Source organism: Neorhizobium puerariae, from assembly GCF_042429745.1.
Classification (GTDB): Bacteria; Pseudomonadota; Alphaproteobacteria; order Rhizobiales; family Rhizobiaceae; genus Neorhizobium; species Neorhizobium puerariae.
In genome coordinates this window covers 226,582-453,634 of sequence record NZ_JBHMAA010000008.1, presented here as the reverse complement: position 1 = coordinate 453,634, position 227,053 = coordinate 226,582, and the positions used below count along the sequence as shown (strand labels likewise).

General features: G+C 64.6%; 208 protein-coding genes, 4 pseudogenes and 2 riboswitches (2 of these 214 running past the window's edge). Of the genes and pseudogenes, 145 read left to right on the top strand and 67 right to left on the bottom strand.

All coding sequences use genetic code 11. The features are described 5' to 3' along the window. The 8 genes from ACFFP0_RS07485 to ACFFP0_RS07450 all read left to right on the top strand — a co-directional run. Positions 1–247: the 3' portion of an RrF2 family transcriptional regulator gene (locus ACFFP0_RS07485; protein ID WP_377258334.1), read on the top strand. 254 nt of this gene lie to the left of the window's left edge; 247 of the gene's 501 nt are visible here — the last part of the coding sequence; the start codon falls outside the window, past its left edge; its stop codon occupies positions 245–247. A gap of 175 nt (positions 248–422) precedes the next feature. Next, a complete protein-coding gene (locus tag ACFFP0_RS07480) occupies positions 423–908 on the top strand; it encodes a hypothetical protein (protein ID WP_377258331.1) in 486 nt (161 codons plus the stop codon). Between the two features lie 541 nt (positions 909–1,449). After that, a complete protein-coding gene (locus ACFFP0_RS07475; RefSeq protein WP_377258328.1) occupies positions 1,450–3,072 on the top strand; it encodes an FAD-dependent oxidoreductase in 1,623 nt (540 codons plus the stop codon). Next, positions 3,069–3,392, top strand: a complete 324-nt coding sequence (locus tag ACFFP0_RS07470) for a 4Fe-4S binding protein (protein WP_377258325.1) — start codon at positions 3,069–3,071, stop codon at positions 3,390–3,392. The genes ACFFP0_RS07475 and ACFFP0_RS07470 overlap by 4 nt, the downstream gene beginning before the upstream one ends. Before the next feature lie 60 nt (positions 3,393–3,452). Continuing rightward, positions 3,453–4,520 (top strand): ABC transporter substrate-binding protein, encoded by a 1,068-nt coding sequence (locus ACFFP0_RS07465; protein WP_377258322.1) that lies wholly within the window; start codon positions 3,453–3,455, stop codon positions 4,518–4,520. A 122-nt stretch (positions 4,521–4,642) separates the two neighbouring features. Further along, positions 4,643–5,512 (top strand): ABC transporter permease, encoded by an 870-nt coding sequence (locus ACFFP0_RS07460; RefSeq protein ID WP_377258319.1) that lies wholly within the window; start codon positions 4,643–4,645, stop codon positions 5,510–5,512. A gap of 10 nt (positions 5,513–5,522) precedes the next feature. After that, entirely contained in the window at positions 5,523–6,320 is a 798-nt protein-coding gene (locus ACFFP0_RS07455; protein ID WP_377258316.1) for an ABC transporter permease, read from the top strand. Beyond that, positions 6,305–7,099, top strand: a complete 795-nt coding sequence (locus ACFFP0_RS07450) for an ABC transporter ATP-binding protein (protein WP_377258313.1) — start codon at positions 6,305–6,307, stop codon at positions 7,097–7,099. The genes ACFFP0_RS07455 and ACFFP0_RS07450 overlap by 16 nt, the downstream gene beginning before the upstream one ends. 175 nt (positions 7,100–7,274) lie before the next feature. On the opposite strand, the gene ACFFP0_RS07445 is transcribed toward ACFFP0_RS07450, so the two are convergent. The 8 genes from ACFFP0_RS07445 to ACFFP0_RS07410 form a co-directional block, all read right to left on the bottom strand. Further along, positions 7,275–7,802, bottom strand: a complete 528-nt coding sequence (locus tag ACFFP0_RS07445; protein WP_377258310.1) for a flavin reductase family protein — start codon at positions 7,800–7,802, stop codon at positions 7,275–7,277. Next, positions 7,799–8,506 (bottom strand): GntR family transcriptional regulator, encoded by a 708-nt coding sequence (locus ACFFP0_RS07440; RefSeq protein WP_377258307.1) that lies wholly within the window; start codon positions 8,504–8,506, stop codon positions 7,799–7,801. The genes ACFFP0_RS07445 and ACFFP0_RS07440 overlap by 4 nt, the downstream gene beginning before the upstream one ends. A gap of 17 nt (positions 8,507–8,523) precedes the next feature. Further along, positions 8,524–9,318 (bottom strand): ABC transporter permease, encoded by a 795-nt coding sequence (locus tag ACFFP0_RS07435; protein ID WP_377258304.1) that lies wholly within the window; start codon positions 9,316–9,318, stop codon positions 8,524–8,526. A 10-nt stretch (positions 9,319–9,328) separates the two neighbouring features. Then, a complete protein-coding gene (locus ACFFP0_RS07430; protein ID WP_377258301.1) occupies positions 9,329–10,219 on the bottom strand; it encodes an ABC transporter permease in 891 nt (296 codons plus the stop codon). A gap of 14 nt (positions 10,220–10,233) precedes the next feature. After that, positions 10,234–11,274: an ABC transporter substrate-binding protein gene (locus ACFFP0_RS07425; protein WP_377258298.1), complete on the bottom strand. Its 1,041-nt coding sequence runs from the start codon at positions 11,272–11,274 to the stop codon at positions 10,234–10,236. Positions 11,275–11,330: 56 nt separating this feature from the next. After that, positions 11,331–12,443 carry an ABC transporter ATP-binding protein gene (locus ACFFP0_RS07420; protein ID WP_377258295.1) on the bottom strand — a complete coding sequence of 371 codons (1,113 nt, stop codon included), beginning with the start codon at positions 12,441–12,443 and terminating at the stop codon, positions 11,331–11,333. A gap of 3 nt (positions 12,444–12,446) precedes the next feature. Continuing rightward, entirely contained in the window at positions 12,447–13,706 is a 1,260-nt protein-coding gene (locus ACFFP0_RS07415) for an acyl-CoA dehydrogenase family protein (RefSeq protein WP_377258292.1), read from the bottom strand. A gap of 113 nt (positions 13,707–13,819) precedes the next feature. Further along, the gene (locus tag ACFFP0_RS07410) at positions 13,820–13,987 is read right to left on the bottom strand and encodes a hypothetical protein (RefSeq protein WP_377258289.1); all 168 of its coding nucleotides are present in this window, start codon (positions 13,985–13,987) and stop codon (positions 13,820–13,822) included. Between ACFFP0_RS07410 and ACFFP0_RS07405 the strand changes: the two genes are divergently transcribed. From ACFFP0_RS07405 to ACFFP0_RS07390, 4 genes are read left to right on the top strand one after another with little or no spacing between them, the layout of a single operon-like run. Further along, positions 13,986–15,095, top strand: coding sequence for a M24 family metallopeptidase (locus ACFFP0_RS07405; protein WP_377258286.1), 1,110 nt, complete (start codon positions 13,986–13,988; stop codon positions 15,093–15,095). The genes ACFFP0_RS07410 and ACFFP0_RS07405 overlap by 2 nt on opposite strands. Further along, the gene (locus ACFFP0_RS07400) at positions 15,092–16,234 is read left to right on the top strand and encodes a M24 family metallopeptidase (protein ID WP_377258283.1); all 1,143 of its coding nucleotides are present in this window, start codon (positions 15,092–15,094) and stop codon (positions 16,232–16,234) included. Before ACFFP0_RS07405 ends, ACFFP0_RS07400 begins: the two co-directional genes overlap by 4 nt. A 25-nt stretch (positions 16,235–16,259) precedes the next feature. Continuing rightward, complete coding sequence (locus ACFFP0_RS07395) at positions 16,260–16,685, top strand: ester cyclase (RefSeq protein WP_377258280.1); 426 nt, start codon at positions 16,260–16,262, stop codon at positions 16,683–16,685. Next, positions 16,682–18,016: a M20/M25/M40 family metallo-hydrolase gene (locus ACFFP0_RS07390; protein WP_377258277.1), complete on the top strand. Its 1,335-nt coding sequence runs from the start codon at positions 16,682–16,684 to the stop codon at positions 18,014–18,016. The genes ACFFP0_RS07395 and ACFFP0_RS07390 overlap by 4 nt, the downstream gene beginning before the upstream one ends. Before the next feature lie 51 nt (positions 18,017–18,067). On the opposite strand, the pseudogene ACFFP0_RS07385 reads toward ACFFP0_RS07390, so the two are convergent. The 8 genes and pseudogenes from ACFFP0_RS07385 to cyoA form a co-directional block, all read right to left on the bottom strand. Further along, positions 18,068–18,291: pseudogene (locus tag ACFFP0_RS07385) on the bottom strand (transposase); the annotation flags it as partial. 112 nt (positions 18,292–18,403) lie between these two features. Beyond that, positions 18,404–18,490 (bottom strand): annotated as a pseudogene (locus tag ACFFP0_RS07380) (hypothetical protein); the annotation flags it as partial. Positions 18,491–18,662: 172 nt separating this feature from the next. Beyond that, entirely contained in the window at positions 18,663–20,099 is a 1,437-nt protein-coding gene (gene eglC / locus ACFFP0_RS07375) for an endo-1,3-1,4-beta-glycanase EglC (protein ID WP_377258274.1), read from the bottom strand. 175 nt (positions 20,100–20,274) lie between these two features. Beyond that, the gene (locus tag ACFFP0_RS07370; RefSeq protein WP_377258271.1) at positions 20,275–21,027 is read right to left on the bottom strand and encodes an SURF1 family protein; all 753 of its coding nucleotides are present in this window, start codon (positions 21,025–21,027) and stop codon (positions 20,275–20,277) included. 19 nt (positions 21,028–21,046) lie between these two features. Beyond that, positions 21,047–21,448, bottom strand: a complete 402-nt coding sequence (gene cyoD, locus ACFFP0_RS07365) for a cytochrome o ubiquinol oxidase subunit IV (RefSeq protein ID WP_377258268.1) — start codon at positions 21,446–21,448, stop codon at positions 21,047–21,049. Then, a complete protein-coding gene (gene cyoC, locus ACFFP0_RS07360; RefSeq protein WP_377258265.1) occupies positions 21,445–22,056 on the bottom strand; it encodes a cytochrome o ubiquinol oxidase subunit III in 612 nt (203 codons plus the stop codon). The genes cyoD and cyoC overlap by 4 nt, the downstream gene beginning before the upstream one ends. A gap of 13 nt (positions 22,057–22,069) precedes the next feature. Continuing rightward, positions 22,070–24,073 (bottom strand): cytochrome o ubiquinol oxidase subunit I, encoded by a 2,004-nt coding sequence (gene cyoB / locus ACFFP0_RS07355; protein WP_377258262.1) that lies wholly within the window; start codon positions 24,071–24,073, stop codon positions 22,070–22,072. Between the two features lie 20 nt (positions 24,074–24,093). After that, entirely contained in the window at positions 24,094–25,296 is a 1,203-nt protein-coding gene (gene cyoA / locus ACFFP0_RS07350; RefSeq protein ID WP_377258259.1) for a ubiquinol oxidase subunit II, read from the bottom strand. Positions 25,297–25,600: 304 nt separating this feature from the next. Here cyoA and ACFFP0_RS07345 point away from each other — a divergent pair, with 304 nt between their 5' ends. Continuing rightward, positions 25,601–26,944, top strand: coding sequence for an MFS transporter (locus tag ACFFP0_RS07345; RefSeq protein ID WP_377258257.1), 1,344 nt, complete (start codon positions 25,601–25,603; stop codon positions 26,942–26,944). A 71-nt stretch (positions 26,945–27,015) separates the two neighbouring features. On the opposite strand, the gene ACFFP0_RS07340 is transcribed toward ACFFP0_RS07345, so the two are convergent. From ACFFP0_RS07340 to ACFFP0_RS07325, 4 genes are all read right to left on the bottom strand, one after another. Beyond that, positions 27,016–28,158 carry a M24 family metallopeptidase gene (locus tag ACFFP0_RS07340; protein ID WP_377258254.1) on the bottom strand — a complete coding sequence of 381 codons (1,143 nt, stop codon included), beginning with the start codon at positions 28,156–28,158 and terminating at the stop codon, positions 27,016–27,018. A 36-nt stretch (positions 28,159–28,194) separates the two neighbouring features. Next, positions 28,195–29,448 (bottom strand): NAD(P)/FAD-dependent oxidoreductase, encoded by a 1,254-nt coding sequence (locus ACFFP0_RS07335; protein WP_377258775.1) that lies wholly within the window; start codon positions 29,446–29,448, stop codon positions 28,195–28,197. Between the two features lie 20 nt (positions 29,449–29,468). Further along, positions 29,469–30,203, bottom strand: a complete 735-nt coding sequence (locus ACFFP0_RS07330) for a GntR family transcriptional regulator (RefSeq protein WP_377258251.1) — start codon at positions 30,201–30,203, stop codon at positions 29,469–29,471. Positions 30,204–30,511: 308 nt separating this feature from the next. Beyond that, on the bottom strand, positions 30,512–31,789 hold the full coding sequence (locus ACFFP0_RS07325) for a flavin monoamine oxidase family protein (protein ID WP_377258248.1): 1,278 nt from the start codon (positions 31,787–31,789) through the stop codon (positions 30,512–30,514). A 2,422-nt stretch (positions 31,790–34,211) separates the two neighbouring features. Here ACFFP0_RS07325 and repA point away from each other — a divergent pair. The 3 genes from repA to repC all read left to right on the top strand — a co-directional run bounded on the left by repA (position 34,212) and on the right by repC (position 37,979). Then, on the top strand, positions 34,212–35,426 hold the full coding sequence (gene repA / locus ACFFP0_RS07320) for a plasmid partitioning protein RepA (RefSeq protein ID WP_377258245.1): 1,215 nt from the start codon (positions 34,212–34,214) through the stop codon (positions 35,424–35,426). Beyond that, complete coding sequence (gene repB, locus ACFFP0_RS07315) at positions 35,423–36,439, top strand: plasmid partitioning protein RepB (RefSeq protein WP_377258242.1); 1,017 nt, start codon at positions 35,423–35,425, stop codon at positions 36,437–36,439. Before repA ends, repB begins: the two co-directional genes overlap by 4 nt. A 187-nt stretch (positions 36,440–36,626) precedes the next feature. Further along, a complete protein-coding gene (gene repC / locus ACFFP0_RS07310) occupies positions 36,627–37,979 on the top strand; it encodes a plasmid replication protein RepC (protein ID WP_377258772.1) in 1,353 nt (450 codons plus the stop codon). Here repC and ACFFP0_RS07305 read toward each other — a convergent pair. Then, positions 37,906–38,394: a ProQ/FINO family protein gene (locus tag ACFFP0_RS07305; RefSeq protein WP_377258239.1), complete on the bottom strand. Its 489-nt coding sequence runs from the start codon at positions 38,392–38,394 to the stop codon at positions 37,906–37,908. The genes repC and ACFFP0_RS07305 overlap by 74 nt on opposite strands. A gap of 389 nt (positions 38,395–38,783) precedes the next feature. Here ACFFP0_RS07305 and ACFFP0_RS07300 point away from each other — a divergent pair, with 389 nt between their 5' ends. The 16 genes from ACFFP0_RS07300 to minE all read left to right on the top strand — a co-directional run bounded on the left by ACFFP0_RS07300 (position 38,784) and on the right by minE (position 54,753). Continuing rightward, on the top strand, positions 38,784–39,758 hold the full coding sequence (locus ACFFP0_RS07300) for a LysR family transcriptional regulator (protein ID WP_377258235.1): 975 nt from the start codon (positions 38,784–38,786) through the stop codon (positions 39,756–39,758). Next, positions 39,755–41,239, top strand: a complete 1,485-nt coding sequence (locus ACFFP0_RS07295) for an NAD(P)-binding domain-containing protein (RefSeq protein WP_377258232.1) — start codon at positions 39,755–39,757, stop codon at positions 41,237–41,239. Before ACFFP0_RS07300 ends, ACFFP0_RS07295 begins: the two co-directional genes overlap by 4 nt. Before the next feature lie 34 nt (positions 41,240–41,273). Continuing rightward, positions 41,274–42,191, top strand: a complete 918-nt coding sequence (locus ACFFP0_RS07290; protein WP_377258229.1) for an ABC transporter permease — start codon at positions 41,274–41,276, stop codon at positions 42,189–42,191. A 10-nt stretch (positions 42,192–42,201) separates the two neighbouring features. Then, on the top strand, positions 42,202–43,059 hold the full coding sequence (locus ACFFP0_RS07285; RefSeq protein WP_377258226.1) for an ABC transporter permease: 858 nt from the start codon (positions 42,202–42,204) through the stop codon (positions 43,057–43,059). After that, the gene (locus tag ACFFP0_RS07280) at positions 43,056–44,246 is read left to right on the top strand and encodes a M24 family metallopeptidase (protein WP_377258223.1); all 1,191 of its coding nucleotides are present in this window, start codon (positions 43,056–43,058) and stop codon (positions 44,244–44,246) included. Before ACFFP0_RS07285 ends, ACFFP0_RS07280 begins: the two co-directional genes overlap by 4 nt. A 7-nt stretch (positions 44,247–44,253) precedes the next feature. After that, positions 44,254–45,264 carry an ABC transporter ATP-binding protein gene (locus ACFFP0_RS07275; RefSeq protein ID WP_377258220.1) on the top strand — a complete coding sequence of 337 codons (1,011 nt, stop codon included), beginning with the start codon at positions 44,254–44,256 and terminating at the stop codon, positions 45,262–45,264. Then, positions 45,261–46,193 (top strand): ABC transporter ATP-binding protein, encoded by a 933-nt coding sequence (locus ACFFP0_RS07270; RefSeq protein ID WP_377258217.1) that lies wholly within the window; start codon positions 45,261–45,263, stop codon positions 46,191–46,193. The genes ACFFP0_RS07275 and ACFFP0_RS07270 overlap by 4 nt, the downstream gene beginning before the upstream one ends. A 5-nt stretch (positions 46,194–46,198) precedes the next feature. Continuing rightward, complete coding sequence (locus ACFFP0_RS07265; RefSeq protein WP_377258214.1) at positions 46,199–48,469, top strand: molybdopterin-dependent oxidoreductase; 2,271 nt, start codon at positions 46,199–46,201, stop codon at positions 48,467–48,469. 3 nt (positions 48,470–48,472) lie between these two features. Next, positions 48,473–48,964 (top strand): CMD domain-containing protein, encoded by a 492-nt coding sequence (locus ACFFP0_RS07260; protein WP_377258210.1) that lies wholly within the window; start codon positions 48,473–48,475, stop codon positions 48,962–48,964. Beyond that, positions 48,961–49,539, top strand: coding sequence for a peroxidase-related enzyme (locus tag ACFFP0_RS07255; protein WP_377258207.1), 579 nt, complete (start codon positions 48,961–48,963; stop codon positions 49,537–49,539). The genes ACFFP0_RS07260 and ACFFP0_RS07255 overlap by 4 nt, the downstream gene beginning before the upstream one ends. Positions 49,540–49,591: 52 nt before the next feature. Further along, positions 49,592–51,094: an ABC transporter substrate-binding protein gene (locus ACFFP0_RS07250; protein WP_377258204.1), complete on the top strand. Its 1,503-nt coding sequence runs from the start codon at positions 49,592–49,594 to the stop codon at positions 51,092–51,094. Positions 51,095–51,157: 63 nt separating this feature from the next. After that, on the top strand, positions 51,158–51,997 hold the full coding sequence (locus tag ACFFP0_RS07245) for an alpha/beta fold hydrolase (RefSeq protein ID WP_377258201.1): 840 nt from the start codon (positions 51,158–51,160) through the stop codon (positions 51,995–51,997). A 70-nt stretch (positions 51,998–52,067) separates the two neighbouring features. Further along, positions 52,068–52,751: a methyltransferase family protein gene (locus tag ACFFP0_RS07240; RefSeq protein ID WP_377258198.1), complete on the top strand. Its 684-nt coding sequence runs from the start codon at positions 52,068–52,070 to the stop codon at positions 52,749–52,751. A gap of 165 nt (positions 52,752–52,916) precedes the next feature. Further along, on the top strand, positions 52,917–53,648 hold the full coding sequence (minC, locus tag ACFFP0_RS07235) for a septum site-determining protein MinC (protein ID WP_377258196.1): 732 nt from the start codon (positions 52,917–52,919) through the stop codon (positions 53,646–53,648). Between the two features lie 32 nt (positions 53,649–53,680). After that, on the top strand, positions 53,681–54,496 hold the full coding sequence (gene minD / locus ACFFP0_RS07230) for a septum site-determining protein MinD (protein WP_377258193.1): 816 nt from the start codon (positions 53,681–53,683) through the stop codon (positions 54,494–54,496). After that, positions 54,493–54,753: a cell division topological specificity factor MinE gene (gene minE, locus ACFFP0_RS07225; RefSeq protein WP_377258190.1), complete on the top strand. Its 261-nt coding sequence runs from the start codon at positions 54,493–54,495 to the stop codon at positions 54,751–54,753. Before minD ends, minE begins: the two co-directional genes overlap by 4 nt. A gap of 59 nt (positions 54,754–54,812) precedes the next feature. Here minE and ACFFP0_RS07220 read toward each other — a convergent pair whose 3' ends face one another. Further along, the gene (locus ACFFP0_RS07220) at positions 54,813–55,466 is read right to left on the bottom strand and encodes a glutathione S-transferase (protein ID WP_377258187.1); all 654 of its coding nucleotides are present in this window, start codon (positions 55,464–55,466) and stop codon (positions 54,813–54,815) included. Between the two features lie 126 nt (positions 55,467–55,592). Here ACFFP0_RS07220 and ACFFP0_RS07215 point away from each other — a divergent pair, with 126 nt between their 5' ends. The 10 genes from ACFFP0_RS07215 (at position 55,593) to ACFFP0_RS07170 (ending at position 68,213) form a co-directional block, all read left to right on the top strand. Next, complete coding sequence (locus ACFFP0_RS07215) at positions 55,593–56,807, top strand: polyhydroxyalkanoate depolymerase (protein ID WP_377258769.1); 1,215 nt, start codon at positions 55,593–55,595, stop codon at positions 56,805–56,807. Between the two features lie 82 nt (positions 56,808–56,889). Next, entirely contained in the window at positions 56,890–58,263 is a 1,374-nt protein-coding gene (locus ACFFP0_RS07210; protein WP_377258184.1) for a malonyl-CoA decarboxylase, read from the top strand. Then, positions 58,263–59,792, top strand: a complete 1,530-nt coding sequence (locus ACFFP0_RS07205; protein ID WP_377258181.1) for a malonate--CoA ligase — start codon at positions 58,263–58,265, stop codon at positions 59,790–59,792. The genes ACFFP0_RS07210 and ACFFP0_RS07205 overlap by 1 nt, the downstream gene beginning before the upstream one ends. Before the next feature lie 88 nt (positions 59,793–59,880). Next, positions 59,881–61,548 (top strand): UGSC family (seleno)protein, encoded by a 1,668-nt coding sequence (locus tag ACFFP0_RS07200; RefSeq protein ID WP_377258178.1) that lies wholly within the window; start codon positions 59,881–59,883, stop codon positions 61,546–61,548. A gap of 2 nt (positions 61,549–61,550) precedes the next feature. Continuing rightward, positions 61,551–62,513, top strand: a complete 963-nt coding sequence (locus ACFFP0_RS07195) for an NAD(P)/FAD-dependent oxidoreductase (protein WP_377258766.1) — start codon at positions 61,551–61,553, stop codon at positions 62,511–62,513. A gap of 7 nt (positions 62,514–62,520) precedes the next feature. Beyond that, positions 62,521–63,210: a GntR family transcriptional regulator gene (locus ACFFP0_RS07190; protein ID WP_377258175.1), complete on the top strand. Its 690-nt coding sequence runs from the start codon at positions 62,521–62,523 to the stop codon at positions 63,208–63,210. 110 nt (positions 63,211–63,320) lie between these two features. Further along, the gene (locus ACFFP0_RS07185) at positions 63,321–64,370 is read left to right on the top strand and encodes an ABC transporter substrate-binding protein (protein ID WP_377258172.1); all 1,050 of its coding nucleotides are present in this window, start codon (positions 63,321–63,323) and stop codon (positions 64,368–64,370) included. Positions 64,371–64,461: 91 nt separating this feature from the next. Continuing rightward, positions 64,462–66,210: an ABC transporter permease gene (locus ACFFP0_RS07180; protein WP_377258169.1), complete on the top strand. Its 1,749-nt coding sequence runs from the start codon at positions 64,462–64,464 to the stop codon at positions 66,208–66,210. After that, positions 66,210–67,280: an ABC transporter ATP-binding protein gene (locus ACFFP0_RS07175; RefSeq protein ID WP_377258166.1), complete on the top strand. Its 1,071-nt coding sequence runs from the start codon at positions 66,210–66,212 to the stop codon at positions 67,278–67,280. The genes ACFFP0_RS07180 and ACFFP0_RS07175 overlap by 1 nt, the downstream gene beginning before the upstream one ends. A gap of 471 nt (positions 67,281–67,751) precedes the next feature. After that, positions 67,752–68,213: an RrF2 family transcriptional regulator gene (locus tag ACFFP0_RS07170; protein WP_377258163.1), complete on the top strand. Its 462-nt coding sequence runs from the start codon at positions 67,752–67,754 to the stop codon at positions 68,211–68,213. 72 nt (positions 68,214–68,285) lie between these two features. Here the strand turns inward: ACFFP0_RS07170 and ACFFP0_RS07165 are convergent, their stop codons facing one another. Then, on the bottom strand, positions 68,286–69,503 hold the full coding sequence (locus ACFFP0_RS07165; RefSeq protein ID WP_377258160.1) for an SfnB family sulfur acquisition oxidoreductase: 1,218 nt from the start codon (positions 69,501–69,503) through the stop codon (positions 68,286–68,288). A 271-nt stretch (positions 69,504–69,774) separates the two neighbouring features. On the opposite strand from ACFFP0_RS07165, the gene ACFFP0_RS07160 reads away from it, so the two are divergent. Both ACFFP0_RS07160 and ACFFP0_RS07155 read left to right on the top strand, forming a co-directional pair. After that, entirely contained in the window at positions 69,775–71,121 is a 1,347-nt protein-coding gene (locus ACFFP0_RS07160; protein ID WP_377258157.1) for an LLM class flavin-dependent oxidoreductase, read from the top strand. A 145-nt stretch (positions 71,122–71,266) separates the two neighbouring features. Beyond that, positions 71,267–71,458 (top strand): hypothetical protein, encoded by a 192-nt coding sequence (locus ACFFP0_RS07155; RefSeq protein ID WP_377258154.1) that lies wholly within the window; start codon positions 71,267–71,269, stop codon positions 71,456–71,458. Positions 71,459–71,549: 91 nt separating this feature from the next. Here ACFFP0_RS07155 and ACFFP0_RS07150 read toward each other — a convergent pair whose 3' ends face one another. Next, a complete protein-coding gene (locus ACFFP0_RS07150; RefSeq protein ID WP_377258151.1) occupies positions 71,550–72,560 on the bottom strand; it encodes a LacI family DNA-binding transcriptional regulator in 1,011 nt (336 codons plus the stop codon). A 167-nt stretch (positions 72,561–72,727) separates the two neighbouring features. Between ACFFP0_RS07150 and ACFFP0_RS07145 the strand changes: the two genes are divergently transcribed. The 5 genes from ACFFP0_RS07145 to ACFFP0_RS07125 all read left to right on the top strand — a co-directional run bounded on the left by ACFFP0_RS07145 (position 72,728) and on the right by ACFFP0_RS07125 (position 78,981). Then, on the top strand, positions 72,728–73,972 hold the full coding sequence (locus ACFFP0_RS07145; RefSeq protein ID WP_377258148.1) for an ABC transporter substrate-binding protein: 1,245 nt from the start codon (positions 72,728–72,730) through the stop codon (positions 73,970–73,972). A 140-nt stretch (positions 73,973–74,112) separates the two neighbouring features. Next, positions 74,113–75,036 carry a carbohydrate ABC transporter permease gene (locus ACFFP0_RS07140; protein WP_377258763.1) on the top strand — a complete coding sequence of 308 codons (924 nt, stop codon included), beginning with the start codon at positions 74,113–74,115 and terminating at the stop codon, positions 75,034–75,036. Further along, the gene (locus ACFFP0_RS07135; protein WP_377258145.1) at positions 75,033–75,899 is read left to right on the top strand and encodes a carbohydrate ABC transporter permease; all 867 of its coding nucleotides are present in this window, start codon (positions 75,033–75,035) and stop codon (positions 75,897–75,899) included. Before ACFFP0_RS07140 ends, ACFFP0_RS07135 begins: the two co-directional genes overlap by 4 nt. A gap of 28 nt (positions 75,900–75,927) precedes the next feature. Beyond that, positions 75,928–77,874: a glycoside hydrolase family 127 protein gene (locus ACFFP0_RS07130; protein WP_377258141.1), complete on the top strand. Its 1,947-nt coding sequence runs from the start codon at positions 75,928–75,930 to the stop codon at positions 77,872–77,874. A 9-nt stretch (positions 77,875–77,883) separates the two neighbouring features. Then, positions 77,884–78,981 carry an ABC transporter ATP-binding protein gene (locus ACFFP0_RS07125; RefSeq protein ID WP_377258138.1) on the top strand — a complete coding sequence of 366 codons (1,098 nt, stop codon included), beginning with the start codon at positions 77,884–77,886 and terminating at the stop codon, positions 78,979–78,981. A gap of 15 nt (positions 78,982–78,996) precedes the next feature. Here ACFFP0_RS07125 and ACFFP0_RS07120 read toward each other — a convergent pair whose 3' ends face one another. Beyond that, positions 78,997–80,232 carry an aminotransferase class V-fold PLP-dependent enzyme gene (locus ACFFP0_RS07120; protein WP_377258135.1) on the bottom strand — a complete coding sequence of 412 codons (1,236 nt, stop codon included), beginning with the start codon at positions 80,230–80,232 and terminating at the stop codon, positions 78,997–78,999. A 161-nt stretch (positions 80,233–80,393) separates the two neighbouring features. Here ACFFP0_RS07120 and ACFFP0_RS07115 point away from each other — a divergent pair, with 161 nt between their 5' ends. From ACFFP0_RS07115 to ACFFP0_RS07090, 6 genes are all read left to right on the top strand, one after another. Then, complete coding sequence (locus ACFFP0_RS07115; protein WP_377258132.1) at positions 80,394–82,136, top strand: ABC transporter substrate-binding protein; 1,743 nt, start codon at positions 80,394–80,396, stop codon at positions 82,134–82,136. A 146-nt stretch (positions 82,137–82,282) separates the two neighbouring features. Then, positions 82,283–84,136, top strand: coding sequence for an ABC transporter ATP-binding protein (locus tag ACFFP0_RS07110; protein WP_377258129.1), 1,854 nt, complete (start codon positions 82,283–82,285; stop codon positions 84,134–84,136). Beyond that, positions 84,133–85,098 carry an ABC transporter permease gene (locus tag ACFFP0_RS07105; RefSeq protein WP_377258126.1) on the top strand — a complete coding sequence of 322 codons (966 nt, stop codon included), beginning with the start codon at positions 84,133–84,135 and terminating at the stop codon, positions 85,096–85,098. Before ACFFP0_RS07110 ends, ACFFP0_RS07105 begins: the two co-directional genes overlap by 4 nt. After that, on the top strand, positions 85,095–86,051 hold the full coding sequence (locus tag ACFFP0_RS07100) for an ABC transporter permease (RefSeq protein ID WP_377258123.1): 957 nt from the start codon (positions 85,095–85,097) through the stop codon (positions 86,049–86,051). Before ACFFP0_RS07105 ends, ACFFP0_RS07100 begins: the two co-directional genes overlap by 4 nt. Before the next feature lie 42 nt (positions 86,052–86,093). Then, the gene (locus ACFFP0_RS07095; RefSeq protein ID WP_377258760.1) at positions 86,094–87,365 is read left to right on the top strand and encodes an alpha/beta fold hydrolase; all 1,272 of its coding nucleotides are present in this window, start codon (positions 86,094–86,096) and stop codon (positions 87,363–87,365) included. A gap of 118 nt (positions 87,366–87,483) precedes the next feature. Continuing rightward, the gene (locus ACFFP0_RS07090) at positions 87,484–89,286 is read left to right on the top strand and encodes an aminopeptidase P family protein (protein ID WP_377258120.1); all 1,803 of its coding nucleotides are present in this window, start codon (positions 87,484–87,486) and stop codon (positions 89,284–89,286) included. A 179-nt stretch (positions 89,287–89,465) separates the two neighbouring features. Here ACFFP0_RS07090 and ACFFP0_RS07085 read toward each other — a convergent pair whose 3' ends face one another. Both ACFFP0_RS07085 and ACFFP0_RS07080 read right to left on the bottom strand, forming a co-directional pair. Then, on the bottom strand, positions 89,466–90,107 hold the full coding sequence (locus ACFFP0_RS07085; RefSeq protein WP_377258117.1) for an SGNH/GDSL hydrolase family protein: 642 nt from the start codon (positions 90,105–90,107) through the stop codon (positions 89,466–89,468). Between the two features lie 13 nt (positions 90,108–90,120). Beyond that, on the bottom strand, positions 90,121–90,936 hold the full coding sequence (locus ACFFP0_RS07080) for an IclR family transcriptional regulator domain-containing protein (protein ID WP_377258114.1): 816 nt from the start codon (positions 90,934–90,936) through the stop codon (positions 90,121–90,123). Between the two features lie 246 nt (positions 90,937–91,182). Between ACFFP0_RS07080 and bglB the strand changes: the two genes are divergently transcribed. The 25 genes and pseudogenes from bglB to ACFFP0_RS06955 all read left to right on the top strand — a co-directional run bounded on the left by bglB (position 91,183) and on the right by ACFFP0_RS06955 (position 117,002). Beyond that, entirely contained in the window at positions 91,183–92,301 is a 1,119-nt protein-coding gene (gene bglB, locus ACFFP0_RS07075; RefSeq protein ID WP_377258111.1) for a beta-galactosidase BglB, read from the top strand. Positions 92,302–92,373: 72 nt separating this feature from the next. Continuing rightward, a complete protein-coding gene (locus tag ACFFP0_RS07070; protein WP_377258108.1) occupies positions 92,374–93,657 on the top strand; it encodes an ABC transporter substrate-binding protein in 1,284 nt (427 codons plus the stop codon). Positions 93,658–93,735: 78 nt separating this feature from the next. Beyond that, on the top strand, positions 93,736–94,629 hold the full coding sequence (locus tag ACFFP0_RS07065; protein ID WP_377258105.1) for a carbohydrate ABC transporter permease: 894 nt from the start codon (positions 93,736–93,738) through the stop codon (positions 94,627–94,629). A gap of 127 nt (positions 94,630–94,756) precedes the next feature. After that, a complete protein-coding gene (locus ACFFP0_RS07060; protein WP_377258757.1) occupies positions 94,757–95,527 on the top strand; it encodes a carbohydrate ABC transporter permease in 771 nt (256 codons plus the stop codon). 11 nt (positions 95,528–95,538) lie between these two features. After that, the gene (locus tag ACFFP0_RS07055; RefSeq protein ID WP_377258102.1) at positions 95,539–96,630 is read left to right on the top strand and encodes an ABC transporter ATP-binding protein; all 1,092 of its coding nucleotides are present in this window, start codon (positions 95,539–95,541) and stop codon (positions 96,628–96,630) included. Between the two features lies 1 nt (position 96,631). Continuing rightward, positions 96,632–97,924 (top strand): Gfo/Idh/MocA family protein, encoded by a 1,293-nt coding sequence (locus ACFFP0_RS07050; RefSeq protein WP_377258099.1) that lies wholly within the window; start codon positions 96,632–96,634, stop codon positions 97,922–97,924. 163 nt (positions 97,925–98,087) lie between these two features. Beyond that, positions 98,088–98,285, top strand: a riboswitch (cobalamin riboswitch). A 142-nt stretch (positions 98,286–98,427) separates the two neighbouring features. Then, positions 98,428–99,429 carry an ABC transporter substrate-binding protein gene (locus ACFFP0_RS07045; RefSeq protein WP_377258096.1) on the top strand — a complete coding sequence of 334 codons (1,002 nt, stop codon included), beginning with the start codon at positions 98,428–98,430 and terminating at the stop codon, positions 99,427–99,429. A gap of 32 nt (positions 99,430–99,461) precedes the next feature. Beyond that, complete coding sequence (locus ACFFP0_RS07040; RefSeq protein ID WP_377258754.1) at positions 99,462–100,457, top strand: FecCD family ABC transporter permease; 996 nt, start codon at positions 99,462–99,464, stop codon at positions 100,455–100,457. Beyond that, complete coding sequence (locus ACFFP0_RS07035; RefSeq protein ID WP_377258093.1) at positions 100,454–101,215, top strand: ABC transporter ATP-binding protein; 762 nt, start codon at positions 100,454–100,456, stop codon at positions 101,213–101,215. The genes ACFFP0_RS07040 and ACFFP0_RS07035 overlap by 4 nt, the downstream gene beginning before the upstream one ends. 10 nt (positions 101,216–101,225) lie before the next feature. Next, entirely contained in the window at positions 101,226–102,023 is a 798-nt protein-coding gene (locus ACFFP0_RS07030; protein WP_377258090.1) for a class I SAM-dependent methyltransferase, read from the top strand. Beyond that, positions 102,024–102,287 (top strand): hypothetical protein, encoded by a 264-nt coding sequence (locus tag ACFFP0_RS07025; RefSeq protein WP_377258087.1) that lies wholly within the window; start codon positions 102,024–102,026, stop codon positions 102,285–102,287. 6 nt (positions 102,288–102,293) lie between these two features. Then, positions 102,294–102,752, top strand: a pseudogene (locus ACFFP0_RS07020) (ABC transporter ATP-binding protein); the annotation flags it as partial. 261 nt (positions 102,753–103,013) lie between these two features. Then, the gene (locus ACFFP0_RS07015; RefSeq protein WP_377258084.1) at positions 103,014–103,913 is read left to right on the top strand and encodes a DMT family transporter; all 900 of its coding nucleotides are present in this window, start codon (positions 103,014–103,016) and stop codon (positions 103,911–103,913) included. Between the two features lie 96 nt (positions 103,914–104,009). Continuing rightward, complete coding sequence (otnK, locus tag ACFFP0_RS07010; RefSeq protein ID WP_377258081.1) at positions 104,010–105,296, top strand: 3-oxo-tetronate kinase; 1,287 nt, start codon at positions 104,010–104,012, stop codon at positions 105,294–105,296. Beyond that, positions 105,293–105,940, top strand: coding sequence for a class II aldolase/adducin family protein (locus ACFFP0_RS07005; RefSeq protein WP_377258078.1), 648 nt, complete (start codon positions 105,293–105,295; stop codon positions 105,938–105,940). The genes otnK and ACFFP0_RS07005 overlap by 4 nt, the downstream gene beginning before the upstream one ends. A gap of 12 nt (positions 105,941–105,952) precedes the next feature. After that, positions 105,953–106,747 carry a shikimate dehydrogenase family protein gene (locus ACFFP0_RS07000; RefSeq protein WP_377258075.1) on the top strand — a complete coding sequence of 265 codons (795 nt, stop codon included), beginning with the start codon at positions 105,953–105,955 and terminating at the stop codon, positions 106,745–106,747. A gap of 130 nt (positions 106,748–106,877) precedes the next feature. After that, entirely contained in the window at positions 106,878–107,981 is a 1,104-nt protein-coding gene (locus ACFFP0_RS06995) for an ABC transporter ATP-binding protein (RefSeq protein WP_377258072.1), read from the top strand. Continuing rightward, on the top strand, positions 107,978–108,856 hold the full coding sequence (locus tag ACFFP0_RS06990) for an ABC transporter permease (RefSeq protein WP_377258068.1): 879 nt from the start codon (positions 107,978–107,980) through the stop codon (positions 108,854–108,856). The genes ACFFP0_RS06995 and ACFFP0_RS06990 overlap by 4 nt, the downstream gene beginning before the upstream one ends. Next, positions 108,853–109,644, top strand: a complete 792-nt coding sequence (locus ACFFP0_RS06985; protein WP_377258065.1) for an ABC transporter permease — start codon at positions 108,853–108,855, stop codon at positions 109,642–109,644. Before ACFFP0_RS06990 ends, ACFFP0_RS06985 begins: the two co-directional genes overlap by 4 nt. A gap of 43 nt (positions 109,645–109,687) precedes the next feature. Beyond that, entirely contained in the window at positions 109,688–110,755 is a 1,068-nt protein-coding gene (locus ACFFP0_RS06980; protein ID WP_377258062.1) for an extracellular solute-binding protein, read from the top strand. A 109-nt stretch (positions 110,756–110,864) separates the two neighbouring features. Beyond that, positions 110,865–111,215, top strand: coding sequence for a N,N-dimethylformamidase alpha subunit family protein (locus tag ACFFP0_RS06975; protein ID WP_377258059.1), 351 nt, complete (start codon positions 110,865–110,867; stop codon positions 111,213–111,215). Then, positions 111,205–113,451: a N,N-dimethylformamidase beta subunit family domain-containing protein gene (locus ACFFP0_RS06970; RefSeq protein ID WP_377258056.1), complete on the top strand. Its 2,247-nt coding sequence runs from the start codon at positions 111,205–111,207 to the stop codon at positions 113,449–113,451. Before ACFFP0_RS06975 ends, ACFFP0_RS06970 begins: the two co-directional genes overlap by 11 nt. An 85-nt stretch (positions 113,452–113,536) precedes the next feature. Then, entirely contained in the window at positions 113,537–115,225 is a 1,689-nt protein-coding gene (locus tag ACFFP0_RS06965) for a N,N-dimethylformamidase beta subunit family domain-containing protein (protein ID WP_377258053.1), read from the top strand. A 38-nt stretch (positions 115,226–115,263) separates the two neighbouring features. Continuing rightward, positions 115,264–116,004, top strand: coding sequence for a thiamine pyrophosphate-binding protein (locus ACFFP0_RS06960; protein ID WP_377258050.1), 741 nt, complete (start codon positions 115,264–115,266; stop codon positions 116,002–116,004). Continuing rightward, on the top strand, positions 116,001–117,002 hold the full coding sequence (locus ACFFP0_RS06955; RefSeq protein WP_377258047.1) for a transketolase family protein: 1,002 nt from the start codon (positions 116,001–116,003) through the stop codon (positions 117,000–117,002). Before ACFFP0_RS06960 ends, ACFFP0_RS06955 begins: the two co-directional genes overlap by 4 nt. Positions 117,003–117,037: 35 nt before the next feature. On the opposite strand, the gene ACFFP0_RS06950 is transcribed toward ACFFP0_RS06955, so the two are convergent. Next, a complete protein-coding gene (locus tag ACFFP0_RS06950) occupies positions 117,038–117,760 on the bottom strand; it encodes a GntR family transcriptional regulator (protein WP_377258044.1) in 723 nt (240 codons plus the stop codon). A 333-nt stretch (positions 117,761–118,093) separates the two neighbouring features. On the opposite strand from ACFFP0_RS06950, the gene ACFFP0_RS06945 reads away from it, so the two are divergent. Next, positions 118,094–119,332, top strand: a complete 1,239-nt coding sequence (locus ACFFP0_RS06945) for an aminotransferase class III-fold pyridoxal phosphate-dependent enzyme (RefSeq protein WP_377258041.1) — start codon at positions 118,094–118,096, stop codon at positions 119,330–119,332. Positions 119,333–119,444: 112 nt separating this feature from the next. Here ACFFP0_RS06945 and ACFFP0_RS06940 read toward each other — a convergent pair whose 3' ends face one another. Together ACFFP0_RS06940 and ACFFP0_RS06935 are read right to left on the bottom strand one after the other, a co-directional pair. Beyond that, positions 119,445–120,224: an acetoin reductase gene (locus ACFFP0_RS06940; RefSeq protein ID WP_377258038.1), complete on the bottom strand. Its 780-nt coding sequence runs from the start codon at positions 120,222–120,224 to the stop codon at positions 119,445–119,447. A gap of 98 nt (positions 120,225–120,322) precedes the next feature. After that, positions 120,323–121,714 carry an NAD-dependent succinate-semialdehyde dehydrogenase gene (locus tag ACFFP0_RS06935; protein WP_377258035.1) on the bottom strand — a complete coding sequence of 464 codons (1,392 nt, stop codon included), beginning with the start codon at positions 121,712–121,714 and terminating at the stop codon, positions 120,323–120,325. 507 nt (positions 121,715–122,221) lie between these two features. Here ACFFP0_RS06935 and ACFFP0_RS06930 point away from each other — a divergent pair. The 4 genes from ACFFP0_RS06930 to ACFFP0_RS06915 all read left to right on the top strand — a co-directional run bounded on the left by ACFFP0_RS06930 (position 122,222) and on the right by ACFFP0_RS06915 (position 125,469). Then, positions 122,222–122,692: a hypothetical protein gene (locus ACFFP0_RS06930; RefSeq protein ID WP_377258032.1), complete on the top strand. Its 471-nt coding sequence runs from the start codon at positions 122,222–122,224 to the stop codon at positions 122,690–122,692. A gap of 71 nt (positions 122,693–122,763) precedes the next feature. Further along, positions 122,764–123,387 (top strand): DUF3011 domain-containing protein, encoded by a 624-nt coding sequence (locus ACFFP0_RS06925; protein WP_377258029.1) that lies wholly within the window; start codon positions 122,764–122,766, stop codon positions 123,385–123,387. A 328-nt stretch (positions 123,388–123,715) separates the two neighbouring features. Further along, positions 123,716–124,837 carry a transporter substrate-binding domain-containing protein gene (locus ACFFP0_RS06920; RefSeq protein ID WP_377258026.1) on the top strand — a complete coding sequence of 374 codons (1,122 nt, stop codon included), beginning with the start codon at positions 123,716–123,718 and terminating at the stop codon, positions 124,835–124,837. Further along, positions 124,837–125,469: a trimeric intracellular cation channel family protein gene (locus ACFFP0_RS06915; protein ID WP_377258023.1), complete on the top strand. Its 633-nt coding sequence runs from the start codon at positions 124,837–124,839 to the stop codon at positions 125,467–125,469. Before ACFFP0_RS06920 ends, ACFFP0_RS06915 begins: the two co-directional genes overlap by 1 nt. 53 nt (positions 125,470–125,522) lie before the next feature. Here ACFFP0_RS06915 and thiD read toward each other — a convergent pair whose 3' ends face one another. Genes thiD through thiM form a run of 3 tightly spaced genes read right to left on the bottom strand, consistent with a single transcriptional unit; the run spans position 125,523 to position 127,785 of the window. Continuing rightward, entirely contained in the window at positions 125,523–126,326 is an 804-nt protein-coding gene (thiD, locus tag ACFFP0_RS06910) for a bifunctional hydroxymethylpyrimidine kinase/phosphomethylpyrimidine kinase (RefSeq protein WP_377258751.1), read from the bottom strand. Positions 126,327–126,337: 11 nt separating this feature from the next. After that, positions 126,338–126,973: a thiamine phosphate synthase gene (gene thiE / locus ACFFP0_RS06905; protein WP_377258020.1), complete on the bottom strand. Its 636-nt coding sequence runs from the start codon at positions 126,971–126,973 to the stop codon at positions 126,338–126,340. After that, a complete protein-coding gene (gene thiM, locus ACFFP0_RS06900) occupies positions 126,970–127,785 on the bottom strand; it encodes a hydroxyethylthiazole kinase (protein WP_377258017.1) in 816 nt (271 codons plus the stop codon). The genes thiE and thiM overlap by 4 nt, the downstream gene beginning before the upstream one ends. 39 nt (positions 127,786–127,824) lie before the next feature. Continuing rightward, positions 127,825–127,921: riboswitch (TPP riboswitch) on the bottom strand. A gap of 110 nt (positions 127,922–128,031) precedes the next feature. Here thiM and ACFFP0_RS06895 point away from each other — a divergent pair. From ACFFP0_RS06895 to ACFFP0_RS06880, 4 genes are all read left to right on the top strand, one after another. Continuing rightward, positions 128,032–130,353, top strand: coding sequence for a heavy metal translocating P-type ATPase (locus ACFFP0_RS06895; protein WP_377258014.1), 2,322 nt, complete (start codon positions 128,032–128,034; stop codon positions 130,351–130,353). 186 nt (positions 130,354–130,539) lie between these two features. Then, positions 130,540–132,798, top strand: a complete 2,259-nt coding sequence (locus tag ACFFP0_RS06890) for a methyl-accepting chemotaxis protein (RefSeq protein ID WP_377258011.1) — start codon at positions 130,540–130,542, stop codon at positions 132,796–132,798. Positions 132,799–132,954: 156 nt separating this feature from the next. After that, positions 132,955–133,137: a hypothetical protein gene (locus tag ACFFP0_RS06885; protein ID WP_377258008.1), complete on the top strand. Its 183-nt coding sequence runs from the start codon at positions 132,955–132,957 to the stop codon at positions 133,135–133,137. Positions 133,138–133,148: 11 nt separating this feature from the next. Beyond that, positions 133,149–133,361, top strand: a complete 213-nt coding sequence (locus ACFFP0_RS06880) for a hypothetical protein (protein ID WP_377258005.1) — start codon at positions 133,149–133,151, stop codon at positions 133,359–133,361. Positions 133,362–133,445: 84 nt separating this feature from the next. On the opposite strand, the gene ACFFP0_RS06875 is transcribed toward ACFFP0_RS06880, so the two are convergent. The 5 genes from ACFFP0_RS06875 to chrA all read right to left on the bottom strand — a co-directional run bounded on the left by ACFFP0_RS06875 (position 133,446) and on the right by chrA (position 139,010). Continuing rightward, on the bottom strand, positions 133,446–134,249 hold the full coding sequence (locus tag ACFFP0_RS06875) for a class I SAM-dependent methyltransferase (RefSeq protein WP_377258002.1): 804 nt from the start codon (positions 134,247–134,249) through the stop codon (positions 133,446–133,448). A 158-nt stretch (positions 134,250–134,407) separates the two neighbouring features. Next, complete coding sequence (locus ACFFP0_RS06870) at positions 134,408–135,481, bottom strand: HlyD family secretion protein (RefSeq protein ID WP_377257999.1); 1,074 nt, start codon at positions 135,479–135,481, stop codon at positions 134,408–134,410. Positions 135,482–135,512: 31 nt separating this feature from the next. After that, the gene (locus tag ACFFP0_RS06865; protein WP_377257996.1) at positions 135,513–137,249 is read right to left on the bottom strand and encodes an efflux MFS transporter permease; all 1,737 of its coding nucleotides are present in this window, start codon (positions 137,247–137,249) and stop codon (positions 135,513–135,515) included. Then, entirely contained in the window at positions 137,236–137,700 is a 465-nt protein-coding gene (locus ACFFP0_RS06860) for a MarR family winged helix-turn-helix transcriptional regulator (RefSeq protein ID WP_377257993.1), read from the bottom strand. Before ACFFP0_RS06860 ends, ACFFP0_RS06865 begins: the two co-directional genes overlap by 14 nt. Before the next feature lie 113 nt (positions 137,701–137,813). Continuing rightward, on the bottom strand, positions 137,814–139,010 hold the full coding sequence (gene chrA, locus ACFFP0_RS06855) for a chromate efflux transporter (protein WP_377258748.1): 1,197 nt from the start codon (positions 139,008–139,010) through the stop codon (positions 137,814–137,816). A 390-nt stretch (positions 139,011–139,400) separates the two neighbouring features. Between chrA and ACFFP0_RS06850 the strand changes: the two genes are divergently transcribed. The 3 genes from ACFFP0_RS06850 to ACFFP0_RS06840 are packed head-to-tail and all read left to right on the top strand — an operon-like array spanning position 139,401 to position 143,141. After that, positions 139,401–140,153: a gluconate 2-dehydrogenase subunit 3 family protein gene (locus ACFFP0_RS06850; protein ID WP_377257990.1), complete on the top strand. Its 753-nt coding sequence runs from the start codon at positions 139,401–139,403 to the stop codon at positions 140,151–140,153. Positions 140,154–140,166: 13 nt separating this feature from the next. After that, a complete protein-coding gene (locus ACFFP0_RS06845) occupies positions 140,167–141,933 on the top strand; it encodes a GMC family oxidoreductase (protein WP_377257987.1) in 1,767 nt (588 codons plus the stop codon). Next, positions 141,930–143,141, top strand: coding sequence for a cytochrome c (locus tag ACFFP0_RS06840; RefSeq protein ID WP_377257985.1), 1,212 nt, complete (start codon positions 141,930–141,932; stop codon positions 143,139–143,141). The genes ACFFP0_RS06845 and ACFFP0_RS06840 overlap by 4 nt, the downstream gene beginning before the upstream one ends. 45 nt (positions 143,142–143,186) lie before the next feature. Here the strand turns inward: ACFFP0_RS06840 and ACFFP0_RS06835 are convergent, their stop codons facing one another. The 6 genes from ACFFP0_RS06835 to ACFFP0_RS06810 all read right to left on the bottom strand — a co-directional run bounded on the left by ACFFP0_RS06835 (position 143,187) and on the right by ACFFP0_RS06810 (position 149,740). Continuing rightward, complete coding sequence (locus ACFFP0_RS06835) at positions 143,187–144,437, bottom strand: MGH1-like glycoside hydrolase domain-containing protein (protein WP_377257982.1); 1,251 nt, start codon at positions 144,435–144,437, stop codon at positions 143,187–143,189. A 19-nt stretch (positions 144,438–144,456) separates the two neighbouring features. Continuing rightward, positions 144,457–145,515 (bottom strand): ABC transporter ATP-binding protein, encoded by a 1,059-nt coding sequence (locus ACFFP0_RS06830; protein WP_377257979.1) that lies wholly within the window; start codon positions 145,513–145,515, stop codon positions 144,457–144,459. Positions 145,516–145,528: 13 nt separating this feature from the next. Further along, positions 145,529–146,365 carry a carbohydrate ABC transporter permease gene (locus tag ACFFP0_RS06825; protein WP_377257976.1) on the bottom strand — a complete coding sequence of 279 codons (837 nt, stop codon included), beginning with the start codon at positions 146,363–146,365 and terminating at the stop codon, positions 145,529–145,531. Further along, positions 146,362–147,213: a carbohydrate ABC transporter permease gene (locus ACFFP0_RS06820; protein WP_377257973.1), complete on the bottom strand. Its 852-nt coding sequence runs from the start codon at positions 147,211–147,213 to the stop codon at positions 146,362–146,364. Before ACFFP0_RS06820 ends, ACFFP0_RS06825 begins: the two co-directional genes overlap by 4 nt. 198 nt (positions 147,214–147,411) lie before the next feature. After that, positions 147,412–148,686: an ABC transporter substrate-binding protein gene (locus ACFFP0_RS06815; protein WP_377257970.1), complete on the bottom strand. Its 1,275-nt coding sequence runs from the start codon at positions 148,684–148,686 to the stop codon at positions 147,412–147,414. A 43-nt stretch (positions 148,687–148,729) separates the two neighbouring features. Further along, entirely contained in the window at positions 148,730–149,740 is a 1,011-nt protein-coding gene (locus ACFFP0_RS06810; RefSeq protein WP_377257967.1) for a LacI family DNA-binding transcriptional regulator, read from the bottom strand. A gap of 209 nt (positions 149,741–149,949) precedes the next feature. Between ACFFP0_RS06810 and pepT the strand changes: the two genes are divergently transcribed. The 3 genes from pepT (at position 149,950) to ACFFP0_RS06795 (ending at position 154,067) form a co-directional block, all read left to right on the top strand. Next, positions 149,950–151,185: a peptidase T gene (gene pepT, locus ACFFP0_RS06805; protein ID WP_377257964.1), complete on the top strand. Its 1,236-nt coding sequence runs from the start codon at positions 149,950–149,952 to the stop codon at positions 151,183–151,185. Between the two features lie 305 nt (positions 151,186–151,490). After that, the gene (locus tag ACFFP0_RS06800; RefSeq protein ID WP_377257961.1) at positions 151,491–152,255 is read left to right on the top strand and encodes a hypothetical protein; all 765 of its coding nucleotides are present in this window, start codon (positions 151,491–151,493) and stop codon (positions 152,253–152,255) included. A 198-nt stretch (positions 152,256–152,453) separates the two neighbouring features. Further along, positions 152,454–154,067 carry an ABC-F family ATP-binding cassette domain-containing protein gene (locus ACFFP0_RS06795; RefSeq protein ID WP_377257958.1) on the top strand — a complete coding sequence of 538 codons (1,614 nt, stop codon included), beginning with the start codon at positions 152,454–152,456 and terminating at the stop codon, positions 154,065–154,067. Here the strand turns inward: ACFFP0_RS06795 and ACFFP0_RS06790 are convergent. The 9 genes from ACFFP0_RS06790 to ACFFP0_RS06750 form a co-directional block, all read right to left on the bottom strand. Then, on the bottom strand, positions 154,030–154,590 hold the full coding sequence (locus ACFFP0_RS06790) for an isochorismatase family protein (protein ID WP_377257955.1): 561 nt from the start codon (positions 154,588–154,590) through the stop codon (positions 154,030–154,032). The two genes, ACFFP0_RS06795 and ACFFP0_RS06790, sit on opposite strands and share 38 nt — an antisense overlap. Before the next feature lie 111 nt (positions 154,591–154,701). Continuing rightward, positions 154,702–155,481 carry an SDR family oxidoreductase gene (locus ACFFP0_RS06785; RefSeq protein WP_377257952.1) on the bottom strand — a complete coding sequence of 260 codons (780 nt, stop codon included), beginning with the start codon at positions 155,479–155,481 and terminating at the stop codon, positions 154,702–154,704. Positions 155,482–155,545: 64 nt separating this feature from the next. Then, on the bottom strand, positions 155,546–155,971 hold the full coding sequence (locus tag ACFFP0_RS06780; protein ID WP_377257949.1) for an HD domain-containing protein: 426 nt from the start codon (positions 155,969–155,971) through the stop codon (positions 155,546–155,548). A 61-nt stretch (positions 155,972–156,032) separates the two neighbouring features. Continuing rightward, on the bottom strand, positions 156,033–156,410 hold the full coding sequence (locus ACFFP0_RS06775; protein WP_377258745.1) for a GFA family protein: 378 nt from the start codon (positions 156,408–156,410) through the stop codon (positions 156,033–156,035). Between the two features lie 92 nt (positions 156,411–156,502). Next, the gene (locus ACFFP0_RS06770; RefSeq protein WP_377257946.1) at positions 156,503–157,879 is read right to left on the bottom strand and encodes an FAD-binding oxidoreductase; all 1,377 of its coding nucleotides are present in this window, start codon (positions 157,877–157,879) and stop codon (positions 156,503–156,505) included. Next, positions 157,876–159,531: a thiamine pyrophosphate-requiring protein gene (locus ACFFP0_RS06765; RefSeq protein WP_377257943.1), complete on the bottom strand. Its 1,656-nt coding sequence runs from the start codon at positions 159,529–159,531 to the stop codon at positions 157,876–157,878. The genes ACFFP0_RS06770 and ACFFP0_RS06765 overlap by 4 nt, the downstream gene beginning before the upstream one ends. A 24-nt stretch (positions 159,532–159,555) precedes the next feature. Next, positions 159,556–160,788, bottom strand: a complete 1,233-nt coding sequence (locus ACFFP0_RS06760; RefSeq protein ID WP_377257940.1) for an alpha-hydroxy acid oxidase — start codon at positions 160,786–160,788, stop codon at positions 159,556–159,558. Positions 160,789–160,799: 11 nt separating this feature from the next. Further along, entirely contained in the window at positions 160,800–162,512 is a 1,713-nt protein-coding gene (locus ACFFP0_RS06755) for a thiamine pyrophosphate-requiring protein (protein WP_377257937.1), read from the bottom strand. Between the two features lie 41 nt (positions 162,513–162,553). Continuing rightward, complete coding sequence (locus tag ACFFP0_RS06750; protein ID WP_377257934.1) at positions 162,554–164,017, bottom strand: NAD-dependent succinate-semialdehyde dehydrogenase; 1,464 nt, start codon at positions 164,015–164,017, stop codon at positions 162,554–162,556. 450 nt (positions 164,018–164,467) lie between these two features. Between ACFFP0_RS06750 and ACFFP0_RS06745 the strand changes: the two genes are divergently transcribed. Both ACFFP0_RS06745 and ACFFP0_RS06740 read left to right on the top strand, forming a co-directional pair. Continuing rightward, positions 164,468–165,250, top strand: a complete 783-nt coding sequence (locus tag ACFFP0_RS06745; RefSeq protein WP_377257931.1) for an alpha/beta fold hydrolase — start codon at positions 164,468–164,470, stop codon at positions 165,248–165,250. Continuing rightward, entirely contained in the window at positions 165,247–166,407 is a 1,161-nt protein-coding gene (locus ACFFP0_RS06740) for an LLM class flavin-dependent oxidoreductase (RefSeq protein WP_377257928.1), read from the top strand. The genes ACFFP0_RS06745 and ACFFP0_RS06740 overlap by 4 nt, the downstream gene beginning before the upstream one ends. Positions 166,408–166,458: 51 nt before the next feature. Here the strand turns inward: ACFFP0_RS06740 and ACFFP0_RS06735 are convergent, their stop codons facing one another. Further along, positions 166,459–167,430, bottom strand: a complete 972-nt coding sequence (locus tag ACFFP0_RS06735) for a GlxA family transcriptional regulator (protein ID WP_377257925.1) — start codon at positions 167,428–167,430, stop codon at positions 166,459–166,461. A gap of 105 nt (positions 167,431–167,535) precedes the next feature. On the opposite strand from ACFFP0_RS06735, the gene bcoG reads away from it, so the two are divergent. The 4 genes from bcoG to ACFFP0_RS06715 all read left to right on the top strand — a co-directional run bounded on the left by bcoG (position 167,536) and on the right by ACFFP0_RS06715 (position 171,308). Further along, positions 167,536–168,438 carry a 3-dehydrocarnitine:acetyl-CoA trimethylamine transferase BcoG gene (gene bcoG / locus ACFFP0_RS06730; RefSeq protein ID WP_377257922.1) on the top strand — a complete coding sequence of 301 codons (903 nt, stop codon included), beginning with the start codon at positions 167,536–167,538 and terminating at the stop codon, positions 168,436–168,438. 58 nt (positions 168,439–168,496) lie between these two features. Next, a complete protein-coding gene (locus tag ACFFP0_RS06725; protein ID WP_377257919.1) occupies positions 168,497–169,984 on the top strand; it encodes a carnitine 3-dehydrogenase in 1,488 nt (495 codons plus the stop codon). A 210-nt stretch (positions 169,985–170,194) separates the two neighbouring features. Then, the gene (locus tag ACFFP0_RS06720) at positions 170,195–170,425 is read left to right on the top strand and encodes a hypothetical protein (RefSeq protein ID WP_377257916.1); all 231 of its coding nucleotides are present in this window, start codon (positions 170,195–170,197) and stop codon (positions 170,423–170,425) included. A gap of 100 nt (positions 170,426–170,525) precedes the next feature. After that, complete coding sequence (locus ACFFP0_RS06715) at positions 170,526–171,308, top strand: DUF1194 domain-containing protein (protein ID WP_377257913.1); 783 nt, start codon at positions 170,526–170,528, stop codon at positions 171,306–171,308. A 136-nt stretch (positions 171,309–171,444) separates the two neighbouring features. Here the strand turns inward: ACFFP0_RS06715 and ACFFP0_RS06710 are convergent, their stop codons facing one another. Next, positions 171,445–172,101, bottom strand: a complete 657-nt coding sequence (locus tag ACFFP0_RS06710) for a TetR/AcrR family transcriptional regulator (protein ID WP_377257910.1) — start codon at positions 172,099–172,101, stop codon at positions 171,445–171,447. A gap of 111 nt (positions 172,102–172,212) precedes the next feature. Between ACFFP0_RS06710 and ACFFP0_RS06705 the strand changes: the two genes are divergently transcribed. Continuing rightward, positions 172,213–172,827, top strand: a complete 615-nt coding sequence (locus ACFFP0_RS06705) for a hypothetical protein (RefSeq protein ID WP_377257907.1) — start codon at positions 172,213–172,215, stop codon at positions 172,825–172,827. Here the strand turns inward: ACFFP0_RS06705 and pobA are convergent. Then, positions 172,806–173,975 (bottom strand): 4-hydroxybenzoate 3-monooxygenase, encoded by a 1,170-nt coding sequence (gene pobA, locus ACFFP0_RS06700; protein WP_377257904.1) that lies wholly within the window; start codon positions 173,973–173,975, stop codon positions 172,806–172,808. The genes ACFFP0_RS06705 and pobA overlap by 22 nt on opposite strands. 110 nt (positions 173,976–174,085) lie before the next feature. Between pobA and ACFFP0_RS06695 the strand changes: the two genes are divergently transcribed. Both ACFFP0_RS06695 and ACFFP0_RS06690 read left to right on the top strand, forming a co-directional pair. Then, positions 174,086–174,988, top strand: a complete 903-nt coding sequence (locus ACFFP0_RS06695) for a helix-turn-helix domain-containing protein (protein WP_377257901.1) — start codon at positions 174,086–174,088, stop codon at positions 174,986–174,988. A gap of 143 nt (positions 174,989–175,131) precedes the next feature. Further along, complete coding sequence (locus ACFFP0_RS06690; RefSeq protein WP_377257898.1) at positions 175,132–175,665, top strand: DUF992 domain-containing protein; 534 nt, start codon at positions 175,132–175,134, stop codon at positions 175,663–175,665. Between the two features lie 60 nt (positions 175,666–175,725). Here ACFFP0_RS06690 and ACFFP0_RS06685 read toward each other — a convergent pair whose 3' ends face one another. Then, positions 175,726–176,184 (bottom strand): hypothetical protein, encoded by a 459-nt coding sequence (locus ACFFP0_RS06685; protein ID WP_377257895.1) that lies wholly within the window; start codon positions 176,182–176,184, stop codon positions 175,726–175,728. Between the two features lie 283 nt (positions 176,185–176,467). On the opposite strand from ACFFP0_RS06685, the gene ACFFP0_RS06680 reads away from it, so the two are divergent. Then, positions 176,468–177,373, top strand: a complete 906-nt coding sequence (locus tag ACFFP0_RS06680; RefSeq protein WP_377257892.1) for a S1C family serine protease — start codon at positions 176,468–176,470, stop codon at positions 177,371–177,373. A gap of 136 nt (positions 177,374–177,509) precedes the next feature. Here the strand turns inward: ACFFP0_RS06680 and ACFFP0_RS06675 are convergent, their stop codons facing one another. Then, positions 177,510–178,766 carry a glycerate kinase type-2 family protein gene (locus ACFFP0_RS06675; protein ID WP_377257889.1) on the bottom strand — a complete coding sequence of 419 codons (1,257 nt, stop codon included), beginning with the start codon at positions 178,764–178,766 and terminating at the stop codon, positions 177,510–177,512. A gap of 150 nt (positions 178,767–178,916) precedes the next feature. Here ACFFP0_RS06675 and ACFFP0_RS06670 point away from each other — a divergent pair, with 150 nt between their 5' ends. Continuing rightward, on the top strand, positions 178,917–179,249 hold the full coding sequence (locus tag ACFFP0_RS06670; RefSeq protein ID WP_377257886.1) for a hypothetical protein: 333 nt from the start codon (positions 178,917–178,919) through the stop codon (positions 179,247–179,249). 8 nt (positions 179,250–179,257) lie between these two features. On the opposite strand, the gene pcaQ is transcribed toward ACFFP0_RS06670, so the two are convergent. After that, the gene (gene pcaQ, locus ACFFP0_RS06665) at positions 179,258–180,184 is read right to left on the bottom strand and encodes a pca operon transcription factor PcaQ (RefSeq protein WP_377257883.1); all 927 of its coding nucleotides are present in this window, start codon (positions 180,182–180,184) and stop codon (positions 179,258–179,260) included. Positions 180,185–180,278: 94 nt separating this feature from the next. Between pcaQ and pcaD the strand changes: the two genes are divergently transcribed. The 6 genes from pcaD (at position 180,279) to ACFFP0_RS06635 (ending at position 184,507) form a co-directional block, all read left to right on the top strand. Further along, positions 180,279–181,076, top strand: a complete 798-nt coding sequence (pcaD, locus tag ACFFP0_RS06660; RefSeq protein WP_377257880.1) for a 3-oxoadipate enol-lactonase — start codon at positions 180,279–180,281, stop codon at positions 181,074–181,076. 2 nt (positions 181,077–181,078) lie between these two features. Next, positions 181,079–181,495, top strand: coding sequence for a 4-carboxymuconolactone decarboxylase (pcaC, locus tag ACFFP0_RS06655; protein ID WP_377257877.1), 417 nt, complete (start codon positions 181,079–181,081; stop codon positions 181,493–181,495). Continuing rightward, a complete protein-coding gene (gene pcaH / locus ACFFP0_RS06650) occupies positions 181,492–182,232 on the top strand; it encodes a protocatechuate 3,4-dioxygenase subunit beta (RefSeq protein WP_377257874.1) in 741 nt (246 codons plus the stop codon). Before pcaC ends, pcaH begins: the two co-directional genes overlap by 4 nt. A gap of 3 nt (positions 182,233–182,235) precedes the next feature. Then, the gene (gene pcaG / locus ACFFP0_RS06645) at positions 182,236–182,853 is read left to right on the top strand and encodes a protocatechuate 3,4-dioxygenase subunit alpha (protein WP_377257871.1); all 618 of its coding nucleotides are present in this window, start codon (positions 182,236–182,238) and stop codon (positions 182,851–182,853) included. Between the two features lie 27 nt (positions 182,854–182,880). After that, positions 182,881–183,936 carry a 3-carboxy-cis,cis-muconate cycloisomerase gene (locus tag ACFFP0_RS06640; protein WP_377257868.1) on the top strand — a complete coding sequence of 352 codons (1,056 nt, stop codon included), beginning with the start codon at positions 182,881–182,883 and terminating at the stop codon, positions 183,934–183,936. 64 nt (positions 183,937–184,000) lie between these two features. Further along, complete coding sequence (locus ACFFP0_RS06635) at positions 184,001–184,507, top strand: TIGR02444 family protein (protein WP_377257865.1); 507 nt, start codon at positions 184,001–184,003, stop codon at positions 184,505–184,507. Between the two features lie 32 nt (positions 184,508–184,539). Here ACFFP0_RS06635 and ACFFP0_RS06630 read toward each other — a convergent pair whose 3' ends face one another. From ACFFP0_RS06630 to ACFFP0_RS06620, 3 genes are all read right to left on the bottom strand, one after another. Next, positions 184,540–185,124, bottom strand: coding sequence for a UbiX family flavin prenyltransferase (locus ACFFP0_RS06630; protein WP_377257862.1), 585 nt, complete (start codon positions 185,122–185,124; stop codon positions 184,540–184,542). A gap of 270 nt (positions 185,125–185,394) precedes the next feature. Continuing rightward, positions 185,395–185,901 carry a MarR family winged helix-turn-helix transcriptional regulator gene (locus ACFFP0_RS06625; protein WP_377257859.1) on the bottom strand — a complete coding sequence of 169 codons (507 nt, stop codon included), beginning with the start codon at positions 185,899–185,901 and terminating at the stop codon, positions 185,395–185,397. 115 nt (positions 185,902–186,016) lie between these two features. Then, positions 186,017–186,259: a hypothetical protein gene (locus ACFFP0_RS06620; RefSeq protein ID WP_377257856.1), complete on the bottom strand. Its 243-nt coding sequence runs from the start codon at positions 186,257–186,259 to the stop codon at positions 186,017–186,019. Positions 186,260–186,805: 546 nt separating this feature from the next. Between ACFFP0_RS06620 and modA the strand changes: the two genes are divergently transcribed. From modA to modC, 3 genes are all read left to right on the top strand, one after another. Next, the gene (gene modA, locus ACFFP0_RS06615; RefSeq protein WP_377257854.1) at positions 186,806–187,588 is read left to right on the top strand and encodes a molybdate ABC transporter substrate-binding protein; all 783 of its coding nucleotides are present in this window, start codon (positions 186,806–186,808) and stop codon (positions 187,586–187,588) included. A 295-nt stretch (positions 187,589–187,883) separates the two neighbouring features. Further along, positions 187,884–188,591, top strand: a complete 708-nt coding sequence (modB, locus tag ACFFP0_RS06610; RefSeq protein ID WP_377257852.1) for a molybdate ABC transporter permease subunit — start codon at positions 187,884–187,886, stop codon at positions 188,589–188,591. Next, complete coding sequence (modC, locus tag ACFFP0_RS06605; protein ID WP_377257850.1) at positions 188,588–189,658, top strand: molybdenum ABC transporter ATP-binding protein; 1,071 nt, start codon at positions 188,588–188,590, stop codon at positions 189,656–189,658. The genes modB and modC overlap by 4 nt, the downstream gene beginning before the upstream one ends. Here modC and ACFFP0_RS06600 read toward each other — a convergent pair whose 3' ends face one another. Further along, entirely contained in the window at positions 189,659–189,829 is a 171-nt protein-coding gene (locus ACFFP0_RS06600; RefSeq protein WP_377257848.1) for a hypothetical protein, read from the bottom strand. It lies immediately after the preceding gene. Between the two features lie 164 nt (positions 189,830–189,993). Here ACFFP0_RS06600 and ACFFP0_RS06595 point away from each other — a divergent pair, with 164 nt between their 5' ends. The 11 genes from ACFFP0_RS06595 to ACFFP0_RS06545 all read left to right on the top strand — a co-directional run bounded on the left by ACFFP0_RS06595 (position 189,994) and on the right by ACFFP0_RS06545 (position 200,615). Continuing rightward, complete coding sequence (locus ACFFP0_RS06595) at positions 189,994–191,376, top strand: FAD/NAD(P)-binding protein (protein ID WP_377258743.1); 1,383 nt, start codon at positions 189,994–189,996, stop codon at positions 191,374–191,376. Then, on the top strand, positions 191,369–192,007 hold the full coding sequence (locus tag ACFFP0_RS06590; RefSeq protein ID WP_377257846.1) for a 2-hydroxychromene-2-carboxylate isomerase: 639 nt from the start codon (positions 191,369–191,371) through the stop codon (positions 192,005–192,007). Before ACFFP0_RS06595 ends, ACFFP0_RS06590 begins: the two co-directional genes overlap by 8 nt. Continuing rightward, complete coding sequence (locus ACFFP0_RS06585) at positions 192,007–193,008, top strand: dipeptidase (protein WP_377257844.1); 1,002 nt, start codon at positions 192,007–192,009, stop codon at positions 193,006–193,008. The genes ACFFP0_RS06590 and ACFFP0_RS06585 overlap by 1 nt, the downstream gene beginning before the upstream one ends. Positions 193,009–193,168: 160 nt before the next feature. Then, a complete protein-coding gene (locus ACFFP0_RS06580) occupies positions 193,169–194,218 on the top strand; it encodes an ABC transporter substrate-binding protein (protein ID WP_377257842.1) in 1,050 nt (349 codons plus the stop codon). Between the two features lie 23 nt (positions 194,219–194,241). Continuing rightward, entirely contained in the window at positions 194,242–195,309 is a 1,068-nt protein-coding gene (locus ACFFP0_RS06575; RefSeq protein WP_377257840.1) for an ABC transporter ATP-binding protein, read from the top strand. Continuing rightward, positions 195,306–196,190, top strand: a complete 885-nt coding sequence (locus ACFFP0_RS06570; protein ID WP_377257838.1) for an ABC transporter permease — start codon at positions 195,306–195,308, stop codon at positions 196,188–196,190. Before ACFFP0_RS06575 ends, ACFFP0_RS06570 begins: the two co-directional genes overlap by 4 nt. 8 nt (positions 196,191–196,198) lie before the next feature. Beyond that, positions 196,199–196,993, top strand: coding sequence for an ABC transporter permease (locus ACFFP0_RS06565; RefSeq protein WP_377257836.1), 795 nt, complete (start codon positions 196,199–196,201; stop codon positions 196,991–196,993). A 1-nt stretch (position 196,994) separates the two neighbouring features. Further along, entirely contained in the window at positions 196,995–198,497 is a 1,503-nt protein-coding gene (locus tag ACFFP0_RS06560) for a carboxylesterase/lipase family protein (protein WP_377257834.1), read from the top strand. After that, a complete protein-coding gene (locus ACFFP0_RS06555) occupies positions 198,490–198,624 on the top strand; it encodes a hypothetical protein (protein WP_377257832.1) in 135 nt (44 codons plus the stop codon). The genes ACFFP0_RS06560 and ACFFP0_RS06555 overlap by 8 nt, the downstream gene beginning before the upstream one ends. Continuing rightward, positions 198,614–199,549, top strand: coding sequence for a LysR substrate-binding domain-containing protein (locus ACFFP0_RS06550; RefSeq protein WP_377257830.1), 936 nt, complete (start codon positions 198,614–198,616; stop codon positions 199,547–199,549). The genes ACFFP0_RS06555 and ACFFP0_RS06550 overlap by 11 nt, the downstream gene beginning before the upstream one ends. Positions 199,550–199,664: 115 nt before the next feature. Then, positions 199,665–200,615 carry a formylglycine-generating enzyme family protein gene (locus ACFFP0_RS06545; protein WP_377257828.1) on the top strand — a complete coding sequence of 317 codons (951 nt, stop codon included), beginning with the start codon at positions 199,665–199,667 and terminating at the stop codon, positions 200,613–200,615. Positions 200,616–200,852: 237 nt separating this feature from the next. Here the strand turns inward: ACFFP0_RS06545 and ACFFP0_RS06540 are convergent, their stop codons facing one another. Continuing rightward, positions 200,853–201,815, bottom strand: a complete 963-nt coding sequence (locus ACFFP0_RS06540; protein WP_377257826.1) for a cucumopine synthase-related protein — start codon at positions 201,813–201,815, stop codon at positions 200,853–200,855. A gap of 119 nt (positions 201,816–201,934) precedes the next feature. Between ACFFP0_RS06540 and ACFFP0_RS06535 the strand changes: the two genes are divergently transcribed. The 8 genes from ACFFP0_RS06535 (at position 201,935) to ACFFP0_RS06500 (ending at position 212,286) form a co-directional block, all read left to right on the top strand. Next, positions 201,935–202,813 (top strand): TrmB family transcriptional regulator, encoded by an 879-nt coding sequence (locus ACFFP0_RS06535; protein WP_377257824.1) that lies wholly within the window; start codon positions 201,935–201,937, stop codon positions 202,811–202,813. A 205-nt stretch (positions 202,814–203,018) separates the two neighbouring features. Then, complete coding sequence (locus ACFFP0_RS06530) at positions 203,019–204,539, top strand: ABC transporter substrate-binding protein (protein WP_377257822.1); 1,521 nt, start codon at positions 203,019–203,021, stop codon at positions 204,537–204,539. A 6-nt stretch (positions 204,540–204,545) separates the two neighbouring features. Beyond that, positions 204,546–205,466 carry an ABC transporter permease gene (locus tag ACFFP0_RS06525; RefSeq protein WP_377257820.1) on the top strand — a complete coding sequence of 307 codons (921 nt, stop codon included), beginning with the start codon at positions 204,546–204,548 and terminating at the stop codon, positions 205,464–205,466. Between the two features lie 10 nt (positions 205,467–205,476). Next, positions 205,477–206,313, top strand: a complete 837-nt coding sequence (locus ACFFP0_RS06520) for an ABC transporter permease (RefSeq protein ID WP_377257818.1) — start codon at positions 205,477–205,479, stop codon at positions 206,311–206,313. A 1-nt stretch (position 206,314) separates the two neighbouring features. Beyond that, a complete protein-coding gene (locus tag ACFFP0_RS06515) occupies positions 206,315–207,322 on the top strand; it encodes an ABC transporter ATP-binding protein (RefSeq protein ID WP_377257816.1) in 1,008 nt (335 codons plus the stop codon). Continuing rightward, positions 207,319–208,209, top strand: coding sequence for an ABC transporter ATP-binding protein (locus ACFFP0_RS06510; RefSeq protein ID WP_377257814.1), 891 nt, complete (start codon positions 207,319–207,321; stop codon positions 208,207–208,209). Before ACFFP0_RS06515 ends, ACFFP0_RS06510 begins: the two co-directional genes overlap by 4 nt. Positions 208,210–208,250: 41 nt before the next feature. Further along, the gene (locus ACFFP0_RS06505) at positions 208,251–210,293 is read left to right on the top strand and encodes a hydantoinase/oxoprolinase family protein (protein ID WP_377257812.1); all 2,043 of its coding nucleotides are present in this window, start codon (positions 208,251–208,253) and stop codon (positions 210,291–210,293) included. Positions 210,294–210,297: 4 nt separating this feature from the next. After that, on the top strand, positions 210,298–212,286 hold the full coding sequence (locus tag ACFFP0_RS06500) for a hydantoinase B/oxoprolinase family protein (protein ID WP_377257810.1): 1,989 nt from the start codon (positions 210,298–210,300) through the stop codon (positions 212,284–212,286). Between the two features lie 99 nt (positions 212,287–212,385). Here the strand turns inward: ACFFP0_RS06500 and ACFFP0_RS06495 are convergent, their stop codons facing one another. After that, complete coding sequence (locus ACFFP0_RS06495; RefSeq protein ID WP_377257808.1) at positions 212,386–213,732, bottom strand: sigma-54-dependent transcriptional regulator; 1,347 nt, start codon at positions 213,730–213,732, stop codon at positions 212,386–212,388. A 1-nt stretch (position 213,733) separates the two neighbouring features. Then, the gene (locus tag ACFFP0_RS06490) at positions 213,734–215,587 is read right to left on the bottom strand and encodes a sensor histidine kinase (protein ID WP_377257806.1); all 1,854 of its coding nucleotides are present in this window, start codon (positions 215,585–215,587) and stop codon (positions 213,734–213,736) included. A gap of 221 nt (positions 215,588–215,808) precedes the next feature. Here ACFFP0_RS06490 and ACFFP0_RS06485 point away from each other — a divergent pair, with 221 nt between their 5' ends. From ACFFP0_RS06485 to ACFFP0_RS06450, 8 genes and pseudogenes are all read left to right on the top strand, one after another. Further along, positions 215,809–217,140 carry a dicarboxylate/amino acid:cation symporter gene (locus tag ACFFP0_RS06485; protein ID WP_377257804.1) on the top strand — a complete coding sequence of 444 codons (1,332 nt, stop codon included), beginning with the start codon at positions 215,809–215,811 and terminating at the stop codon, positions 217,138–217,140. 285 nt (positions 217,141–217,425) lie between these two features. Further along, positions 217,426–218,781 carry an extracellular solute-binding protein gene (locus tag ACFFP0_RS06480; protein WP_377257802.1) on the top strand — a complete coding sequence of 452 codons (1,356 nt, stop codon included), beginning with the start codon at positions 217,426–217,428 and terminating at the stop codon, positions 218,779–218,781. A gap of 62 nt (positions 218,782–218,843) precedes the next feature. Then, positions 218,844–220,166, top strand: a complete 1,323-nt coding sequence (locus tag ACFFP0_RS06475) for a carbohydrate ABC transporter permease (RefSeq protein ID WP_377257800.1) — start codon at positions 218,844–218,846, stop codon at positions 220,164–220,166. 11 nt (positions 220,167–220,177) lie between these two features. Then, positions 220,178–221,002 (top strand): carbohydrate ABC transporter permease, encoded by an 825-nt coding sequence (locus ACFFP0_RS06470; protein ID WP_377257798.1) that lies wholly within the window; start codon positions 220,178–220,180, stop codon positions 221,000–221,002. Next, positions 221,002–222,057: an ABC transporter ATP-binding protein gene (locus ACFFP0_RS06465; protein ID WP_377257796.1), complete on the top strand. Its 1,056-nt coding sequence runs from the start codon at positions 221,002–221,004 to the stop codon at positions 222,055–222,057. The genes ACFFP0_RS06470 and ACFFP0_RS06465 overlap by 1 nt, the downstream gene beginning before the upstream one ends. Next, positions 222,057–222,794, top strand: a pseudogene (locus tag ACFFP0_RS06460) (glycerophosphodiester phosphodiesterase); the annotation flags it as partial. The gene ACFFP0_RS06465 and the pseudogene ACFFP0_RS06460, both read left to right, overlap by 1 nt. Next, positions 222,786–223,799 carry a LacI family DNA-binding transcriptional regulator gene (locus ACFFP0_RS06455; protein ID WP_377258741.1) on the top strand — a complete coding sequence of 338 codons (1,014 nt, stop codon included), beginning with the start codon at positions 222,786–222,788 and terminating at the stop codon, positions 223,797–223,799. The pseudogene ACFFP0_RS06460 and the gene ACFFP0_RS06455, both read left to right, overlap by 9 nt. After that, on the top strand, positions 223,800–224,624 hold the full coding sequence (locus ACFFP0_RS06450; RefSeq protein ID WP_377257794.1) for an inositol monophosphatase family protein: 825 nt from the start codon (positions 223,800–223,802) through the stop codon (positions 224,622–224,624). Position 224,625: 1 nt separating this feature from the next. On the opposite strand, the gene ACFFP0_RS06445 is transcribed toward ACFFP0_RS06450, so the two are convergent. Further along, on the bottom strand, positions 224,626–224,922 hold the full coding sequence (locus ACFFP0_RS06445) for a DUF2218 domain-containing protein (RefSeq protein ID WP_377257792.1): 297 nt from the start codon (positions 224,920–224,922) through the stop codon (positions 224,626–224,628). A gap of 190 nt (positions 224,923–225,112) precedes the next feature. On the opposite strand from ACFFP0_RS06445, the gene ACFFP0_RS06440 reads away from it, so the two are divergent. The 3 genes from ACFFP0_RS06440 to ACFFP0_RS06430 form a co-directional block, all read left to right on the top strand. After that, positions 225,113–226,147, top strand: a complete 1,035-nt coding sequence (locus tag ACFFP0_RS06440) for a LacI family DNA-binding transcriptional regulator (RefSeq protein ID WP_377257790.1) — start codon at positions 225,113–225,115, stop codon at positions 226,145–226,147. Between the two features lie 112 nt (positions 226,148–226,259). Continuing rightward, entirely contained in the window at positions 226,260–226,928 is a 669-nt protein-coding gene (locus ACFFP0_RS06435) for an amino acid ABC transporter permease (RefSeq protein WP_377257788.1), read from the top strand. Between the two features lie 13 nt (positions 226,929–226,941). Beyond that, positions 226,942–227,053, top strand: the beginning of a protein-coding gene (locus tag ACFFP0_RS06430) for an amino acid ABC transporter permease (protein WP_377258738.1). The gene runs 545 nt beyond the window's last position; 112 of the gene's 657 nt are visible here — the first part of the coding sequence; the start codon lies at positions 226,942–226,944; its stop codon lies off the right edge, out of view.

Genomic DNA, 227,053 nt, shown 5'->3' with positions numbered 1-227,053 from the left:
GCTGACGACCATCCGGGGCGAGTGCCCCGAAGACGTCGAGTACGAGGCGGCAGAAGCATTGCAGTTGCTCTGGATTGCACTTCGGGTATCAATCCGGTCGGTGCTCGAGGAAGTGTCATTGGCCGATGTCGCCACCAGGAACCTGCCGCCAGCGATAGCCGAACTCACGGAGTCTCCCGAAGCCTGGATAACCCATTGGTATCAACCGGGAAGACCGTCGGCCAAACGCCAGGAAGCCGGTTCGTGATTTCATGCGGAGCGGGCTGTTCCCAGAACGTCATTTCCCAATAGCCGTGCCGGCAGGTCATGTCGGAACATTCCAACGGATCACATGGATCGTGATAGATTGATATCTGAACGGGTTTCGACGTCGGTTACTGCTTCTCGCAGTGTGGTGGCAGCCTATGTCAAAGGAGTAATAAATGTCGCTTGTTTTGGCTTGGTCCAATACGTACACGATCGCTTCCGAGACTGAAGCCATTATCCAGTATGCGCTTTTTCGCCTCGAACTTGATGGTCATACGACCGCCATCCTTGATCCGGACGCTGATGACGAAGCATACCTTGTGAGTGAGGCCGATGCTGTTGTCGTGCTCGCAGATGCCCTGGAAGGCGGGTGGCAGGACGAGCGGCTGAACCTCGTTCCTTCCACCGCGCCCGTGCTTTTGCTTTCCACGGAAAATCCTCCTCCGGGGAAGTTAAATGAGATTGTCGATCATCCGACTGTCTTCGCGAAGATCGATCTCGAAGACCTGAGTATCAACGAGTGCGGGGCGTCGTTTACGGGCAAAACCGAGCTGGAACTCCGTAACGCGATCCGTCAGCTGGCCTCACTCTTGCAGAGAACTCCCTTCCAGGGAGATATTGCTGACCTTCGAGAAAGGCGAGCACCTCGGTTGTCGCCTTGACCGAAAGATTTGGCGGCGTTGCCGTGGCGCGCCGCCGGCGGTGACATCAAGGATGCCGGAGACCGCCGGCAGCCTGCACGTAGTTGCTCCGCGATGGTTACCCGCTCCCCATGGATCATCTTGAGCAGTGCGGCTCATCGGCCGCTCTCGGCCGGTCCTTCGGCACTTTGGCGCCATCCACCAGTACGAAATGCCCCCGATGGGGCAGCGTCAAGATCTCGCAATGATCGTTTCCAAGGGTCGGATGGCCAGCCGGGCGTCGCAGGCTTGCGGGCTTCCCGATGACAGCGACCACCTGCCCTTTCTTTCCTGTCCAACACGTCGGCGATGAGCCGCAAGCCGAGCCCGTTCTTCCGCGATATCGATCGCAGGGAGTAGCATTTTTCCTGGGAGCTCCAAAAGCGATTGGATCAATTCCTTTAGTCTACAATTTTAGTAGATAATATGAATTCGACCGGCGCGCCGTTTTCGGAACATGGCAGCCGCCTGATGTCGGGGAATTAACATTGGGCAATTTCCGCCCTGCCAGGAGAGAACAACCATGGTGATCCCATCCACGGCTGCGAGCATCGCAGCACCTTCCGCCTCGCTCGAATTCGATGCCGACGTGCTTGTTATCGGCGGTGGTCCCGCCGGTACGTGGGCGGCGATCGCGGCCGCAGGCAAAGGCGCCAAGGTCGTGCTCGTCGACAAGGGGTTCTGTGGCTCCTCCGGCGCGACGGCGCCTTCGGGCACGGGTGTCTGGTATGTGCCGCCGGACCCGGCAAAGCGCGCCGAGGCGATGAACAGCCGCTGGGACCTCGGCGGGCGGCTTGCCGATCCGGCCTGGATGCGTCGCACGCTCGACCGGACCTATGAGAACGTCAACCATCTGGCTGAATGGGGCTATCCCTTCAGCGACGATGAAAACGGCAGGCCGATCCGCAGGAGTCTCGACGGCCCCGACTACATGCGACTGATGCGCAAGCGCACCAAGGCGGCGGGAGTGAAGATCCTTGACCACAGCCCGGCGCTTGAACTCTTGCGCGACGAGAGCGGGGCGGTCGCGGGTGCTGCCGGCATCCGCCGCCAGAAGGGCGATACCTGGCTCGTGCGGGCGGGCGCCGTGGTGATCGCCACCGGCGGCTGCGCTTTCCTCAGCAAGGCGCTCGGTTGCAATGTGCTCACCGGCGATGGCATGCTTTTCGCCGCGGAACTTGGCGCCGAGCTTTCCGGCATGGAGTTCTCGACAGCTTATGCCATGGCGCTCGAAGGTGGCTCGGTCACCAAGACGCGCTTTTACGATTGGGCATCCTTCACGTTCGAGGACGGCACGCCAATCCCCGGTGCCGCCTCCAAGGGAGGGCGCTCGGTGATCGCTCGCGTGCTCCAGACGCAGCGCGTTTTCGCCCAGCTCGACAAGGCGGATGCAGAGACCGAACAGGCCATGCGCTACGCGCAGCCGAATTTCTTCTTGCCGCTCGACCGCATCGGCATCGATCCATTCAAGCAGCGTTTCCCCGTGACCTTGCTGCTCGAAGGCACGGTGCGGGGCACCGGCGGCTTGAGAATTGTAGACAACGGCTGTGCCACGACCGTTCCGGGGCTATATGCCGCCGGCGATGCGGCAACCCGCGAACTGATCTGCGGCGCCTTTACCGGTGGCGGCAGCCACAATGCGGCCTGGGCCATGTCCTCCGGTTTCTGGGCCGGGAATTCGGCCGGCGACTATGGCCAGCACTATCGCGGCAGAAACCGCCGTTATGTGCGGGCCGGAGGTGTCGGCGTCGCTGACGGATCGGGCCGGGCGGTTGACGCCGCGTCATTGACCCATGCGGTGCGGGAGGAGGTTCTCCCCTATGACCGGAACTATCTGCGGACAGGCGAACGGCTTGTCGATTCGCTTGGTCGCCTGGATGGGCTGTGGTCCGGGGTCCGCACCGCGCAGGCGGCATCGATTGGGGACGCGCAGCGTACCCGTGAAAGCGTCGCCATGCTGGCCACGTCTCGGTGGATGTACCGGAGCGCACTGTCGCGCACCGAAACCCGCGGCATGCACAAGCGCGAGGATTTCCCGAAGAAGGACGACAGCCAGCTTCACTACACGACGACTGGCGGTCTGGACGAAATCTGGATTGGCAAGCAGCGCGCTCCGTCGCCGGAGCTGGAGGTTCTGGCGGCATGATCGAGGTCATCAGTGAGAATCGTTGCACGGGCTGTAACATCTGCGTCAATGTCTGTCCGACCAATGTCTTCGAGGCGGTTCCCGATGGCATCCCGGTGATTGCCCGCCAGGACGATTGCCAGACCTGCTTCATGTGCGAGGTGTATTGTCCGGATGACGCGCTCTACGTGGCGCCGCAGGCCACCGAACTGACCGGCGTCACCGTCGCCGAACTTGAGGCACGGGATGTCTTCGGCAGCTATCGCAAGTCGATCGGCTGGGTCCGGGGCGGCAGGCCTCGCCCGACCCACGAAGTCATGAAACGTCTCGAACATCATTGATGACCGAACCGGCCGCCGGTCGGCGGCCCCACCCAGACAGCTTTCAACAGGATCTTGGCCATGCAAACGACACGCAGGTCTTTTTTGGGATTGGCTGCGACAGTTGCCGCGTTTCCCACCACATTCTCCATCGTCCGGGCGCAAACCAAGCCGGATGTCATCCGGCTCGCAGGGCCGGGCAATGCCGCGGGCCGGCCCTATGGCAACGGCTCGGTCGGCATCCTGCGCGGGCTTGAGCTGCTTGAGGAGGAGTTCGAGCCCGATGGCATCCGCATCGAATGGCAGTTCCCACGCGGCACCGGCCCCGCGATCAATGAGGCCTTCGCCAACCGCCAGCTCGAGTTCGCGAGCTACGGTGGTTTGCCAAACATCGTCGGCCGCGGCGCCGGCGTACGCACCACGGTGCTCGCCGCCTCGGGCATATCGCCGACCTATGTCGGTGTGCGCCCCGCCGCCGGAATCAAAACGCTCGCCGATCTCAAGGGCAAGAAGGTCGCCTTCCAGCGCGGCACGATCTTCGAACTCTCGCTCTCTCTCATCCTGGCGGGGGTGGGTCTTAAGAACGGGGACGTCCAGCTCTTCGATCTTCAGGGCGCCGATCAGGTGGCGGCAATCCAATCTGGTGACGTGGATGTGCTGCTCGGCCAGGGCAATCAGGTGTTGGCGCTGGTGAAGAGCGGGCTCGTCGAGATCCTGTACAGCACCAAAGGCCCTGCTCCTGGCTCAACCTTCGGCTCTTTCACCGTGCTCGACAGCTTCGCCAAAGAAAACCCTGAGATCGTCGCACGGGTCCTTCGCAACTACGTCAAGGCCTCGCATTTCGCAAGCCTCGATGAAAATCGGAACAAGCTCTACGACATCTGGGCGCTCACCGGTTCCCCTCGTGAGAGCTATGTGACGGACTATGCAGATGATAACCTTCGCGATCGCAACAGCCCCCTGCTCGATGGTTTCTACCGCGCGAACATCAAGGCCGGGCTCGACTTCACGCTGGAGCAGAAGCTGGTGCGCAAGCCGTTCGACGTCGACGAGTGGATCGAGGACAGCCTGCTGACCAAAACGCTCGCCGATCTCGGCCATCAAACCTTCTGGACCCCGCGCGGGGCCGATGGCAAGGCTCCGGCCTGAGGAAGAGAATGTCCGGACGCCGCGCAGCGGAAGCGGCAACGCGGGCCGGTTCTGATCGGCCGGATACCTTCGCCCTGCTCCCTCGCTTCGGGCCGACGGACCGGCCATAGGAAGGAACGATCATGTCCGATGTAACTTTCAAAAGCTCGGCAGCAATTGCCGGTATTCCCTTCGACCGAGCGGCGGACCGGAGGCTGCGGGGCATCGTTCCCGCGGCACCTCGCCCGCCGGGCTGGGCGGGCAAGGTGGTGCTCGGATTGACGGTGCCGCTGGCGCTTCTCGCCCTCTGGTCCTATGCCGTTCACCAGGAGTGGCTGGCGGAACAGATCCTGCCGGACCCGCGGCTGGTTTACGAGACCACGCTCGACCTTTTGCTGACCGGCCAGTTGCCGAGCGAGCTTGCCGTCAGCCTCGGCCGCGTCGCGGCAGGGCTTGTGATCGGAGGCGGGCTCGGCCTCTTCTTTGGACTGGCCTTCGGTCTCGTCCGGCCGCTCGACGTCTATGTCGCCCCGACCGTCCGGGCGATCTGCCTCGTGCCGTCGCTTGGCTGGCTGCCGTTCTTCATGCTGCTCTTCGGCATCGGCGAGGCGCTGAAGATCATCCTCATCGCCAAGACCTGCTTCCTGCCCCTGATGGTCGGCGCCTACGAAGGCATCCGTTCCCGCCCCCGCAAATACGACGACGTGGCGCGGGCACTCGAACTGCCGTGGCTGGCGAGGGTCCGTCTCGTCGTCTGGCCCTCCATTCTGCCCGCCGTCCTCACCGGTGTCCGCCAGGCGTTGAGCCGCGGCTGGAAGGTGCTGATCCTGGTGGAAATGATCTCGTCGGCGGCAGGCCTCGGCTACCTGACGATGTGGGGTCGCAAGGCCTTCCAGCTCGACGTCGTCTTCGCCACCATGATCGTCATCGGCCTTGTCGGCTGGGCGCTCGATTTTGCCCTGGCGAAATTCCAGCATCGCGTGACTGGCTGGTCGTTCAAATCCGCAGCGTAAGGATTGGCAGATGACCACCTCTTCCGACCCCATTTCCCGATCCGGCCTGATCTGGCGGGCGCTTGTCCTGCCGGTCGGGCTGATCGTCCTCTGGGCATTGTTCGATGCCTTTGGCATGCTGAACAGCAACATCCTCGTCTCGCCTGCAAAGGTGATCGCCAGCGCCTACGAGGGCTTTGCCGACGGTTCCATTCCCGGCGCAACCCTCGCGACGTTGCTCAGGGCTCTGACCGGCTGGGCGATCGGTGCATCGATCGGGCTTGCGTTCGGCGCGATGATCGGGCTTTCCGGCATCGCCCGCGGACTCTTCGATCCGTCGATCGCGAGCCTGCGCCAGATCGCGCTGTTTGCCTGGATTCCGTTGCTCAGCGCCTGGTTCGGCAATGGCGAAGTGATGAAGGTCATGCTGATTTCACTCGGCGCCTTCTTTCCGATGGCGCTTGGCGCTCAAGCAGGCTGTCAGAACGTGCCGGCACCCTTCCGCGAAGTCGGCCGGGTCCTTGAACTCGACCGCCGCGCGACGCTGACGAAGATCATTCTTCCGGCTGCCGTGCCCTCGATCCTCGCCGGCCTTGAACTGTCGCTGAACATTGCCTGGCTCGGTACGTTCGGTGCCGAATATCTGATCGGGACAGGCTATATCAACGGCATGGGCGATGGCCTCGGCGCGTATCTCGCCGCCGCGCGGGAATATGCCCGCATGGACCAGGTCCTGCTCGGCGTTCTGTTCCTCGCGCTCATCGGGATCGGTCTTGACCGGCTCGTCATCGGATTTTCAAGGAGGCTCATACCATGGCGGACAGCCTGACCCTTTCCCCCACAAGAACCCTTGATGCAGGTTCCGTGCGGATTGCGGACGTCTCGAAGACGTTCCGCCTCGAGGAGCGCACGGTCCATGCCTTGGACAAGGTCTCACTGGCGATCGAATCCGGCGAATTCATCAGCATTGTCGGCCCGAGCGGCTGCGGCAAGTCGACGTTGCTACGCTTCCTGGCCGGTCTGGACGGGCCGGACAGCGGACGCATCACCGTGGATGGGGAAATGATCGATCGGCCGAGCCTGAAGCGCGGCATCGTCTTCCAGGACCACCGGTTGCTGCCCTGGCTCAGCGTTGAAAGGAACATCGCGCTGAGCCTCCACAGCGTGGCCGGTTCCGAAACCGAAAAGCGTGAGCGGGTGCAATATCTTATCGACCTTGTCGGCCTCACGGGTTTCGAGAAGGCCCTGCCGCACGAGCTTTCCGGTGGCATGTCGCAGCGCGCGGCGATCGCCCGCGGGCTTGCACCCCGCCCGCCGCTGCTGCTGCTCGACGAACCGCTCGGCGCGCTGGATTCCCTGACCCGCAGCCATCTGCAGGACGAGCTCCTGGCGATCTGGGAACGCGAGAAAAGTACCGTCGTCATGGTGACCCACGATGTCGAGGAAGCGATCTACCTTTCGGACCGGGTCGTGGTGATGGAACCTCGCCCGGGCCGCATCGCGCGGATTTTCGACATCTCAAGCACTCGGCCACGCCATCGCGACGATGCCGACTTCGTTACCGTTCGCCGCGAGATCACCGATCTGCTCGCACATCGAAAAAACTGAGGAGGCTTGCAGAGGAGTGCGCTCGATAGTGACCGAAGGGAGGCGCGTGACGCCCCGCCGGAAGCGATAAGTGCCTGTCTAAAGTCTTGATAGGAATCGAATCGCCGCTTTCTGAGCGGGCGAGGCTGCCCAAAAATGCCTGAAGAAACGCATGACGTGCACCGGTGAACAGTCGTCACCCAATTGAAGCAGTCAAATACCGACCTTGCCCGTAAAGAAGCGGTCGGGCCTGATCATGCACCATCGCCTCGCGGATTTCCCCATAGAAAATGGAATGGCTGCCAAACTCCGTTACGTCGGCCAGTTCGCAGACGAGCACGGCAAGAGCCCCCCTCAGGCAAGGCAGGCCGTTGGGACCGGTTTCCCAGCGTTCGGGACTGAATTTTCCTTCGCCCTGCATGCCAAGGCGACCTGCGAGAAGATCGGCGTCTCCCTGCTGGCTCTCGTCGAGGTAGTTGACGGTGAAACGCCGGTTGTCGATGACGGCCTGGCGGGCGGTGGACTGGCGGTTGAGGCAGACGAGCAGAGAAGGTGGCGAATCCGAGAGCGAACAGACAGCTGTTACCGTGCAGCCGGCCCGGTTCCCGCACTCTCCGGTAGCGACGATCGCAACGGAAGACACCGGATTGCGCATGATCGCTCTGAAGCGGACTGCGTCAACCGACGCGAAAGCGGGCTCTTCCCGGCTGGATGCAGCGATCATTCTTCCATCTCCCCGCTTTCGCCATCCGCCCCCAGATGAGCATTGGCAATCCTCAGCACCTCGTCGAAATGCTTGCGGATGATCCTTTCGGCATCCTCGGCATCTCTCTGAATGAGCGCGCTCGCCACTTCCAGGTGATGGATCTGTAGCTGCGCGCTTTCCGCAGCGGTCGGATGTATGCCGACCGCGGAGAACGAATATTCGTAGAATTCCTCGATAAGCTGCAGCAGCCGGGTGCTGCCCGACGCTCGCGCGATAGAGAGATGAAACGTGCGGTCATGTTCGGAACGCGTCTTGCCGTCGGCCGGCCCCAGACGGGCCGCCTCGCGACAACTGCGCAGGATCTGCGACAATTCCTCGTCCGACGCGTTTTCGCATGCAAGCCGGGCCGCAGCCCCCTCGAGAGCCTGGCGAATGACCAGAATCTCCCCGAGTTTCTTGTCGACTTCGGCGACAATCACACCGCCATTCACCTGCCTGAGGACGAGACCTTCGCTTTCGAGGCGCGATATGGCTTCGCGCACCGGCGTGCGGCTGACTGCGAGCCGGCTTGAGAGCTGAGTCTCCACCATACGCGTTCCAGCCGGAATGCTGCCTCGGAGGATCGCCCTGCGCAGCTCTCGATGGACGTGGAGCACGACGGGTTCCCTTTCCACTGCCGTGAGCTCGGCACCAATATCGCCGTTCTTGGTCGTTTCCGTCATGGGGCCGTCACTCTTTCTCACAGAGGCCGCGTCGATCTTCGTTGGGCCAGCGCTACGAGCCAGAGCCCAAGAACAGACACCACTGTCATGAAGGTCGATACGGCTGCAATGGTCGGGTCAATCGTTTGTTGTACATTTACCCAGATCTGTCGCGGAAGTGTAGGTTCGGTCAGCCGCGTCAGGAAAAGGCTCAGAATGATGTCATCGAAGGAGGCGACGAAGGCAAAGAGTCCTCCTCCGAGGATTGCCGGCCGCAGGTTCGGCAGCGTTATCAGCCAGACAGCCTTGAGGGGCGAGGCGCCCAGGCTGCGAGCGGCCCATTCCAGTCGCCGGTCGAAGCTGTAGAGCGACGCGGTCACGATCATGACGACATAGGGTATGGCGATGATGCTGTGGGCAACCACGAGCGCCGCGGGCGTGCCGAGGATGCGCAGGCGGACATAGAGGAAATAGAGGCCGACGGCGATGATGATCTTCGGCAGGATCAGCGGGCTCATCACCAGCATCCGCAACGCCGTCTTCCCGGCAAACCGGTAGCGCACCAGCGCCACGGAGATCGCAAAGCCGATGACCAGCGACAGGATCGCGGTCAGTCCTGCGACAAGGAAGCTGAGCCGCGTTGCCTGCATCCACATGGCATTGCCGAAATAGGCCTCGTACCAGCGCAACGAGAAACCCGGCGGCGGAAACTCCAGCATCTGGCTCGGTGTGAAGGATACCATCATGATGATGATGATCGGAGCGATCAGGATCGCAAGGACCGAGCAGGAGAAGATGCCGAGAGCCAGCCTGCCGAAAGATATATGGGTCACGTTCATATCCTCACTTGGCCCCGCCCCACAGGCGTTCGAAATCAAGGAAACGATTGGCCATGAGCTGCATGCCGCCGGTCACCAGAAGCAGGATGACGGAAAGCGATGCCGCGAATGTCCAGTCCATGGCCTCGTTGATCTGTATCGCGATCATCAGGGGAAGCGTCGTCTGGTCCGGACCGCCGAGCATGGCCGGCGTGATGTACATGCCGATCCCGAGCATGAAGACGATGTATGAGCCGGCCAGCACGCCGGGGCGCGTAAGCGGCAGGAAGACGTGCCGGAACGCCGCCATCGGGCTTGCCCCGAGATTGCGGGCGGCCAGGAGCAGGTTTCGGTCGATCCCGTTCATGACGCTGTAGAGGCTCAGGATCATGTAGGGCATCAGATAATATGCGAGCGCGAAGACGACTGCCGTATTCGTGCCGATGAAGGCCATGGGGCTGCCGATCAGCCCGAAATGAAGGAGCGCGGAATTGAGGATGCCCTGTCGCCCCAGGATGACGAGCCACGCATAGGTTCTGACGAGACCGCTGCTCCAGAACGGGATGAGCACGAAAGCCATCAGCATGACGACCCAGGTCCGGTTCATCGTCACCAGCCAGTAGGCGACGGCGTAGCCGCAGACGAGCGTGATCGCCAGCGTGAGAAGCCCGAGCAAGCCTGTATAGATCAGGACCTTCCAGTAGGCGGGCTCTTCCAGGAACATGCGGAAGCCGATCAGGGTAAAACCGCCGTCGTCGTGAACGGACTGCCAGAAGATGCGTATCAGCGGATAACCGAAGAACAGGGCATAGAAGACCAGTACCGGAATGATGAATACCGGAAACCGTCCCCCTGTGAGCCGTCCCGGCATGGGGGATACGGCCACGGAGGCGGCCGTATCGCTGGCTGGTGCCATTGCTCCCGTCATGCTCAGCGGACCCCGAGCCGGGCCCAGCCGCGGGCGATATCCTGACGGTGTTCGCCGAGCCATGCCGTATCGGCAACGCGGCCGAGCGCGGCCGTTGCAGGGTTGCCGGGCAGAAGCGGCGCGACGTCCTTGTCGATGAACTTGTAGGCATCCGTATTGATCGGGCCGTAGTTGGTCGGCTTGGCGAGCGCCGCCAGACGTTCAGGCTCGCAAACCCAGTTCAGGAACTTCCTTGCCGACTCGACATGGGGGGCGCCTTTCGGAATGACGAAGAAGTTCGGAAAGCGCAGATGCTGGTTCCAGTTGATGGCGACCGGCTTGCCGTCGGCAACCAGCGGCACCATGCGGCCATTGGGAATGACGATCATGTCGACCTCGCCATCGGCCAGGAACTGCACGACCTTTGCATAACCGTCCGAAAAGACCATGTTGCTGCCCAGTTCGGCAATCTTGTCGAACGTCTTGTCGATATCGAAAGGATAGAGCTTTGCCGGGTCTGAATTGAGGGCCATCGCCGCCTGCTCGACAGGCGGGCGCGTCGCGCCGATGGAGCCACGCTTGCCCGGAAAGGCCTGTACGTTCCAGAAATCCGCCCAGCTCTTGGGGCCTTGCGGATAGGTCTTTGTGTTGTAAGCCATGACCATCGCCCACTGGATCGTGGGGAAGGCATAGGGGTGGCGCATATCCTCGGGAATGCCGGCCTTGCAGCTTTCCGGAACGGCGCTCCAGTCGATCGCCTCGAGCAGGTTGTCCTTGCTCAGCGCATTCACGGAATCCGCCGACAGGTCGACCAGGTCCGCCTCGACATTGCCCGACTGGATCATCACCCGAAGATTGGCGAAGTTGTAACCCGCGGCCTCCGTGACCTTTACACCCGTGGCTTCGGCATAGGGCTTGAACCAGTACTTGCTCTGGTTCTCCTGATAGGTCCCACCCAGAGAGAGGATCGTCAGGTCTTCGGCAGCAGCGCCTGCTGCGGACAAAGCGAGGGTGAGGACCGCGCCGGCGGCCAATATCCTTTGGCGAAATTTTTTGCTGCTCATCGCATGCTCCCAGTTGTGGCGATCACGTTCGGCTATCGCCGTCAGCCGTTCCCTTTTTAAGACAGTAGTATCCGAGCATTCTGCGGCTCGAAGCCGACCCAGAGGGGCATGCCCGCTCCGATTTCAGCTCCCACACCCCTGTTCGGGCGACGGATCTTCAGTTTCTGGCCATCGGCCAGTTCCACGGTGTAGATGATGCTCTCACCGAGATAGAGTTGCGACACGAAGCGGCAGGCCATCGCATTGGCGATGCCATCCGCCGCCGTGACAAGCCTCAGACGTTCCGGCCGGACGAATACCGAGGCAGAAGCGTTGGAAGGTGCCGTCGGCTCGCCGGCCACGCGGCAAGTCTGGCCGGCGATTTCGATCAGGGTCGCGCCGTCCTCATGCGCGGCCACCCTGCCCTGCAGGAAATTGGATTCGCCGATGAAATTGGCCGTGAAGCGATTGGACGGCGTCTCATAGGTCTGCCGCGGCGAGGAATAACTCGCGATGCGCCCGTCTTCCATGACGGCGATATCGTCCGACATGGTCAACGCCTCTTCCTGATCGTGTGTGACGTAGACCACCGTCAGGCCGAGATCGGTCTGGATGCGCTTGATCTCTTCCTGCATCTGTAGGCGCAGACGCCGGTCGAGCGCGCCGAGCGGTTCGTCCATCAGCACTAGGGAGGGGCTGAAGACCAGCGCGCGGGCAAGCGCCACGCGCTGTTGCTGGCCACCGGAGAGCTGATGCGGATAGCGGGTGGAGAAATCCCCAAGACCGACCAGTCTCAGGAATTCCAATGAGCGATCCCGCGTTTCCGCTTTGTCGACGCCGCGCATCTTCAGTGCGAAGCCGACATTTTCGAGCACCGTCAGATGCGGAAACAGGGCATAGTTCTGAAAGACCATGCCGATGTCGCGCTTGTGGGCCGGGAGGGTCGTGACATCCCTGCCGTTGATGTGGATGGTGCCGCTCGTCGGCTCGACGAAACCCGCGATCATCATCAGCGTCGTGGTCTTGCCGGACCCCGACGCCCCGAGCAATGTCAGGAACCGGCCCGGCTCAAGTTCCAGATTGATGCTGCGCACGGCGGTCGAATGCCCGAAATCCTTGCGCAGCGCCTCCAACGAGAGGGACGCTCCCTGCACGCCCGGTTTTAGCGAAATGTCGGTCCGGCTCCCCATCCGTCAAACGGCCTCCGCCGCGACCTGCGGGCGCAGACCAAGCTCCGCCCAGGTGCGAGCAGCACCGGCATCGCCATATTTCTGCTTCGGCGCATAGTGGCCGTCGACCGTCGCGTCGGCGACGAGGCGGATAAGCTGGCTGTCGCGCGTATGCAGCGAAGCCGCGCGGATGTCGCGCCAGAACATCTCAAGCGGCATGGTATTCAGCAGACCGCGCGTGCCGATGATGTCGAAGGCCTTGGTCGCCACCGCCAGTGCCGTTTCACGCGCAGTATGGTGGGCACTGAGTGATGCAAGCGCCGCCTCTCCCCAGGTCTTGGCCTCCCAGAGGCGCGTCGCCAGCATGGCCGACCCCGCCGCCGCCTGGATCAAGGCAGCCATATGGCCGACTTCGACCATCAGTCCGTCTTCATTGCGCAGGAAGGGACGTTTGCGCAGCGTATCGAGCACGCAATCGAAAGCACCGCGCGCGCAGCCGATCAGGTGAAATGCCTGGGAGAGTTCCAGCGTATAGGGGTCCTTGCTGATGAAGTCGGCCGGTTCTCCAAGGACGTTCTTCCAGGGAATGAAGACATTCTTGAGCGTCGCGCTCCAGCTCACCGTACCGCGAAGGCCGATGATGTTGTCCCAGCCGTGCTCGCTGAACGCCAGCCCTTCGCTGCCGGCCTCGACGATCGACAGCGTCAGGCCGTCGCGGCTGGTCTCGGCGCCGGGCGCGATCGACCAGTAAAGCAGATACTTGGCGACAGGCCCGTTCGAGCAGAAATGCTTGGAGGCATTTGCCAGGAAGCCGCCCTCGACCGGCTCCATGCCCGCATGGAAGAAAAGACGCGTCTTCGTATCCTTGCTGGCGACGCTCTCCTGATGGTTCACCTCACTCCCGAGCGATCCCATCAGGGCGCCGTTCTTCGCCACGTCGCCGAGGATGCGCCGCTTCTGCTCCTCGTTGCCGAGACGCGCAACGGCGCCGCACTGGTGATAATGAATGATGAGATTCCAGCCCGTCGTGGAGCATGCCCGGGAAATTGCATCGGTCACGATGTAACACCCAAGATGGGCATTGCCGGCTTCCGGTGCCTCACCGCCATAGGCTTTCGGCGCGGCCAGCTTCAGCAGTCCGGCGTCGCGCAGGAGCGCAAAATTGTCCTCGGTGAAACGCGCGGCTTTGTCGAAGCTTTTGTCCGCAACCCTGATCCTTGCCGCCACCTCGTTGGCGACATCGAGCCATCGCTGCTGTTCACTCGTCAGATTCGTCCACATCATTTCCATTCCTTTGATGCCGCTTGGCATTTGATGATTGTCAGATTGGCGCATTCTGCATGCAGCAAGTCAATCCCTAAAATGCACAAATATCGTCTTTTTGCTGTTTTCGATTATTAATTAGACTTTTTCCCGCGATCTGGCATCAAATTCATCGATAATTCGGCAATTTCTGCATAAAATTTACTCATATACGTCATCAGATGATTTTTTAATGGCACCCACTTGCCAATCGTCAAGCCAGATGCCTTAATTACTGCATGCAGAAAATGCGGAGCGCTCATGTCTCATTGTCCTGCCGAACTCTTTTCACCCCTTGCCGGCTTCGCCAAGCTGCGGGCGTTCATGCGCGACGAAGCATTGGATGCGGTCGTTGTCGGCCCCAGCGCCAGCTTTCGGCAACTCCTTGGCCGCAATGCCAATCTGACGGAGAGAATGGTTGCCCTCCTGCTGACCGCGGACGACGCGGTCATCGTCGTTCCACGGCTCCAGCAACCCCTCTACCAGCACCTGCCGATCGAGCGGGCGATCTGGGATGAGCACGAAGACCCGACCGTCCTTGCATGCAGGATCTTGCGCGAACGCGGCTGTCGCACGATCGGCATCAACCGGGAATTCTGGTCCGGCTTCCTGATGCGGATGCAGGAGCATGCACCGGACATGATCTTCAAAGGGGCCGTGGCTCTCGATCTGATGCGGGCGATCAAGACGCCAGACGAAATCGCTGCACTTACTCGTGCAGCCCATCGGATCGACGAGGTGTGGGACCGGTTCCTCGACCAACATCCGATCCTGAGCGGCAGAACGGAGCTGGAGCTGCGTTCCGCCATCATGTCGCTGATGCAGGGCGCCGGCTTCAGTCATGTCGCCTGGGTCGACGTCGGCGCAGGTCCCAACGGTGCGTCATCCCTGCACCATGGCTCCGACTACGTGATCCGTCCGGGCGATGCGATCGTCTTCGACTTCGCCGGCGTGTTCGACGGGTGGTACGCGGATATCTGCCGCGTCGCCGCCGCCGGCACCCCGGAACAGGAATATCTCGATGCCTATTCCATTCTTATCGAGGCTCAGGAAGCGGCCTTCCAGGCGATCCGCCCGGGCGTGCCGGCCAGCGCGCCCGACGAGGCTGCACGCGCCATTCTGACCGCTGCCGGTTATGGAGACGCTTTCACTCACCGTGTCGGCCACGGCATCGGTCTCGACGCGCATGAAGAGCCCTATCTCGTACGCGGCAGCAACCTGCAGCTCGCCGTCGGAATGGTCATGTCGGACGAGCCCGGCATCTACCTTCCTGGTCGCTGGGGCATGCGCGTCGAAGACATCGTCGCCCTCACCGCGGATGGTCCCGTCCGCCTCAACCGCGCTTCCCGCTCCCTAGCAATTCGGAAATGATCCAGATGCAGCACCTGCCCTTCCCTCCTCCTTTTCCGGTAGAGGAATTCCAGTCACGTCTCGCGGCCCTGCGCGCCATCATGGCCGCCCGGCGCGTCGATCTCGTCGTCGTCGACCAGTTCGAGCACATGGTCTATTTCGGCGGGCATCTGCCGACCGCCGCCCTGTATCAGGCTCTTCTCGTTCCGCTGTCGGGTGAGCCGGTGGCGGTGATCCGGGCGCTTGATGCGCCGGTCTTTGTCGAGACGAGCTGGCTCTCGGATTGCGTGGCGATCGGCGACAGCGACAATCCGCTGAAGGTGGTTGCAGATACGATCATAGCCAAAGGGCATGGTGCTTCGACCGTCGGTCTCGAACGCGACAGCCACTTCCTGACCGTGAACCGGGCACTGGAACTGGAAACCCGGCTGCCGAATGCGAAGGTGGTCGATTTCTCCAGCGTCATGTGGGAGATGCGGCAGGTCAAATCGGCGCTTGAGCTGGCCTGCCTGCAGGTCGCGGCCGACATCTGCGACCGCGCGACGACCGCCGGTTTCGAAGCGGCCATGGCGGGAGTGAACGAAAGGGAGGTCTGTGCGGCCATTACCGCGGAGGCGCTACGCAGCGGCGCAGACAATACGCGCCTCGTGCTGATGGCTTCCGGTCCCCGCTCCGCTGCCCTGCACGGCGCACTCGGACATCGTACGCTGGCGGATGGCGATATCCTCCATGTGGAAATGGTGCCGCATTTCCGCGGCTATACCTCACGGATCATGCGTCCGAAATCGATTGGCGCACCGACCGACGAACAGCTGCATGCAGCCGATACGATGATCCGCGTCCAGGACGAGCAGTTCCACGCCATGAAACCCGGAGCGGATGCCAGCGAAATCGACCGGATATTGCGCGAGGGCATCCTTTCGGCGGGTCTGCGGGACAGCTATACGAACGTCACCGGCTATACGCTGGGCCTCGTCTTCATTCCACGGACAAGTGATTTTACGCGCGTTTTCCTGGCCGACAGCGACTGGCGCCTGGAAGAGAACCAGGTCTTCCACATGTATACCTGGGCCGCCGGCATGGCGTTCAGCGAAACCGTCGTCGTCACCCCGGAAGGCGGGCGGCGCCTGACGAAAATGGAGCGCAAGCTCTTCTCCTAGATTCCCGCAAGCGAAAGGACACGCCATGACCGCCGAAAGCAAGAAAGTCATCCATGACTATTATCGTCGTGTCTGGGAGGACGGCGACGTGAGCGCGATCCCGGCCCTGTTTGCACCCGGCTACGTCAACCATGCCGGGGCGCGCGGCACGTTGAAAGGCCCGGAAGGCATTCTCGCCAACTACCGTTCTCTCAAGGATGCGTTTCCGGACGTGGCCTTCACGCTCGACCTCGTCATCTCGGAAGGCAGCCGCGTTTGCGCCTATTATACGATGACCGGTACGCACAAGGGGACATTCATGAACATTGCGCCCACCGGCAACGCCGTTAAAGTGCCTGGCATCGGCATATATGAAGTGAGGAACGGCATGATCGTCGAAAGCTGGGTGGTTCGTGACTCCCTTGTGCTTTTGCGCCAGCTTGGAGCCGACGTGACCGCCAGGCCGGCATGAGGACAATACCCGAAGGTTTCCTCGCCGACTTCATGGCGCTCCTGGAAATCCCCGGCGTTGCCGCCTGGGAGCATTCCCGCTCGGATCTCGACCGGGCGGCGGAATGGCTGAGACAAAGGCTGGAGCAAGCCGGGCTGCATGCAAGACTGCTCACCGAATTGCCCTGCCCCGCTTATGTCTATGCGGAAACGGAGATGCGACCGGAGCGCCCGACGCTTCTGCTTTACGGCCATTACGACGTCCAGCCCGCGAACATGAGTGACGGCTGGACGTCCGACCCGTTTCGGCCGGAACTGCGGGATGCCCGCGTTTACGCCCGTGGCGCGACAGACCAGAAGATGAACCTGCTTCTGCCGATCTTCGCCCTTGCGGAAAGCGACCTCTCTGCTCTGCCGTGGAACATAAAGGTCTTTTACGAGGGAGAGGAGGAAATCCTCAGTCCCAATCTCGACAGGGCGCTTCACCGTTACAGGGATCTGCTGTGCTGCGACGCCGTCTTCAGTACCGACGGCTGGCAATCCGGCGCGGATCAGGGCGATCTGCGCCTCGGGTTGCGCGGCTTCTGCGGGCTGGACGTCACGGTGAAAGGGGCCGCGAAAGACCTGCATTCCGGCACCTTCGGCGGCGCGGTCCCCAATCCGGCGCAGGCGCTCGCCCGGGCGCTCTCATCTCTTCACGATGAAGACGGCCGCATCGCCGTGCCAGGCTTCATGGACGGCGCCGCAACTCCGACGGAAACGGAAAGGCGGGTCCTCCGCGAACAGCCATTCGACCGGACGGCTTGGCTGGCCCGGGCCGGATTGACGAACGCCGCTGTTTCGCCGGATCTGGTCATCGAGGAACAAACCGGCCTTTGCCCGACGATTGAGATCCATGCCCTCGACGCCGGGCACTATGCGGCGGGATTGCGCACCATCGTGCCGGCATCCGCCAGCGCCCGCCTGTCCTGCCGGCTGGTGCCGGGGCAGGAACCGGAGGCCATTGCCGTTTTATTGAAGGATTTTCTCGACCACACGATACCGGAACGCTTCGAGCGGCGGATCACCGTCCTGCCGGGCAAATCCAATCCCTATCGGGTAGCGCGCGACGACCCTTTCCAGCAGTTCGCCGCCGGCGTTCTTTCCACCGTGGATGGACGTCCGCCCCGCTATTCCTATTCCGGCGGCAGCATTCCGATGCCCGGTGCGATCGCCTCGACGCTTGGCGTCAGCACCATCATCTTCGGCTTCGGCCTGCCCGACGAGAATATGCATGGGATCGACGAGTTCTGCCGCCTCACGGATATCGAAAGAGGAATCGCGGCATGGAGGGTCCTGCTGCGTAGCCGCTGAACTCAGGCTAACTAAACTCTTGAACGAATCAGAACCGCGACCTTGCTGTTCCAGGGTGACGATCGTCCTTTCGGCCCTTGCCCGCAGCAGGACCTTGAGCTTTGCGAAGGCGTTTTCAATCGGATTGAAGTCGGGACTATAGGGCAGGAGGAACAACAGCGCCGCCCCTGGTGCCTCGATTGCGGCGCGAAGGCCTGCCGCCTTCTTGTGGGCCGGCAGGTTGTCCACGATGGCGACATCGCGGACGCGAGCGTGGGAACCAGCACCTGCTCGACATGGCCGGGAACACGCTGCCATCATGGCACCGTCGTGGACGAAGGGCGCCGTCAACTGGCCCGTTGGCACCGCGGCATCGAAGCCATCATTGACCAGATCCACGATACTGTCGTTGAAATCCAGGTCCAGCTCTATCTCCGGAAACGTCTCGCTGAACCTGGCGAAGGCGGGCAGGAGAAGCTGGCTGACCAGCGGCATGGTGATCCGCAACCTGCCGCGAGGCAGTTTCTTGCGGCTCGACACTTCGAGCTCGATACCTTCCAGCTCCGAAAAGATACGGCGGCAGCGTTCAAGCAGAAGTCCGCCTTGTCACGGGACGCGGTTCGCGCCCCGTGACCTTCGGCTTCAGGTCTCCCCGCTTGTCAGGAAGTCAGGCCAGCCATTCGCTGGTCGATTGCGTCGTTGACGCGGCCGTGGCAGGGATATCGTCGATGGAATAGGCACGGATATAGTCGATCTTCATTTCCGACCCGTTCTCCAGGCCGTCGACCGGATTGCCCGCGGTGCCGCCGACCGCCAGGTTCACCAGCATGTACATCGGATCGTGCATGTCCGCCGGCGTGTCCGCGCGGGCTATCGCCACGTCGTCGAAATACCAGACGATCTCGTCCTCCATCCACAGCATGCCGTAGGTGTGGAAGCCGTCCGTGCCCGGCACCTTCACGGCGGATGTCTGGGTCGTCCTTTCGCCGGTCGCGTTGGAATGCGCCGAAACATGGATCGTGTTCGGGTCCTGCCCGCGCATTTCCACCACGTCGAGTTCCGGCGGCCATGACCCATCCTCGGGCAACAGCCAGAAAGCCGGCCAGACGCCGGTCTCGGTCGGCATGTCGGCCCTGATCTCGAAATAACCGTAGGTCTGAGCGAAGGTGGAATAGGTATTGAGCAGGCCCGACGTGTAGTCGTAGCCGCCGACCTCGTCGCGGATCGCATCCGGCGTCGCCCCGGCGGTGATCGTCAGTACCCCGTTGTCGATCGAGAACGGGTTTGCCGAAGCGGTCGGCGCGTAGAGCGGGTTGACGTACCACTGCTTCTCGCCGTTGGTGGACAGCGAACTGCCGTTTTCGGGAGCCCACCAGAATTTCGCATCCCAGGTGCCGCTCGTGCCGTTGTGGAGCGAGAGGGAATTGAAATCGTCCGAGAAGGTCCGGGTCAGCACCGAGCGGTCGAGGCTTAGTTCGAACTGGTCGGCACCGATTTCGTCCGTCGCCGTATCGGCGAAGACAAGGCTTTCGCCGCCGCCGAGATCGAGCCGCAGGTTCGTCCCCTCCCGGGTGAGATGGCTGCGGACATCCTCGAAGGACGTGAAACCGTATCCGTTCAGGCGGATGGTATCGTCCGATCCGAAGTCGGTGATCAGGTCGCTGCCGTTGCCCCGGCTGACGATGAAGGTGTCGGCCCCGCCGCCGCCGGTCAGGACGTCATTGCCGGCGCCGCCGTCGAGCGTCTGCCGTCCCGACGCTCCGGAAATGATGTTGTCGGCACCGTTGCCGAATGCAAACCGGTCGTTGCCGGTCACCCTCAGGTTCTCGAAATTCTCGGGAAGGGTGTAGCTCATCCAGGTCTCTATCGTGTCCACCCCGGAACCCGAGGCTTCATAGGCCCTGTTGATGCTGGAATAGAGATAATAGATGTCGTCGCCGGTGCCGCCCTTCATCGTCACGTCGACGGAGCTGTCGCCCCAGATCGAATCATTGCCTGCGGTTCCCGTCAGCGTGGGTCCGGAACCGGTCGCGGAAAACCACGCCGTGGACGCGCCGCTGTGATACAGCGTGTCCCCAACGGCATTCAAAACGGTTTTGGTCATCAAAGCCTCTCCTGTTCAGGCTGTGAACCTCCCGATCTTCCCTCCTTCGATGCTCAATCCACGGACTGGACAGCGCTACTCCCTCGGCGGAAGTAGTGCGCAGCGCGCAGCCTGCCACCCCAAACGTCACGATCATGTGGAGAAGGCCGTCAGGCAGCCCCTCGCCGGTCCCGCGTCAGCCGATCCGTTTCCGCTGGATCACCCACGCGGCGGCGCCGCTCATCACCGCCATCGCATACCATGTGACCGCGTAGACGAGGTGGCTGTTGCGGAAGCGGATGACGGTCAGTCCGCCGACCGGCAGGCCGCCCGGATTGGGCGTCGTATCGGCATCGATGAAATAGGGGGCCGTGTTGCCCAGGCCCTCTGCGGCGGCGATCGCCGCCACGTCGCGCGAATACCAGCGGCCGGCCTCCGGGTCGTTGGAGCGAAGGAACGCGCCGCCGGGCTCGCTCAAACGCAGAAGCCCGGTGATCCGGACGGCGCCGGGGACTTCGCCTTCGGCGCGCGATGCCGGATCGCGCCGGTCGGCCGGCACGAAACCGCGATTGACGAGGATCGCCGCCCCGTCCGGCTGCACCAGCGGGGTCAATATCCAGAAACCGGCGCCGCGTTCCGTGACGGCCTGGACCAGAACCTCCTTGTCGTGGGCGAAAACGCCGCTTGCGGTGACGCGGCGGTATTCGTCGTCCTGCGCGTCGACGCGCGACCACCCGGCCGGCGGCGGAGCGGGCACGGGGTCGGCATGGACGCGCGCATCCACCCTGACGATCAGGCCGAGCTTCCAGAACAGCCGCTGGACCTGCCAGGTTCCAAGCGCAAGGAACACGACGGCCAGCAGCGCCATCGCGCCGGCGAACATCCGCCGGGACCGGGATGAACCGGCGGAGCCGATCTCCGCCGCCTCCGTGCGTGGTGGGATGGCCATGACCGAATCCTCGTGCCCGTCAGGGCATGTTCTTCATCATCTCGGGCGACATGGGCATCATGTTCGTGTTGAGGTGATACATGACCCACAGCGAGCCGGCGAGCGCGATCGCCACGATGACGATGGTGAAGATCAGCGCCATCATCGTCCAGCCGCCTTCCGACTTCGTGTTCATGTGCAGGAAGTAGATCATGTGCACGACGATCTGGATGACGCCGAGGATCAGGATCGCGGCGATCGTCGCGGCCTTGCTTTCGATGACCCCGCCCATGACCAGCCAGAACGGGATGGCCGTGAGGATGACGGACAGCACGAAGCCCGTCATGTAGCTCCTGAACGTGCCATGACCGGCATCGTGGCCGTGGCTGTGCCCGTGATGGGCTTCGTGGGCATCTTCGTGCAACGGGGCTTTGGCGGTCATCCGACGACTCCCATGAGATAGACAACGGAGAAGACGCCGATCCAGACGACGTCGAGGAAGTGCCAGAACATCGAAAGGCACATCAGCCGGCGGCGGTTCTCCGGGATGAGGCCGTGCATGCCGACCTGCACCATCAGCGTGACGAGCCAGATGATGCCGAAGGTGACGTGCAGGCCGTGGGTGCCGACCAGCGTGAAGAAGGCCGACAGGAAGGCGGAGCGGGTGGGACCTGCCCCCTCATGGATCATGTGGGAGAACTCGTAGAGTTCGATGGACAGGAAGGCGAGGCCGAACACGCCGGTCACGGCAAGCCAGAACAGCGTCTCGGCCTTGGCATTGCGCTCCATCTGCAGCATAGCGAAGCCGTAGGTGATGGACGACAGCAGCAGCATCGAGGTGTTGATCGCGACGAGCGGCAGGTCGAACAGGTCCGCCGGCGAGGGACCGGCCGCATAGTTGCGGCCGAGCACGGCGTAGGTCGCGAAGAGGACTGCGAAGATCAGGCAGTCGCTCATCAGGTAGAGCCAGAAGCCGAGATTGGTGCTGCCTTCGGGATGGTGGTCTTCCGTCAGGTAGAACTGCGGCTTTTCGGTATCTTGCGTTTGCATCGGGCTTGCCATGTCAGGTCCGCTCCGCGAGCAGCTTGGAACGCGCGTCTTCCGTCACGGTCACGGTCTCCGCGGGAATGTGAAAGTCGCGCTTGTAGTTGAAGGTATGGCCGATCGACACCGCGACGATCGCGACGAAGGATACGACGGCGAGCCACCAGATGTACCAGATCAGCGCGAAGGCGAGCACAATGCTCAGCGCCGAGAGGATGACGCCCGTGCCGGTGTTCCTCGGCATGTGGATCGGCTTGAAACCGCCGAGCGGGCGCTCGTAGCCGCGGTTCTTCATGTCGTACCAGCTGTCATGGTCGTGGACGACCGGCGTAAAGGCGAAGTTGTAGTCCGGCGGCGGCGAGGAGGTCGACCATTCCAGCGTGCGGCCGTCCCACGGATCGCCGGTCGTATCGCGCAGCTCCTCGCGCTTGAGGAAGCTGACGACGAGCTGGACGATGAAGGACAGGATGCCGAGCGCGATCAGGCCGGCGCCGAAAGCGGCGATGATGAACCAGATCTGCAGCGACGGGTCCTCGAACTGCGAGACGCGGCGGGTGACGCCCATCAGGCCGAGCACGTAGAGCGGCATGAAGGCGAAGAAGAAGCCGATCTGCCAGAACCAGAAGCTCATCTTGCCCCAGAAGGGATCGAGCCTGTAGCCGAAAGCCTTCGGGAACCAGTAGTTGACGCCCGCCAGCAGCCCGAACAGCACGCCGCCGATGATGACGTTGTGGAAGTGAGCGATCAGGAACAGCGAGTTGTGCAGCACGAAATCCGCTGGCGGGATCGCGAGCATGACGCCCGTCATGCCGCCGATGACGAACGTCACCATGAAGCCGACGGTCCAGAGCATGGGCACGTCGTAGCGGATGCGGCCGCGATACATGGTGAAGAGCCAGTTGAACATCTTCGCGCCCGTCGGGATCGAGATGATCATCGTGGTGATGCCGAAGAAGGCGTTCACCGAGGCGCCGGAACCCATCGTGAAGAAGTGGTGCAGCCACACGATATAGGACAGGATCATGATGACGCAGGTCGCGTAGACCATCGACGCGTAGCCGAACAGGCGCTTGCCGCAGAAGGTGGCGACCACTTCGGAAAAGATGCCGAAGGCCGGAAGGACGAGGATGTAGACTTCCGGGTGCCCCCATATCCAGATCAGGTTCACATACATCATCGGGTTGCCGCCGAGATCGTTCGTGAAGAAGTTCGTGCCGACATAGCGGTCGAGCGAGAGCAGCACGAGCGTGGCCGTCAGGATCGGGAAGGTCGCGACGATGAGGATGTTGGTGCAGAGCGAGGTCCAGGTGAAGACCGGCATCTTCATGAAGGTCATGCCCGGCGCGCGCATCTTCACGATCGTCGCGATCAGGTTGATGCCGGACAGTGTCGTGCCGACGCCCGCCACCTGCAGTCCCCAGATATAATAGTCGACCCCGACGCCCGGGCTGTAGTCGGCGCCGGAAAGCGGCGGATAGGCGAGCCACCCGGTGCGGGCGAACTCACCCACGAACAGCGAGATCATGACGATGATAGCGCCGGCCGTGGTCATCCAGAAGGAGAAGTTGTTGAGGAAGGGGAAGGAGACGTCGCGCGCCCCGATCTGCAGCGGCACCACGTAGTTCATGAAGCCCGTGACGAACGGCATCGCCACGAAGAAGATCATGATCACGCCGTGGGCGGTGAAGATCTGGTCGTAGTGGTGGGGATTGAGATAACCCTCGCTGCCGTTGAAGGCGATCGCCTGCTGGATGCGCATCATGATGGCGTCCGCGAAGCCGCGCAGCAGCATGATGATCGCCAGGATGATGTACATGATGCCGATCTTCTTGTGATCGACCGACGTGAACCATTCGTTCCAGAGATAACCCCAGAGCCTGAAATAGGTGACGACGCCGAGAAGCGCGATGCCGCCCAGCGCCACCGCGATGAAGGTCACGACCAGGATAGGCTCGTGGAAGGGAAAGGCTTCGAGGGATAGCCGCCCGAAGAGGAATTGGGTGAGCGTGGTGTTGCCGAACATGGGTCTGTACCAGATCTCTTTCAGGGCTTTGCCGGAGCGTCGTTGTTGAGCTGCGCCGGCGCAGCGCTTCCTTGCGTGTCCGCAGGGGCGCTTCCGGACATCGTATGACCCTGCATGTTGTGCATGTCGTGGTTCATGGATTGCGGCCGGGAAGGCTCATCGACGCCTTCGGCCGGCTGGTCGCTGCGCGCCGGGTTGCCGGTGGCAGGGAAGGTCGTGGCCGGTGCCGCCTTGCCGTGGGCCGCCTCGTCCGCATGGCGGTTGTCATGCTCCAGCCGGGCGCGGTTCTCGTGGCTTTCGACGCCGGCGCCGCCCATCATGTCGATATGCATCATTTCGTCCATGCACATCTGGCCGGCGCGGGCGCACATGTTGAGCACCGCTTCGTAAAGACCGTTCTCGACGCTGGCGTAATAGCGGACGGGTTCCCTGGAGCTCGGCTTTTCGAGTTTCAGATAGGCGTCGCGGTTGAGCGCGGTGCCCTGGCTCTTCACCCGCGCCACCCATTGGTCGAAGCCGGCCTGCTGCAGGCCGTGGAACTTGAAGCGCATGTGCGAAAAGCCGTCGCCGCTGTAATTGGCGGAGAGCCCTTCGTATTCGCCTTCCTTGTTGATGACGGCGTGCAGCTTCGTCTGCATGCCCGGCATGGCGTAGATCATGCCGGCGAGCGCCGGAACGTAGAAGGAGTTCATCACCGACGAGGCGGTGATCTTGAAATTGATCGGCACGTCGACGGGCGCGGCCATCTCGTTGACGGTGGCGATCCCGTAGTCCGGATAGAAGAACAGCCATTTCCAGTCGAGCGCCACCACCTCGACGGTGATCGGCTTCGTCTCGGCCGATACCGGGCGTTCCGCGTCGATCCGGTCCAGCGGCCGGTAGGGGTCGAGCTTGTGGGTGCTGATCCAGGTGATCGCGCCGAGCGCGATGATGATGGCAAGCGGCGCCGACCAGATGATAACTTCGAGGCGGGTCGAATGATGCCATTCCGGATCGTATTTGGCGGTGCTGTTGGAACTCCGGTAACGCCAGGCGAAAAACAGCGTCAGGCAGATGACGGGCACGATGATCAGCAGCATCAGCACCGTCGAGACGACGATCAGGTCCGCCTGCTGCCTGGCGATATCGCCCGAAGGCGACATGACGACCAGATCGCACCCGGAAAGGACAAGGGGGGCCAGGCAGGCGAACAATCGTCCGGCGAATTTCAATTGAATAGACATCTCTGGCTCAAATTTGCGTTTTGTCAGTGCGCACTAATCGCGACGGCGGTCATACGGGAATGAGGTCGTTCGTCGCACTGCAGCAATATGTCGCAGCGCAGCAAGAGGCATGGACAAGCCTCCTTCCCCGTCCGGATGCATCGTGCCGTTCGCTCCTGCGGGAAATCTAGGACGCGCCGGCCATCCCGCCAGAGGGCGGCAGGCGGAAAAGCAACCCCAGCTTTTTTCAATGTTGTTCCTTGATCTCGCAGGCGGTTTGATCAACATTTCAAAGTGAGGCGCGTTGCCGGCAGGAGGAAATTTCATGAGCACGGTCGTTAACCCCACATCGTCGGGCCTTGAGCGGGACGCCCGCCGCATCCATGACGACAAGCCGATTTCGGCGGGCAATATCGCTATCGGCGTGATTATCGGTCGCATGTCGGAGTTCTTCGACTTCTTCGTCTACGGCCTCGGTTCGGTGCTGGTGTTCCCGAAGCTCATATTTCCGTTCGCCCCCAATCCGGTGGCCGCCACCCTCATGTCCTTCGCGATCTTCCCGCTCGCCTTCCTGGCGCGGCCGGTCGGCTCCTTCATCTTCATGTGGATAGACCGCAACTACGGTCGCGGCACGAAGCTGACGATCGCCCTCTTCATCCTCGGCGGCTCGACGGCCTCCATCGCCTTCCTGCCCGGTTACGACACGATCGGCTATTGGGCGGTGGCCCTGCTGGCGCTGTTCCGGCTCGGGCAGGGCTTCGCGCTGGGCGGCGCGTGGGACGGGCTGGCGTCGCTGCTCAACATCAATGCGCCAGCGAACCAGCGCGGCTGGTACGCGATGATCCCGCAGCTCGGCGCGCCTATCGGCTTTGCGCTGGCCAGCACTCTCTTCGCCTATTTCGTCACCAACCTCTCGGAAGAGGATTTCCTTTCCTGGGGCTGGCGCTACCCGTTCTTCGTGGCCTTCGCGATCAACGTCGTCGCGCTCTTCGCCCGCCTACGCATCGTCGCCAGCAGAGAATTCGGCGCCGCCATGGAGGCCCAGGAGCTGGAGGCCCGGCCGGTCTTCGAAATGCTGAGCAAACATGCCCAGGACGTCGTGCTCGGTGCGTTCGCCCCGCTTGCGAGCTTTGCCATGTTCCATCTGGTCACGATCTTCCCGCTGAGCTGGGTGATCCTGAATGGCGGGCAGTCGGCGGCCCAGTTCCTCTGGGTGCAGGTCGCCGGTGCCGCCTTCGGCGTGGTCGGCATCGTGCTGTCCGGCGTCATCGCCGACCGGATCGGCCGCCGCAGCCAGCTCATGATCGGCGCGATCCTGATCGCGGTCTTCTCCTTCTCCGCGCCGTTCCTGCTCGACGCCGGCGGCAAGGGGCAGGATGCCTTCATCCTTATCGGCTTCTTCATCCTCGGCCTGACTTTCGGCCAGGCCTCGGGCGCCGTGTCCTCGCGCTTCACCAAATATTACCGTTATACCGGCGCGGCGCTCACCTCCGACCTGGCATGGCTGGTCGGCGCGGCCTTCGCGCCGCTGGTGGCGCTTGGCCTCGCCTCCAGCTTCGGCATCATCTTCATCGGCGGATACCTGATCTCCGGCGCCATCTGCACGCTGGTGGCGCTCAGCCTCACCCGCGTCCTGGATCATAGCAACGAACCCGGCCAGTCCGAATGATGCGGACATGAAAATGCCGGGCTCCTGCCCGGCATCGTTCTTCCTTCAGGACCTCTGCGAAAACCGCATTGTCATGCGAAGGGCTCGGTCGGCCCCTTCGCCGGCTGCGTAAACCATTCCGGCCCGGTTTCGGTCATGTGGATATGGTCTTCGAGACGGATGCCGAACCTGTCCGGGAAGACGATCATCGGCTCGTTCGAAAAGCACATGCCGGCCTTCAGGACCGTCGCATTGCCGCGGACCACATAGGGCTCCTCGTGGATTTCGAGGCCGAGGCCATGGCCGGCGCGATGCGGCAGCCCGGGAAGGACATAGTCCGGGCCGAGCCCGTGTTTTACCAGAACGGCGCGGGCCGCGTCGTCGAGGCTGCCGCAGGCCGCGCCCGGCCGCGCGGCGTCGAAAACGGCCTGCTGCGCCTCGCGCTCGATCGCCCAGGCATCCGCGAATTCCCTCGTCGGCGCGTCCAGCACATAGGTGCGGGTGAGGTCCGAATGATAGCCGTCGAGCCGGCAGCCGGTATCGACGAGCACCACGTCGCCCGGCGCATAAACCTGATCGCCATCCGTCCCATGGGGCAGCGACGTCGCCAGCCCGAAGGAAACGATGCAGAAGGAGGAACCGCCCTCGGCGCCCAGCGCGCGGTGCTGTTCGTCGATATAGCGCACCACCTCGGAGGCGCGGACGCCCGGCCTGATGAAGGCATGGGCGCGGCGATGGACCTCGAGCGTCAGGTTCATCGCATATCGGATGAGATCGATTTCAGCCGCCGACTTGACGAGGCGCAGGTCCCGGATCAGCCGGCCGCCGTCGACAAGCCTGCCGGCGCCGAGGGCGGCCGCAAGCTGATGGTAGACAAAGAGCGGCAGCGCGTCGTCGAGCGCAAGCGTGGCATCCCGGGGCAGAAACGAGGCGACGAGCGCCGCGCTTGCCTCGTCCTCCTGCCACACGACGATCTCGCCGGGCAGCCGCGGCAGGGTCTCGACCCGGCTCTGCTCGAAGCCCGGCGCGATATATGAGATGCCCGACGGCGTCACCAGCGCGCCGAGCAGGCGCTCGCTGGGATGCCAGACGAGGCCGGTGAAATAACGCAGGCTTTCCGTCGCCCCGAGCAGGATGCCATCGAGGCCTTTTTGCTCGAGTGCCGCCTGCAGCCGCCGCAGGCGCTGCCACCGCTCTTCATCGGTGATTTTCGGGACGGGATGAGACCAGGACATGTCCGGTTCCTCTTTCGATCGCATTTGCAGGACTGTTCAGCGGAACCGGCCGATGCGGAACGGTTCGATGGAAAGCGCGGGTCGGCGGCGCGCGGCGAGATCGGCGACAAGACGTCCCGTTGCCGCCGATTGCGTCAGGCCGAGGTGCCCATGGCCGAAGGCGTGGATGACCGAGGGCGTCGCGCCCGAAGGGCCGATGATCGGCAGGCAATCCGGCGTGGAGGGGCGGAACCCCATCCACTGGCGGCCGCCTTCCGCCTTCAGGCCGGGCAGGAACCCCCTCGCCTTCGTCAGCATCGCTTCCGAGCGCCTGTAGTTCGGCGGCAGCTTCAGCCCGCCCAGCTCCACCGCCCCGCCCACGCGAACGCCGGAGGAAAGCGGCGTCACCACGAAACCGTGGTCGTTGAAATAAAGCTGGCGCTGCAGCGGGAATGCGCCGGGCGGCAGGGTCGTGTTGTAGCCGCGCTCGGTTTCGAGCGGCACGTCGTCGCCGAGGCTTGCGGCGACGTTCTTCGACCACGCGCCGCCGGCAAGCACGACCGTCTTCGCCTCGAAGGCCGCACCATCCGCAAGAACCACGCGGGCGCCCGCCGCGGTCGGCTCGACGCGGGCGACGTCGCCGATCCTCAGCGATGCGCCGCGGGAAACGACATGATCCACCAGCGCCTTCGTGAACTCGTAGGGATCGGAAACCTGCAGGCCGTCAGGCGTGAACATGGCGTGCCGGAACCGGGGCGCCAACCCGGGCTGCAGGGTGTCGATCTCGCTGCGTCCGACGCGGCTGAACTCGAAGCCGGCCCTGCGCTTCGTCTCCCAGTCGGCCGCGGCGGCGTCGAAGCTCGCCTCGCTGTCGTAGAGATCGAGCGTGCCGGTCCGGTTCACCATGGCCTGAAGGCCCGTGCGTTCGATCACCCGCGCCATTTCGCTGCGCGCCAACGGCATCATTTCCGCCTGTATCTTCACCGTGCGCTCGAAGGCCGCGCGGGCGCTGGCCCGCCAGAAACGCCACAGCCAGGGCACCATGTTCATGGCATAGGAGGGCGGCAGGCTGAGCGGGCCGAGCGGATCGAGCAGCCATTTCGGCACTTTCCACATCATGCCGGGCGCGGCGATCGGAATGATCTCCGGAAAGGCGAGGATGCCCGCATTGCCGCTGCTTGCGCCTCTCGCCACCTCGCCTCTTTCGATCATCGTGACGGAGCGGCCGTCCTCCTGCAGATAATGCGCCGACATCGCGCCGATAATGCCCGAACCGATCACGACGGCGTCGACCGAGGGGGTGTTCATGATGTGTCTGTCCTATGCGTGGCTTAAGCGGAATGGTGCGTCCTGGTGGCCGAAAGATCGATCGGATGGGTCAGATCGCGCGCGATATATTCCTGGATCTGCCGCACGATCTGGGCGGCGTGCTTGACGGCGAGCTGATCGGCCAGCTCGACGTCGCGTGCCTCGATCGCGGCGATCATCTCCTCGTGCTCGTCGACATACTGGCGCGGCAGGCGATCGTCGAAGGTGCGGTAGTAAAGCCGCAGGATGCGCCGCCCCTCATCGAGAAGCCGGGAGAAGAAGGCCGTGTAATAGGGATTGCCGGCAAGCTCGGCGATCGCCACATGGAATTCGCGGTTCGCCTCGATCATCGCATAGGCGTCGTGCGCGACGACGGCGGCGGCGAATTCGTCCTGCCGCTTGCGGATGTCGCCCATGGCATCCGGCGTCGCGTGCAGCGCCGCGCCGCGGGTGGTCACGCGATACATGAGCGTCAGGGCGTCGAAATAGGTGGGCAGCGCCGCGAAATCGATCGGCGCGACAATCGTGTTGCGGTTGGGGAGCGTCGTCACCAGCCCCTCGCCCGAAAGCCTCAGGAGCGCCTCGCGGATCGGCGTGCGCGACATGCGGAAACGTTCCGAAAGCCGAACCTCGTCGAGAGGGCTTCCCGGCCGCAGCGCCATGGCGAGGATTTCCCGCCGCAGCACCGTGTAGACGCTTTGCGTACCCGAACCACGGACACGCGGGGTATCGCTCTCTGCCGTTTCCTTCTTCGCCATCAGTCATCACCCATGCAGCATCGATCCATGGATGGAAGATTGCACACATCTTGTCGACAGAAAATCCCCGAGGGAGCGAAAACGAAGGATTTTTTTGCCGCACCCCGCGGGGGACGAAGGGCCGTGGCAAACGCGCCTCCATGGCGGCTTCCGCTCCTCCGGGAATCACCATGACGCGCTGAGGCGGCTGCGGGCATTGACGATGATAATGCCTGTCGCGATTCAGACAAGCGCCAGCACATGGTGCCTGTCGGTTCCATCGCCGAACAGCGGGCGAACGGCGCGAGAAAGAATGGATATGGACGCGGTCAGGCCCCGGCCGGGCGCAATGCCCGGAGAACGCGCCCCGCCGCCAGCCTGCCGGCAACGATCGCGCCTTCCACATAGCCCGGATAGGACGGCGACAGTTCCGACGAGGCGAAATGGACCGGCGAAAGCCCCTCGTTGAGGATATCCTCCGCATCCCTGGCCTCAAGATCGACGATCACGTCGCTATAGGCCCCACCGCTCCAGGGATCGTCGACCCAGTCGCGGATGCGGATATCCCGGAACGCCCCGCCCTCTGCGCCAAGGGCATCGACGAGAAGGGACCGGATGAATCCGGCAAGTTCTTCCCGCGGCCTTCCGTGCCATTGCCGGGCCAGCGGGCCGCCGATGAAGACGACCAGCCCGGCATGGTCGCCGCGGCTGGCATCGCAGGCATAAAGCCCCTGCGGCTCCTGCCACATCACCGTTCCGCTCAGGCCCAGCCCGCGCCAGAAGGGTTTTTCATAGCTGACCAGCACTTTGATCGCGCAGCCGGCCTCCCAGGCGGCGAGCGCCCGCCGGAGCCGGGCCGGAAGAACCGGCGCGAAGGCGATCCGCCGGATCATGACCGGCGGCACCGCGAGGATGAGGCGGGCGGCGGCAAACCGCTCGCCGCCGGTCGAGACCTCGACACCTCCTGCGGAATGATCGACCCGCGTCACGGCCGCATTCAGCTTCAGCCGGTCGCCCAGTTTTGCCGCAAGCTCTTCCACGACCGCATGCATGGTGCCGGGAAGGAACATCTCCATCTCGGAATGGGTGTTGGTGATGCGGCGGTCGTTCGAGGCGAGATAGGTGAAGGCGATCTCGTCCGGCGACCGGCACCAGAGCCCCTTGACCAGCCGCAGGAAGCTCCTCGCCACATCCGCCGGAACGTCCTGCCGGGCAACCCAGTCCGAGACCGTCAGCTGGGCGAGTTCGGGATCATCGGGATCGGTCGCGATCATCCTGTCGCGCAGGGCGTCGACCTCACTCCAGCGCTCATAACCCTGCCGGGCCGAAACCGGCGGCCTGAACACCGTCTCGCCGTCCGAGAAGGTCATGACCGGCGCCCTGCCCTGTTCCCCGATGAGCGCCATCAGCTGCGGCATGTCGCGGCAGAAGAATTGTCCGCCGGTATCGATGCGGGTGCCGTCCGGCAGGAATTCCGACTCGACCTTGCCGCCGGCCCGGTCGCGCGCCTCAAGCAGCAGGACGTCCAGGCCCGCATCCGCAAGTTCCACGGCCGCCGCAAGGCCTGTGAAACCCGCACCCACGACAATCGCATCCCGCTCAGGCATTCCGCTCTCCGGTCATATCCGCCTCTGCCATTAGCGGAAGCCGGCCCGGACGTCCACGAACCGGCGCGCAGGCTGCTGGCGAAATGCCGCGGCGCCGCCGACAGGTCTCACGCCCGCCACGCTCCGAACGAAACGGACGGCAACGCTCCGGAGATACGCCGCCTACCCTCGATGTGCGCTTTCGCCCCGATATATCGACAAAACCGCACAGGCTGCAGGCGCTAAAATCCAACGACGAAGCCCTATTCCCGTTCATTCCCGAGGCCGCTTCCCTGAAAGAAGGTGACGGATCGCCGGACAGGACGCTCACACGCGCGAACCAGCGTCATCCAACCGGCCGAAACGGGTCGACGCCGCCATCTATCCACCAGATGCACACCGATGAAAAGAGCATTTGCGGACAGCAAACAACAAAGATCGAGACCCGGCCCGGCCGAGCCCGGAACGGCATCCCTCGCCCAAGGCCACGCGGTCGGGACTGCGAAATCATGACGACCATGATCCGGCAACAGTCACTCGCTGACCCGCAATCACCACCCCGGGGGCACCGATGCGAAAAGCCGGCTCGACGACGGTTCGCGAGAGTTTCGGCTATCGCCGACGGGTCGGCCGGAACCTCCGGCTTTCAATCGCGGTTCGATTGAACGAGCCCTGAATCGGCAGGATCACGAACCACACCCGGGACCTGACATGGATGCCCCTCGCCCGTGACCCGTTAGGAATTGCATGAGCGGATCGTGACAAGCCCCTCCCCACGAAAAATCTCGCCCCCCCGGAGACGAACCGCCGATTGGATCGTCTTCAGGCGGGAGCCGATTTCCCCTCTCCTAGATAACCCCGCACGGCGCCCTCCCCGCACCTGCCGGAATACTGCCTTCAACCAACGCCATCCACGCGACATCTCGGAACGATGGGATTCGCAATCCGGGGCAGAAGGCAGAAAAAGAGAACCTTGCCGCCATCCTGTCCGACGCCACTGACCGCCCCGCGAGTCCCGCCTCCGGAGCAACAGGCGTGACGCAGCGACGCCCTCCACGTCCGCGGCAGAACGGCCCGAAGAACTTCACATGACCCCCTCCACAGGTCCTTTCCCTCAACCGGAAAAGAGCATCGCATCACCACCGCGCTTGTCGGCGCTCGCAATCACCACACGGAAGCGCGCCCGGCGAGAAAGAGATGATTCCGGCCGAAGCATTAGCGAACATCCCGACAAGAGCCGAATGCGGCATGGCGAGCAGTTTGCGTGACCGCGCCATGCGGTCCAGACCATCACAGGAAGCAGCATTATTCCCAAACCATAAGCCCCGCCGGAACCGGACGAAATATGAGCGACCGGGTGGAGACGCCCGGCAGGGACATTTTCACTCAACTCTTATCACGGTTTCACCCAACTATAATCGACGGAACGGCCAGCAGGGGATCGGGACCTGCAGCACGATGAGATGCCGCAGAGACTGCCGCGACAGGCACATGGATGGAACTCGCACGCCGATGCACGACCCGCTCTTCCGCGACATGCCTCGGCGGCCCAGATCGACTGAAACAAGACACATATGGCGGAGACGACCAGCCCGCCAAGCGGTGGCGTCGGCAGCCGATAATGAGCATTCCTTACGAAGCCGAACGGAAGAAGCTCGCAGTCCGGTCACAGCAGACGAACCGCTCTCCTTCAAACATCTCCGATACGCAGCAATCGAAATGAGAGCACAGCCGGATCGGGATGGGGACAGGACATCCTGCCGGTGCCGGCCTGATCGAGGAAAAGTATCGCGACCAGCGAACATCCGGCATGAAGCATCACGATGGCGGGCCATGTCGAATACGAAGGAACACGTCAAAACCCGGGAGGAGAGGAGGGCACTTCCGCTTGCCGACGATGGCTGCCTGCCAGGTCGGGCGACAGGCAGCCCTCCCCAAGATACATGGTGACCGGCGCGACATCGCACCGAACACACTCGTTCAAACCTCTCCATCACCCGCCGTCGAACAACCCCGCCCTCCCTCGCGCCGCCACACCTCCCGCAGGCGGCGGAGCGAGGCCGACAGCAAAGGTGACGAAGGAGGTGCAAGGCAACCGAACCTTCCGGCCGAAAATGCAGTGAATGCCGCGGAACACAGGACGGTTTTGCCTTTCAAGGACAGCGCGAATCATGCTTCATTTCGGTGTCGCCGCGCATCGATGGCGTTTCGCGGAAACAGGGGGCAGTTAGCCGCGGCTAACTCGCAGGATGCGGCGACGGAAAAACCGCGTGGAGACGGCAGTTAGCCGCGGCTAACTGCACCTGGGGCAGGGCTTTCGGTTAATCAACCGTTAACCAAAAACCGCTTGCCAAATCAACAGAATCGGGTCTCTTACTTCAACTGCGGTAAAAACCGAATTCATCGTGAAAAACCGCAGTTATCGAATTTAGGTGCACGGCCCATGAATCCAGCAGCCGAGAAGAACATAGCCAGCCAGGCGTCCGATCTTAAGGGGCTGATCCAGCAGCATTCGGCTGCGCTGGCCGCGCAGTTGCAGGCGCACCACGTCAGCATCTTTTCCCCGGATGCCGAAAAGAGCATCCGCAATTTCACGCCCGCCGAAACCGCAAGGCTGATCGGCATCGGCGAGGGCTACCTGAGGCAGGTCGCCGCCGAAATGCCCGGCCTCAGCGCCAGCCAGACCGGCGGCAGGAGAAGTTATTCCGTCGGGGACATCCAGGCCATCCGCGCCCATCTGGACCAGGGCAGCAGGGGAGGGCGCCGCTACCTGCCGCACCGCAAGGGCGACGAGGAACTCCAGGTCATTGCCGTCATGAACTTCAAGGGCGGGTCGGGCAAGACGACGACCTCGGCACATCTTGCGCAATATCTTGCGTTGCGGGGCTATCGCGTGCTCGCGATCGATCTCGATCCGCAGGCCAGCCTGTCCGCGCTTTTCGGCCACCAGCCGGAGATCGACGTCGGCCCCAATGAAACGCTCTACGGCGCGATCCGTTACGACGAGGAACGCCGTCCGATCGCGGAGATCGTCCGGGCCACCTATATCCCCGACCTGCACATCATTCCGGGCAATCTCGAACTGATGGAATTCGAGCACGAGACGCCCCGTGCGCTGATGAAGCGGCAGGTCGGCGATACGCTCTTCTTTGCCCGGATCGGCCAGGCGCTGGCCCAGGCGCAGAACCTCTACGACGTCGTCGTCATCGACTGCCCGCCGCAGCTCGGATACCTGACGCTTTCGGCGTTGACGGCCGCGACCTCCGTTCTGGTCACCGTCCACCCCCAGATGCTGGACGTCATGTCCATGAACCAGTTCCTAGCGATGACAGGGGATCTCCTCGAGGAAATCGGCAATGCCGGCGCCCGGTCCGACTATAACTGGATGCGTTACCTCGTCACCCGTTTCGAACCCGGCGACGGTCCCCAGAACCAGATGGTCGCGTTCCTGCGCTCCATTTTCGGAGAGCATGTGCTTATCCATCCGATGCTGAAGAGCACCGCCGTTTCCGATGCCGGCCTCACCAACCAGACCCTTTTCGAGGTCGACCGGGGCCAGTTCATCCGGTCGACCTATGACCGCGCGCTCGAAGCGATGAACAATGTCAACGCCGAGATCGAGGGATTGATCAGGAAAGCATGGGGTAGGGCCGCATGAGCAGGAAGGACGTTTTCGCAAATCTTCAGCCATCCGCGCCGGCTCAGCAGGGCAATTCCGACAATCGCCCCGCGAAAAGCCGGCTGAGACCCATCCTCGGTTCACCGGAACTGCTGCAGGACGGCGCGCGGTCTCCGGTCGGCGCGATTGGCCAGTCGCTCAACGAGGTGAGCGAGCGCAACCGACGGGCCGAGGAGATCGAGAAGCGCCTGTCGGAAGGACAGGCCGTCATCTCGCTGGATACGGCCGATATCGACCCGTCGTTCATCCCCGACCGCATGCCGGGCGGCAAGGAAGCGCATGATCGCCTGGTCGCATCGATCCGTGACCAGGGGCAGCAGGTGCCGATCCTGGTGCGTCCCCATCCGGACAAGCCGGGGCGTTACCAGGTCGCCTTCGGCCATCGCCGTCTGCGGGCGATCACGGAACTCGGCCTGCGGGTCAACGCCGTGGTGCGCGTCCTCACGGACGAACAGCTTGTCGTCGCCCAGGGGCAGGAAAACAACGAACGCCAGGACCTGACCTATATCGAGAAGGCGCGTTTCGCACAGCGCCTCCAGCAGCGGTTCTCGCGCGATGTCATCATGGCCGCCATGTCGCTCTACAAGAGCGACCTGTCGAACATGCTTTCGGTCGTCTCGCGCATTCCCGAAGACCTGATCGATACGATCGGGGCCGCTCCCACGGTCGGCCGCAGGAGCTGGATCGAACTGTCCGATCTCCTGTCGGAAGGCGAGCCGCTGGAGAAAGCGCGTGCTTTCCTTGCCGATGCCGAGATATCGGAGCTTGCTTCGGAGGAACGGTTCAAGGCGCTGCTCGAGCATCTCAAGCCCCGCCCCAGGAAAGCCAAGCCGGATATATGGTCGACGCGCGCGGGTACCAGGCTCGCCAAGGTGACCCAGAACGACGCCAAGGTCGAAATCACCATCGATCGGAAGGAGGCGCCGGAGTTCGCTGCCTTCGTTCTCGATCGTCTTCAAACCTTGTTCGAAGAGCATCGCTCGAAGAACTGAACCCAGATCCAGCAAAGGACGCAGGAGAACCGCAGCAAAAGAAAAAAGCCCCCGAACGTTGCCGTCACGGAAGCTTTCCTCGTAGTCTCGACAGCTTCGAGAATCGCATTTCCGAGAATCACTGTCAAGAGTCTCGGCGCCTTTTCGGCGGATGGATTTCTTTTGCCCGAACGAAAGTGAAGGCAAAATGAGAATGGAACATGTCACGACGCCCTTCGGGCGGCGGTCGGTGTCGTTCGGCCTGTTGATAAGTCAGCAAGCCGCCGGCACGATCGAGCCTGGAATACGGCGTAACAAGTGGAAACTCTTCCGGGCGATCTGCGAGGCGCGTCCCGCACTCGGCGTAAGTGATCGTGCGCTCACGGTCCTCGATGCGCTTTTGACCTTTTATCCGGATGACGAAATCTCCGAAGAGAGAGGCCTTGTCGTCTTTCCGTCGAATACGCAGCTTTCCCTCCGCGCCCGCGGGATGACGCCAGCGACGCTCAGGCGACACATCGCCGTGCTTGTGGATGCGGGCCTGATCCTGCGCAAGGACAGCCCCAACGGAAAACGATATGCCCGCCGCGGCAGGACCGGCCAGATCGACGAGGCATTCGGTTTCAGCCTTGCCCCCCTTCTCGCAAGAGCCGCCGCAATCGAGCATCTCGCCGCCGAAGCCGCAGCCGAACGTGAACGTCTCCGGATCACCAAAGAACGCTTCACCATCTGCCGGCGCGATATCTCCAAGCTCGTCGCGGCCGCCATCACGGAAACCCTGCCCGGCGACTGGACCGGTGCCCTCGCGGCGCTTCAGTCGATTTTCGCCCGTCTGCCCCGAAAGGCGACCACCGAAATACTGGCACCCTTGCTCGACGAAATCGAGGAACTTCGGGCATCCGTCATCAACCAATTGAAACTGAACGAAAATTCACAAAAAATAGGCGCCAGTGAGTCTCAGATTGAGCGCCACAAACAGGATTCACAAACCCAATCCCCGTCTGAATCTGAACCCGCTGCCTTGCCGCAGCAAAAAACCGCAAACGCTCAGGAACCGGTTACGCCAATTGGAAACGATTCTGCCGGAAATCCTGCAATTTCCGAGGAGACCCCTCCGCCCGATCCTCATCCAACCGATGCCAATCCCCTGAAATCCTTTCCGCTGGCCGTGGTTCTCCGGGCCTGCCCGCAGATTGCCGACTACGGTCCACAAGGGGAAATCCGCAGCTGGCGGGACCTGATGTCGGCTGCCATCGTCGTCCGCTCCATGCTGGATATCAGCCAGTCGGCCCATGAGGAGGCGAGTACGGTCCTCGGAGCGATCAATACCGCGACGGTGATTGCCTGCATCCTGGAAAGGGCAGAGCATATCAGTTCGGCCGGCGGTTATCTGCGCGACCTCACCCAACGTGCCGCCAGGGGCCAGTTCTCGGTCGGCCCGATGCTCATGGCGCTCCTGCGCTCACAGGCGGCGGGAGGAGGGGAGCTCAGCCGAGCGGGTGTTGAGATGGCCGGCTGGCGCGTCCGAGAAGGGCGGCACGGATCTGCTCCGTCTTGCTGAGAACGGGCGCGGGCGGAGCAGGCTCGGCAACCGGCTTTTCCTCATCGCCGACACGCTGCTTCAGGCTCATGAACCTTTCCTGAGCGGCGAGGCGGTCTTCCGCGGAAAGCGGCTCGACGGGGTGCCCGTCGATGTCGTGGCGCATGGAGTCCGGTTGTGCGCTGGCGAGGAAATAGCGCTTCGAATGAATGAAGGCGGCCGTGGCGCGGCGAAGTGCGGTGACGCCCATGTCAGGCTTCAGGAGCGGACGTATCTCGTTCCAGAGCCCGAGCGCGAAAGGGCGGATGGGATCGCCGGGCTTTGCCGGAAGGATGGCGATCGGCCGGACGAGCAATGCATTGATTGCCTCCGCCTTTCGAACATCGGTCTCGTTTGCGGCAATGGGACCGCGGCTGGCTGTCCAAAGTTTCTTCATCAACTGCACCTCGCGACGCCTGACTAAAGGCCTAATATGAATTGATTTTGACGATAGCCCGCTCCATCGGCCAATCGGCCGCACAAATCAAGCCGGAAACCCGTGCCGGGACACCGGATATAGGCTGCGGGACCACACGGATGGCCCTTTGAGGCCTGCCCGGTCCTCCGTCTGCCATTCGCGGACTTACCCGGTCCGGCACCGCCTGCAAGCGCCTTTTTCCGGATTTGCGTTTTGCAAAGAAAGACCATTCCAAACTACCGGCAATTTTGGATCGCTCTCCCATATAGCCCAGTTTTTAAGCAAAATAGTTCGTTGCACAAAAGTTAATTATGCAATATTTGAATTGATATAGATCAATGCTGCAATATCTGCATTATGGGTTTGCAATGGAAATCAAGCAGCTCGAAGTGTTTCTCGCGGTCATGTCCGCAGGGAGCATCACTGCCGCGGCGAGGCTGCTCGACCGGTCGCAGTCACAGGTGACCCGCCTGATCCAGGAGCTGGAAGCCTCCATCGGTTTTGCGCTTTTCGAGCGGAACGGACCGCGCATCACGCCGACTTCGAAGGCCGTCGCCTTTCATTCCGATGCGGAACGGTTCCTGACCGGCATCGGGCAGCTCAAGGAGCGCGCCAAGACGATCCTTTCCGAGGAACCGGCTCCGATCGAGATTGCCGCCATCCCGGCCTTTGCAAGCGGTTTCGTGCCGCTGGCGCTTGCCGAAATGCCGGACGACCTTCTCCCCAGGAACGTCCACCTGCGCAGCGTTCCAGCCGAAGCCGCGGTCCAGTCGGTGCTTGCCCGCACCGCGGATTTCTGCGTCGCGTCCCTGCCGGTCGAGCATCCGGGCCTCGACGTGCATGGTCTCTTCCAGTCGCCCTGCGTCGCCGCGGTCGCGTTCGACGATCCCCTGGCGGCCAAGGAGACGATTTCCATGCATGATCTCGCGGACCGGGGGCTGATCACCATGGCGAACCCGTTCCGCCTGCGCCGCCGCGTCAACCAGGCGCTGGAGGCCGCCGACGTCCGGCCCTCCCGCATCGTCGATACGAATACGGCGCTCAACGCGCTGCAGCTTGCCTCGACCGGTTTCGCCATCGCGATCGTGGAACCCGCGACGGCCTATGGCGTGCGCCTGAAGAACGTCGCGATTCGTCCCCTCGACATGGACATCCCCTTCCTCTGGGGGATCTTTTCCGCCGCTTCAAAACCGCTATCCGACGGCGCTCTCGAACTCATCCAGCTGATCATCAGGATTTCGGCCGCCCGCATGCCGGGTTTCGTGGCCCACGATCCCGGCCATATCGAACGGGTCGCCGATGTCACCTTCGGCGGCGAGCATGCACAGGAGCAAGGATCTTGAACGTCCAGAACCCGCAGCCGGCGATCGGTCTGGCAAGACTCGAACAGAGGCTCGCCGAAGACCTTTCGTTCCTCGAGCTTCCTCCCAAGGAGTGGGTGCCGGCAACCGAATACGACGGCAAACGCGTTCATGATGCCGTCGTCATCGGTGCCGGCATGTGCGGGCTGGTGGCGGCGGCCTCGCTGAAGATGCTCGGCATCCACAATGTCGTCTGCCTGGATCGCGCACCGGAAGGCAGCGAGGGGCCGTGGGTGACGTTCGCGCGCATGGAGACGCTCCGCTCGCCGAAACAGCTTACCGGGCCGGCGCTCGGCCTGCCGACGCTGACTTTCCGCGCCTGGTACGTCGCGCAGTTCGGCGCCGGAGCCTGGGAAGCGCTCGGCAAGATCCCGAAGGACCAGTGGATGGACTATCTGGTCTGGTACCGGAAGGTGCTGTCCCTGCCGGTACGCAACCTCGTCACCGTCACGAACATCACGCCGGTGAGCGACGACCTGATGGCGCTCGATGCATCGGACGGGGCAAATGGCGGTCAGGAGCGCCTTTATGCGCGGCATGTGGTCCTGGCCACGGGGCGCGACGGGCTCGGCGGCGGCTACCTGCCGGACTTCGCGCAAAACGTCGGCCGCAGGTTTTGGGCGCATTCGGCCGACGAGATCGATTTTGCCGCGCTCGGGGGCAAGCGCGTCGCGGTCATCGGGGCAGGGGCCTCGGCCATGGACAATGCGGCGACCGCGCTCGAGGCCGGGGCGGCCGGCGTGGATATGATCATCCGGCGAAAGCACATGCCGCGCATCAACAAGTTCACCGGCATTTCCAGCCAGGGCGTCGTCCAGGGCTTCGCGGGGTTGAGCGACGACTGGAAATGGAAGTTCCTGGAATACACGCTGGGCGCCCAGACCCCGCCGCCGCGCGACTCGACGCTGCGCGTCTCCCGTCATCCGAATGGCCGTTTCTTCCTGGACACGGCCGTCGGGAATGTCCGCGAGAACGGCGGCAAGGTCGTGGTCGAAACGAGCCGCGGCGATCTCGAATACGATTTCGTGATCTTCGCAACGGGCTTCTGCGTCGATCTCGACCGGCGGCCCGAACTGAAGAATTTCGCGCCGTTCATCCGTTTCTGGAAGGATGTCCACGAACCGGCGAAGGGTGCCGCGAACGGCGAGCTTGCAACCTCTCCCTACCTGGGGCCGGATTTCGAATTCCTCGAAAAAGTGCCGGGAAGCTGCCCGGCGCTGCGTCTCGTGCATTGCTTCAACTATCCGGCCTCGCTCAGCCACGGCAAGCTTTCCGGCGACATTCCCGCCGTTAGCAATGGCGGGCGGCGGCTGGCGCGAGGCATCGCCCGGAGCCTTTTCGTCGCCGATCGCGAGGCTCATTTCGCCAATCTCGTGGCCTACGAGACGCCGGAACTGCTGGGCGACGAATGGACGGATTCCGCCCCCCTGCTCTCCGAAACCAGCAAGGGTGCCGCCGAATGACGGGAAACGCCTTGGCACATGGAGAGCATCGGCCGTGACCCGCTACCTTCTCATCAAGCTGGCGGAGTCCCTGCTTGCGATCTGGGGCGTGATCACGATCGTCTTCTTCGTGAGCCGCGTCCTCGGCGATCCGGCGGTGCTGCTGCTGCCGGTCGGCGCCAACCAGCAGGAACTGGATTCCCTAAGGGTCTCGCTCGGTCTCGACCGGCCGATCCTGGAGCAATATGCGATCTCCATGCTGGCGATGCTGCGCGGCGATTTCGGCACGTCGTTCCAGCACACGCGGCCGGCGATGGACGTGGTGCTCGAACGCATGCCGGCCACCGCCATGCTGGCGGGCACCGCGCTGCTGTTCGGCACGCTGATCGGCGCGGCGGCGGGCGCGGTCGCCGCCCTGAAACGCGGCACGGTCTCGGAATTCATCGTCATGATCGCCGCGCTGCTCGGGCAGGCGACGCCGGTCTTCTGGCTCGGCATCATGCTGATCCTGGTGTTCTCCGTCGATCTCGGCTGGCTGCCCACCGGCGGCTCGGGAACGCCCGCCCATCTGGTGCTGCCGGGGCTGACGCTGGCGGTCTTCGTCTCCGCCTCCATCGCGCGGCTTCTGCGGTCCTCGCTGCTCGACATCATGCGCGAGGACTATGTGCGCACCGCGCGCGCCAAGGGGCTGATGCCGCGCACGGTCTTCTTCTGGCATATCGCCCGCAACGCGCTGATCCCGGTCGTTACGATGATCGGCATCATCGCCGGCGAACTCCTCGGCGGCTCGGTGGTCATCGAGACGGTGTTCGCCTGGCCGGGCGTCGGCCGCATCATCATGCAGGCGATCCAGGCGCAGGACTTTCCGGTCATCCAGGCCGGGGTCGCGCTGGTCGCCGCCATTTTCATCCTCATCAACCTGGCTGTCGACCTGCTTTACGGCGTGCTCGATCCGCGCATCCGTCGGCGATAGGAGCGGCCCCATGAAGTCCTTCTTTCTCGCCCTCCTGAAAAGCCGCGCCGGATTGTTCGGTTTCATTCTCGTCGTCCTCTTCATGCTGGCCGCTCTGCTGGCGCCCTATCTCGGCCTGCCGGCGCCGACGCGCTCGAATCTCGTCGCCCGCATGGCCGCGCCCACCTGGACGGGCCTCTTCTCGCCGGGCGCCCACCCGCTCGGAACGGACGAGCTCGGCCGCGACATCCTCTCGCGCATCGTCCACGGCAGCCGGGTGACGCTGACGATCGCCACGGCCGCCGTCGTCCTCGGCGGCATCGTCGGAACGCTTCTCGGCATCGTCGCCGGCTATTACCGCGGCATCGTCGACCGCGTCCTGATGCGCATCGTCGATATCCAGCTCGCGCTGCCCCTGATGCTGCTGGCGCTGCTGGTGGTGGCCGCCCTCGGGCCGTCGACCCGCAACCTGATCGTCGTGCTCGCGCTGACGAGCTGGCTGCGCTACGCCCGCATCATCCGCGGTCAGGTCCTGGCGCTTCGGGAGCGGGAATTCATCCTCTCGGCGCATGCGATCGGGGCCGGCACCTGGCGCATCATGATCAAACATCTCCTGCCGAACGTCATGACGCCGGCGCTCGTCATCGCCACGCTGGAGCTTGCCCGCATCATCATCATGGATGCTGCCCTTTCCTTCCTCGGGCTCGGCGTGCAGCCGCCCAATCCGAGCTGGGGCCGCATGCTCGCCGACGGGCGGGTCTACATCTCGACGGCCTGGTGGATCGTCACCTTCCCCGGGATCGCCATCCTTCTCACCGTGCTCAGCGTCAACCTTCTCGGCGACTGGCTGCGCGACTACTTCGATCCGAAATTGAGGACCATGCGATGAACCAGATCTCTCCCTCCGCCCTTCCGCCGCGCGTCGGACGCCTGAAGGCCGGCATGGCCAGGCAGGACATCGACGTGATCGTATCCTTCAAGCCGGAGAACAGCTTCTATTTCACCGGCTTCAACCCGATCATCTATTCGCATCCGGTCATCGCGATCCTCACCCGGGATCACGACCCGATCATGCTCGTGCATGCGCTGCGCGACGACCACGGCCGGGCAAGCGCCTGGGTGCCGGATATCCGCCTTTACGGCGCATGGTCCACCAAGGTCACGATGGGACCCAACTGGCAGGATGCGCTCGCCTCGATCCTCGGCGATCTCGGCGTCGCCGGAAAGACCGTCGGCATCGAGGAGGAATTCGTCTCGATCCAGAGGCTCAACCAGCTCCGCAAGGCGCTGCCGGACGCGAAATTCGCCGATGTCAGCCATCTCATCGACCATTGCCGGCTGATCAAGGACCCGGACGAGATCGCGCACGCCCGGATTGCGGCGCGCATCGCCGATCTCGGCATGGAGACCGCGATCGCCGCGCTTGCCGCCGGCGGTAACGAACGCGAAGTCTGCGTCGCCTCGATGCACGGGATGAACAAGCTCTGGGCGTCCGAATATCCGGACGTCGAGGTTGCGGACTTTGGCTCGCTCGAAGGCGGGGTGCAGAACGGCATGGCGACCTGGGTGTTGTCCGGTCCGCGCATGTTCTACAATTGCGACAACCCGACGACCCGCAAGCCGCAGCGCGGCGAGGCGGTGTCGGTCTTGATCTGGACGATCGCGAACGGCATTCACGCCGAGAACGAGCGGACGGTCGCCATGGGGCCGCTGCCGGAGGCCAACAGGCGGGCGCTCGACGCCATCCTCGAAATCCGCGCGGAGGTCGACGCGATCATCAGGCCGGGCACGCCTTACCGGGAACTGTTCGAGAGGACCCGCGAAGGGCTGAAGGCGCGGGGTTACGGCGCCAACGTCCCCGGGCGCATCGGCCACGGCATCGGGCTCGGCGCCCACGAGCATTCGTCGCTCGACGCGGCATCGCCGCTGGTGCTGGAGCCGGGCATGATCTTCACCTTCGAGCCGAACCTGCGCGTGCCGGGCGTCTGCGCCACGCAGATTTCCGACACCGTGCTCATCACCGAAACGGGCCGCGAATATCTGACCCGCTCGGCCGGCGGCTATCTGGAGGTCTGAGCGTCCGATGGCTCCGCTGCTCGAGGTCCGCAATCTCACAGTCGCGTTCGATACGCCGTCCGGCACGGTGCATGCCGTCAACGACGTCTCCTACAGCCTTGAGGAGGGCGAGACGCTCGGCATCGTCGGTGAATCCGGGTCGGGCAAGAGCGTGCACGCCCTTTCCATGGTCGGGCTGATCGCCACGCCGCCCGGCCGGATCGTCGGCGGCGAGGTGATCTTCAACGGCCGCAACCTGCTGGCGCTCTCGCCGCGCGAGCTCTTCGACCTGCGCGGCAAGGAAATAGGCTTCGTCTTCCAGGACCCGATGACCTCGCTCAACCCGGTGCTGACGATCGAGCGGCAGATCGCCGAACCGCTGCGCCGCCATTTCGGCATGTCGGCCGGCGAGGCCCGCAGCCGGGTCGTCGAGCTTCTCGAACTGGTCGGCATTCCCGACGCGGCCCGCCGCGCGCGGCAGTATCCGCACGAATTCTCGGGCGGCATGCGCCAGCGGGTGATGATCGCGATCGGCATTTCCTGCAATCCGAAACTGCTCATCGCCGACGAGGCGACGACGGCGCTCGACGTCACGGTCCAGGCGCAGATCCTCGACCTGGTGCGCGACCTGAAACGGAAGATCGGGACCACGGTGATCTGGATCACCCATGACATGGGCGTGGTCGCCGGCATCGCGGATACGGTGCAGGTCATGTATGGCGGGCGCATCATGGAACGCGGCCCGGTGCGCGCCGTTTTCCACGATCCGCGCAGCGCCTATACTTGGGGGCTTCTGAAATCCCTGCCGCATGGCAGCCGGCGGGGCGTCAACCGGCTCTACCAGATACCCGGCAATCCGCCCGACCTCAGCAAGGAGCCGGTCGGCGATCCCTTCGCGCCGCGCAATCCTTTCGCGACCGAACGCTGCCGCGTCGAGATCCCGCCGCTTCTCGACGCCGCAGACAGCGTTGCGGGCCACAAGGTCGCCGCCTGGTACGACCTGCGCGCCGAACTCGCACGCACGGAGGGGCAGCGATGAACGACATCCCGTCCATGCCGGCGGATGCCGGGCCGCTGGTTTCGGTCAGCCGCCTGAGCAAGCACTACGGCGGCGAGCGCCACCTGATCGGCGGGCAAACGCCGTTGCTGAAGGCCGTCAACGACGTGAGCTTCGATATCGCGGCCGGCGAAACGCTCGGGCTCGTGGGCGAATCCGGGTCCGGCAAGAGCACGACCGGCCGCGTCCTCCTGCAACTGGAGGCACCGACCGGCGGCGACATCCTCTACAAGGGCGAGAACATCACCGGTCTCTCGAAGACCCTGCTGAAGCCCTACCGGAGGGACATGCAGATCATCTTCCAGGACCCCTACGCCTCGCTCAACCCGCGCATGACGGTGGGCGAGTTCGTGGCCGAGCCGCTGGACGTCCACGGGCTGGCCGGCGCGCGGTCGGAACGGCAGGAGCGGGTCGCCTCGCTCTTTTCGAAGGTCGGCCTCGACCCGGCCTTCATGAAGCGCTACCCGCACGAGTTTTCCGGCGGGCAGCGCCAGCGCGTCAGCATCGCCCGGGCGATCGCCCTCAATCCGGCCTTCATCGTGGCGGACGAGCCGATCACCGCGCTCGATGTCTCGATCCAGGCGCAGATCGTCAACCTGTTCCAGGACCTGCAGGACGAGCTTGGCCTTGCCTATCTCTTCATCGCCCATGACCTGTCGATGATCCGCTATCTCTGCCACCGGGTCGCGGTCATGCTGCGCGGGCGCATCGTGGAGATCGGTCCCTGCGAGGCGATCTTCGAGACCCCGCAGCACTCCTACACCAGGGCGCTCCTGTCGGCGATCCCGGTTCCCGATCCCGACGTCGAACGGAACCGCCGTCCGCTTTCCTTCGACGTCGCCGCCAACCTGCCGCCCGAGGAGGCCGTGCTGCGGCCCGTCGGGGACCGGCATTTCGTTCTGGAGGGCTAGGAAACATGCATCTGTTCGCCACCCATTTCGGAACCTACGAGGTCGGCGCGGACGCGAGCGGGAAACCGTTGCTCCTGCCGTTCCGCCACGATCCAGATCCCTCCGGGATCGGGCTGGGCTATCTCGATCTTGCCGATCACCCGGAGCGGCTCCGCGCCCCGATGGTGCGGCGGTCGTGGCTGGAAAAGGGGCCGCTTGGCGGCACCGGCGCATCGCGCGGCCGGGAGGACTTCGTCGAGGTGGACTGGGACCGGGCGGCAGGCCTGATCGCGGAGGAACTGCAGCGTGTCCGCTCGGCGCATGGCAACCAGGCGATTTTCGGCGGCTCCTACGGCTGGGCGAGCGCGGGCCGCTTCCATCACGCGCAAAGCCAGCTGAAGCGCCTTCTCAATCTGGCCGGCGGTTTCACCTCCTCGGTGAACACCTATTCCTACGGAGCGGCCGGCGTGCTCCTGCCGCATATCCTCGGGCCGGGCTACAAGGATGCCTGCGACACCTCGCCGTCCTGGAGCGATATCGCGGAGAACTGCGAGCTCATCGTCGGTTTCGGCGGTTTCCGGCTGACCAATTCGCAGGTCGAGGCCGGGGGGACGGGCCGCCACCGTGCGGTGGAATGGCTGCGCCGCTCCCAGGAAAAGGGCGTCAGGATCGTCGTGTTCAGCCCGGCGGCGAACGACGCGCCGGCCGGGGCCAATGTCCGCCATGTTCCGCTGCGGCCGAATACCGATGCCGCGGTCATGATAGCGATGTGCCATACGCTTTTGACCGAGGGCCTGTTCGATTGCGATTTCCTCAGGCGCTGCACGGTCGGCTTCGCCGACTTCGAAAGCTATCTCATCGGCGAGGCGGACGGCATCGCCAAGGACGCCGAATGGGCTTCGAGGATTTCCGGCGTGCCGGCCGGGACGATCGCGGAGATCGCCGAGGAACTGCATGACCAGCGCAGTCTCGTCAATGTCGCCTGGTCGCTGCAGCGGGCCCGCTTCGGCGAACAGCCGTTCTGGGCGGCGGTGACGCTCGCCTCCATGGCGGGCCATGTGGGGGAGCGGGGCTGCGGTTTTGCCTTCGGGTTGACAGCTGTCAACTCGGTCGGACAGTCGGTGCGGCGGCTGAAAGGCCCGGCCTTCGAGCAGGGCGTCAACCCTGTCCGGCAGTTCATTCCGGTCGCGCGCATCACCGAACTTCTGGAAAATCCCGGCGGCCGCATCGACTACGACGGCCGGACGCTCGAACTTCCCGATATCCGGCTCGTCTGGTGGGCCGGCGGAAATCCGTTCCATCACCATCAGGACCTCAACCGGCTGGCTGAGGCCTTCCGGCGGCCGGAAACGGTGATTGTCAGCGAGAACATGTGGACGGCGATGGCGCGGATGGCGGACATCGTCCTGCCGTCCGCCTTCCCGTTCGAACGCGACGACGTTGCCGCTTCCTCGCGCGACAACTGGCTGGTCTACAGCCGCCGCGTCATGGACCCGCCCGCCGGCGTCCTCACCGATCACGAGGCCTACCGCCTCATCGCCCGCAAGCTCGGGCTGCTGGAAGCATTCGACGAGAACCTCGGCATCGACGAATGGCTGGCCCGCATCTACGAGGGATACCGCGACCGTTATCCCGAGCTGCCGGATTTCCAGGCTTTCCGTCTGCGGGGCTTTGCCGGACTGGACGAGGACGAGGGGGCGGCGGCGCCCGCAGACCATTTCCGCCGCTTCGCCGCGGACCCGAAGGCGGCGCCGCTTGCGACCGCGAGCGGCCGGATCGAGATCGCGTCCGGCACGATCGCCGGCTTCGGTTATCCCGACATCGGCGCGCATCCCGCCTGGAACGCGCCGGAGGAATGGCTCGGCGCGCCGCTCGCGTCGCGGCACCGGTTCCACCTTCTCTCGCCCCAGCCCGCGCACCGGCTGCATGGACAGCTCGAATATGGGCCGGCCAGCCAGAAGGCCAAGCTGCGCGGCTACGAGCGGTTCGCCCTCAGCGCGGCCGATGCCGAAGGGCTCGGCGTGCGCGAGGGCGATCTCTGCGAACTCTACAATGAACGCGGCCGCGCGATCGCGGCGCTGACCGTGGAGGATGGCCTGATGCCGGGCGTGGCGATCTTGCCGGCGGGCGGCTGGTTCCGGCCCGATGCCGATGGCGTCGACCACGGCGGCAACCCCAATACGCTCACAACCGTCACACCCGCCTCGCATCTGTCGCAGGCGACCGCACCCAATTCCTGCCTGATCTCGATCCGCCCCTGGCGCGGACCGGAGGCCGGGCAGCAGCGCAGGGACTGAAGCATGGACCAGATCGACATCCTCTCCGGCCTGAAGCCGGATTCCGAACTCTACACGGTCCGCCGCGAGCGGCCGGACTTCGTGGAAGGCGCCGAACTCTGCCGCGAGACGGTGCTGGCGCCCAACCACGATTTCGGCATCGGCCACGCCATGCGCGCCGCGTTCGCCGCGCGCATGGCGCGGTTCATCGGCCGCGAGGACCTCGCGCGCGCCTATGACCTCCTGCTGGAGGAGGCTGGCGGCGACGATGCGCTGGCGGCCATCGCTTCCGCCGCCGCGCAGCCGGCGAATGCCACCGCCTTCACGCAGGCTCTCGTCCGCCATGTCGACCTCGTCACGGAAAGGCCGCGCGACAATACGAGGGCGGATATCGGACGCCTGGAGGCCGCGGGGCTCACCAACCCGCAGATCGTCGCGCTTTCCGAGCTGATCGCTTTCGTCAATTTCGAGGCCCGCGTCATCGTCGGCCTCCGCGTCCTGAACGAGGTTGCATGAGCATGTCGGGTTTCAAGGTCAAGGCACTCTCCTGGGCTCCCTATATAGAGCCGGTCGACGTCGCGGCGGCGACGGAAGAACAGCTCGCCGCCATGCAGGTGACGCCCTCCAACACGAAGGTCTCCCCCTATGTGCGGACGCTGGCGCACGATCCGGAATCCTACGTGGCGCGCACGAAGCTGTTCAACGCCATCATGTACGCCAAGGGCGGGCTCGACAGGGCGGGGCGCGAGCTGGGGGCGCTGGTGGCGTCGGCGGTGAACCGCTGCGTCTATTGCGCCTCCGTGCATGCACGCCGCTACATCGAGCTTTCCGAGCGTTCCGACGTGGTCGAGGAAATCTACATGCACGGGCTCGACGGCCCGTTCGAGCCGAAGATCCAGGCGATCGTCGATTTCTGCCGGACGCTTTCGCAGACGCCGTCCGAGGTGACGAGGGAGCAGGTGCAGGCGCTGCGCGACCATGGCCTGTCGAAGGCGGAGATCGTCGACCTCATCCATTCGGCGGCGATCTTCGGCTGGGCCAACCGGTTGATGCACACGCTCGGCCATTCGACGCCCGTCGAGACGAAGTGATCTCGCGGTTTTGAGCAAGATGAACGTTTATCGATCAAGAAGGAGCTGGAACATGAATAGGATGCTGATACCGGCGGCGGTCGCCGCCTTTTCGCTCGGTGCGCTGATGTCGACGACCGCTCTGGCCCAGAGCAAGACGCTGACGATCGGCATCACCAACACGATCAATACTTTCGATCCGCACATGACGGCCTCGGTGGGAACGGATCTCAGCCTGCTCAGCCACATCTATCCCTCGCTCGTGCTGCGCGGCCCCGACATGAAGGTCGCGCCGGCGCTTGCAACCGAATGGAAGAGCATCGACGACCTGACCTGGCGCCTCACGCTGCGTCCCGACGCCACGTTCAACGACGGCGAGAAGATCGATGCGGAAGCGGTGAAATGGAACTTCGACCGCGTCCGCGATCCGGCGCTCAATGCCCGCATCAAGGCCTGGTTCGCCCTGATCTCGGATGTGAAGGTCATCAGCCCGACCGAACTGGAGATCAGGACGAGCGCGCCTTATCCGGCCATGATCGAGCAGCTTTCGATGTTCTTCCTGCTGCCGCCGAAATGGGCCGCCGGGCACAAGCCGGCAAGCGAGACCGCGTCCGGAGGTCCCTATGTCCTGACCTCGGTCAAGCCGGGCGAGAGCTTCACGCTCGAGGCCAACCCGCAATACTGGGGCGCCAGGCCGGAATTCGACCGCGTGGTCATCCGGGTGATCCCCGAACCGGCGAGCCGCGTCGCGGCGCTTCTGGCCGGCGAGGTGGATTTCGTGAACTCGATCCCCACCACCGAGATCCAGCGCATCAAGGACAGCGGCAGCGCCCAGGCGGGCGCCGTGCCGAGCACGCGCACGGTCTTCATCAAGTTCAACACCAGGAAGCCGCCGCTCGACAACAAGGTCTTCCGCCAGGCGCTGAACTATGCCGTCGACAAGGAAGGCATCGTCAAGGCGATCTTCAACGATCAGGCCACGATCGCCCGGTGCGAGGTGATGTCGAAGGATTATTTCGGCTTCAACCCGGATCTGAAACCCTATCCCTACGATCCCGACAAGGCCGCCGAACTGCTGGAAAAGGCCGGCGGCGCGCCGGCCGAACCGATCGAGCTCGAGGTTCCGAGCGGCACCTACCTCAACGGCGAGGAAGTCGTCCAGGCCGTGGCGAGCCAGCTTGAGGAAATCGGCGTCAAGACCAGGATCGTCGAGATGCAGTTCAGCGCCTATATGGACAAGTACCTCAAGACGAAGGATCTCGGCCGCCTCAGCCTGCTCAGCCAGGCATGGCCGACGATCGATGCCGACGGTCTCCTGACGCTGTTCGCCCCCGGCAACATGTACGCCTACTGGGACAATGCCGATTTCGGCAAGGCCCTCGAGGAAGGCCGCTCGACCATGGACAAGGCCAGGCGTCAGGCCGCCTACAAGAAGGCGACCGAGGTGATGTGCGACGAGGCGCCCGCGCTGTTCCTCTACACCCAGCCCGCCACGTTCGGCCTTTCCAAGCGCATCGCCTGGACCCCGCGCGGCGACGACTGGGTCCGCGCCTTCGATATGAAGGCCGCAAACTGACCCCGGCGCCTCCCGCGCGATCGAATGCGCGGGAGGCCTTTTCATGGACGAAGGACAAATCCTATGCCGACAGTGACCCTGAACAACGCCACCTTCGTATACGACGATGTCGGCGATCCCGATGCGGAGACCATCATCGCGCTGCATGGCGGGCGGGGCATCGGCGACCGGCGCGGCGAATTCAACGCCTACAAGGCGCTGTCGGACAAATACCGGCTGATCGCCTATGACCAGCGGGGCTGCGGCGAGACCAGCCTGACGCCGCCCTACACGTTCGAGCAGCTCGCCGACGACGTGGAAGCCTTTCGCGTGAACCTGTGCGGCGGCCGCAGGATCATTCTCGAAGGCGGCTCGTTCGGCGGCATGATCGCGCTCACCTACGCGGTCAAATACGGGCACAATCTCTCGCGCCTGATCCTGCGCGGCACCGCGGCGAGCTACCACCACGAGGACGACGCGATGGTGGTGTTCAAGGAACGCCTTCACAAGGCGACGAGCGCTTCGGTCTCCATGCTCGACAAGATGTTCTCCGACAAGGTGAAGGACGACACGGAGCTGCGCCTCATCTGGCTCGCCCTGCAGCCGCTCTATTACGAGAACTTCGATCCGGACGCGGCGCTGGAGCGCACGCGCACCATGCATCTGCATGCCGAGACCCACAATGCGCTCTTCAAGGAGCGGCTCTACGACCTGCGCGACCGCCTCAAGGACATTCCGGTGCCGACGCTGGTGGTTTGCGGTGCGGAGGACTGGATCTGCCCGCCGAACCATTCGCGGCTGATCGCGGAGCGCATCCCGAAGGGCGAGCTTCTGGAAGTGCCGGGCGCCAACCACGCCGTGCACGCCGAAGCCAATGGCGTGGTGATCGCCGCGATCCGCGAGTTCCTGGCCCGCACGGCCTGACGCCCGCCGCCGGGCCGTCAAAAAATGCCGCATTGTCCCGCCATTCTCGCGGCGAGCGAGGAGGGAGAGGATGCCGGAAAGGTCATTGCGGAGCCGGGCGACGCGATCGATGGCGATCTTCGCCATCGTGCTGGGCGCATTGGTGTTCCTCTGCGCCGGCTCGATCGGCTACTGGCAGGGCTGGCTCTTCCTGGCGCATTTCATCGCGTGGTGCGCCTGGAGCACATGGTATTTCCTGCGGCACGATCCTTCGCTCGTAGAGCATCGGCTTGCCGTGGGACCTGCCGCCGAGGAAAAGCCGTCGCAGAAACGCATCCAGGCGTTCAACAGCGCCGCCATCCTGCTGCTGTTCGCCGGCTCCGCGCTGGACCACCGGTTTCAGCTTTCGTCCCTTCCCACATTCTGGCTGATGTTCGGCCACCTGCTGATCGCCATCGGGTTCATCGGCTGCTTTTTCGTCTTTCGCGAAAACTCGTTTGCATCGGCGACGGTCGGCGTGCAGGAAAACCAGAGGGTGATATCGACAGGGCCGTACCGCATCGTGCGGCACCCGATGTATGCTTCCGTGCTTCCTCTTTTCGCGGGCGTTCCGCTCGCGCTCGGCTCGGTCTGGGGACTGCTTCTGGTCATCCCCATAACGGCGGGCCTCGTCGCGCGCCTGCTCGATGAGGAGCGGCATCTTCGCGACGGACTGCCCGGTTACAGGGCCTATTGCGACAAGGTCCGGTTCAGGCTGGTTCCCTTCTTCTGGTGAGGCCGGGAAGGGCGGCCCGCGCTTCCTTCCGGCCCGCGATTTCGCCCGAGGTCGCAGCAGCCATTCTCTTAAAAAATTCTAACCGGATCGGGGTTGCGTGCGGGCCGGATTAACCGTTTGTTAACCATGGCGGCGATAGACATGGTCAACGATTTCTTTACGTAGATGACCAAAGTGCTAACAACAGACGCTCGCTCGATCCGTATCAAGGGCCGCTCTTTCCTGGCGGTTGTGTTGGCTCCGGACCTTCCTTTCGATGACTGGCTGGCCCGGCTCGACGATCTGGCCTCCCGTTCGGCCGGTTTCTTCCTGGGACGTCCCGTCGTGCTCGACGTGACCGACCTGCCGATCGACCGGGCGCAGCTGAAGGAGCTTCTCGCCGAATTTGCCCAGCGCAATGTCAGCATCATGGGCATCGAGGGCGCGCGCCCGTCGATCCTCGCCCAGGGCATGCCGCCGGCGCTGAAAGGCGGAAAGCCGGTTTCCGACGAAGCCGTCGCCAAGGAGCCGGTCATCGAGCTGCGCAACAGCCACGACAAGGCTGCGGCGGCCGAGGCGCGCCCCGCGCTGCAGTCCATCATCATCCGCGAGCCGGTGCGGTCGGGACAATCGGTCATCTTTCCGGAAGGCGACGTCACGGTCATCGGATCGGTCGCCTCGGGCGCGGAGATCATCGCCGGCGGATCGGTCCATATCTACGGCACGCTGCGCGGCCGGGCGATGGCGGGTTCGGTCGGGAACGCGTCCGCACGCATTTTCTGCCGCAAGCTGGAAGCCGAACTGCTTGCGATCGACGGCATCTACAAGATGGCGGAAGACATGGCGCCGGGCCTTCGCGGAAAGTCCGTCCAGCTCTGGCTCGAAGGCGACACCATAATGGCAGAGACACTTATCTGAGCCGGAGATCGGCCGGGAAACAGGAGAGAAAGATGGGGAAAGTCATCGTAGTCACGTCGGGCAAGGGCGGGGTTGGCAAGACGACCTCCAGCGCGGCACTCGGAGCGGCCTTGGCCCAGAAGGGCGAGAAGGTCGCGGTCGTCGATTTTGACGTCGGCCTGCGCAATCTCGATCTGGTCATGGGCGCGGAACGGCGGGTGGTCTACGATCTCGTCAACGTCATCCAGGGCGAGGCCAAGCTGTCGCAGGCGCTGATCCGCGACAAGCGGCTCGAGACGCTGTTCCTGCTGCCCGCCTCGCAGACGCGCGACAAGGACGCGCTGACGCCGGAAGGCGTGGAGCGCGTGATGGGCGAGCTGACGCGTTATTTCGACTGGGTCATCTGCGACAGCCCGGCCGGGATCGAGCGCGGCGCGACGCTGGCCATGCGCCATGCGGACATGGCGGTCGTCGTCACCAATCCGGAAGTCTCGTCGGTCCGCGATTCCGACCGCATCATCGGCCTGCTCGACGCCAAGACCCTCAAGGCGGAACGCGGCGAGCGCATGGAAAAGCACCTGCTCCTGACCCGCTACGACGCCAATCGCGCCGAACGGGGCGACATGCTCAAGGTCGACGACGTTCTGGAAATTCTCTCGATCCCGCTCATCGGCATCATCCCGGAGAGCATGGATGTCCTGCGCGCCTCCAATATCGGCGCTCCGGTCACGCTGGCGGATGCGCGCAGCGCCCCCGCCATGGCCTATTTCGATGCCGCCCGCCGCCTTTCCGGCGAGGTGCTGCCGATCACGATTCCCGGTGAGAAACGGGGCATCTTCGGCAAGATTTTCGGAAGGAAAGCTGCATGAGCATTTTCAGTCTCTTCCGCAAGCAGAGATCGGCGCCGATGGCGCGCGAGCGTCTGCAGGTGCTTCTCGCCCATGAGCGCGCCTCGGCCGGATCGGATCTGGTCACCGTGCTGCGCGAGGAAATCCTCGCCGTCATCGCCAAGCACGTCCAGGTCGACAGCGAGAAGGTGCAGGTGAAGATGGACCGCGACGAAAACGTCTCCATCCTGGAGATCGACGTGGAAATCCCGCTGGACGCCGCCCAGCAGGCGGCCTGAGCGCCCGCCCGCCTCCCGGAACCATCAGGACATCCGGTTCCGGGATTGCCCGGAGCCGGTCAGAATTCGACTTCCAGCTCGACGATCTCGTCCGGCTCGGCCAGTGCGCCCTCGGTCCATTCGGCCATCAGCGGCCAGGCGAGCACGGTGTCGCAATAGGCCGCGAGCTTCGGCGCCAGTTCCACCGCATAGGTGCGGAACCGGGAGCAGACCGGCGCGTACATGGCGTCGGCGACCGTCGGAACCGCGCCGAACAGCCAGGGTCCGCCGCTCGCCTCCAGGCATTCGCTCCAGATCGTCTTCACCCGCTCGACATCCGGCCGCGCGCCGGAGAAGATCTTGAAACGCTCGTGCCGCGCCTTGAGGTTCATCGGCAGGGCGGAGCGCAGGTTGTGGAAACCTGAATGCATTTCCCCAGACACCGCGCGACAGCGGGCGCGGGCGACCGGATCTGCCGGCCACAGGCCGGCCTTCGGGAAGGTTTCGCCGAGATATTCGGCGATCGCCAGCGTGTCCCACACCGTCACGTCGCCATGGGTGAGCCGCGGCACGAGGACGGAGGGAGAGAGCAGCAGAAGCTCCTGGCGGGCGTTCTCGTCGAGCTCGACCAGCACTTCCCTGAAATCGAGCCCCGCCATGCGGCACAGGAGCCAGCCGCGCAGCGACCATGAGGAATAGTTCTTCGAGGAAATCGTCAGTGTCGCCTGCGCCATCGGTCTACAATCCTTGCCGGGCCATCTTACGTCGCGGCGACAATCTTCTCGCATCGAAGCGGATATTGCACTAGCATTTTTGCACTGCCGCAATTTCGCGGCCGGGCGGGAGCCGGGTTCATGCTCATGTTCTATCAGGCTTATCAGTTCCAGGACGATCTCATGGCGCCGGTGCGGGATTTCGCGCATCGCCTGCAGATGCTGACTTCGGCCCTGTTCTGGGACGCGGGAAGCGAGATGGGGCGTCCCCTTTCCGCCGCGCTGGAGATGGTTTCCCGCTTCCGGCTGACCCATGAGCGGCCGGATTTCGAGATATCGTCGGTGACGATCGGCAACCGGCCGGTGCCGGTCGCGGTCGAAACGGCGCTGGACCTGCCCTTCGGCAAGCTCCTGCATTTCGTGGCGGACGTCGATACGCCGCGTCCGCGCCTGCTGGTGGTCGCCCCGCTGTCGGGGCATTTCTCGACGCTGCTGCGCGGGACCGTGCAGACGCTGTTGCGCGATCACGACGTCTACATCACCGACTGGGCCAATGCCCGCGACGTGTCGCTGTCGGCCGGCCGCTTCGGCGTCGACGACTATGTGGACTACGTCATCCGCTTTCTGGAGGAGATCGGCCCCGGCGGGCATATCCTCGCCGTCTGCCAGCCCTGCGTCCAGGCGCTCGTCGCCGTGGCGGTGATGTCGGAGGACCGGCACCCGGCGACCCCGCGGACCATGACGCTGATGGCTGGGCCGATCGACCCGCGCGAAAGCCCGACCGCGGTCAACGAGCTCGCCCTTTCCAAACCGCTCTCCTGGTTCGAGGATTCATTGCTTTCCGGCGTTCCGCTCGGCTTTCCGGGCCAGGGGCGGCGTGTCTATCCCGGCTTTCTGCAGCTCGTCGCGTTCATGAGCATGAACATGGAGCGGCACCTGGAATCCCATCGCAAGCTCTACGGCTGTCTTGCCCGGGGCGAGACGGCCGAGGCCGAAAAGATCAAGACCTTCTACGACGAGTATTTCGCCGTGCTCGATCTCACCGCGGAATTCTACATCGAGACGATCGACCGCGTCTTCCAGAAGGCGGAACTGGCGACCGGCGATTTCACCTATCATGGCCGCAAGGTCGATCCGGGCCAGATCCGCAACACCGCGCTGCTGACCGTCGAGGGCGGGCGCGACGATATCTGCGGGCTTGGCCAGACCTCGGCGGCGCATGATCTCTGTCGCTCGCTGCGGCCGCACCTGAAACGTCATCATCTTCAGGCCAATGTGGGCCATTACGGTGTCTTCAGCGGGCGCCGCTGGGAAGCGGAAATCTATCCGGTCGTCCGCAACATGATCCTCGCCATGGAATAACTCCACGCTTCGAGGCTGCGTGGAGCGGCTTGCATACGATCATTCTTCTGTTGTATGCAACAAGCGGGTAGGAGATGAAGAGATGAGCCGCAGGGAACCAGTTTTTGGGTGGTGGGACGCTCCTCCGTTGATCGGCGAGCTGATCCAGTCATTGTCCGGTCGCGGCAAGGCGCTGTTCGGGTTTTCCTCGCAGCCGGTGCAGAACCGCGACCTGACGGGCCTTGCCGAGATGATCCTGTCGCGGCGCGGCGAGGTTTCCGGCGCGATCCTGGCGGAAGCCTTTCTCGAAGCCTACCGGCAGGCGAGCGGCGCGGAGCGCGAAGCCTTCATGCGCGCCTTGCTGGAGCGGTTCGGCCCCGACCGGGGCGCCCTGGAGGAGGCGGTCGCCGCCTACCAGGCCGAGCCGGACGCGAAAACCATCGCACGGCTGCACGAGGCCGCCGAACCGCGCCGGCAGGAGCTTTTCCGTCGCATCAACTTCGCCAGGCACGGCACGGCGACGCTCGTCGAGATGCGCGAGCACCTGATGGACATGCTCGGCAAGGAACCGGCGCTGCAGCCGGTCGACCTCGATTTCTGCCACCTCTTCTCCTCATGGTTCAATCGGGGTTTCCTGATGCTGCGATCGATCGACTGGAGCACGCCGGCCAATATCCTGGAAGCGCTGATCCGTTACGAGGCGGTGCACGACATCGACGGCTGGGACGACCTGCGCCGGCGGCTGGCCCCGCCCGACCGCCGCTGCTTCGGCTTCTTCCACCCGCAATTGGAGGACGAGCCGCTGATCTTCGTGGAAGTGGCGCTGACCGACCACCTTTCTTCCTCCGTCGATGCTCTGCTGGCGCGGGATCGCGAGCCGATGGACCCGAAGGACGCGACAACGGCGGTCTTCTATTCGATCTCCAACTGCCAGCGCGGCCTGACCGGCATCTCGCTCGGCAATTTCCTGATCAAGCAGGTGGTGAACGACCTGAAGCGCGACCTGCCGAAGCTCGAGAACTTCGTGACGCTTTCGCCCATTCCTGCTTTCGGCGCATGGCTGCGCGGCGAAACCCGCGTCGAGGACAGCGACGAGGTCGCCGCGGAGAAGAAGCTGCTCGTCGCCCGGCTGGACGGCGACTGGGCGTCCCGCAGCGAGCAGGAGCTCGACTGGCTCCGGCGCGCCATGCTGCCGCTCGGCGCGCACTACCTGCTGAACGTCCGGCGGGGGAACGGGCGGCCGGTGGACCCCGTGGCCCGCTTCCATCTGGGCAACGGAGCGCAGGTCGAGCGGCTGAACTTCCTTGGCGACCGTTCGGCCAAGGGCATGCACCAGTCCTACGGGCTGATGGTCAATTATCGCTACCGGCTCGGCGAAATCGAAAAGAATCATGAAGCTTACGCCGAGAACGGCCATATCGCGGCGATGCCGGCGCTGCGCAAACTGGCCCAACCGGTATCGCAGGAGGTGTTTTGATGGCTGGCAATCTCTACGACGCGCTGCTGGGCGAGGCGGGGCAGGAGGAGCGGCCGCTGCTCCGGGACGAAACGGTTGGCGTCATGAGCTATCGCGGCTTCGCCGATCAGTGCGCGCGGCTTGCCGGCGCCCTTCTCGACGCCGGCCTCCAGCCGGGCGACCGTGTCGCCGTGCAGGCCGAGAAATCCGTCGCGGCGCTGGCGCTCTACCTTGCGACGGTGAAGGCCGGCGGCATCTATCTGCCGCTCAACATCGCCTATACGCCTGCGGAAATCGAATATTTCCTGAACGACGCCCAGCCGGCGATCTTCGTCTGCGATCCGGCGAAGCTTGCGACGCTGGAGCCCGTCGCGAGCGCCGCCGGCGCCAGGGCGCTGACGCTCGACGCGGCTGGCGGGGGAACGCTTGCCGATGCGGCCGCGGCCGCCCGGCCGCGTGTCGAAACCTCGATGCGCGGCGGCGGCGACATCGCCGCGATCCTCTACACATCCGGCACGACGGGGCGCTCCAAGGGGGCGATGCTTTCCCACGACAACCTGCTTTCGAACGCCCGTTCGCTGGTGGAAAACTGGCGGTTTACGGACCGGGACGTGCTGATCCACGCCCTGCCGATCTTCCACACGCACGGGCTTTTCGTGGCGACCAACGTGGTGCTCGCCTCGCGCGCCTCGATGATCTTCCAGGCGAAATTCGACCCGAACAGGATCATGGAGGCGATGCCGCAGGCGACATGCCTGATGGGCGTGCCGACCTTCTATACCCGCCTCCTGCAGCATCCCGGCCTCGACCGGGAAAGCACGGCGCACATGCGCCTGTTCGTTTCCGGTTCTGCGCCGCTCCTGGCCGAGACCCACAGGGAATGGCAGGAGCGGACCGGCCACGCGATCCTGGAACGCTACGGCATGACCGAGACCAACATGAACACGTCGAACCCCTATGACGGCCGGCGTATCGCCGGAACGGTGGGTTTTCCGCTGCCGGGCGTCGAGGTTCGCATCGCCGATCCGGAAACCGGCGCGGTGCTGGGCGGCCAGGAGATCGGCATGATCGAGGTGCGCGGCCCGAACGTGTTCCAGGGGTATTGGCGCATGCCGGAAAAGACCGCCGCCGAATTCCGCAAGGACGGATTCTTCATCACCGGCGACCTCGGCAAGATCGATGCAGACGGCTATGTGCACATCGTCGGCCGCGGCAAGGACCTCATCATCACCGGGGGCTACAATGTATACCCGAAAGAGGTCGAGATGGAGATCGACGCCATGCCGGGCGTCAACGAAAGTGCCGTTTTCGGCGTCAGGCATCCGGATTTCGGCGAGGGAATCATCGCCGCCGTGGTGCTGAAACCCGGCGCGGACCTGACCGAGCAGGGCGTCATCAAGGCGCTCGACAGCCGGCTGGCCGCCTATAAACGCCCGAAGAAAGTGGCTTTCGTGGCCGAACTGCCGCGCAACACCATGGGCAAGGTGCAGAAGAATATGCTGCGCGACCAGTTCGCCCGCACTTTCGAGCCCGCGGAGGCAGCAAAATAAGCCAACCTGATTTTAGGGCTTGACGGCAGATGTATACGCGTGGACTATGGATTGCATACGAGCAGTGTCATTTCGGGGAGGAGATGGAATGCTGCAGCAGGGCAAGCCGGAGAGCGGTCAGCCGCTCGTCACCGTCCACAATCCGATGGGTTATCCGCCGAAGGTGAGCCGCAAGCAGCCGGCCGCCCGGCCCGCGAGCCTCGACGGGAAGGTCGTCTACCTCGTCGACAGCCGCTTCGACGATTCCATCGAACTGCTGAAGCAGGTCGAGGCCTGGTTTGCCCGCAACATGCCCTCCGTCGAATTGCGCATCCGGCAGCTCGCCAGCACCTATGCCAAGGATGACCCGGCGCTCTGGGAAGAGATAAAGGCGAACGGCCATGCCGCGATCATCGGCGTCGGCCATTGCAGCACCTGCGCCCCGGCCGTCACCACCCATGCGATCACGCTGGAAACCCGATACGGGGTTCCGACCGTCGCGATCCACACCGACAAGTTCGACAAGGTGGTGCGCTCCGTCGCCAGGATGGGCGGGCTGGCGCAGCAGCCGCTGGTCTTCGTGCCGCAGCCGGTGATGGGCAGGACGCCGGAGGAACTGCGCGCCTATGTGGAAGGCGTCGACCCGGTCAACGGCAGGCCGGTGATGCGGGAGATCGTCGAGGCGCTGACCGTCGGCCTTGCCGCCGGCGCCGAGGACGGGCAGTTCGAGCGCAGCACGCCGCGTCATGTCGAGCCCGACACCGAGGACAATCTCCACGCCTTCTTCCTGAGCAACAACTGGACCGACAAGCTGCCGATCGTCCTGCCGACCGACGCGCGGGTGGCGGACATGCTGGCCGGTACCTCCCGCAAGCCGGACGAGGTGGTCGGCCACATGCAGCCGACGACCAATCGCGGCCTGTGGGAATACACGGTCGAGAAGGTCGCCGTGAACGCGGTCATGGCCGGCGCTCGGCCGGAATATTTCCCGGTGATCCTGGCGCTGGCGGCGGCGCAGGTCACCGCCCGCGGATCGACCTCCAGTTCGGCGGCCGCCATGGCGGTCGTCAACGGGCCGATCCGCGGCGAAATCGGCATGAACTGCGGTGTTGGCGCGCTCGGCCCCTACAGCCATGCGAACGCCACGATCGGCCGCGCCTTCGGACTTCTTTCGCAGAACCTGCAGGGCGGCTCGGTTCCGGGCGAGACCTTCATGGGTTCGCTCGGCAACAGCTATACCTACAACAACCTGACATTCGCGGAGAACGAGGAGCGAAGCCCCTGGGAGCCGCTGCATGTCCAGAAGGGTTTCGACGCGAAGGCGAGCACGGTGAGCCTTTTCCACGGCTGCCGCTCCACGACCTTCAGCCTGGGGCTGCGCAGGGAATACTGGCGCGAACATGTGCGCGACATGCTGCTCGGCACGGATGCGATCACCGCGCCGGTGCTGGTGCTCGACCCGATCTGCGCGCGCCAGTTCATCGATCGCGGCGGCTTCGTGAAGAAGCGGGACCTGCTCGATTTCATCTACGAAACGGCGCAGATGCCGGCCGGCCGGTACTGGGACCTGCAGCTCGTCCAGAATTATGTCTATCCGCGCGCCACCTTCGGCGAGGAGCCGATGGCGGGCAAGCTGAAGGCGGGCCGGGACGACCTGATCCATATCTTCCGTGAGGAGGACATCAACGTCGTCGTGGTCGGCGGCGAGTCCAACGGCTACTGGCAGATCTACGGCGCGCATTACCGCACGACCGTATCCGTGGACGACTGGCGGTGACCATGGGCGCGAACGACTACGATATCGCGGTCATCGGCGCCGGCGTCGCGGGGCTCAACGCGGCGATCGCCGCTGCCCGGCATGGCGCGCGCGCCATCGTCATCGACAGGCTCGGCGCCGGCGGCCAAGTGATCAACGTCGACCGCATCGACAATTTTCCCGGCCCGGCGGAAGGCATGTCCGGTTTCGAGCTCGGCCCGATGCTGCAGATGCAGGCGGACGAGGCGGGCGTGGAATTCGCGCTGGATACGATCGAGGCGATCTCCGGGACCGATGCCGGATTTCGGATCGCAGGCGCCGATTTCCAGGCGACGGCCCGTGCGGTTATTATTGCTGCCGGCTCATCAAAGCGCACACTCGATATTCCGGGCGAAGCGGAGTTCGAAGGGCGCGGGGTTTCCCACTGCGCCTCCTGCGACGGTCCGCTGATGCGCGGCAGGGAGGCCTGCATCGTCGGAGGCGGCGATTCCGCGCTGGACGAGGCGCTGGCGCTTTCCGCCCATGCGTCGCGGGTCACCGTCATCCATCGCGGACTGAAGCTGACGGCCAGCGCGGCGCTGCAGGCAAGGATACGCGAAGCGGCGAATATCGACGTGCGGCTGGAGACGGCCGTGCAGGCGATCCGCGGCGAGGGCGGCGTGACGGCTCTTGCCATACGCGATCTTTCCAGCGGCGCGGAGACCGAGATCCCCTGCCACGGCGTCTTCATCTATATCGGGCTGGAGCCGAATACGGCTTTTCTCGGCAACATGGTCGCGCTCGACGACGACGGCCGGATCGCGGTCGATCTCGACATGCGGACATCGGTGCCGGGCATCTTCGCGGCCGGCGACGTCCGCGCGCGTTCGGTCGCGCATCTGGCGGCTTCGGCCGGTGACGGGGTGACGGCGGCGATTTCGGCCGTGCGCTACCTCGGCCCGGATGATATCGGGCAGCCGGTGAAACGTTACGCATCGGCGGGATAGGGCGTCCATGAACGTGCAGATCAAGGGCAAGCAGGGCAAACCGAGCGTTCGCGACGCGATCGAGCAGGATATCGTCACGGGCTTCTATGCGCCCGGCGACCGGCTCGACGAGGCGGGCCTTGCGGCGCGGCACCAGGTGTCCCGCACGCCCGTCCGCGAAGCGCTCATCCAGCTCAACACCATGGGCCTCGTCAAGATGGTGCCCAATCGTGGCGCCTTCGTCGCCCAGCTCACGATCACCGAGCTGGTCGAGATGTTCGAGGTGATGGGCGAGCTCGAAGCGATGTGCGCCCGGCTTGCGGCGCGGCGCATCCGGCCGGAGCAGCTGAAGCTGCTGGAGGAGGCGCAGGCCGCCTGCGCCGCCGCCCAGCAGGCGGGCAATTCGGACGACTACTATTACGCCAACGCGGAATTCCATCGGCTGATCTACGAGGCGAGCGGCAACGGCTTCCTTGCGGAAAACGCCCATGCGCTGCAGCGGCGGCTGAAACCCTACCGGCGGCTGCAATTGCGGGTGCCGGGCCGCGTGAACAGTTCGCTTGCCGAGCACGAGGAGGTGCTCGTGGCGATCCGTGCCCGCGACGATGCCCGCGCCCGCGACGCGATGCGCAACCACGTCGTCATCCAGGGCGAATATTTCAGCGACTTCCTGGCGCTGATGCGCCCGGCCGAACGCCAGCTGATACCCGGGGAGTAAGGAGGAACGGGCTCTCCGGGGAGGTAAGGAAAGGGAATGGATGGAATCTGGAGGCCCGGGAGGGTCGGGCCTCTTGCCGGCTGCCGCCGGCTTCAACGGGAGGAGAGATCATGAAGCATGCCTTCAAATATGTGGCCGGCATCGTCCCGGCGTTCTTGCTGGCGACCGGCATCGCCGCCGCCGCCGAAATGACCGCGGCGGAAAAACAGCTCTACGAAGCCGCGAGGAAGGAAGGTTCGGTCACCTGGTACGTCTCGCAGACGACGACCGAGTTCGCCGACGGCATGTGCGCCCTTTTCAAGAAGAAATACGCGGGCGTCGAATGCAACGTGGTGCGCGCCTCCGGCCAGGTGATCTTCCAGCGTCTCGTCCAGGAACTTCAGGCCAAGGCCGTGCAGGGCGACCTGATGTCGACCAATGACGACGGCCAGATGCTGCAGCTCAAGGAACAGGGCGCGCTTGCCCAGTTCGCGCCAGAAAACCTGAAGGACATGGTGCCGGAGCTTCGTGCGCTGGCCGACAAGGAGAACTACTGGATCACTTCCGGCGTCTCGCCGCTGGTGATCGCCTACAACACCAGGCTCGTCACCGAGGCGGAGGCGCCGAAGAACTGGACCGATTTCACCGACCCCAAATGGAAGGGGCAGGTGGCGATCGGCCATCCGAGCTTCTCGGGCAGCGTCGGTCTCTGGACGATCATGATGAACGATCTCTACGGCTGGCATTTCTTCGAGAAGATCGAGAAGAACCAGCCGCAGATCGGCCGCTCGGTGGCCGATGGCCACAATCTCGTGGTTTCGGGCGAGCGCAAGGTAGCGCTGGCGCCGCTGCCGCTGATCCTGTCGGATGCGGCCTCGAAGAAGGCGCCCGTCGCCGTCGTCTATCCGACCGACGGAGCGCTGCTGCCGCCGTCCGCCACCGGTATCCTGAAGGACGCGCCGCATCCAAATGCGGCCCGGCTCTTCGAAAACTTCCTGCTCGGGCCGGAGATCGCCGAATATTTCGCCAGGGACTATCGTTATCCGCTGAGGGCCGGCGTGCCGCTCGCACCGGGCATGCGCCCGCTCGACAGCTACAAGACGAAGTCGATCGGGACGTCCGAAGGCATCAGCAAGCTGCCGGACGTGCAGGCGAAGTTCCGCGACACGTTCGGAATCTGAGACCCGACCGGAGGCCGGCCGGGACCGGCCTCCCAGCCCGCCTGAAGCGGACGAATATCCGACGCCTCCAGCGACGAAGTGAGCGCCGATCATGACGAGTGTTTCCGATACCGATGCGATGAGCTGGTCCAAGGACGAACCGGCGAAGGTGCGCGTGCCCTGGCATCAGCGGTTGCAGCCCGCCAACCTGCTCTGGCTTTTCCTTGCCGGCATCCTGGTCGTGCTGATCATCGCGCCGATGTGGACGCTCGTCGTTTCCAGCTTCACCGATGCCAGGACCGGCGGCTGGACGCTGCATAACTATGTCGAGGCCTATGGCAAGGAGCGGCATATCACGGCGCTGACCAACACCTTGAAGATGGGGGCGGCCGTCGTCGTGCTGAAGCTCCTGTTCGGCGTGCCGCTTGCCTGGGCCTGCACCCGCACCGACATGCCGGGCCGCAACTTCGTGCGTTACGCCGTGTTCGGCGCCTTCATCATGCCGCCCTATCTCGCCGGCGTCGGCTGGATACTGCTCGCCGGCCCGAATACCGGCTGGATCAACAAGATCTGGCATGCCCTGACGGGATCGGCGGAACCGCTGGTGAACATCTTCTCCTTCGGCGGGCTTGTTCTGGTCACGGCGATCGGCGGGTTCTTCCTCGTCTTCGTGCTGGTGAGCTCGGCCTTCGAGATGATCTCGTCGGAAATGGAGGACGCCGCCAACATTCTGGGCGCCGGGCCGTTCAAGACGGCGATGAAGGTGACGTTCCCCCTCGTCATGCCCGCGATCGTCGGGGCGGCGCTTCTTTCCTTCCTCGGGGCGATCGCGCTTTACGGCGTGCCGGCGCTGATCTCCATTCCCGCGCGTTATCCGGTCGTGGTGATCCAGCTCACCGAGTTCTTCTCCTTCCCGCTCCGGCTGGAAGTGGCGGCCGCCTATTCGATCCCGCTGCTTTTGATAACCGCGGCGCTCCTCGGCCTGCAGAAGCTGATCCTGCGCCGCAAGGGGTATGTCGCGGTCAGCGGCAAGGGGGGCGAGCGGCGCATCGTCAAGCTCGGCAAATGGCGCTGGGTGCTGTTCGCCTATTGCATGGCCGTCGTGTCGTTCGCCGTCATCATGCCGCTTTTCGTGCTGCTGCTCGCCGCCTTCTCGCAGTCCTGGACGACGGGCCTCTCGCTCGACAACTTCACGCTCGCCAATTTCCGCTACGTGCTCTTCGAGCATTCGAGCTCGCAGAAGGCGCTGATCGGCAGCGTCGGCCTCGGCATCGCCGCGGCTTCCGTCGCGATCGTGCTCGCGCTGTTCATCGCCTATATCGTGCAGCGCCGGCTTTTGCCCTTCTCGGGCGTGCTCGCCTTTCTTGCGGTCTCTCCCTATGTGGTGCCGGGCATCGTGCTGGCGATCGGCTTCTATGCGGCCTACGCCCTGCCGCCGGTGGCGCTCTACGGCACCTACATGATCCTGGCGCTCGCCTTCATCACCCGCTTCCTGCCGATCGCCTTCACCACCAGTTCGGCCGGCGTGCGCAGCATCCATCCCGAAATGGAGGAGGCGGTGCGCATTCTCGGCGGCGGGCGCACGACAGCGATCCGGCATGTGGTGGGGCCGCTCCTGAAGCGCACGCTGGCCGGCGGCTGGCTGCTGATCTTCGTGCCGGCGGCGCAGGAACTCTCGACCGCCATCTTCCTGGTCGGACCCACCACGCGCGTGGTTTCCGTCGTGCTGCTCGATCTCAGCGAGGAGGGCGAGCTCGAAAAGCTCGCGGCGCTGGGTTCGCTTCTGTTGATCATCATCGTTGCCGTCGTCGCGCTCGGGATGAAATATCTCGGCCGCGACTTCATGTTGAGGAGGAGCTGATGGACGGACTTGTCCTCAGGAGACTGGGTCGCCGTTTCGGCGCCGTCGATGCCGTTCTGGATTTCGACCTGCATATCAAGCCGGGGGAATTCGTGTCGCTGCTCGGGCCTTCCGGCTGCGGGAAGACGACGACGCTTCGGATGATCGCCGGCTTCATCGATCCGACCTCCGGGTCGATCGAGCTCGACGGCAAGGTGCTTTCGGCGCCTTCCGGCTCGGTGCCGCCGGAAAAGCGCGGCATGTCGATGATCTTCCAGTCCTATGCGATCTGGCCGAACATGACGGTGTCGGAAAACGTCGCCTTCGGCCTCAACCTGCGGAAGCTGCCGTCCGGGGAAATCAAGGCGCGCGTCGGCGCCGTGCTGGAAACGGTCAGGATGAGCCATCTGGCCGACCGTTATCCCGCGGAGCTTTCCGGCGGGCAGCAGCAGCGCGTGGCGCTCGCCCGCGCCGTCGTCATCCGCCCGGCGGTGCTGCTGCTCGACGAGCCGCTTTCCAACCTCGACGCCAACCTGCGCGAGGAGATGCGCTTCGAGATCAAGCGCATGCATGACGAGTTCAAGATCACCTCGGTCTATGTCACCCACGACCAGGGCGAGGCGATGGTGACGTCCGACCGCATCGCGGTGATGAACAACGGCCGGCTCGAACAGATCGACAGCCCCTACGCGCTCTACAGCCGCCCGAAGACGCGGTTTGTCGCGAGCTTCATCGGCCGTACGAATTTCCTTTCGGGCCGGTGCGGCAACAACATGATCGATTTCGAGGGGTTCAGCGTGCCGCTGGCGGCGATCGGCGAGGAGGTGCCGGGCGGAGGACCGGTCACCGTGTCCATCCGGCCTCAGGCCATGAAGCTTTCCGCCACGCAGACGCCGAAGGACAGGACGATCAGCCTGCCGGGTTCGGTGAAGCAGTCCTCGTTCCTCGGAGAAACCTGGGATTACGTCTTCCAGTCGCGCGAAGGGGGGCTGCAATTCCGTGTCGCGGCGCCGCCGGCGGACGTCTTCCAGGTCGGCACGCCCGCCTGGCTGCAGATCGATCCGGCGCAGATCGTTCCGATCGCGGAGTGATACGGCGACCGTCGGGCGGACGTGGATGAAGGAACCCGGCTTTTTTCGCTGCAGATGCTTTTCCGAATGAGGATCGTTCTCCCGGCGGGCGGATGGTCCCGTTCGGAATTTGTCGCGATCTGCTCCGATGGCGGTAGCATTTTCCCCGCGACGCTTGCCGATCGGAATGCGGGTTCCTTTAGTATATGGATTTTATGGATAATATGAGCGCCAACGGTCCGGGGCCCAGGGGCGTCCGGTGCGGGATTACAGTGCTTCGCGGCCCATTGTCGAGGGCCGGGCGAGTTCGGGCGAAGTTTGAGCGATCTTCGTCTGTGCAGGCGGGCGGCCTTCTTTCGGGGGCTGCCCGCCTTGTTTCTTCGGAGTTTTATTGAAACTCGCGTTGAACCTTTGACGTTCGTCCTGTATCGATGTGCCATCTCCGGCAGCAATGTCGGAGCCGATTGCGTTCAGGCGGACTTTTGATCTTCGATGCTTACCAAAAAGGGAAAATACGGCCTCAAGGCGCTCGTGCATCTGGCGCAGCTTGAACCCGGCAAGACTGCCTTCGTCAGCGAGATCGCCGAGCAGAACAATATTTCCAAGAAATTCCTGGATGCGATCCTGCTCGAACTGCGCAAGGGCGGCATGTTGCGGTCGAAGAAGGGGCCGGGCGGCGGTTATGCGCTGTCAAAGCCGGCTTCGCAGATCTATGTCGGCCAGGCGGTGCGTATTCTCGACGGGCCGCTCGCGCCGATTCGCTGCGCCAGCAAGACCGCCTTCGAGCTGTGCGACGACTGCGATCATCCGGAAGACTGTCAAATCCGCCATGCGATGACGGATGTGCGCGACGCCATCGCATCCGTGCTCGACAAGATGACGCTGGAGCAGATGGTTGCCAAGCGGTCGAGCGGCCTGCTCGACGACACCGAACCGGCCAGCAAGCAGGGCTAGGGCCTTCCGGGAACGTGCGCGGCGGCTTTCCCTCCGGAATTGCGGCGGCGACATGCATGAAAGCAACAGGCCCTAGAATTGCCCGTTGGGCTTCGGCACCGCGCCGTTGAGGTGATAGTCGCCGATCGCATGATGTTTCCAGCGCACCGGATCGTGCACCGTATGGGTGCGGGCATTGCGCCAGTGCCGGTCGAAATTCAGTTCTTCCTTGGTGGAGGACGTTCCCGCGAGTTCGAACAGGCCGTTGGTCGCGTCCATTGCGGCTTCCGTCGTCAGGATCTTCGCCGCCGCGACGGCCAGCGAAGCCTCGATCGCGGTTTCGGGCGAAGGCGTGATCTGGGCGACGTCCACCTTGCGGCCGGCCCGCTCCAGCACCGCCGCCGCCGCTTCCAGCTTCACCGCGATCGAACCGGCGCGCGCGACGGTCAGCGGGTCGTTGCTCGCCTTCTCGATGCCGAGATTGCGCATGCCGCGGGATTTCCGGCGGACGAAGTCCAGCATGTCGGTAAAGGCGGCGCGCGCGATTCCGAGATCGATCGCCGAGTGCAGAAGCTGGCCGAGCGAGCCGACGGGGGCATGCCGCTCGAAGCTGCGATGATAGGCGATCACCGAGTCCGCTGGGACATAGACATTCTCGATCAGCACTGTGCCGCTGGCGGTCGTGCGCTGCCCGAAACTGTCCCAGTCGTCGACGATGGCAAGGCCATCCGTGTCCCGCGGCACGATGGCCATGGCAAGCCTGCCATCGGGATCGATCGCGAAGATCGCCACCCAGTCGGCGAACAGCGCGCCGGTGGAGTAATATTTGCGGCCGTTGATGCGGTAACCGACGCCATCCGGCACCAGCCGCGTCTCGATATCGCCGGCCGCCGCGACGCCCGCCTCGGCGAGCGCATTGGCGAAATGCTCGCCGGCGAGCGCGCGGGCGAAGAAGAATTTCTTCTGCTCCTCCGTGCCGCAGAGGCGGAGCGCTTCGAGGATATGGTAATGGTTCTGCGGGATCTGGCCGACCGAGGCATCCGCTTCCGAGATGATGGCGATCACCTCCGCCAGGAAGGCGTTGGAAATATCCGCCCCGCCATATTCGGCCGGCACGGTGATGCCGAGCAGGCCAGACTGGGTGACCAGCTCCACTTCGTCATGGGGCAGAAGCCTCTGCCGGTCGCGCAGGTTCGAGCCCTCCGCGATCCTTGCGCCCAGCGCCTTGGCGACGTCGAGCGCCTCGTCCTCGGTGGCGATATAGGGAGCCACTGCCTTGATCTTTCCTGCCAAATGGAAAACCCTGCTCATGTGCGTCTCCTGGATGAAGCTATTATTCAGCCACGCCGCAAAGGCCGGGAGAAGGAATAAAGCTTCAATTGCGTCCGCCGAACGGAGTGAATTTTCTCTTTTTGGCGGCTGAAAGGCGAGATTTTGGGTTTGTCGCGGCAAGTCGGGAGATGAGGGGAAGAATTTCTCCGGCGCGATTTGATCCGGGAAGAAGATTCCTTAGCGCCCGGGAGCTGGGTGCACTAGGTTAGGAACGACAGATGGTTCCTCCCTCCGGCAAGAGCGTCTTCCCATGGCGAAATCCCTTCACCTGACTGCCTTCATGCGTCCCGTCAGCCTGCATACCGGCGCCTGGCGTTATCCGGGTGCCTATCCGGACGCGAATTTCAACTTCGCCCACATCAAATCCTTCGCCGAGAAACTGGAGAAGGCGAAATTCGATGCCTTCTTCATGGCCGATCATCTGGCGGTGCTGAACATGCCGGTGGAAGCCCTGAAACGCAGCCATACGGTGACGTCCTTCGAGCCCTTCACCCTGCTTTCCGCCCTTGCGGCCGTGACCGACAGGATCGGGCTTGCGGCGACGGCCTCGACCACATTCGACGAACCCTATCACGTCGCCCGCCGTTTCGCCTCGCTCGACCATATCAGCAACGGCCGCGCCGCCTGGAACATCGTCACCACCTCCAACCCGGATGCGGCGCGCAATTTCGGTTTCGACGAACATGTGGAACATGGCGAACGCTACCGGCGGGCGCGGGAATTCTACGATGTCGTCACCGGCCTCTGGGACAGTTTCGCCGACGACGCCTTCATCCGCGATCCGCAGAGCGGCATCTTCTTCGATCCGGAAAAGATGCATGTGCTCGACCACAAGGGCGAGGAACTGAGCGTCCGCGGGCCGCTGAACATCGCCCGGCCGGTGCAGGGCTGGCCGGTGATCGTGCAGGCCGGCCAGTCGGAGCCCGGACGCCAGCTTGCCGCGGAGACCGCCGAAGTGGTGTTCTGTTCGCCGCGCGACCTTGCGTCCGGCAAGGCGCTCTACGCGGATATCAAGGGGCGCATGACGGCGCTTGGCCGGGACCCCCGCCATCTGAAGATCCTGCCGGCAGCCCTCGTCGTCGTCGGCGACACGGTTGAGGAGGCGAAGGCCAGGCGCGCCAGGCTCGACAGCCTCGTGCATTACGACAGCGCCATCGCATCGCTTTCCATCGCGCTCGGCTACGATGCCTCCGGTTTCGACCCCGACGGGCCGCTGCCGGAGATTCCCGACACCAATGCCAGCAAGACGGGCAGGGCAGGGGTCCTGAAGCTTGCGGAACAGGAAAAGCTCACGGTGCGCCAGCTCGCCCAGCGCTACGGCGGCTATTCGGGCCTTGCCTTCGTGGGGACGCCCCAGACCATCGCCGACGAGATGCAGTCCTGGCTTTTCGAGGAGGCCTCCGACGGTTTCACGGTCGTCTTTCCCTACCTGCCGCAGGGGCTGGACGATGTCGCCCAGCGGCTGATCCCGGAACTCCAGCGCCGCGGCATCTTCCGCCGCGACTACGAGGGAACCACGCTGAGGGAGCATCTCGGCCTGCCGCGGCCCGCCAACCGCTTCTTCGCCCCGGCGGGACAAGGCCCCTTGCAAAGATGACAATTTCGCGAAACGCCACATTTTCGACACAACTGCTCCGAAATCGTTACTTATTTAGTATAGGGTTTTTATAGACTACATTGACCGAAACCCCGTTTGGCCCGACAATCCGGTGGCATGATGCTAACCCAACTGGAGGCTGACGATGGTCGGTGGTGGCTTTTCCCTGTTTGGATTTGATCTGTTCGGACTGAGCCGGCGTGACCCGTCGAGGACGGGCGAGAGGACTGCGGAGCACCAGGCTTCCGAAAGGGCGAAGGACGATCACGACGGCCAGCGCCTTGCCGACCGCGAATATTCCGAAAGCTTCTTCTGGGGCATGTACCCCATCTATTGACGTGGCGGGCCGCGGCGACGCCAGCCGGCTCTATAATATAAGAGTCGATCGCGAGCGACGTTCGATCTGACTGCCCGGCTCAGGCGCGGGATCAGCCCGAGGCCTGTGACGACTGCCGCAGAACGAGCCGGCAGGGCAGCCTGACGATGCCGGGCGTGACGGTTTCTCCCCTGGAAAGATGCAGCATGGCGAGGCCTGCCCTGCGCCCCAGTTCCTTCAGCTCCATGTCGATCGTGGTCAGCGGCGGACGTGTCTGCCGGGCGATGACCTCCCAGTTGTCGAAGCCGACGACGGAAATGTCGCCCGGAACCGAAATGTTGCGGTCGCGAAGCGCATCGATGACGCCGCGGGCGATCTCGTCGTTGCCGCAGAAAATCGCATCCGGACGAGGATGCGCGTTTCCCGAAAAGACGGCTTCTATCGCTTCGTATCCCCATTCCTCCGACCAGTCGCCGACCATGACCTCCCATGGGTCGTCGCAGCTTTGGCGATAGCCCTCGGCGCGGATGCGGACCGCGAGATAATCCGTCGGGCCGGTGATGTGCAGGATGCGCGAGCGGCCGATCTGCTTCAGGTGCTCGACCGCCAGCCGGGCGCCGTGGGCGTCGTCGGGAACGAAGCTGACGTTCTGGGGAGGGCCCTCGGCAAAGGCATAGACGACCGGAATGGGCAGCGAGAGCAGTTCCGGGGGCGGCTTCACGTCGCGCCGCGTCGCGGTGAAGATGATGCCGTCCACCTGCTTGTCGAGCAGCGCCTGCAGGTGAAGCCGCGCCAGACGCTCGTCATTGTTGGTCGCGCACAGGAACACCGAGACGCCGTGGTCGACGAGGACTTCGGAAACGCCGGCGCCCATCGGCAGCGTCAGCCTGCCATAGGTGTCGTTGGTGAGCATTCCTATTGTAAGGCTTCTCTTACTGATAAGGCTGCGGGCCAGGGCGTTCGGACGGAAGCCGATCTCCTGTGCGATCTGGCAGACCCGGTCCCTCGTTTCCATGTTGACGCGGCCCACGCCATTGAGCGCGTTCGAGGCTGTCGAGAGGCTCACGCCGGCTGCTTTCGCGACATCCCGAAGGGTCCGTCTGCGGTGAAAGATCTGCTTCATCTGGCGCTTTCCAATTGTCTGAAAAAAGGTTTTATCAAATGAATTCAACCTTGCAAAAAGGTTTTTGCATATTTCTGCACACAAAACGTCGACAAGGTTGGGAAACTGCCCTACCGTTTCTTCACGTCCATCAACGGTATGCGACGAATAACCAAAAAGGGAACGCGATGTACAAGAGCAAACTGATGCTTGCTGCGCTCACGATTGCAGCATCCACGTCCATTGCCCATGCCGAGGAAGTCGATCTCTGGGTCCGTACCTCTTCCGGCGCCGTCCTGCAGGCGCTTGCGGAACAGTACAATGCCAAGCACAAGGACAAGGTCACCGTCACGCAGATCACGGCGGAGCAGATGGTTCCGAAGCTCGGGGCCGCGATCGCCGGGGGCTCCCCGCCGGAAGGCGCGGTTCTCGACCTCATCTACCTGCCGACCTTTGCCGCGAACGACAGCCTCGAGGACATCACCGATTTCGTGAAGGGCCTTCCCTACGCCGCCGCGCTGAGCCCGTCGCATATCCGTCTTGGAACCTATGACGGAAAGATCTACGGCGTGCCGGCTTTGCCGGATGCCTCGATCATCGCCTACAATACCGAGCTGTTCCAGAAGGCCGGCCTCGATCCGAAGAAGGCTCCGGCCTCGCTTGAGGAGGTCGCCGAGGACGCCAGGAAGATCCGCAAGCTCGGGGCCGACACCTACGGCTTCTATTTCGTGGCCAATTCGGGAAGCTGGCTGATCTACGACTTCCTGCCGCATATCTGGGCCGCCAAGGCGGATATCCTGAGCGAGGACGGCAGGCAGGCGACCGTCGACACGCCGGCGCTTCGGGATACGTTCGCCGCCTATCGCGACATGTGGTCCGCCGGCGCCATCCACCCCACGTCGCGCTCCGGCAACGGCAACAATGCCGTCGAGGCCTTCGCCTCCGGCAAGGTCGGCGTGCTGATGACCGGCTCCTACATCGTCAACCTGCTCACCAGCAAGTACCCGGACGTCAAGTTCGAGGTCGCGCCGATCCCGGGCCCGAAGGGCGGCCAGTCGAGCTTTGCCGGCGGCGATTCGATCGCCCTGATCAAGGGCATCAGCGAGGAGAAGAAGAAGGTGCTGCTCGACTTCGTGGACTTCTACATGCAGCCCGAGCAGCAGGTGTTCATCACCAAGGAATCCGGCATGCCCTCGCGCACCGACCTTGCGGACCGGGCCTATGCGCAGTTCGACAAGCGCAACCTCATCGCCTACGACGTGCTGGCGAAGGCGCGCACGCCCTACACCTTCTCCTCCGACGAGCTGTTCGTCAGCCGTACCGGACCGTTCCTCAACCTGATCCAGGGGGCGATCTTCGGCGACGACGTCGACGGCGCGGTGAAGAAGGCGCAGGACGAGTTCAAGAAGATCCTCGACCGCACCAATCCCTGAGGTTCGTCCCCCCCCCCCCGGGGGGCGGTTCTGGCCGCCCCCGGGGGATCGCCTGCCGCGGCTCGCCCGCGGAGGCCGAAGAAAACGCCGCCCTGCGGCCGATGTTCACATAGTAAGAAGGACTCTGCACCTTGGTGTCCATATCCAAGACGGGAGAGGCGCATCCTGCTCCGGTCGCTGCAACCAGCCGCGAGCCGCATGGATGGCTGGGTCTCGCCTTCATCGCGCCGAGCATGGTCTTCATCATGGCGCTGTTCGTCATTCCCCTGGCCATGACGATCTGGATGAGCTTCTATCACTGGCCGCTGCTCGGCCGTAAGAAGTTCATCGGCCTCGCGAACTATGCGGAATTGCTGGGCGACACCCAGCTCTGGCATTCGCTCGGCTTCACGCTGCTCTATACGATGCTGGTGACTGCCGCCATTCTCGCGGTCGCGTTTCCGCTGGCCCTGCTTGTCGACCGGCCGCTGAGGAGCGCGGGCTTTTTCCGCACCATCTTCTTCATGCCGGTGGTCATCGGTTTCGGCGCCGCCTCGACGTTATGGATGTGGCTGCTCAATCCGGACAGCGGCGTCTTCTCCCGCCTTCTGCTCGGCCTCGGCCTGGCGGAGGTCGCGCCCCGGCCGCTGGAAAGCTTCTGGCCGGCGCTCGCCGTCGTCATCCTGATGGTGGTCTGGAAGACGGCCGGCTTCACCATGGTGATCCTGCTGACCGGGCTGCAGAGCATCCCCGCGGAAGTGGTCGAGGCGGCGAAGATCGACGGCGCCGGGGTCTTTTCCCGTTTCCGCCGGATCACCCTGCCGCTGATGCGCAATTCCCTGCTGCTTGCGATGGTTCTCAACATCACGTCGTCCATGCTCGCTTTCGACCAGTTCTTCATCGTCACCCAGGGCGGACCGGAAAACAGCACGATCTCGGCGGTGTTCTCCATCTATCTGGCGTCCTTCTCGTCCTATCGACTGGGCTATGGCTCGGCCCTCTCCTTCGCCCTCCTGGTCGTGCTGGTCGCCATCAGCTCCATCCAGCTCAGCTTCATGCGCGAACGTCCGGAGGAAGGCCGATGAGCGGTTTCAGCCAGTCATCCGAGCGTACCGCCGGCGAGCGGCTTGGTCACACCACCTTCATCCTGGTGTCGCTGCTTTTCGCCATCTTCTTCCTGATGCCGATCGTCTGGTCGGTCGCCAATTCCTTCAAGCCGGCGGCCGAGGCGCTCGCCAATCCGGTCGCGCTCTTTTCCAAGGCCTTCTCGCTGGAAAACTACCGGCGGCTGGAGGATGTCGGCGCCGGCTGGTACGTCTATGCGACGAACTCGGTGCTGATCGCGCTCGGCACCATCGCGCTCACCGTTCTGGTCTCGGTGCCGGCGGGTTACGGTTTCTCGAAGTTCCGCTTTCCCGGCCAGTCGCTGATCTTCGTGATCGTCATGGCGACGATGATGATCCCGTTCCAGTCGATCCTGACGCCGCTCTTCCTGATCCTGAAGTTCCTCGGGCTGCAGAACAACCTGTTCGGGCTGGTGCTGGTCTACACGACCTTTCAGCTTCCCTTCTCGATCTTCATGATGCGCAACGCCTTCGACGCCATACCGGGCGCGCTGATCGAGGCGGCGCGCATCGATGGCGCCTCGCAATGGACGATGATGCGGCGCATCATGATGCCGCTGGCGCTGCCGGGCGTCGCGACCGTCGCGATGTTCGCCTTCCTCAATTCCTGGAACGAGTTCCTGGCCGCGCTGATCTTCCTGTCGGACCAGAACAAGTTCACGCTTCCGATCATGCTGGTGAACGTGTCCTCGGGCATCTACGGCATCATCGACTGGGGCGCCCTCCAGGCCGGCATCACGGTCACCATGGTGCCTTGCATCCTGCTTTTCCTCGCTCTTCAACGCTATTACGTGCGCGGCCTCACCGCCGGCGCCGTGAAATGACCCGCAGATATCTGCAGAAGGAGTTTTCATGTCTTCGTCCCTGAAGAAGGCGGCCGGCGGTGCGCCGCGTCTTTTCGAACGCTATGTTCCCGTCGACCATGCCCGCGTTTCCTTCGATGCCGGCTTCTGGAAGAGCTGGTCGGAAACGGTACGCGACGTCACCATCCCGACCCAGCACATGCGTCTTGACGAGGAAGGCTTTCTCGAAGTGCTCGATTTCGACAAGCCGGCGGGACCGCTGGCGCGGCCTATCCAGCCGAGCGGCCTGTCGATGCAGCATTTCTTCGATTCCGACTTCGGCAAGTGGATCGAGGCGGCGAGCTACACGCTGAAGAACAACCCCAATCCGGATGTCGAGGCGAAGATCGACGCGATCGTCGAAAAGCTCGAACACGGCCAGATGGCCGACGGCTACCTCAACAGCTGGTTCATCCGCCGCGAGCCGGAGAAGCGCTGGACCAACCTGCGCGACCTGCACGAGATGTATTCCATGGGGCATCTCCTGGAAGGGGCGGTCGCCTACTTCCAGGCGACGGGAAAGCGCCGCTTCCTCGACGTGATGATCCGGGCCGTCGACCACATCATCGACACTTTCGGCGCCGAGCCCGGCAAGCTGCGCGGTTACGACGCCCACGAGGAGATCGAGCTTGCGCTGGTGAAGCTCTATCGCGTCACCGGCGACCCGCGCCACCTGAAGCTCGCGACCTATTTCGTCGACGAACGCGGCCGCATGCCCTCCTATTACGACGAGGAGGCCCGCCGTCGCGGCGAGGACCCGGCAGACTACGTCTACAAGACCTACGCCTACAGCCAGGCGCATACGCCGGTGCGGGAACAGACGCAGGTCGTGGGGCACGCCGTCCGCGCCATGTATCTCTTCTCGGCCATGGCCGATCTCGCCTATGAGAACGACGATCCGACGCTGAAGTCCGCCTGCGACAAGCTGTTCGACAACCTCACCGGCCGGCAGCTCTATGTGACCGGCGGCCTTGGCCCCTCGGCCTCGAACGAGGGCTTCACGCGCGAATTCGACCTGCCGAACGAGACGGCCTATGCCGAGACCTGCGCCGCCGTGGCGCTCGGGTTCTGGAGCCACCGCATGGCCCAGATCGACCTTGACGGCAAGTTCACCGACGCGCTGGAAACGGTGCTGTTCAATGGCGCGCTTTCCGGCATCTCCCGTGACGGCGAGCACTATTTTTATGAAAACGTGCTCGAAAGCCACGGCCAGAACCGCCGCTGGAAATGGCATTACTGCCCCTGCTGCCCGACCAATATCGCCCGTTTCATCACCTCGCTCGGCCAGTACTTCTACTCTGCAAAGGCGGACGAGGTCGCCGTGCATCTTTATGGCGCCAACACGGCCGAACTCGACGTCGCAGGCCGGTTCCTGCGGCTGAAGCAGGACACCGCCTATCCGTGGGAGGGCGACGTGCGTCTTTCGGTCGGCCTGTCGGTTCCCGCCTCGCTCACCTTCCGGCTGCGTATCCCCGGCTGGTGCCGCACGGCGCGGATTTCCGTCAACGGGCAGGAGATCGATTTTTCCGCGTCGGTGGAGAGGGGCTATGCCGCGATCACCCGCGAATGGAAGGACGGAGACGAGATCCGCCTCTCCTTCGACATGCCGGTCGACCGGCTTTATGCCCATCCGGCGGTCGGCGAGGACGCGCATCGGGTCGCCTTCAAGCGCGGTCCGGTGGTCTATTGCGTCGAGGAGACGGATATCGGCACGGAACCGCAGCGGCTGAGGATCGCCCGCGACGCCGCGCTCGAACCGCGCTTCGACGCGGGCCTGCTCGGCGGCGCCGTGGTGCTCGAAGGCGAGGCGCTGGAAGCCGATGCCGGCGACTGGAACGGCACGCTCTACCGCAGCGCGCCGCCCTCGCTGAAGCCGAAGGCCTTCAAGGCCATTCCCTATCACCTCTGGGCCAATCGAGCCGAAGGCGCGATGCAGGTCTGGCTGACGGAAAAGTAGGAGACGGACATGGCAAGACTGGAACTCAGGAATGTCATCAAGTCATACGGCATCTACGAGGCCGTCCGTGGCATCAGCCTCGATATAGAAGACAAGGAGTTCGTCGTCTTCGTCGGTCCGTCCGGCTGCGGCAAGTCGACGACGCTCAGGATGATCGCCGGGCTTGAACACATCTCGGGCGGCGAGATCGTCATCGGCGATCAGGTGGTCAACCGGCTCGGTCCCGGCCGGCGCGACATCGCCATGGTGTTCCAGAACTATGCGCTCTATCCGCATATGACCGTTCGGGACAACATCGCTTTCTGCCTGGAGCAGCAACGGCTGCCGAAGGCGGAAATCGACAGGCGGATCGCCACGGCCGCCGAAACGCTGCACATCGCCGAATTGCTGGAACGGCGGCCCGGCCAGCTTTCGGGCGGCCAGCGCCAGCGCGTCGCGATGGGCCGCGCCATCGTTCGCAATCCGAAGGTCTTCCTGTTCGACGAGCCGCTGTCGAACCTCGACGCCAAGCTGCGCGTCAAGATGCGGACCGAGATCAAGCGCCTTCACCAGTTGTTGCCGACGACGACGGTCTATGTCACCCACGACCAAGTGGAAGCGATGACCATGGCCGACCGTGTCGTGGTGATGAACCAGGGCGTCGTCGAGCAGATGGGCGAGCCGCAGGAACTCTATCTGAACCCGGTGAGCAAGTTCGTGGCGGGTTTCATCGGTTCGCCGTCGATGAATTTCATGCCTGCCCGGCTGGAGGCCGGAGGCGACGATCTCTCCGTCGTTCTGGAAGACGGGACCCGTCTTGCCGTTCCGCCGGCCAGGGCGACGGTCTTCCGGCGTCATGCGGGCCGGGACGTGACGTTCGGAATCCGCCCCGAGGCGATTTCCGGCCGCCAGGAACGTCCGGACTGGGTGCCGTTCGATGCTCCGGTCGATCTGGTGGAGCCGCTCGGCGCGACGACGATGGTCTATTTCAACATCGGCGGAAGCGGCATCTGCGCCAGCGTCGAACCCGATGCGATCCTGAAGGCCGGGACGACCGTGCCTCTTTCGATCAACATGAACCAGATGCACCTGTTCGATCTCAAGTCCGAACGATCGCTGGCGATCTGATCCCCGGCCGGCGCCTCAGGTGCCGGCCAGCACCGAGACCAGTTCCTCGATCGCGGCCGGCCGTGTCGAGGCATGCAGGCTGAACCGTAGCCGCAGGGCGTCATGCCGGGTGAACGAAAAGCCCGCCTCCGCCGCGCGCAGGGCGGCTTCCGGCGACGGCGCCTCGATCACCGCGATGCCGGCGCGGCGTGCCGGTTCCCGTTCCGACAGCACCCGCAGGCCGTTCCGGGCGGCAAGATTTTCGATGAGGCTGTAACGTGCGGCGATTTCCGTGGCGACCCAGCCCGGCCCGACGCCCTCGATCAGTTCCAGGGCCTCGGCGAAGCAGCCCGCGAGGACGGGGGACAGGCGGGTCGCGTCGAAACGCGCCGCGCCGTGCCGCGGAACATGCCGTTCGCGATGCAGGTCGAGACTGTCTTCGATGCCCGCCCAGTTCGCCGCCAGCGGCAGGAGGCGTTCCAGCGCACGGTCGGAAAGCGCCATGAAACCGGTGCCCTGTCCGGCCCGCATCCATTTCTGCCCGCCGGCGACGACGACGTCGGCCAGCGTCCAGTCCTCCTCGACCACGCCGAAGGCCTGGATCGCATCGACCACCAGCAGCCGGTCGCCGATCGCTTCGCGGATGCGCGCAAGGTCGGCGCGATAGCCGGTCCGGAAGTCGACGGCGCTGATCGAGACGACATCGGTCGAAGCCCCCAGATTGGCGGCGACCAGTTCCGGTGTCACGGGCTCGTCGAGAGCGCCGATGAAATGCGCCGTTGTCCGCCCGCCCGTGGCGGCATTTCGCCATGGCCAGACATTGGCGGGAAACTGGTAGCCTCCGGCGACGACGCGCGTGCCTTCCGGCAGTCCCATGGCCACCTGGACCAGCGAGGACGAGGTGTTGGGTACGAGGGTTATGTTTTCTTCCCGAAACCCGGACAGCCGCGCCAGCGAGGCGAGCGCCCGCGGTTGCTGGAGCGCCAGCAGCCGCTCGGATGCCGTGTCGGCGAGCGCCGCGGCCCGGTTGAGCCGGTCGCCCGCCTCGATCACCGGTTCCGACGCGGGGCCAAGGCTTGCGAAGTTCAGGTAGCGCCGGTGCTCGCGAAACGCCCCGAGATAGCGGTCCGGTGAAAGCGGCGGCGGGTTGGCGGCGGTCCTGGAAGGCGTTCCGCCGGTGTTTCGGGCGTCGCAGTCGCCCGGCCTTTCGTCGCGGCGGTCGGCTTCGCTGCGCGCTTCGAGCCCGAACCCAGGAGCCGTAGACGAAGCCATTTCAGATTCCTTTCACGCCGATGCCATGACGACAAAGAGAACACTAATCTGTGTTCAGTTTGTCGACAATTCTATTGACAGAACGGAGCGGCCGCAACAGAATTCGCGCGCGGACCGGGGAGGTTCGAAAATTTGCTAACTCAGCACAAGGGAACGGTTTCATGAGCTTTCGTCGGACGACCATGGCGCTGCGCGTCGCAGCCGCGGCATTGGCCGCATCGTGTTCAACTCTAGCGTTTGCGGCCGAGCCGCAGACCGGCGGAGTTCTCAGAATCGTCGGCACGGCCGATCTCGATCACTTCGATCCCACCTCGGCGGCTCTGGTCACGACCAACAACTTCCTGCGCGCCGTCACCCGCCAGCTCGTGAGCTATGAGGCGTCCACCGACGAAAACGTTCGCATCGAGCCCAAGGGCGATCTGGCGGCGGCGGTGCCCCAGCCGACCGATGGCGGCCTGACCTACACCTTCACCCTGCGCGACGGGGTGACCTGGAACACGCCGTCCGGCGCCCGTGCGATCGCCGCCCAGGATTTCGAGCGCGGCGTGAAGCGCATGTGCAATCCCGCTCTCGGCTCCGCCGCGCTCACCTATTATGTCGACCTGATCAAGGGCATGCGCGAATTCTGCGACGGCTTTGCGAAGGTCGCTCCCACCGTCGAGGCGATGAAGGCCTATATCGAAGGCAACGACATTTCCGGTATCGAGACGCCCGACGGCAAGACGATCGTCATCCGCCTGACGGAAACCGCCGGCGACTTCGTCTACATGCTATCCCTGCCGACGGCCGCTCCGGCTCCGGTGGAAGTGCTGGACTATATGCCCGACGGCCCGGAATATCGCTCCAACTTCATCGCCAGCGGTCCCTACACCGTTGCCGAATACGTGCCGGACAGCAAATTGCAGCTCGTGCGCAATCCTTCTTGGAAAGCCGAATCCGATCCGCTGCGGAAGGCCTATGTCGACGAGGTCGAGATCACCTTCGGCATTCAGCCGGACGCCGCGATCCAGCAGCTGCAGGCCGGTGACGGCGACATGACCTACGACATCATCATCCCCCCGGCGACGCTGCACATGCTGAGCACCGGCGGCGACGAGAAGCTGATGACCATGTCTGTCGGCCGCACATCGTTCATCTTCATCAACACGGTGTCCGACAACAACAAGGGCGCGCTGAAGGACCTGCGCGTGCGCCAGGCGCTCCAGTATGCGATCGACAAGGCCGCCATCGTGCAGCAATGGGGAGGTGCCGCCGTCGCGCAGCCGCAGAACGGCATCTTCGGCCCCGGCGTGCTCGGCTATCATGAATTCGATCCCTATCCGTCCGAGGGCGCCAAGGGCGATCCGGCAAAGGCCAAGGCGCTGCTTGCGGAAGCCGGCTTCCCGAACGGAATCAAGTTCAAGATGCCCTATCGCAACCAGAATGCCGAGCCCGCCATCGCCCAGACGATCCAGGCGAGCCTGAAGAAAGCCGGCATCGAGATCGAGCTTATTCCGGTCGCTCCGTCGGACTATTATTCGAAGTTCATGACCAACCCGCGCAACACGAAGGAAGGCAGCTGGGACATCGCTCCGGTCGGCTGGTCGCCGGACTGGGTCGGCGGTGCCGCGCGCTCGGTCTTCCAGCCACAGTTCACCTTCAACGGCACGCACCAGACCTATAACTACACCGACTACAACAACGCCGAGGCCAACAAGATCGCCCAGCAGGCGATCAACGCCACCACCTCGGCCGATGCGGCCAAGCTGTGGGCGCAGGTCGACGAACTGGTGATGAAGGATGCGCCGATCGTGCCCTACGTCTCCGAGAAGATCGTTCTCTACCGGGGCGAAGCCGTCCAGAACTTCCAGCCCTATGCGCTCGGCGCCCAGGGCGACTGGACCAACGTCTGGCTCGACCGCTGAACGTCCTGAACCGCCGCCGCATCGCCGGCGCGTCCTTTAAAACCGCAGATCAGACGCGAGCGATCGCGTCTGATCTGCCATATGGAACTTTCCTTTCCGTGAGGCCGGCATTGCCCGTGGCCATGCCGGTTCCGAAGGAGTGATGAATGCCAATACTCGAAGCACGTAACCTCACCATCCGCATCCCGACCGAGGACGGCATCGTACAGGCCGCCCGCAACGTGTCGTTCGCGGTGGGAGAGGGGGAGTTCTTCGGCATCGCCGGGGAGTCCGGCTCCGGCAAGAGCGTGCTGACGCAGGCGGTCATGGGCCTGCTGCCGAATGCCGAGATCACCGGCGAGGTGCTTTTCCAGGGCGTCAACCTGCTCGATCTCGGCCCGGGCGAGATGCGCAAGGTGCGCGGCGCCCGGATCGGCATGATCTTCCAGGACCCGTTGTCCAGCCTGCACCCCTATTACACCATCGGCGCCCAGATCACCGAGATGATCCATGCCCATGAGCGCGTGTCTCGCGACGAGGCGAAAAGGCGGGCGATCGATCTTCTGGAGCGCGTCGGCATTCCGAACGCCGCATCCCGCTTCGACAGCTATCCGCACCAGTTTTCCGGCGGCATGCGGCAGCGCGTGATGATCGCCATGGCGCTGGTGCTCAATCCTCCGCTCGTCATTGCCGACGAGCCGACGACGGCGCTCGACGTGACCGTCCAGCAGCAGATCATCGACCTGATCAACGAGATGCGCCGCGAGCGCGGCACCACCGTCGTCATGATCACCCACGACCTCGGGCTGCTGTCGAGCGTCGCCGACCACGTCATGGTCATGTATGCCGGCAATCGCATGGAGATCGGCAGGAGCGAGGCGCTGTTCACCGCGCCGGCCCATCCCTACACGGCGGGCCTGCTCAATTCGTCGCCGGCGAACTATACGCCGGGCAGCGAACTGGTGCCGATCCCCGGGCGTCCGCCGAGCCTCATCCATCTGCCGCGCGGCTGCGTTTTCCGTACCCGTTGCCAGCATGCCGCCGCCCAGTGCGCCAATCCGCCGCCGCTCAGGATCTTCGAAGACGGCGCGCAGAGCCTCTGTTGGCTGGAGGCCGTTCCGGACGCGAAGCCTGCGGCCGGAACGGCTTCCGTCTCCGCGGCGGCCGAGGGTGTAAAGGAGCCGGCGCATGTCGTGGAGGCGCGCGACGTGCGGCTCAGCTACAGCCTCGGCGGCATCTTCGGCGGTGCGAAATCGCTCGAGGTGCTGAAGGGCATCGATCTCGATCTCCGCAAGGGCGAGACGCTCGGCCTCGTCGGCGAATCCGGCTGCGGCAAGTCGACCTTCGCGCGCGTGCTGGCGGGGCTCATCCCGGCGACCGGCGGTTCGGTCCGCTTCGAGGGGCAGGCGCTTGAAACCCTTTCGGGCCGCGAGTGGCGGGAGATGCGCAAGCGCGTCCAGCTCGTCTTCCAGGACCCGTTCGGTTCCCTCAATCCGCGCAGGCGGGTGAGTTCCATCATCGGCGAACCGTTGCGCATCCACAACGTCTGTTCCGGCGAGGCGCGCAAGCGCGCCGTGCAGGGCCTCATGGAGCGCGTCGGCCTCAATCCCGAACATTACAACCGGTTCCCGGCGGAGTTTTCCGGCGGCCAGCGCCAGCGCATCGGCATCGCCCGGGCCCTGGCGCTCAACCCGGAACTCATCATCTTCGACGAGCCGGTCTCGGCGCTCGACGTTTCCATTCAGGCGCAGGTGCTCAACCTGATGCGGGAGCTGCAGCAGGAGCTGAGGCTCACCTATCTTTTCATCTCGCACGACCTTGCCGTCGTGCGCCATGTCTGCGATCGCATCGCGGTGATGAGCAAGGGCCGGATCGTCGAGCTCGCCGATGCGGAGACGATCTATACCAACGCCAGCGACCCCTATACGCGTGAACTGATCGCGGCATCGTTCCACGAACCGCGCAAGGGGGCATCGCTTGTCCGGCGTCTGGTCGACACCATTCCGGGAGAAGTTGCGTGACTGTCGAAATCCAGGAAGAAGAGACGCGCGCCGTCGTGCAGCGCAGCCCGTGGGAGCTGACGCTGCGGCGGTTCGTGCGGGACAAGGCGAGCCTGGCGGCACTCGTCTTCATCCTGCTGCTGGTGGTGTTCGCGGCCTGCGCTCCGCTGATCGAGGCTGCGATCGGGCATTCCCCCATCGAGCAGTATCGGGAGACGGGCCTGAGCGACATGGGCCTGCCCGTCGCGCCGAACGGCGAATTCCTGCTCGGAACCGATCATCTCGGGCGTGACGTCCTCGTGCGGCTCGCCTATGGCGCGCGGGTCTCGTTGCTTGTCGGCGTGCTCGCCTCGCTTGCCGCGGCCTTCATCGGCCTGACGGTCGGCATGGTGGCCGGTTATGTCGGCGGGGCGACCGACATGGTGCTGAGCCGCATCATGGATCTGGTCATGAGCGTGCCCTTCCTGCTCTGCGCGCTGGCGCTGGTCTCGGTCTTCGGCCCGAGTCTCGGCTTGAGCGTCGGTGTCATCGTCTTCTTCAGCTGGACGACGATGGGGCGCGTCATCCGCGCCGAGGTCAGCTCCCTGCGGCGGCGGGAATTCGTCGAGGCGAGCCGGTCGCTGGGGGCGGGGCCGGTTTCCATCATGGTGCGGGATATCCTGCCCAATCTCAGCGTGCCGATCATCGTCTATACGACCATGATGATCCCGAGTTCCGTGGTCTTCGAGGCGACGCTCTCCTTCCTCGGGCTCGGCATCGTGCCGCCGACGCCGAGCTGGGGCGGCATGCTGGCGGATGCCGCCGCCAATTCCATCTATCTCGTGGCTTGGTGGCTGGTCGTCTTTCCGGGCACGGCGCTTCTCCTGACGACGCTTGCCTTCAACATCCTCGGCGACGGCCTGCGCGATGCGCTCGATCCCCGGGCGCGGCCGGTCCGGATGAGCCGTTTCCGCAAGGCGGGCAGAAAGGCAGGCCGCGCATGATCCGTTTCCTCGCAAAGCGGTTCCTCTTTTCGGCTTTCGTGCTTTTCGCGCTCAGCCTGTTCGTCTTCTTCCTGTTCTTCGTCGCGCCGGGCGATCCGGCCCGCGTGATCGCCGGCGACAAGGCGACCGAGGCGCAGCTGGTGCAGATCCGCACCAATCTCGGCCTCGACCGGCCGATGTACGAGCAATATGCGAAATTCGCCGGCAAGGCGCTTCAGGGCGATCTCGGCTTTTCCTATCGCAACCAGCAGCCGGTGACGAAACTCATCGCCAACCGCATTCCGGCGACCGTTTCGCTGGTGATCGGCGGGGTCGTATTCTGGCTGCTGATCGGCATTCCGATCGGCATCATGTCCGCCCGCCATCCGGGAGGCCTGAGGGACAGGCTGGGGCAGGGCTTCATCCTCATCGGCCTGAGCTTCCCGACCTTCGTTCTCGGCATGCTGTCGCTCTATGTCTTCTATTTCCTTCCCAAGCAGGCGGGCTTCACCCTGTTTCCGGCCGGCGGCTACAAGCCGTTCCTCCGGGACCCGCTCGTCTGGGCATGGCATCTCTTCCTGCCCTGGATGACGCTGGCGCTGGTCACGGCGGCCATCTATGCGCGGCTGACGCGCGGCAACCTGTTGCAGGTGATGGGCGAGGACTATATCCGCACCGCCCGCTCCAAGGGGCTTTCGGAGACCATGGTTCTCTTCCGGCATGGCCTGCGCAGCACGCTCACCCCGCTCGTCACGCAGCTCGGCGCCGATATCGCCATCCTGCTCGGCGGCGCCATCGTCATCGAGCAGATCTACGGTCTTCAGGGTGTCGGAGCGCTTGCGGTGCAGGCGGTGAAGAACCAGGACAGGCCGATCATCATCGGTGTGGTGCTGCTCGGCGGCCTGTTCATCGTTCTGATGAACATCATCGTCGATCTTCTCTACGCGATACTCGACCCCCGGGTCAGACAGTAAAGGACAAACATCGTGGCGGTTTGCGAATACACCATTCCCGGCATGTTCATCCGCGATCATCTGGCGCCGGTTCCGCTGGACTGGACAAAGCCGGATGGCGGGACGATCGAGGTTTTCGCGCGCGAGGTCTGCGATCCGGTCCGCAAGGACGAGAAACTGCCGCTGCTCGCCTTCCTGCAGGGTGGGCCGGGCGGCAAGTCGCCGCGTCCGGCCAATGGCGGGCCGTCCTGGCTGGCGGAAGCGATCAAGACCCATCGCGTCGTGCTGCTCGACCAGCGCGGCACGGGCCGCAGCTCGCGGATCGAAAGCGCGACCATGGAACGCTTCGGCAGCGACGGGCAGGCGGCGGCCGATTATCTCGCCTGTTTCCGCGCCGACAGCATCGTGGCGGATTTCGAGCATGTCCGGAAGACGGTGTTCGGCGGCCAGCGCTGGGAAACGCTCGGCCAGAGCTATGGCGGCTTCCTGACGCTCACCTACCTTTCCAGGGCGCCGGAAGGCTTGTCCGCCTGCTATGTCACCGGCGGCCTTGCCGGCCTCGACGCCACCGCGGAGGACATCTACCGCCGCACCTATCCGCGCGTGGCGGCCAAGACGAAGCGCTATTACGAACGTTATCCGGAAGACCGCGAGCGCATTGGCCGCATCGCGGATTTCCTTGCCGCCAACGACGTCCGCCTGCCGGATGGCGACCGCCTGTCGGTTCGCCGCTTCCAGACGATCGGCATCGATTTCGGCATGGCGCCGGGTTTCGAGAACATCCACTGGATGATCGACGAGGCCTTCTCGTCCGCCGGCGAGCACCGGCTTTCCGATGGCTTCCTCGCCTCGGTGATGAACGCCACGTCCTATGACGGCAATCCGCTTTTCGCGGTGCTGCAGGAGAGCATTTACGGGCAGGGACGCAGCGCGACCGACTGGGCGGCGGAGCGCGTGCGTGCGGAATTCCCGCAATTTGCCGAGACGCACCGGCCTCTGACCTTCACCGGCGAGATGATGTTTTCCTGGATGTTCGACGAAATCCGGTCGCTGCGTCCCTTCCGCGCGGGCGCCCTGGCGCTTGCCGCACGCGAGGAATACGGCACCCTCTACGATCCGGCGCGCCTCGCTTCGAACGAGGTGCCCGTGGCCGCCGCCGTCTATTTCGACGACATGTATGTGGATGCGGGGCTTTCGCTCGATACCGCTTCGCGGGTGGGTAAGCTCGAAAGCTGGGTCACCAACGAGTTCGAGCATGACGGCGTGCGCCAGTCGCCACGCGTGTTCCGCCGGTTGGTGGACATGGTGAAGGAGCGGGGCGGCCCGCGCTCCTGATATATCGGAACGCCGATCCGACTGGATCGGTCCGGCGTTCCAACCATTTATTTTTTAAAGCATAATCCTGTCGATCCTCGTTTCACTCCGGTCGGATTATGCGCGAACGGAGGTTCTCATGAGCAGTTCCCTGTCCATCCGGGAGCGCCTTGCCGTGCTTCGCGAAGAGCTTGCAAGCCGCGGTTATGACGGCTTCGTCGTGCCGCGCGCCGACGCCCATCAGAGCGAAGTCGCCGCTCCGCGCGACAACTGCCTTGCCTTCATCACCGGCTTCACGGGATCGGCCGGCCTGGCGCTCGTCCTTGCCGACAAGGCGCTGATCTTCGTGGACGGCCGTTATGAAATTCAGGTGCGGCGGGAGGTCGATGAGGCGCTTTTCGAGATACGGCACCTGCACAATGCGCCGATCGATCGCTGGATGCGGGAGAATGGCGTTGCCGGCATGCGCGTCGCCTTCGATCCCATGCTGGTCAACGGGGAGCTTTACGATCGCATGGCCCAGGCGATGGCTTCGGCCGGCGGCAGCCTCGTGCCGTGTGACGGCGATCTCTTCGACCGCGTCTGGAAGGACCGGCCGGAAGCCCCGCTCGGGCCGGTGCGTGCCATGCCGGTTTCCATTGCCGGCGAAAGCTCGGCCGACAAGAGAAAACGGTCCGGCGAAGCCGTGCGGCAGGCCGGCGCCGTGGCGCTGGCGGAAAATCTTCCGGACAATATCGCATGGCTGCTCAACGTGCGCGGTTCCGACGTTCCGATGAACCCGGTGCCACATTCCTTCCTGCTGCTGGAGGCGGATGGCGGTGCCGAGTGGTTCGTCGACCGGCGCAAGCTTGGCAACGACCTTGCGGATTTCGAACTGAGCGACGTGCGGATTTCTCCGCCCTCGTCCTTCCTCGCCCGCGTGACGGAGATTGCCGGCAAGGGGCCGGTCATGGCCGACCCGCAATTCGCGCCGGTCTCCGTCCGGCTTGCGGTGGACGCCGGCCGGGGCCGTCTGGTGTCGAAGGCAAGTCCTCTGACCCTGCTGAAGGCGAAGAAGAATGCCGCGGAGCTGGAAGGCTACCGGCGCAGCCATATCGAGGATGGTGCCGCGCTGACCGATTTTCTGGCCTGGGTGCTCCGGGAAGGCAGGCGGCGCGAAGGAACCGCGACGCCCCTGACCGAGGTGGAGGCGGAAGCGCGGCTTCTCGAATTCCGCGGCCGCCGCAAGGGTTTTCTGGAGGAGGGCTTCCGCTCGATTTCGGCGTCCGGCGTGAATGCGGCGCTCTGCCATTACAACGCCGCCGAGGCGACGAACGCCGTGATCGACAGCCGCCTGCCGTATCTCATCGATTCCGGGGGGCAATATGTCGACGGCACGACGGACGTCACCCGCACCCTGTTCCTCGGCCCCGCCACGCCGGAAATCCGCCGCACCTACACGGCGGTGCTCAAGGGGTTCCTGTCGCTGATCATGGCGCAGATGCCGGTCGGCACCCAGGGCCATCAGCTCGACGCCTTCGCGCGCCGGCCGCTCTGGGATCTCGGGCTCGACTACGATCACGGCACCGGCCACGGCGTCGGCCACAACATGCTGGTGCATGAGCACCCGCACCGCTTCGCCAAGGTGGCCAATCCCTACGGGCTGGAGCCCGGCAATATCATGACCATCGAGCCCGGCTATTACGAGGCCGGTGAGTACGGCCTGCGCGTCGAGAACCAGGTCGAGGTGGTCGCGTCCGCTCCGGGCTTCTGCCGTTTCGCCTCGCTGACATTCGCGCCCATCGATCTCTCGGCGGTGGATATTTCGGAGATCAGCCGGTCGGAAATCGCCTTCCTCGATACCTATCACCAGCGGGTGAGGGAGGTGCTCATGCCGCTCGTCCTGGAGGAAACGCGACCGTTCCTGATCGACCAGACAAGGCCGGTCGCAGAAAGGTCCTGAGACCGAAAGAGTTTGATGCCGGTTCTGCGAGGGGAGCGTGTATCGCCACGCTTCCCGTCAAGCTGCCGCCGAGTGGTTGAAGAACCGCGGGTCGTGGGGCCGGATAGCCGGCATCCATTCTATGACCGGAAGCCTCCGGCTCAGGGTAGGGACGTAGGCGTGTCCGATCCCGGGACAACTCAATCCGCGAGCGCCCGGATGACGGGAAGCAGCGCGTCGGCGAGTGCGATGTGGGCTTCCTCGCTCAGATGCACGCCGTCGACACCGGAGGCGGCGGCGACGCTGCCGGCATCGAAGAAGGCCGCGCCCATTTCCCCGGCGAGGCTTTCGAAAAGTGGCGCCAGGCGGCGCGACTTTTCCGCTCCGCCCGCGAGGATTTCGTCGTGGGGCGGTACCTCGCTGATCGGAGCTGGAGCGATGATCAGCAGCTTGGGCTGCGTGCCGTCCGGCCCGCAGGCGCCGGCGCGGATGCGCAGCAGTATCCGCTTCAGGCCCTCGGCGATCTCGTTCGCCGGAAGGTTCAGCCTCGCCTTGAGGTCGTTCGTCCCGAGCATGACCGCGACCGCATCCATGGGCGCATGGCTTTCGAGGATCGCCGGAAGCACCGAGAGACCGTTCTTGTGGGCGCCCGTGAAGGGATTGTCGTGGACGGTGGTCCGGCCGGGAAGGCCCTCGTCGATCACCCGCCAATCCGGATGGAGCGCCCTGGCAAGCCGCATCGGCCAGCGGATCTCCGGGCCGTAGCGGAAGCTCGTGCCGTCCGCCTGGATCGGGGATGCCCCATAGGTGTTGGAATCGCCGTAGACCAGCAGGGTTCGCATCGCAGGTCCGCCTTCAGGTTTTCGCCGCTTCGGCGCCGGCGATGTTCCCGGAATATCCGAAGGCTTCGGAGGCTTCCTGCCCGGCTGCCATGAGAAGGCCGATATATTCCGGGCGCCGGCTTTCCTCGAAACGGAAAAGAGGGAAGGCGACGCTGATGGCGGCGACCGACTGGCCGAGATGGTTGAGGATGGGAGTGGCCAGGCAGCGCACGCCGGCCTCGGATTCCTCGACCTCTTCGGCATAACCGCGTGCGCGGGTTATCTCCAGCTGTTCGAGATAGGCCTTGGGGTCGGTGATCGTGTTCGGCGCGAGCTTCTGCATCTCCATGGCTTCCAGGTGGTCGCGCACCTCGGTGGGGTCGCGCCAGGCCATCAGCGCCTTGCCGAGCGATGTCGAATGGAGCGGGTTCCGCAGGCCGAGCGTCGAGCGCATGGAAAGGGAATAGGCGCTGTCGTATTTGTGGATGTAGGTGACCTTGTGCTCCCGCGCGTCGAGCACGCCGAGATTGATCGATTCCCCCGTCTTGCGCGATAGCCGCCCCATGACGGTGTCTGCGACCCTCAGAAGATCGGCGCGGTCGTTCAGCGCGCGCACGCCGAGGCTGAAGAGCTTCAGCGTCAGCCCGTAGCGCTCCGTTTCCGGGTTCTGCTCGACGTAGCCGAGATCGATCATGGTCTGCATCAGCCGGTGCGCCGTGGTTTTCGAGGTCATGGCGCGTTGAGCGATGTCGGCAAGGCTCGCGGTCCTGTCCTCGACCAGCGTCTCGAGCACGGCGAAGACTTTCAGAACCGCCGCGGCGTTGTCCGCCTTTGGGCGCGATTCGTTCATCCTGGTATCCTCCCATCTTCGGAACGTCGTCCCGATTTTTTCGCACCGTTGAGCACGGAATTTGCCGCTTCCGATTTAACGCTTTGATTTTGAGCGGTGAAGGCCGGTTTCATCAGTTGCGGTCTGGGTAGTTGAATTTCGGAATGGAGTGTGGTTTCATAAAAAATGAAAGAGCGTTCCGAAAATGTCAACATGTGGTACCGAAAACATGTGCTTTTGGAACGTGCAATGGGAGGACGGACGACAATGCATCCCGCACTGGCGCAGACGCCGCGCTTCATCTCACGCCAGGGCGTGTGCGAGTTGATCGACAGGCTCAGCGAGAACCTGATCAACATCAGGGACGAGACCGGCGAATTTCTGCTGCGCCTGGAAGACGGCCGCGTGATCGACACCAAGGGCTGGGCCGGCTGGGAATGGACGCACGGCATCGGCTTGTACGGGCTCTACAAATATTGGGAGACCACCGGTTCCGACCGGGCGATGAAGATCATCGAGGACTGGTTCGCGGACCGCCTTGCCGAAGGCGCGCCGACCAAGAACGTGAATACGGTCGCTCCGTTCCTGACGCTCGCCCACCTCTACGAGGCGCGGCCGAACCCGGTCTGGCGGTCCTACCTGGAGACATGGGGAGACTGGGTGATGCACCGCATGCCGCGGACCCGGGAAGGCGGCATCCAGCACATCGTCTACAACAGCTACAACGACCAGCAGATGTGGGACGACACGCTCATGATGAGCGTCATGCCGCTTGCCAAGATCGGCCTCGTGCTCGGGCGGCCGGATTATGTCGAGGAAGCCAAGTACCAGTTCCTGATGCATGTCCATTATCTCGCGGATGCGCCGAGCGGGCTGTGGTTCCATGGCTGGAGCTTCGACGGCGACCACAATTTCGCACGCGCGCTTTGGGCGCGCGGCAACAGCTGGATCACGATCGCCATTCCCGAATTCGTGGAGCTCCTGGATCTGCCGCCGGGCGATCCGATCCGCCGGCACCTGCTGTCGGTTCTTTCGCGCCAGGCGGAGGCGCTGAAGCGCCACCAGGATGAAAGCGGGCTCTGGCATACGCTGCTCGACGATCCGGCGAGCTATCTTGAGGCCTCCGCCACCGCCGGTTTCGCCTATGGTTTGATGAAGGGCGTGCGGCTTCGGTATCTCGACGAGGACTATCGCGCATGCGCCGAGCGTGCGGTCCGGGGCGTCATCGGCAACATCAGTCCCGAAGGCGAGCTCATGCAGGTGTCGTTCGGCACCGCCATGGGGCCGGATCTGGATTTCTACCGGAAGATCCCGCTGACCTCCATGCCCTACGGGCAGGCGATGGCGATGCTGTGCCTCAGCGAATTCCTGCGGGATTATCTCTAGTTCCAGGGTGAACCGGCTCCGGGGGAGGGCCGGTCAGACAGGATTGACCCACTACAAGACAAGGAGGAGACCATGAAACTTACACGCAGACACCTTCTCGGCGGCATGGCGGGCGGCGCAGGCCTTGCGCTGATGTCCGCAAAACCCGCCTTTGCCCAGAGCAAGAGCATTCGGCACTTCTGGTGGGGCAATCCGACGCGCGACAAGCGGACCTTCGAAGTGATCGATCGCTTCCAGAAGACGCATCCCGATATCAAGGTCAGCGGCGAGACCATCGGGTGGGGCGACTACTGGACCAAGATGGCGACCCAGACCGCCGGCGGCAACATGGCGGACGTGATCCAGATGGATCATTCGTTCATCCACGAATATGTCAGCCGCGGCGCCCTGAAACCGCTCGACGGATATGTCGGCAAGGCCGTCAAGCTCGATCACTACGACGCCGGCGCCAACGCGGTCGGCACGATCGACGGCAAGCTCTATGGCATCAGCATCGGCTCCACCAGCCAGGCCATTCCCTATAACATCCGCGCCTTCGAGGAGGCGGGCGTCAGGTTCGATCCGCTTGCCTGGACGACGGACGATTTCGCGGCCATCTGCGCCAGGATCACGGAAGCCTCCGGCGGCAAGATGACCGGTTCGGAAGACTTGTCGCTCTACATCGAGAATTTCGAGGTCTGGGTGCGCCAGGCGGGCCACGATCTCTACAATGCCGACGGCACGCTCGGCATGACCGAGGAGGATGTGCGGACCTATTGGGAATTCTGGGCCGGCCTGCGCGGGAAGGGCGTCGTCGAGGGCAAGGACGCCACCGTCCTGCTCGACAAGGCGATGAGCGATCTCGGCATCGTCAAGGGCACGACCGCGATGACCTTCCGTTATGCGAACCAGGTGGGCGCGGTGCAGGCGCTCGTCAAGGACCCGGTCGGCGCGGCCATGGTCCCGCAGCGGAAGGGCATGTCGTGGGGGCATTTCGTGATGCCGTCGATGTTCCTGTCGCTGACCCGCGACGCGCGCGATATCGACTCCTCGCTCACCTACATCAACAACTGGATCACCGATCCCGATACGATCCGCGTCCTCGGCATCGATCGCGGCATTCCGCCGAGCAAGGCCGGCCGCGACGCGCTGGAGCCGACGTTGACGGCGGTCGAGAAGAACGTCGTGTCCTTCTTCGGCGGTATCCAGGGCAAGATCGGCCCGACGCCGAATCCGAAGCCGAAGGGGGCAGGCGAGGTTCGCGACGCCTTCATGCGGGCCGGCACCGAGGTGGTGCTGGGCAATGTCCCGGCCGCCGATGCCGCCGGCCAGTTCATCCAGGATGCCGCCGACATTCTCGAACGCGCCCGCCGCTGACCCGGCAATCGGTCGCTCCCGTCTCCCGCCACCCTCCCCGGGGTGGTGGGGCACATCATTCGAAAGGCCGGAACGCTTATGAAACGCTTCCTGAGGCGCAACGCCGCCGGATACATCTTTCTTTCGCCGTGGCTGCTCGGGTTTCTCCTGTTGGCCCTGGGGCCGATCCTGGCCTCCCTCTACCTGAGCTTTACCCGCTACGACATGGTGTCGGCGCCTAGATGGGTGGGGTTCGACAACTACCAGTACATGTTCGCGCGCGACCGGCGCTTCTGGAAGGCGCTGTCGGTGACGTTCCAGTATGTGATGCTTGCCGTGCCGCTGCGCCTGGCGGTGGCCCTGGGCGTGGCCATGCTGCTCGACAAGGGTCTGCGCAGCATCGGGCTCTACCGGGCGATCTTCTATCTGCCGTCGCTTCTGGGGGCTTCGATCGCGATTGCTATCCTGTGGCGCCAGATGTTCGGTGTCGACGGCGTGGTCAACCAGGTGCTCGCCGTCTTCGGCATCCAGGGGATCGGCTGGATCACCACGCCGTCCACCTCGATCTACACGATGGTCGTGCTCGCCATGTGGCAGTTCGGCTCGCCCATGCTGATCTTCCTTGCCGGCCTGAGGGGGATTCCGCGCGATCTCTACGAGGCGGCGGAGATCGACGGCACGTCGAAATCCCGGCAGTTCTGGCGCATCACCCTGCCCATGCTGGCGCCCGTGGTGTTCTTCAATCTCGTGCTGCAGACCATCGAGGCTTTCAAGACCTTCACCTCGGCCTTCATCATCTCGAACGGCACCGGATCGCCCGCCGACAGCCTGCTCTTCTACACGGTCTATCTGTTCAACGAGGCCTTCAAGTTCTTCCGCATGGGCTATGCCTCGGCGCTTGCCTGGGTGCTGCTGATCATCATCGCGGCCTTCACCGCGCTCGCCTTCGCGACTTCGAGATATTGGGTTCACTATGAAAACGAACGTGATTGAACCGGGCGCGACGGCGGGACAGGACGAGGACGCCCGTATCGCACGCGCATTCAGGGAGCGCCAGAGAAAACGCGGGCGTCAGGCACGGCTGCTGAAGCACGCCTTCCTGATCGCCTTTTCCCTGGTCATGCTCTATCCGCTGCTGTGGCTGACGGCATCTTCCTTCAAACCCGACAACGAGATCTTCGGCAGCCTGTCGCTCTGGCCGAGCCGCTTCCTGTGGTCGAATTATGTCGACGGCTGGCATGCGCTGCCGGTGTCCTTCACCGTCTTCTACAGGAATTCCATCATCGTCACGACCCTGTCGGTGATTGGAAACCTGCTGTCCTGTTCGTTCGCCGCCTATGCCTTCGCGCGGCTGCAGTTCACGGGACGCAGCTTCTTCTTCGCGCTCATGATGATGACCATGATGATCCCGTATCATGTCGTGATCATCCCGCAATACGTGCTGTTCCTGAACCTCGGCTGGGTGGATACCTACCTACCCCTGATCGTGCCGAAGTTCCTTGCCGCGGACGGTTTCTTCATTTTCCTCATGGTGCAGTTCTTCCACCAGATCCCCCGCGAGCTCGACGAGGCGGCGATGATCGACGGCTGCTCTACGTTCAAGATCTTCTGGGCCGTCATCCTGCCGCTTTCGCTTCCGGCGATGGCCACGGCCGCGATCTTTTCATTCATCTGGGTGTGGGAGGATTTCCTCGCCCCGCTCATCTACCTCAACGACATCGAGAGCTACACCGTGCCGCTCGGCCTGCGCCTGTTCATCGACCAGGAAGGCCAGTCGAGCTTCGGGCAGATGTTCGCGATGTCCGTCCTGTCGCTGGTTCCGGTGGTGATCTTCTTCGTCGCGTTCCAGAAACTGATCATCCGGGGCATCGCGACCTCGGGCATGAAATAAGGGAGAGATCGATGGCTGGCCTGACACTGCGCAATCTCGGCAAGTCCTACGGCGCCGTTTCCATCATCAAGGGGCTGAATCTGGAGATCAGGGACGGTGAGTTCCTGGTGCTGGTCGGCCCGTCGGGCTGCGGAAAATCCACGCTTCTGCGGATGATCGCCGGAATCGAGGAAATCACCGACGGGACGCTGTCGATCGACGGGCAGATCGTCAACGACCTGCCCGCTTCGAAACGGCATCTGTCGATGGTGTTCCAGTCCTATGCGCTCTATCCGCACATGTCCGTGCGCAAGAACCTCGCCTTCGGCCTGCAGAACCTCAGGATGGACAGGGGCGAGATCGACCGGCGCGTTTCCGAGGCGGCGCGTATCCTGCAGATCGAGCCCTTGCTCGACCGCAAGCCGCGCCAGCTTTCGGGGGGACAGAAACAGCGCGTGGCGATCGGCCGTTCCATCGTGCGGGAGCCGAAGCTCTTCCTGTTCGACGAGCCACTGTCGAACCTCGATGCCGAATTGCGCGTGCAGATGCGCGTGGAACTGGCGGCGCTTTACCAGCGGCTCAGGACGACGATGATCTACGTCACCCACGATCAGGTCGAGGCCATGACGCTCGCAAGCCGCATCGTCGTGATGCGCTCCGGCCGGATCGAACAGGTCGGTACGCCCGAGGAGCTTTATACGCGCCCGGCCAATCTGTTCGTCGCGGGCTTCATCGGTTCGCCGAAGATCAACAGTCTCGCCGCCACGGTGAGCCGGGGCGGCGGTGGCCCGTCGGTCCGGATCGCGGATTTCGCACCCTTCAGCCCGCCGCCGCTGGAGCGTGTGGATGCCGGCATGACGATCTGTGTCCGGCCCGAAGCGGTCAAGGTGGGGGCGGGCGACATCACCGCCGAGGGCACCGTGAAACTGGTCGAATATCTCGGAAGCGAAACGCTGGTCTATATCGGCCTGCCATCGGGCCAGACGCTGCTCCTGCACGGCCCCGTCATGGACCGGCCCCGGCAGGGCCAGAGGATTACGGTCGGGATCGATCTTGCCGACATGCATTTCTTCGATGCAAACGGCGAGCGGGTGGAGCCTGTCGTCTTGAGGGAGACCGCCTGAGATGAAAGTCGCCATCGTGGGCTGCGGCTCCCGGCACCAGATGTTCCGCGATGCGATCACCGGCCCGTTTTCCGACCGGCACGAACTCGTGGCGCTCTGCGACAGCAATCCCAAACGGCTTGCCTTGTCGGCGGAGGCCGTGCCGCGGCGCAATGGCAACGGGGTGGCGACCTATCTCGCCGGGGACTTCGACCGTCTGCTGGCCGAGCAGGCGCCCGACGCCGTCATCGTTTCGACGCCGGACCATCTGCATGGCGATTATATCGTGCGGGCGCTGGAGGCGGGCAGCGACGTGATCTGCGAAAAGCCGCTGACCATCGACCTTGAGACGCTCAAGCGCATCACCGACGCGCAGGCGCGGACGGGCCGCAGGGTCACGGTGACCTTCAACTACCGTTATTCTCCGGCCCGCACGCAGGTCTACGACCTGCTGGCCTCCGGCATGATCGGGGACGTGGTGGCGGTCGATTTCCGCTGGTATCTCGATCGGGTGCACGGCGCCGACTATTTCCGCCGCTGGCACCGGCAGAAGGACAATTCCGGCGGCCTGCTCGTCCACAAGTCGACCCATCATTTCGATCTGCTGAACTGGTGGCTGGGCACGCGGCCCGAGGAGGTTTTCGCGTCGGGACGGCGGGCCGTCTACCGGCCGGAGACGGCGGCCGGCATGGGGCTGACGGATTACGGCCCGCGCTGCGCGACCTGCGCGGATGCCGAAAAATGCGACTATCGGCTGGATCTGGAAAGCGACGACAACATTCGCCGTCTCTATCGCGAGGCGGAGGACGAGGACGGCTATTTCCGCGACCGGTGCGTCTTCGATCCGTCGATCGGCATCGAGGATACGATGCAGGTCCACATCCGCTACGCCAGCGGCGTCAGCGCCAATTACACCCTCACCGCCTATGCTCCCTGGGAGGGGCTGGAGGTGGAGTTCCACGGCACCCGGGGGACGCTCCGCCACAGGCATGTCGAGAAGCACGGCATCCTCGGCGGCAAGGGATCGCTGGCGGACGTCGAGTGCATGTCGACCACCCTGCATCTTGCCGGCGAGGAGCCGCGCGAGATCGACGTTGCCACGGGCAAGGGCGCCCACGGCGGTGCGGACCCGGTCATGCTCGGCTACATCCTTGCGCCGGACAGCATGCCCGGGGAAACGCGCGGGCGTGCCTCCGATCACGTCGCCGGCGGCTGGTCGATCCTGACCGGGATAGCCGCGAACGAGGCGATCGCCACCCGCGGCGTCGTCAGCATTCCGGCGATGCTGGCCAGGCACGGGATCAGGCTGGGCTGACGCGACATTCGAAGCTGTGGAGAATGAGGCGTCCGGGTTCGCGGATGCCGCTGTCTGCATTCCCGTTTCGTCCTTTCATCGATGAGCCGTCGCGACCGGGAACAAGGTTGGGATTTGTGCGGTCGCAATGCCTGCGGCGGCTGGACAAGTTCCCGCAGGTTCCGTATCAACGACGCGCTACGGTTCTGCATTCGCAGATGAAAAGGGAACGCGGTGAGGTCTTCGGGCCGATTCCGCGACTGCCCTCGCAACTGTAAGCGGCGAGCCTTTCATCAAGGCCACTGATCTCGACGGGATCGGGAAGGGGATGAAAGGCGCCGGAGCCGCAAGTCAGGAGACCTGCCGTGGCGAGACCAGTGATTACCGGACGAGGTGTTCCGGCAGGGAGACTATTGTGACGTCAGCGATCTTGTCGCTCGCCATCCTGATGCAAGCCATGTGCACGGCCTTGCACAGTCCTGCCTTTCATCCCGGCATCGCCGTATTTTTCGAAAGGACAGGACATGAAACCCGGCTTGCTTGCAGCCCTCTTCGCCACTCTTCCGTTCGCGGCCCTGGCTGCGCCGACGAGCTATCCGCTGACGCTTGAAAACTGCGGCACCGAACTCCGCGTCGAGAAGGCGCCGCAACGGGCCGTCGGGCTTGGCCAGAACAGCACCGAGATCATGCTGATGCTCGGCCTTGCCGACCGCATGGCCGGCAGCGCCGTCTGGGTCTCGCCGGTCCTGCCCGAGCTTGCGGCGGAAAACGACCGGGTTCACCGCATCGCCGACAACACGCCGAATTTCGAAGCGGTCGTCGCACGCGAGCCGGACTTCATCGCCGCGCAATTCCTGACGTCCGTCGGTCCGCAGGGGCGGGTCGGCACCCGCCGGCAGTTCGCCGATCTCGGCGTGCCGAGCTACATCTCCCCGACCGACTGCGTGGTGACCGATAACACGCGCTCGGACGGCACCCGCAAGCAGATGCTGACGATGGACCTCCTCTACCAGGAGATCGATGAACTCTCCCGCATCTTCGACGTCGCGGATCGCGGCGAGGCGCTGATCGCTCAGCTGAAGACCCGTGAAGAGGCCGTCAGAAGGCGCGTCGCGGACCGGGCGGACGATGTGGGCCTCGTCTACTGGTTCTCGTCGGCGGATGTCGCGGGCGATGCCTGGGTCGCCGGGAAGAACGGCGCTTCCGGTTACATCACCAAGGTTCTCGGCGCCCGCAACGTCATCGAATCCGAAGAGGAATGGCCGCTGGTCGGCTGGGAGACGATCGCCGCCCGAGACCCCGCCGTCATCGTCATCGGCACCATGGACCGCCGCACCCAGGGGGCGGACGATCCGGCCGTGAAGAAGAGGTTTCTCGCTACGGACCCGGTTGTCGGCAAGCTGGACGCCGTCGAGAAGGGACGGATCGTCGAGATGGACGCCCAGGCGATGAACCCGACGATCCGGACGATCACCGGCCTGGAAATCGTCGCGGACGCCCTTGAGCGCTTCGGATTGCTGAAGTGAGACGATCGCGCTTTGGAGCATGGACGGCCGGCATCGCGGGCGTTTGCCTCGTATTCTCCGCCCTCTTCGTCGCAATCGCCGCTGGCGTGGCGATCGGCGAGATGACCATTCCGATGGAAACGACGATCGGGGCGGTGACCAACCGCCTCGGCCTGACGGATATCGCGCTGCCGCGCATCCAGGAAGCGGTCATCTGGGACTACCGGCTGTCGCGCTCCCTGGTGGCCGCTTTCTGCGGGGCAGGGTTGGCGCTTTCCGGCGCGATCCTCCAGTCGCTCCTGCGCAATCCTCTCGCCGAACCCTATGTGCTCGGCATTTCCGCCGGCGCGTCGACGGGTGCGGTCGGCGTCATGCTGCTCGGGTTCGGCGCGGGGGCGATCTCGCTGTCGGCCGGGGCATTCGCCGGTTCGCTGGCGGCCTTCGTTTTCGTGGTGCTGCTTTCCAGCGGCCGCCAGACGGCGGACCGCACGATTCTCGCGGGCGTGGCCGCGTCCCAGCTCTTCAACGCGTTGACATCCTACATCGTCTCGACCTCGGCCAACGCCGAACAGGCCCGCAGCGTGATGTTCTGGCTGCTCGGCAGCTTCGCCGGCGTCCGCTGGCCGGAGGTCGCACTTTCGGCCTCCGTCGTCGCGGTCGGCCTCGTCGTCTGCATCTGGCATGCGCGGGCTCTGGATGCCTTCACCTTCGGGGAGGACGCCGCCCGGTCGCTCGGGATCGCCGCCCGGCGGGTGCGTGTCGTCCTGCTTCTTGCAACCGCGCTGATGACCGCCACCATGGTCAGCATGGTGGGGTCGATCGGCTTCGTCGGTCTCGTCATTCCGCATGCGGCGCGTTTCGTGGTCGGTCCCGGCCATATCCGGCTGCTGCCGGCCTGCGCCCTGGTCGGGGCGTTGTTCATGGTGGTCGCCGATATCGTCTCCAGGATCATCATCGCTCCGCAGGTTCTGCCGATCGGCGTGGTGACCGCGCTTGTCGGCGTGCCGTTCTTTTCCGTCATCCTCTATCGGGCAAGGAGGGGTGCATGACGCTTGCAGTTTCCTGCGTCCGCTGGCTTGCGGGCAGAAGAGTGATCGTCGACGGCGTGACGGTTTCCGTCGAGCCGGGCCAGACGCTCGGATTGATCGGTCCCAACGGGTCCGGCAAGTCGTCGCTGATCCGGCTGCTCGCCGGGCTCAGGGCGCCGGCCTCCGGCGAGGTCGCCCTCGAAGGGCGATCCATGGCGGGATTTGGTCGTCGCGAACTTGCCCGCCGCGTCGCCGTGGTCGAGCAGCACTCCGTCACCGAGGCGAATGTCACGGTTCTCGACGTCGTCCGCCTTGGACGTACGCCGCACCGCTCGGCGCTGTCGCCATGGACCGGCGAGGACGACAGGATCGTCACCGAAGCGCTTGTCCGTGTGGGACTGGAGGACCGGCGCGACCAGTTCTGGCATACGCTGTCGGGCGGCGAACGCCAGCGCGTCCAACTGGCGCGGGCGCTTGCCCAGTCGCCGTCCTTCCTCATCCTCGACGAGCCGACCAACCACCTCGACATCCAGCATCAGATCGACATCCTGCGGCTGGTCGCCGAACTCCCGCTGACGACGGTCGTGGCGATCCACGATCTCAATCTGGCGGCCCGGTTCTGCGATGTGGTCGCCGTCCTGTCCGGCGGTCGCCTCGTTGCCTCCGGACCGCCGGCCTCGATCCTGACGGAAGACCTGATCGCCACCGTCTTCGGTGTCCGGGCGCATGTCTCGACATCGCAGCACCACAGCCGGCTTCACATACAATTCCTGATGTAGGCAATTCCTGATGCAGGGTTTGAAAATGCAGAACTGGTCGGTCAAGGACGACATTCGCGAATACTGGACCATCCGGGCGGAGACCTACGATCTGAGCCCCGGCCACGGGATCGCGAGACTTGGGGAGATGGATGCCTGGAAACGGCTGATCACCGGGCATCTCGGGGAGGCCGGAGGCCGCAACGCGCTCGACCTTGCCTGCGGCACCGGCGTCATGACCATGCTGATGCACGATCTCGGTTTCAACGTCACGGGCCTCGATTTCACCGAGGCGATGATGGCCAAGGCCCGCCGCAAGGCGGAGCGTGCGGAAGCGCCGGTCAGGTTTCTGACGCGTGACGCCGAGGAGACCATGGAACCCGATGCCGGCTACGATGTGATCGTCGCCCGCCATCTCGTCTGGACCCTGGTCGATCCCGGGAAAGCGTTCCGGGAGTGGTTCCGTATTCTGAAACCCGGCGGGCGCTTGCTGATCATCGACGGCGATTTCGTCCGCAAAAGCTGGCTGGAGCGCCTGGTTCCCCTGCTCGACCGCATTTTCGGAAAGCCGCAGGACGGGCACAGCCTGCTGACGCCGGAACAATGGCGGGCTCACGACAGCATTGTCGAAAGGGTCCATTTCAGCGGGGGCGTCCGGTCCGGCGACGTCAGGGGGCTTTTCGAGAGGGCGGGGTTTGAAGGCCTGAAGGTCGACACCGGCCTGAGCGACATCCGGAAAAGCCGGGGCATCGGCCGGATGTCCCGCAGTGGGCTCATCTCCACGCTGCAGCACAGGTTTGCGATATCCGGGGAGAAACCTCTCGCCTAGATGCCTCTCCCCGCACCGGAGGGCGTCGGAGATTTCTTCGGGCTGCTCGGAATCCATTCGATCGGCGGGTATGTCTGGTGTGCGTTCGTCGGTGCGACGGTCGCCCATGCGATTGGAGCGACGGGCTGCGGTGCCGTATCGCCCGTTCGCCTGGTGCTGGCGGGCGTCGCGCTCTCGGCCGTGCTCGGCGGGATCGTGACCGCCTTCATCGGCGCTCCCATGCTGATCCTCCTTGCCCGTCGCAAGCAGGCGAGAGGACTGTGAGGCACACGGCAATGGTCGAGGGCGGATGAGGACGCGGTCAGCCGCGCGATGGAAGCCACCGTCGTATCGGAACTGGCCGGCCGGCTTCTGGACGAGCTTTCAGGCGGGCAACGCCAGCGGGTCTGGGTTGCCATGGCGCTCGCGCAGGAAACACCGATCCTGCTGCTCGGCGAACCGACCTCCTACCTGGACATCGCGCACCAGATAGAGCTGCTCGATCTTCTGGCCGATCTCAACCGGCGGGGACGCGCCATCGTCGCAGTCCTGCACGATCTCAATCAGGCCTGCCGCTACGCGACGAACCTGATCGCGATGAAGGCGGGATCGGTCGTCGCCGAGGGCAGGCCGGCGGCCATAGTGACGGAACGATTGGTGGAAGACGTCTTCGATATCCGATCGATGATCATTCCCGATCCGGTCACCGGGACGCCGCTGATCATCCCGAGGGGCAGGCCGGCGCCCTAGGCGGTGGGGAAGAGCACCAGACGCTGGCGCGGGTCCGGATCTCGCCATTTCCCGCCCGCGTGAAGCATCCCGAGCGATCTCGCGCGGAAAAGCGGACCATCGGCGGCAAAGCCGCTGGAATGTTACGGGATCTGACCTGTAGAAGTCTTGGAGACGAACGAGTCGGCGCCGTCCCGGCCGAGAGAAAATATACTTTTGGCATTTTGAAATATGATATATCAAAAGTGCCGCCAGCGCCAGATGCAGGGAAGAGCCGTCCGCGTGAGAAATGTATATGTACTTGCCCTGATCGCATATGCGGCCTTTTCCGTGACCGACGCTTCGGTCAAGGCAACGGGTACGCATTTGTCCGTCTTCGAGATCGCGTTCCTGGTCAATGTCTTTTCGGGCCTGACCCTGCTTCTCACGCGCCATCCCAACGAACAGTGGCGGGATTTCTGGCGTATCGACCGGCCCTGGGCCGTGCATGGGCGCGCGGTCTGCGGCGTGGTTGCAAGTCTTTGCGGCGTCTATGCCTTTACCACCATACCGCTCACCCAGTCCTATGCGCTGATCTTCCTGGCTCCGCTGTTCGTGACCATCATGTCCGCCCTCATCCTGAAGGAATCCGTGGGTCCCTGGCGCTGGTCGGCGGTTCTCGTCGGTTTCGTCGGCGTGCTTCTCGTCGTCAAGCCCGGTTATCAGGCCTTCGAATGGGGCCATCTTGCCGCGATCGGGACCGGACTGGGCACCGGCACCGCGGTGATAATCCTGCGCGGGCTGGGCGGGCGGGCAAAAACGACCAGCATCCTCGGCATGCTGATCAGTTACCTGCTCGTTCTGAACGCGATCATGATGATATTCTGGGGCATGCGTGTCCCGACCCTGCGGGAGTTCGCGCTTCTGGGGCTGGCGGGTATCAGCTACGGCCTGGGCCAGTGGGCGTTCATTCTTGCCGCGCGTTATGGAAATGCCAACCAGATGGCGCCGATGCACTATTCGCAGCTTGCATGGGCGGTGCTGTTCGGCGTGTTGATTTTCAATGAGTATCCGGACGCGCTTGCCCTGCTGGGCATCACCGTCATCGGCGGTGCCGGTCTGTTCACGGTGGTCCGCGAAAAGATCCGGCGCGAGCGCGCCCCGCGGAAGGCCGAGGCCCGCAGCCACGCGGATTTTTCCTGAAAAATCGAAAAAGGGAGAGGAGCACATTGCGCCGCCCAATATTTGATATATCATGTATTGAGAAATCGGACTAAACGTCGGCGGGGAGGCAGGCAAATGACGGGAACGGTTCTGGGTGTCCTCGCCGACGACCTGACGGGCGGGATGGAAACCGCGGCGATGCTGGTTGCGGAAGGCATCGACTGCGCTTTCGTGACCGATCCCGACATGGTGGAGGCATCAGGTCCCGCCGAGGCGATCGTCGTCGCTCAGAAGACCCGCGTGATCGCGCCCGGGGATGCGGTGTCCAGGACGGAGCGGGCCGCCCGGGCTCTCCTTGCCCGGGGCGCACGGCAGTTGTTCTTCAAGTACTGCGCCACGTTCGATTCCACGGACAAGGGCAATATCGGCCCCGTGGCGGATATGCTGATGCGGGTGACTGGCGCGCCCGTGACCGGTTTCTGCCCCTCGGCGCCAGGACTGAAGCGCACCGTCTATAACGGCCATCTGTTCCTCGGCACCGAACTCGTCTCGGAATCGCCCAAGCGCTACGATCCGCTGACACCGATGACCGATCCCGACCTCGTGCGCGTGCTGCAGCGTCAGACGGCGATGAAGGTCGGATTGCTCGACCATCCCGTGATCGACGCGGGCGGCGCGGCACTCGAAGGGGCGGTTGCGGAAAAGGCCGGGCAGGGCATCCGCTATTTCATCCTGGATACCATCCATGACAGGGATCTGGACCGTATCGCGGCGCTGACCTCCGATTGGAAACTGATGACCGGAAACGCCACGATCGTGCAGCATTACCCGCCGGTCTGGCGGGCGAGGGGCCTGCTGTCCGCCCCGCCGCATCGTCGAGTGTTGCCAGCTGTCAACGGCAAGGGCGTGGTGCTGTCCGGCAGTTGCGCCGAGCGCACGCTGGAGCAGCTTGCGGATTTCGAAAAGGCCCATCCGGTTCTGCGCATCGACCTGACGGCGGTCGAAAGCGCGGCAAGCGCGGTGGCGGCCGCGCTTGCCTGGGCGATGCCGAAGCTTGAAGACGGGCCTGTTGGGATATCCACGTCCGCAGCCCCGGAAACGGTGGCGGCGGCCCAGGCCCGGTATGGGCGGGATGGCGCGGCGGCGCTGGCGGAACGCATCGTCGGCGATCTTGCCGTCGCCTTCAGGAGCGCGGGCGTACGCCGCTTCGTGGTGGCGGGCGGCGAGACCTCCGGCTCGGTCGTCGAACGGCTCGGTATCCGCAGCCTCATGGTCGGCCCCTATGGCGGGCCGGGCATCGGCGCGGCGGTCACCGAGGATGCCGATCCGGTCGCCCTGTGTCTCAAGTCCGGCAAGCTCGGCCCGGTCGATCTCTTCGCGCGGGCGCTCGCCTCCATGCAGAATCCGGAGAATGCGGCATGAGTGAACTGGAACTGCGGAAATCCGTCCTCGATGTCGTCGCGAAACTTGAGGAAAGGGGCTTCAACCACGGCAGCAGCGGCAATGTCAGCGCCCGCATCGGTGCGGACATCCTCATCACCCCGACCGGCGGCAACAGCGCCACCATGACGGCCGAAGGGCTGGTGCGGCTGGATGCCGAAGGCAGGACCGTGGGCGAGGGCATTCCTTCCAGCGAATGGCACATGCATCTGGCGATCCTGAATGCCTATCCGCATGTCCAGGCGGTGATCCATACCCATGCGGATTGCTGCGTGGCGCTCTCATGCCTCGCCAGGCCCATTCCAGCCTTCCACTACATGATTGCAAGCTTCGGCGGCAATGACGTGCCTTGCGCACCCTATGCCACGTTCGGCACCCGCGCCCTGGCGGATGGCGCCGTCGAGGCCCTGAGAGGGCGCAAGGCCTGCCTGCTCGCCAATCACGGCATGCTGGTTGCCGGGGCCAGCCTGCAATCCGCCTTCGACCTGACGGTGAAGCTGGAAACGCTGGCCCGCCAATACATCCTGGCGAGGCAGGCGGGCGAGCCGGTGATCATCCCGGACGAGGAGATGATCCGCGTGGCGGAGCGCTACAAGGGATATGGCCGCAGCCGCCTGCCGGGCTGACGGAGGAGAAAGATGTCCGTGGAGATCACAGGCAAGTCGAAGATCATGTTCGTGCTGGCCGATCCGGTGGATCACGTCCGGGCGAGCGCCGTCATCAACGCCCATTTCCGGGCGATCGGCGAAGACGTCGCAACGTCTCCGCTGCATGTCCTGCCGGAAGACCTGCCGGCGGTGGTGGGGGCGATCCGGCGCATGGGCAACGTCGTGGGCTTCGGCGTCACGATCCCGCACAAGGTGGCGATCATGTCCCATCTCGATCTCGTCACGTCGGGCGCGGAGGCGATCGGCGCCGTCAATTTCGTGAAGCGTACCGCCGAGGGGCGCCTGATCGGCGACAATCTCGATGCGTCCGGCTTCATTGCGGGGCTTGCCAGCCATCGGTGTGCGGTAGGCGGAAAGCGCGTGCTGCAGGCGGGGGCAGGCGGTGCGGGCCGGGCCACGGCGTTTGCCATCGCCGCGGCAGGGGCCGCCGAACTGGTGATTTCCAATCGCGACGAGGCGAAGGCAAGGGCGCTGGCGGAATGCGTCGCGGCACGTCACCCGACCGTGAACGTGCTGGCGGGCACCGCCCCCGCCGAGGATTTCGACCTGGTCGTCAACACAACATCTCTCGGCATGAAGGCGGGGGATGCCTTGCCCGTCGACCTCAGCCGCATCGGGCCGCAGACAACCGTGTGCGATATCATCGTCAACCCGGCCGTCACCGAGCTCATGGCGCTGGCGGCGGCGCGGGGCGCCCGCACGATTGGCGGAAAAGCCATGCTCGACGAGCAAATGACCCTTGTCGCCGAATTCATTCGGCGCTAGCATGCATGATATATCAAATATGATATTGGAGTTTGAAGAGAGAGGACGGGATCGACCGGACAGGTGAAACTCCCATCCACCAGCGCCAAGCCAAACAATAAAGCGGGAACAGGCCTCAGTGACTATCGCAATGAACAGAGAGCAGGCGGCGGGTGCGTCCATTCGCATCAGCCGTCTGGAAAAGCGCTTCGGAAACGTATTCGCGGTCAATGGCGTCGATATCGATATCGACGCCGGTGAATTCCTGGCCCTTCTGGGACCGAGCGGCTCCGGCAAGACCACGATCCTGATGAGCGTGGCCGGCTTCGAGTTTCCGACGGGCGGAAACATCGAGGTGGATTCCGAGGATCTCACCTACGTTCCGGCCAACAAGCGAAACCTGGGCATGGTGTTTCAGAACTATACCCTGTTTCCGCACATGTCGATCCTGGACAATGTCGCCTTTCCCCTGAAGATGCGCGGCATCGCAAGGCGGGAGCGCTACGCGCGGGCGGAAGAGGCGCTCGCCACCGTTCGGCTTGCCGGTTACGGCGGGCGTTTTCCCAATCAGCTTTCCGGCGGGCAGCAGCAGCGCGTGGCGCTTGCGCGCGCCATCGTCTACCGGCCCCGCGTGCTCCTGATGGACGAACCCCTCAGCGCTCTCGACAAGAACCTGCGCGAGGACATGCAGCTCGAGATCAAGCGGCTGCATGCCGAGCTCGGCATAACCGTCATCTTCGTCACCCACGATCAGGGCGAGGCGCTGACCATGGCCGACCGCGTGGCGGTGCTCAAGGACGGCAGGATTCAGCAGATAGGTCCCTCGCGCGAGCTTTACGAGCGTCCGGCCAATCTGTTCACCGCCGGCTTCATCGGCGAGATGAACTTCATCGATGTGACCGTCGAGAGCGCGGGCGGGACCATCGCCGTGTCCCTGCCCTCCGGCGAGCGCTGGAACGTGCCGGCGACGGCGGCGGCCGAGGCGCTGCAGGCCGGGCAGAAAGCCGTGCTCGCGGTGCGGCCGGAGCGCCTGCAATTCGGCGCGGCCGGCGCCGAGTTCGCGCTGCATGTCAGGCTGGCCGATATCGTCTATGCCGGATCGGCCCTGCTTCTGATCGGGCACCTGCCGGATGGCGCCGAGATCCGCGCGCGGTTGCCCGGCGCGTCGGATCTCAGCGCGCTCACGCCCGGTGCGACGGCCGTCTTCAGCGTGCCGAAGGAGGCGATCCTGCTTTACGCCGGGGGCGCGCGATGAATTCCGGCAGCCGATCCCTCTTCTGGCATTCGGATGGCCGGCGTCTTTCGGGCTTCACGACCCTGCTGCTCCTGTCGCCCTTTTTCGCGATCATCGCCTTCGTCTTCGTCTATCCGATCGGCCAGCTTCTCTACATCAGCTTCTTCGAGCCCCGGCCGACCCTCGACAACTATGCGCGCGTGGTGACCAACCCGGTCTATGCCCGCGTGCTCGTGCGCACGGTATGGACGGCCGTGCTCGTGACCGGGCTTTGCGTCGTTCTCGGCTTTCCGGTCGCCTATTACATGAGCCGCGCGCGGGGCGCGGTCGCCGCTTTGGTCGGCGTCTGCGTGATCCTGCCGCTCTGGTCCAGCGTGCTGGTGCGGACCGCCGCGTGGTCGTTCCTGTTCCAGCGCGAAGGACTGGTCAATTCGGGACTGATGGCCGTCGGCCTCACGTCGGAACCGCTGAAACTGCTCTACACCCAGAGCGCGGTCGTCATCGCCATGGCCCATGTCCTGCTGCCCTTCATGATCCTGCCGATCTACGGTGCGCTGCGCAGCATCCCGAACGACTACATGCGGGCGGCCGCGGTGCTCGGCGCCACGCGTTTCCGCACCTTCATCGAGGTGATCCTGCCGCTCAGCCTTCCGGGCATCGCCAGCGGGTCGCTGCTGGTGTTCCTGACCGCGCTCGGCTTCTTCATCACGCCGGCGCTCCTCGGTTCGCCGCAGGAACTGATGATCGCGACACTGGTATCCCAGCAGATCCGCGAGGTGCTCGACTGGCCTTTCGCATCCGCGCTGGTCGGCGTGCTGACGCTGTTCGTCACCCTGCTCGCGCTGATCTTCAGCAAGACGCTGCGTTTCGACCGACTGATGGGGGCGCAGCAATGAGACCACCGGTCGACAAGGGTTCCCTGGCGCTGAGCGGCTATGTCTATGCGGTGCTGGCATTCATCGTCATCCCGCTGGTCATCGTCATTCCGATGTCCTTCGGACGCAACGACTACCTGGAATTTCCGCCCGCCGGCTTCACGCTGAAATGGTACGTGGAATATTTCAGCAGCCGGCAATGGTGGAACGCCACCTGGCTCAGCATCGAGGTGGCCTTCCTGACGGCGATCTGCGCCTCCGTCATCGGCACGGCGGCGACCTATGCGATGGTGCGTGGCCGCGGGCGGCTCGCCACGCTGTTCCAGATTCTGCTGATCGGGCCGATCATCGTGCCGCATATCGCGCTTGCGGTGGGGCTCTACCTGTTCTTCCAGACGATCGGGCTCTCCGGCACCATTCCGGGCTTCGTGCTCGCCCATACGGTGCTTGCGCTGCCCTTCGTCGTCTTCACCACGGCGGCGGCGCTGGCAAAGGTGGACGCGAACCTGGAGGCGGCCGCGATGAGTTGCGGCGCCTCGCGCTTCTCGGCCTTCCGGCTGGTGACGCTGCCGCTGATCCTGCCGAACGTGGTGAGCGGCGCGCTCTTCGCCTTCATCATCTCGTTCGACGAGCCGGTCGTCTCCTTTTTCCTCTCGGGCGTGCGCTACAAGACGCTGCCGCGACGGATGTTCGAGGACATCGAGCAAAACCTGACGCCGATCATTCCGGCCATCGCGACCCTGCTCATCGTACTTTCCATCGCGATCCTCCTCGGGGCGCACCTGATGCGATCGCGCACGAAGAACTAACTGGGAAATACTGCAAAACGGCAAAAACCAGAGGAGAACATCTATGCCGAGAAATACCTGGAAATGGACGGCGGCACCTGTCGCGCTTGCCGCAGTGCTCGCCGGCACGATGCCCGCCGCGGCCGAAGGCCTGGAAGACCAGATGGTCATCGCCACCACCGGCGGACTGATGGGCAACGCGCTTGCCAAATACTTCTACGAGCCGTTCGGCAAGGCCAGGGATGTCGAGGTCGTGCCGGTCGCAATCGAGGTTCCCGACCAGTGGGCCCGCTCGGAAGCGATGATGCGCACCGGCAATATCGAGTTCGACATCGTCACCGCCACCGGGCCTGACCTCGTGGCCCGCACCGGCATGCTGGAGAAGATCGACTGCTCCAGGCTGCCCGACGTGCAGAAATACGGAGTCTCGGACGCCTGCACGGAATATGGCGTCGTCCGCACCACCGGCGGCATGCTCATCAACTACAACACCGACGTCTTCAAGGACAAGGCACCGAAGAACTGGGCCGATTTCTGGGACGTGAAGACCTTTCCAGGCCCGCGCGGCCTGCCGGACACCGGCGATCGCGACTGGTGGGTGCCGGTTGCGGCCCTGCTGGCCGACGGCGTGAAACCCGCCGAGCTTTTCCCGCTCGATCTCGACCGGGCTTACAAGAAGCTCGACGAAATCCGGCCGCATGTGGCCGTCTGGTGGAAGACCGGCGACCAAGTGCAGCAGATCATGCGCAACAAGGAAGTGGTCATGACCATGAGCTATTCCGGTCGCGCGCTCGCCGTCATCAAGGAAGGCATTCCGGCCGCCATGTCCTGGGATGGCGCCATCCGCGATACAGGCTACATGGCGATCCTGAAGGGCGCGCCGGACAAGAACGCCGCCATGGCCTATCTCGATTTCTTCTACGCCAATGTCGACTCGCACGTACCCTTCATGCGGGACGTGAACTATGCGACCGGCAGCAAGACGGTGATCGAACTGCTGAAGCCCGAGGAGCGCAATCTCTTCGCCACCTCGCCGGAAAACTACGAGAAGCTGATCAAGCCGGATTTCGCCTGGATCGGCGCTCATCGCGACGAATTGCGCCAACGCTGGACCGCCTGGCTCACCCGTTGATCCGAAAAGACGGAAGGCGGCGACCGCCGCCTTCCCGTTGCCCCGGGCGCCAGGCGGTTCATGCCGGTGGCGGCATCTTCCGGGCATTTCCGAAAACAGGATTGGAAAGATGGATCACACCAGTGACCCCAACGCGATGCGTTACCGGATCGATCCGAAGCGGCTCGATCTCGTGGACGAGTTTCGCAAAAGCCCGCTTGGCGTCCACGGTCCCGAGCTGCGCGCGATGCTGGCGAAGATGCGCTGGGGCAGGGCCCAGGGCCGTCTCGTCCTCGTCGTGCTGGAAGCCGGCAAGGCCTGGCGCCTGTCGCGCATTCCCGAACGGCGCGGCGAGCCGATGCCCTTCGTGGACGAGCGCATCTTCACCTCGCTTGCCGAGGCGGAATGGCACGTCTTCAAGCTCCGCTGGCAGGACATGACCGGCGTAACGCTACCTGCGGAGTACCAAGGTGATCTATAAGACCAACGAATATCTCGGTTATCCCGACCGCATCAGCGTTCCGGCGGGTGAGACGGTCAGGTTCCAGCTGTCGAGCAAGCGGGAAAAGGTCCATGTCGACGTGCTGCGCCTGCGTTGCGGCGATGTCGACGCCAACGGTCCCGGCTTCAAATACGAGGTGATGAAGAGCGGCATCGATGGCGTGCACGCCTGTCTCGACCAGGAAATCCGCCCCGGCTCCTGCGCCGTCGTAGAACATGGCGGTGCGCTCGTCCCTTCCGGTGGAGCCTGGTCCTTCGGCGCCTATGTCTATCCCACCCGCATCGCCGACAATGCCAAGGCGATCATGGGCAACTGGTGCGAGGCTGCGAAGCGCGGCTACGCGCTGGAAATCGATGCGGAAGGCCATCCGGTCCTGGCTCTCGGCGCGGCGCGCCTCACCCTGAAAGCCAGGGCGCGCGAGCGCGTCTGGTCCTTCGTTTCGGCAACGGTCGACCTCGTCGCCGGAAGCGCGACATTGTCGCTGATCGTGCCGGCCGACGGCACGCGTCCCGCCGCCGTCCATGCCGAGACCTTCGACCTGCCCGCCGATGTGCCGTTCGATTCCGGGCTCGCTTTCCTGATCGCGGCCCATCATCGGGACCAGACAGGGAAGTATGCCGCCCATTTCGACGGCAAGATCGAGGCGCCGCGCGTGTTTTCCCGCGCTCTCGATGCGGAGGCGTTGCGCGTCTTCGACTGGCGGCCGCGCACCGGCGCGACCACTGCCGGCCTCGTCGCCTTCTGGGACTTCGCCGATGGCATCACCACGCTCGACGTCAGGGATATTTCGCCCAATTGCCTGAGCGGGCGGCTTCACCAGTTGCCCAGGCGCGGTGTCACCGGTTTCCTCTGGTCCGGCGCCGTGCACGATTTCCGGCTGGCGCCGGGGGAATATGCGGCGATCCATTTCCACAGCGACGACATCCACGATTGCCAGTGGCAGACGACGTTCGTGCTCGACGTGCCCGACGACTGGCGCACCGGCGTCTATGCGCTGCGCCTGACACCCGTCGGCGATGTGCCGGAGCCGGATTGCGAAAGCTATGTCACCTTCTTCGTCACGCCCGGCAGGAAGACCAGGCGCGCCGACCTCGTCGTCGTGCTCTCCGTCGCGACCTATCTCGCCTATGCCAACAGCGCGCTGCGCCTCTACCAGGTGCATTTCGAAACGCTCATGGAGCACGTCCTGTGGCTGCCGATGGACGATGTCTTCATGCAGGAGCATCCCGAGATCGGCCAGTCCACCTATGACTGCCATGTGGATGGCTCGGGCAGGGCCTACAGTTCCTGGCTGAGGCCGATCCTCAGCATGCGGCCGCGCGGCTACTGGTTCAACCTGATCAACGACACCCATATTCTCGACTGGCTCGAGGAAAAGGGCATCGCCTACGACGTCATCACCGACGTCGAACTGGATCGCGAAGGCGCCAGGGCGCTCAGGCCCTACCGCGCCATGATGACGCCGACGCATCCCGAATATTACAGCTTCAACATGATGAACGGCATCATGGAGTATCAGAATGCCGGCGGCCGGCACATTTCCATGGGCGGCAATGCCTTCTACTGGCGCTGCGGCTTCCATCCCGCAGCGCCGGCGGCGCTGGAAGTGCGTCGCGGCATGGCGGGCACGCGCACCTGGGAATCCGAGCCGGGCGAGGTGCATCTTGCCGGCACCGGCGAACCCGGTTCGCTGTGGCGCCACAGCGGGTTTGCCCCGCAGAAACTGGTCGGCGTCGGCTTTTCCGCGATGATCAACGACACCTGCGGCTACTACATGCGCAAGCCGGACAGCGACGATCCCCGCGCGGCCTTCATTTTCGAGGGCACCGGCCGCGAGGAGAGGCTCGGCGATTTCGGCTTCCGCTACAACGGGGCGGTCGGCAGCGAGATCGACCGGCTGGACTACGAGCTCGGTACGCCCCGCCATGCGCTTCTGCTCGCAACTTCCGAGGGGTTGGGAGCCGGCGCGCTGCCGACGCCGGAAGAGTTTCGCACGATGGTGGACGGGCTCGACGGCACGCAGAACGCGCTGGTGCGCGCCGACATGGTGTTTTTCGAGACGGCCAATGGCGGCGCGGTCTTCGCTTCCGGTTCGATCACCTTCGGCATGTCGCTGGGCCACAACGATTACGACAACAATATCAGCACCATCACGCTGAATATCGTGAAGCGGTTCCTCGATCCGGAGCCCTTCGTGATGCCGGAAACGGCATGATGCTTCGCGACGAAGGCGGCGCCGGGACGTGTTGCCCCGGGAAGCCCCGGGCGGCGCGCCGCGCATATCTTTCCAAGAGACGGTCATGACAGAGAAACGCGAATTCCAATCCCCCGAACTCGGCTCCATCAATGTCGCGCCGCGCAGGACGCGGCCGATGTTCGCCGACGAGCACTGGAACAGTCAGCCCTGGTATGAAGCCCCGCGCGAGGATGCGGACATCCCCGAGGTCTATACCTACACCAATGCCATATCCTACGATCCCGGCGACGAAGTGGTGTTCCACACGACGTCGACCGCCGGGACCTGGCGGCTGCAGATCTATCGGGACGGGCTGGAGCCGGAAACCGTCCACGAGGTCGACGCAATCGACGGCGTCTTCGCCCCGACGCCGAAGGATGCCTACCGCAACGGCTGCAAATGGCCGGTGAGCCATCGCTGGACGCTGCCGGCCGACCTTCGTTCGGGCTTCTATCGCGTGGTGTCCTCCTGCGAGCGGGCGAACGGCGCCCGCTTCGTGCAGCACCACTTCTTTGTCGTGCGCCCGACGGAAAAGACGCGCAGGGCGAAAATCCTGATGATCCTGCCGACCGGCACCTGGACCGCATACAACGACTTCGGCGGCGCCAACCACTATTTCGGCGTGGAAGGCGATGACGGTTGCCAGGCTTCCCCGGTCCTGTCGCTGGAACGGCCCTGGACGCGCGGTGTCGTGTGGCTGCCCGCCGGCGCGCCACGCATCTGCGCCGATCCCGCACCGGAAATGGGCGACGCCCCGCGATACCCCATGAAGGAATGGGCTTTTGCCAATGGCTTCGGCCAGTATTATGCCGCCGCCGGCTGGGCGCAGTTCGACCGTCATTTCGTCCTCTGGGCCGAGAAGGAAGGCTACCAGCTGGACATGATCACCCAGACCGACCTGCATTACCGGCCGGAACTGCTCGACGCCTATCCCTGCCTTGCCATCGTCGGCCATGACGAATACTGGACGTGGGAAATGCGCGAGGCGATCGAGCATTATGTCGAGCACGGCGGCAAGCTCGCCCGCTTCGGCGCCAACTTCCTCTGGCAGATAAGGCTGGAGGACGGCGGCAGGCGGCAGGTCTGCCACAAGTTCAAGGCGATCCACCAGGACCCGGTCGCCGGCACCGAAAGGGCGCACCTGCTGACCAGCGCCTGGGAGGACCGCAACGTCCGCTGGCCCGGCGCCTCCACCATGGGCGTCAACGGTGTGCATGGCCTTTATGCCTCCTGGGGCGGTTTCGCGCCGAACGGCCAGAAGGGCTTCACCGTCTATCGGCCCACGCACTGGGCCTTTGCCGGCACCGGCCTGCACTACGCCGATATCTTCGGCGACAGGCAGCGCATTTTCGCCTACGAGGTCGACGGGCTCGACTATACCTTCCGCCATGGCCTGCCCTATCCCGTTCCCGCGGAGGGCCAGCCCGAAAGCATCGAGATCCTCGCCATGGCGCCGGCCGTGCTGGCCGAGGACGAACCGGAAGGCGAGGGCTTTCGCTACTATGTGCGGAGCAGCGACCACGAGGGCCTCGTGGAATGCGTGACCGGGGAGGTCACGCCCGAGGGGCTCGCGCGCTATAAATACGGGTCCGGCATGATGGTGCACATGACCCGCGGCAAGGGCGAAGTGCTGACGGCTGCCACCTGCGAATGGGTGATGGGCCTGAAGCGCGGCGACCCGTTCACCCAGCGCATCACCCGCAATATCCTTGACCGCTTCACAGCCGGCGAGGACGATCGCACCGAAATTTGATATATAATATGTCAATCTGGCTTGGGAGGGCCCTGCCGATGTCCAATGATGACCGCAGGGAACGGCAACCTGCTCCGCGTATCGCCGATCCGGTGGAGCTTGCGCGGATCGCCCGGTCGCTGCGTCGCGATGTCATCGAACTCGTGGCGCCCACCAGGCAAGGTTATGTCCAGCAGGAGCTGGGGGCCGCGGATATCTTTACTGTGCTCTATTTCGCCGAACTGCGGCTCGATCCGGCGGACCCGGATTGGCCGGATCGGGACCGCTTCCTGTTGTCGACGGCCCATAACACGGCGATCTTCTATGCGACGCTCGCCGCCCGCGGCATCGTCGATCCGGCCGCCATCCGGGATTATTGCCGGGACGGGTCGGTCTTCGAGATCAATGCCTCGGAGAGGGCGGGAACGGCCATAGAAGCAACGCTCTTTGCCGGCAGCGCGGGCCTTTCCAACCTCTGCCTCATCGTCGACGACAACCGGATGCAGGTCGAGGGCCATATCGACAAGGTGGTTTCCGTCGCTCCGATTGCCGGGAAGTTCCGCGCCTTCGGCTGGATGGCGGAAGACGTGGACGGCCACGACATTCCGGCGCTTCTGGCGGCCTTGGAACGCGCGCGCGCCCATGCCCGGCCGACCTGTCTCGTCGCTGCGACGGTCGCCGGGAAGGGCGTGCCGGGCCTCGAAGGCCTGCTGGCCCACAATCTCAGGCTGCCGCCGGAGGTTGCCGCCGAGGCGTTGGCCGCTCTTGCCGAGACGCATGCCGGGGAGGATCGCATATGAACGAGCCAGACCACCGAAAATCGCTGGAAGTGCGGGATTTCAACGCCAGGAGCCCGGCTGCGGCCGGTGCGCCCAGGCATTACGGGGAAGCGCTGGTCGAGGCCGCGCTGCGTGACGAACGCATCGTTTGCCTGACGGCGGACCTGACCCTCCCCACCGAGACGGACCTGTTCCGGGACCGGATACCGGAGCGATTTCACCAGGTGGGGATCGCGGAGGCAAATATGGTCGGCATCGCCGGCGGCCTGGCGCGGTCCGGCGAAGTGCCTTTCGTGCACAGTTTCTGCGTCTTCGCCACGCGCCGCTGTTATGACCAGGTGGCCATGCAGGTCGCCTATCCGCGCACCAACGTGAAGATCGTCGGCGTCATTCCCGGCCTCACCACCATGCTCGGCGTATCGCACCAGGCCATCGACGACATCGCGCTTATGCGTGCGCTGCCCAACATGACCGTCATCGAGCCGAGCGGCTCGGAGCAGGTGCGCGCCGCCGTCGCTGCCATCGCCGAACATGACGGGCCTGTCTATCTCCGCCTCAAGCGGGCCGACGGCACCGAAAAGGCGGCGGGCGCCGCCGCAACCGATTTCCGGATCGGCAGGATGCGCGTGCTGCGGGAAGGCAGGGATGGCCTGATCGTCGCATGCGGCATGATGGTCGATATCGCCATGGCCGCGGCGGAACGGCTGGCACGGGAGCAAACGGCCGTGACCGTGGTGGACATGGCGACGATCAAGCCGCTCGACCCGGCGCTTGCCGATCTCGCCCGCCAGGTGCCGCTGGTCGTGACGGCCGAAAACCACTCGGTCATCGGCGGGCTGGGCAGCGCCGTGGCGGAACTGCTGATGGAGCGGGACGTCCATGTCAAATTCCGCCGTGTCGGCGTGCGCGATACTTTCGCCGAAGGCGGTACGACGGCTTATCTCTTCGAGAAATACGGTCTTTCGGAAGAAGCGCTCGCCGATGCGTTTCGCAAGGCGGCAAGGGGCGCGGCGCCATGACGGCCCGCGCCCGTTCCGCGGTCTTTGACCCGATCCTAGGCCCCGGCCGGCGTCAGGTATCGGGTTCCTCCCGATTTTTCCAGAAGCCGGACGAGATTCTGGCCGCCTTCCATCATGTCGGCCTGAATGGCCTCGCGCACTTTGTCCGGCCGGCGCTGCCGCAGGTATTTGAGTACGGAAAGATGCTGATGTTCGTTCGGATAGGTCGGCGGGGCGTTCGGATAATGGAAGTTCAGCAACGGCCCGTTGCGCATCCAGATATCATCGAGGATGGCCAGTACCTCGGGCAGTTCCGAGCCCTCGTAGAGGCTGCGATGGAACTGCCAGTTCGCCCGAACGGCATCCGACCAGCGCTGCTGCTGCTCGGCGCTGATGAGCTCTTCGTGGATCGTCTCCATCCGGTCGATATCGGCCTCGGAAACGCGCGTGGTCGCATGTTCGGCCGCAAGTCCCTCGAGAAACAGCCGGACCGTCCTCAGCTCGATATACTGCTTGGCCGTCATATGCGCGACGATGATCGAACGCCCCGCCTGCATTTCCAGCGCGCGGCCGCGCACGAGCTGCATCAGGGCCTCGCGGATCGGCGTTTCCGAAACATTCATCGTCGCCGCCAGCTCTCGGATCTTGAAGCGGTGGCCGGGCCAGAAACGGCCTTCCATCAGCGCCTGACGCAGATTGCTGTAGACAAGGCCCGTCAGGCTGTCGCGGGCGACCGGACCCACGCCGTTGTCGCCGGGCGACTGGTCGATATCGGCCATCTTCACTCCTCAAATGCAGCCTTCGGCGACCGTTTCGCCGCGAAAGTCCAAGACTCAATCATATATAATATAGGTGGTACCGAGCGCCGACAAAAGCCCGCTCGCACATCCATGCCCAGAAATAAGCCCGGAAATGAACAAGGCGGACGGGCGCGGTCCAGCCCTTCAATTGGGGCCGCGCATCCGGGCCGTTCGTTCCTTCACCCCTGACTCCCGTCTGGCGCGATGTCGCGCCCTCGTAACTGCCTTTCCCGAAAGCAGGGCACATCACAAAACGCTTGCTTTCCGCCTTTCAATATATGATATATCAAATCCCAAGATGGAGAATCGCCTATGTCGGAATTGATGAGAACGCAGGACATCGCGCTGCGCGCCCGTGCCGAAAAGGTCGTGCCGAGCGGGATGTGGGGGCATCTCCATGCCGCCAAGCTGCCGGAAGCTTATCCCCAGTTCTTCAAACGCGGCGAAGGAGGCATTCTCTGGGATGTCGACGGAAACCGCTATGTCGATTTCATGTGCAGCTGGGGCCCCAACCTCCTGGGACATCATCATCCCGAGGTCGAGGAAGCGGCGGAACGCCAGCGCCGCCAGGGTGATTGCCTCAACGGCCCGGGCGAGGTGATGGTCGAGCTCGCCGAACTCGTCGTCGACACGATAGGCCATGCGGACTGGACGCTTTTCCAGAAGAATGGAACGGACGCGACGACCACATGCGTGACGGTCGCCCGCGCGGCGACCGGCAAGCGGAAAATCCTGGTGGCCAAGGGGGCCTATCACGGCGCGGTTCCGTGGTGCTCGCCATCCCTGCTCGGGGTCACGGCCGAAGACCGGGCTCACCTGATATATTATATCTTCAACGACATCCAGACGCTCGAAGCGGCCGTCAGGGAAGCGGGGGACGATCTGGCGGCGATCGTCGTTTCGGCCTATCGCCATGACCTTGGTTTCGATCAGGAATTGCCGACGCAGGATTTCGCCAGGGCGGCGCGGCGGCTTGCCGATGCCGGGAATGCGGCCCTGATCCTCGATGAGGTCCGCGCCGGGTTCCGTCTCGATATGGCGGGCAGTTGGGAACCTCTCGGGGTACGTCCCGATCTTGCCGCCTGGAGCAAGGCGATCGCCAATGGTTATGCGCTGTCGGCGGTGACCGGCCGCGATTGGCTGCGCAAAGCGGCGTCGCAGGTTTTCGTTACGGGTTCCTTCTGGGCGGGGGCGGTTTCGATGGCCGCGGCCGTCGCGACATTGAACGTGGTGCGGCGCGATAACGTGCCCGCGCGTCTTGCCCGGCTCGGCCAGATGCTGCGTGACGGGCTGGAGACGCGTTCCCGTCAATTCGGCGTTTCGATCCGGCAGAGCGGTCCCGCGCAGATGCCCGCCGTTCTCTTCGACGACGACCCGGATTTCTCAAAGGGCTCCGCCTTCTGCAACGCGGCTCTGGCGAAGGGCGTCTATTTCCACCCGAAGCACAACATGTTCCTTTGCGCGGCGCACACGCAGGCCGATATCGCCACGGCGCTCGAGGCTGCGGAGCACGGGTTCGCAGCCGTGGCGGCGCTGAGGGATTCCGCCTGAAATATGCCGTCGGGACATGCTCGAAAACGCAATGTCCCGACCGGCGTGTCGTGCTCTGCAGGCAAATTCCCGCCCGCGGAAGCAGGCACCTCGCGGACGGGCGAAGGCAGCCCTATCGATAGACGATGCCGCCATCGGTAAGGATCGACTGACCGGTGATGTAGTCGGAATCCCCGCTTGCCAGGAAGGCCACGAGGGCGGCGACGTCATCGGGCGTCTGGGCGCGGCCGAGCGCAATGCCCTCGACATATTTCTTGTATGTCTCGCCTTTCGGCGCGCCGGTGAGATCGGAGAAGCGCTGGTCGATCTCCACCCACATGTCGGTCCCGACAATGCCCGGGCAATAGGCGTTCACGGTGATGCCGGCGCTGGCATATTCCTTGGCCGCGGCCTGGGTCAGGGCGCGGACCGCGAACTTGGTCGCGGAATAGACGCCGAGCAGGGCGAAACCGTCATGGCCGGCGATGGAGGAGGCGTTGATGATCTTGCCTTTCTGTCCCCGCGCCTTGAACTTGGCGGCTGCCGCCTGGATGCCCCAGAGCACGCCTTCGATGTTGATCTTGAAGATGCGGTCCACCTCTTCCGGGGTCACGTCGGCGATGGGGTTGACCTGGGCGATCCCGGCATTGTTGACGATCACGTCGAAACCGCCGAGCGTCTTTTCCGTGTGATCGATCGCGGCATAGATCTGATCGCGCCGGCTGACATCGGCGACGAAGACGGTCGCCTTGCGCCCGAGGGCTTCGACTTCCTTCTGAACGGAGGCCAGTTTATCGGCCTTCACGTCAATGAGCGCGAGATCGGCGCCGTCCCTTGCGAGGCGAAGCGCGATGCCTCGTCCGATGCCCTGGCCCGCGCCGGTCACCAGAACGACTTTTCCATTCAAAGACATGATCATGCTCCTTTCAAATCGGGGAGATCCCGGCCCGGCGGAGGACTGGACCGGGATGCCGGTCCCGTGGCCCGGAGCCACGGAGACCGGGAAGAGGCTCAGAAATGCGCGTCGATGTCGACGACATCGATCAGCTTGTGGTTGACGAATTCCTTGAGCCCGAGGCCGAGAAGCTCGCGGCCGTAACCGGAGCGGCGGATGCCGCCGAAGGGAAGATCGGCCTCGACCTTGGTTGGATGGTTGACGAATACCATGCCGGTCGAGATCTTCCGCGCCACTTCGGCGCCGTGCCTGATATCCCTGGTGAAGACGGAACCGCCGAGCCCGAAGGGCGAATCGTTGGCGATGCGGATCGCATCCTCCTCGTCCTTCGCGCGGAACAGCATCGAAACGGGGCCGAAGAATTCCCAGTAGCGGGCCGGGTTGTCCTCGCCGATCTCGGTCAGGATCGTCGGCTGGACGAAGGCGCCCTGGTTGGGCACCGGCGGGCCGACCTCTTCCGCCTTCGCGCCATGGGCTATGGCCTGACGGAGCCTTTCCCTGATGTCGTCCGCGGCCCCCTGGGAGGAAAGCGGCGCCAGCGTGGTTTCAGGATCGAAGGGATCGCCCGCCCTGAGGCCGGCGACACCCTGCCGGTAACGGCTGAGGAAGGCGTCGTAGACGTCGTCGACGACGATCATGCGTTTGGAGGAGACGCAGACCTGGCCGCCGTTCCAGTGCCTGCCGAAGACCGCCCACGGGACGGTCTTTTCCAGGTCCGCATCGGCGAGCACGACGAAGGCGTCGGCGCCGCCGAGCTCCATCGTGGATTTCTTCAGCGCCTTTCCGGCCTGGGAGGCGACGATCGAACCCGCATCTTCCGAGCCGGTCAGCGCCACGCCATGGACACGCGGGTCGTTGATGATCATCTCGACCTGCTTGCGGGTGGCATAGAGATTGATGAAGGCGCCGTCCGGCAGGCCCGCCTCGCGCATCAGCTTCTCGAAGGCCGCGGCGCTCTGCGGCACGTTGGAGGCGTGCTTCAGCAGCATCGTGTTGCCGGCGGAGAGCTGCGGGGCGATGATGCGCGCGATCTGGTAATAGGGGAAGTTCCAGGGCTCGATGGCGAGGAGGACGCCGAGGGGCTCGTGGACGAGCACGGCCTCGCCTTCGGCCGGGTCGGCGACCGGCAGCCGTTCCGGCTGGAGTAGTTTCTCGGTATTCCTGACGTAATATTCGAAGATCCTGGCCGACAGCTCGACCTCGGCCTTCGCCTCGCCGAACAGCTTGCCCATTTCAAGGGTCAGAAGCCTGGCGTAGTCGTCGGCGTTCCGGCGGAGAAGATCGGCGGCCTTCTGGAGGATCGCCGCACGGGTGGCGAACGGGGTTTCCCGCCAGGCGAGGAAGGCGGCGTGCGCCTTGCCGATGGCGTCCCGGACCGTTGCGTCGGTAGCGTAGGCGAAGGTCTTCAGGACTTCGCCGGTATAGGGGTTGGTGCTTGCATAGGCCATTGCTGGCTCCTTTCTTCGGGGGGAAGGCAAGATCTGGATTCAGGCCCCAAGGTCCTTCTGCGACGGGGCCTGCTGCCCTGTCGCTGGGAGGCAGGTTAGGCCGTTGGGAGAGCCGCACTTTGATCGTGATCAATGAGGGGAGCGATCAGGAGCATCGGGGCCGGACCGGCCCGGTTTGCCAGGGGGGCCAGCAGGGCCGGCATGCGCATGCAATCCGCAGTTGGTCGGCCGTGGCGCGTGCCGAACGTCGGGGGACGGGGGATCTCGCGCCGGCCACGCTTGCCCTGACCGGCAGAATCGTGGACGATAGAGCCGCGAATTTGGAAACCCAGAGCCTGCGACGGTGACCGGAGGGACGGATCATGTCGACCGGAAGGACCAGTTCAATTTCGTGGAGGGCGTATCCGTTCAACCGGATCGTGCAGCCGGCTCGCAAGGCGCTTTGAAAGGACGTGCCGCACAGGCAGACCTGTTTCAAGTTTTTCAGCCAGGAGGTCGATATCCCTTATGTATCCTGAATTTTTCTCACCCACGCATAATTCGGTCCGCAAACTGCTCCTCGCACTGGGAGCCTCGGCCGTGCTCGCTCTCGCGGGAGCGGCCCCCGCCGGCGCACAGACCGCCGCCGATGTGAATGCCACGCTCGACACGCTGTTCGGCGACCATGCGTCCTATCAGCAATTCTTCGAGACGCTGAAGAAAGCCGTTGCCGCCGACGACAAGGCGGCTGTGGCGTCGATGGTCGACTATCCCTTTCAGGCGCGGATCGGCGGCAAGGCCGTGAAGATCAAAGATGCGGCGCATTTCGTGAACGACTACGACAAGGTGGTCACGAGCAAGGTGAAACAGGCCGTCGCCAGGCAGACCTACCCGACGCTGTTCGCCAATTGGCAGGGCGTTTCCATCGGCGACGGAGAACTCTGGTTCTCGGGCGTGGGCGCGAAGAACACGGTCAAGATCATCGCAATCAACGACTGATGGCGCCTGCGGAGCAGGGTCCCGGCCATCATCTTCCATCACCGTTCCGTAGCCCGTGAAAGGGAAATGATATGTCTCGCTATTTCAGCATCGCGATCGTGGCGCTTGCGCTCGGCATTCTCGGCGCCCCCTGGATCGCGACCGACGCGCGCGCCCAGTCGACGGTCGAGTGCCAGTCCAGAAACTACCAGTATGACGAATGCTGGGCGGGGCCGCTCAGCAGGCCGCAGCTCATCCATCAGACGTCCGGCGCCGCCTGCATCCTGAACCGCACCTGGGGATACAATCCCAGGAGCAAATACATCTGGGTCGCGCAGGGGTGCGCGGGAGTCTTCGCCGATGTCGGCGGCTATCATCACGGGCGCGGCGACGGGTTCGATCCCGACGCCCGCATGTACGACCATCACGGCCATGACGTCGGCGCCGTCATCGGCGGCGCCGTTCTGGGCGCGCTGATCGAAGGCATGACGGAGGATCACCACGAGAAGCATTCGCATTCGACAAGCAACAACCGGTACGAAAAGGGTTATAACGGTTGCCACGGCATAGGCTGCCAGGTCGACAATCCGGATCAGGCCATCGATAACAGGCCGCAATTCGACCGGCAGGGAAATCCGAACTTCGACGTGCATGGCAACTATCAGGGCTGCCACGGCATGGGTTGCCTTGTCGATGATCCCGACGCCGGCAAGTGAGGCCTGCATGCCTTGTGGTCCCGGCCGGGAAACGCGCTGAGGCCGGCGGAGCGCAGCTTGTCTTGCGCTCCGCCCCGACCGTGGAAACCCGAGGCGACATCAAGGCCCGTCCGGGTGCCGCCACATGACCGGCATCGCAAGGCGATCGGGAGATACCATCATCAATTGCGCCATCGCTTTGGCGCTGGGCAAAACTTCGGCTAAGTTCGTATCCGGTATGAGTTGCAAAGACAATCGACAGAAGGGAAGCCATGAGAGGGGCGCGGGCCTCTCATGGCATTCCGGGATCGCACGGCGTCCGGAGCGGCGGCGAGGGATGTTCCGGGGCATGTGCCGTGGCTTCCGGGATGCCTGCCGCAAACCTTTGCAGGTCGTCTGGGCAATCCTCGCGATCTGCCTGATCGCCGGCGGGCACGCCCGGGCGCAGGCGCCCGCCCCGGCCGCGAGCCGCACCGTCAATGTCGGGCTCTACGTCAGCCCTCCCTTCGTCACGGCGCAGGAGGGCGGCAGCTATTCGGGCATGGCGATCGATCTGTGGGACGCAGCGGCGGTCCGCCTCAATCTCGCGACGCACTATGTCACCTATCCCACGTTCAGGGATCTCGTCGAGGCGATGCGCAAGGGCGATATCGACGCCGCCGTGACCAATCTGACGATCACCAGCGAGCGCGCCGAAGTGGTGTCGTTCACCCAGCCGTGGTTCGATGCCGGCTTGCGGATCATGGTGCCGGACCGGGGAGCCGGCGGTTTCTGGAGCGTGGTGACGGGGCTGGGAAATGCCGGGCATCTGCGCGCCTATGCCTGGCTCCTGTTCGTCATCCTCGCCGCCACCCTGGGCCTGACCGTATTCGACCGGCGGTTCGATCCGGATTTTCCCAAGCGCTGGCGGGAGGGGTTTGCGGAAAGTTTCTATCAGGTCATCGCGACCGCGATGACCGGGCGCATGTCGCGCAGCAAGAACCTTTTCGGCTGGATGGGGCGGATCTGGTCGGCCATCTGGATGGTCTGCGGAATCGCGGTGATCGCCTATATCACCTCTTCCGTGACGAGCGTGATGACCGCGGTTTCCATCAGCCAGGGGATCAACTCGCTCGCCGACCTGCCGGACAGGACAGTTGGCGTGTTCACCGGAAGCGTCGCTGAGAACTACGTGACGGGATTGGGCATCGCCTCGCGGCCCTATCCCGACATAGACGTGGCCGTCGCCGCGATGAAGGCGGGCGAGGTCGACGCCATCGTCGGCGATGCGCCGATACTGGAATATTATGCGCACGGCCACCCCGAACAGAAGGTCGCGGTGGTCGGCAACATCTTCCATCCCGACAAATACGGTTTCGCTTTCCCTCACGACAGCGATCTGGCAAGGCCTGTGACATTGCAGATCCTCGATCTTCACGAAGACGGGACGATCGCGAAATTGCGGCTGAAATATTTCGGGAGTTCGCCCTGATGATGGGATCGGAACAGATACTTCACATTCTCTATCTCATCGCCATCGTCGCGGAGGCCATGACCGCCGCGCTGGCGGCGGGGCGGCGCAACATGGACTGGGTGGGCGTCTGTCTGCTCGGATGCGTAACCGCGCTCGGCGGCGGCTCGCTGCGCGACGTGCTGCTGGACCACCATCCGGTCTCCTGGGTTCAGCATCCGTCGTATCTGGTCGTCACCGGCGTGGCGGCCTTTGCGACGATCGTGATCGCGCGCTACATGCACCATCTGCGACGCCTTTTCCTGTTCCTAGACGCCGTGGGACTGGTGCTGTTCACCGTTATCGGCTGCAATGTCGCGATCGGCCTCGACATGCCGCTGATCGTCGTGATCGCGTCGGGCCTGATCACCGGCTGTGCCGGCGGCGTGCTGCGGGATGTTCTATGCGCCGAGGTTCCGCTGCTCTTTCGGGCGGAACTCTACGCCACGGTGTCGGTTGCAACCGGCCTGATCTACATTGCCGGCCTGCGCCTGGGCTTTTCCCACGACCTTACGACGGCCGTTGCGATGACGGTCGGGCTGGCCCTGCGCATCCTGGCGCTCCGTTTCGGATGGAGCATGCCGAAGTTCGTCTACACCCAATCGCTCCACTGACCTGGAGCGCCGCGCGTCCGAACGGGCGCACGAAGCGCGCTGCCGATGGAGCCTCACCTCCACCATTCATGGAAATGCTGCACGGGTCCGTGGCCCGTGCCGACGGAAAGCTCGTCCGCGGCGGCAATGGCGCCGGCGAGATAGGCCTTGGCGATGGCGACCGCGTCTGCCGGCGCGGCGCCTTTGGCAAGCTCGGCGGCAATCGCGCTGGAGAGCGTGCAGCCCGTGCCGTGCGTGTTCCTGGTGGGCGCGCGCTTGCCTTCGAACCAATGGATGCCGGCCACGTCGGCCAGCACATCCGGACTGTCTTCGCTTTCCAGATGCCCGCCCTTCACCAGCACCGCCTTCGGCCCGATCCGCTGGAGGCGCCGGGCCTGGTCGGCCATGGCCTCGCGGGTCGTGGCGACCGGCTCGTCGAGCAGGGCCGCGGCTTCCGGCAGGTTGGGGGTGACGACCGCGGCGAGCGGCATCAGCTGGTGGGCGACGGCCGCCACCGCATCGGAAGCAAGCAGCGGCGAACCGCCCTTGGCGATCATCACGGGGTCGAGCACGATGGGCAGGCTGTCATGACGGGAGCGGAGCATGTCGGCGATCGCCCCGGCAATCTCCGCATTGGCGATCATGCCGATCTTCACCGCGTCGACGCGGACATCCGCGAAAACCGCGCGGATCTGCTCCGCCACGAAGGCGGCGGGCACGGTATGCACGCCGGTCACGCCTTGGGTGTTCTGCGCCGTCAACGCGGTCAGCACGGCCATGCCATAGGCTCCGCGCGCCGAAAACGTCTTGAGGTCCGCCTGGATGCCGGCGCCGCCGGAAGGGTCCGAACCGGCGATGGAGAGAACATTCCTGATCATCGGTCTGGTCGTCATGCGCGTGCCTTTTCGATCTCGTCCGCAATCCTTCGGGCGGCGGCTTCCGGGTCCGGCTGGCCACAGATCGCCGAGACGACGGCGATGCCCCTTGCTCCGGCCGCAAGCACCGGGCCTGCATGCTCCGCCTTCAGGCCGCCGATCGCGACCGCCGGAACCGGGGCCACCGCGACGATGCGCGCGAGCCCCTCGAAGCCGACCGGCTGCTCGTGGTCCGGTTTGGTGGCGGTGGCGAAGACCGGTCCGATGCCGACATAGTCGGCGATCGAAGGATCGACCCGCCGCGCCAGTTCCTCCGTTTCGACGGAAAGGCCGAGGATCATGCCGCGGCCGACGCGCTCGCGCGCCGTTGCCGCCGCCATGTCGCTCTGGCCGACATGGATGCCTTCGGCGCCGATCGCGATCGCCGCCTCGACGTCGTCGTTGACGATCAGCGGCACGCCGGTGCCGGCAAGCGCGGCCTTCAACGCCCGGCCGGTTTCGATCATCGCGGCCGTATCGGCCTGCTTGTCGCGGAGCTGCACGATGGTCGCCCCTCCGGCAACGGCGAGCCGGGCCGTCTCCACCATGCCGATCGCGCGGCAGAGATCGGGGTCGAGGACCAGATAGACGGAAAGATCGAAGGTCTTCATGCGCCCGTGATCCTGGCCTCGGCATCGAGCGCCTCGGGCGAAAGTGCCGCGAGCCGGTCGAGGAAGACGGGAGAGAACGAGCCGGGACCAGAGGCCTCGGCAGCCGCCTGGCCGCCGGCAACCGCGAACATGGCGAGCGCGGCGACCGTTGCCTCGAAAGGCTTTTCCGGCCTTGTCGCGGCAAAGGCGCCGACAAGGCAGGTCAGCGAGCAGCCAAGCGCGGTGACGCGCGGCATGAGGTCCGAACCGCCCATGATGCGCGCCGAACGGTGGCCATCGGTGACGAAATCCACCTCGCCGGTGACGGCGACCACGGCGCTGCTCTGACGGGCAAGCGCTGTGGCGGAACCTTCCGCGGCCTCGGTCGGGTCGCCGCTGTCGACACCGTGGCCGCTCGATCTGCTGCCGGCAAGCGCGATGATTTCGGAAGCATTGCCGCGGATGATGGCGGGCTTCAATTCCATGAGTTCGGCGGTGGCGGCGCGGCGATAGCCGGTGGCGAAATGCGCGACGGGATCGAGTATCCAGGGCTTTCCGGTTTCTCCTGCGGCTTTTGCCGCCTCCTTCATGCCCATCAGGAAATCCGGCGAGAGCGTGCCGATATTGACGGTCAGCGCGGAGGCGATGCGGGCGAACTCGCCAGCCTCCTCCTGCGTATGCACCATGGCAGGCGAAGCTCCCGCCGCAAGCATCACGTTCGCCGCGATGTTCATCGCCACGAAATTGGTGATGTTCTGCACGAGCGGATTTTGGGCGCGCATCGCGGCCAGCAACTGGCCGGGCGTTTCGCCAGGGAAGGAGATTGTCTGCATTCTCGCCTCGTTGGGCGGGGCAGGCGCGGGCGCGATGAGTAGAAGGCCCGGACGACTCCCTCCGCCAGCATGATCTGGTTCAGGTTCAAAGGGTGCTTCTCAGCCCGGCTTTCGCCGGACGCCCCTGTCAGAAACGAGGCTTAGCGCAAATCGGCCGGTGACCGCCAGCAAATTCTTGAAAAACGCCCTTGAAGCTCTAGTCGCTATAGGTTGTAAGCAGGTGCTCGATCCAGAAGGAGAGAGATGATGACGGTGACAAATCAGGCCCGGTACAAGGTCGGCGGCATGGATTGCGCAAGCTGCGCGACCAAGATCGACACGGCGGTGCGCCGCATGCCGGGTGTTGAAGATGTCTCCGTGTCCGTCGCCGCGGGCACGATGACGGTCGATCATGACGGCACCAGCGACCTGACCGCGATCGAAAGGAAAGTGACCGGGCTGGGATATTCACTGCGTGCACTGGGAAAGAAGCCGCCGGCAGGCGCGGAGCGTCACGATCATGGGCACGATCACGATGCGCAAGGGCACGCCCATGTGCATGGACCGGACTGCACGCATGACCATGGCCAGCACCGCCACGACCACGAGGGAGCGCATGGCCACGCGCACCGCCATGGCGGCGGGCACGATCACCGCGCCGACGCCGGGCAGGAGATCGAGGGTCTGCACGGCCACGACCACGGGCCGATGGAGGGGCCGTGGTGGAAAAGCGCCAAGGGCCGGCTGACGATTTTTGTCGGGGCGGCGCTCGCAGCCGCATATGGCCTCGGCCATCTGGTTCCGGCCTACGAACCGTATATCTTCACGGCCGCGATGCTGATCGGCCTGGTGCCGATCGCCCGTCGCGCCATCATGGCGGCGCTTGCCGGCACGCCGTTCTCGATCGAGATGCTGATGACGATCGCCGCCGTCGGCGCCGTCGTCATCGACGCCTCGGAAGAGGCGGCCGCCGTCGTTTTCCTCTTCCTCGTGGGGGAACTGCTGGAAGGTGTGGCGGCCGGGCGGGCGCGGCAGAGCATCCAGAGCCTGACCGCCCTCGTGCCGAAGAACGCGCTTCTCGAAGTGGACGGCCGGGAAGGGGGCAGGACCCGCGAGGTGCCGGCCGAAAGCCTCGCCATCGGCTCCATCATTCTCGTGCGCCCGGGAGACCGGATATCGGCCGACGGCGTCATCGTCGCGGGGGCAAGCGCCATCGATGAAGCGCCGGTGACGGGTGAAAGCACGCCGGTCGCCAAAGATGCCGGCGATGCCGTCTTCGCCGGCACGATCAACGGCGATGCGGCGCTGCGCATACGCGTGACCGCCGCTGCCGCGGACAATACGATCGCCCGCGTCGTGCGGCTGGTCGAGGAGGCGCAGGAGAAGAAGGCGCCGACCGAACGCTTCATCGACCGCTTCTCGCGTTATTACACGCCGGGCGTGGTCGTGGTCGCGGCTCTGGTGGCCATCCTGCCGCCGCTCGTTTCCGGAGCCGGCTGGGGCGAGTGGGTCTACAAGGGCCTTGCGATCCTGCTGATCGGCTGCCCCTGCGCCCTGGTCATTTCGACACCGGCCGCGATCGCCGCCTCGCTTTCCTCCGGCGCGCGCCGTGGCCTGCTGATGAAGGGCGGCGCCGTGCTCGAAACGCTCGGCAAGCTGACGGCGGTGGCGCTCGACAAGACCGGGACGCTGACGGCCGGCAGGCCGCAGGTGACCGACGTGATCGTCTTCGGCCGCAATGCCGAGGACGTGCTGCGCCTTTCCGCGGCCCTTGAGACGGGCTCCAGCCATCCGCTGGCCGTCGCGATCCTTGCGAAAGCTGCGGAGGACGAGGTGGATATTCCCGCCGCGAGCGATGCGAAGGCGCTGGGCGGCAAGGGCGTCATCGCGATGGTGGAAGGCCAGGAGGTCTTCCTCGGTTCTCCCAAGGCTGCCGGCGAGCGCGTCGCCTTGCCGCCCGCCCATTCGAAGCGGATCGCCAGCCTCAACGACGAGGGAAAGACTGTTTCGGTGCTGATCGTCGGCGGCGTGCTGGCAGGCGCGATCGCCATGCGCGACGAGCCGCGGGCCGATGCGAAGGCTGGTCTCAAGGCGCTTTCGGATGCCGGCGTGAAGACGGTGATGCTGACCGGCGACAACGCCCGGACGGCGTCCGCGATCGGCAGGGAACTCGGTATCGAGGTGCGCGCCGAACTGCTGCCGCAGGACAAGCAGCGTATCGTCGGCGAGCTGAAACGCGAGGGTTTCGTCGTCGGCAAGGTGGGTGACGGCATCAACGACGCTCCCGCGCTGGCAGCCGCGGACGTCGGCATCGCCATGGGCGGCGGCACGGACGTGGCGCTCGAAACGGCGGATGCGGCGGTGCTGCACGGCCGGGTCGGCGATATTGCGGGGATGATCGAGCTTTCGAAGCGGACGATGCGCAACATCTACCAGAACATCACCATCGCGCTCGGCCTGAAGGCGGTGTTCCTGGTGACGACGATCATCGGCATCACCGGCCTCTGGCCGGCCATCCTTGCGGATACCGGCGCGACCGTTCTGGTGACGATCAACGCCCTGAGGCTGCTGCGGGTGCGGATGCCGTGACTATCTTCTAATATAAGTGACGCAAGGTGATATGATCAGTAGGCCGCAATCCTCTGATCTTAAGGGAAACTTATCCAATTCCTGCCAGTAATTCTCCTGAAATTGTGTGCCCGGCCGTGGTGGCGTCGCCAGATGCTTGCCTGCGACCGGGAATTTCGGACGGCGATTATTTTGGGGGATAACAGGATGAGATTTTCCATCAAGAATATCTTGATATTTGCCTTTGCGATCTTGAGCGTCGCGGTGATGGGGCTGATGGGGAAGCTGCTTTTGCAGGAAGCCCGGCTGCAGCAGAATTCCGCCCGGCTTGCCGAACTTGCCCGGCTCGACGCTTCCCTGTTCGATGCGCTTCTCGGAATGCGGGGGGAACGAGGCGGGATTTCCTCCGCGATCAAGCTGGAGCCGGCCGAGGTCGTCTCCAGCAGCAACAATATCGATGACGGCCGAAAGAGCCTCGATGCCGCTTTTTCGGCCGCGAAGGCCGTTGCGGACGATATCGAGCCCGCAACCCTGCGGGCGGCGCTCGCCCCCATGTTCGAAAACTACAATCAGTGGCTGAGCTACCGCTCCAGGATCGACGCGGCGCTCACGCAACCGGTCAGGGATCGCGACCCCGCCCTCGGCAAGACGGTGCTCGGGCTTGCCGACCAGATGCTGCTCGACATCGAGAAGGCCGCCAATCAGGTCGAAGCGGCCATCAATGCCCGCAACCCCGCGATGATCGCATTCACCCAGCTGCGTTCGCTGGCATGGACCGCGCGCACGCAGCTCGGGACCGCCAATTCCACGCTCGTCGGCGCGCTGATTTCGAAGCAGCCGTTGCCCGCCGGCAAGCTGGCCGAGATCGCCGTTCAGGATGCGAGGGTGGCGCTTTCGTGGGATATCATCACGCAGATCGTCAAGGGCGAGGGAACGCCGGAGCGGATCAGGAGCCTGTACAGGACGGCCCAGTCGACCTATTTCGCCGGCCCCTATGCGGAGCAGCGTACCGCCGCCATCAAGGAATTCCAGGCGGGCCGCGCCTTCGACATGGCCGTCGACGACTGGCGCAAACCCGCCGGCCCGGCACAAGCGTCCATCGCTGGCATCGCATCCGCATCTCTGAGCGAGATGACCGAGCTGACGGCCCGGAACCTGTCTTCGGCGACGCAGTCCATCGTGATCTACGGCATAGCGACGCTCGTCACCGTCGCGCTCTCGCTGGCCGCGATATTCACGATCATCTTCCGGATCGCCAATCCGATCGGGCACCTGACGGGTGTCATGCGGATGCTTGCCGGGGGAGACCTTTCGGTCACCGTTTCGGGGGCCGGACGCCGGGATGAAATCGGCGACATGGCGCGCGCCGTCGAGGTGTTCCGCGAGGCGGCCGTCCAGAACCGCGAGCTCGAAGCCGATGCGGCGCGGTCCCGGCAGGCGGCCGAGGCCGAACGGATCGAAATCCAGAGAAGGGCGGAAGCCGAGGCGGAAGAGCGGCTTGAACAGGCGACGTCCGGCCTCGCCGGCGGCCTGCGCCGTCTGGCGTCCGGCGATCTGCTCTGCGAGATCGACGAGGTTTTCGCCGAGCAGTTCGAATCCCTTCGCCATGACTTCAACAGGTCTGTCCACCAGCTCCGTTCCGCCCTGGAAAGCGTGAACATGGCGGCTCTCAGCGTCCGCAGCGGCAGCGGCGAAATCTCGACCGCCTCGGACCAGCTCGCCAAGCGGACCGAGCAGCAGGCCGCATCGCTGGAGGAGACGGCCGCCGCGCTGGAGGAAGTCACGACCAACGTGCGCCAGACGGCGGAACGCGCCAACGAGGCGCGCGAAATGGTTCGCCACGCGAGCACCAGGGCCGAGACGTCCAGCGAGGTCGTGTCCAATGCGGTCGAGGCCATGGGCAGGATCGAGACGGCGTCCAACCAGATCGGCCAGATCATCGGCGTCATCGACGAGATCGCCTTCCAGACCAATCTTCTGGCCCTGAACGCCGGCGTCGAGGCGGCCCGTGCGGGCGAGGCGGGCAAGGGATTTGCGGTCGTGGCGCAGGAGGTTCGCGAACTCGCCCAGCGTTCGGCCAATGCCGCCAAGGAGATCAAGAAGCTCATCGGCAATTCCGAAGAGGCGGTCAATCAGGGCGTCGTCCTGGTCAATGACACCGGCAGCGGCCTGAAGGAGATCGCCCGTCTGGTGGTGACGATCAACGAGCATATGGATGCCATCGCGGTTGCGGCGCATGAACAGGCGTCGGGCCTGTCGGAGATCAACACATCCGTCAACCACATGGATCAGGTGACGCAGCAGAACGCCGCCATGGTCGAGGAGATGAATGCCTCGGGTGCGAGCCTCGCGCAGGAAAGCGGGCGGCTGTCGGAACTGCTGGCGCGCTTCGAGATCGGGCAGGCGGGCGATGCGGCAAGACGGATGTCGCCGCGCGGCGTGCAGAGAAGGGGAATGGCGGCCTAGGCCGGGACGCTCCCACTTTGACGGATTGAGGAGGCAGGCGGCATCTCACCGCCTGCCTCTTTTGCTTCGTAGAGGGGAAGGCAGGCCTTTTCGGGAACATCGGGAATCCCCGCGGGTTAGGATTTCGGGAAACCTGGAAAGAAAGGGAGGCCCGAGATGAGCAGCAGACTTCCTCCGACACCCTCCGGCAACCTGAGCCACAAGGGGACCGGGGAGCAGAACCATTCTCCGGATGCCAAACGCGGCGCGATGCAGGCCGCGAACGACCCCGGCAAGCAGGGACAGCAGGGCAACACGAAAATCAATACGACCCATCAGGGCTACCAGCAGGACCGATAGGGAGAACTCGCATGTCGACATCGCAAAAGACGCCGGCGAGCATTCGCCAGGGCGGCCCCGGCGCCTCGCATGAAAACGCCAGGGCGCCGTTGAAGGTCGACAAGCCGCCGGCCGGCAGCGACCTGCGTTCCAGGAGCCGGGTCTCCGGTGGCGGCGGCGAACGCGACAGCCACCACACCCACGATGCAGAAAGGAAGGGCGGCGGCACCCGCCCGGCGCACTGATCCACCGCCCGGCGAACGATGGCGGCTTTTCGGCCAGGACCCGGAAACGGTTGGCCGCCGGCCCTTGGCCGATGCGGCAAAGATCTACCGGGGGACGACACCCCGGCAGGCCCAGGCCACGGACGCGAAGGAACGGGGGCCGTCCGGTTTTCCGGCTTCGTAGGCATCCCTGACGGCGGCATCCACCTTGATCCGCAGGACGGGATCGAGCCCCGCCACATATTTGCCGAGCGGCCCTTCGCCGGCGGCTATCGGCGCCCAGTAATCGTCAAAGGACCGGTAGTCCATGCGGATGAGCAGGGAGGCCTGCTCCACATCCGCGAGCCCGTGCTCGATGAAGCTGTTCTTCATCTCGTCCGGCTGCATCATCGGCTGGAAACAGTATTTGTCGCGGATCGGACGCGCGTTCTGGTCGAGCACGGCGACGGTATCCCACGTCATCCGCATGCCGGGCATGCCGCCGAGATGGTCCCAGACCGCGGCCGCGACCACGCCGCCCGGCCGCACGACGCGGCGCATCTCGGCGATCGCCTTTCCGGCTTCCGGCACAAAATGCAGAACCAGGAGCGACAGCGCCCGGTCGAAGGACCGGTCGGGATAGGGAAGGGCGCAGGCATCCGCTTGCTGGACCTTGATCCGCGGGTCGGTATTGCGCCTGATGGCTTCGGCGACGAAGACCGGCGAATAGTCGATGGCCGCGATCTCTGCGAGATCGGCGGCCTGCGGAAGGGCGAATGTCAGGCTGCCCGTGCCGCATCCGACATCGAGGACCCGCTCGCCGTCCGAAAGGCCGGCGAAATCGATCAGAAGGGGTGCGAGCTTCCTGCTCCAGCGCCCCATGAGTTGCTCATAACCGTCTGCACTGTGGACATTGAAGCTCGACGCCATGGAAGCCCTCCCGAGCACTCGGGCCTGACGACCCGCCAGGGCCGCAATATAACATCGATCGTCGCCGGAATAAACGAACGCCCCGCGCCGTCAACTGAACGGTGGCACGGGGCGTCCTTCCGTCGGATCGCGGAACCCTGATCGCAAGGTGGGGACGATCAGTGGAGTTCCGCCGCCTGGGCAAGAGCCGCGCCGCCCTGCGCGAGGTCCACGCTTGCGACCACCGACATGCCAGGGACGAGCCTGTCGGTGAGCGGCTGCTGCGGCTCGATGGCGATCCGGACCGGAATGCGTTGCGCCACCTTGGTGAAGTTGCCCGTGGCGTTGTCGGCCTTGATGACCGAGAATTCCGAACCCGTGGCCGGCGCGAAGCGCTCGATCCGGCCCGTGAATCTCTGATGCCCGAGGGCATCCACCGTGAAGGTGACCGCCTGGCCCGGCTGCATGCCGGCAAGCTGGGTTTCCTTGAAGTTGGCGACGACCCAGACGCGATCCGGCACGATCGAGCCGATCTGGGTTCCGGCCGAGACATATTGCCCCGTCCTGCCGGTGACCTCGCCGAGCGTGCCGTCCTGCGGCGCGGTGATCCGGGTATTGGCGAGGTCGATCTCGGTGAGCTTCACGGCCGCCTTGGCGCTTTCCACGCTGGCTTCGAGGGAACGGCGGCCGACGACGATCGTGTTGAGGTCCTGCTCGGCGACCAGTTCCGCGGCTTCCGCCTGATGCACGGCGGCCTGCGCCTGGTTGAAGGCGGCGCGGTTCTTCTCCGCCTCGCTCACGCTGGCGATGTTCTTTTCAAGCAGGTTCTGGGTGCGCTCATGGGCGGTGCGGGCGGCTTCGAACGCGGCCTTGGCGCTTTCGAGCGCCGCCCCGGCGGAGGCGATCTTGGCCTCCGCCGACTTGCGGCTCTGCTCGGAATTGGCAAGCGAAGCTTCTGCGGTCGCGAGCGCCGCCTTCGCCTGCTCCAGCTTCTGCGCATAGATGCGGTCGTCGATCCTTGCGATCAGGTCTCCTTTCCTGACCCTCTGGTAGTCCTGCACCGGCACCTCGACGAGGTAACCGGCAAGCTGCGGGCCAAGGGTCGTCACCTGGCCGCGCACATAGGCGTCGTTGGTCATTTCGACCGAGCCGTGAAAGGGCGGCAGGTTCCAGGCGTAGAGCACGACGAGAACGCCGGCGGCGCCGACGATGAGGGCCACATAGGTGGCGATGGAGCGAAAGAGCTTGGTCATGGCAATATTGTCTTGTTGTCCTGGATGCACGTCAGGCGGCTGCGGGCATCGGGTTCGAATGGGAAAGGAAGCGTTCGCGATTGCGCCAGGCGACATGGATCGCCAGACAGGCGAGCGCGGCCAGCGACAGGTACGACGTCAGCAGGAAGGAGTCGTTGTAGGCGAGCGCATAGGCCTGCTGCTGCACCTGCCTGGCGAAGAGCGAGGCCCCCTGGAGGGTCTGCTGGCTCGGATCGGTCAGCACCTTGCCATAGGCGCTGCCGAGCTGATTCAGACGGGCGGCGACCAGCGGGTCGGTGGAGGCGAGCTGCGAGACGAGCCGGAACGAATGGAACTGCTCCCGCCACTGCACGAAAGTGCCGTAGAGCGCGCTGCCGAGATAGCCGCCGATCTTCTGCGTGGCGAGGAAGACCACGAGGAAGGAGAGAATGTAGTTCGGGCCGCGTTTCAGGGCGGCGCTCATGCCGACCGCGAGCGCCGGCGGCAGGTAGAGGCCGCTTGCGAAGCTCACCAGCATCTGGCTCGCATACATCTGCTCCGGCCGGGTGAGGATGGTCGACTGGCTGTCCATGTAGCTGCCGAGGGCGAGCAGGATCAGGGCGGAGGCGTGGATCGCCGATGCCCGGCCCGGCTTCATCACCGCCGCGCAGACGATGCCGGACAGAACCGCGCCGATCGCCATCACCCAGTAGAGCCCGGCCATCTGCTCGTTCAGCATGCCGGCGTTGCGCAGGAAATTGACCGCGCCGCTCGACTGTTCCGAAAGCGCGATCCGGAAGACCATCAGCGCGCCGGTGAAATGCAGGATTTCGCGGGAGGTGAGCCAGCGGATGTCGACGAGATGGTTCTTCCGGTTGAGCTCGATCATGGCGAAGACGGCCGAGGCGACGATGCCGGCAATGATCAGCAGGGCGAGCCAGTCGGTCGCCATCCACCAGTAGAGCCGGCCGACGGTGAGCACGACGGCAAAACTGCCGAGCGCGATCGCCAGGAAGATGTAGCTCACCACATCGAGGCTGCTGATCACCCTGGCGCGCGGCGGCGAGACGAGCGGCAGGAGATAGACGAGGCCGAGCGAGACCATCGCCAGTCCCATTTCGACGAGGTAGAGCGCGTGGTAGCCGCCGAGATCCATCAACGGCGGGGAGATGAGGCCGGTGACGGGCGTTGGAACGGCCAGCGCCGTCAGCGCGATGCACAGGCCGATGTTCAGCTTTTTCGCCGGCGGCACGGGTTCGAGGATGTAGAGGAAGCCGAGCGACGTCATGGGTGCGGCGGCGACGCCCGCGAAGAAGCGCAGGACCAGCGCGCTTTCGTAGCTGTTCACCCAGAAATGCGCGAGGCAGACCAGGACATAGGCGACGATCGCCACCTCGGCGAAGTTTCTCAGGCCGTATTGGGCGCGCACCTTGAAGAGCAGCAGCGTCAGGCTGGCGTTGGGGAAGAAATAGGCCGCCATCAGCCAGGTGGCTTCGACCTGCGTGAGATCCATCGGGCCGGCGATCTGCTGCAGGTTGGTCGAGATGAAGCTCTGCCCGAGGCCCTGGGTGAGCGCGATCAGCACGCCGGCGCCGATGTAGGCTAACGTCATCAGCGGCGATTTCGGCACGAAAGCCGGCGGCGGCGCCGGCTGGGGCGGGGCAGGGGCCACCGCTTCCGGTCCCTCCACGGCAGCCTGGACCGGTTCGGCCCGTTCCGCATCTTCGCGGAATTCCGGCCGTTCCCGGTCTTCGTCTTGCTGTCTGGCTGCGGCTTCACGCGGGGACATGGATATCGTCCATTTCCGCCACATTGGCCGAGATGCGTTCGAAAAGATCGATGCTGGTCCGCAGTTCTTCCGGATCGATATTGGCGAAGATCTGCGTGCGCAGGTCCTCGCCGATCGATTTCACCAGCGCTGCCTGCTCTTCGCCGTAAGGGGTGAGCACGATCAGCTTGACGCGGCGGTCGTTGGCGTCCGGGTGCCTTTCGATGAGGCCGTTCTCCTCCATCCGGTCGAGCAGGCGCACCATGGTCGCCTGTTCCAGCTCCAGCTCGCAGGCGAGCTCGCTCTGGGTCACCTTCTGCTTCCGGGTGAGCCGGAGCAGCGTGCGGGCGCGCGGATAGGTGAGGCCATGGGCCGTGACCTGCTGATTGAAGGCGGTGCGGATCTTGCGGCTCACCTTGGTGAGCGATTCCAGGAATTCGGAGCTGACGGGATCGGGTTTCATCGCGGGCATAATATTAGTGTGCTAAGTTTCTGCCGATTACTTAGCATGCCAACTATCTCGTTTCAAGGAGGGCTGGTGCGCAAGCCTGGAAAAATCGCGTGAACGAGGCCCGGCGGCGACCCCTAGAGGAGGCTGAGGCCCATCGCGCCCGCGGTCGTCAGGAGGACGACGATCCACGGGGAAATCTTCCAGACGACCAGGAGAATGAAGCCCGTCAGGGCAAGCGCGAAATCGTGGGGCTGCAGAATGGCGCTCGTCCAGACGGGATCGTAGAGCGCCGTGCCGAGGATGCCGACGACGGCGGCATTGGCCCCCCGCATGGCGGCCTGCGCCAGCGGGCGTCTGCGGAATTCGTCCCAGAAGGGCAACGCGCCGAGAAGGAGCAGGAAACCCGGTACGAAGATCGCGACGAGACAGATGGCGGCGCCCGCCAGGCCGTTCGGCGCCGGCCCCATCACCGCCCCGAGATAGGCCGCGAAGGTGAAGAGCGGGCCGGGCACGGCCTGGGCGGCGCCATATCCCGCCAGGAAGGCGTCGTCCGTCACCCAGCCGGGCTGGACCACCGCCGCCTGCAGCAGGGGCAGCACGACATGGCCGCCGCCGAACACGAGGGAGCCTGCCCGGTAGAAGGCATCGACCAGCGAGACGCCCTGGGACGCCGTTGCCGCGGCGGCAAGCGGCAGCAGTGCGAGAAGCGAGAAAAAAAGCAGGAGGCAGGCGATCCCCACTCCCCGCGGGACACGGAACGACAGCCGGCCCTCCGTGGAGGCGGGTCCGTTTCTGCAAAGAAGAATGCCGGCGACGGTGCCGAGCAGGATGGCGGCGATCTGCCCGATCGCGCCGGCGGCGAAGACGACGACCAGCACGGCGGCGAGTGCGATCGACGCGCGCTCTCGATCCGGGGTCAGGCTCCTTGCCATGCCCCAGACGGCCTGCGCGACAACCGCCACCGCGACGATCTTCAGTCCGTGCAGCGCGCCGGAACCGAGCGCGCCTTCGAACAGGGAGCTTGCGGAGGCGAAGAGAACGAGAAGCAGCGCGGAGGGAAGCGTGAATGCCGCCCAGGCCGCCAGCGCGCCCCATGGGCCGCCGCGCAGGAGACCGAGGGCGAAGCCGACCTGGCTCGACGCCGGCCCCGGCAGGAACTGGCAGAGCGCCACCAGATCGGCATAACCCGCCTCGTCGATCCATTTCCGGCGCAGCACCAGTTCATCCCGGAAATAGCCGAGATGGGCGATCGGCCCGCCGAAGGAGGTCAGGCCGAGCTTCAGGAAAGCGAGAAACACCTCGCCCGGAGTGCCCCGATGGGTTTCGGTCATGCTGTCGGTTTCGGTCATCGGGGAGGATCTCACGGTGCTGTCTCCTGGGCTTTCCATCCGGCGCCCGCCGGTGCCGGCGCGCGCCTGTCGAATGCGGTCTGGGGCCAGCGTGCTCCGGCTCCGCGACATGCGTCAACCCCGCGCATCCGACCAGCCGAGTGATCTTTTCTTTTTGTAACAGGTATATGACGCCCGATGGGGACTGCCCCGACGGGTCGGCTGTGGCGCGTTCGACACGGCATCGAAAGACCGAAAGAATTTACAATCGTCAAGGGGTTGCCCCGTGATGAGGTGTGCCCTAGTTCAACCGGTGAACCGTTCGGTTCGATCACCCTCGGCGCACGTCGTTCGACGCGTCACCGGCCTTTTCTTCTCCGGGGAGGTCTTCCTATGGAAACCCACTGTCTCAAGCGCCCGACGCGGCGCCAATTCCTTTCTTCCGTCGCATTCACCGTTCTGGCGGGTTCTGCCGCACCCGTGCTCGCGCGCAGCATTTCCGGCAGTCTGCCCTGGGAGGCGCGTTCCGCCGATCCGCCGGTCCAGGTGAAGCCGGGGGGATGGCTGTTCTTCACCCCCGAGGAAGTGCAGACGATGGAGGCGGTGGCCGACCGGCTGATTCCGGCCGACGGCCTGTCGATCGGCGGCAAGGAGGCGGGATGCGTGGTCTATCTCGACCGGCAGCTCATGGGCTCCTACGGCGCCTCGAGCCGGCTCTACACCAAGGGACCATTCATGCCCGGCCTGCCGACCCAGGGTTACCAGGCGCCGGACACGCCGGCCCAGCGCTACCGCAAGGGGCTTGCCGCATTGAACGCCTGGACCCGCGAGAACAAGGGCGGCAAGCGCTTCGCGGAACTCGGCCCCGACGATCAGGACGCGGTGCTCAAGGACCTCGAGGCCGGCAAGATCACGCTGGCTGACAAGGTCGACGCCAGGTCCTTCTTCAACCTGATGCTCGCCAATGTGATGGAGGGCTTCTTCGCCGATCCGATCTATGGCGGCAACAAGGACATGGCCTCGTGGAAGATGCTGGGTTTCCCCGGCGCGCGATACGACTATCGCGACCACGTGACGAAGCACAATCAACCCTATCCCCTGCCTCCGGTTTCGATCGCGGGCTCGACGGAATGGATGACCAGGTAGGGACGAGGATATCATGACAACAATTCTGCCTCGCAAGGACGTCGTCATCGTCGGCCTTGGCTGGACGGGCGCCATTCTCGCCCATGAACTGACGGAAGATGGGCTCGACGTCGTCGCGATCGAACGCGGCCCCTGGCGCGACACCGCCACCGATTTCAACATCGGTTATGCCCAGGACGAGCTTCGCTACGCGATCCGCAAGGACCTTTTCCTGCAGCCGGTCGTGGAAGCGATGACGATGCGCAACAACACGTCGCAGACGGCGCTGCCGATCCGCGACTACGGCTCCTTCCTGCCCGGCAACGGGGTGGGCGGCGCCGGCGTCCACTGGAACGGCCATACCTGGCGCTTCTGGGACAGCGATTTCCGCATCGTCGACAACCTGACCCAGCGTTACGGCGCGGCGCGCATCGCCGACCTCCAGCTCCAGAACTGGGGCGTCACCGCCGGAGAGATGGAGAGCGCCTACGACCGCTACGAGTATCTCGCCGGCATTTCCGGCAAGGCGGGCAACATCAAGGGCCAGATCCAGGAGGGCGGCAATCCGTTCGAGGACCCGCGCGCCCGCGACTATCCCCTGCCGCCGATGCAGATGACCTATGCGCCGACGCTGTTTGCCGAGGTGACGAAATCGCTCGGCCTGCACCCGTTCCCGACGCCCTCGGCGAACCTTTCGCAGGACTATATCAACCCGCTCGGCATCGCCATGGGCCAGTGCACGATGTGCGGTTTCTGCGAGCGCTTCGGCTGCGCCAACTACTCCAAGTCGAGCGCCCAGACGACCATCCTGCCGGTGCTGATGAAGAAGAAGAATTTCGAGGTCAGGACCGACTCGGAAGTGCTGCATGTCGATCTCGACGTTTCGAAGAAGCACGCCCGCGGCGTTACCTATGTCGATACGTCGGGCCAGGAATTCTTCCAGCCGGCGGACATGGTGCTGCTGTGTGCCTACGGCCTGCACAATGTCCGACTGATGATGCTCTCGGGCATCGGCCGGATCTACGATCCCGGCACGGGCGAGGGAACCGTCGGGCGGAATTACTGCTACCAGACCAATTCCGGTGCGCAGGTCTTCTTCGACGACAAGAACTTCAACCCGTTCATCGCCGCGGGCGCGCTCGGCCAGACCTGCGACGACTACAACGGCGACGCCTTCGACCACGGGCCGCTGGATTTCGTGGGCGGCGCGGGCATCAACTGCATCCCGACCAACGGCCGTCCGATCCAGACGCGTCCGACGCCGCCGGGTACGCCGCGCTGGGGTTCGGCCTGGAAGCAGGCCACCGTGAAGGCCTACAAGGCCACGCTCGGCTTCTCGTCGCAGGGATCGAGCTATCCGACCCGCGGCAATTATCTCGACCTCGATCCCACCTACACGGACCGGTTCGGGCGGCCGCTGCTCCGGATCACCTTCGATTTCCCGGACAACGACATCCGCATGTCGGGCTGGGTGACGGGCAAGATGGAGGAGATCGCCAAGGCCTTCGGCGGGCGCCAGTACAACATGTCGCCCCGCAAGCCGGGCTGGGATTCCGTTCCCTACCAGAGCACGCACAATACCGGCGGCGCGATCATGGGAGCCGATCCGAAGACCAGCGCCGTCAACAAGTACCTGCAGAGCTGGGACGTGCCCAACGTCTTCGTCGTCGGCGCTTCCGCCTTCGCGCACAATGCCGGCAAGAACCCGACCGGCACGGTGGGCGCGCTGGCCTACTTCGCGGCGGACGCCATCCGCCAGCAGTATCTCCGCAACCCGGGTCAGCCTCTGGTGTCGGCATGAAGAAGATCGTCTTTTCCATAAGCTTCGCCGCGACGGCGCTTTCGGCGGGCCTTGCCTTTCCGCAGGCTCCCGACCAGGCGGACGAGATCATCCGCGGCCATTACCAGGCGATCCTGGCGGATTGTGCCGCCTGCCACACCGCGCCGGGGGCAAAGCCGCTGTCCGGCGGCCTCCCGCTCGAAACGCCCTTCGGCCAGCTCATCCCGCCGAACATCACGCCGGACAAGGCGACCGGCATCGGCAACTGGTCGGAGCAGGATTTCTTCCGGGCGATGAAGACCGGCATCGGCCATGACGGCAAGCGGCTCTACCCCGCCATGCCCTATCCGGCCTATACCAAGATGACCGATCAGGATATCGGCAATCTCTGGTCCTACCTGAGGACGGTGGAGCCGGTCTTCAATCCGGTCGAATCCAACCAGCTTCCCTTTCCTTTCAATATCCGGCTCTCGCTGCTCGGCTGGAACATGATCAATTTCGAGGAGGGAGGATTCCAGCCCGATCCCTCGAAATCGCCCGAGTGGAACCGCGGGGCCTATATCGTGCAGGGACCCGGCCATTGCGGCACCTGCCATTCGCCGAAGACCGTCCTCGGCGCCGACAAGACCGATCAGGCCCTGCAGGGCGCCTCGCTGCAGGGCTGGTATGCGCCGAACATCACCGGCAATGCCCATGTCGGGATCGGCGGCTGGAGCGAGGAGGAGATCGTCCAGTACCTCAGGACCGGCGCGAACGCCCATACGATCGCGTCGGGGCCGATGGCCGAGGCGATCCAGGCCTCGACCTCGCTGATGACCGACGGGGACCTGAAGGCGATCGCGGTCTATCTCAAGGGCACCGAGGGCGGTGCCGCCGGGAAGCCGCAGCCGGTCGCGGCCGGCGATCCGCACATGAAGGCGGGTGCCGCGATCTACCACGACACCTGTTCGGCCTGCCACGGCGGCGAGGGAAAAGGTGCGCGGCAGCTTTTCCCGGCGCTTGCGGGAAGCGCGATCGTGCAGCAGCCGAGCGCCGAAACACTGGTGCGCCTGGTCCTGGAGGGCAGCCAGGGCGTGCACACGCCGGAAGCAAGGACCACGCCGTCCATGCCGTCGCTCGGCTGGCGGCTTTCCGACCAGCAGGCGGCCGACGTGCTGACCTATATCCGCAACAGCTGGGGCAATGCCGCACCCGCGGTACAGGCCTCCGATATCGCCAGCCAGCGGTGAAAACGAAACAGGCGCCGGAAAGGCGCCTGTTTTCCAAGGCATGGGTCAGGCTTTCGCCAGCCACATATAGGCTGCGGCGGTCCACGAGAAGCCGAGGCCGCCGCAGCCTTCGCCCGTCACCGGGTCGAAATATTCCGCAAACCCCTCCGACTCGATCGCCGCGATGGTCGACTTGCGCAGCTCTTCCGCCGCATGCGGATGGCCGTTGCGTTTCAGCCCGTCGATCAGCAGCCAGTTGATGATCGCCCAGGCAGGCCCGCGCCAGTAGCGCTTCGGTTCCCAGCCTGCGATGCCCGGCTTGGTCGTGGGGAAGGCGACCTTCAGCCCCCTGGACCATGCCTTCATCTCGGCCACCAGCGCATCCGCGATCCCCTTGTCGAGGTCGAGCGAGAGAAGCGGGATGAAACCCGCCTGCGTTGCCGCCTCCACGTCCTCACCGGAGATCAGGTCGCGGGAAACGAAGCGGGAGAGCGCCGGCCGCCACTGGGCAAGCATCGCTGCCCGGGTGCGTTCGTTGAAGGCGGCGATCCCGGCCGCGTCCTCTGTCCTCCCGAACAGGCGGGCGAGATGTTCGAGATCCTCGCCGGCCTTGAGCAGGATCGCGGTCGTCTGGATCTCGGCGATCTTGAACGGCGCCTTTTCCCATTGCCTTGCCGGGTCCCAGCCACAGGCGGCATAGGTATCGACCAGATGGATGAAGCGCCTGTAATCCTCGTCGCGCGGGCGCATCTCGGCGTTCACATGGCCGGTATCCTTGCGCACCACCGGCGTATCGGTCGTGGTCGGCACGCGGGCGAGCGCGACGTCCCAGGCGGGCGAGTTGTCGCTGCCGCTTTCCCAAGGGTGCAGCAGGGCGACAAGCCCGGTGCCCTGCGGATCGCGCGCCGAATACCACCAGCGGTGCCATTTCAGCGCCGCCTCGTAGAGCGGCAGGGTGCGCGCCTGGTCGCCGGCCGCTTCGTGCAGCCTGCGGAGCGCGATCGCGAAGACGGGCGGCTGGGTGATGCCGGATGTCGGGACGGCATGTTTCGTGCGCCAGACGCCCGGGCCGGGAAAATAGGTGTCGCTCGGCTGGTGGAAGACGATATGCGGGATCATGCCGTCCGCCCATTGGCCCTCGACGAGCCGTTCCAGCTCGCGGTAGGCGCGGTCGGTGTCGTAAAGGGCGAAGCCCATGGCGACGAAGGCGGAATCCCAGTTCCACTGGAATGGATAGAGCCGGTCGGTCGGGACCGTGTAGCCGCCGCGGTCGTTGGCGACGAGGATGCGCTTTGCCTGGTCGATATGCATGTTCATTCGGGATACTCCGGTATTCTCAGGCTGCGATGGCCGGGAAGGACTTGCCGCTTTCGGGCGAAAGCCAGGTGATGCGCCTGCGGTCGAGCCTGAGGCCGATCGTGTCGCCGCTGCGGACGGTTTCGGAAGCCGGCAGGATGACGCGCACCGGCTGGTCGTGGATCGAGCCGGTCAGGAGCAGGTGCGAGCCCATCGGTTCGGCGACGCGGACCTTCATTTCCAGCCCGTCGGGCAATGGCGCCAGCTCGACCGCCTCGCCGCGCAGGCCGAGGATCACTTCCCCGCCGGCTTCCCTCGGGACCGTGAGCTCTTCGGAACCCGCCGCCACCCGCCCGTCCGAGACCGGCACCTTGATGAAGTTCATCGGCGGATTGCCGATGAAACCGCCGACGAAGCGGGTCGCCGGATGATTGTAGACGCCGACCGGCGTGCCGACCTGTTCGACCACGCCGCCATGCATGACCGCGATGCGGTCTGAAAGGCCCATGGCCTCCGTCTGGTCGTGGGTGACGTAGATGGTCGTCGTGCCGGCCGATTGCAGCACGGTTTTCAGCTCCGTGCGCATTTCGAGGCGCAGCAGCGCGTCGAGGTTGGAGAGCGGCTCGTCCATCAGGAGGACCTTGGGCTCGACCGCCAGCGCGCGGGCGACCGCGACGCGCTGGCGCTGGCCGCCGGAAAGCTTGTTCGGATAACGGTCGAGATATTGCTCGATATGCAGCAGGCCGGCCGCCTTCCCGACCTGCGCCTTCACGCGCGCGTCGTCGGCCTTCTGCATGCGCAGCCCGAAGGCGACGTTCTCGTAGACCGTCATGTGCGGAAAGACGGCATAGTTCTGGAAGACCATCGCCAGGCCGCGATCCTTGGGCGGCAATCCGATTACCGACTTTTCGCCGATGCGGACATCGCCCGAGGAGGCGGTTTCAAGGCCTGCGATGATGCGCAGGAGCGTGGTCTTGCCGCAGCCCGAAGGGCCGAGCAGGGAAACGAACTCGCCGTCGTTGATCGTCAGCGAGACCTCTTTGAGCGCTTCGAAGGAGCCGAAGCTCTTGCGGATACGGTCGATGACAATATTGGCCATGGATATGGTCCCGTTACTTGGAGGAAATGCCCCAGATCGCGAAGAGGTAGCGCCTGACCGCGAAGATGAAGACGACGGAAGGAAGAATGAGCATGAGTCCTCCGGCAAAGCGGTAGTGCATCGGGCTTTCGGAGAGCACCGTCAGCAGGTAGGCCGTCAGCGTGCGGTTCCTGACCGTCAGCACGGAGGCGGCGAAGACCTCGTTCCAGGAGATGACGAAGGCGAAGACGGCGGTCGCGACGATGCCCGGCAGCGCCAGCGGGGCGACGATCCTGAAAAAGGCCTGGACGCGGGTGCAGCCGAACACCCATGCGGCCTCTTCCAGCTCTTTCGGCACGCCGAGGAAAATGCCCTGTGTCACGAGCGCCGCGAACGGCAGCGCCAGCACGGTATGAATGAGCCCGACGCCGACGATGGTGTCGTAGAGACCGAGCCGGATGAAGGATACGGTGAGCGGCAGCGCCAGGATCGCCAGCGGGAACGCACGGGTGAGAAGCACCAGCAGTCGATAACTGTCCTTGCCGTGGAAATTGTAGCGGGCGAGCGCATAACCCGCCGGTGCGCCGAGGATGATGGAAAGCGCCACCGTGATGCCCGCAGCGCCGAGCGAATTCAGGAAGGACTGGACGACGCCTTCCGTTCTCAGGAACAGCAGGAACGGCTCGATCGAAATGCCGGTCGGCAGGCCGGTCTTCGGCCATTGGTAGACGCCCTGGCGTCCGCCGAGCGCTCCGAGCGCGACCAGATAGATCGGCACGAGAACCCAGGCGCAGAGTGCGGCGATGCCGCTCCAGAGAAGCCAGCGGCGGGAGGAGACGAAACCGGCGGGATTGGTCGTTGACGTGCTCACGGCAGGCGCTCCGGATCGACCTTGACGGCCTTCAGATAGATGAGGGTGGCGGCGAGTGAGATGATCATGATCAGCACCGCATAGGCCGCCGCGACGCCGTAATTCTGGTTCTGGTTCTGCCAGTTGTAGGCTTCGCCGACGAGAACCGGGAAATTGCGTCCGCCGAGCGCATAAACGACCGCGAAGACCTCGAAGGCGAGCACGGTGCGCAGGATGAGCGCCGATTGCAGCGCCGGGCGGATGAGCGGCAGGGTGATCTTCCTGAAGCGGGTCCATGGTCCGGCGCCGAAGATCTCGGCTGCCTCCTTGAATTCCTTCGGCACCTGGTTGAGGCCGGCGACGATGATGACCATGACGATCGCCGTGCCGCGCCAGATCTCGGCGACGGCGATCGCGATGAAAAGCGCGACGGGCGTCTGGTAGGAAAGCCAGCTCGCCTGCCGCTCGATGATGCCGAGGCTGAACAGAGCCGAGTTGAAATAGCCGGTGTTCTGCAGGATCGACAGCCAGACGAGGCCCGCGGCGAGATCGGAGATGCCGAGCGGGATCGTCCAGATCCACAGGATGGTTTCGCGCCCGCGTCCGACCTTGGCGACCAGCGTGCCCATGACGAGCGCGATGCAGAGCTGTACCGGCACCACCGCCAGCGTCAGAAGAAACGTGTTCTTCACCGAGCGGGTGAAGTTGATGTCGTCGACCATGCGCCCGGCATTGGCGAGCGAAGGCGCGCCATTGTCCGAAACCGCAAGCCAGATCGTCTGGACCAGTGGCACGACGAAAAGCAGCGCCAGGAAGGCGACGGACGGCAGGATCAAGAGATAGGGGACCCAGGGGCGGGTATTGGTCATGTGCTTCTCTTCTCGCCGGGGAACCCTACAGGCGCCATTGGAGGTGCATTCCCTCTCATCCGCTTGCCGGCACCTTCTCCCCGCTGGGGAGAAGAAATATGCCGCGCCGTCGCTACTCCCTCCTCTCCCCAACGGGGAGAGGGTAGCCGAGCCGAGCGGAGGCCGGGTGAGGGGTTCACGCAAGCAACTCGAAGGATCTTATTCGACGGGGCAGGGGCCGTCGCTCTTGGCGTCCGGAGCCCAGCACGGCGCCTTGGTGTCGGTCATCAGCTTGGCCATGGTGGTGCCCTGAGCCTTCAACACGTCGGCAACCGGCTCGTTCTGCAGCACAATGCGCTGGAACGCGTCCATATAGACCTTGTTGAACTCGCCGCCCTTGTCGCCGAGGCCGACCGGCAGAAGCGAGATCACCGCATCCTTGGAGGCCTGTGTGGCTGTCACCGCACCAGCGAGCAGGGCCACGCCCGGGTCGAGGTCTTCCGGGAGCTGGACGTTCAACGTCGGGAAGAAACCGACGCGCGATGCGGTGAGGAGCTGCACGTCCTGCTTGGCCAGATGTTCGATGACCCTGGTGGCGCCCGCCTTGTCCGGTGCACCCTTGGGGATCGCGAGCCCGGCGACGACCGGCATGTAGCCGCGTCCCTTCGGGCCGGCCGGGGCCGGGAAGACGACATAGTCGTCGGGTGCTGCGGAAATGGCGTTTTTCAGGCGCGCGACGTGGTCCCAGGCGACCATGACCTCACCGGCCGCCAGCGGTTCCTGCATGAAGTCGTAATTGGTCGAGTTCGGGTTCACATAGGCCCAGAGCGCCTTCAGCTTTTCCCAGCCGGCGGCCGCATCGGCGCCCCGGAAGGTGCGCACCACGCCGCCTGTGAAGGACGGATAGAAATAGCCCTGGAAATAGCGCGCCATCAGGCCCTTCGGACCGGCGGGGAAACCGATCTGCGGCTGGCCGGTCGCTTCCTGCATCTTCCTGCCCCACTCGATGAGCTGGTCATAGGTGAGCGCATTCACGTCGGCGCCAGCCGGCAGGTATTGCAGCGCATCCTTGCGGGCGGCCATGACGTAGGTCGCCTGCATCCAGGGAATGTATTGCTGCGCCGGTTTGCCGAGCTTGCCGAGATCGAGCAGCGATTGCGGCATCCCGTTGGCGGCAAGTGTCCTGGCAAGGTCGTCGAGCGGCTCGAGCGCATCCTTGTCGGCCAGCGGCGAAAGCTCGCCATGCAGGGCGCCGACGAGGCTCACCGTATGCTTGCCGGCCTGCCGTTCCGCCTCCATGCGCACCGCGAACTGCGGCGGCTCCTCGACCACGTAGTCGACCTTGCCGACATCCTTGAGCAGTTCCTGGCGCACCACGGTCGCCTCTTCGATCGGGCGAAGCTGGGTGGATACGAAAACTGTCTGGGCGAGCACCGGCGAGGCGAAGGCCAGCACGGTGGAAGCCAGAATTCCGAATGACATGAAACGTTTCATCTTCTCCTCCTTCATTGTTGTCTGTTTGCGATGCACCGCGTGTTCATGCCGCCTTGAGGGGGAGGCGGTGGCTGTCGCGGTCGACGAATTCGATCGCGTGAAGCTCCTGAAGCTCCTCGGCCGGCTCGCCGGCGATGGCGCGGAGCAGCAGCGAGGCGAAGCTCGCGCCGAGGTTCTGGCCGGTCATGCGCATGGTCGAAAGCGAAGGGCTGGTGAATGCGCCCATCGGCAGGTCGTCGTGGCCGACGATGCTGATGCCGCTGCCGCCGTCGATCTCGCGCAGCGCCCGCAGCGCGCCGATCGCCATTTCATCGGTGGCGCAGACGAGCGCCGTCGGACGGGATGGGTGGCGCAGCAGTTCGAGGGCCGCCAGATAGCCGCCCTGTTCGGTCGGCGCGCCTTCCGCGCAGAGGTCGGCCATAAGCCCGGCCTCGTCCATGGCCGCCTGCCAGCCCGTGCGGCGCACATGCGCGAAGTAATATTCCTGCGGTCCGGCGACATGGCCGATGCGGCGATGGCCGGCCGCCTGGAAACGCCGGGTCGCGGCCCGGAAACCCGCAAAGCCGTCGCCGTCGATGTAGGGATGCGGGATCACGCTTTCGGTGCGGCCGTTGGTGACGAAGGGGATGCCGCGCGACTGCAGGAATTCGACGCGCTCGTCGCGCCGCCTGGTGCGCACGAGCAGCATGGCGTCGACGCGGCGGCCGTCGACGAAGCGGCGGCAGATATCGAGTTCGCTCTCGCCGCGCGGCACCGGCGCGATGACGAGGTTGAGGCCGGAGGCGGCGAGATGCTCGGCGCAGCCGGAGAGCATGTCGAGGAAGTGGGGCGGACCGATATGGCCGGGGTCGCTCGGCAGCGTGACGGCCACCAGCTCCGCGCGCTGCTTGCGCAGGCGCCGGGCGGAGGCATTCGGCCGGTAGCCCGCATTCTCGGCAGCCTCGCGGACCCGCTCGCGGGTCGCGGCGGAGACGTCCGAATAACCGTCGAGGGCACGGGAGACCGTGGTGATCGACAATCCGAGCGACTGCGCAAGCTGTTTGAGATTGGCCAAGATCTTCCTCCCGAATTGCGGTCGAGGATTCTCCAAAACGTTTTGGGAGTCAAGCCAAAACGTTTTGGATAGCATTCCGGCCGTCGGCGGAGGTGAAACGGCCCGCAGGGGAGGGAAAGAATTTTTCCGGGCCGCCCCATTCACGCGGCGGGCTTGCGCCGCTACACATTTCCTTTCCGTTCCCTTTCGCAAACTTGGATTTTCGAGCCATGGCCGACAGCGTTACCGATCGTTTCCTCCGTTACGTCGTCATCGACACCCAGTCGGACGCGGCTTCGCCGACCCAGCCTTCGACGATGAAGCAGCGCGATCTGGGCGAGCTGCTGGCCGCCGAACTCAGGGCGATCGGCGTCACCGACGCGCATCTCGACGAGCATGGCTATGTCTACGGAACGATCCCGGCGACGACGTCGAAGAACAACGTGCCGGTCATCTGCTTCACCGCCCACATGGACACCGCGCCGGACTTTTCCGGCACCGGCGTCAGGCCGCAGATCGTGAAGAACTACCAGGGCGGCGACATCCAGCTTGCGGGCGACAAGGCCCAGGTGATCCGCGTTTCCGAACATCCGGTTCTGAAGACGCTGATCGGCCACGACATCGTCACGACCGACGGCACGACGCTGCTCGGCGCCGACGACAAGGCGGGCATTGCCGAAATCATGACGGCGGCCGAATTCCTCATCGACAACCCGGACCTCAAGCACGGGGCGATCCGCATCCTGTTCACCACCGACGAGGAGATCGGCCGCGGCGTGGACAAGGTGGACTTCAAGAAGCTCGGCGCTGATTTCGCCTATACGCTCGACGGCGAGACGGCCGGCACGATCGAGGACGAGACCTTCTCCGCCGATGCGGTGGAGATAGATATCAAGGGCGTCGCCATCCATCCGGGCTTCGCCTACGGCAAGATGGAGAACGCCATCCGCATCGCCGGCGCGATCATCGACCGCCTGCCGAAGGACCAGGCGCCGGAAACAACCAAAGACCGGGACGGCTTCATCCACCCGACCGGCATTTCCGGCGTGATGGAGAAGGCGAGCCTTTCCTTCATCATCCGCGATTTCACGGAAGAGGGCCTGAAGATCAAGGAGGCGCTGCTGGAAAAGATCACCAGAGAGGTGCTCGCCGCCTATCCGGGCTCCAGCTACGCGTTCAAGGTCAGGGAGCAATATCGCAACATGAAGGTGGTGCTCGACAGGCATCCGGAGATCGTCGAATTCGCGGTCGAAGCCATCCGCCGGGCTGGCATGGAGCCCGTGCGCGGCTCGATCCGCGGCGGCACGGACGGCTCGCGCCTCTCCTTCATGGGCCTGCCGTGTCCAAACCTCTTCGCCGGCGGCCACGCCTTCCATTCGCCGCTGGAATTCGTTTCGAGCCAGGACATGGAAAAGGCCGTGAAGACGGTGGTGGAACTGGCGAAGCTCTGGGAGGAGCGGACGTAAGCGTCTCCTGTGAATGACAGGGCGATCGAAGCCCGCTCCGACGGGCGGAACGTCGAGCGAAAAAGTTGCGTGCCGATCAGGGTCGGCTTCCGGCAATTCGGAAGCCAGGCATCGTGCTTCCCCGAAATCGATCCGGTTTTCAGGCCGGCGCCCCAGCTTGCGCGCATCGGAATAAATCAAGGCATGTCGCGCAGAAGCGTGCGGCGATCTTGCAGCAACGGCATGCGGAAAAACTGAGACTTGAAGTGTGGCGGGCGAATCTGAAAGATCGCGACATGGTTTAATTCCACCGGAGACTCGTCGGGATGCCGCGCTTGCTCGTGCTCATGCTGGGCTTACTGGTTTGTCCGGTGGCCGGTTTCGCCTATTCTCCAGTTCCGACGCCCGGGACATTGCAGGAAAGCCGCACGGAGGCCAGAGAGGAGGCGGATCTCGTCGCGCAGCAGGAAATGGCGAAATATGCCTACTGGATGCTCATAGCCACGGTGGCAAGCACGGCTGTGGGCGTGGGCGGCGTATTCGGACTGATTTACACAATCGTACTGACCAGAAGAGCCTTGAAGCATGCCGGGGATGCGAACCGGATTGCGGAAGAAGGCCTGTTCAACGATATCCGGCCATGGATCGTGGTGGAGGAGGTCCAGCTCGTGCATATGAGCTTCGCGGTTCATCCCACGCACACCAAATGCTGGATCAACGGGAAGTACACGGTCAGGAATGTGGGAAAAACACCGGCTGCCGCCGTCCGTCGCAAACATTACCTTTCCACCAGCAAGACGGATGGCGAGGAGGAGGCGACCGGCCATCTTTTCATCGCTCCCGGCGGCAGCGCTCAATTCTCGCTTGCGAAAGTATATGACATTCCGGTCGGGCAAACGGCACAGACACAGGATGAGCTTCTAACACTGGATATCCAGATCTTTTACAAGAGCACCAAGCCGGACACCCATGAAACCCATTGGTATTGCTATCTCAATGGAGATTCGTCCGAGAACCTTCGTGTACGCGGCATGGTCCCGGCGACCTCAGGTGTGAGCGTCGACGAGGTTCGGCATCTGCGGATGACGTAGCCGGCCGGAGCTCCGCATCAGTTGCGGTCCGCGAGGCGGAATGGACATCCCTGGCGGTTTTCCTTATCCGTGCACCGGCCTTGAATCCCCCGCATTTCCGGCATAGACAGCCTCCATCCGCAGCACCGACAGGATGGTCGACCATGGATTTCACCCAGATCGCAGCGCCGCTTCGCCTTGCAATCCGGGAATCCGTCCATGCCTTCCATTACGCTCGCAAACCTTTCGTGGTCCACGCCTGACGGCCGGCCGCTTTTTTCCGATCTCAATCTCAGCTTCGGCCCGGAACGCACCGGGCTTGTGGGCCGCAACGGCGTCGGCAAGACGACGCTGCTCAGGCTGATCACGGGCGAGCTTTCGCCCGCATCCGGCACGGTCTCGATCTCCGGCACGTTCGACGTGCTGCGCCAGAGCGTGCAGGTCGTGCCGGGCGAGACCGTCGCCGATCTGTTCGGAGCGCGCGACGCGCTCGGCCTGCTCGCCCGCGCCGGGAAAGGGGAGGCGACGGCGGAGGAACTGGCGGATGCCGACTGGATGCTCGAAGCGCGCATGGCCGGGGCTCTGGCGCGTGCCGGGCTCACGGCGGGCGCTGAAACGAGGCTCGAAACGCTCTCCGGTGGCCAGCGCACCCGCGCCGGGCTTGCGGCGCTGATCTTCCGCGCGCCGGACTTCCTCATCCTCGACGAGCCGACCAACAATCTCGACCGCGACGGGCGGCAGGCGGTCATCGAACTGCTTGCCGGCTGGCGAGGCGGTGCGATCGTCGTCAGCCACGACCGCGAGCTGCTCGACACCGTCGATGCGATCGTCGAGATGACGACGCTCGGCGCCGCCCGCCATGGCGGCAACTGGAGTCGCTACCGGGAGCGCAAGGCGATCGAACTCGCCGCCGCCGAACGCGATCTGGCCGATGCCGAAAAGCGCGTGGCGGAGGTGAACCGCACCGCGCAGGAAACGGCCGAACGCAAGGCCCGCAAGGACAGTGTCGGAAAGAAGAGGGCGGCGCGGGGCGACATGCCGCGCATCGTCGCGGGCGGGCTGAAACGCAAGGCGGAAAACACCGGCGGCGAGAATGCAAGGCTGGCCGACCGGCTGCGAAGCCGCGCATTGGAGGATGTTTCGGCCGTGCGGGAAAAGATCGAGATCCTGCAGCCGCTGACCGTCACCCTGCCGCCGACCGGCCTGCCGGCGAGCCGTGTCGTGCTGCGGCTCGACACGGCCGTCGCGGGCTACGATCGGGAAAACCCGGTGCTGCGTGGTCTCTCCTTCGAGATCACCGGGCCGGAGCGTATCGCCGTGACCGGTCCGAACGGGTCGGGCAAGACGACGTTGCTGTCGCTGGTATCGGGTGCCCTGCGGCCCTTCTCCGGCACCGTGCAGGTCATGGTGAGGATCGCCATGCTCGACCAGCGGGTAAGCCTGCTCGATCCTGCGCTGCCGATCCGCGACAATTTCAGGAAGCTCAATCCGGGCGCGGACGAGAATGCCTGCCGCGCCGCGCTTGCCCGCTTCATGTTCCGCGCCGATGCCGCGCTGCAGGTCGTCGGCACCTTGTCCGGCGGGCAGATGCTGCGCGCCGGCCTGGCCTGCGTCCTTGGCGGCCCGCAGCCGCCGTCGCTGCTCATCCTCGACGAGCCGACCAACCACCTCGATATCGATTCGGTCGCCGCGGTGGAGGCGGGGCTTCGCGCCTATGACGGCGCGCTCCTCGTCGTCAGCCACGACGAGGTGTTCCTCGGCGAGATCGGCATCACCCGCCGGCTGCAGCTCGGCGTCAGGAACCCGGGGAGCCCGTCAGCGCCTCGGTCGTGACGAGGTTGACGCCGGCCTCGGCGAATTGGGCATTGTAGCGGTCGATGATCGCCGGCGCCGTCTCGTCCGGCTGGTCGAGCGTGCTGTGGGCGTCGGAAACGACGGTGACGTTCAGCCCGTTCGACAACGCGCCCTTCACCGTCGCGGCGATGCAGAAATCCGTCTGGGCGCCGAGCAGCACGACCTCCGCCACGCCCTGTTCCTCGATCCATCGCCCGAGTTCCGGATTGCTGAAGGCATCGCCGACCTTCTTGGAGAAGGTTGGTTCATCCTTCGCCTGTCCGAGCGCCGGCCAGACCGGCCAGCCCGGCTCTTCCGGCGCCAGCGGGTCGCCTTCAGGCCCGTCGTGACGGACGAACGCGACCTTCCGGCCTTCCCGGCGCGCCCAGTCGATCACCTTTCGCGCGCGGTCCGTCAGGCCATCCGCATTGTGCAGCGGCGGGTCGACGACGCCGTCGAACATGGCGACCTGCAGGTCGATGACGACGACGGGAGCGGCTTCGGCGGGTTTCTGCTCTACCATGGCGGACTCCTGCGCAGTGGGTGGTTGTCGATGCGCCTTTATGCGCGCAGACAGGGACGGGTTCAATCGGTATGTCCAATATATCCGAACCGGCGGAAAGCGGACGGCGGTTCACCTCAGCAGGCCCTGGCCGCCGTCGACGAAGACCGGCGTGCCGGTGACGTGCCGGGAACGGTCCGAGACGAGGAACAGGATGACGTCCGCCACGTCCTCGCTTGTCCCCGCCCTGCCGCCGGTGATCGGAATGTCGCCCTTCGGAAACCTGACCGGAACCGCCGTATCCTTTTCCTTTCGCACGGTCGTGTTCTCGTCGATGTTCGTCTCGATGGCGCCGGGGCAGACGGCATTGACGCGAATCCGGTGCCTGCCGAGCTCCAGGGCGAGCTGCTGGACGATTGCCACCTGCGCCGCCTTGGTGGCGACATAGGCAGTGGCTCCCGGCGTGTTGAAGGTGCGGTTGCCGTTGATCGAGGAGACGACGACGATCGAGCCGCCCTGCTTCTTCAGGTGCGGCACGGCGGCATGGAAGGTGAGGTAGGTGCCGCGCAGGTTGACGGCGATCGTCCTGTCGAATTCTTCCGGCGTCAGGTCGTCGATCGGCGCCCAGACGCCGTTGATGCCGGCATTCGCCACGACGATGTCCAGGCGGCCGAACGTTTCCGCAAGCCGGTCGATGGCAGCGCGCATCCCGCTTGCGTCGGAAACGTCCGCTTCCAGCGCCAGTGCCTCGCCGCCCGCCTTCCCGATCTCCCCGGACGTCCTGTCGATCTCGCTCTTGGTGCGGCCGAGCACGCCGACACGCGCGCCTTCTCCGGCAAGTTTCAGCGCTGTCGCCTTGCCGATACCCGATCCGGCGCCCGTTACCAGGGCCACTTGCGATTTGAGTTCCATGCGTCGATCCCGTGACGTTCAGGCCATGCCGGAACGAACGGAAGAGATGGCCCCAAGGTTCCGGTCAGCCGGGATATTCCTCCTTGAGAATGCGCAGGCCTTCGGCGAACTTGGAACCGTCGCCGCCCATCTGGCGCATCTGCGCAAGGTTGTCCGTCAGGTCGGCGCGCTTCACCGGCCGGGCGAGCGGGTTCCTGATCGAGCGCCGGACGAAATCGAAATAGTCCTCGCCGTCGCGTTTGCTCATCGCATCGACGGCTTCCGCGATCGTCTGCGAAAAACCCTCCTCGCGCAGCCTTTCGAGTGTCCAGCCGGGGCCTTTCTCGATCACGTCATGCAGCCAGGCGACCAGTTTCTCGTCTTCGCCCGCAACGCTTTCGGCCACGCGCCGCACATGTTCGATGAACGGCCCTCCGGTCTTCGACGATTGACCCCGGTGCGCCTCGGTGGCGATCGCGATCGCCCTTTCCAGCAAGTCCGTCTTCGCCATGACAAGGTTCTCCTTGGCGTTTCGGCGGCACTTTATACCCACCGCATGTCAGGGCAATGCGTCAATGCCGGTCTTCCTCGAACTGCTCGACGGGGAGCGGCGCAAGCCAGTTCTCGCGCCGCTTCACCCAGAGCTCGTAGGTGGGTTCCAGGTCGGTCGGCGCCATGTCGAGCGAGCCGACGCGGATTTCCATTTCATCTCCGTCACTGCTCTCGTTGAAGACGCGCGAGCCGCATTCCGGGCAGAAGCCGCGGCCCTGGAAATACCTGACCTCGCCGCTGCCCTCGAAGGCGTGGCGCGGCCAGATGCCGAAGGTGGCGAAGGCCGAGCCGCTCTCCTTGCGACAATCGGTGCAATGGCAGAGCCCGATCCTGATCGGTGCATCCTTCACGCTGAACTTGACCCTGCCGCAGAGGCAGCTCCCGGACCGGATGATCATCATTCTCTCCTCCTTGCCCACCCGGAAAAGCAGGTAGGGTGGGATCGAGGCCCTGCCAAGCCCTGATCGTCGATCTCAGCCGATAGGGCGCCTCATCCGGCCTGGCCGAGCTTGCCGGGGTTCATGATGCCCTTCGGGTCGAGCGCGGCCTTGATGGCGTTCATCATGTCGACGGCGTCGCCATGTTCGCGGCGCAGGTATTTCAGCTTGGAAATGCCGATGCCGTGCTCGCCGCTGAACGTGCCGCCCATGTCGAGGGCGCGCTGGTAGAGCCGTTCGGCGAGGCGTTCGGCCTCTGCCAGTTCCTCCGGGATTTCCGGCTTGATCAGGTAGCCGACATGGAAATTGCCGTCGCCGACATGGCCGATGATCTTGCCCATGACGAAGGACCTGTCGATGTCCTCGCGGGCCGCCATCACCGCTTCCGCCAGACGGGAGATCGGCACGCAGACGTCAGTGGTGAAGGCCTTGCAGCCGGGCCTGAGCGTCTGGTTGGAATAGATCGTCTCGTGGCGCGCCTTCCACAAGCGCTCGCGGTCCTCCGTGCGGGTGGACCACTCGAAATCGGAACCGCCGAACTCGCCGGCGATATCCCGCACCGTGTTCGACTGTTCCTCCACCCAGCGCGGGCTGCCGTGGAATTCGAGGAACAGCGTCGGCGCGATTTTCAGCGTCAGGCCGGCATGGCGGTTCGCCGCTTCCACCGCCACTTCGTCCAGGAATTCGATGCGGGCGACGGGAATGCCGCTCTGGATCGTCGCGACGACGGCTTCGACCGCGCCGCGCATCGTCTTGAAGGTGCAGACGGCCGACGCGATGGTTTCCGGGATCGGATGCAGCCGGACGGTCACCTCGGTAATGACGCCGAGCGTGCCTTCCGCGCCCACGAAAAGCTTCGTCAGGTCATAGCCGGTGGAGGACTTCTTCGTCCGCCGGCCGGTGATGATGATCTTGCCCTGCGGGGTGACGACGCGCAGCGCCAGCACGTTCTCGCGCATCGTGCCGTAACGCACGGCGGTGGTGCCGGAAGCCCGCGTCGAGGCCATGCCGCCGAGCGAGGCGTCGGCGCCGGGATCGATGGGGAAGAACAGGCCCGTATCGCGGATATGGGCGTTCAACTGCTTGCGGGTGACGCCCGCCTGCACCTGCGCGTCGAAATCCTCGTGGTTGACCGCGACGATCCGGTTCATGCGGGTGAGATCGAGCGAGATGCCGCCCTTCAGCGGGATCGTGTGGCCTTCCATCGATGAGCCGGCGGCGAATGGCGTCACGGCGATGCCACCCTCGAAGCAGGCGGATACCACGCGCGCCACTTCGTCCTCGTTTTCGGCATAGACCACCGCATCCGGCAGCCGCGTCGGCTGGCGGGACATGTCGTGGCCGTGATGCTCGCGCACCGCATCGGTGATCGAAAGCCGGTCGCCGAAATGCAGCTTCAGCGCATCGATGGTCGAGGCTAACGCGCTCATTTCGTCTCACCCGTCAGCATGCGATGGTAACGCGAGCGGGCGATCTCCTGGCTGGTGATGAATTCGAGGAGTACCGGAACGCCCTTTTGCGTCTGCTCGATGCCGCGCCGGATCGCCGGGATGATCTCGGCCGGATCGGTGATGCGTTCGCCATATCCGCCGAGCGCGCGGGCGAAGGCGGCGTAGTCGCCGGAAATGTCGGTCGAGCGGTATTTCTCCGTCGAAACCTTCATGATCGGCAGTTCCATCGCCATGGAGAAGTTGTTGAGCAGGATCGACAGGATCGGGATGCGTTCGCGCACCGCCGTCTCGAAATCCATGCCGGTGAAGCCGATTGCCGCATCGCCCCAGACGTTGATGCACAGTTTGTCCGGATGCATCAGCTTGGCGCCCATGGCCAGCCCAAGGCCGTAACCGAGCTGGGTGGACTTGCCCCAGCCGATATAGGTGAGCGGCTTCACCGATTTCCAGAAGGGCGAAAGCTGGTCGCGCGGGCTGCCGGCGTCGTGGGTGATGATCGTGTTCTCGATATCCACCGTATGCTGCAGGTCCCAGAGGACACGGTAGGGGGAGAGCGGTTTCGACTCTGAGGTGAGCTTCGGCATCCATTCGGAAAGCCATTCCTCCTGCACCTTGGCGATTTCCGCGGCGATCCCGGCGCTGTCACGCTGTGCCGTATTGCGGGCCTTGATCTCTGCGAGAACCGCATCGAGCGTCAGCGCCGCATCGCCGATCAGCGCCACCTTCGCTTCGATATCCTTGTTGACGTGATCCGGATCGAGCGTGGCATGGATCACCGTCTTGTCGAGCGGCATCTGCACGCCGAAGGCGGTTTCGGTAAACGAGCAGCCGATGCCGAAGACGAGGTCCGACGTATCGAGGAAATGCCTGAGCGTCCTGGAGATCGCCGCACCGCCGGCGCCGACGGAGAGCGGATGGGTTTCCGGAAAGGCGCTCTTGCCTTCGAGGCTGGTCGAGACGGGGATCGCAAGCAGTTCGGCGAGTTCCTTGAGCTGCGGCCAGGCTTCGGCGTAATGCACGCCCTGGCCGGCATAGAGCACCGGGCGCCTGGCGGCGAGCAGCAGGTCGACGGCGTCCTTCACGGCGGCCGGGTCCGGCCCGTAGCGGGTGGCGAGGACCGGGCGATAGTCCAGCGGTTCCGGCACGTCATGCTGCCACATGTCGTTGGGGATCTCGATCAGCACCGGGCCGCCGCGGCCGTTCCTCAGTTTGGAAAATGCGCGCCGAAAAATGTTGGGTATTTCTTCCGCCAGCGTGATCGGCTCGGCGGACTTGGTGATGTCGCGCATCGAGCGGGTGGCGTTGTAGTTCGGGTCGATATGCGCGACGCGGCGCTCGTAACCCATGGGGAGAACGAGGATCGGCACGGATTCCGAATAGGCCTGGGCGATGCCGCCATAGGCGTTTTCCGTGCCCGGGCCGAGCTGCATGGCGAAGACGCCGATCGTCTTGCCGGAGCTCAAGCGCGACATGGCGTCGGCCATGTGCAGGCCGTGGCGCTCCTGGCGCACGATGATCGGGCGGATATCGGCCATCGCGACATGTTCGAGAACGTGGTTCACCGGATAACCGCAGACGATCTCGATCCCCTCGCGTTTCAGAATTTCGGCAATGGCGTCTGCGACTTTCATGGGTCTCCCCTCCCGGGAACGGATTTAGCGACGAGGTTGGAAATTCTCAGGCGTCCAGGCACCGGGATGGCGCACGGGCGCGCGGCGGGCTTCGTCGGAGCTCAGGAGCCCGTTCTGGCCGAGCGCCATGCCGTATTCCTCGATGAAGGCCCGTGCCATGTGGGTTGCGCCGCGGTCGCCGAGCGCGGCAAGCCCCAGCATGAAGGCGCGGCCGGCGAAGCAGGCATGCGCCCCGCAGGCGAGCGCCCTGAGCATGTCGACGCCGGAAACGACGCCGCTGTCGAAGAGCACCGTGCCGCGCGTGCCGACGGTGCGGGCGATCTCCGGCAGCACGTCGATCGTCGCGGGCGCCGCGTCGAACTGGCGGCCTCCATGGTTGGAGACCACGACGCCGTCGAGGCCGAGTTCCAGCGCCTTTTCCGCATCGGCAGGATGCATGACGCCCTTGACCATCATCGGTCCGGGCCATTTGTCCCGCAGGCGGGCGATCTCACCCCAGGGAAAGCCGCCGCCGATATGTGTCTGCACGAAGCCCGCCGTCGCGCTGTGGTCCGTGCCGCCGGCGAACCTGCCCATGTTGGCGAAGGTCGGCATGCCGTTGCGGCGGACGGCGTCGAGCCAGAGCGGCGCCATCGCCGCGCGCATCATCGTCTTCGGCGTCAGCCGGAAGGGCATGACGAGGCCGTTCCTCAGATCGCGCGGGCGCTTGGCGCGCACCGGCACGTCCAGCGTCGCGACCAGAACCCTGGCGCCCGCCATGCGGGCGCGCTCGGCCATTTCGAGGCTGTACCGATGGTCGTCCGGCGCCATCGGATAGAGCTGGAACCAGGTGACGTCCGGCGCCCATTCCGCTACCTGCTCGATCGTCGCGCAGGCGAGCGTGCCGACCATGTAGGGGATGTTGTGCGCCTGTGCGGCCCTGGCGAAACGTTCCGTCGCGCCGGGCCACATCATGCCGTCGAGGCCGATCGGCGAAATGCCGATCGGGGCGGCATAACGATGGCCGAAAAGTTCGACGGACGTATCCACCTTCGTGACGTCGATGCCGTAACGCGGCACGACCTCCACCGCCTGCAGCGCCGAGCGGTTGCGGTTCAGCCCCGTCTCGTCGCCCGCACCGCCCTGCAGGAACTCGTAGGCGAAGCGCGGAATGCGCCATTTCGCCCGTTTTTCGAGATCGCTGACCATCGGGTAACGCCGGCGGAGATCCACCAGCGTCTTCATCGTCCTTGCGTCGTCTCCGGTTCCTCCCCCCATCGCCGAACCTCCTAGTAGGAAACCATGACTTCGAGCATGGCCTGCCGGCCGCTCCTCGTCGCGGCGAGCGCGCGCTGCAGCGCATCCGCCAGGTCTTCGCCCGCCTCGACGCGTTCGGCATGGGCGCCATGGGCGCGGGCGACCGCGGCATAGTCCGGGGCCGGGTCGAGGGCGGTGATCGGCATGATGTTGGCGGTCGCCGCACTTCCGTCCGGATACATGTAGAGGGTCGAGCGGCGCACGGCGTTCCAGATGCCGTTGTTGAAGACGACCGTCAGCAGCGGCAGTTTCAGCGCGGTCGCGGTCTGATGGCAGGCGACCGGGTTGGCGAACATGTAGGAACCGTCGCCGACGGTGACGATCACCTGCCGGCCGTCACCCTGCTTCCGGGCGGCGAGCTGGGCGCCGAGCGCCGCCGTCAAGCCGAAGCCGAGGCCGCCGGAAAGTGGCGTCGAGAAGAAGGACTTCGGATGCTTGAATTCCATCACCGACGGGTCGATGCCGAGCTCGTTCACCACGGTCGTCTTCTCGTCCATGATGTCCGAGATGCAGCGGCTGACAAAGGCCGGCGTCATCGGCGAACCGTTGCCCAAGGCGGCGCGCCTTGCGGCGGCTTCCGCCTGACCGGCCTTCACCCCGGCCCATTTCTGGCGGCGTTCGGCGAATGTCTCGCCGGCCGGCACGCGTTGCTCAAGGGCGGCGGCAAGCGCCGCGATCGTCTTGTTGATGCCGCCGGCGAGCGCGATGTCGATCTCGAAGCTGCGGATCGGCATGCGGCTGTGCTGCGGGTCCGGGCCGATGGCGATCACCCTGGCGCTTTCCGCAAGGGCCGTATGATCGGAAATCCACGGAACGGCGGCGTTGATGACCACGACGACGTCGGCTTCCTTCAGGAGCTGGGTCGAGTCGCGACCGACCATCATCGGATGGTCGCTCGGCAGCGACTGGCGCATCGCCCACATTTCGACGGTCGGCAGCGCGAATTTTTCGACGAAGCCCGCGAGCGGCTCGAAGTCCGGGGCGAGTTCCGGACTCTGGGCGATGACGAGCGGATTCTTCGCCCCGGCGAGAAGCTCGGCGGCCTCGGCAACGAGAGCCGGGTCGGCGGGGCCGTAGGACGTGGGCGTGACGGTCGAGCGGTGGCTGGTCGTTATCTCCGCCCCTTCCGCCAGCGCCTCGCGCGGCAGGCTGAGATAGACCGGCCCGCGCGGCTCGCTCATGGCGATGCTCATGGCGCGGTCGATGACGATGCCGGCCTGTTCCGGGTAACGCAGCTCGTAGTCCCACTTGACCGCTTCGCGGACCATGCCGCCCTGGTCGAACATTTCCTGGCCCCAGTGGATCGGCGAGGAACGCGAGCCGAAGCGGCCATGTTCGGTGATCGGCGTGCGGCCGGAGAACATCATGACCGGCACGTTTTCCGACCGGGCGTTGATCAGGCCCATGACCGAGTTGGCAAGGCCCACGTTGACGTGGACGATGACGCCGGCTGGCTTGCCGGTCATCAGATAATAGCCGTGCGCCATGCCGACGGCGACGCCCTCGTGCGGGATGACCAGCGGTTCCGGCATTTTCAGCCCCGTCTCGGACTGGCGGGCGAAGGCTTCGATGATCGACGGGAAGTCCGTGCCGCCATTGGCGAAGAGCACGTCGATGCCGGCGGCCTTCATGTGGGTCAGCACGGCTTCGGCGGCGAACGTGCCGGTCGGTTTGACGTGTTTCATAATCCGCGTTCTCCTGGAAACATTCTGAAAAGCCGGCTGGATCAGCTCACGCTGACCGTTTTGGTGACCATGTAGGCCTCGACGCCCTCGATCCCGACTTCGGAACCGTGGCCGCTTGCCTTCACCCCGCCGAACGGCGTTTCCGGCATGGAGATGTTGAAGGAATTGATGCCGACCATGCCGGCTTCGAGCTGATCCGAAAGTTTTGCGATGGTCCTGTGCGAATTGGAGAAGCCGTAGGCGGCAAGGCCATAGGGCAGCCTGTTCGCCTTGGCGATCGCGTCGTCGAAATCCGAGAAGCGATTGAGCACGGCGACCGGGCCGAAGGGTTCCTCGCTCATGATGCGGGCGTCGTCCGGCACGTCGGCGAGCACCGTCGGGGTATAAAAGAAGCCCGCGTTGTTCACCCGATGACCGCCGGCGAGAAGCCTTGCGCCCTTGGATGTGGCGTCCTGCACCAGCGCCTCGATTGCGTCGCGGCGGCGGGCATGCACCATCGGTCCCATGTCCGTCGAGGCGTCGAGGCCGTCGCCGACCCTGATCTTGCCGGCGCGTTCGGCAAAGCCGGCGCAGAAGGCCTCGTAGGAACCGTCCTGGATATAGAAGCGGGTCGGCGAGATGCAGACCTGGCCGCTGTTGCGGTATTTGCGCTGCACCGACATTTCCAGCGCCGCCGCCTGGTCGGCATCGTCGAAGACGAGCACCGGCGCATGGCCGCCGAGTTCCATCGTGGTGCGTTTCAGCCCTTCGGACGCGAGCCGGATGAGGTGCTGGCCGACCGGCACGGAGCCGGTGAAGGAAATCTTGCGGATGACCGGCGAGGCGATGAGGTGGCGCGAGATGAAATCCGGCACGCCGTAGACGACGGCGATGACGCCGGCCGGCACGCCCGCATCGATCAGGCACTGGGCGACGGCGGCGGCCGCTGCCGGGGCTTCTTCGCCGGGCTTGTAGATCATCGTGCAGCCGGCGGCGAGCGCCGAGCCCATCTTGCGGGCGGCATTGCCGACCGGGAAGTTCCACGCCGAGAAACCGGCCGTCGGGCCGACCGGTTCCTTGACGACCTGGAAACGGGTCTCGCCGAGACGGCCGGGGATGACGCGGCCATAGGTGCGGCGGCCTTCCTCGGCGAACCATTCCATTTCTTCCGAGGCGAAATGGGTTTCGAGCCGGGCTTCGGCGATCGGCTTGCCCATTTCGAGCGTCGCGATGCGGGCGATCTCCTCCTGCCGCTCGTGCATCAGGTGGGCGGCGCGTTTCAGGATACGGCCGCGCTCGCGCGGGCTCGTGGCGCGCCACAGCGGGAAGGCGCGCCGTGCCGCTTCCAGCGCCCGGTCGAGATCCTCGATGGTCGCATGCGGCACGGTGCCGATCGGCTTTTCGGTGGCCGGGTTGACGACGGGTTGGGTCTTTCGGCCGCCGTTTTCCAGCCAGACGCCATCGATCAGCAGGCGCGGGGACCGATAGGCCTCGGAAGAGGGGGCGGGACTGGTCGCGATATTCATGGTCTTTCCTCCGACTTTTGTGGAGACGAATGCGCTTGGCTTTCATCAATTCCGGGCCTTGTTCAGGCCGGCTCCTCTCTCCTCTAGAAGAGGTAAGGCAGGGAACCTGATATTGTCAATTCCGGCGTCCTGCCAACTGTTGCGGCAGCGCCATTCTTCAGATCGCAACTGCGCCGCCGCCGGTCGGGATCACCGCGCGCGGCGGCCCCTCATCCGCGGCGTCCTTCATGCGGATGCCGTGCCTCCAACCAGCCCAAAACCACCCATCCGGGCGAGGCCACCTTTGTCTGCAACTCCAAAAGAAGCAAGTCAGAAATTTGCTATTATCAATCAAAATTTGACAAAGTCATATTGACCCTCTCCCGAAGGTTATACAGATTGCCGCGATCGCGGACGTGGAGGAGCGTTCGCGACGGTGGCGTCGACAGGCCGGGGAGGGCGGAGACACCGATGAGCTTTACCGAGAGCCTTGAGACGATAACCGGCTGCAACGTCCGGTTCATGCGCGGCGGAAAGGGTGCACCGCTGCTCTTCCTGCACGGCTCCGGCGGCGCGGGGCGCTGGCTGCCCTTCATGGAGAAGCTGTCCGAAAGCCACGAGGTGATCGTGCCGGAGCATCCGGGCTTCGGCGCTTCGGATTCCCCGGAATGGCTGGACGGCATGTCCGATCTTGCCTTCTTCTACCTCGATGTCCTCGACCATCTCGGGCTCGATCGGGTGAACCTCGTCGGCGGTTCGATCGGCGGCTGGCTGGCGGCCGAGATCGCCATTCGCGACTGCGCCCGGCTCGCCTCGCTGACCATGGCGGGGCCGGCCGGCCTGCGCGTGAAAGGCCTGCGCAAGGGCGATGTCTTCATGTGGAATGCCGAAGAGACCGCCCGCAACCTCTTCCACGACCAGGCCTATGCGGAGCAGATGCTCGCCGCCCGGCCGTCGGCGGAAGAGCTGGAAACCGTCCTCAGGAACAGGCTCACCACGGCGAAGCTCGCCTGGGAGCCGCGCTTCCACAATCCCGACCTGCACAAGTGGCTGCATCGCATCATCGTGCCGACCCTGATTCTCTGGGGCGATCGGGACAAGGTCGTGCCGGCGGGTTATGGCGTCGCCTATGAGGATCTCATTCCCGATGCCCGCCTCGAAATCATCCGGGACTGCGGGCACCTGCCGCAGATCGAAAAGGTGGACCGTTTCGTCGAGCTGGTCGGCGGTTTCATCCGGGAGGTGACGCGATGAAATTCTACTTCATGCATCTGATGCCCTATGCGGATCTCGATCTTTCCTATGACGAGAAGCACGATTCCGCCTGGGTGACGCTGCCGAACACCTATTTCGATCCGAAGAAGGGCCACCAGCTCTACAACCGTTACCTGGACGAGCTGGAATATGCCGATCAGCTCGGTTTCGACGGCATCTGCGTCAACGAGCATCATTCGAACGCCTATGGTCTGATGCCCATCCCCGGCGTCATGGCAGGCGCGCTTGCGCGGCGCACCAGGAACGTCAGGATCGCCATTCTCGGCCGCGCGCTGCCGCTCCTCAACAACCCGCTGACGGTCGCGGAGGAGTTCGCCATGGTCGACAACATTACCGGCGGCCGGCTGATCGCCGGTTTCGTGCGCGGCATCGGCGCCGAATACCATTCCTGGGGCGTCAACCCGGCCTTTTCGCACGAGCGTTTCCAGGAGGCCCATGACCTGATCCTGCAGGCCTGGACCCAGGCCGGTCCGAGCGTCTTCGAAGGCAAGCACTACCATTTCGAATACGTCAACGTCTGGCCGCGGGTCTACCAGGACAATCCGCATCCGCCGATCTGGATACCGAGCCAGGGTTCGAGCGAGACGATCGAATGGGCCGCCCATCCGGACCGCAAATATACCTACCTGCAAACCTTCGCCTCGGTCTCGACCGTCGCCCGCTACATGAAGATGTACAAGGAGGTCGCGGCCCGACACGGCTACGAGGCGACCGGGGACCAGCTCGGCTGGTCGCTGCCGCTTTATGTGGCGGAAACCGACGAGATCGCCCGCAAGGAAGCCAAGGAGCATATCGAGGCCTTCCTGCAAAAGTTCCTCCGGATGCCGGTGGAGATGCTGCTGCCGCCGGGCTATACCTCGGTGAAATCCATGGTCGGGGCGCTTTCCGCCAAGGCCGGCCATTCGATGAAGCAGACGATCGACAGCGTCATCGAGGAAGGCAAGTTCATCTGCGGCGGCCCGGCGACGGTGCGCGAGAAGCTGGAGGAATACCAGGCCGAGATCGGTTTCGGCCACCTTCTGACGCTGCTGCAGTTCGGCACGCTGCCGGCCGAACTCACCCGCAAGAACATGGAGATCTATGCGAAGGAAGTGATGCCCTATCTGCGGAACGTGACATCCGGCAAGGCGGCCTGAGGCGGAGGGTTCCATCCGCTTCCCGCCGTGAGGAAGGCCTGCCGGCGCGCGTCAGGTCTTCGCTTTCAGCCGCCGGCGGGTGTCGCTTGGGCTTTCGCGGTAGTGCGCCCGGTAGCTGCGGGAAAAGGCCGAGGCCGAGTTGAAGCCGGTCGCGGCGGCGATGTCGGCGAATGTCGCGCGCGTCTCGATCACCTTCCGCCGCGCCGCGTTGAGCCGCAGGGCGAGATAGTGTTCGCGCGGCGCGACGCCCATGACGTCGTTGAAGAGGTCCTGCAGGTGCCGGGCGCTGATGCCCGCCCGTCTCGCCAGCCGGGCAAGCGGAAGCGGGGTCTCGACCGTCTCCTCCATCAGCTTCACCGCCGCCTGCACCCGCGTGTCGACGATCCGCATCTTGCCGATGGCCGGCACCTGCAGGAGATCGCCGCGGGTGCGCTCCTGCTCGTAGATGAAGAGCCGCGAGACTTCGAGCGCCAGAGAATAGCCGTGCGCGCGGCGGATCAGCTCCAGCATCAGGTCGAGCGTCGGCAGCGAACCGCCGGTGGTGATGCGCTTGCCGTCGATGACGAAGCGCTCGCGGATCATGTTCACCTGCGGATAGGCGGTCGAGAAGTCTTCAAAGTCCTCCCAGTGGGTGGTGGCGGAAAAGCCGTCGAGAAGGCTGGTATCGGCGAGGATGAACGAGCCCGTCTCGATGCCGGCGATCAGCGTGCGGTGGCGCGCCGTCCGGGAAAGCTGGAATTTCAGCTCCCGCGTGGCGCCCTTCTTCCAGTTGTAGCTGGAGAGCACGAAAAGCGGATCGGTTTCCTGCCCCGGCCGGAAGGACGCCGAGACGGGGATCGGAATGCCCGCCGTGGTCTCGACCGGCTGCCCGTTCGGCGAAAAGAGCGTCCAGCGGTAGAGCGCGCGTCCGGCGATGCGGTTTGCGGCGCGCAGGGGCTCGATCACCGAGGCGATGAGGATGAGATTGGTTTCCGGCAGCACCAGAATGTCGAAATGCTGCTCGTCCGCGAATGTCCCGATCATCGCCGCGCGCCTCCCGCTTCCGATAATGTATGGAATGGCGCCGGAAATGAAAAGCATTCCCGGCTTTTCCGGTTCGTAATGGGCAAAACGAACAAGGAGGGGAACATGCCGCTCGAGATGAATCGCGAGGTTTTCATCACCTGCGCCGTCACCGGCGCGGGCGATACGACCGCCAAGTCCGGACACGTTCCGATCACCCCGAAACAGATCGCCGAGTCGGCGATCGAGGCCGCCAGGGCGGGCGCCGCGGTCGTTCACTGCCACGTCCGCAATCCGGAGACGGGGGCCGCCGCCCGCAACAGGGAACTCTACAGGGAGGTGACCGACCGCATCCGCTCGGCGGATGTGGACGTGGTGCTGAACCTCACCGCCGGCATGGGCGGCGACCTCGTGTTCGGCAATGTCGAGGCGCCGTTCCCGGTCAATCCCGCCGGCACGGACATGGCGGGCGCCACGGAGCGCGTCGCCCACGTCGCCGAATGCCTGCCGGAAATCTGTACGCTCGATTGCGGCACGATGAACTTTTCGCTCGGCGACTATGTGATGACCAACACGCCTTCGATGCTGCGTGAGATGGCGCGGCAGATGACGGCGCTCGGCGTGCGGCCCGAGATCGAGGCCTTCGATACCGGCCATCTGTGGTTCGCCAGGCAGCTCGTGGAAGAAGGACTGATCGAGGACCCGGTGCTGATCCAGCTCTGCATGGGCATTCCGTGGGGCGCGCCGGACGATCTCAACACGTTCATGGCGATGGTCAACAACGTGCCGAAGCACTGGACCTTCTCGGCCTTCTCGATCGGCCGCAACGCGCTCGGCTATCCGGCGGCGGCGGTGCTCGCCGGCGGCAATGTCCGCGTCGGGCTGGAGGACAACCTCTATGCCGGCAAGGGCCGGCTCGCCACCAATGCCGAACTCGTCGAAAAGGCGGTCGGCGTGATCGAGGGCATGGGCGCGAAGATCATCGGGCCGGACCAGGTGCGTGAGAAGTTGAAGCTCAGGAAGCGGTGACGTTCTGCCGAAGGCCGGATGAGAGGGTGTTCATGCGAGACAGAGGCGAGGAACCAAGATGACCAGCATCCGGAAGGCAGCCTGCATCGGCGGCGGCGTGATCGGCGGGGCGTGGGCGGCCCGCTTCGCGCTCGCCGGCATCGACGTCAACATGTACGACCCGCATCCCGAAGCGGCCCGCATCGTCGGCGAGGTGCTGGCCAATGCCGAGCGCGCCTACGGCATGCTCACCATGGCGCCGCTTCCGCCCAGGGGAAGGATCGTCTTCTGCGCGTCCCTCAAGGAGGCGGTCCAGGGCGCCGACTGGATTCAGGAAAGTGTGCCGGAGCGGCTGGAGCTGAAGCGCGGCGTGCTGACCGAGATCGACGCGGCCGCCAGCCCGGACGCGCTGATCGGCTCCTCCACCTCAGGCCTGATGCCGACCGACCTGCAGCGGGACATGAAGCACCCGGAGCGCATGTTCGTCGCGCATCCCTACAACCCGGTTTATCTGCTGCCGCTCGCCGAGCTGGTCGGCGGCGGCAAGACATCCGCCGAGACGCTGAAGGCCGCGCAGGAAAAGCTCGCGCCGATCGGCATGAAGGGCGTCGTCATCAAGAGGGAGATCGAGGCCTTTGTCGGAGATCGCCTGCTGGAGGCCGTCTGGCGCGAGGGACTGTGGTTGATCCACGACGACATCTGCGACACGGAAACGCTGGACGACGTGATCCGTTATTCCTTCGGCATGCGCTGGGCGCAGATGGGCCTGTTCGAGACCTATCGCATCGCTGGCGGCGAGGCGGGCATGCGCCACTTCCTGGCGCAGTTCGGCCCCTGCCTCTCCTGGCCCTGGACGAAGCTCACCGATGTGGTGGATCTCGACGATGCGCTGATCGACAAGATCGCCGCGCAGTCGGACGCGCAGTCCGGCGCCCGCGGTATCCGCGAGCTGGAGCGCATCCGCGACGAAAACCTCGTCGGCATCATGCAGGCGCTGAAGGCCGGCGATGGCGGCAGGGGCTGGGGCGCCGGCAAGATCCTCGCCGGGTTCGAGAAGCATCTCTGGAAGACCGCGCCGAAAAAGGAGGCGAGGCCGGGCAGGGAGCCGCTCGACCTCCTGGAGATCAAGGTCCATCCGTCCTGGATCGATTATAACGGCCACATGACCGAGTTCCGTTATGCGCAATGTTTTGCCGACGCGAGCGACTCGCTGCTGCGCCTGATCGGCGTGGACATGGACTATGTCGCGGCCGGCAACAGCTATTACACGGTCGAGACCCACACCCGGCTGCTCGATGAAGCCAGGCTCGGCGACCTGCTCAGGGTCAGCGCCCAGATCCTGCCCTCCTCGGACGGCAGGAAGTTGCAGAGCTTCATGTCGCTGACCCGCGCGGACGGCACGCTGCTCGCCACCTGCGAACACCTGATGCTGCATGTGTCCTCCGCCGAGGGCAAGGCGGTGCCGCCGGGAGCGGACGTGATGGGCAGGCTGCAACCGCTGATCGACGCGCACGGGGATTTGCCGCCGCCGGAGGGGGCGGGGCGCTCGGTGGGGCAGAAAAGGTAAATCATGGGCGCTACGGGAAGATACCCCCTCTGCCCGGCGGGATCGCAATTCTAACCCGCAAGAAATTGTAGTCATTGAAAAGCCTGGATAATTCCCTTCTTCTATACAAGAAATAAAGAAGGATCGGATTCACTGACGCTGGCGGCTGCGTTACCTTCCGGATTGCGAAATGATTCGTAGAACAACGCTGATGATCTAGCGAGGCTGCCTTTGAACGGACAAAGTCATGCCAGTGAGGATGGTCATTCGATCGAGCATTGGGCGATGAACCGCGCCCATCAGATCGTCGTCCATCAGGGAATGAGCCTGGTGGAGGCGGCCCAGTGCCTCGACCACAAACGGACCAATGCCAATACCTATGCCCTTCGCAAGGCGATCATGGATTGCCTGATCGAAGCCTTGACGCAGGGGGCGAAAGCACCCGTGCCGGCGGCGGAATAGGGCATCACCGAAAGTTGAAGGGACGCGCGCGGCGGGGAGTCGCCCGTGATCCAACCTGTGTTACAGTTTCGTCACGACGAACGCAGTGATTGGATTGCCCATGCTCACAACACTTGCGATGCTCATGACCCTCTCCGCCTCGGCGGCGCCCGTGGTGGCCCAGGCAAAGGGAGGAGAGGTCGATGTGGAACTGATTCTCGCGGTCGATACGTCCCGCTCCATGGATTATGAGGAAGTCCGCATCCAGCGCGAAGGTTATGTCGAGGCGCTCAAGCACAAGGAGTTCATCGACGCGGTGAAGACCGGGCTTACCGGCCGCATTGCGATCAGCTATTTCGAGTGGGCGGGTGACGTGGTGCCCGATTCCGTCATCGACTGGCAGGTGATCGAGAGCGAAAAGGACGCGATCGACTTCGCCGACAGGCTGGAGGCGCGGCCGATCAACACCCAGCGGCGGACATCGATCTCGGCGGCGATCGCCCAGGGCGCGACGATGCTCGTCGCCAATTCCTATCACGGCATGCGGCAGGTGATCGACGTTTCCGGCGACGGGCCAAACAATTCCGGCAATCCGGTCGTGCCGGCGCGTGACAAGGCGCTGGAGGCGGGCCTCGTCATCAACGGCCTCGCGATCATGGTGCGCCCTTCCGGCGCGCCGGGCGGGCTCGACAAATATTACGCGGATTGCGTTGTCGGCGGTCCTGGCTCCTTCGTCCTGCCGGTCCACAAGATAGAGGATTTCGCGGTCGCGGTGCGCCGCAAGCTGGTCATGGAGATCAGCGGCCTGCCGCCGCCGGCGACCGTGCAGAAGATTGCCGGCGTTCAGCCGACGACCGACTGTCTCGTCGGTGAAAAGCAGTGGCAGGACCTTTTCGACCGCTGATCTCAAGGGCCTGCGGACAATCGGGTTTCGGCCCCGGTTTGATAAGCTGAGACTTACCTTTCTGGCCGGCGGGAAGAATCGGCGAGCCGGGGCGCAACGAGCGCCGTCCGGTTGCGCTCCAGGTACGGGCGCTTCGTTACGGCCGGTGCGAGGCCAGCCCTTCGACGAATAGATCGAGGGCGCGGCGCATCGCCTCGTCGGGCGCGCGGCTGACCCGCCATTCCGGAAAATGCCCGTCGATATACATTCTCGAAAGCCCGTAGACGAAGGCGCGGGCCGAGAGCATCACGTCTTCCGCATCGACCGATGCCCGAATGGCCCCTTGAGCCTGGGCGCGCTGCACGAGCGCCGCCGTTTTCTGCCGCAGCCGCTCGTTTTCGGCGACAAGAGTCCCGGAAGCGGGGAAATCGATCAGCGAACGGGAGCTGATGATCTGGAAATGCGTCGGATTTTCCCGCGCCCAGCGGAGATAGCCGAGGCCGAACGCCCGCAACTCGTCCATGGGGTTGCCGCTTCGGACCTGCGACAGGGCGGCTTCGACCGAATGGGCCAGCCGGGACATCGCCTGCTCCGCGACAGCGGTCAGCAATGCCGTCTTGTTCGCGAAATGCCGGAACGGCGCGCCCGGCGAGACCCCGGCCTTCTTGGCCACTTCGCGGACCGACAGGTTTTCGACGCCCTTCTCCTCGATCAGGGCAATGGCGGCGGCGATCAGCGCCTCCACCAGATTGCCGTGGTGATAGGTTTTCCGGGCGGGGTTTTCGGTCGATTTCGATGGAGCGCTGTCAGGCATGCCGCGACCCTACCACGCAATCACATTTTTGTAAGCGGTGATTACATCGATTGTCTTTCATTGCCCTTTATGTAAACACTGATTACATAAAGATGCACGGGAGTATGGAAGATGATGCCCAACCGATGGCGTTTGACCGGCTCGGCCGCCCTGTTGCTGCTGGCGATGGTTTTGGCAATGTACGGCCTGGCGTCCGACACGGCGGAAGCGTCGAGGCTGGTAATCCGCTGGACCGCGCGCCTGTCGCTGGTCCTTTTCCTGATGGCGTTCACCGCCTCGGCCTGGGCGCGGCTGGTGCCGAACGGGTTCACCCTCTGGCAGGTCCGGAACCGGCGGTATCTGGGCCTGTCCTTTGCGCTTTCGCATATCGTGCATCTGGCGGCGATAGGGACGCTGCTCGCGGTGAACGAAGCGCTGTTCTGGCAGCTCACCAACATGGCGACGATCTTCGCCGGCGGCCTCGCCTATGTCTTCATCCTGCTCATGGCGGTCACCTCCTTCGATCCGGTCGCGAGCGCGATCGGGCGAAGGGCCTGGCGCTGGCTCCACGGGTTCGGCGCCTGGTATATCTGGATGTCCTTCGTCTTCACCTTCGGCAAGCGCGCCGTCATGGACGGCTCCTACCTGCCGGCGATGGCGCTCATCTTTGCGGCGCTTGGCATCAGGCTGCTGGCCTGTTTCCGGCCCGGCGACCGGGCGCCTTCTCAGTACGGCAACCCGACATAGTTCTCCGCGAGCGCGGTCGAGGCCGCCTGCGAGCCGACGAGGTAATCGAGTTCGGCCTCCTGGATCTTCTGGCCGAACTCGCCGGTATCGGGGAACCGGTGCATCAGCGTCGTCATCGACCAGGAGAAGCGCACCGCCCGCCAGACGCGCTTCAGCGCCCGGTCCGAATAGGCGTCGATGCCGGCGCTGGATTTCTCCCCGTAATAGGCCCGAAGGCCGTCGAACAGGTAATGGACATCGCTCGCCGCGAGATTGAGGCCCTTGGCGCCGGTCGGCGGCACGATATGCGCCGCGTCGCCGACAAGGAAAAGCGCGCCGAAGCGCATCGGCTCGGCGACGAAGGAGCGCAGCGGAGCGATCGACTTCTCGAAGGAGGGGCCAACGATCATGTTTCCGGCATGTTCGGCCGGCAGCCGCCGGCGCAGTTCGTCGTAGAAACGGTCGTCCGGCCAGTTCTCGATCTTCTCGTCCAGCGCGCACTGGATGTAGTAGCGGCTGCGGGTCTGCGAGCGCATGGAGCAGAGCGCGAAGCCGCGCGGATGGTTGGCGTAGATGAGTTCGTGGTTGACCGGCGGCACGTCCGCGAGGATGCCGAGCCAGCCGAAGGGATAGACACGCTCGAAGGTTTGCAGCGCGCTCTGCGGCACCGACTTGCGGCTCACGCCGTGATAGCCGTCGCAACCGGCGATGAAATCGCAATCGATCCGGTGGGTGACGCCGTCCTTCTCGTGGGTGACGTAAGGCTTGTCCCCATCGAAATCGTGCGGCGTGACATTGGCCGTCTCGTAGACCGAAACGCCGCCTGAGGCCTCGCGCCTGTCCATCAGATCGTGGGTAAGTTCCGTCTGACCATAGACCATGACGCGTTTCCCGGTGAGCCCGAAAAGGTCGATGCGGTGGTCGCGACCGTCGAAGGCGAGCGAGAAGCCCTCGTGCGGCAGGCCCTCCCGGTGCATGCGCCCGCCCGCCCCGGCCCGGTCGAGCATGCCGACCATGCCCTCCTCCAGCACGCCGGCGCGCACGCGGCCGAGGATGTAGTCCTTGCCGACGCGATCGAGGATGACGTTGTCGATGCCGGCATTGGTCAACAACTGGCCGAGCAGCAGGCCGGACGGCCCCGATCCGATGATGACGACTTGAGTGCGCATGAAATCCTCCCGAAAATCTGTCTTATGCTAAGCGGGCGATCAGGGTCCCGAACATGGACATTTCACGCAATCTATAGGACAAAGCGAACATCCCCTTGCTGGAGCGTTCTATGCTTTCGCCAGTGCCCACTTACGATCTCTATGGAGAAAGTCGCTCGAAACGGCCGGATTTCTGGCTGCATTGCGAAACGATCGCTTCGCGCAGCAGCACGCATCAGTGGGAGATCGGCCGCCATCGCCACGAGAGTTTCCAGCAGTTTTTGTACATTCGGAACGGATCGGGCGATGCGATCCTCGGGGCTTCGACCGTCGCGCTCGTTCCTCCCTGCGTCGTTGCGGTGCCGCCGGGCGTCGGCCATGGCTTCCGTTTCTCCCGCGATATCGACGGGATGGTGATCACGCTGGTGGCAGAGCGGCTGCGGCTGACCGCGGGGCTTGCAAAACGGCCGGGCGACTGGCTGTCGGCCCCGCGGATGATTCCGTTGCCGGCCGGCGACGACGCCCGTTATCTCGACGAGACCTTCTCACGCCTCTTCGCCGAATTCGAGGCACGCCGCGCCGGCCGCAACGATCTGATCGAGGCTTATCTGACGGCGGCGATCCTCATCCTCGGCCGCGTGGTCGGCGCCGACGACGATGGCGCGGCGGGCGCGGGGGACATCAATCTTGCTCGCGTCGAGGCGCTGAAGGACCTGATCGGCCGGCATTTCCGCGAGCAGATGCCGGCCGAAGACTATGCCAGGCACCTGAACCTTTCGCCGACCCATCTCAATCGCGTGGTGCGCGAGGTCACGGGCATGAGCATCCACGATCTCGTCATGGCCCGCGTCATGGACGAGGCCCGCCGTGCGCTCGTCTTCACCACGGCGAGCGTGCAGTCGATCGCCGACGGGCTCGGTTTCGCCGACGCCGCCTATTTTTCCCGCTGCTTCAGGAAGCGCACCGGCCAAACGCCGCGCCAATACCGCGAGACGGAGCGCGAAAGCCTGCGGCTGGTGGAAGCCGCAGCCTGAGCCGCTCACGTTCGGCGCGGGCATGTGACAATTTGTGTGTTGCGGCGCGAGATCATTCTTCTGCCACAAGCGTTGCCCATCGCTGGCTGTCCGCGTACGTGATTCCCAATGACGGGCGGCTAAAGAATTAAAGGAGTACAGGGATGAATAAGTTTGTTGCCGTGGCGCTTGCCGCACTTCCGGTTCTGACGAGCGCCGGAACGGCCTTTTCGGCCGATGTGATTTCCCGCCGGGACCGGGTTCCGGTCTATGAGGAGCCGGACCAGCGCGGCGGCGTGCGCATTGGCTATCTGGATTGCACGATCAGCGGCGGTGTCGGCTACGTGCTGGGTTCCGCCAAGGAAGCCGACTGCGTCTTCACCTCGGCAATCGGCAGCGAGCCGATCGACCGCTATACCGGCGTGGTGCGCAAGATGGGCGTGGACCTGGGCTTCACCACCCGCTCGCGCCTGATCTGGGCCGTTTTCGCCCCGACCGCCGGCTATCACCACGGTTCGCTCGGCGGGCTCTACCAGGGCGCCACGGCCGAGGCCACGGTGGGTGCGGGCATCGGCGCGAACATTCTCGTCGGCGGCACGGCCGGCTCCATCCACCTGCAGACGGTGAGCGTCACCGGCCAGCTCGGCCTCAACGTCGCCGCGACCGGCACTTCGGTCACGCTGACGCCGGCAAGCTGAGCCTGCCGTTCTTCTTCTGCCGCCGATTGGGCGGCAGAAGGCCCCCGCAGACCTGCCGGGCTATTGCGGAAGATCGGAACGTCCCAGCCATTCGTCCCCCTCGACCGGATCGCCGCTCCAGTCCCAGTGCCAGGCGGCGCGGTTGGGGTGGCGGTCGTTGAGGCGGGGAACCGCGCCGAGACTCCTGAAAAATGAGGGATAGCCGATCTCGGCATATTCCAGGTGGTTCTCCCGGAAGACGATCCGCCGGCAATTCAGATTGGTCCTGACGCAGTCGCGAAACGCGAGCGCCATCGCGCGACCGGCGGACCGACCCTCTATCCTCAGTTTGCGATTTGGCTTCCATGTCGCAAAATGGAGAACGTTCGTCACCCCGTTTGCCGCATCATAGTTCGTGATGTCGATATGGCCCAGGGGCCTGTTTCCCCAGTGCGACTCCAGACCGAAGCCTGTCCGCCCGTGGGCGATCGCGCGCCAGTCCACGTCTTCCTTGCCGTCCCTGAAGAAGATTCCCGTCAAATGCCTCCGGCCCCCGTTTCCGATGCCGCTTCGCCCAGGCAGAAGCGATCCACTTGTCTGATAGGAAACGTGCGTTAAGCGAGCGTAACCCGGCGGCGACGGGGCCGTTGGATCACCGCGGCGACAAGCAGGCCCGCGCGGGCCGGCGATGCGCCGGTCGGCCTGCCGTTTCGCCGTCCCTTGCGTCGCGCCGTTCACATTCATACCTTAAAGAAACAGTATGGTCCGGTCGCGGAGATCCTTGCAGGCTTCCGGCCGGTATCGCCTCATCAGGAATTGCATCATGGATATCGAAAAAATCTTGCGGTCCGTCGTGGCTGTGCGCGCCTCAATTCCGGAGAATGCCTTTACGGCCGATGCGCTCGGCACGCGCCGAGAAGGCAACGGCGTCGTCATCCGCGACAACGGTCTGGTGCTGACGATCGGTTATCTCATCACCGAGGCGGAGGACGTCTGGCTGACGCGGCATGACGGGAGCGTGGTGCCCGCCCATGCGCTCGCCTATGACCAGGAGAGCGGTTTCGGCCTCGTGCAGGCGCTCGCTCCGCTCGATCTGCCATCGCTTGAACTGGGCGATTCCGATAGCGCCCATGTGGGCGACCCGGTGGTGTTCGCCGATGGCGAAGGCCAGTATGTCCGCGGCAATATCGTCGCCAAGCAGGAATTCGCCGGCTATTGGGAATATCTGATCGACGAGGCGATCTTCATCGCGCCGGCGCATCCTTCCTGGGGCGGCGCGGGGCTGATCGATGCGGAAGGCAAGCTGATCGGCATCGGGTCGCTGCGTCTGCAGATGAGCAAGGGCGGCGAGATCGCCGACATCAACATGGTCGTGCCGATCAACCTGCTGCAGCCGATCCTCGACGACGTATTGAACCGCGGCGAGATCAACAAGCCGCCGCGCCCCTGGCTCGGCGCGTTCTCGGCGGAGAGCAATGGCGAGGTCGTCGTCATGAGCGTGACCGAAAACGGCCCCGCCGCCAAGGCGGGCCTGCGCCGCGGGGACGTCATCTCGGAGATCCGCGACGGCGAGGTCGACGGGCTTGCGGACTTCTACCGCAAGATCTGGGAAAGCGGCCCGCCGGGCGCGGAAATCCCGATGCGCATCCTGCGCGACGGTCGCGAGGCCTGGCTTAAGGTGAAGTCCGCCGACCGCAACGATTTCCTGCGGAAGCCGCAGTTGCAGTAGCACCCCGGCCATTCCCTGTGGGAGCAGGGCAATTGCATTGAGCAGAATATTCCGAGGCTTCTGTGGAATGGTAAGGGGAGCAAGTCGCACTTGCGCGGTTTTCCGCATGCGATGGCCCAGGAGGGTGAGCGAAATCCTACCGCACCAGGATCGCCCGGAAATCGTTGACGTTGGTTCCGGTCGGGCCGGTGGTGAAGACATCGCCGATGGCGCGGAAGCCGGAAAAGCTGTCATTGCCGTCGAGCAGCCTGCGCCCGTCCAGGCCGGCGGCGCGCAGGCGGCGCGCGGTCGTGCCATCGGCAAAGGCGCCGGCATTCGTTTCCGACCCGTCCATGCCGTCGGTATCGGCGGCGAGCGCCGTGACGTCGTAGCCGTCGATCGCCAGCGCCAGCGCGAGCGCGAATTCGCCGTTGCGACCGCCCTTGCCGCCTTTTCCCCGCAGGGTCACCGTGGTCTCGCCGCCGGAAAGCAGCACGGCCGGCCTGGCGAAAGGCCGGTCGCGAAGCGCCACTTCCCGCGCGAGGGCCGCATGGACCAGCGCGACGTCGCGGGATTCGCCCTCGACGGAATCCGACAGGATATAGGGCGTCACGCCACGGGCGCGGGCGACGTCCGCCGCCGCCGCCAGCGATACGCCGGCGGAGGCGATCACATGGTGCTCATGGCGGGCGAAGACGAGGTCGTCCGGTTTCGGCGCGTCCGCCGCCGGCGAATTCAGGTGCGCGATCATGGCCTCCGGCAGTTTCAGGCGGTACTGCTCGACGATCGCAAGCGCGTCCTGCCGCGTCGTCGCGTCCGGAATGGTCGGGCCGGAGGCGACGAAGGCCGGATTGTCGCCGGGAATGTCGGAAACGATCAGGCTGACGACGCGGGCCTGGGTCGCCGCCGCAAGCCTGCCGCCCTTGATGGTCGAAAGATGTTTGCGCACGACGTTCATGGCGGAGATCGGCGCGCCGGACGCCAGCAGCGTCTCGTTCAGCGCGATCTCGTCTTCCAGCGTCAGGCCTTCGGGCGGAGCGGGCAGCAGCGCCGAGCCACCGCCGCAGATGAGCGCGATGACGAGGTCCTGTCCGGAGAGGCCGGAGACGGCCTCCACAAGACGTCTGGCCCCGGCAAGGCCCGCCGCATCCGGCACGGGGTGCGAGGCTTCGAGGATTTCGATCGATCTTGTCTCGCAGCCGTAGCCGTAGCGGGTCACGACGATGCCGGAGAGCGGTCCGGCCCAGACGCTTTCCAGCGCTGCGGCCATCTGCGCGGCGCCCTTGCCGGCGCCGATCACGACGGTGCGGCCGTTTTCCGGCGGGGAGGGCAGATGCTTGCTGATGCCGGTCAGCGGATCGGCTGCCTTCACGGCCGCGGCGAACAGCGCTTCCAGCAAGTCCCGGTCCGTCATCGATCGCTCCTCCTCTTCTCGTCGCCGGCCCTTTCGATCACGCCGGTTGACAGCCGTCAACCGGGCTTGATCGGCCGCGCTCCCTTCACCCGGAACAAAGATGGCGGGCACAGGTTGTCCTCGAGGGCCACCGAAGGGAAGGAGCAATCCATGGCAGAACATCTGAAGGAGGCCGGTTATCCCGGCCAGATCGATATCGACGGCACGCGCTCGCCCGTCACCTACAAGCTCAAGGCCCGCAGGGAGGACGGCGGCGCGTTCCGCGTGGCGGTGAGCCTGACGGCCCCGCGCGACTGGCTGCTGAAACAGGGTTTCCGGAAGGAGGCACTGCTGGTTCGCCAGGGCGGGGACGAGATGCCGATCCATTTCGAGGAGACGCTGAACGTGGCGGACAATATCTCGGTGACGCTCCGCGCCGACGACGCGGTGATCGCTTCCAGGGACGAATTGCGCCGCAAGTTCCCGGAACTGCGGATGGGCTGAACCTCCGCCTATCGTCCCGGCATGATTTCTCCCGCCGCCTGGCGGATCGTCTGCATGAGGATGGAAACCGGCGTCGACGGCGCCGCGTCGGCGCGCATGGTCAGGCCGACCGGGCCGCGGGTCTCGCCCGTGTCGATCGGCAGCGTCGCGAGGATTCCGTCCCCGATATCGGCGGCGACCACGCCCGAGGAGATGATCCAGATCGCATCGCTTTCGCGCACGAAGGCGCGGCCGAAGGCGTCCGAGACGGTCTCTATCTGGGTGGGAAGGCTGGCGACGCCGTTGGCGATCAGGAACTGCTCGACAGACGGCCGGATGATCGAGCCGCGCGTCGGCATCAGCACCGGATATTCCGCAAAGCCTCCGAAGATCGAACGCTTGCCGCCGAGCAGCGGATGGCCGGGGCGGACGACGAACACGACCTGCTCGGAATAGAGGTGCTCGAAGGAAAGTCCGGTCATCTTTTCCGGGGAAGCCAGCCGGCCGACGACGAGATCGAGGTCGCCGATCCGGAGCTGTTCCATCAGAACGGCGTTGTCGCCTGTCACGATCTTGACCCGGCTGCCGGTCTTCTCGGCCAGGAACAGGGTCATGGCGCGCGGCATGACCCGCGTCGAAACCGTGGGCAGCGCGCCGACGCGCACCGGCGGGGCGGATTCGAAGAGTTCCTGGGAGACGGAGTCGATGCCCTGGCGCAGCGCCGTCAGCGCCGCGCCCGCATGGCGCAGAAAAACCTCGCCATACCGCGTTATGCGGATGCCGCGGCCCTCGCGCTCGAAGACGGCGACGCCCAGCGCCTCTTCGAGTTCGCGTATGGTCTTGGTCACGGCCGGCTGGCTGACATTCAGGATTTCGGCCGCCCTGACCACGCTTTTCTGGCGGGCAACCTCCATGAATGTATGCAAGTGCCGGAATTTGACTCTGGGATTGATCAAAATCAAATAACCTGACGGTTAGGAGAACGCGTATAAAATATCATTTTACCTAACCGAAAACTAGTGCAATCTATCAAGGTAAGAGGAGGTGCGGATGCAGTTTGTACACATCAACGGCATTGTGATCCATTACGACATTCGCCGCGCGGAGGGTGACAGGCCGGTCGTCGTCTTCATCAATTCGCTCGGAACGGACAGTCGTATCTGGCATCACGTGGCTCCGAAGCTTGCCGAAGACTACACGATCCTCACTTACGACAAGCGTGGTCACGGGCTTTCCGGCCTCGGCAACCCGCCCTATTCGATCGACGACCATGCGGCCGACCTTGCCGGGCTGCTCGATCATCTGGAACTGTCCGGGGTGGTCGTCTGCGGTCTCTCGGTGGGCGGGCTGATCGCGCAGGGTCTGTATGCAAGCAGGCCGGACCTCGTGAAGGGGCTGGTGCTTTCCAATACCGCGCACAAGATCGGCACGGCCGAGATGTGGGCGGCGCGCATCGCCACCGTCGAGGAAAAGGGCATCGGCAACATTCTCGACGCGATCATGGAGCGCTGGTTCACCGCGCCTTTCCGCAGGCCGGAAAACGCTGCCTACCAGGCCTATTGCAACATGCTCGTGCGCCAGCCGGTCCTCGGCTACAGCGGCACATGCGCGGCGATCCGCGACGCCGATTTCACCGAGGTCGCGAAGAGGATCGCGGTGCCGGCGCTCTGCGTCGTCGGCCGCGAGGACGGCTCGACGCCGCCGGACGTGGTGAAGTCGCTCGCCGACCTGATCCCCGGCGCGCGCTTCGAGATCATCGACGGCGCCGCGCATATCCCCTGCGTCGAAACGCCTGCCGCCCATGCCGCGCTCATCCGCGGCTTCATCGAACAACTGAACGAGGAATAGAGATGGCCGAAGCTTCCAAGCCGTCGGAACGTTACGCGGAAGGCATGAAGACGCGCCGCTCCGTGCTCGGCGATGCCTATGTGGACCGCGCCCAGGCGAACAAGACGCCGTTCGACCAGCCTTTCCAGGAACTCATCACCGAAAGCGCCTGGGGGTCGGTCTGGTCTCGCCAGCACTGGACGAAGCGCGAGCGTTCCATGGTGACGATCGCCCTGCTCGCCGCGCTCGGCCATTACGACGAGGTCGCCATGCATATCCGCGCAACCGCCAACACGGGCGCGACGAAGGACGACATCCGCGAAGCCCTGATGCATGTGGCAGTCTATGCCGGTGTTCCGGCCGCCAACCATGCCTTCAAGATCGCGAAGGCCACTTATGCCGAAATGGACGCGGAAAAGGCCGCGGGAGGGACGAAATGAAGAACATACCGCCAGAAACGACACCTTTCTTTGCCCGGGACAGGCAATGGCATCCGCCGGCCTTCACGCCCGCCTACAAGACCTCCGTGCTGCGCTCGCCCCAGCGCGCGCTGATCTCGCTCGAAGGCACCAGGAGCGAGATCACCGGCCCGGTCTTCGGCCACAACATCATCGGCGAGTTCGACAACGACCTGATCGTCAACTATGCCAAGCCCGGCGAGATGGCGATCGGCGAACGCATCCTCGTCTACGGCCGCGTGCTGGACGAGCGTGGCGTCGGCATTCCCGGCGCGCTGGTGGAATTCTGGCAGGCCAATGCCGGCGGCCGTTATCGCCACAAGAAGGAAACCTATCTCGCGCCGCTCGACCCGAATTTCGGCGGCTGCGGCCGCACCATCACCGACGAGAACGGCAACTATTTCTTCAAGACGATCAAGCCCGGTCCGTATCCGTGGCCGAACGGCGTCAACGACTGGCGCCCGGCGCATATCCACTTCTCGGTCTTCGGCCACGGCTTTGCCCAGCGCCTGATCACCCAGATGTATTTCGAAGGCGATCCGATGATCTGGATTTGTCCCATCGTGAAGACCATTCCGGACGAGAACGCCATCAAGGGCCTGATCGCCGCCCTCGACATGAACAGCACGATTCCGCATGACATGAGAGCCTACAAGTTCGACATTATCTTGCGCGGCCGCCGCTCGACGCTTTTCGAGAACCGCAAGGAAGGGAACTGATCCATGGTCCAGCCGCTCACCTATTTCAAGGAATCCGCCTCGCAGACGGCAGGTCCCTACGTCCATATCGGCTGCACGCCGAATTTTTCCGGCATCACCGGCGTCTACGAGACCGACCTCGGCTCCGGCCCGATGGTCAACGACAAGACCCGCGGCGACCGCATCATCATCCGCGGCTTCGTCTACGACGGCGCGATGACGCCGCTCAAGGACGCACTGATCGAGGTCTGGCAGGCGGATGCGGACGGTTTCTACAACAGCCCGTCGGAAACCCGCGGCAAGGCCGACCCGAACTTCTTCGGATGGGCGCGTTGTCCCGGCGACATGACCACCGGCGAGTTCGTTTTCGAAACGATCAAGCCCGGCCGCGTTCCCTTCCGCGACGGCCGCCTGATGGCGCCGCACGTCACCTTCTGGGTGGTCGCGCGCGGCATCAACCTCGGCCTCAACACCCGCATGTACTTTTCCGACGAGGAAGAGGCCAATGCCGAGGACCCGATTCTCAGCCGCATCGAGCACAAGGTCCGCGTTCCCACCCTGATCGGCAAGCGTGAGGGTAATACCGTCACCTTCAACATCTATCTTCAGGGCGAAAATGAAACCATATTCTTCGATATCTGATACTGATGTCGAAGATCAGGGGTTTCCATGAGCGTTTCGGCTTTCGAGCATCCGTTCCTGTCCGGCCTCCTCGGTGACGAGGAGGCCGGAAGGCTGTTTTCGGCAGAGGCCGAGATCGAAGCCATGCTTGCCTTCGAGTCGGCGCTTGCCAAGGCCGAGGCAAGCGCGGGCGTCATTCCCGCCGATGCGGCGGAGCGCATCTGCGCCGTCTGCGGCGCGTTCACGCCCGATATGGCCGAACTCCGGCAGGGCACGGCTCGTGACGGCATCGTGGTCGCAGACCTCGTCAGCCAGCTGCGGGGGGTCGTCGGCGACGATGCGGCGCAATACGTGCATTTCGGCGCGACCAGCCAGGATGTCATCGACACGGCGCTGATCCTCAGGCTGAAGCAGGTCTGCGGGCTGTTCAACGAGCGCCTTTCCGCGCTGGAAAAGGTCCTGGGCGAGATCGACCGGACATTCGGCGGCCGGGCGCTGATGGGGCATACCCGCATGCAGGCGGCGATCCCGATCACCGTCTCCGACCGCATCCGCGCGTGGCGGGAGCCGCTCATCCGCCACCGCCATCGGCTGGAGGTCTTTTCCGAGCACGGTTTTGCCGTCCAGTTCGGCGGCGCGGCCGGCACGCTGGAGAAGCTGGGCGCGCATGCGGCCGAGGTGCGCAAGTCGCTTGCCTGGGAGCTTTTCCTGACCGACACGCCGCAATGGCAGAGCCAGCGCGACCGGCTGGCGGAATTCGCCGGCATCCTGGCGCTGATTTCCGGTTCGCTCGGCAAGCTGGGCCAGGACGTGGCGCTGCTGGCCGAAATGGGCGGCGAGATGGAGCTTGCCGGCGGCGGCGGATCTTCCGCCATGGCTCACAAGCAGAATCCGGTGGCGGCCGAGGTGCTCGTCTCGCTCGCCCGCTTCAACGCGGTGCAGCTTTCCGGCATGCAGCAATCCATGGTGCACGAGCAGGAGCGCTCGGGCGCCGCCTGGACGCTCGAATGGCTGATCCTGCCGCCGATGGTGATGGCGACGGGCGCGGCGCTGCGGCTCGCCGCCGGGCTTGCGGCCAATGTCCGGTCGCTGGGGAAGGGCTGAAACACGGCGTTTCTCCCCGCCCGTTGTCTCGGGGGCGGAGTGGACGGACCTTGAAGGGAAAGCGATGACAGCCGGCGACCGGCAGGGACTTTGGGGTTTTTCCCTGCGCCTCTACGGCCTGCCGGGGGTGGGCGACGCCTGTCTGGTCCTGCAGGATGAAAGCGATGTCGATGTGCCGGTGTTTCTTTTTGCCGCCTGGCTTTCGAAAAATTCCGTGGCGTTGCGCGAAACGGATCTCGCCCGTATCGACGGGCTCGTCGCGTCCTGGCGCGAGGAGGTGGTGAAGCCGCTGCGTGCCGTGCGCCGCAGGCTGAGGAGCGGCCTTCCGCCCGCGCCGGCGACGGAAACCGGAAGGTTGCGCAACGGCGTGAAGGGCGTCGAGCTCGATGCGGAAAGGATCGAGCTGGCGCTTCTCGAAGCGGAAGGGCTGGCGCTGGCCGGAACCGGCGACCGCCGGGACGATGCGGGCGCGAACCTTACGCTCGTGCTGCGGTATTTCCGGGGCTCCGCGCCGGATGCGAAGGCCTCCCTGGCTCTTCGGACCGTCGAAGCGGCGCTGGCCGGGCCTTGAGCCGGAACTCGCTTGGCCGCCGCCCATGGAAATCAATGTTGGCCGGGCGATCCCGGCCCATCCTTCCAGCGTTTCACCATCGGCAGATTGATGTCGAAGAGGTCGAGTGCGCGGCCGACCGTCTGGGTCACCATCTCGTCGATCGAGTTCGGCTTCGAATAGAAGGCGGGCACTGGCGGCATGATGACCGCGCCGTTGCGGGTCGCCTGGTCCATCAGCGCGATGTGGCCGGCATGGAGCGGCGTCTCGCGGAAGAGCAGCACGACGCGGCGGCGCTCCTTGAGGCAGACGTCGGCGGCGCGCACGATCAGCTCGTCGTTATAGCAATTGGCGATGCCGCTCAGCGTCTTCACCGAGCAGGGCGCGACGAGCATGCCGGCCGTGCGGAACGAGCCGGAGGAGATCGCCGCGCCAATATCCCGGTAATTGTAGAGCACGTCGGCGAGGCCCCTGATCTCCTCGGCGCTCATGTCGATCTCGTCGGTCGCCGTCCGGAAGGCGGAGGGCGAGATCATCGCATGGGTTTCCACATCCTCGACCTGCCGCAAGAGCTGCAGGGCGCGGACGCCGTAGACGACCCCGGAAGCCCCGGTAATGGCGATGATGATGCGACGCATGAACTCTGTCCCGAACGGTTATTGCGCACCCGCGGCCGCTTTGCCGCGCCTGACGGTCGCCGCGACGGTGTCGGCGAGGCCGCCGGTGTCCTGGTTCCGGGGATCAGCCATGTCTCTCCTCGAATGCGGCGATGGGCAGGCCGATATGGCCGGCTGCCTGTCATACATACAAACGCGCCTCCCGTCACCTCTCGGCCGGGCGATGGGTCCGATTGCCGCCTGAAGCGCAAGGGGGAGGTCGTCGCCGCACTCGACCCGGGCGGGGCGCGCTCAGAAATCCCGTCGGGCGCCAAACGTCGCGGCAATCCTGCCGAGCGTGGCGATCAGCACCGCCCTGTCCTTTCCGGCGATCTCGTCCAGCCGGCGGTCGTGGACATCGGCAATCGCATGCAGCCGCGCCTGCATCCTCCGGCCCTTATCGGTGAGCCGGACGCTGTAGCTGCGCTGGTCGTCCGGGTTTCCGTGCCGCTCGACCAGTCCGCGCCCGGCCAGTTCCCTCAGGCTGGAGGTCAGCGTGGAACGGTCGCGCCCGCAGATGCGGCTGAGTTCCGAAGGCGTCATGCCGTCCCGCTCCGCCAGCACCGTGAGCAATGCGTACCAGCCGGACTTCAGGTCCGCCTTTCCCGCCGCCTTCGCGAAGGCATGGAAGGATGCTTCCTGCGCCGCGCGCAGATGATAACCGATGAGATTGCGGAACACGGCGGGGATGAAGTCCTCGCCATCCGCGGGCTCCGCCTGCGTCTTGTCCGCCTGTTGAGCCGGTGTCTGCGCCGCCATTGTCCGTCCTCCCGCCTGAAATCTAGTGGGAATCGGAAAATCCGGCAAGATAATTTGATATCAAACTATCCCGGAGCCGCGCATCGGCGGCCGTTCCGGGGCATTCGAAAGGTGCTTACCCGGTGATGTTCGGGATCTTCCGCCTCCGGCGGATCGCTGTCCAGGCGACGAAGAAAGCCACCGTCAGCGCGATCCAGAGAAGCGGGAAGACCAGGAATACCGCCGTATAGGCGCAGGCGCCCTCGAAGCAGGAGCCCGTCAGCTCGAAAGCCGCCATGAGCATGGCGGCAATGCCCGCCACGGCGCCGGCGCCCACGATGCCCAGAAGGGCGATCAATCCATTGACCACATATCTCATGCCTGCCTCCCTCCCGCCAGAATGGCAGGCGGAAGGTTGTCGTCAAGCAGGGTCGCCCATCGGTTCGCCGGGATATTTCAGCCCGTTAGGATGTCGATGAAGGAGAATGCGTAGAACCCGATGACGATCAGGGCGGCCAGGGCCAGAAGGAGGGCTGGGATACTGTTCATGACGTCCGTCTCCATGCCATTTCCTCTCAACGCCGGGCAAGGCCAAGGTATCCGCCGAACATGTTCACGATGGGCGAGAGTTAACGTTTTGTTATCGTGTCCCGGCATCCGCCGAGGAACAGGCGGCGCTGCCGGCGGCCTTCGGCGTCCGGCGTGCCCGGGTTCCGCGCCGTTCCCTGACGGCATTTCGCCCGGTTCCCGGGCGCTCTGCCCGGGGGCTTGCGACATCCGCCGCAACCGCGCTTCGCCGCCGCGGGGAATTGCGGTCCGGAGTCCCGGAACAGATCAAGATATTTTGTGGAATATAACGCTGGTCAAAGGGCGGTTGGCGAGATATTCAAAAGAATATCCCGCGTGAGGACTGGAGAGGAAAATCATGACCGTCAACCGCCGTTCCTGGATCAAGATCGCCGTCGTATCGGCGGCTGCAGCCTTCCTGTCGCTGGCCGGCCTCGCCGGCCCGGCCGCCGCGCAGGAAAAGGTGACCGTCTTTGCCGCGGCCAGCATGAAGAACGCGCTGGACAACGCCAACAAGGCCTGGGGCAAGCCGGTGGTCGTTTCCTATGCGGCCAGCTCGGCGCTCGCCAAGCAGATCGAGACCGGCGCGCCGGCCGACATCTTCATCTCGGCCGATCTCGACTGGATGAAATACGTGGCCGACAAGAAGCTGGTGAAGGAGGGGACACAGTCCAACTGGCTGGGCAACCGCATCGTGCTGGTGGCCGCCAAGGATAATGCCGCGCCGGTCGACATCAAGCCCGGCCTCGACCTCGCCGGTCTCCTGAAGGGCGGCAAGCTCGCCATGGGCGCGCCCGATTCCGTCCCGGCCGGCAAGTACGGCAAGGCCGCGCTCGAAAAGCTCGGCGCCTGGGCCTCGGTGGAAAAGAGCGTCGCGGGGGCCGAAAGCGTGCGCGCCGCGCTGGCGCTCGTTTCGCGCGGCGAAGCGCCCTATGGCATCGTCTACGCGACGGATGCCGCGGCCGATCCGGGCGTCGCCGTCGTCGGCACCTTCCCGGCAGACACCCATCCGCCGATCATCTACCCGATCGCCATCCTGTCGGAATCCAGGTCGCCCGACACGGCCGCCTATCTCGAATATCTGAAATCCTCCCAGGCCGCGCCCTTCTTCGAGAAGGAAGGCTTTACGGTTCTGAAATAGAAGACCGGTGAGCGCGCCTTGCTTCCCTGAGGGCGGCGCAATCGCATCTGGGCAGGATATGCCGGGCTTTTGCGGAGCGATGAGCAAGCCGCATCGGCTCGGTTCCTCCTATGCGATTGCCCTGCCCCGAGGGGGAGGGGCGGCGAGCGGCATCGGGTGGGGTGACATTTCTCCGCGCCTCCGTTCATAGTGCGGAAGTCTCACCGCCGTGGTCTTGCGGCGGCCACCTCTCCCTCAAGGGGCGGGTGCTCGCATCGGCCATTCGTTTCCGGCGGATGGCCTTCTGTTCAGGAGCATGTATTTGGACTGGCTGGCATTGAGTGATGAGGAATGGACCGCGATCAGGCTCAGCCTGTGGGTGTCCGGCATCGCGATGGTCGTCAGCCTGCCTTTCGGCATCCTCATCGCCTATCTGCTGGCGCGCGGAAAATTCTGGGGCAAGTCGATCCTGAACGGCATCGTCCATCTGCCGCTCATCCTGCCGCCGGTCGTCACCGGTTTCATCCTCCTCGTCCTTTTCGGCCGGCGCGGCGTCGTCGGCGCCTTTCTTGCCGATTATCTCGGCATCGTCTTCTCGTTCCGCTGGACGGGGGCGGCGCTTGCCTGCGGCGTGATGGGCTTTCCCCTGATGGTCCGCTCCATCCGCCTTTCCATCGAGGCGGTCGACCGCAAGCTGGAGGAGGCGGCCGGTACGCTCGGCGCCAATCCGGCCTGGGTCTTCGTCACCGTCACGCTGCCGCTCATCCTGCCCGGCATCATCGCCGGCATGATCCTGGCCTTCGCCAAGGCCATGGGCGAGTTCGGCGCGACGATCACCTTCGTCTCCAACATCCCCGGCGAAACCCAGACACTGTCGGCGGCGATCTATACGTTCACGCAGGTGCCCGGCGGCGATGCCGGCGCCATGCGGCTGACGCTGGTCGCGATCGCCATCTCCTTCGCCGCGCTGCTCGCATCCGAATTCATGGCCTACCTGGTCGGCAGGAGGGTCGATATCGAATGACCCTCATCGTCGAGGCGAAACAGAGGCTGGGCGGGTTCTCGCTCGATGCGGGCTTCACGTCGGACGGCGGCGTGACGGCGCTGTTCGGCCGTTCGGGCTCCGGCAAGACCTCGCTGGTGCGGGTGATCGCCGGACTGTCCAGGCCGGACCACGGCCGGCTGATGGTCGACGGCGACGTGTTGCTCGATACGGAAAACCGCATCTTCGCGCCGAAGCACAGGCGCCGCTTCGGCTACGTCTTCCAGGAAGGGCGGCTTTTCCCGCATCTCAGCGTCCGGCAGAACCTTGCCTATGGCCGATGGTTCGCGCCCGGGGCGGCGCCGGCCGAAAATTTCGACCGCATCGTCGACCTCCTCGGGATCGGCGCGCTGCTCGACCGGCGGCCCGGCAAACTGTCCGGCGGGGAAAAGCAGCGCGTGGCGATCGGCCGCGCGCTGCTGTCGGCGCCGCGGCTGCTCCTGATGGACGAACCGCTCGCCGCACTCGACGACGAGCGCAAGGCGGAAATCCTGCCCTATCTGGAGCGCCTGCGCGACGAGACCTCGACGCCGATCGTCTATGTCAGCCATTCGGTGGCGGAGGTGGCGCGGCTCGCCGACAAGGTGGTGATGATGAAGGACGGCCGGGTGGAGGCGACCGGCACGCCTTCAGAGATCCTCAGCGGCTCCGCCTTCCTCTCCTCCGACCGGCGGGACGCCGGCGCGGTGCTGGCCGGCACGGTGGAGGCGGTCGACATCGCCCACCGCCTGGCGACCATCCGGCTTTCGGCCATGCGGATCGTCGTGCCGAACGCCCATGTGGAGGCGGGGCGCACGGTGCGCGTCCACATTCCCGAACGCGACGTGATGGTGGCGACGATCCGGCCGGAATGCCTGAGCGCACTCAACCTCCTCGAAGGCCATGTCGCCGCCATCGAGCCGGATGGCGAGGGCATGATGCGTATCCGCATTCGCTGCGGCGGGGACATGGTGCTTGCCCGCATCACCGCGCTTTCCGTCGAGCGGCTTGACCTGAAGCTCGGAAAACCGGTCTTCGCCGTCATCAAGACCGTGGCGCTGGAACGCTGATCAACGGCGCTTCGCCGCCGCCATCCGGCCGGCCTGCATCCGGTGCTCCGGCGACCCCTTGTTTTTGAGCGGATGCATTCCAAGAGGCTCGCGGATTTCAGGAAGATAAATCTCAAAGCGGCGAAAATGCGCAAAGCTTTTGCTTGCTGAAATTTTCATCAATCTGGCCATTTACATTTCGAATTTTGCATCATAGCATTTTTAGAATTCTATTTCTGAATAATGAGAGGCCCGACGTGGCGAGCAATCATCTTCGGCGGCCGGAATCTCTGGCGGAGCTCGAGGAGCGGCTTGAACTGGATCTGCTGTGGCTGAACCAGCCGCCGAAGGCGTGGATGCCGCGGACCGAGGCCGATGGCGAGAGCGTTCTCGATGTGGCGGTCGTCGGCGGCGGTCTTTGCGGGCTGGTGACGCTCGCAGCCCTCCGGAAGGTGGGGATCGCCAACGCCAGGGCCTACGACCGAAGCCCCCGTGGGCTGGAAGGTCCCTGGATCACCTTCGCGCGGATGGAGACCCTGCGGACGCGCAAGGATGCGGCCGGCCCGGCGCTCGGTATCCCGTCGCTGACGTTCCGGGCCTGGTTCGAGGCGCAATACGGCGCCCAGGCCTATCTCGACATGGAGCTCATCCCGCGTCCCATGTGGATGGAATATCTGGTCTGGTACAGGCGCGTGCTCGGTCTCGACGTCGTCAACGACACGGCGCTTTACGGACTGGAGTTCCGGCCGGACGGGCTGATCGCGCTCGACCTCGGAAGCGGCGAAAAAGCAAAGAAGGTCCTCGCCCGCCGCGTGGTCCTGGCCACGGGTCTGGACGGGCTCGGGGCGCCGGCGCTGCCGGAAGTGGCGGCCCGTGTCCCGCCGCGTTTCGTAAGGCACGGGGCCGATCTCATCGACATGTCATCGCTGCAAGGCAGGCGTGTTGCGGTCGTCGGGGCAGGGGCTTCAGCCATGGACAACGCCGCTGCGGCCCTCGAGGCGGGTGCCGCGCGCGTCGACATCTTCGTGCGCCGTCCCGACATTCCGCGCATCGACAAGTTCACCGGCGTCGGCAGCCAGGGCATGACGCACGGCTATCTCGGCCTGCCGGATGCGGACAAGTGGACCTACATGGTGGCCGGCGAGCGGGCGCAGATCCCGCCGCCCCGCCACAGCGTGCTGCGGGTGTCGCGGCATCCCAATGCCTTCTTCCATCTTGCCAGCCCCGTGGACGATCTCGTCGAGACCGGCGGCGCCGTCGAGGTGGTGACGCCGAAGGGCCGCTACGCGGCCGATCTGGTGATCTTTGCCACCGGTTTTTCCGTCGATTTCGGCAAGCGGCCGGAATTCGCGGCGCTGGAGGACCGGGTCCTTCTCTGGCGGGATGTCCATACGCCGCCGGCGGGATGGGAAAACGCCGCCATCGGCGCGACGCCCTATCTCGGTCCCTCTTTCGAGTTCCGGCCGAAGCCCGAACTCGACCCGGCGACGGCGGCGGCGATCCCGAAAGTCTTCTGCTTCGCCTATCCGGCCGTGCCCTCGCATGGCAAGATCACCAGCGGCATTCCCTCCATCAGCGATGGCGCGGTGCGCCTTGCCACCGGACTTGCCCGGTCGCTGTTCGTGGAGGACCGCGCCTACCATCTCGACCGGTTCCTCGGGTTCGACACGCCCGAACTTCTCGGCGACGAATGGACCGATGCGGATATCCGGGAGGAGATCGACCGTGCCGATGGATGAACGAAGCCCGGAGCTGCAGATATTCTACGGCATCTCGTCGCCCTGGGCCTATTTCGGCGCCGGGAGGGCGGTGGCCATCGCCCGCGAGAACGGCGCTCGCGTGCGCCTGCGGCCGATCCGCATCATCGAGGCGAACGGGGGCATTCCGCTCCGCAAGCGGCCCGACGCGCGCCAGATCTATCACGAGGTCGAGCTGCGCCGCTGGCGGGACTATCTCGGCATGCCCCTGAACCTGAAGCCGAAATTCTATCCCTGCCGGACCATCGAGCCCGCCGCGCAGGCGGTCATCGCGCTGCAGAAGGCGGGGCTCGACGCGATTTCGTTTTCCTTCGCCGTCCAGCGCGCCCTCTGGGCGGAAGACCGCGACATCGCCGATCCGGATACGCTGCGCGCCATCGCGCTTTCGACGGCCGGGGAGGCGGCGGCCAGGCTGGTCGTTGACCCGCAGCCGGAAGCGGTCGTCGCCGAATGGCATGGAAATCTCGCCGAGGCCGAACGGCTCGGCATTTTCGGCACGCCGACCTATGTCGTCGGCAGGGAACTGTTCTGGGGCCAGGACCGCCTGGATTTCGTCGACCGGGCGCTGAAGGCCGGACGAGGGACGATTGACGCATTGAAGGAGCCGGCGTGATGACCGATGCCAAGAAACTGCATGACGACGCCATCATCGTCGATGGCTTGCAGACCTGCCAGTGGAGCCGGTCGATCTTCGAGGAAATGCGCGCCGGCGGCCTGACGGCGGTCAACGTTTCGTCGCTCCTCTGGGAGAATTTCCGCGAAGGCATCGGCTACGTGTCGGAATGGAAGCGCTTCCTGCGCGAGAACGACGACATCCTGCGCCCGGTCCGCACCGTCGCCGACATCCACGCCGCGAAAGCCGAGAACAGAACCGGCATCATCATCGGCTGGCAGAACACCTCGCCGCTGGAAGACAAGCTCGACTACGTGGAGATCTTCAAGGATCTCGGCGTCGGCATCATGCAGCTCACCTACAATACCCAGAACTACTCCGGCGCCGGTTATCTGGAAGAGGTCGACAGCGGCCTCACGGGTTTCGGCAGGGAGGTCCTGGCGGAAATGAACCGCGTCGGCGTGCTCTGCGATCTCAGCCATGTGGGCGACAGGACGACGGCGGATGTCATCGCGCGTTCGAAGAGCCCGGTCTGCATTTCCCACATCCTGCCGCGGGCGCTGCGGGACGTGAAGCGCAACAAGCCGGACGAACTCTTCGTCGCCTGCGCCGAGAAGGGCGGCCTGATCGGCGTCAGCCTCTTCGCGCCCGGCCTTGCCGCCGGCAATGACGCCACGGTCGAGGACTATCTCGACGCCATGGCCTATGTCATCGACCTGGTCGGCGAGGATCATGTCGGCATCGGGACCGATTTCTCGCTCGACCGCCCCCGCCCCGGCCCCTGGCTGCTGTGGGCCAACAAGGACAAGGGAACGGCGCGCACGCTGACCGAGTTCGGCTCGGTCAAGATTTCCAAGCCGAAGGGCATCGAGCGCATGACCGAGATGCCGAACCTGACGGCGAGGATGCTGGCGCGCGGCTGGAGCGAGGAACTGGTGCTGAAGCTTCTCGGCCGGAACTGGCTGCGCGTGCTCGACCGGGCCTGGACGCCGGCAGCATGATCTTTCCGGCATCGCCCGCCGGCCGGAAGAGAATTGCCGCGGCGCCTGGAATAACGGCTTGCGTTTGCGAGCCCGGGGGCCTGCGGGGTGATAGAAGACGAGCCTCGCCAAAACTGGAGAAACAGAGATGACGATACGCATGCAAGATGGAATTTCGCGGATGTTCCTCCGCGCCGGCGTTGTCGCCGCCGGTTTGTTCGCGCTTCTGGGCGGCGCCCAGGCGCAGGATGCCTCGATCAGGGGCACGGTCAATATCGTCGGTTTTTCCGGCGTGTTCGCCGATAACTACCAGAAGTTCATCATCGATCCGTTCAAGGCGAAATATCCGGGGATCGAGGTGACCTACCAGCAGAGCAAGAACTCGGCCGAGACGCTGGCCTTGCTGACCCTGCAGCGCGCCGACCCGAAGATCGATATCGCCCTGATCGACGTCGCCGTCGCCATCAAGGCGAACAAGGACGGCATTTTCGCCAGGCTCGATCCGGCCAGGGTGAAGGTGCTGGAGGAGATGCCGGCCTGGGCGCGTCTCGATGGCGACAAGGCCGTCGCCTTTTCGCAGGACAATCTGGCGATCCTCTACAATACGGACACGGTCAAGCAGCCGCCGACCAGCTGGAACGACCTGACGGACCCGAAATACAAGGGCAAGATCGCCGCCAAGCTCGGCGACACGCGCGGCGTCATCCTGCTGCCGATCCTCGACAAGCTGGCGGGCGCCGACTACAAGCAGAGCATCGACCCGGCGCTCGATCTTTTGAAGAAGATCGCGCCGAATGTCTCGACCTGGGAGCCGGCGCCGGACTGCTATGCGGTGATCCAGAGCGGCGAGGTCGACCTTTCCATCTGCTGGAACGGCCGCGCGCAGTACCTGCACGACAGCCAGGGCGGCAAGATCGGCGTGGCTGCGCCGAAGGAGGGTTCGATCGGCCAGACCAACACGGTCGGCCTCGTCGAGAACTCCAGGAATGCCGAGGCCGCGCAGGTCTTCATCAACTACGCCCTCGGCGCGGAGGCGCAGGCCACGTTCGCGGAGAAGAGCTTCTACGGCCCGGTCAATACCAGGGTGAAGCTCCCGGATGCCGTCGCGGCGCGTATCTATGGTTCGAAGGAAGCCCAGGCCGCGCAGATGTCGCTCGACTGGAACTTCGTCGCCGACAAGTATTCGGCATGGATACAGCGCATCAACCGCGAAGTCATCGCGCTCAACTGACCTGTCTCGGGGAACTGGCCGCCATGGCTGATCATCACGTCATCATCGAAAATCTCGTGAAGACCTATCCAGGCGCCCAGAAGCCCTCCGTGGATCATGTCAGCTTCTCGCTGCCGCGCGGCGAGATGCTGGCCCTGCTCGGGCCCTCCGGCTGCGGCAAGACGACGATCCTGCGCATGATCGCCGGCCTGATCGCGCCGACCGCGGGGGCGATCAGGCTCGACGGCGCGGACGTCTCGTCCATTCCGGTCTACAGGCGCAACATGGGCATGGTCTTCCAGGCCTATGCCCTGTTTCCGCACATGACGGTCGCGCAGAACATTTCCTTCGGGCTCGAAATGCGCGGGGTCGGCCGCGCCGAGCGCGAGGAGCGTGTCGGCAGGGCGCTCGATCTGGTCAAGCTCAACGGCCTCGGCGACCGCAAGGTGAGCCAGCTTTCCGGCGGCCAGCAGCAGCGTGCGGCGATCGCCCGTTCGCTCGTGATCGAGCCGGAACTGCTGCTCCTCGACGAGCCGCTGTCCAACCTCGACGCCAAGCTGCGCGACGAGATGCGCGATGAAATCCGCGATATCCAGGCCCGCACGGGCGTGACCGCGATCTTCGTCACCCACGACCAGGACGAGGCGCTGTCGATGGCGGACCGCCTGGCCGTCATGTCGGCCGGCCGGCTGGAGCAGATCGGCACGCCGCGCGAGATCTTCGACCGGCCGCAGACGGATTTCGTCGCCTCCTTCATCGGCGCGGGGACCTTTTTCGAGGGCAAGGTGGCCGAATCCGGCCTTGCCGTGGTCGAAGGGCTGAAGACGCTGCGCTTCGTCGGTGACGCTTCGGTCGGATCGACCGTGAAGCTGATGATCCGGCCGCACAGGCTGCTGCTGGCAAACCGCGAGGGACAGACGAACAGCTTCACCGGAACCGTCGAACACATCGTCTATCGCGGCCAGATCCTGACGCTGAACGTCCGTTGCGGCGACAGGCTGCTGCAGGCCGACCTGCCCACCCATGCGGGCCTGCTGCCCGAAAAGGGAGGCACCGTGACGCTCGCAGTCGCGCCGGAAGACGTGACGGTGGTCGGGCAGGTCGCAGCATGAGCGCCGCGGCCGTGCCATCTGCGGGCTCCCCGACGGCCGGCGCGTCGCGCGGGATGCTGCTGATGCTGCTTCTGCCGGGCCTCGCCGCCCTGGTCATCACCTTTCTCCTGCCGCTGATCTGGCTGCTGCGCGCCTCCTTCGCATCCTCGACGGTGGGTGCGTTCAGCGGCGGCGACTGGACGGCGCAATCCTATTCGACCGTGCTTTTCGATCCGTTCTACTGGCGCGTGACGTGGAACACGCTTGTGCTCGGCTTCAACGTGGCGGTCTTCGCGGTCATCCTGTCCTATCCGATCGCGCTGTTCCTGGCGCGCACGGAAAGCCGCTTTCGCGGCGTGCTGACCGCACTTGCCGTGGCCCCGCTGCTGACCTCTTCCGTCGTGCGGACCTATGGGTGGATGGTCATCCTCGGCGACCGGGGCGTCATCAACAGCACGCTGCAGGGCCTTTCCCTGACGGACGGCGTCATCCGGCTCACCAACAACAGTTTCGGCGCCACGGTCGCGCTGATCGAGATCCTCATGCCCTATGCCATCCTCGCCATGCTCAGCGGTTTCGGCCGGCTGAATGCCCAGCTCGAGGAGGCGGCGGCGATGCTCGGGGCAAACCGGTTCAGGATCTTCACGCGCATCATCCTGCCGCTGAGCCTGCCCGGCGTGCTGACGGCGGGGCTGCTGGTCTTCGTGCTGGCCATCTCCTCCTTCGTGACGCCGCGGCTGATGGGCGGGGGACGGGTCTTCGTGCTCGGCACGGAAGTCTTCAACGAGGCGACGGTGACGCTCAACTGGCCGCTGGCCGCGGCGCTGTCCGTCATGCTGCTCGTGCTCTTCAGCAGCATCATCCTGCTCTACCAGCGCGCCCTGCGCGCGCTAGAGACGTGAGGCCGGTCATGCAGGGCAACCAACTCCTCGGCCGCATCGCCTGGAACGCACTGATCACGCTGCTCTATCTCTTCCTGCTCGCGCCGATCATCGTCGTCTTCATCATCTCCTTCGACACGCGCCAGTATCTCGCCTTCCCGCCCGAGAGCCTTTCGTTCGGCTCCTATGTGAAGGTCTTCCAGAACATCAAGTTCATCTCCGCCTTCTGGCGCAGCCTGATCATCGGCGCGATCGTCGGCATCGTCGCGGTTTCGGCCGGCATGCTTCTGTCGCTGGCGCTGGCGCGCTACAGGTTCCGCGGCAAGGCGGCGGTGAATTTCCTCATTCTCGCGCCTTTCCTCGTGCCGCATATCGTGCTTGCGGTCGGTGTCATGCTGGTGATCGCTCCGCTTGGATTGCTCGACAGCTATCCGGGCATCGTGCTCGCGCATCTCGGCATCACCATTCCCTATACGGTGCGGACGATCATGATGAGCCTGATGGCGGTCGACATCCGCGTCGAGGAGGCGGCGCTCGTCCACGGCGCACCGCCGCGCATGGTGTTCTGGCGCATCACCCTGCCCCTGGTGCGCCCCGGCCTGATCGCCGGGGGCGTGATCGCCTTCCTGATCTCCTTCGACGAAGCGACGATCTCGCTCTTCATCGTCTCGGTCAAGGCTTCTACCCTGCCGACCGAGATCTATCATTATCTCGAATATTCCACCGATCCGCAGATTGCGGCGCTCTCGGTCATCCTGATCCTCATCTCCGTCGGGGTTGTCGTGGCTGTCGAGCGGCTGGTCGGCCTGCGCAGGGCGCTCTGACATGCTTGTTGAGACCAATGCCGGTACTGTCGAAGGTTTCGGGGAGAACGGCTACGCCGTTTTCCTCGGGGTTCCCTATGCCGCGCCGATCACGCCCGAGCGGCGCTTCATGGCGCCCCGGCCCGTCGCCCGCTGGTCCGGCGTCCGCCCCGCCAGGGCGCTCAGCGCCGTATGCCCGCAAATCCCGACCTACGGCCCGGTGGGCAAGGCGGCGGCGTCGAAACTGGAATTCGGCACGGACTTCCTGACCGTCAATATCCGCACGCCATCCGTCAAGGGCTCGGCGCCGGTTCTGGTCTGGGTCCATGGCGGGGGATATGCGGTCGGTTCGGCCAACGAAGCGGTTCTGCAGAGCGGCGCGTTCGCCGCCAGCGGCATCGTGGAGGTGACCGTCAACTACCGGCTCGGCGCGCTCGGTTTCCTGCATCTGAACGACGGGTCGCCGGACAATCGCGGCCTGCTGGACCAGATCGCCGCCCTGGAATGGGTGCGCGACAACATTGCCGCGTTCGGCGGCGATCCGAAGCGGGTCACCTTTGCGGGGCGTTCCGCCGGCGGGTTCGCGATCGCGGCGGTCATGGCGATGCCGGCGGCGCGCGGCCTGTTCGCCCGGGCGATGCCGCAGAGCGGGGCAAGCACCGGCGTTTCCTCGATGGAGGATGCGCAGAAGCTCAACCGGCGCATGCTCGACCGCCTGCAGGTGACGGAAGCGGAACTGCGCGACCTGCCCTTCGAGACGCTGCTCGTCGCCCAGCGCGATCTCTGCAACGAATCCTACGAGCAGCACGATTTCGACCGCGACGGTTCGGCGTCGATGCTCGGCGTTCCCTTCGTGCCGGTGATCGATGGAACCTCGCTGCCCCTCCATCCGGAGGACGCGGCCGCCCGTGGAGAAACCGCTGCCGTGCCGATGATGATCGGCTGCACCACCGGCGAATATGTCACCCACGCCACGGCGCAGCCGGAGATGGATTTCGAGGGCGCCGCCCGCCTGCTGCACGAGCGCGTCCGCCCGATGGGGGCGACCGGGGCGGGGATCGTCGCGCGTTACCGGCAGGCCCTGCCGGACCATACGCCGCGCGGCATATGGCGCGCCGTCGGCGGCGATCTCGTCTTCCAGAATCCGGCAACGCGTTTCGCGCGGCTGCATGCCGCGCACCAGCCGGTGTACAAATATCTCTACGGCCCGGTCGAAGCCGATGAACTCGGCGCGCCGCACGGCGCCGAAGTGGGCGAGGTCTGGTACCGGAGCGGCATGGATGTCGGTCGTCTCCCGGCCCGGCAGGCGGTCACGGACAAGGCATTCGCCGAGCACGTCCACGCCATCTGGGTTTCCTTCATCCGTGACGAGGCGCCTCGGACGCCGGTGGGAGACTTGGTGGGAGACTGGCCGCTCTATTCGGCCTTGCGGCCGCAGGTCCTGCATATGGACCGCGGCGCCTTCCGCCTCACGGCCGATCCCTTCGGCGGGCGTACGGCGCTGTGGGAGGCATCCCATGGCTGACCGGGTGAACCCGCCGGCCGGGCCGGACCCGCATGCGGCGAAGAACGGTATCGACATCGCGCCCGATCGTGAGATGGTGGGGACCTTCACCGATACGGGCGATTCCAGGGTTTTCGATGCCTCCTGACTATCTCGATACGCGCCAGCTCGAAGCTTTCGTCGCCGTCATCTCGATCGGCAGCATGACCGGCGCGGCCAGGGCACTGGGCAAGTCCCAGCCCGTCGTGACCCGGCTCATCCAGGATCTGGAGCAGGAGCTCGGCTTTGCCGTCCTCCATCGGAACGGTCCGCGCATCGCGCCGACGGAGCAGGGTGTCGCATTCTTCGCGCAGGCGGAACTCTTCCTGAGCGGTTTGCGCACGATCAGCGAGCGGGCCCGGACTATCGAAACGGCGCAGGAAAGGCCGGTCGAGCTTGCCTCCATTCCGGCCATTGCGGCAAGCGTCGTCCCGCTTGCATTGCAGGACCTCGCCAGGGGCCGGTTTCCGAACCACGTCCATCTCCAGAGCATAGCCTCGGAAAATGTCGTGCAGGCGGTGGCGGCGAGGACGGCCGATGTGGGCATCGCCAGCCTCCCGCTCGACAATCCCGGGGTCGACGTGCACTGGATCGGCGAAGTGCCGTGCGTGGCGGTCGTCGCCGCCGATGATCCGCTCGCCGGGCGGGACATGCTTCGCCCGGAAGACTTGCAGGACCGCCGCCTCATCGCCTCCGCCAACCCCTACCGGCTGAGGATGCGGATCGACAAGGCTCTGGCGGAGCATTCGATCGAACCCGGCGGGGTGATCGACAGCAACGCGACCTATGTCTCGCTGTCACTGGCGCGGGCCGGGCTCGGCGTCGCCATCGTCGAATCCGTGACGATCAGCGGCCTGCCGGTCAAGGATGTCGCGATCCTGCCGCTGTCCTTCCACATCCCGTTCTACTGGGGCGTCATCACCGCGACCGGCCTGCCTTTGCCGGCGACCGTGCAGCGCCTGATCTCATCCATCGAGCGCCGCGCGGCGGACCTGCCGAATTTTCGCAGGCATGACGGCGTTCCGGCCCTCTGAAGCGGATCTTCGCCGCGCCGGCGATTGGCGTCGACGCCGCGCGGCGGTTCCCATATGTTTCGTCCGGAATGTCGTTCGACGGCGGCGGGAGCGAGGCGGATCGGGGAAGACGGGAATGAGCGGATGTTGTTCAGGGGCGAGGGGAGACGGGCATTCCGGGGTTTCCGTCAAGGCGGGGCCCGCCGCATCGCGCGGAACGCGGGGCGAGACAGTGGCGGTCAAGGGGGGAGAGACATTTGTCGGCACCCATGACCCGGTCATCCTTCTCGACGGCGAAGGCCCCGAGCGAAAGGTCCTGCTGCAGGATTTCCATCTCGAGGTCGAGACCGTCACCGTGGGGCGGTTTGCGCAATTTGTGGAAGCGACCGGCCATGTGACGGAATCGGAACGGTTCGGCTCCTCCGCGGTCTTTGCGCCCTTGCTCGATGACCCCGAGCTTGCGACCGGTGGCGTCGGCAACACGCCATGGTGGACGCGTATCGACGGCGCCACCTGGAAACAGCCCGAGGGACCCGGCAGTTCGGCGGACGACCGGCTCGATCATCCCGTCACCCACGTGTCGTGGAACGACGCCAGGGCATTCGCGCAATGGGTTGGCGGGCGCCTGCCGACGGAAGCGGAATGGGAACATGCCGCGCGCGGAGGCAATCGCCGCCGCCGCTATCCCTGGGGTGACGAGGAGCCGACGGACGAGAGGATTTTCTGCAATATCTGGCAGGGCCGGTTTCCGCACGGCAATACGTTGCAGGACGGATATTTCGGCACCGCGCCCGTGCGCAGCTTTCCCCCGGACGAGGCCGGCTTCTACAATCTTGCCGGCAATGTCTGGGAGTGGACAGGCGATCCCTTCCGGGTACGGTCTCTCTCGCGGCCCGCCCGGGAGCGCAACGACCAGGCCAGGCGGTTTTCCGACAAGGTCCTGAAGGGTGGTTCCTTCCTCTGTCACAAGAGTTATTGTTATCGTTACCGGATCGCGGCGCGCATGGGTCTCTCGCCCGACAGCGCATCCAGCAACACCGGTTTCCGGATCGCCTATGACACCCCGCCGGATACCCGCGTGCCCTGAAACAACCCGGGGCTCCCGAAGGGAACGGCGCCGGGAAAAGAGCCTCCCGGAGCGCGAGTTGACAGCCGTCAACCGGGTTCCGCTGCGAGGGTGCTGCCTATGCGCAGGAAAATGGCGCAAGGACACCCGGCACCGGCCGGATCACCGCACGCTGCGTAGACCGCATCCGCCTGGCACCTGACGAGACCGGGTCGCACCGCTCCGACAACGACGGAAACGCTTTGTTGGTGCGGGATATTAGAGTTCTTCTACCGTCAGCCAGATCAGCTCCTTGGTTTCGTATGTGGCTTTCCACACGGCCCGGCCCACTTCCTGCAGCTTGTGCAGGTCTTCCTCGATCACGCCGCCCAGGACCGGCGCCAGGATCGTCTCTTTCGTCAGTCCGTATTGCACGATGAGCTTCTGGCCGGTTCTCTGGGAGAAGCGGAGCCGGCCGAGCGGCGCTTTCCGGATCTCCTCCTTGACCCGGACCGGCGCCGTCGACGTCATGGGCGCCCAGGCGAACATCGATTCTCCCGTCACCATCGGATGTTCCTGCAATATCCGGAACGGCAGGGCCTTCAGCAGGTCGTCGCACAGTTCCGGGTTCTGGTCGGTTGCCAGCCAGGCCCGCACGCTGATGCCCAGCGGCTCCCACGTCATGCGGATCAGGGTCCTTGTGGGCGTGAAACCGTCCTTGACGACGGCATCCGCCGCCAGGGCGGCGTCGATGGCTTCGGCATCGGCATATTTGAACTGCTCGCCGAGGTTCCACGGGAAGTAGTGATAGGCCCAGCAGTAGAGCCTGTTGACGTACAGCAGGAATGCCGAGAGCATCCTTTCGAGCTCGGCGGGAGATGCCTTGGCCATCAGGCCGCGCAGCCGGTCGCCGAATTCCTCGAATTGGGGAAACCCGCTATAGCCGAGATAGTTGGTGTAGGGGACGAGAAGCTCCTCGATCAGTCGCGGAAGCTGCTTTTCCATCTCCGGAAGGCGGGCCATCCTGACCATCGGATAGAGGGCATACATCGAGCAGTCGCGCAGCATGCCGTGCGCGATGTCCCAAGTCCCGAAATATTGTCCGTAGCAGCCGGCCCGGTCGTCGAGCATCCCGGTCCTGAGCTTGCGGTGGTCTTCAGGCTCCTCCCTTTCGATCCGCGCGGTCTCGGCAGAAATATCTTGTAGAAAACGCTCGATAGTGTCCTGTTGAGGTTGGTTCATGGGTCCGTCTCTGATTTGGCTGCAGGAATTCGCCAAACGGTAGATGGACGATTTTTGTTAGTCAACGGTTGAATAATAATTTAGGATAACGGCTTTCGGGATTGAGGATCGGATTCAGGATGAGCGCGGCGAAGACGGATCTTGCGGACATTATCGAAAAGTTGGGGCAGATCGGATTTTCCGATCAGGAAGCCAGGATATACGTCGCCCTGGTGCAGATCGGGCCCGCGACGGCCTATGAGCTCGGAAAGCAGGCCAAGCTTGCGGTGCCCAACACCTATAACGTGATGCGGTCGTTGACGGAGAAGGGGGCGGCCAGCCAGGTTTCCGGACAGCCGGCCCGTTATATCGCGGTCCAGCCCCAGCAGTTCCTGGAGACGATGGCCAGCAGGACGACGCGCATCTGCGAGGAACTGGCCGGGCAGATGGGAAGCCTGTCTCCGGAAGCGAACGACGACTATGTCGAGATGCTGTCCACGCCCGCGGCTATCGACAAGCGCATTCTGGCGACGATCGAAGACGCCCGGTCCCAGATTCTTCTCAAGGCGACCTCGCCCCTGCCCGAGCGGGTTCACAAGGCCCTGCAGGCGGCGGCCAAGCGAGGGGTCGAAATCCTGTTCGTCTATTACGGCGACAAGCCGAAGCTGCGTGGGGGCGCCAAGGTGCGCCTGTGGCCCCATGAAGGCAACGGCGCCAATATTGGGGCCGATTTCTTCCTGCTCTGCGTCGATTTCAAGCGCGCGCTTGCCCGCGAACCGTCGGGTCTCAACGGCGCGTATTCTGAAAACCGGTCGTTCGTCTATCTGGCCGGCGTCTTCCTGCGCCACGAACTCTATCTCGCGGAGATCATGACGAAGTTCGAGACCGAGATCGAGGATGCTTTCGGGCCGGCGCTCTACAAGTTGCGGGAGTCCTACGGCATGCTCGCCATGGAAGAGGACATCCGGCGTTTCGTCGAAAGCCGCTTGAAGAGGCGGTCCGCTGAGATCGTCGACTAGGTGCCTGCGGTCCCAACCTGACCGCCCCCAAAACCGCATACAGGCCCTAAGTCCCGGTATTCGCTGCTGTTTTCATCTGGTCATAAAAAAGGCAGCGGCTGCCTATTGTTTGGACTTGATATTATTCAGGAGCTGAATAATAATTTTCCCCATCGGTGAAGGCCGGTTGGTCGGATCGAAGCCGAAAAGGCAAAGGGGAACTGAAATGACAAGAACGTCTTGCGGCCTGAACGGCCGCCTCATGCGCCGGTTTGCACTGGCTGCCGGCACGATGCTGATGTCCAGCGTTGCGCTCGCCGCCCATGCGGCAACGCTGACCGTCGCACTATCGTCTTCCGTGAACACGCTGGACCCGACCCAGGCGCAGGTGGTTGGCACCGACGTCAGCGTGGCGTCCCATCTCTACTCGTCGCTCGTCGCGCGCAATGCGGATTCGAAGCTCGTCGGCGTGCTTGCCGAGAAATGGTATCCGGAAGGCGACAGCACATGGGTCTTCGACCTCAAGGCCGGCCTTACCTTCGCGAATGGCGAGCCGCTGGACGCCTCCGTCGTCAAATGGAACATCGACCGGATACGCAATCCGGAAACCAAGTCGCGCAATCGCGCCTGGTTCGATCCGGTTTCCGATGTCGAGGTGGTCGGCCCCATGCAGATCAAGATCCACACCAAGGGCGCATATCCGACACTGCCCGACCAGTTGTCGATGATCTTCTTCCTCTCCCCGAAGTGGATGGAAAGCCACAATCCGGCGAACGAGGTCTATGGAACCGGCGAGTTCAAGCTGAAGGAATTCGTCGCGGGCGACCGCCTCGTCCTGGTCCGGAACGAGGTTTACAAGGGGCCGGCCTCTCCCTTCGACAGCGTCGTGTTCAAGGTCGTTCCGGAGCCGGCGGCCCGTGTGGCCGCCATATCCACCGGCGAGGCGGACCTGGCCTTCGACATTCCGCTGGAGGAAGTGGAGCGCCTGAAGGGCGGCGGCAAGACCAATGCGGGCTGGGTTCCCAGCAGCCGTTCGATGGTCGTGCGGATGAACACGGCCAAACCGCCCTTCAGCGACAACGTCAAGCTGCGTCAGGCGGTCAACTATGCGATCGACAAGCAGGCGATCGTCGACGGGCTGCTCGGCGGCCTCGGCGCCGTCAGCAATTGCCAGATCATGACGCCCGCCTATTTCGGCTACAACGCAGACCTCAAGCCCTATCCCTACGATCCGGCGAAGGCCAAGCAACTGATCGCCGAATCCGGTCTTGCGTCGGGCACGCAGATCGAGCTGCAGGTGCCGATGGGGCGCTATTTCATGGCGAGCGAGATCAGCCAGGTCGTTGCTGCGCAGCTTCAGGAAGTCGGCCTCAACGCCGTGATCCGTGAATATGACTTCAGCTCCTGGGTCCAGCCCTATTCGCGAGGCGAGATGGGGCCGATGTCGCTGATGGGGCAGGCCTGGCCGACGCTCGATGCTGATGGCCAGCTCGGCCTCTACGCTTCCCAGAATCCGACCGCATATTTCAAGAATGCCGACTACGACGCGGCCCTGAAAGCCGGTCGCGCGACCAACGATCCGAAGGAGCGGCTTGTCCATTACAAGCAGGCGACGGAGACCATGTGCCGCGAAGCGCCGGTGATTTTCCTGTTTGCCCAGCCGTTCACCTATGCCACCTCGGCACGCATCGAATGGAAGGCGCGGGGCGACGACTGGGTTCGCGCTTCAGATGTGGTTCTGAAGTAGGGCGTCATGTCGCGATACTTCCTCATCCGCATCGGTCAGTCGCTGCTCGCCATCTGGGGTATCGTGACGATCGTCTTTGTCGTGACGCGCATGCTCGGCGACCCGGCGGTGCTTCTCCTGCCGCTGGGAACGCCGGACAGCCAGATCCAGGAACTGCGCAGCAGCCTGGGTCTGGAGCGTCCGATGATCGTGCAATATCTGGACTTCCTGCGCCATGCGGCCGTCGGTGATTTCGGGCTGTCCTACCAGTCCTTCCGGCCTGCGATGGAGGTCGTGCTGGAACGGATGCCGGCCACGGCGATCCTGACCGCGTCGTCGCTCGCGCTCGGAGCGGTCCTCGGGGCGGCGACGGGGTTTGCCGCCGCATTGGCCCGGGGCCGGTTTCTCGAATTCGTCGTCATGTGCCTTGCGCTGGCCGGACAGGCCACGCCGGTATTCTGGCTCGGCATCCTGCTTGTCCTTTTCTTCGCGGTGGAGCTCGGCTGGTTCCCGACCGGCGGGTGGGATGGACCGGCATCGCTGGTGCTTCCCACCATGGCGCTCGGGATCTTCGTGGCTGCGAACATCACCCGGCTCTTCCGGTCGAGCATGATCGAGACGCTGTCGGAGGATTACATCCGGACGGCGAGAGCCAAGGGGCTGATGCCGCGGACCATCTTCATGGTTCATGCGGCGCGGAACGCCCTGATCCCGGTCGTGACCATGCTCGCCCTTCTGGCCGCGGAACTGCTGGGCGGTTCGGCGGTCACCGAAACCGTCTTTTCCTGGCCGGGCGTCGGCAGGCTTCTGGTCCAGGCGATCGACAGCAAGGACTTCCCGGTGATCCAGGCCGGCGTCTTCCTGATCGCCACGATCTTCGTCGGCGTCAATTTCCTGGTCGACCTTCTTTACACCCTCCTCGATCCGCGAATCCGGCTCGGAAGGTAAGGTTCATCCCATGCGCGTCTCTTCCAAATTCGGCAGCATCGCAGGCATCATCGGCGTCTCGCTGATCGTGCTGCTGATCGCCGTCGCCCTGTTCGGCCCGCTGCTCGGCCTTGCCAGTCCCACGGCAAACAACCTGATGGCCCGGCTCGCGCCGCCATCCTTCGACACGACGAAGGGATTGCATCTCTTCGGCACCGACCAGCTCGGCCGCGATATCCTGTCCCGGACGATCCATGGGGCGCGGGTGACGCTGATGATCGGCGCAACGGCCGTGCTGCTCGGCGGCGCCATCGGGATCGTCATCGGCCTTGTCGCCGGTTACTACGGCCGCTGGGTCGATGCGGCCCTGATGCGCATCGTCGACGTGCAGCTGTCGATCCCGCTGAGCCTGCTGGCCCTGCTCGTCGTCGGGACGATCGGTCCGAGCCTCCAGAACCTGATCTTCGTGCTGGCGCTCACGAGCTGGGTCCAGTACGCCCGCGTGGTCCGCGGCCAGGTGCTGGTCGTGCGGGAGCGGGAATATATCCAGTCCGCGCATGCGATCGGGCTCGGCGATGTCAGGATCATCTTCCAGCACATCCTGCCGAATGTTCTCTCGGCCGCCCTGGTGATCGCCACCATCGAGCTTGCCCGCGTCATCATCCTCGAAGCGGCGCTGAGCTTTCTCGGTCTTGGTGTCCAGCCGCCGTCGCCGAGCTGGGGACGAATGCTCGCGGAAGGCCGGTCCTACATGTCCTCCGCGCCCTGGATAGCCATCTTTCCGGGAGCCGCCATCTTCATCACCGCGTTGTCCGTCAACCTGACCGGCGACTGGCTCCGCGATCTTCTCGATCCGAAGGTGACGTGAGATGGCCGAACCTCTTCTCCGGATCAGAAACCTCAAGATCCGCATCCAGAACGGCGGCGAGACCGGATATCCCGTCAACGATATCAGCTACGACCTTTGCGAAAACGAAACGCTCGGCATCGTCGGCGAAAGCGGCAGCGGCAAGAGCATGCATGTCCTCGCCATGCTCGGCCTTCTGCCGCGCGGGCTGGCGGTGGAAAGCGGCGAGATCGTCTTCGCCGGTCGCGATCTCCTGAAGATGAACGCGCAGGAACTGCGCAACGTGCGCGGCAAGGAGATCGGCATCGTTTTCCAGGACCCGATGACCTCGCTCAATCCGGTCCTCACCGTCGGCCGGCAGATCAGCGAAGTCCTGGTGCGCCACAAGCGGTTGGACTGGCGGTCGGCGCGGGCAAGGGCGCGCGAACTGCTCGAACTCGTCGGAATTCCCGACGCGGAACGCCGGATGCGCGCTTTCCCGTTCCAGTTTTCCGGCGGCATGCGGCAGCGCGTGATGATCGCGATCGCCCTGGCCTGCGAACCGCGGCTCCTCATCGCGGACGAGGCGACCACCGCTCTCGACGTCACCATCCAGGCGCAGGTGATCGATCTCATCCGCTCCCTGAAGGAGCGTTTCGGGATGTCCGTCCTGTGGATCACGCATGACATCGGCGTGGTGGCGGGCTTCGCCGAGACCGTCCAGGTCATGTATGCGGGCCAGATCATGGAGCGCGGGCCGGTGCGGTCGGTCTTCTACAATCCGGCGAGCGCCTATACCTGGAGCCTCCTGAAGTCGCTGCCGCGTCCCGACCAGGTGGCGGGCGAACCGCTCTACCAGATACCCGGCCAGCCGCCCAACCCGTTCCGGCTGGCGAAGGGCGATCCTTTCGCCGAGCGCAATCCGTTCGCCACGCCACGTTGTTTCGAAGAACGCCCCGCATTGAGGCCGGTCGGCGACGTCCAGGGGCACGAAGTGGCGGCCTGGTACGATCTCAAGACGCGCATTCGTGAAACGGGAGGTGCGGCATGACACGGACGGAACCTCTCGTCAGGATCGAGAACGCCACCAAGGTCTACGAAAGCCGGGGCTGGCGGAACGCCGGGCCGGCGCCCGTCGTCAACGGCGTTTCCCTCGACATCGCCCGGGGCGAGATCGTCGGCCTCGTAGGGGAATCGGGATCGGGCAAGAGCACGCTTGGCCGGATGGTGCTGCGGCTCGAGACGCTGACCGGCGGACGATTGTGGTTCGACGGACAGGAGATCACCAACGCCTCCCGCAATGAGATGAGGCCGCTGCGGAAGGCGATGCAGGTCGTCTTCCAGGACCCTTACGCGGCGCTCAGCCCGCGCATGCGCGTCGGCGACTTCGTGGCCGAGCCGCTTCGCGTCCATAGCGGCAGGAGCCGGCGCGAAAGAGAGGAGCGCGTCGCGGAGCTTTTCAGCACGGTCGGGTTGGACCCGGCCCTGATGAAGCGGTTCCCGCACGAATTTTCCGGCGGCCAGCGGCAACGCATCTGCATTGCGCGGGCGATCGCCTCCGACCCCTCGTTCATCGTCGCGGACGAGCCGATCACCGCCCTGGACGTCTCCATACAGGCTCAGATCGTAAACCTCTTCAAGGAGTTGCAGCAGCGGATGGGGCTGACCTACCTGTTCATCGCTCACGATCTCAGCATGGTCCGCTACCTCTGCGACCGGGTCGCGGTGATGCTGCACGGCAGGATCGTCGAAATCGGGCCGGCGGCCTCCGTGTTCGGCAATCCTCTTCATCCGTACACGCAGGCCCTGCTTTCGGCCGCTCCGGTGCCGGACCCCGATGTCGAAAGGCGCAGGACGCGGCTGATCTACGATCCCGAACGATATCCGGCCGGCGAGGCGCTCGAAGAGCGGGCGCCCGGGCACTTTCTCTTGGTTTGAAATCGTCTCTACGACGCAGCTCTTAGTAAAGGACACATCCAATGCTTCGGATTGGAATCGATATCGGCGGCACCTTCACGGATGTGATCGCCTGGAGATCCAACGGCGGTAACAGTCGCACCCTGTCCCTGAAGGTGCCTTCGACCCCTCCCAACTATGCCGACGGTTTCCGCAACGGCGTCGACCAGATGCTGGATTCGATCGGCTTCCACGATGACGAGGAAATCACCGTGGTGCACGGCACCACCGTCAGCACCAACACCGTGATCGAAAGGTCGGCACCGCCGATCGCCCTCCTGACGACGGCGGGCTTTCGCGATATCCTCAACCTGCAGCGCCTGCGCCTGAAGCAGCCGACCGATTTCTTCAATCAGCGCACCGTGCCGCTGGTCCCCCGCAACCTCGTCTTCGAGGTGGGGGAAAGGCTGATGTCGGACGGGGCCATCCGCAAGCCGCTCGATCTTTCGGAAGTCAGGGCCGTTGCCCGCAAGGCGCGCGACGGCGGCGCCACCGGGATCGCCATCGCCTTCTACCACAGCTATCGCAACCCCGCGCACGAGCTGGCTGCACGCGAAGCCGTGCGCGAAGAGCTGGGCGGGGATTTCGAGGTGTCGATCTCCAGCGAGATCTGGCCGCAGATCGGCGAATACGAACGTGCCATCGTCGCCGTCCTGAACGCCTTCGTGAAGCCGAAGATGCAGACCTACATCGCCGATATCGAGCGCTATCTTTCCAAAAGATTGCCAAAGGCGAGACTGTTCATCACCCGCTCCAACGGCGGAGCGATGGCCGCGGGCGAGGCGCGCCAGTTCCCGGTCCAGACCCTGCTTTCAGGCCCGGCCTCGGGGGTTTCGGCGGCCCTGTCGGTGTCGGAGAGGCTGGATGGCGGCCAGTACCTGACCTTCGACATGGGCGGCACCAGCACCGACGTCTCCCTGATCCGCGACAGCCAGGCGACGATTTCGAGCAGCGCCGAGGTGGGCGATTTCCCGCTCAGCATGCCGGTGACCGAAATCGAGGCCATCGGCGCGGGCGGCGGCTCGATCGTCTCGCTCGACGGCCGTGTTCTGAGGGTCGGGCCGCGTTCGGCCGGGGCAAGGCCCGGTCCGGCCTGTTTCGGCCATGGCGGAACGGAACCCACCGTTTCGGATGCCTACCTCCTTTGCGGCTATCTCGACCCTGACTATTTCCTCGGCGGCAAGATGAAGCTCGACGTCGCAGCGGCCGAAGGTGCGTTTTCCGGTCTCTCGGCGGCGATGGGGCAGGATGGCGTCCGGTGCGCGGAAGCCGCGCTCACCGTCGCCACATCGAATATGGTGGCGCGCGTTCTTCCCTATCTCGCGCGGCACGGGGCCGATCCCGAGGATGTGACGCTCGTCGTCTATGGCGGCGCAGGCTCGCTGCACGGGCCGCTTCTCGCAGCCGAGATGGGTATCCGCCGCGTTCTGATCCCGCCGTCGCCGTCGGTCTTCTGTGCCTCAGGCGGGCTTGTCGCCAAGCTCATCCACGACCTGGCGATGACGGTCCAGGGGCTGGATATCGACGCCAATACGCTTGCCGCCCGCTTCGGCGAACTCGAAGCCGAGGCACGCCGGTGGCTTCTCCAGCAGATCGAGGCGCATCAGCTTGTTTCCGTCGATATCGACCGCTACGCGGAAATGCGTTACCGCGGTCAGTCCTTCCAGCTTCAGGTGAAGGTGGGCGCGGACGACCTTTCCGGCGGTTCGCTGAAGGGACTGGTGGACGCTTTTCACGACGAACACCAGCGGCTCTATACCCATTCCGACCGCGAGGCGGAGGTCGAACTCCTGCAGATCCGCGTCCGCATCTCCGGATCGCTCGCGGCACCCGGCATCGAGCAGGGCGGCAGAGCCGGCCAGGCGGCCGTCGCGAAGGGCCGCCGGCCGATCCAGATCGGCGGTCAATCGCTTGAGGCCGCCGTCTACGATCGTTCGGTCCTGACCGAAGAGGCCGCGATCGCCGGACCGGCCATCATCGAGCAGGTCGACACCACCATCCTCATTCCCCCGAAGTTCACCGCCTCGGTGAACGGTTTCGGCGATCTCATTCTCATCCGGGAGTAAACCCATGGACCCCGTCCGTACCGCGATCATGAACAACCGCTTCACGGCCATCGTTGAAGAAGCGTCGACCGTTCTCCATCGGACCGCGCACACCACATTCGTCAAGCTCGTGCAGGATTACCAGTGCGCGCTCGCAACCCCGGAAGGCGATATCTTCGCCTATCCCAGCCAGTCCGGCGTGACGGTGTTCATCGGGCTGCCGCTGCAGGAAACGCTCAACCGCATCGGCCGCGAGAATTTCGCGCCGGGCGACTGCTATATCACCAACGATCCGTTCTTCACCGACGGGCTCGTCACCCACATGATGGACGTGACGTTGATCTATCCGATCTTCCGGGACGGCGAACTGATCGCCTTCGGATGGTCCTTCGTGCATGCGTCGGACATCGGCGGCGCCGTGCCGGGCAGTATTTCCCCGACATTCACCGAATCCTTCCAGGAAGGCCTGCGCGTGCGGCCGATCAAGCTCTTCGATCGGGGACGCCTCAACCCGGATGCGAAGAACATCTTTCTCGACAACAGCCGCATCCCGGACGAGATGTGGGGTGACTTCCAGGCGATGCTCTCGGCGATGAAGAGCATGGACAAGCGCCTCAACCAGCTTTGCGACCGGTATGGCGCGGCCGCCGTGAAGGAAGGCATGAACGAAGTCATCGCCTTCGCCGAGCTGAAGGCGCGGCAGGTCATCGCCGGCATTCCGGACGGAACCTATTCCTTTTCCGATTATCTCGAAGGGATCGAGGAGAACCAGCACGCCCACATCACCGCCACCATGACGGTGAAAGGCGAGGAAATCGATCTCGACTTCACCGGCACCGATCCGCAGGTGGCGGCCGCCTACAACTTCATCATCGGCGAACGCACGCATCCTTACGTCACCCAGGCGCTCACCTACTACATCATGAGCGTCGAGCCGGGCGTTCCGAAAAATGCCGGGCTGCTGCGGCCGATCCGGACGAAGGCGCCGCGCGGCACGGTGATCAATGCCGAATATCCGGCTGCGATGGGCTCCCGCGTCGCGTCGGGAACCCGCGTCTTCGACGTGATCCTCGGCTGCCTCAACCAGGCTCTGCCGGACGGCGTCATGGCGGCAGGCGCCGGCATGGTGGGCATCATCGTCGCGAATGCGCGCGATCCCCATACCGGCCGCCAGAGGGTCAGCGTGCTCAACCCGATCATCGGCGGCGGCGGCGGCCGCATCGGCAAGGACGGTATCGACGGCGTCGACGGCCGCTCCGGCGCCCTGAAGAGCATTCCGACGGAAGTGCTGGAGGTCGAGACGGTCATGCATATGCGCCGCTGCCATCTCGTCGCCGACACGCAGTCGCCCGGCCGCTGGCGGGGCGGCGCCGCGCTGGTCATGGAAATCGAAAACACCGGCCTGGAAGCGACCATGACGGTGCGCGGGATGAACCGTTTCAAGTTCCGCCCGTGGGGTTTCAGGGGAGGGTTTCCCGGCAAGCTGGGCGAAGTCGTCACCAATCCCGGCCGCATCGACGAGAAGTCGATCGGCAAGATCCGCGTTCTTCACATGGCCCGCGGTGACGTGGTGCAGATCATTTCGCCGGCCGGCGGCGGTTTCGGAAATCCGCTGGAGCGTGCGCCCGATCTTGTGCTTGGCGACGTGAGAATGGACCTCCTGTCGCTGGATGTCGCCCGGGACAGCTACGGCGTCGTCATCGAGAACGGCGAGGTCGATCAGGACGCGACGCTGACGCTCAGAAAGCGGCTGGCGGCGGAGAGGGATGTGAAGACGTTCTCCTACGGTCCCGAGCGGGAGGCCTACAACGGGATATGGACGCCGGAAATCCGCTCGTTCCTTGCTGAAACGATCCTGGCCATGCCTCGGCCCGTTCGCCAGAAGACGATCGAATATGTCCGCGAGCAGTTGACCGTCGCGGCAAAGCCCGTGACGCGCGACGATCTCATGCAGGCGATCGCCAGCGCCAGCGACTTCCTCGAAGGCCGTTCCTACAAGGTTGCGGCCGAATGATCCCTCTCCGGCCTGCCCGGGCCGGTCACGATCGAGGCGGCAACGCTGCCTCGATCCCCGCCAAAATGGAAGCCTGACGGTCGCGCTGGATGCGGGGGCCTACCGTTTCCCGGCGTAGTCGCTTCTGACGATGCCGTGGCGCTGCAGCTTGTCGTAGAAGGTCTTGCGGGGGATGCCGAGTGCGGCGATCGTCTGCTGGACGTCGCCTCCGAAGGATGCGAGCGTTTCCCGGATGATTTCGGCCTCGTAGCGCCCCAGCCGGTCGGGCAGGGAGGCCGGGTCGACGGGAAGGCCCGCATCGGGGGCGTCCGGTCCGGCCGGCGCGACGCCCAGCACGACGCGCTCGGCGAAATGCGAGAGCTCGCGGACATTGCCCGGCCAGTCGTATTCGCGCAGGTGCCTGGCGATCGCCGGCGTGATCGGCGGGACGTCGCGGCCGAAGCGGCGCGCCGCCCGTTCGGCAAAATAGCTGAACAGCAGCGGGGCGTCGTCCCGCCGCTCCCTGAGCGGCGGAATGGCGAGCGTCACGACGTTCAGGCGGTAATAGAGGTCCTCGCGAAACGTCTTGCGCTGCTCGGGGGCGCCGAGGTCGACCTTGGCGGCGGCTACGACGCGCAGGTCCACCGGCCGGACCTCGTTGGTGCCGAGCGGCGTCACCTCCCGCATTTCGAGGACGCGCAGCATCTGGATCTGGGTGGAGAGCGGCATGCTCTCGATCTCGTCGAGGAAAAGCGTTCCGCCGCTCGAATGTTCTATCCGCCCGATCCGCTTCTTCTGCGCCCCGGTGAAGGCGCCGGGCTCGTGGCCGAAGAGCTCGCTTTCTATGATCTGCTCGGGCAGGGCGCCGCAGTTGAGCGCGACGAAATTGCCCTTCGACCTGCGGCTCCATCCGTGCAGAAGGCTTGCCACCACTTCCTTGCCGCTGCCCGTCTCTCCCGTCACCAGAACGTCCACATTGGTGTCGGCGATCTGCCGGAGCATGTAGCGCAGGCGTTCCATCACCGGCGTCTGGCCGATGAGGGGCAGCCCCTGTCCGGCCTCCCGTGCGGCGTCCCTGAGCCGGCGGTTGTCGATCACCAGGCTGCGTTTTTCCGCCGCGCGCCGCACGCATTGGACCAGCCGCTCGGTCGCGAACGGCTTGGCGATGAAATCGTAGACGCCGTCGTGAATGGCCTGCACGGCCATGGGGATGTCGCCGTGGCCGGTCATCAGGATCACCGGCAGTTCGCCGTCCAGTTTGCGGATGCGCTCGAACATCTGCAGGCCGTCGATCCCCGGCATCCGGATGTCGGAGACCACCACGCCTTCGAAGGCCGCGTCCAGCCGGGCGAGGGCCTCCGCGGCGGAGGCGAAAAGGGAAACGTCGAAGCCGGCAAGTTCGAGCGTCTGGCCCGTCGCCCTCAGCAGGTCCCTGTCGTCGTCGATGAGAAAGACCGGTGTCGACATCTCAGTCCGTCGCCTTTTTCAGTTCTACTGTGAAGCGCGTTCCCGCCGCCCCGCTTTCGACCCCGATATGGCCGCCGTAATCGGTGACGATGTCCTTCGAGATCACCAGGCCGAGACCGAGGCCCTTCTCCTTCGAGGAGTTGAAGGGCTCGAACAGCGTGTCCAGTATCTCGGCAGCGATGCCGGGGCCATTGTCGGCGACGGCGACGGCGATGCCGCCCGGCGAAACCTCCGTCGTGACCCGGACTTTTCCGTTTTCCTGCGCCTCGACGGCCTCCAGCGCGTTCTGGAAGAGGTTGATGAAGACCTGCTCCAGTCTCAGCCGGTTTCCCATCACCTTCGTTCCTTCCGGGATCGGCTCGATGCGCAGCATCTCCAGCCGGCCGGTAAAACGGCTGCGCAGCAGCATCAGCGCGCCGTCGATGACGTCCCGCAGATCGATGGGTTCCGGGGCGGTCCGGCCGCGGCGCGCAAGCGCCTTCAGGTCCTCGGTGATCGTGCCGATCCTGTCCGTGAGGCCGGCGATGAGTTCGAGGTTCTCGACGACCGGCTTCGGCTGCTGCCGTTCCAGGAAGACCCTGGAGTTGTCGGCATAGGCGCGGATCGTGGCGAGCGGCTGGTTGATCTCGTGGGCGACGCCGGCCGCGACCTGCCCGAGGATCGCCAGCCGGTTGGCATGCACCAGGTCCTGCTGGATCACCTGCAGCCGGGCCTCGGTCGCGCGGTGATTGGCGATCTCCGCCTGCAGGCTGTCGCGGGCGAGGCTCAGATCGCGCGTCCGTTCGGAAACCCGTCGCTCAAGCTCCTCGCGCGCCATCTGCTGCCTGACGATCAGCATCGAGGCCGCCTGGCGCCGACGCAGCCAGATCGCCGCGACCGCCATGACGAGAAGCAGTGCAAGGGCTGCGATCAGCCGCGCCTCCCGCATCGCGCTGGCGACCGGCGCGTCGACCGGCAGCAGATACTGGAACGACCAGTCGGTCGACGCGACGGGAACGGCGATGCGCAGGTAGCCGGCCGTGCGGTTGCCCGGAGTGGTCGCCTGGATGATGGATGCGCCGGCCGAAAGCGACTGCACCGGCTGGAAGGGCAGGGGCAGCAAGGGGGCGTCGCCGAACTGCAGGCTTTCGCGAATGGCGGACAGGTTTTCGGGGGGAAGCGTTTCCGTGGTCATGAAACGCCAGGAAGGGATGCTGGTGATCAGCACGACGTGATTGCCGTCCACCACGAAAGCCGGTCGCAGCGCATCCCGCCAGTCGCTTTCGAGCTGGTCGAACTCCATCTTGACGACGACGACGCCGAGCGGCTTCGAGGCCGGCCCGACGCGATGGGAAATGTAGAGGCCCGGCCGCTTGCTGACCGAACCGAGCGCGAAATGCTCGGCGGTGCCGGTCTGCATCGCGCCGGAGAAATAGCGGCGGAAGGCATAGTCGCTGCCGACGAAACTCGTCGCCTCGCGCCAGTTGCTCGCCGATATCGCGACGCCGTCGGTCCCGATCACATAGAGGACCGAGGCATTGGTGCCGGCAACCAGATCTTCGAGCTTGCGGCTCAAGGCGCCGCTCCTGTCGGGGGAGGGGTCGGAAAGCGCTTCCTCCACGTCCCGGTCGCGGGAGAGCAGCAGGGGCAGCGCCCGGGGGCGTTCGAGCACGGCGCGCAGCAGCGCGACCTTCAGGTTGGCATCGGTGCGGCCTTGCGTCTCCAGCGCCGACAGGGCGGATGCGCGTCCGTAGAGGCCGACGACGTGGAGCGTCGCCGCGCAGATCGCGACCGCCAGAAGCGCGAACGCGATCCAGGCGCGGCGCGCTCTGCGATCGAGCCTCGCATCATCGGAGATGGGCAGGTCCTTGCTCATCTTCCATGTTGAGCATGAATCCGCACGAACCTCAAATCACAATGTGCGGAAATCCGCACTTCACTTTCCGGACTCTCCCTGTATGTCGAAATAAGGCTTTCGATATCAAATGCTTATGGGTGTTCCGCAGATCTGGCATGCACCTTGCAACCTCCCAAACGATCACAAGAACTCGCCCCGGGAAGAGCCAGATCCCTGGTTGGGGCGCGATGGAGGACATCATGAATGTTATGCCCGCTGCTACGCATCCGCGTGAAAAGCTGCCGTTTTACCGGCATCTCTACGTTCAGGTCATCGCCGCGATCATCGCCGGCGTCCTGATCGGCCATTATTATCCGGAATTCGGGACGTCGCTGAAGCCGTTTGGCGACGCCTTCATCAAGCTGGTGAAGATGATCATCGCGCCGGTCATCTTCCTGACGGTCGCAACCGGCATCGCCGGCATGGCGGACCTCAAGAAGGTCGGCCGCGTCGCCGGCAAGGCGATGATCTATTTCCTCGCCTTCTCGACGCTGGCGCTCGCTGTCGGCATGATCATCGCCAATGTCGTGCAGCCGGGTGCCGGCATGCACATCTCGCCGGCCTCGCTCGACGCCAACGCCGTATCCACCTACACGACGAAGGCGCATGAATCGACGATCACCGGCTTCCTGATGAACGTCATCCCCGACACGATCGTCGGCGCCTTCGCCCAGGGCGATATCCTGCAGGTCCTGTTCTTCTCGGTTCTGTTCGGCATCTCGCTCGGCATGGTGGGGGACAAGGGCAAGCCCGTCCTGGACTTCCTGAACGCGCTTACGGCTCCGATCTTCAGGCTCGTCGCCATCCTCATGAAGGCCGCGCCCATCGGTGCCTTCGGCGCCATGGCGTTCACGATCGGCAAATACGGCATCGGCTCGATCGCCAATCTCGCCTTCCTGATCGGGACCTTCTACCTCACCTCGCTGCTCTTCGTGCTGGTCATCCTCGGCGCCGTCGCCCGCTACAACGGTTTCTCGATCCTGGCGCTGATCCGCTACATCAAGGAGGAACTGCTTCTCGTGCTTGGCACCTCTTCCTCGGAAGCGGCCCTGCCGGGCCTGATGCAGAAGATGGAGCGTGCCGGCTGCAAGCGTTCGGTCGTGGGGCTGGTGATCCCGACGGGGTATTCGTTCAATCTCGACGGCACCAATATCTATATGACGCTCGCCGCCCTCTTCATCGCGCAGGCGACCGATACCCCGCTCTCCTTCGGTGATCAGATCCTGCTGCTCCTCGTGGCGATGCTGAGTTCCAAGGGCGCCGCCGGCATCACCGGCGCGGGCTTCATCACGCTTGCCGCGACGCTCTCGGTGGTTCCCTCCGTGCCGGTTGCCGGCATGGCGCTGATCCTCGGCATCGACCGTTTCATGTCCGAATGCCGCGCGCTGACGAATTTCATCGGCAATGCGGTCGCGACCATCGTCGTCGCCCGCTGGGAAAACGAGCTGGACGCAACCATGCTCGCCAATGCCCTGTCGGGAGATGCGGCGGCGGAACCCGCTCCCGTGCCGGCGCTTCAGCCGGCCGAATAGTCCTCCCCGAAAGAAGAAGGCCCCGCAGGGGTCCAGGTCTCTCCGCCTTCGAAAAGACCCGCCGGTAAGCGGGTCTTTTTTGTCTCCGCGTTCATCCGGGCCAGTTCTGCCAGGAACCCGAGGAAAATTTGCACACGCGTACATTTTGTCATCCGGGTGTTATGGAGCGGCTCTAAACCGGCCTCGTTGTGATGATCTTCAGCGCTTCCGCTGCTCACGGGACGACTGGTGACTGGTCGCCCGAGGTGGAGGGAGATGCCACTCGCTCTTCGGGGAGTTAAATCGATGACTGTTCTTCCGATACTGAAATCCGCCGCGCTCGCGGCCGTGCTGCTCGCGTCCACGGCGGTCGTCGCCTCCGCCAAGGACGTCACCATCAAGGTATGGGCCGGCGGCACCGGGCCAACCGGCGACTATCGCATCGAGGCCATCAAGATGGCTGCCGACATCGTCCAGCGGGAAGCCAAGATCCGCGGCGAAGACCTCAATATCAAGGTCGAAGGCCAGGCCTGGACCGGCTGGGACGACTTCAAGCAGGCGGTGACGCTGGCGGCCGAATCCAACACCGCGCCGAACATCATCGTCTCCGGCCACGAGGATATCGGCCCCTGGTCGCAGTCGGGCCTGCTGCGTCCGATCGAGGACTATGTCGATTTCGACGCCTGGCCGCTCAACCAGCTCTATCCGAACCTGATCAACGTTTCCACCTATGACGGCCGCGTCTGGGGCATTCCCCAGGACGCCGAGGCGCGTCCCTTCTTCTTCTCCCGCAGCCACCTGAAGGCGATCGGTTATTCGGATGCCGATATCGACGCGCTGCCGGGCAAGGTCGAGCGCGGCGAATACACGCTCTATTCGATGCTCGACGACGCCAAGAAGATGCAGGACGCCAAGGTCGTCGAACCGGGCAAGGGCTTCATGCCGCGCCCGAGCAACGGCACCGACTACTGGCAGTTCTACCAGAGCTTCGGCGGCGAGATGGCCGATCCCGAATCCGGCAAGCTGGTGCTCGACCGTCAGGCGCTGACGGGCATGTACCAGTTTTTCGCCGACGCGGTCGCCAAGGGCGTCGTTCCGGCAACCTATCTCGGCATGACCTGGGATACCTGGCATCAGGCCGTCGCCGGCGACAAGGCCGGCATCTGGCACGGCGGCACCTGGCACAAGTCCGAATGGGAGACCAAGTGGGGCCTCAAGGACTTCTTCGGCCAGGTGCAGTACAGCCTGATCCCGGCCGGCAACGCCAAGGGCCGCGCCAACAGCATCACGCACCCGCTGGTCTATCTCCTCTCCAAGGCCGGCACGGACGAGGACGCCACGCTCGCCGCCGAACTCATCACGGTCGCCTCCGAGCCGCGCATCAACGCCCTGCACGCCGTAAAGTCGGGTCATCTGGCGATCGGCACGGCGGAAGCCGAGGTCCCGCTCTACGCCAACGACCGCTGGACGACGGTCGCCACCGACGCGCTGCTGCCGCATACGAACGCCATCCCGAACAACAGCGATTTCGGCGTGATCTGGAAGGCCATGTACAAGGGCCTCGAGGCCTCCTGGACCAAGACGTCCTCGGTCGCCGACGCCGTGAAGGCCGTCGAGACGGAAGTCCGCAGCGCGCTTGGTGACAAGGTCATCATCCGCTGATCCGCGATCGTCCGGGCGGGCCTTGCGTCCGCCCGGCCTTTCCTTCGTTTTTCCGGTGGTCCATGCGTTCCCCTCGGCTCTTCAGGACAAATCTTCTCGGCCTGGCCTTCATGGCCCCGGCGCTGGTCTTGCTGCTCGGCTTCTTTTTCCTGCCGGTCGTCCTGACCAGCGTGTTCGCCTTCACCAACATGAGCACGGCGACGGGGATCACCGGCGGCTCCTACGTCGTCACCGGCAATCTCATCCGCGCGCTCACCGAACAGGGCCTCGACCGCAAGACGACCGACGCGCTGGGGCGATCCAACTATACGGTCGACCGGCAGGGTCTCGACAAGGCGCGGGCCGCCGAGGTCGATGCCAGGCTGGTTTCGGAAATCGAGGCCAGGCTGAAGGGCCGCACCTTCACGAGCGCCACGGAATTCGAGCGGGAGCTGAAGGCCCTGCCGTCCCGTCCGTCGCGCGTGCGCGACCTGAAGATCGCCGCCGGCGCCTTCGAGCAATCCGTGCTCAATGTCCGCTATGGCAGCCGCGGCGCGATCGAGGCCGCGCTGTCCGCAGTGCTCGACAACCCGCCCGCCGGCGCGATCGGCCGGATCGCGGATGCGAGCTATACCGGCTGGACTTGGACGACGGACAATTTCGTCAGCCTTGCCGCGGCGCCGGAGACCTGGCGGATCGTCGCCAACACGGTCTTCTATGTGACGCTGACGCTGGCGTTCAACGTCCTCGTCGGCCTGTTCCTGGCGATCACGACCTTCTACCTTCCGCCCGCCAGCGCCGGCTTCTTCAGCGTGCTGTGGCTTTTGCCGCGCATCACGCCCGTCGTTCTCTATGCCGTCCTGTGGAAATGGTTCACCTGGGACGACGGCTTCGTCTTCAACATCGCCCGCGAACTCGGCCTGCCCGCCTTCAACTACATGAAGGGCTCCGTCGGCAGCGCCTGGACGGTCGTCATCCTCGTCAACGGCTTCGTCGGCGCATCGTTCGGCATGATCCTGTTTTCCGGCTCGCTGAAGGCCATTCCGGTGCAGCAGCTGTGGGCAAGCGAGGTGGACGGCGCCAGCCGCTGGCAGCAGATCCGCTACATCATCCTGCCGCAGATGCGCTGGCCGATCCTGTTCGTCACCAGCTACCAGACGCTGTCGCTCCTGTCGTCCTACCAGGAAATCTGGCTGACGACGAATGGCGGTCCGGGCAGCACGACGACGGTCTGGGCGCTCGAAGCCTTCAAGACGGCGCTCAACAACTATACGGGCAACCTGCAATACGGCCTCGGCGCAGCCATGGCGCTGGTGCTGGTGACCGTCGGGCTCGTCCTTTCCATCGTCTACCTGCGTCTGTTCCGCTTCGACGACATGATGTCGAAGCCGAAGATCGAATTCTAGGGGAGGCGGACATGACACGCAATTTCGCCGCCTGGCCCATCGTCCTGCTGCTTCTGGTGCTCAGCCTGCCGCTCGCCGCCATGTACCTCTTCCTGGTCGTCGACACGTTCACCAATGCGTCGCCCGGATCGATCCTTCCCAACGAGTTCACCCTGCAGCACTGGCGGTTCCTCATCGACCCGTCGATCACCGGCGATGTGTGGAAGCCGACGCTGACGACCTTCCTCTTCGCCATCAGCATGGTGGTGATCGTCGTCAGCGTTTCGGCGACCGCGGGTTATGCGCTGTCGCGGCTGGCATTGCCGTTCCGGCGTTTCGTCCTGTCCGGCGTCATGGTCATGCATGCCTTCCCGTCGGTCACCCTGATCATCGGCGTCTTCCTGGTCCTGCAGTTCGCCGGGCTCTACAACTCGCTGACCGGCGTCATCCTGGTGAAATCCAGCCTGATGCTGCCCTTCGGCATCTGGATCATGAAGGGCTTCTATGACGCCGTGCCCTGGGAGATCGAGATGGCCGGCGTGCAGGACGGGGCAAGCCGCTTCACGGTCTGGCGCCGGCTGATCCTGCCGCAGGTGAAGCCGGGATTGCTGTCGCTGGCGATCTTCGCCTTCATCGACGGCTGGAGCGAATACATGCTGCCGCGCATCCTCGCGCCATCCGCCAATTTCGAGGTCCTGTCCATGTACCTCAACACGGTCTCGGACCCGAATTCCAGCACCTACAACTTCAACATCTTCAAGTCCGTCGGGCTGTTCTACACGTTGCCGATCCTCGCGCTCTTCATCGTTTTCCAGAACCGGCTCATGAATATCTTCGGTGGAGGCACCAAAGGCTGATGCAGATCTCGATCCGCGATTTCACCAAGACGTTCGATGGCGTGCCGGTCATCGACAAGATGAACCTGACGATCAACGACGGCGAGATGCTCGCCCTTCTCGGTCCGTCTGGCTGCGGCAAGTCCACGACGCTCTTTGCCATCTGCGGCATCCACCGCATGGACGGGGGAGAGCTCCTGTTCGGCAACCGCGACGTCAGCGGCCTGCCGAGCCAGAAGCGCAATGTCGGCGTCGTGTTCCAGAACTACGCGCTCTATCCGCATCTCAGCGTCTTCGACAACATCGCCTTTCCGCTGACCGTCCGCAAGGACAGCAAGGCCGATATCGACCGCGAGGTGCGGGCCATCGCCAGGCTGACGCATATTTCCGAACTGCTCGAACGGCGGCCCGGCCAGTTGTCGGGCGGCCAGCAGCAGCGCGTCGCGCTCGCCCGCGCGCTCGTCCGCAAGCCGGACGTGCTGCTGCTCGACGAACCGCTGGCGAACCTCGACGCGAAGCTCCGGCTGGAAATGCGCTCCGAAATCCGCCGCATCCAGCTGGAAACCGGCATCACGGCGGTCCTCGTCACCCATGACCAGGTGGAGGCGATGTCCATGTGCGACCGGATCGCCATCATGAAGGCGGGCGAGATCATCCAGATAGACACGCCGACCGATATGTACAGCAATCCGCGCACCTCCTTCGTCGCGGGCTTCCTCGGCAATCCGCCGATCTCCTTCCTCAAGGGCAGGGCGGCGCAGGGGGCTTTCGTGCTCGCCGATGGCAGCCTGCGCCTGCCGCTTGCGGAGCTCTCCGGACTTGCGGACGGCACGCCCCTGACGCTCGGCGTCCGCCCCGAACATTTCGGCCTTGCGGGTGACGTGGCGGTGGAGGGCAGGGTTGTGTTTGCCGAAACGCAGGGTCGCGAGAACCTCTATGACGTGGCGTTGCCGGACGGCTCGGTGCTGCGTTCGATCCAGCCGGCGCGCAACGACGTGAAGCTGGGCGACCAGGTGCGCTGGAACCTGGATACGGGATCGGTCCTTGCCTTTGCCGAGGACGGAGGGAGGCTCTGATGTCACGGGATTTCTCCGCTTTCTTCAGCCGTTTCGGCTGGCCGGAAAACAGGGGCAGGCTGCCGTTCTGCATCGGCCATCGCGGCGCGAGCGGCCATGAACGCGAAAACACGCTCGCCGCTTTCCGCCGCGCCGCCGAGTTCGGCGCCGAGATGTGGGAGCTGGATACCCAGATGACCGCGGATGGCGTGGTCGTCGTGTCCCATGACGACCATCTGCAGCGGGTCTTCCAGCGGGACCTCCACATCTCGAAGATGAGTTTCGCCGAACTCAGGGCCGCCGTGCCGGAGGTTCCGAGCTTCGAGGAAGTGGCGGCGCTCGGCCGCGAGACCGGTTGCGGGCTCTATGTGGAGCTGAAGCGGCCGGGCACCGGCCCGCTCTGCTGGCGGCACCTGAAGGAGATGGAGCAGCGTTTCGCCTGCCTCGGTTCCTTCGACGTCGCCCAGGTGCGCGAGCTGCGCGACATGGGTTGCGACTATCCGCTCTCCGTGCTGATCCGCGTCGGGGCGGACCCGCACGCGCTGGGCGAGGAATCGGGAGCCGATATCCTGCATCTGTGCTGGGAGCGGGCGAGCGACACGCCGCAGGACTTCGTTACCGAGGAACTGGTCGAAAAGGCCTTCGCCGACGGCAGGGAACTCGTGCTCTGGCACGAGGAGCGGCCGGAGGTGCTGAAGGACATCATGGTCCTGCCGGTTCTCGGCATCTGCACCGACCTGCCGGACCTGATGCGTCCGAGGGAGGGCAACGGCGCTTCCCGCGAGCCGCGCCGGGTCACGTCCTTCGATGTGGCGCGGGCCGCGGGTGTCTCCCGCGCCGCAGTGTCGCGCGCCTTCACGCCGGATGCCAGCGTTTCGGAGAAGACGCGGCAGAAGGTCTACCAGGCCGCCAAGGAACTCGGCTACCGGGTGAACTATCTTGCCCGCAGCCTGACGAACAAGCGCTCCGATTTCGTCGGTCTCGTCGCCGCCGGCCTCGACAACCCGTTCCGCACCCAGCAGCTCGAACATCTCGCCCGCGCGCTGATCGCCCGCAATTACCGGCCGATCCTGCTGCCGACCTCCAAGGAGGCGGACAGCGCGACCGTCATCGGCCAGCTTCTGCACTATGCGGTTTCGGGCGTCATCATCACCTCCGACGCGCCGCCCTCGCATATCTTCGAGGAATGCGCGGCCGAGGGCGTGCCGATCGTGCTGATCAACAAGGGCGAGGATTTCCCCTTCGTCGACCGCGTCGTCTCGGACGACCGGATGTCGGGCTACATCGCGGCCGACCATCTTCTGGAAGCCGGCGCGAAAAGGCTCGCGGTCGTGGCTGGCGCGGCCGTTTCCTATTCCTCGCGCCGCCGCGCCGAGGCTTTCCTCGCCCGCTGCCAGATGCTGGGGATCGAGGCGCCGCTGGTGCCGGTCGCGATCAACGACTACCGGCACGGCCACGATGCGGCGCCGGCGCTCGTCGATCTCGGGATCGACGGCGTCTTCTGCGTCAACGACTACATGGCCTGCGGCGTGCTCGACGGGCTTGCGAAGGCGGGGCGGGGCGGCGGAGCGGTCCGGGTCGTCGGCCATGACGACATTCCCCAGGCAAGCTGGAGCGCCTATGAGCTCACCACCTTCCTGCAGCCGTGCGACGTGCAGGCGGAACAGGTGATCGACCTGCTCGTGAGCCGCATATCCGAGCCGGATGCGGTCGCGCGAGTGGAGTTCACCCCCGTGACGCTGATCAAGAGAAGAAGTGCATAAATGCCATTCGATATTTCATCATTGCAGTCCCGCGCCGAGGCTGCGATCGCGCTGGCCCGGCGGGTGGGCAAGGAAGCCGCGGCCTTCCGGGCCGAGGCGCTGCCGGAGACGCTCGGCATCGAGAACAAGGGCCTGCAGGATTTCGTCACCGTTGCCGACAAGCGCGCCGAACAGGCGATCCGCAGCGTGTTGCTTACTGAATTTCCCGGCGATTCCTTCATGGGGGAGGAGGGCGGCCGTTCCGGGGAGAGCGTGGACGAGGGCGGCACCTGGGTGGTCGATCCGATCGACGGCACGACGAATTTCATCCGCGGCTTCCGCCATTGGGGCGTATCGATCGCCTTCGTCGCCGGCGACGAGATCCTGGTCGGGGTGATCTACGATGCGGCGCAGGACAGGGTCTTCCATGCGATCCGCGGGCAGGGCGCCTTCAAGGAGGGCCGGCCGATCGCGGCCGCCAGAACCAGCGATCCGGCGCAGGCGATCGCCATCCTCGGCCATTCCCGCCGCACCGATTTCGAGGACTATCTCGCCATTTCCCGCAGGCTGTACGAGCGCGGCATCGACTATCGCCGCATGGGGGCCGCGGCGATCGGCCTCATCCGGGTCGCGGAAGGCATTTCCGACCTCTATTACGAGCGGCACCTGTCCGCCTGGGACATGCTGGCCGGCGTGCTGATCGCCTCGGAAGCGGGCGCGGCGGTTGCCGTGCCGCGGCTGGGCGAGCTCCTTCGGCGCGGCGGTCCCGTGGTCGCCTGCGCACCCACGCTGGCCGGGGAGTTTGCCTTTCTCACGGAGATGGAAGGCCTGCCTGCCGCCGAATAGCTCAGGCGGCGGCCGCATCTCGCCAGGGGAGCGGCGCAAGCTCCTCGCGGAAGGCGAAGCGGACGAGATGGGATTCGATCACCGATTTCGTCTGTTCGAGCTGTTCCCGGTCCGGCGCCGTGGCGACGACCGTCAGGCCGGAAGCATCCGCGTCGAGAATGCCCTTGCCGCAGGCGAACGTGCATTCGCCATGGGTTTCCGTATAGCTCACCTCGATCTTGTGGGCGAAGTGCTTGCAGAGTTGCTGGAGATATTTCGAGCCGTGCTCGGTCGGCACGATGGCGGTCGCCTCAGGCATGGGAATGTCCTTACATGAATTTCTGACTCCACTTATAAGCCGGAGGCGCTCCGCTGTCATGCTACATTTCGACCAGGCCCGGCGGCGGGCGATACCGGAATAGGCACGGCGCTCTAACCCATTGAATCCATGCATCGGGCTTTCCGAAAATCGATTCCGATTCTCGGGCCGATGCTGTAAGTGACTCCGCATGCCATCCGAAGATCGAAAGAAAAGCCGTGTGACGCTTCTCGATGTGGCGCAGCGAGCCAATGTCTCGCGCGCCACGGCCTCGCTCGTCATCCGCAAGAGCCCGCTGGTGGGCAGCGAAACGCGGGCGCGCGTCGAGGCGGCGATGCGCGAACTCGGTTATGTCTACAACATGGGCGCGGCGCGGCTGCGGGCGGAACGCAGCCATACGGTCGGCGTCATCGTGCCGAATCTGATGAACCCTTTCTTCGCGGAACTCCTGGCCGGCATCGAATCGGCGATCGATTCCGCCGGCATGGTGGTGATCCTCGCGAAAAGCGGCGACCTCGTCGAGCGGCAGGACATGGTGATGCGGCGGATGCGCGAGCATGGGGTCGACGGCGTCATCTTCTGCCCGGCGGCCGGCACGGCGCCGGAATTCCTGGAACGCGTCGACGAGTGGAACCTGCCGCTTGTCCAGGTGCTTCGCCACATCTCCGAGGGGATCGACTATGCCGGCGCGGACTATGCCGGCGGCATGCGGCAGGCCGTGGATCATCTTGCCTCCCTCGGTCACGAGAGGATCGCCTTTGCGGTCCACGGGCCGGTCCATTCCGCCTATCTGGAGCGCGTCGAGGGGTTTCGGGATGCCATGCTGGCGCGCGGGCTCGACCCGGAGCGGATCATCCGCGTTCCCTACCAGACCGCCCGGATTCCCGGTGCCGCCCACCTGCTCTTCGAAACGCCCGAAAAGCCGACTGCGGTGATCTGCTTCAACGACGTCATCGCGCTCGGTCTTTCCGCTGGCCTTCACGATCTCGGGCTGAAGGTCGGCGAGACTTTTTCGCTGATCGGCTTCGACGACGTGGCCGAGGCCGAGGTGATCCGTCCGCGCCTCACCTCCGTTTCCACGGCCCCGGAGGCGATCGGGGAAACCGCCGCCCGGCTGCTGCTCGACCGGCTGGCCGATCCGCTGCTTCCGCCCCGCAGGGTTGTGATGGAGACCCGGCTCCATGTCCGCCAGTCCTGCGGGCCTGTCCGGCCTCCCGCCCCGTGACAACTTGCCGATTGCCGGTTGACGCCCGGTGGAAAAGCTTTTAGATCGATCTAAATGAACGGTTGCCGCAGAGGAGCGGAACCCGTTCGACAATCGTTGGGGAGGTCCCAAGTTGTACGATTTCAACTTCGAGCCCGTGCTCGCCGGGTTCGACAAGCTCCTGTTCGGCGCTTGGCTGACGATCCAGCTCTCGTGCGCGGCGATGGTCCTTGGCCTGGTCCTTTCGGTCCTGTGCGCCTGGGGCAAGACCTCCGGCGTCGCGCCGCTGCGCTGGCTGATCGACGCCTATATCGAGGTCATCCGCAACACGCCGTTCCTGGTGCAGATCTTCTTCATCTTCTTCGGCCTGCCGTCGCTCGGCCTGCGGCTGACGCCGAACAGCGCGGCGCTTCTGGCGCTCGTCGTCAATTTCGGGGCCTATGGCACGGAAATCATCCGCGCCGGCATCGAATCCATCCACAAGGGGCAGGTGGAGGCCGGCACGGCGCTCGGCCTCTCGAAGCTGCAGGTCTTCCGCTATATCATCATGAAACCGGCGCTGCGCACGGTCTATCCGGCGCTGACGAGCCAGTTCATCTACCTGATGCTGACCTCCAGCGTCGTTTCGGCGATCTCCGCGGACGACCTCGCCGCTGCCGGAAACGACCTGCAGTCGGCGACGTTCGCGAGTTTCGAGGTCTATATCGTCATCACGCTGATGTATCTGGCCATGTCCATGGGTTTTTCAGTGGTCTTCTCGGCGATCGAGAAGGCCGCGTTCAAATATCCGCTGAGCCGGTGAGGGGTAGGACATGCTGATCAGGCCTTTCGGCTGGAACGAATTCTGGATCATCGTATTCGCCGCGCAATGGACGATCGCCCTTTCCGCCATCGCCTTCGCCGGCGGCGGTCTCGGGGGGCTTTTCA

Coding starts and splice junctions, on each gene's coding strand:
- ACFFP0_RS06490 (WP_377257806.1), bottom strand. CDS start 215,587: ATGAGCAAGGACCTGCCCATCTCCGATGATGCGAGGCTCGATCGCAGA.
- ACFFP0_RS06635 (WP_377257865.1), top strand. CDS start 184,001: ATGACAGCCGGCGACCGGCAGGGACTTTGGGGTTTTTCCCTGCGCCTC.
- ACFFP0_RS06860 (WP_377257993.1), bottom strand. CDS start 137,700: ATGCCCGCGATGAAACCCGATCCCGTCAGCTCCGAATTCCTGGAATCG.
- ACFFP0_RS06975 (WP_377258059.1), top strand. CDS start 110,865: ATGGATCACACCAGTGACCCCAACGCGATGCGTTACCGGATCGATCCG.
- ACFFP0_RS06920 (WP_377258026.1), top strand. CDS start 123,716: ATGTGCCGTGGCTTCCGGGATGCCTGCCGCAAACCTTTGCAGGTCGTC.
- ACFFP0_RS07325 (WP_377258248.1), bottom strand. CDS start 31,789: ATGCCTGAGCGGGATGCGATTGTCGTGGGTGCGGGTTTCACAGGCCTT.
- ACFFP0_RS06750 (WP_377257934.1), bottom strand. CDS start 164,017: ATGAATATCGCGACCAGTCCCGCCCCCTCTTCCGAGGCCTATCGGTCC.
- ACFFP0_RS07120 (WP_377258135.1), bottom strand. CDS start 80,232: ATGGCTTCGTCTACGGCTCCTGGGTTCGGGCTCGAAGCGCGCAGCGAA.
- ACFFP0_RS06570 (WP_377257838.1), top strand. CDS start 195,306: ATGAGCGCCGCGGCCGTGCCATCTGCGGGCTCCCCGACGGCCGGCGCG.
- ACFFP0_RS07430 (WP_377258301.1), bottom strand. CDS start 10,219: ATGGCACCAGCCAGCGATACGGCCGCCTCCGTGGCCGTATCCCCCATG.
- ACFFP0_RS07145 (WP_377258148.1), top strand. CDS start 72,728: ATGTACAAGAGCAAACTGATGCTTGCTGCGCTCACGATTGCAGCATCC.
- ACFFP0_RS06715 (WP_377257913.1), top strand. CDS start 170,526: ATGCTCACAACACTTGCGATGCTCATGACCCTCTCCGCCTCGGCGGCG.
- ACFFP0_RS06815 (WP_377257970.1), bottom strand. CDS start 148,686: ATGAAACGTTTCATGTCATTCGGAATTCTGGCTTCCACCGTGCTGGCC.
- pobA (WP_377257904.1), bottom strand. CDS start 173,975: ATGCGCACTCAAGTCGTCATCATCGGATCGGGGCCGTCCGGCCTGCTG.
- ACFFP0_RS07285 (WP_377258226.1), top strand. CDS start 42,202: ATGAAGTCCTTCTTTCTCGCCCTCCTGAAAAGCCGCGCCGGATTGTTC.
- pcaD (WP_377257880.1), top strand. CDS start 180,279: ATGCAGTTTGTACACATCAACGGCATTGTGATCCATTACGACATTCGC.
- ACFFP0_RS06985 (WP_377258065.1), top strand. CDS start 108,853: ATGAGACCACCGGTCGACAAGGGTTCCCTGGCGCTGAGCGGCTATGTC.
- ACFFP0_RS07180 (WP_377258169.1), top strand. CDS start 64,462: ATGACGAGTGTTTCCGATACCGATGCGATGAGCTGGTCCAAGGACGAA.
- ACFFP0_RS06880 (WP_377258005.1), top strand. CDS start 133,149: ATGTCGACATCGCAAAAGACGCCGGCGAGCATTCGCCAGGGCGGCCCC.
- ACFFP0_RS07160 (WP_377258157.1), top strand. CDS start 69,775: ATGGCGAAATCCCTTCACCTGACTGCCTTCATGCGTCCCGTCAGCCTG.
- ACFFP0_RS07405 (WP_377258286.1), top strand. CDS start 13,986: ATGTCTCATTGTCCTGCCGAACTCTTTTCACCCCTTGCCGGCTTCGCC.
- minC (WP_377258196.1), top strand. CDS start 52,917: ATGACCAAAGTGCTAACAACAGACGCTCGCTCGATCCGTATCAAGGGC.
- ACFFP0_RS06790 (WP_377257955.1), bottom strand. CDS start 154,590: ATGGTAGAGCAGAAACCCGCCGAAGCCGCTCCCGTCGTCGTCATCGAC.
- ACFFP0_RS07255 (WP_377258207.1), top strand. CDS start 48,961: ATGAGCATGTCGGGTTTCAAGGTCAAGGCACTCTCCTGGGCTCCCTAT.
- ACFFP0_RS07400 (WP_377258283.1), top strand. CDS start 15,092: ATGATCCAGATGCAGCACCTGCCCTTCCCTCCTCCTTTTCCGGTAGAG.
- minD (WP_377258193.1), top strand. CDS start 53,681: ATGGGGAAAGTCATCGTAGTCACGTCGGGCAAGGGCGGGGTTGGCAAG.
- ACFFP0_RS06620 (WP_377257856.1), bottom strand. CDS start 186,259: ATGAGATATGTGGTCAATGGATTGATCGCCCTTCTGGGCATCGTGGGC.
- ACFFP0_RS06510 (WP_377257814.1), top strand. CDS start 207,319: ATGACACGGACGGAACCTCTCGTCAGGATCGAGAACGCCACCAAGGTC.
- ACFFP0_RS07250 (WP_377258204.1), top strand. CDS start 49,592: ATGAATAGGATGCTGATACCGGCGGCGGTCGCCGCCTTTTCGCTCGGT.
- ACFFP0_RS06995 (WP_377258072.1), top strand. CDS start 106,878: ATGAACAGAGAGCAGGCGGCGGGTGCGTCCATTCGCATCAGCCGTCTG.
- ACFFP0_RS06450 (WP_377257794.1), top strand. CDS start 223,800: ATGCCATTCGATATTTCATCATTGCAGTCCCGCGCCGAGGCTGCGATC.
- ACFFP0_RS06850 (WP_377257990.1), top strand. CDS start 139,401: ATGGAAACCCACTGTCTCAAGCGCCCGACGCGGCGCCAATTCCTTTCT.
- ACFFP0_RS06945 (WP_377258041.1), top strand. CDS start 118,094: ATGTCGGAATTGATGAGAACGCAGGACATCGCGCTGCGCGCCCGTGCC.
- ACFFP0_RS07275 (WP_377258220.1), top strand. CDS start 44,254: ATGGCTCCGCTGCTCGAGGTCCGCAATCTCACAGTCGCGTTCGATACG.
- ACFFP0_RS07330 (WP_377258251.1), bottom strand. CDS start 30,203: ATGGCGAAGAAGGAAACGGCAGAGAGCGATACCCCGCGTGTCCGTGGT.
- ACFFP0_RS06500 (WP_377257810.1), top strand. CDS start 210,298: ATGGACCCCGTCCGTACCGCGATCATGAACAACCGCTTCACGGCCATC.
- ACFFP0_RS07240 (WP_377258198.1), top strand. CDS start 52,068: ATGCCGGAAAGGTCATTGCGGAGCCGGGCGACGCGATCGATGGCGATC.
- ACFFP0_RS06935 (WP_377258035.1), bottom strand. CDS start 121,714: ATGGCCTATGCAAGCACCAACCCCTATACCGGCGAAGTCCTGAAGACC.
- ACFFP0_RS06735 (WP_377257925.1), bottom strand. CDS start 167,430: ATGATCGGGACATTCGCGGACGAGCAGCATTTCGACATTCTGGTGCTG.
- ACFFP0_RS07150 (WP_377258151.1), bottom strand. CDS start 72,560: ATGAAGCAGATCTTTCACCGCAGACGGACCCTTCGGGATGTCGCGAAA.
- ACFFP0_RS06780 (WP_377257949.1), bottom strand. CDS start 155,971: ATGGCGAAGACGGACTTGCTGGAAAGGGCGATCGCGATCGCCACCGAG.
- ACFFP0_RS07195 (WP_377258766.1), top strand. CDS start 61,551: ATGGGCGCGAACGACTACGATATCGCGGTCATCGGCGCCGGCGTCGCG.
- ACFFP0_RS06625 (WP_377257859.1), bottom strand. CDS start 185,901: ATGGCGGCGCAGACACCGGCTCAACAGGCGGACAAGACGCAGGCGGAG.
- ACFFP0_RS07460 (WP_377258319.1), top strand. CDS start 4,643: ATGTCCGATGTAACTTTCAAAAGCTCGGCAGCAATTGCCGGTATTCCC.
- cyoD (WP_377258268.1), bottom strand. CDS start 21,448: ATGACCGCCAAAGCCCCGTTGCACGAAGATGCCCACGAAGCCCATCAC.
- ACFFP0_RS06930 (WP_377258032.1), top strand. CDS start 122,222: ATGTATCCTGAATTTTTCTCACCCACGCATAATTCGGTCCGCAAACTG.
- ACFFP0_RS06980 (WP_377258062.1), top strand. CDS start 109,688: ATGCCGAGAAATACCTGGAAATGGACGGCGGCACCTGTCGCGCTTGCC.
- ACFFP0_RS07050 (WP_377258099.1), top strand. CDS start 96,632: ATGAAAGTCGCCATCGTGGGCTGCGGCTCCCGGCACCAGATGTTCCGC.
- ACFFP0_RS06755 (WP_377257937.1), bottom strand. CDS start 162,512: ATGAAACACGTCAAACCGACCGGCACGTTCGCCGCCGAAGCCGTGCTG.
- modA (WP_377257854.1), top strand. CDS start 186,806: ATGACCGTCAACCGCCGTTCCTGGATCAAGATCGCCGTCGTATCGGCG.
- ACFFP0_RS06480 (WP_377257802.1), top strand. CDS start 217,426: ATGACTGTTCTTCCGATACTGAAATCCGCCGCGCTCGCGGCCGTGCTG.
- repC (WP_377258772.1), top strand. CDS start 36,627: ATGAGAATGGAACATGTCACGACGCCCTTCGGGCGGCGGTCGGTGTCG.
- ACFFP0_RS07035 (WP_377258093.1), top strand. CDS start 100,454: ATGACGCTTGCAGTTTCCTGCGTCCGCTGGCTTGCGGGCAGAAGAGTG.
- ACFFP0_RS07305 (WP_377258239.1), bottom strand. CDS start 38,394: ATGAAGAAACTTTGGACAGCCAGCCGCGGTCCCATTGCCGCAAACGAG.
- ACFFP0_RS06965 (WP_377258053.1), top strand. CDS start 113,537: ATGACAGAGAAACGCGAATTCCAATCCCCCGAACTCGGCTCCATCAAT.
- ACFFP0_RS07470 (WP_377258325.1), top strand. CDS start 3,069: ATGATCGAGGTCATCAGTGAGAATCGTTGCACGGGCTGTAACATCTGC.
- ACFFP0_RS06600 (WP_377257848.1), bottom strand. CDS start 189,829: ATGGCCAGATTGATGAAAATTTCAGCAAGCAAAAGCTTTGCGCATTTT.
- ACFFP0_RS06590 (WP_377257846.1), top strand. CDS start 191,369: ATGGATGAACGAAGCCCGGAGCTGCAGATATTCTACGGCATCTCGTCG.
- ACFFP0_RS07215 (WP_377258769.1), top strand. CDS start 55,593: ATGTTCTATCAGGCTTATCAGTTCCAGGACGATCTCATGGCGCCGGTG.
- ACFFP0_RS07205 (WP_377258181.1), top strand. CDS start 58,263: ATGGCTGGCAATCTCTACGACGCGCTGCTGGGCGAGGCGGGGCAGGAG.
- ACFFP0_RS06485 (WP_377257804.1), top strand. CDS start 215,809: ATGAATGTTATGCCCGCTGCTACGCATCCGCGTGAAAAGCTGCCGTTT.
- ACFFP0_RS07065 (WP_377258105.1), top strand. CDS start 93,736: ATGAAACGCTTCCTGAGGCGCAACGCCGCCGGATACATCTTTCTTTCG.
- ACFFP0_RS07080 (WP_377258114.1), bottom strand. CDS start 90,936: ATGAACGAATCGCGCCCAAAGGCGGACAACGCCGCGGCGGTTCTGAAA.
- ACFFP0_RS07115 (WP_377258132.1), top strand. CDS start 80,394: ATGAGCTTTCGTCGGACGACCATGGCGCTGCGCGTCGCAGCCGCGGCA.
- ACFFP0_RS07190 (WP_377258175.1), top strand. CDS start 62,521: ATGAACGTGCAGATCAAGGGCAAGCAGGGCAAACCGAGCGTTCGCGAC.
- ACFFP0_RS07280 (WP_377258223.1), top strand. CDS start 43,056: ATGAACCAGATCTCTCCCTCCGCCCTTCCGCCGCGCGTCGGACGCCTG.
- ACFFP0_RS06895 (WP_377258014.1), top strand. CDS start 128,032: ATGACGGTGACAAATCAGGCCCGGTACAAGGTCGGCGGCATGGATTGC.
- ACFFP0_RS07170 (WP_377258163.1), top strand. CDS start 67,752: ATGCTTACCAAAAAGGGAAAATACGGCCTCAAGGCGCTCGTGCATCTG.
- ACFFP0_RS06745 (WP_377257931.1), top strand. CDS start 164,468: ATGAGCTTTACCGAGAGCCTTGAGACGATAACCGGCTGCAACGTCCGG.
- ACFFP0_RS07450 (WP_377258313.1), top strand. CDS start 6,305: ATGGCGGACAGCCTGACCCTTTCCCCCACAAGAACCCTTGATGCAGGT.
- ACFFP0_RS06520 (WP_377257818.1), top strand. CDS start 205,477: ATGCGCGTCTCTTCCAAATTCGGCAGCATCGCAGGCATCATCGGCGTC.
- ACFFP0_RS06550 (WP_377257830.1), top strand. CDS start 198,614: ATGCCTCCTGACTATCTCGATACGCGCCAGCTCGAAGCTTTCGTCGCC.
- ACFFP0_RS07445 (WP_377258310.1), bottom strand. CDS start 7,802: ATGATCGCTGCATCCAGCCGGGAAGAGCCCGCTTTCGCGTCGGTTGAC.
- ACFFP0_RS06630 (WP_377257862.1), bottom strand. CDS start 185,124: ATGCGTCGCATCATCATCGCCATTACCGGGGCTTCCGGGGTCGTCTAC.
- ACFFP0_RS06835 (WP_377257982.1), bottom strand. CDS start 144,437: ATGAACATGCATATCGACCAGGCAAAGCGCATCCTCGTCGCCAACGAC.
- ACFFP0_RS06495 (WP_377257808.1), bottom strand. CDS start 213,732: ATGTCGACACCGGTCTTTCTCATCGACGACGACAGGGACCTGCTGAGG.
- eglC (WP_377258274.1), bottom strand. CDS start 20,099: ATGACCAAAACCGTTTTGAATGCCGTTGGGGACACGCTGTATCACAGC.
- thiE (WP_377258020.1), bottom strand. CDS start 126,973: ATGAAGACCTTCGATCTTTCCGTCTATCTGGTCCTCGACCCCGATCTC.
- ACFFP0_RS07055 (WP_377258102.1), top strand. CDS start 95,539: ATGGCTGGCCTGACACTGCGCAATCTCGGCAAGTCCTACGGCGCCGTT.
- thiD (WP_377258751.1), bottom strand. CDS start 126,326: ATGATCAGGAATGTTCTCTCCATCGCCGGTTCGGACCCTTCCGGCGGC.
- ACFFP0_RS06875 (WP_377258002.1), bottom strand. CDS start 134,249: ATGGCGTCGAGCTTCAATGTCCACAGTGCAGACGGTTATGAGCAACTC.
- ACFFP0_RS06440 (WP_377257790.1), top strand. CDS start 225,113: ATGCCATCCGAAGATCGAAAGAAAAGCCGTGTGACGCTTCTCGATGTG.
- ACFFP0_RS07265 (WP_377258214.1), top strand. CDS start 46,199: ATGCATCTGTTCGCCACCCATTTCGGAACCTACGAGGTCGGCGCGGAC.
- repA (WP_377258245.1), top strand. CDS start 34,212: ATGAATCCAGCAGCCGAGAAGAACATAGCCAGCCAGGCGTCCGATCTT.
- ACFFP0_RS06830 (WP_377257979.1), bottom strand. CDS start 145,515: ATGGCCAATATTGTCATCGACCGTATCCGCAAGAGCTTCGGCTCCTTC.
- ACFFP0_RS06890 (WP_377258011.1), top strand. CDS start 130,540: ATGAGATTTTCCATCAAGAATATCTTGATATTTGCCTTTGCGATCTTG.
- ACFFP0_RS06710 (WP_377257910.1), bottom strand. CDS start 172,101: ATGCCTGACAGCGCTCCATCGAAATCGACCGAAAACCCCGCCCGGAAA.
- cyoB (WP_377258262.1), bottom strand. CDS start 24,073: ATGTTCGGCAACACCACGCTCACCCAATTCCTCTTCGGGCGGCTATCC.
- ACFFP0_RS07155 (WP_377258154.1), top strand. CDS start 71,267: ATGGTCGGTGGTGGCTTTTCCCTGTTTGGATTTGATCTGTTCGGACTG.
- ACFFP0_RS07130 (WP_377258141.1), top strand. CDS start 75,928: ATGTCTTCGTCCCTGAAGAAGGCGGCCGGCGGTGCGCCGCGTCTTTTC.
- ACFFP0_RS07270 (WP_377258217.1), top strand. CDS start 45,261: ATGAACGACATCCCGTCCATGCCGGCGGATGCCGGGCCGCTGGTTTCG.
- ACFFP0_RS07465 (WP_377258322.1), top strand. CDS start 3,453: ATGCAAACGACACGCAGGTCTTTTTTGGGATTGGCTGCGACAGTTGCC.
- ACFFP0_RS07420 (WP_377258295.1), bottom strand. CDS start 12,443: ATGGGGAGCCGGACCGACATTTCGCTAAAACCGGGCGTGCAGGGAGCG.
- ACFFP0_RS06585 (WP_377257844.1), top strand. CDS start 192,007: ATGACCGATGCCAAGAAACTGCATGACGACGCCATCATCGTCGATGGC.
- ACFFP0_RS07345 (WP_377258257.1), top strand. CDS start 25,601: ATGAGCACGGTCGTTAACCCCACATCGTCGGGCCTTGAGCGGGACGCC.
- modB (WP_377257852.1), top strand. CDS start 187,884: ATGTATTTGGACTGGCTGGCATTGAGTGATGAGGAATGGACCGCGATC.
- ACFFP0_RS07395 (WP_377258280.1), top strand. CDS start 16,260: ATGACCGCCGAAAGCAAGAAAGTCATCCATGACTATTATCGTCGTGTC.
- ACFFP0_RS06545 (WP_377257828.1), top strand. CDS start 199,665: ATGAGCGGATGTTGTTCAGGGGCGAGGGGAGACGGGCATTCCGGGGTT.
- ACFFP0_RS06675 (WP_377257889.1), bottom strand. CDS start 178,766: ATGACGGACCGGGACTTGCTGGAAGCGCTGTTCGCCGCGGCCGTGAAG.
- ACFFP0_RS07425 (WP_377258298.1), bottom strand. CDS start 11,274: ATGAGCAGCAAAAAATTTCGCCAAAGGATATTGGCCGCCGGCGCGGTC.
- otnK (WP_377258081.1), top strand. CDS start 104,010: ATGACGGGAACGGTTCTGGGTGTCCTCGCCGACGACCTGACGGGCGGG.
- minE (WP_377258190.1), top strand. CDS start 54,493: ATGAGCATTTTCAGTCTCTTCCGCAAGCAGAGATCGGCGCCGATGGCG.
- bglB (WP_377258111.1), top strand. CDS start 91,183: ATGCATCCCGCACTGGCGCAGACGCCGCGCTTCATCTCACGCCAGGGC.
- ACFFP0_RS07135 (WP_377258145.1), top strand. CDS start 75,033: ATGAGCGGTTTCAGCCAGTCATCCGAGCGTACCGCCGGCGAGCGGCTT.
- ACFFP0_RS06820 (WP_377257973.1), bottom strand. CDS start 147,213: ATGACCAATACCCGCCCCTGGGTCCCCTATCTCTTGATCCTGCCGTCC.
- ACFFP0_RS06560 (WP_377257834.1), top strand. CDS start 196,995: ATGCTTGTTGAGACCAATGCCGGTACTGTCGAAGGTTTCGGGGAGAAC.
- ACFFP0_RS07045 (WP_377258096.1), top strand. CDS start 98,428: ATGAAACCCGGCTTGCTTGCAGCCCTCTTCGCCACTCTTCCGTTCGCG.
- ACFFP0_RS06595 (WP_377258743.1), top strand. CDS start 189,994: ATGCCGCGGACCGAGGCCGATGGCGAGAGCGTTCTCGATGTGGCGGTC.
- ACFFP0_RS06470 (WP_377257798.1), top strand. CDS start 220,178: ATGACACGCAATTTCGCCGCCTGGCCCATCGTCCTGCTGCTTCTGGTG.
- ACFFP0_RS06705 (WP_377257907.1), top strand. CDS start 172,213: ATGATGCCCAACCGATGGCGTTTGACCGGCTCGGCCGCCCTGTTGCTG.
- ACFFP0_RS07185 (WP_377258172.1), top strand. CDS start 63,321: ATGAAGCATGCCTTCAAATATGTGGCCGGCATCGTCCCGGCGTTCTTG.
- ACFFP0_RS06535 (WP_377257824.1), top strand. CDS start 201,935: ATGAGCGCGGCGAAGACGGATCTTGCGGACATTATCGAAAAGTTGGGG.
- ACFFP0_RS06885 (WP_377258008.1), top strand. CDS start 132,955: ATGAGCAGCAGACTTCCTCCGACACCCTCCGGCAACCTGAGCCACAAG.
- ACFFP0_RS06925 (WP_377258029.1), top strand. CDS start 122,764: ATGTCTCGCTATTTCAGCATCGCGATCGTGGCGCTTGCGCTCGGCATT.
- ACFFP0_RS06800 (WP_377257961.1), top strand. CDS start 151,491: ATGCCGCGCTTGCTCGTGCTCATGCTGGGCTTACTGGTTTGTCCGGTG.
- ACFFP0_RS06785 (WP_377257952.1), bottom strand. CDS start 155,481: ATGGAACTCAAATCGCAAGTGGCCCTGGTAACGGGCGCCGGATCGGGT.
- ACFFP0_RS07475 (WP_377258328.1), top strand. CDS start 1,450: ATGGTGATCCCATCCACGGCTGCGAGCATCGCAGCACCTTCCGCCTCG.
- ACFFP0_RS06465 (WP_377257796.1), top strand. CDS start 221,002: ATGCAGATCTCGATCCGCGATTTCACCAAGACGTTCGATGGCGTGCCG.
- ACFFP0_RS07210 (WP_377258184.1), top strand. CDS start 56,890: ATGAGCCGCAGGGAACCAGTTTTTGGGTGGTGGGACGCTCCTCCGTTG.
- ACFFP0_RS06760 (WP_377257940.1), bottom strand. CDS start 160,788: ATGGGGGGAGGAACCGGAGACGACGCAAGGACGATGAAGACGCTGGTG.
- ACFFP0_RS06840 (WP_377257985.1), top strand. CDS start 141,930: ATGAAGAAGATCGTCTTTTCCATAAGCTTCGCCGCGACGGCGCTTTCG.
- ACFFP0_RS07165 (WP_377258160.1), bottom strand. CDS start 69,503: ATGAGCAGGGTTTTCCATTTGGCAGGAAAGATCAAGGCAGTGGCTCCC.
- ACFFP0_RS07095 (WP_377258760.1), top strand. CDS start 86,094: ATGTTCATCCGCGATCATCTGGCGCCGGTTCCGCTGGACTGGACAAAG.
- ACFFP0_RS07370 (WP_377258271.1), bottom strand. CDS start 21,027: ATGGCCATCCCACCACGCACGGAGGCGGCGGAGATCGGCTCCGCCGGT.
- ACFFP0_RS07085 (WP_377258117.1), bottom strand. CDS start 90,107: ATGCGAACCCTGCTGGTCTACGGCGATTCCAACACCTATGGGGCATCC.
- ACFFP0_RS07415 (WP_377258292.1), bottom strand. CDS start 13,706: ATGATGTGGACGAATCTGACGAGTGAACAGCAGCGATGGCTCGATGTC.
- ACFFP0_RS06690 (WP_377257898.1), top strand. CDS start 175,132: ATGAATAAGTTTGTTGCCGTGGCGCTTGCCGCACTTCCGGTTCTGACG.
- ACFFP0_RS06915 (WP_377258023.1), top strand. CDS start 124,837: ATGATGGGATCGGAACAGATACTTCACATTCTCTATCTCATCGCCATC.
- ACFFP0_RS06765 (WP_377257943.1), bottom strand. CDS start 159,531: ATGAAAGTCGCAGACGCCATTGCCGAAATTCTGAAACGCGAGGGGATC.
- ACFFP0_RS06505 (WP_377257812.1), top strand. CDS start 208,251: ATGCTTCGGATTGGAATCGATATCGGCGGCACCTTCACGGATGTGATC.
- ACFFP0_RS06640 (WP_377257868.1), top strand. CDS start 182,881: ATGAGCGTTTCGGCTTTCGAGCATCCGTTCCTGTCCGGCCTCCTCGGT.
- ACFFP0_RS06940 (WP_377258038.1), bottom strand. CDS start 120,224: ATGTCTTTGAATGGAAAAGTCGTTCTGGTGACCGGCGCGGGCCAGGGC.
- ACFFP0_RS06445 (WP_377257792.1), bottom strand. CDS start 224,922: ATGCCTGAGGCGACCGCCATCGTGCCGACCGAGCACGGCTCGAAATAT.
- ACFFP0_RS07410 (WP_377258289.1), bottom strand. CDS start 13,987: ATGAGCGCTCCGCATTTTCTGCATGCAGTAATTAAGGCATCTGGCTTG.
- ACFFP0_RS06950 (WP_377258044.1), bottom strand. CDS start 117,760: ATGGCCGATATCGACCAGTCGCCCGGCGACAACGGCGTGGGTCCGGTC.
- pepT (WP_377257964.1), top strand. CDS start 149,950: ATGGCCGACAGCGTTACCGATCGTTTCCTCCGTTACGTCGTCATCGAC.
- ACFFP0_RS06775 (WP_377258745.1), bottom strand. CDS start 156,410: ATGATCATCCGGTCCGGGAGCTGCCTCTGCGGCAGGGTCAAGTTCAGC.
- ACFFP0_RS06555 (WP_377257832.1), top strand. CDS start 198,490: ATGGCTGACCGGGTGAACCCGCCGGCCGGGCCGGACCCGCATGCGGCG.
- ACFFP0_RS06540 (WP_377257826.1), bottom strand. CDS start 201,815: ATGAACCAACCTCAACAGGACACTATCGAGCGTTTTCTACAAGATATT.
- ACFFP0_RS07125 (WP_377258138.1), top strand. CDS start 77,884: ATGGCAAGACTGGAACTCAGGAATGTCATCAAGTCATACGGCATCTAC.
- ACFFP0_RS06515 (WP_377257816.1), top strand. CDS start 206,315: ATGGCCGAACCTCTTCTCCGGATCAGAAACCTCAAGATCCGCATCCAG.
- ACFFP0_RS06845 (WP_377257987.1), top strand. CDS start 140,167: ATGACAACAATTCTGCCTCGCAAGGACGTCGTCATCGTCGGCCTTGGC.
- ACFFP0_RS06870 (WP_377257999.1), bottom strand. CDS start 135,481: ATGACCAAGCTCTTTCGCTCCATCGCCACCTATGTGGCCCTCATCGTC.
- ACFFP0_RS07440 (WP_377258307.1), bottom strand. CDS start 8,506: ATGACGGAAACGACCAAGAACGGCGATATTGGTGCCGAGCTCACGGCA.
- ACFFP0_RS06475 (WP_377257800.1), top strand. CDS start 218,844: ATGCGTTCCCCTCGGCTCTTCAGGACAAATCTTCTCGGCCTGGCCTTC.
- ACFFP0_RS06990 (WP_377258068.1), top strand. CDS start 107,978: ATGAATTCCGGCAGCCGATCCCTCTTCTGGCATTCGGATGGCCGGCGT.
- ACFFP0_RS07070 (WP_377258108.1), top strand. CDS start 92,374: ATGAAACTTACACGCAGACACCTTCTCGGCGGCATGGCGGGCGGCGCA.
- ACFFP0_RS06455 (WP_377258741.1), top strand. CDS start 222,786: ATGCGTCCGAGGGAGGGCAACGGCGCTTCCCGCGAGCCGCGCCGGGTC.
- ACFFP0_RS07090 (WP_377258120.1), top strand. CDS start 87,484: ATGAGCAGTTCCCTGTCCATCCGGGAGCGCCTTGCCGTGCTTCGCGAA.
- pcaC (WP_377257877.1), top strand. CDS start 181,079: ATGGCCGAAGCTTCCAAGCCGTCGGAACGTTACGCGGAAGGCATGAAG.
- ACFFP0_RS06795 (WP_377257958.1), top strand. CDS start 152,454: ATGCCTTCCATTACGCTCGCAAACCTTTCGTGGTCCACGCCTGACGGC.
- ACFFP0_RS07245 (WP_377258201.1), top strand. CDS start 51,158: ATGCCGACAGTGACCCTGAACAACGCCACCTTCGTATACGACGATGTC.
- ACFFP0_RS07220 (WP_377258187.1), bottom strand. CDS start 55,466: ATGGCGCAGGCGACACTGACGATTTCCTCGAAGAACTATTCCTCATGG.
- ACFFP0_RS07060 (WP_377258757.1), top strand. CDS start 94,757: ATGCTCTATCCGCTGCTGTGGCTGACGGCATCTTCCTTCAAACCCGAC.
- chrA (WP_377258748.1), bottom strand. CDS start 139,010: ATGACCGAAACCCATCGGGGCACTCCGGGCGAGGTGTTTCTCGCTTTC.
- cyoA (WP_377258259.1), bottom strand. CDS start 25,296: ATGTCTATTCAATTGAAATTCGCCGGACGATTGTTCGCCTGCCTGGCC.
- cyoC (WP_377258265.1), bottom strand. CDS start 22,056: ATGCAAACGCAAGATACCGAAAAGCCGCAGTTCTACCTGACGGAAGAC.
- ACFFP0_RS07100 (WP_377258123.1), top strand. CDS start 85,095: ATGATCCGTTTCCTCGCAAAGCGGTTCCTCTTTTCGGCTTTCGTGCTT.
- ACFFP0_RS06725 (WP_377257919.1), top strand. CDS start 168,497: ATGACCAGCATCCGGAAGGCAGCCTGCATCGGCGGCGGCGTGATCGGC.
- ACFFP0_RS06565 (WP_377257836.1), top strand. CDS start 196,199: ATGCAGGGCAACCAACTCCTCGGCCGCATCGCCTGGAACGCACTGATC.
- ACFFP0_RS06955 (WP_377258047.1), top strand. CDS start 116,001: ATGAACGAGCCAGACCACCGAAAATCGCTGGAAGTGCGGGATTTCAAC.
- modC (WP_377257850.1), top strand. CDS start 188,588: ATGACCCTCATCGTCGAGGCGAAACAGAGGCTGGGCGGGTTCTCGCTC.
- ACFFP0_RS07005 (WP_377258078.1), top strand. CDS start 105,293: ATGAGTGAACTGGAACTGCGGAAATCCGTCCTCGATGTCGTCGCGAAA.
- bcoG (WP_377257922.1), top strand. CDS start 167,536: ATGCCGCTCGAGATGAATCGCGAGGTTTTCATCACCTGCGCCGTCACC.
- ACFFP0_RS07455 (WP_377258316.1), top strand. CDS start 5,523: ATGACCACCTCTTCCGACCCCATTTCCCGATCCGGCCTGATCTGGCGG.
- repB (WP_377258242.1), top strand. CDS start 35,423: ATGAGCAGGAAGGACGTTTTCGCAAATCTTCAGCCATCCGCGCCGGCT.
- ACFFP0_RS06530 (WP_377257822.1), top strand. CDS start 203,019: ATGACAAGAACGTCTTGCGGCCTGAACGGCCGCCTCATGCGCCGGTTT.
- ACFFP0_RS06695 (WP_377257901.1), top strand. CDS start 174,086: ATGCTTTCGCCAGTGCCCACTTACGATCTCTATGGAGAAAGTCGCTCG.
- ACFFP0_RS07000 (WP_377258075.1), top strand. CDS start 105,953: ATGTCCGTGGAGATCACAGGCAAGTCGAAGATCATGTTCGTGCTGGCC.
- ACFFP0_RS07300 (WP_377258235.1), top strand. CDS start 38,784: ATGGAAATCAAGCAGCTCGAAGTGTTTCTCGCGGTCATGTCCGCAGGG.
- ACFFP0_RS07110 (WP_377258129.1), top strand. CDS start 82,283: ATGCCAATACTCGAAGCACGTAACCTCACCATCCGCATCCCGACCGAG.
- ACFFP0_RS07030 (WP_377258090.1), top strand. CDS start 101,226: ATGCAGGGTTTGAAAATGCAGAACTGGTCGGTCAAGGACGACATTCGC.
- ACFFP0_RS06575 (WP_377257840.1), top strand. CDS start 194,242: ATGGCTGATCATCACGTCATCATCGAAAATCTCGTGAAGACCTATCCA.
- ACFFP0_RS07175 (WP_377258166.1), top strand. CDS start 66,210: ATGGACGGACTTGTCCTCAGGAGACTGGGTCGCCGTTTCGGCGCCGTC.
- ACFFP0_RS07025 (WP_377258087.1), top strand. CDS start 102,024: ATGCCTCTCCCCGCACCGGAGGGCGTCGGAGATTTCTTCGGGCTGCTC.
- pcaH (WP_377257874.1), top strand. CDS start 181,492: ATGAAGAACATACCGCCAGAAACGACACCTTTCTTTGCCCGGGACAGG.
- ACFFP0_RS06670 (WP_377257886.1), top strand. CDS start 178,917: ATGGCAGAACATCTGAAGGAGGCCGGTTATCCCGGCCAGATCGATATC.
- ACFFP0_RS06865 (WP_377257996.1), bottom strand. CDS start 137,249: ATGTCCCCGCGTGAAGCCGCAGCCAGACAGCAAGACGAAGACCGGGAA.
- ACFFP0_RS06680 (WP_377257892.1), top strand. CDS start 176,468: ATGGATATCGAAAAAATCTTGCGGTCCGTCGTGGCTGTGCGCGCCTCA.
- thiM (WP_377258017.1), bottom strand. CDS start 127,785: ATGCAGACAATCTCCTTCCCTGGCGAAACGCCCGGCCAGTTGCTGGCC.
- ACFFP0_RS07260 (WP_377258210.1), top strand. CDS start 48,473: ATGGACCAGATCGACATCCTCTCCGGCCTGAAGCCGGATTCCGAACTC.
- ACFFP0_RS07340 (WP_377258254.1), bottom strand. CDS start 28,158: ATGTCCTGGTCTCATCCCGTCCCGAAAATCACCGATGAAGAGCGGTGG.
- ACFFP0_RS06580 (WP_377257842.1), top strand. CDS start 193,169: ATGTTCCTCCGCGCCGGCGTTGTCGCCGCCGGTTTGTTCGCGCTTCTG.
- ACFFP0_RS06770 (WP_377257946.1), bottom strand. CDS start 157,879: ATGAGCGCGTTAGCCTCGACCATCGATGCGCTGAAGCTGCATTTCGGC.
- ACFFP0_RS07200 (WP_377258178.1), top strand. CDS start 59,881: ATGCTGCAGCAGGGCAAGCCGGAGAGCGGTCAGCCGCTCGTCACCGTC.
- ACFFP0_RS06525 (WP_377257820.1), top strand. CDS start 204,546: ATGTCGCGATACTTCCTCATCCGCATCGGTCAGTCGCTGCTCGCCATC.
- ACFFP0_RS06960 (WP_377258050.1), top strand. CDS start 115,264: ATGTCCAATGATGACCGCAGGGAACGGCAACCTGCTCCGCGTATCGCC.
- ACFFP0_RS06740 (WP_377257928.1), top strand. CDS start 165,247: ATGAAATTCTACTTCATGCATCTGATGCCCTATGCGGATCTCGATCTT.
- pcaG (WP_377257871.1), top strand. CDS start 182,236: ATGGTCCAGCCGCTCACCTATTTCAAGGAATCCGCCTCGCAGACGGCA.
- ACFFP0_RS07480 (WP_377258331.1), top strand. CDS start 423: ATGTCGCTTGTTTTGGCTTGGTCCAATACGTACACGATCGCTTCCGAG.
- ACFFP0_RS07390 (WP_377258277.1), top strand. CDS start 16,682: ATGAGGACAATACCCGAAGGTTTCCTCGCCGACTTCATGGCGCTCCTG.